Origin of the sequence: Sphingobium sp. CECT 9361 (assembly GCF_918741285.1) — a bacterium.
Taxonomy (GTDB): Bacteria; Pseudomonadota; Alphaproteobacteria; order Sphingomonadales; family Sphingomonadaceae; genus Sphingobium.
This window is the reverse complement of record NZ_CAKKNC010000001.1, coordinates 862,130-1,084,179: the sequence shown is the minus strand read 5'-3', so window position 1 is coordinate 1,084,179 and position 222,050 is coordinate 862,130. Positions and strand designations below refer to the sequence as shown.

Below are 222,050 nucleotides of genomic sequence, written 5' to 3'. Positions count from 1 at the left end.
ACGACCATCCCGCTTTCGAAGCGCTTCACCGCGCGCACTGCCGACGCCTGCTGCTCCACCGTCAGGTTGCGATGGAGAACGCCGATGCCGCCAAGTTGCGCCATGACAATCGCCATATCGGCTTCGGTGACGGTATCCATAGCGGACGACAGCACCGGAATGTTCAGCTTGATGCTCTTGGTGATGTGCGTGCTGGTATCGACCTGGCTCGGCATGACGTCCGATTCCCCTGGCTGCAGGAGAACGTCGTCGAATGTCAGACCAAGGCGAATGTCCATGGGTTAAGCCACTTTCTGTGCGGGCGCTCGGCAGACAGGGCCGTACGCAGGGGGATCATGTGGCGGTCCATGTAACCATTATGGCTCGTGTGGGCTAGTGCACCGCGACATTTTGTTGGAGCAGGCGCAATCGTCGCTCTGTTGCGCCGCAGCAACACCTGACAAACTCCGCAACATAGTGTCACGAATCAGACATAAAGGAAGGTTAGCGCCGCGCCATCAGGGGAGTCAGTCAACGACGAGCAAGATTGCCGTCGTTACCAGCCAACCATCTTCCATAGGGGAATATCTCGTGTCGCACTCCAAATATGGCCGGTCGGCCTTGCTGCTTACCGCAGCGTTCAGCGCACTTTCCATGGGCACAGTCGCGCGCGCGCAGGATGCCACGGCGCCCGCTGCCGACGAGTCGCAGCTTGGCGACATCGTCGTCACTGCGGAGCGTCGCTCCGAAAATCTGCAGAAGGTGCCGTTGTCTGTCGGCGTGGTCGCCGGCGACAAGCTGCGCGACTTCCAGAGCGGCGGTGACGATATCCTCGCCTTGTCTGGCCGCGTACCTGGCCTGTATGCCGAAACGACCACGGGGCGCATTTTCCCACGCTTTTACATTCGCGGCCTTGGCAATATAGACTTTTACCTGGGGGCGTCGCAGCCCGTTTCGATCATTCAGGACGACGTCGTGCTGGAGCATGTCGTGCTCAAATCGAACCCCGTGTTCGACATGAGCCAGGTCGAAGTGCTGCGCGGTCCGCAAGGATCGCTCTTCGGTCGCAATACGACCGCAGGCATCATCAAGTTCGACAGCATCAAGCCGAACCTGACGACATATGAAGGCCGCGCGTCGGCCAGCTATGGTAGCTACAATACGGTAACCTTCGACGGTGGCGTTGGCGGCCCGCTTATCCAGGACAAGCTCGCTTTCCGCGTTTCCGCACTGTACCAGCATCGCGACGACTGGGTCGACAACGTCTATGCCGGGCCGAGCGCCGATGGCACCGTGTCACCGAAAAAGGACGCTATGGGCGGCTATAACGAACGCGATGTCCGCGTTCAGCTGCTCGCCACGCCGAACGAACAGACATCGATCCTCCTGTCCGGCCATGCGCGCAGCTATGACGGCACGTCCACTATCTTCCACCGTGCTGCTATCAAAAAGGGTTCGAATGATGTGTCGAACGAACCGCGCACCGTCATTGCGCTGGACGAGGGACGTAACAACCCGCAGGCCTACGACACTTATGGCAGCTCGCTGAAGGCTACCTATGATTTTGGCCCAGTCACGCTGACGTCTATCACAGCCTACGAAACCACATCGGGATACAGTCGCGGCGACACCGATGGTGGCGCAGCTGCCAATTTCCCGGTCAACGGCGTGGCCAACGGCTTTGGCCAGAGCCAGGGCCAGATCCGCGATCTGGACCAGTGGACACAGGAAGTGCGCTTGTCCAGCAACGGAGATTCAGGCCTGAAATATCAGTTCGGCGGCATGTATTTCGATTCGCGTGACACGACCGATTTTTATCAACGCGCCTATTTTCTGACGACAGCAGCAGGAAACCCCAACAACTGGGTGCGACTGCACAACATCAATACGTCCTGGGCGTTGTTCGGCCAGTTGAGCTACGAAATCCTCCCCAACTTGACGCTGACCGGCGGTGGCCGCATCACTCGCGATACCAAGAGCACACGTTTGCTTAAGACAGCAGACTCAGCGGCTGGTGTCAGCAGCTACCGGGGTCGCCGCTATGTCCGGCTGTCCGACAGCAAGCCAAGCTGGGATGCAAGCGCGCTATATGAAGTCAGCCCCGACTTTAGCCTGTATGCCCGTGTCGCGAAGGGTTTCCGCGGTCCCACCATTCAGGGTCGTTCGGCAGTATTCAATTCCGACTTCACAACGGCCGATTCTGAAACGATCCTGTCTTGGGAAGCCGGTTTCAAGAGCCAGATCAGCAATACCCTGCGCTTCAATGCCAGCGCCTTCACCTATACGGTCAAGGACATCCAGTTGAACGGCAACGACAGCAACGGCAACGGTGTGCTCTTCAACGCAGACAAGGCGAAAGCCTATGGTATGGAAGCAGAACTGGACTGGGCTCCCATCGAGAACCTCTCGATTTCCGCTGGGCTCAGCCTGTTGCATAGCGAAATCAAAGACAAGCGCGTGTACGCGCAGGTCTGTGCATTAAATGGTGTGGTGGTCTGCACGGTCGGCAACCCCACGATTACTGTTCCCGTATTCGGCCAGCCTGCCGTTTTCGCGCAGATCGACGGGGAACCTCTTCCGAACGCGCCAGAATACAATCTTAATCTTACGGCACGGTATGACATCCCCCTGGGTAACGGCGGCAAGGTTTTTGCGGCTACCGATTGGAACATGCAGGGTAAGACCAGCTTTGTTCTATACGATACCAAGGAATTTACGTCGAAGAACAGCTTCGAAGGCGGCTTGAAGATCGGCTATGCCGCTCCTGACAACGCTTATGAATTCGCGGTATTTGCCCGGAACATAACCAATGAAAAGAACCTGAAGGGCGTCATTGAAAACTACATGGCCGCCGTTTTCAACGATCCCCGTGTCATCGGCGTATCGCTCAGCGGCAAGTTCTGATCATCGCTGCGACAGGTCGCGTCCGTCCTTCCCAAAGGGTGCGACCTGTCCTTCAGACTGCTTTTGCACGTCCTGCAATGTCGCCACCCAAATGGATGACCTTTACCGCCGTGCCGGGGGAAGAATCGGAAACACTGATCGTCGCGCCCAGTTGCTTGGCCAAAGCCTGCACGATGGTCGTGCCTAGCCCTGCCTTCGGCGAGTCAGTCTCGCGCGACATCCCAACTCCGTCGTCCGTTACGGACAGCGTCCATCCTGCGCCTTTGGGACTATAATCGACCGATATCTGCCCCTTCCTGTCGTCGGGAAACGCATGTTTCAGCGCGTTAATCACCAATTCGGTCACGATCAGGCCCAGACTCACGGACATATTGCTACTACTCGTGACATCGTCGCAACGGACCTTGAGCGTGATGCGTTCAGGATCATGGATCATCGAAGCGCCTATACTCCTGCACAGGTCAGTCAGGTAGGGACGCAAAGAAACGTTCGCCGAAGGCGCTATGGCAAGATGGCGTTGCAATGCCGCAATCGACATCACACGATTGTGCGCATCGGAAAGGTGCATCCGGCTCTCTTCGGAATTGACCCGACGAGCGCTTTGCATGAGTACGCTGGCGATAATCTGAAGGCTGTTGGCGACCCGATGCTGAATTTCCTGCAGCAGCACGCCCTTTTCGGCGATCAGGGCATCTTTGGCACGCTCGGCATTTTCAGCATCGGTCACATCGATGATCGTTACTATCAGTCGCACATCCCCGCCGCCCCGATAATCCAACTTGCGCGCCTGGATGACCAGCGACCGGACGTCCTGACCGTTCCGCTTAAGGTCCATATGGTAACCGTCGATATTGGCTGAACCCGATGCTGTGGCGTGCAGCAAAGCCCCCAATTGCGGAACCGCCCACTCTCCCGCTCCAATCTGACTCAGTCGTCGGCCGACCGCCTGGTCATGATCGATGGCGAAATCGTCGCAAAACGAAGCGCTGACAGCCAGTATGCGCAGTTCGACATCCAGCAACAGCAAAGGAGCGCTGGACGAGGCAACAATTGCAAAACTGAGGCTCTGGGCATCCTCCGAAGACGCGCGAATTTTATCGGGCATGCAAAGCTCCCTGTGCCGGAGGCTCGCAATGCGAAAGCCCTTCATCGGTCGGAGCACTGCAGTTTAGATAGTGGAAAGCGCAGTATCAGTGCCTGCAGCCTTCATAGCACGTCCCGACTCAATCAAAGACTTGTTTGTGCGCCCGATCGAACGCAGGCACTAAGGTAAACATCATTTTAAGGAACGCTTGCTAGGAGACTGCATGCGTTCGTTATTCTGGCTCATCCTCGTCACCGCAGTCGTGATGGCTCCGAATCTTATTTTCGGCCAAGGCTACACGCATTCAGGGACGTACAACTATATTTGGACCAGCCAGTTCTCGGAAGCAATTCGTGCCGGCACTCTGTACCCTCGCTGGCTGCCACACAGCTTCGAGGGGTTGGGAAGTCCCACCTTTTACTTCTATCCGCCCCTTGCCTATTGGCTGAGCGGCGGGATCGGGGCCATCGGCTTTACGACATTGCAGGCCATTACCGCCGCAGAGTTCATCGTCCTATTGGCATCTGGCGTGACGATGCACCTTTGGCTCAAAGGTCGCAGCGCTTACCCGCTACTAGGAGCGATATGCTACATCGTCGCGCCCTACCATCTGCTCGATTTGGGCGTCCGGGGCGCCTTGGCCGAGCTTACGGCGTTTTTGTGGTTCCCACTGATCGCATTGGCGATAGAGCGGTTACCGACGCGCAATGGCATCTTCCTTCTGACCGGAAGCTTTGCGGGATTGCTCCTCACCCATTTGCCGATGGCCGTGCTGACGGGCATCTTCATGATAGCGCCGCTGGTTTTTTGGCGCGCGAAAGAAGACAAATCCCTTTGGATTCCTGCCGCGATTTCTGGAGCGTTAGCCATAGGGTTGGTGGCATTCTACCTGCTACCCGCGTTGACGTTGCAGGGTCATATTACGACAAAGCTGTTATGGTCCCCTTATTATCAACCTGCCAACTGGATCATCTTTGACCGGCCTGACCCCACGCTTGGCAATGTCCAGCTCATTGGCTTGGGTATGTTGCTTATATCCTTGTCGACCCGCTCGATATGGACCGGAATTGCTGTTGTAACCGGGATCGCTGCGATCGGATTGCTGCCGCCCCTTTGGCTCATTCCGCCACTGGACAAGGTGCAATTTCCGTGGCGATTGCTAGGCGTTACGGAATTCGTCGCAATCACCGCTGTATTCACGGCGGGTAAACCGCTCCGTCTTCTTTTCGTCCTGCCGGGACTTGGCTGTCTGATAATACCTTATGTCCTGCTGATGAAGCAGGTGCACAAGCACTATGAAGTGCCGCAGCATTACGAGGCTCTGACACCCCGACTACCCGATGCGATCGAATATTTGCCTAATGGCTTTCCGTATCAGGGCACCATCGACAACAAGCGTGCCCCTGACCTGACAGCGTACAAATCGCTTTCGAGAGCGTCGGTTATCGAAGTACCAAAAGCCGGCGCGGTTACGCTGGGCCGTGCAGCTTTTCCGATCTGGCGCGTAGAGCGCGACGGGAAGGTCGTGCCGTCGACAGGTCCGCTCATTCGCTTTCAGGCAACGCCCGGAACCTATCGCATCGTCCGCGTCAGGATCTGGCAGGAGATCGCTGGCGCCATCGTGAGCCTGATCACATTACTGGCTGCATTGCTCTTTTGGTACGCGCGCAGGCCCAGGAATACCGCTTAAGCCCTCAAGGCCTCGGCGCGAGCGATAAGTGCGCGCGCGGCATCGACGTGCATCGCTTCGATCATTGCGCCTTCAAAGCGCTCGGCACCCCCGGTCGCAGCATCGATGAGGCGATGCGCATCGGCAATCGCGACCGCGTCCGGGCCATAAATGCCGTTGGCGATTTCCACCTGGCCGGGATGGATCAGCGTCTTGCCGTCAAACCCGAAATTGCGACCTTCGCGGCATTCCGCCGCCAGACCATCAGGATCGTCCAGCCGGTTATAGACGCCATCGAACACGGCTTTGCCCGACGCGCGCGCGGCCAGAACCACCGTCTGCAAAGCCAGCGATAATCCCTGCCGGTCCGTGCCGCTCGGGATACCCAAGTCCTTACGCAGATCATTGACCCCAATGAACAAGGCCGCAGTACCGGATTGCGCCGCTATGTCCCGCGCCGCCAGCAAGCCCAGCGCGCTTTCGATCATCGCGATGACCGGCTTTTCGCACACGCTTCGCACGTCATGCACCTGCGAGGCCTTTTCGACTTTCGGCACCACGACATAGTCCGCCGCGCTGGCTTTCACGGCCATCATATCTACCCCATGCCACGGTGTTCCCACCATGTTGATGCGAATTCCCATTAGTTTTTCAGGGTATCCCATCTGCGTGGCCGCCACTGCAGCATCCCGCGCGGCATCCTTTTGCGCATCCGGAACAGCGTCCTCCAGGTCGAGGATCACCATATCGCACATCAACCCACGCGCCTTTTCCACTGCGCGCGCATTGGACGCAGGCAGGAACAGCAAGGATCGCGCGAAAGACAGTTGCATCGAATTTTCCCTCAAATGACTTTTCCCATTAACCCTTTGCCTGCATAGTCACCACTATCGGTATTGCCGGGAGGGATCCATTCCATGCTTACGACATTCGCACTTGCGGCGGCATTGCTCGTCTTCATCTATCTCGCGGCCAGTATCAAGATCGTTCGGCAGGGGTATCAATACACCATCGAACGCTTTGGACGATTTACCGAAGTGGCACGGCCTGGCCTGAACTTCTATCCTGCCTTCTTTTACAATGTCGGTCGCAAGATCAACATGATGGAACAGGTGGTCGATATTCCCGGCCAGGAAATCATCACCAAGGACAACGCCATGGTGTCGGTGGACGGCGTGGTGTTTTTTCAGGTGTTGGACGCAGCCAAGGCTGCATATGAAGTGTCCGAACTCTATGTCGCGATCATGCAATTGGCGACGACCAACCTGCGCACCGTCATGGGTTCGATGGATCTCGATGAAACATTATCGAAGCGTGACGAAATAAATGCCCGGCTGCTTTCGGTTGTCGATCATGCGACGGGAAGCTGGGGCGTGAAGATCACGCGCGTCGAATTGAAGGACATTCGTCCGCCTGCCGATATCGTCAACGCGATGGGCCGGCAGATGAAAGCCGAGCGTGAGAAGCGTGCCAACATTCTGGACGCAGAAGGGATGCGGGCTTCCGAAATCTTGCGCGCGGAGGGCGAGAAGCAAGGCCAGATCTTGCAAGCGGAAGGGCGGCGAGAAGCGGCGTTTCGCGATGCTGAGGCGCGCGAACGCGAAGCCGAGGCGGAAGCCAAAGCGACACAGATGGTCTCCGACGCAATTTCGGCGGGCAATCCGCAGGCCCTCAATTACTTCATCGCCCAGAAATATGTCGAGGCTATCAGCGGTTTCGCGACATCGCCAAATGCCAAAACGATCCTGTTCCCGGTCGAAGCGACGCAGCTTATCGGCACTTTGGGCGGGATCGGTGAACTGGCGCGCGAGACATTCGGCAGCACCGCCCCCACCGTCACCGATCCCACACCGACACCCCGCCGCCGCGGACCACTTGAACAGAGCGGATCATGATCGATCTGACAGCGCTTGATTCCTATTGGATCTGGCTGATCCTTGCAGCCGTGTTCGGCATCGGGGAAATCATCATTCCCGGTGTGTTCCTGCTGTGGATTGCGATCGCCGCCGCGCTGACCGGCGGGATCGCGATGCTGACAGGTATCAGCTTGCCGGTGCAGATCATTCTGTTCGCGATCCTTTCGATCATCGCCACTTATGGCGGTCGGCGCTGGTATGCGAACAATCCCGTCGCGTCGCAGGACCCCCTTCTCAACGATCGCGCCGCACGCTTGATCGGTGAAACAGTTACCGTCGTTGAAGCAATCCGGGGCGGGCATGGCCGCGTGAAGGTAGGCGACGGCGTCTGGTCCTGCCGCGGCGCGGACACCGCAGAAGGCACGCTGATGCGCGTCGCCGGTGTGTCCGGCAACGAGCTGATCGTCGAAGCGCTTTAAGAGCTAGCCGAACAACCCTTTGGCAAGGCCGCTCAGTTCGTTCAGAGGATTTCCGTCGCCATCGCGATCCAGAAAGCTGGTCAGCTTGCCCATGATCGCTTCCGGACCGCCTGCGGCCGCGAGCATCTCTTCCAGCTTGGCAACGGGCAGCCCATATTCGTTGGCCGTCTGCGTCAACGCCGATGCGTAGTCGGCACCGCCGCCGATCTTCGCACCCAGCATGTCGCTAATGCCCTTCACCTGTTCGGGCGGCAGTCCAATCTTGGCGGCAATGGGCTCAAGATTACCCAGAATTGCGTCGAACATGGCGTGCCTCCCTCGTTGAATGAGCCGGGACGTACATAACATTCATCGCCGCCGGGCTGAAACGAAAACGGACGACACAATCCTCCGATGCGCCGTCCGTTTTTCGATAGTCTGGATCAGGCGGCGGTCAGGGCAGCTTCCCGTACCGATGCATCGACATGATCTTCGAACTGGGCAAAATTATCGACGAATTGCTTCACCAGCTTGGCTGCGGTTTCGTCAAATTCTTCGCCATTGGCCCAGGTCTGACGCGGATCGAGTATCTTGGCATCCACACCGGCCACAGCGACCGGCACTTCGAAGCCGAAATTCGGATCGGTGCGGAACGCGACGCTGTTAAGGCTGCCGTCAAGCGCTGCATTCAGCAGCGCGCGAGTGACGCGGATCGGCATCCGGTTCCCGACGCCATATTTGCCGCCCGTCCAGCCCGTGTTGACCAACCAGCAAGTCACGCCGCCCTTGGCAATGCGTTCTTTCAGCAGATTGCCGTAGATCGAAGGATGGCGCGGCATGAAGGGCGCGCCAAAGCAGGTCGAGAACGTCGCCGTCGGCTCGGTCACGCCAATTTCGGTGCCTGCCACGCGAGCGGTGTAGCCCGAAAGGAAGTGGTACATTGCCTGCTCAGGCGTCAACCGCGAAATCGGCGGAAGAACGCCATAGGCATCGGCTGTCAGGAAAATGATCGTCTTGGGCACAGGCCCCAGATTTTCCTTGGACGCATTGGGAATGAAGTCGATCGGATAGGAACCACGGCTGTTTTCAGCGAGCGTGTTGTCGTTGAAGTCCAGTTCGCGCGTTTCCTTGTCGATCACGACATTTTCCAGAACCGTACCGAAACGCTTGGTCGTCGCAAAAATTTCCGGCTCCGCTTCAGGCGACAGGTTGATCATCTTGGCATAGCAGCCGCCTTCGAAATTGAAGACCGCCGTGTCGGACCAGCCATGCTCGTCGTCACCGATCAGCGTGCGGCTGGCGTCCGCCGACAAGGTGGTCTTGCCCGTGCCGGACAGGCCGAAGAATACGGCCGTGTCGCCATTCGGACCGATGTTTGCCGAACAGTGCATAGGCATCACGCCCTGCACAGGGAGCAGGTAATTCAGGATGCCGAACACCGACTTCTTCATTTCGCCGGCATAGGCGGTGCCGCCGATAAGGATCAGCTTTTCGGTAAAGTTGACCGCTACCACTGTTTCGCTGCGGCAACCGTGGCGCGCGGGATCGGCGCGGAAGCTCGGCAAGTCGATGATGGTGTATTCCGGCGTGAAATCAGCCAGTTCGTCCGATGTGGGACGGACCAGCAACGTGCGGATGAACAGATTGTGCCAGGCAAGCTCGTTAATGACGCGCACATTCACGCGATATTCCGGCTGCGATCCCCCAAAGAGGTCCGCGACGTACAGCGTTTCCTTCTCACCCAGCGCAGCGATGAAATCTGCCTTGAGCGCAGCGAAATGTTCGGGAGTCATGGAAACATTGGTGCTGCCCCACCACACCGTGTTTTCGGTTTCTGCATCGCGGACAATGAACTTGTCCTTGGCGGAACGACCGGTGTGCTTGCCGGTCTCGACGACCAGCGGGCCATCCTTCGCCAGAATGCCTTCGCCATTGGCCAACGCATCTTCGACCAGAGGAGCGGTGCCAAGGTTCCAGTGTTGGGTTGCACGAGTATGGATGCCCTGGGTTTCCAGAGTAACAGAGGATATCGCCTGCACGCGCTTGCTCCTAAAACAATGTAGTGGCAGCCTGAAAGGCCGTTAAGGCAGGACGCGCGGCTCCATGCATGGCGGCGCTTACCCTGCTTACGCGAATCCGCATAAGCCTTTGACCCTTACCCGTCAAATCGGGCCAATTGTGATTGATGTAAGTTGATACATGGCGATACCCGCGCCACGACGGGGAACATGCAGACATCCTTGCTCCTCGCGACGCCATCGTCTAGTCCCTGCGCGTGAACCAGCAACCGGACCGCATGCAATGAGCGCAACAATCGCGTTGGTTGACGACGACCGCAATATTTTGACGTCCGTATCCATAGCGTTGCAGGCGGAAGGGTTCATCACGCGCCTGTATTCCGATTCTGAGGCCGCGCTGAAGGCGCTGACAGACAGCCCGGCGGATCTGGCGGTATTCGATATCAAGATGCCCAAGCTGGATGGGATCGAGCTGCTTCGTCGCCTGCGTGAGAAGAGCGCAATGCCGGTCATCTTCCTGACCAGCAAGAATGACGAGCTGGACGAAGCACTGGGACTGGCCATGGGAGCGGACGATTACATCTCCAAACCCTTCTCCCAGCGTTTATTGATCGCCCGCATCCGCGCAATCCTGCGCCGCGCGGAGTTTGCTCGCCCTTCTACGGAGAGCAGCGAACCTGCCGCCGAACCTATCGTGCGCGGTCGGTTGGAAATGGACCCGGCACGCCATCGCGTAAAGTGGAAGGGGAATGACGTCACCCTGACCGTCACTGAATTCCTGATTCTCGAAACGCTCGCGGCCCGCCCCGGCGTCGTCAAAAATCGCAATCAGTTGATGGATGCCGCCTATCAGGATGATGTCTATGTCGACGATCGCACCATAGACAGCCATATCAAACGCCTGCGCCGGAAATTCCGGGAAGCGGATTCCGATTTCAACGCTATCGATACATTATATGGCGCCGGATACAGATTCTCAGAAGAATGAGCATAGCGACATGGCGCTCCGCTGGTCGGGGCAACTGTCGCTGACGCGCCGCATTCTGGCGGTCAATATCTTTGCGCTCGCGCTTTTGGCAGGCGGCTTTTTCTATCTCGACAGCTACCGTTCCCGTGTCGTGGACGAGCGTTTGCAGCGGTCGCTAAGCGAACTGCAACTGCTTGGGACCGCGCTGGAAAGCACGCCGGACGCACAACATGACGGTCTGATCAATGCCTTTGCCAGCAAAAACGACGGTCGCATCCGTCAATATAGCGCTGACGGCAGGCTGGAAACGGACAGCTTCAAACTGGCGCCACCACGCTATGTATTACGGGACCCGGCAAGTGAAGATTGGCAGCGTCATGTGGCACGGTTCCTCGATAAAGTCGTGGATCGCATAGTCTTTGCGCCGCGCACGCCCTATTTCACCGAACCTGCGATCGACCGTGCAGACGCATGGCCTGAACTTGTAGCGGCGCGCAGTTCTGGTCAGGGGCAGGCGATGAACCGCTACGCGCCCGATCGCACGCCAATGGTGTCTGCGGCAGTGGTCATGCGAAATGGCGAAGCATTGTTGGCTACCGAAAACGCCCGCGACATCACGCGCGTCGTACGCGCAGAACGCCTGCGCCTCGGCTTTGTTTTAGCAACGGCCTTGCTTGGATCGACGTTACTTTCGCTCTTTCTTGCCCGCACTATAGTTCTCCCCTTGCGCAGGCTGGCGCGGGCTGCCGTGCGCGTACGCCTTGGCCGTGCGCGCGAAGTGACGGTACCGCGTCTGCCCGACAGGCGCGATGAAATAGGCCTCCTCGCTCGCGCGCTGTCGGACATGAGCCACGCGTTGCGCAAACGGATCGATGCCACGGACGCCTTTGCTGCCGATGTCAGCCATGAGCTGAAAAACCCCATCGCTTCACTGCGCTCTGCCCTCGACGGATTGAGTACGATCGATAGACCAGACTTGCGGGCGCAGTTGCTGGCCATTGCAAAGGATGACGTCCGACGGCTCGACCGATTGGTCACCGATATAGCCGAGGCGTCCCGTGTGGATGCACAACTGTCGCGCACCCGTTTTGAACCTGTGGATCTGGGCAAGATGATCGAAGAGCTCATCCTCGCCCGCGAAACGCGCGGGATAGAACGCGATGTGCGCATTGCGTTTGCACGCCCCCGCGTCGATGTTGCTGTTGTCATGGGCGAAGAACAGCGGCTGGCCCGTGTGCTGGAAAACCTGCTGGATAACGCGATTTCCTTTTCGCCCGATGGCGGCCTTGTCCAGATCGTCGCGACCGTCGCCAATGACGAAGTGCTGGTGAGCGTCGAAGACGAAGGTCCGGGTGTACCGCTCAGCGAGCGCGAAACAGTGTTCCGCCGCTTTCACAGCGTCCGGCCCGAAGGCGAGCAGTTCGGCAAGCATAGCGGCCTGGGTCTGGCCATTGCGCGCAGCATCGTGGACGGCCATCAGGGCCGCATCAGCATCGGCGATCGCGACGATGCGCAGCAGGGCGCGAGCTTCATCGTGCATCTGCCGATGGCGCAAGCCGCCGACCCCGGCATGGCATCGGAATGAGCGACGGCCCAAGCCAAACGCTGCACGCCACTACAGTTGCCATAAACGGTCGTGCGATCCTGCTGACGGGGCCAAGCGGCAGCGGAAAATCGGACCTTGCCCTACGGCTGATAAGTGGCGGCGCCGTTCTGGTGAGCGATGACTACACTGTCGTCACCCGCGATGAGACGACTCTCATCGCCACGCCTCCGGCCTCGATTGCCGGCAAAATGGAGGTGCGCGGTATCGGCATCGTGGATTTCGACTATTGTCGAAGCGCTCCGGTGGCGCTTATTCTGGATTTAACTGCTCCGGTGGAACGTCTACCCCAGGCATGTGAAAGCAAAGAGATAGCCGGGATATCCATCCCCATGTGCGCTATCGCCCCCTTCGAGGCCAGCGCGCCAGCTAAAGTCGCGCTTGCACTCAAGGCCTTTGGGCTGGCAACAGGGGCAAATGGTGGCGCGGCAAAATCCTAAGAACATATTGCTGGTGTCCGGTCTGTCCGGCGCGGGGAAGACCACGACTCTCAAGACGCTGGAGGATATGGGCTGGGAAGTGGTGGACAATCTGCCGCTGCTCCTCCTGGACAGTTTGCTCCAAACCCCCCTCCCCGAGGGGCATGTCGCCGAAGATCGTCCGCTGGCCATCGGGATAGACGCCCGCACGCGCGGCTTCGATGCCAATGGCATCGTGCAACGCATCAAGGCTCTTCGAGGGAAGCACGATCACGACATAGAGACCCTGTTCCTCGATTGCAGCGGTGCCGAACTGGAACGCCGCTTTTCCGAAACGCGCAGGCGGCACCCTCTGGCGCAAGACCGGGTCGCCGCCGATGGCATCGCACGCGAACGCGAATTGCTCGAACCGCTACGCCGTTGGTCGACCAACGTCCTCGATACGACGACCCTCAACAGTAACAGCCTGCAACAGGAAATCCGCAATCGCTACAGCCGGGAGCGGCTCTCCGATCCGGTGCTCACCATCCTTTCCTTCGGCTTCTCCCGCGGACTCCCCCGCAATGCCGACCTGGTTTTCGACATGCGGTTTCTGCGCAACCCACATTGGGATAACAACCTGCGCGCGAAGACCGGCCAGAATGCGGATGTTGCCGCCTATATTGCCCAAGACCCCGCCTATGAGACTGCGGTTTCCCAGATAGAGGCACTGCTCAAGACCTTGCTTCCGCGCTATAGCGAAGAAGGCAAGGCTTATGTTACCGTGGCGTTTGGCTGTACCGGGGGGAGACATCGTTCGGTTCATGTGGCGGAACGTGTCGCCTCAGCCTTGCGTCAGGCGGGATTTTCCCCCACGGTCTCGCACCGCAACATGGAATCGGCACCCCAGGACGCCCTGGAGAAGCGCCGACCGGGGGCGTCGGACCAAACATAATGACGCAAATGGGCTGCAATATTCTATGATCGGACTGGTTCTGGTAACGCATGGTCGGCTGGCGGCGGAATTCGTCGTAGCGATGGAGCATGTGGTCGGCCCACAGCAGGCGATCGAAACGATCTGCATCGGCCCGGATGACGACATGGAATTGCGCCGTGCCGACATCGCTTCGGCCGTCGAGCGCGTCAACGACGGCAACGGCGTCATTCTCCTGACAGACCTGTTCGGCGGCACCCCCTCCAACCTCGCTATTTCGCTGCTGAAGGCTGGTGAAATAGAAGTGATCGCCGGGGTCAACCTCCCCATGCTGATCCGGTTGGAGAGCGCACGCAAGGCTATGGACGTGCGCATGGCCGTGGCGGCAGCGCGCGAAGCGGGCCAGAAATACATCAGCGTAGCGTCCGAGTTGCTGGGCAGTGCATCATGAGCGGGTTCAGCCGCGAAGTCCTGATCACCAACCGCCGGGGATTGCATGCGCGCGCGAGCGCCAAGTTCGTCACTATCGCTAGCGCCCTGCCCGCGCAGATCACCGTCGCCAAAGACGGTTCCGAAGTCACCGGCACGTCGATCATGGGCCTCATGATGCTGGGCGCGGCAATGGGCGACAGCATCGTGATCAGCGCCGCAGGGGATGAAGCCGAAGAGTCGCTGGGCAAACTCGTCAGCCTCGTCGAGGACAAGTTCGGCGAAGAGTGACCTTGCGTGGCGCGTGAAATCACCGGTTTTTCAAACCCGCTGGTAAAGCGGGTACGCAGCCTGCGGGAAAAGAAGTTCCGCAAGGCGGAAGGTCTGTTCCTGGCAGAAGGCCTTCGTATCCTGACAGAAGCGCGCGATGCGGGCGTCCTGCCCGAAATGCTGTTCCATGCAGGATCGGACCATCCGCTCGCACAGGATCTAATTGCGGCGATGGAGGCGGCCGGTGGCGATGTGATCGAAACATCGCCCGACATTCTCGCGAAAATCAGCGGGAAGGACAATCCGCAGGCAGTCGTTGGCGTATATCGCGATCGATTGACGCCGCTGGATGCAATCGACCGCACCACCGCCGATATCTGGATTGTCGCGCAATCGCTCCGCGATCCCGGCAATCTTGGCACGATCTTGCGCACAGGCGATGCCGTGGGCGCAGGTGGACTGATATTGGTCGACGATTGCGTCGATCCCTTTTCCGTCGAAGCGGTGCGCGCCAGCATGGGCGCGCTCTTCACCCAGCTTATCGTGACGGCGCGATGGGAAGAGTTCGTCCCTTGGCTGCGGCAAGGTCCGGGACAACTGGTCGGCACCAGCCTCAATACGACGCATGACTATCAGGGTCCGACTTACCAAGCGCCCGTCTTCCTGCTGGTCGGCAATGAAGCGCAGGGTTTGCCCGAAAGCTACGAAGCGCAATGCGACCTGCTGGTAAAAATGCCGATGCTGGGCAAGGCCGACAGCCTGAATGTCGCCGTCGCCACAGCCGTCATGGCCTATGAAGTGCTGAACCAGAAGCGGGGCCGGGCATGAGCGGCATAGCTGCGATGCTGCGTCACAAGCGCGTGCTTGGGGCGAGCCTGATCGGCACGGCAGTCGAATTTTACGATTTCTATATCTACGCTACGGCCGCCAGTTTGGTCTTCGGCCCCTTGTTCTTTCCCGCGACTTCTCCATCGGCACAGCTTCTGGCCGCCTATGCGAGCTTCGCGCTGGCGTTCATCGCCCGCCCTCTGGGGGCAGCGGTATTCGGGCATTATGGCGACCGGATCGGGCGCAAGTCGACGCTGGTCTATTCCCTGATGTTGATGGGCGGATCGACGTTGCTCATCGCCTTTCTGCCGACCTATCAGTCCATCGGCTGGGTCGCGCCTTTGCTGCTTTGCATCTTGCGTTTCGGTCAGGGTTTCGGTCTTGGCGGCGAATGGGGCGGCGCGGCATTGCTGGCGGTGGAGAATGCCCCGCCGGGATGGCGCGCCCGGTTCGGGATGTTCCCGCAACTGGGTGCGCCTGTCGGCTTTATCGCCGCCAATGGCCTGTTCCTGCTTCTCGGCGCGTTTCTAACCGAAGATCAGTTTCTGGCCTGGGGTTGGCGCTTGCCGTTCCTCGCCAGCGCCATTCTGGTCATATTGGGCCTCTGGGTTCGACTGAAACTGACTGAAACGCCTGAGTTTGCAGATGCGATGGCGGAAGCACCGCCCCCTGCCCTGCCCCTCGCGACGCTTCTGCGCGATCACCTGCGCGCCGCCATTGCCGGTACATTCGCTGTTGTCGCTTGCTTCGCCATTTTCTACATCGCGACGGCCTTTGCGTTGGGTTTTGGCACCGCGACGCTCAAGATCGGGCGAGAGACGTTCCTCGGCCTGCAACTCGGCGCGATCCTGTTCATGGCGCTCGGCATCATCCTTGCCGGATGGTGGGCGGACAAGACCAGCCCGCGCCGGGTTCTCATCATCGGATGCCTCGGCACGATCCCGATGGGCATACTCTTCGGCGCAGCGATGGGCAGCGGATCGCTGCTCGCTATCTTCTCTATCCTCGCGCTTGCGCTCTTCCTCATGGGTTTCGTCTATGGCCCGCTCGGCGCGTTCCTGCCGGCACTGTTTCCCATACAATTGCGCTACACCGGCGCCTCGTTCGGATTCAATCTGGGCGGCATCATCGGCGGCGCACTGGCCCCCATCGTCGCGCAATATCTCGTTGCGACACAGGGTATCGCGTTCGTCGGCCTATATATGTCGGCAGCGGCAGCCATCAGCCTGATGGCCCTCTGGCGTCCCGGCGGAACAACTGCGCCCGCCGCCTGACTCTCTTGCCCGCCGTCCACTACGCGATACAGTGCGCTCCTCATGACAAGGGGATTACCGTGAAGGCATATTATTTGGGCGTCGCCGCTCTGGCCATGTCGCTGCCCGTACAGGCGCAAATGCCGTTAAGCATGACCGAGGCGCGCAATCCCACGGTCCCCCCGGTCTTGCCTCTGCGCGATCAAGCCGCGTTGCGCGATGCCTGGCTGGCGGAGCGACTGGACAGCGTCGTTCCCAAATTGATGCGCGAACACGGCATCGACATGTGGGTGCTCGTCGCGCGGGAATATATGGAGGACACCGTCGTCGCGACGATGCTGGACGCTGAATCCATGCATGCCCGTCGGCGCACGATCCTGGTGTTCTACGATCCCGGCAACGGCAAACCTATCGAGCGGCTGACGGTCAGTCGCTATGGCCTCGGCACGCTTTTCGCCGCAGCATGGACGCCGGAGACGCAGCCCGACCAATGGAAGCGCCTTGCGCAGTTGATCGCCGAGCGAAACCCCAAGAAAATCGGCCTCAACATCTCCCCGCGCACGGCATTCGGCGATGGCCTGACGCATGGGCAGTATCAGGATCTGGTTGCGGCCCTGACGCCCGATCAACGCGCGCGGATCGTGTCCGCCGAACCGCTGGCGGTCGGCTGGCTCGAAACACGCATCCCCGCCGAGATGAAGATGTATCCGCAAATCGTCCGCACAGCACATGCCATCATCGCCGAAGGGCTATCCAATGCGGTCATCACCCCCGGCAAGACGACCGCCGACGATGTTGTATGGTGGTATCGCGAACGGATTGCAGGACTGAAACTCGACACATGGTTCCAGCCATCCGTGCATATCTTCCGCAAGGGCGAAGCGAACGACATTTCAGGAGACGTCGTGATCCAGCCCGGCGACATGCTGTGGACCGATTTCGGCATCACCTATCTGGGGCTGAACACCGACACGCAGCATCTGGCCTATGTGCTGAAAGCCGATGAGCGCGATGCGCCCGCTGGTCTGCGCGCGGGAATGGCGGCGGGCAATGCAGTGATGAACGCACTGACGTCCAGCTTCAAAACCGGCCTGACGGGTAATGAGATGCTGGCCGCAGCGCGTAGCAAGGCGAGCGCCGCCGGACTTAACCCGACGATCTATTCGCATCCTATCGGCTATCATGGCCATGCGGCTGGCAGCGCCATCGGCTTCTGGGACAATCAGCAACCGGGCCCTTCCGGCAATCATCCATTACGCGCCGATACCGCCTGGTCGATTGAATTGTCAGCAACCGTAAAAGTGCCCGAATGGGACGATCAAAGCGTGGTGTTCCGCCGGGAAGAGGACGCTTTCTTCGACGGCAAGACAGTACAGTATCTCGACGGACGGCAGACGGAATTTCACCTGATCGCCAACAAGCCGTGAAGATTACGCTTTGGTGGTCGTCGCGCCGCTGACGTCCATCATTTTCCCATCGGTGATGATGACGCGGTCGCCCAGCTTCGCTTGCTGGAACAACAGCTTCGCGAACGCGGTCGGCACACCGATGCAGCCATGCGTCGCATTACCCCATTGCACGTCGCTGCCGTGGATCGCGACGCCGTCATTGGTGAGCCGGAGCATATAGGGCATCGGCGCATCGTACAGGTTGGACACATGATCGGCGTCCTTCTCTGAGATCGGGAAGGTGCCAACAGGCGATTCCTTGTCCGTCGCACCATAGACGATCACCGCCGCGCCAATTTCATACCCGCCACGGAATACCGACATCGTCTGCGCTTTGAGGTCCACGGTAATGACCAGCGGACCAGCAGGCACACCTTTATCGTCCCACTTGTAATCGCCATGCCGGAACGGCCCATCAATGGTCAGTACGCGCTTTACGACAAAAGGACTTTCCACAGGTGCCGCGACGGGCTTGACCGTAGATTGCGCCACTACGGCAGGCTTGACCGTGATAAGCGGCGCCACGGCTTGCGGCTTATCCGTGGGGCGGCTGGGCTTGCTCGTCACCTGAATGGCGGTTGCCACCAAAGCGATACCCAATCCTGCCCGGATGACATCACGAGCCTTGATCGCTTTGATTTTGCTAATGATATTCATGCAAGGGGTACTCCAGACCTTGTCCTTAGCCGATCTGGAAAAGAAGGCGAGAGGCCGATTTCCGCTGTGCCGCTTCGGGACGACGACACAGCCATTCGTTAATTCGCAAATGGATGGGAAAATATGCTTATCGGCTTGACCCAAAGAAGAATGTACCAAAGGGAGGCGCTGTCTTAACGCGAAGAGAGACGCCTCGTCTCAGGATTGAGATCGGAGCGCTGAAGGAACCACAATGCGTCGCGCCTGCCTGATCATATCATCTGCTCTGTTTTGCACACCGACCATGGCGCAGGAGGCAGTGCAATCAATCGTGGTGACGGGGCAAGGCTTGCCTTCCCCGCCCGGGACGCCCGCCTATGGATCGGTCGTGATAACGCGGGAGCGGTTGACTTCGGTGGCTTCGGGACGGCTGGAAACCGTGTTGGGCGACGTCGCTGGCTTTCAGCAGTTTCGCCGGTCGGACAGTCGGTCGGCCAATCCATCGGCACAGGGCACAACCCTGCGCGCGCTGGGCGGCAACGCATCCAGCCGTGCCTTGGTCTTGCTCGACGGCGTACCGATGGCCGATCCGTTTTTCGGCTATATTCCGTTCAGCGCGATTGTCCCGGATCGGCTGGGTGCCATCCGCGTGACGCGAGGGGGCGGAGCCGGGGCTTTCGGGGCAGGCGCCGTGGCCGGAACCATCGAAATGGAAAGCGCCCCACGCAGCGATTTACCCCTGTTCAGCGGCAACGCCCTGTATGGCAGCCGCGATTCCACCGAACTGTCAGGCACCGTCACGCCGAACCTGGGTGCAGGCTATGTCTCGGTGTCCGGACGATGGGACCGCGGCGACGGTTTTTACACCACGCCGCGCACACAACGCACCATCGCCGATGTCCCTGCGCGCTATGACGGCTGGTCCTCCAGCATCCGCGCCGTCGCACCGATCAGCGACACGCTGGAAATTCAGGCCCGCGCGTTGATATTCAACGATGACCGGACTCTCCGTTTCAACGGCGCAGACAGCCATAGCGAAGGACAGGACGCCAGCCTTCGCATCGTGTCACGCGGCGCATGGCAGATCGATGCGCTGGCCTATGTCCAGGCCCGCAATTTCAGCAACGTGGTCATCAGTTCCAGCAGCTTCCGCAAAACGCTGGATCAGCGCAACACGCCCTCCACCGGCATCGGCGGCAAGATAGAATTGCGCCCGCCTGTCGGCCCCGATCACGTCCTGCGCATCGGCGCGGATACCCGCTATGCCAGCGGCAATATGTTCGAAGATGCGTACAACGCCAACACAGGCGTCGTAACCGCTCGCCGCCACGCATTCGGCCGCCAAAGCACGTCAGGCATATTTGTTGAGGACGACTGGACGATAGGGCAGCTCATCCTCACCGGAGGAGCCCGCGCCGACCGGTGGACCATTACGGACGGTCAGTTCGAAACCCGTAACGCGGCGGGCACCCTTACCGGCGACACGCTCTATCCCGACCGGGACGGCTGGAAATTCAGCGGGCGGGCCGGCGCGCTGTTCCGGCCCAATGAAGCCATCGCCTTGCGCGCTGCCGGATATACCGGGTTCCGCCTTCCAACGCTGAACGAACTGTATCGGCCCTTCGCGGTGTTCCCCGTGACGACGCAGGCCAATGCCGCACTTGGCCTTGAAAAACTGAAAGGCGCGGAGATCGGTGCGGACCTGACACCGCTCCCGGGTGTCGCGCTGGGCATCACCGGCTTCTACAACCGCTTGGGCAATGCCGTCGCCAATGTCACGATCGGCACCAATCAGCGTCAGCGGCAAAATGTCGATGCCATCGTAGCGAAGGGCGTTGAGTTGACCGCGAGCGCACGGAGCGGCGACATGTCGCTGATCGCATCCTACGCCTACAGCCATGCGACGGTGAAAGCGCCCTTAAAGCCATTCGACGGCCTCGTACCCGCACAAAGCCCACGCCATGCGACCAGCGCTACATTGGCATGGGCACCCGCCAATGGACCGTCGCTATCCACCACGCTGCGCTATGTGTCACGCCAATATGAAGACGATCTCCAGACAGATGCTCTGCCCGGTGCCATCACGCTGGATGCCTTCGCGCGATTGCCGATTGGTCGACATCTCGCCATTGTCGGGCGGGCCGAGAATATTTTCGACAAGGCTGTCGTAACCCGCAACGCTGGCGGATCGATGGACCTTGGTACGCCCCGGACACTATGGATCGGTTTCCGGGTCGAAGGTTGAATGGAATAAGACGAAGAGGATGACGACTATGCCGCAAGACCTTTTCCCGGTGTCAGCCGAATGGGCCACCAAAGCCCTTCGCAATGCAGAAAGCCGTGCGGCGGAACATGCCCGCTCGCTGGCGGAACCCGAGTCCTATTGGCTCGAACAAGCGCAGCGCCTCGATTGGATCACGCCGCCAACAGTCGCAGATGAGAGCAGCTTTGACGAAAACGCGTTCGGCGTACGCTGGTTCGGCGACGGCGTCCTTAATGTGTCGGCCAACTGTATCGACCGCCATCTGGCGGAACGCGCGGACGCCGTCGCGATCATCTGGGAATCGGACGATCCGAAGGAAGAGCCTCGCCGCTACACCTACGCGCAATTGCATGAAGAAGTGTGCCGCTTCGCCAATGTGCTGAAAGCCGCCGGTGCCAAAAAAAGCAGCCGGGTCACGGTCTATATGCCCATGATCCCGGAAGCGGCCTTTGCCCTTCTTGCCTGCGCGCGCATCGGCGCAATCCATAGCGTCGTCTTCGGCGGCTTCTCGCCAGAGGCGCTCGCGGGCCGGATTACCGATTGCGATTCCACCCTCGTCATCACCGCCGACGAGGGGCGACGCGGCGGCAAGATCGTCGCGCTGAAGGACAATGTCGACAAAGCGCTGGCGCTCAGCCATTGCGTAGATCACGTTGTTGTCGTGAAAGCCACTGGCGGCGAGATCGCGATGCAGGACGGTCGGGACATCTGGTATCATGAGGCCGCTGCCAGCGCGTCAGTCGATTGCGCGCCGGAACCGATGAATGCGGAAGATCCGCTTTTCCTCCTCTACACATCGGGCTCGACGGGGAAGCCTAAGGGCGTTCTGCACACCACAGGGGGCTACCTGCTGTGGGCAAGCCTGACGCATGAGTTGTGCTTCGATTATCGTCCGGGCGAAATCTACTGGTGCGCCGCGGACATCGGTTGGGTCACCGGACATAGCTACATTGTCTATGGCCCGCTCGCCAATGGCGGAACGACGCTGATGTATGAGGGGCTGCCCAACTGGCCCACACCCAGCCGTATCTGGGAAGTGGTGGACCGCCATAAGGTGCAGACGATTTTTACAGCGCCCACCGTGCTGCGCGCGCTGATGAAGGAAGGCGACGGCTATGTCACGTCGACCAGCCGCGCGTCCCTGCGCATATTGGGCACCGTAGGTGAGCCGATCAATCCGGAGGCATGGCGCTGGTATCACAGCGTCGTGGGCGAAGGCCGCTGCCCGATCGTGGACACATGGTGGCAGACCGAAACGGGCGCAGCGATGATCGCTCCCATGCCGGGCGCCACCGATTTGAAACCGGGATCGGCCACTCTGCCTATGCCGGGCGTAGAACCGCAGATCGTGGATGCAGAAGGCACTGTTCTGGAGGGCGCAGCCGAAGGCAATCTCCTCATCGCCCGATCCTGGCCCGGCCAGATGCGGACCGTGTGGGGCGATCATGAGCGTTTCTTCCAGACTTACTTCACCATGTATCCCGGCAAATATACCACTGGCGACGGCGCACGCCGCGACGAGGATGGCTATTACTGGATCACCGGACGTGTCGACGATGTCATCAACGTATCGGGCCATCGCATGGGTACCGCCGAAGTCGAAAGCGCGCTCGTCCTGCATGCCAAGGTTGCAGAAGCCGCCGTTGTCGGCATGCCGCACGATATCAAGGGGCAAGGCATATACGCTTATGTCACGCTAAACGCAGGCGAAGAGCCTTCCGACGATCTCCGCAAGGATCTCGTCAAATGGGTCCGCACTGAAATCGGCCCCATCGCCACACCCGACGCCATTCAGTTCGCACCCGGTCTTCCAAAGACCCGCTCGGGCAAGATCATGCGCCGTATCCTGCGCAAAATTGCGGAGGGGGAGGTTTCCTCTCAGGCGCTGGGCGACACGTCCACGCTGGCCGATCCATCGGTCGTGGACAATCTGGTCGCGAACCGCGTAAGCTGACGATATGGCAAGTATCCCCCTTCATCCGCAATCACGCTACGACAGCGTGGCCCGCCTTCTCCATTGGGTCATCGCCACTCTCGTGATCCTGAACATCATCGGCGGGCTCGCGCACGATGCGCTGGAAGGGATCGTCAATGTCATGCCCCTGCACAAATCGACCGGCATTACGGTGTTTTTCCTGACGGTTCTTCGGATCGTCTGGCGACTGGTGAATCCGCCGCCACCGCTACCCTCCAACATGGCCAGTTGGGAAAAGGCTGCATCGCACGCTACGCATGCCTCCTTTTATCTGCTCATGGTGCTGGTGCCGCTGACGGGCTGGATCATGGTATCGGCCGGAACGCGGCCGCTCGACTGGTTCGGCTTATTCCCGATATCGAAATTCGGGGTGACCAAGGGCGACGCCATTGTCGACATTTCGGGCGAAGGGCATGAAATCCTCGCCATCCTGTTCGGCGTCCTGGCGCTCATTCACATCGCAGCGGCGCTGCGCCATCATTTTCTGCTGAAGGACACCATCCTTCGCCGTATGGCGGGCTGATCGCAGCCCACCATCAGGCGAAGGTTTCCGGGTCTGCCTCAGTGCCCTTCATGCTCTGCACCGGCAGGCGCAGCAGAGCCCGTCTTTTGGACAATGGCGTCGACGATGATCCGGTCGCCATTGGAAAACAGGAACGTCAGCGGAACCTTCCCCTGCTGAACCGCTTCGGGATTGACGCCCCACAGCATCAAATGCTTGCCGCCCGGTGCGAACGCGACCTGCGTCTTGGCGGGGACCGGCACGGCAGTGACCGGCGTCATCGTCATCTTGCCACCCATGTTCATCGTTTCATGCATTTCCACGCGCAGCGCGCGGTCGGTCATCACGCCCCGCAGCTCGACCGGCGTCTCCCCGCCGTGGACGACAAAATAGCCTGCCGAGGGCATGTCCTTGTTGGGGCTGACCCGAATCCACGCCTGATCCACGAACAAGGGTGCGGGATCGGCGCAGGCCGCCAGCAGCATCGGCGCCGTCAGCAAACCGATAGTAGCAAGCATCCGTGAAAATGACGGCATCATGGCTGTATCCTTTCTGTCCCGTTTCCGGTCGAACATAATATTGCATCGTCCCTAATCGCCGTAGCTTCTTGTGCCAAGCAAAAGCCCCCCTATATCGACATTCGAGACGGTACTTGTGCTGGCATGATGTGCAGGGCAAGGCCGCTAACCGCTGAACGTCTTGGGGTTAAAGAGGACATACATGGCTAAAGTTATCGGAATCGATCTGGGCACCACCAATAGCTGCGTTGCAGTTATGGACGGCGGCAAGCCGAAGGTAATCGAAAATTCGGAAGGCGCGCGCACGACGCCGTCGATCGTTGCATTTACAAAGGATGGCGAGCGCCTGATCGGTCAGCCGGCCAAGCGCCAGGCCGTCACCAATCCGGAAAACACCATTTTCGCAGTCAAGCGTCTGATCGGTCGTCGGTTCGACGATCCGCTGACCAAGAAGGATATGGAACTGGTCCCCTATGCGATTGCCAGCGGTGGCAATGGCGATGCGTGGGTCAAGGCCGGTGGCGAAGAATATTCGCCGTCGCAGATTTCCGCCTTCACGCTGCAGAAGATGAAGGAAACCGCCGAGAGCTATCTTGGCGAAACCGTGACGCAGGCAGTCATCACCGTTCCGGCCTATTTCAACGACGCCCAGCGTCAGGCCACCAAGGACGCGGGCCGGATCGCCGGTCTTGAAGTGCTGCGCATCATCAACGAACCGACCGCAGCCGCTCTGGCTTACGGCCTCGACAAGCAGGACGGCAAGACCATCGCCGTTTATGACCTTGGCGGCGGCACCTTCGACATTTCCGTGCTGGAAATCGGCGATGGCGTGTTCGAAGTGAAGTCGACCAACGGCGACACCTTCCTGGGTGGCGAAGATTTCGACGCAAAGATCGTCGAATATCTGGCCGACGAGTTCAAGAAGCAGGAAGGCATCGACCTGCGCGGCGACAAGCTGGCGCTGCAGCGTCTGCGTGAAGCAGCCGAAAAGGCGAAGATCGAACTGTCTTCGGCGGCAAGCACCGAAGTCAACCTGCCCTTCATCACTGCCGACCAGAACGGTCCGAAGCATCTGGTGAAGACGATCACGCGTTCGGATCTGGAAAAGCTGGTTGCCGATTTGATCAAGCGCACGCTGGAGCCTTGCAAGAAGGCACTGGCCGACGCAGGCGTTACCGCCAGCGACATCAGCGAAGTCGTTCTCGTCGGCGGCATGACCCGTATGCCGCGCGTCCGCGAAATCGTGAAGGAATTCTTCGGCAAGGAACCGCACACCGGTGTGAACCCTGACGAAGTCGTCGCGATGGGCGCTGCCATTCAGGCAGGCGTTCTGCAGGGCGACGTCAAGGACGTGCTGCTGCTCGACGTTACCCCGCTCTCGCTGGGTATCGAGACCCTCGGCGGCGTGTTCACGCGCATGATCGATCGCAACACCACTATCCCTGCCAAGAAGTCTCAGGTCTATTCGACTGCCGACGACAATCAGCAGGCCGTGACGATCCGCGTGTTCCAGGGCGAACGTGAAATGGCGGCGGATAACAAGCTGCTGGGTCAGTTCGACCTCGTCGGCATTCCGCCGGCACCGCGTGGCGTACCGCAGATCGAGGTTATCTTCGACATCGACGCCAACGGTCTCGTCAACGTGTCCGCCAAGGACAAGGGTACCGGCAAGGAGCAGCAGATCAAGATCCAGGCTTCGGGCGGTCTGTCCGACTCCGACATCGATCAGATGGTCCGCGATGCCGAGCAGTTTGCCGAAGAAGACAAGAAGCGTCGTGAATCCGCCGAAGCGAAGAATAACGCGGAAAGCCTGATCCACACGACCGAGCGTCAGCTTGAAGAGCATGGCGACAAGGTCGATGCGTCGCTCAAGTCGGAAATCGAAACTGCCGTTGCTGCGACCAAGTCAGCTGTCGAAAGCGGCGACATCGAAGCGATGAAGGCAAAGGCACAGGAACTGGCGACGATTGCCATGAAGCTGGGTCAAGCGATCTACGAGAAGGAGCAGGCCGCCGGTGCCTCGCCGGGTGCCGAAACGGCAGCCAAGGCAGATGACGGCGTGGTCGATGCCGAATTCTCCGAAGTAGACGAAGACAGCAAAGCGTAAGGAAAAACTCCCCCCTCTCCCCTTCAGGGGAGAGGGTCGGGGAGAGGGGGATGGAAGTCGGTGGCTAAAGCGTGAGCATGGCAAACATGGGCGTGCGCAGCCTTCCCTTCCAACTCTCTCCCTTGAAGGGGTGAGGGCACTATGAGCACCGAAGTTGATTTTTACGAGCTGTTGGAAGTCGATCGCACGGCTGACGGCGCGACTCTAAAGAGCGCCTATCGCAAGCTGGCGATGAAATATCACCCCGACAAGAACGGGGGATGCGCGGATAGCGAAGCCAAGTTCAAGGCGGTCAGCGAAGCCTATGCTGTGCTGAACGATCCGCAGAAGCGTGCAGCCTATGATCGCTTCGGCCATGCTGCTTTCCAGAATGGCGGACCGGGTGGCGGGAGCGGCTTTGGCGGCGGCGCAGGCGGATTCTCCGACTTAGGCGATATCTTCGAAACGATTTTCGGCCAGTCGGGTTTCGGGGGCGGCGGACGTCAGGCCAGCCGCCGCGGCGCAGACTTGCGCTACGATCTCGAAATCGGTCTGGAAGATGCCTATCATGGCAAGCAAACAGCGATCGACGTGGAAGTTTCCGCGCCGTGCGATAGGTGTGACGGATCGGGTGCAAAGCCTGGCACTGGCGTTAAAAGCTGTGGCACCTGCAACGGTCATGGGAAGGTCCGCGCTCAGCAAGGCTTTTTCGTGGTCGAACGCACCTGCCCATCCTGTCACGGCGCAGGCAAGGTCATCGAAAGCCCCTGCGGCACATGTCGCGGCGAAGGCCGAGTGGACAAGAAGAAGACGCTTTCGGTCAACATTCCCGCGGGCGTCGACGAAGGTACACGTATCCGCCTGACCGGCGAAGGCGAAGCCGGACCGCGCGGCGCACCCTCAGGCGATCTCTACATTTTCCTGCACGTGGAGCGGCACAGCATCTTTGAGCGCGAAGGCACGACCTTGTTCTGCCGCGCGCCTGTCAGCTTCACGACTGCATCCTTGGGCGGAACAATCGAAGTCCCCGGCCTCGACCGCGAGCGCCATGAAATCCGCATCCCGGCGGGAATACAGTCCGGCAAGCAACTGCGTCAGCGCGGCGCAGGCATGCCGGTTCTCAACGGTCGTGGTCATGGCGACATGGTCGTACAGATCGACGTAGAGACTCCTACACGCCTTACGCCCAAGCAGAAAGAACTGCTCGAAGCCTTCCGTGAAACGGAAACCGGCGAGGAATGTCCGCAATCGACTGGATTTTTCAGCAAGCTGAAGGATATGCTGGGATAATCACCCGGTGAACGCGGGGGCGGCCACGTGCCGCCCCCGCGACCAGTATTATTCCGGCGACGGCGGGGTTTCGATCTGGTCTGCATATTCGTGAAGCGCCGACATCACCTCGGCGTCCTTGCGATAGCGTTTGCGCAAGTCCGCGAGCTTGACGTCGCTGCCGGTGCATAGCGTACGAATGTTGTCCTCCAGAAAGACGCGACGCTCCTCGTCATAGGGCTCCTCGCCCCGAAAATGGTCGCATCCGTCGCGGGCGACCATGAAATCCGTGACTTCATCGGGGAAGGGCATGGCGTCTTGCGTGCTGTTGGCGATCGTCTCGTCTTGCGGCAAATCCGGCACCGGAGTCGTTGCAATCTTCGCAACCACCGCCGGAGCTTCGGGCGCCTCCTCCGTGCGAGCGGACTCGACTGCCGGCTTAGGAGCTTCCGCCAATGCAGGTGTCTCGTTCTGCACCGTATCTTCGGCGGGCGAACGGGAGCAGGCGGATGTCAGCAGCATCAGCACCGCTATCGCCCTTCCCGACCCTGGCTTCACCCAATTTCCCTCCGCAGGCTCGCGATCAAATCCGACACCAGACTCAGCCGCTTTTCTTCCTCATCCAATATCGCATGGAACGCTGCTTTTCTGTAGCGGGTGACGGTGTCGGCAGGAAGCGTGATACCTACAGGCAGTGTCGAAAGCACGATGTCTATCAGCCGCTCGGCTCCATGCAGCCGCCCCCACAGGTAATCGTTCTCGCGATAGGCCCGACTGAAAAAGGCGCCAAAGTTGTTGAATTCCATCCCCCGCAACGTCGCCGCCGCATTGGCAGGGCGGATCGCCGAGCAATCCTCCGGCGAAATACGGTCGACTTTTACCGGATCATATTCGTCCAGCCCTTCCCCCTGCAGCAGCGGGAGCGTCGCGATATCGTAAAAGGGGAAACCCAGATAAGCGAGCAGTAGCAGGCGGCGCTCCGCCTTGGGCAGTTCGGACAGCGCATCGGACAGCAGCAACTCTGCCGCCTCGTCGCACGCGCGCAAATCGCGTGCCGCCGCCAAAGCGGTCAGCACGCTCCCCGGATCGGCGCGCACGCGTCCAGCAGCATCGGCAAGCGCATCGCCATAATATTCGGCGGATTCGCGTTCCAGATACACAGCCAACCCGCCATAGATCGCATCATGCATGGCAGTCAGCGCATCTGCGCTTGCCTCGCTTTCCACTTCCAGCGTTTCCGCCAACCGCCGCGCCATAAAGCGCAGGCGACGCACCCGAAAACTCAGGTCATGATCGCGAAAGAACTGCACCGTCTCCGGGCTCGCACTGTCGCGTCGATCGCCGCCTAGCTGGTCGATCCCCGCCGCACGTACATGTCCCCAGATGGCCTGCCGTGTCGCGTCCCGCTGCCCGGCATTATCGTCCGCTCCCAACTGGAACAACAGGTCGGCAATGTCATCGACGATGCCCGACAGTTTCAAATGGCCGTAAGCGGGATAGGCAAAGCCCGCTGCGCCCGCCGCCCGCATCTGAGCTTTCGCCCGCCAGCCTGCCAGTCGCGCCGGTGTCGGGCGGTTGAGAAACAATGTCCCGCCGAAACTGCTTTCCACGTCATGCTCGATCTGCGGACGCAGCGCGTCGATGATCTGCCGCATCCGCAGGATGCGCCGCGACCGCCTCTCGATGGCATCCAGATTGTCGCGGATGGGCTGTTCGCGCGGAATATCGCTGAGCGCGCCGAAGATTGTACGGAAAAAGCCGGGCAGCGGCGCCACTTCCCCCTCGGCCAATTCGTGCGCCTCCCCGCTACGCGTCAGCTTTATGCTGCGGCTATGCGGCTTGGGATCGATGTAGACAAAGCGCCTGTCGACTTCCCGACGCGAGGGGCGATTGCGCAGCGCGCCGATAGCCTGCGCAAACGGGGCATTGGCAAGGATAGACCCATCGATGAGCACTGCGTCTTCGGCTTTGCCCAGCGCGCTGTGGCGGGGCAACACCCGTTTAAGAAACGCTTCCCTCCCCGGCCAGTGCCGCTGCCGCTCTTGCAGTACGCCGTCCAGTTCGCGCACCGTGAAAGGCGGAAAGGCCCCCGGAAAGCTGGCCGTGGCGCGCGCCGCAAAGGCCAATTCGATGGGATCGGCAAAATTTCGTTCATCGCGCGACCGGCCGCGCGCGCAAAAGCCCAAAGACAACCTATGCTCGGTCTCGATCACATGCGGCGGGCTATGCAGTTCCAGACTCTCGGGATAGCCTTCGAAATCGGTGACCGTCACGAACAGATCGAGCGGATGCCCCGGCGGCAATAGCGGCGTACCGGCAGGCTCCCTCGCCATCGCATCGAAGGCGTCGAGCAGCATGTTGCTGAACCCCGCCCCGCCAAAGGGCGGCTCGAACCAGCGGGACCGGATAAAGCGCGATAGCTTCATCCGCACTTCTTCCCGTGTCTCGGGCGCGACCGTTCGCTCCACAGCGTCACCCGGCCGCCGCGCCGCCATCCACACCAGCGGAGAGGCCCAGAATTTCGTGACCTTCGCCGCCGGACGCGCATCGGGGTCGAGCAGCCGGTCTATATCGGCATATTCCATCCACAACGCCGTCAGCGGATCGAGCGACTGGCCTGTCTCTATGGCTTGCGCCAGGAATATGCCGTTGATCCCGCCCGCACTCGCCCCCGCAATGATGTCCGGCAGGATACGCAGTCTGGTGCCAGTCTCCGCTTCGATGTCCGCAATCAGATCGCGATAGACGGTGCGCGAGCTACCATGCGGATCATCCTTTGCAATGCCGTCATGAAAATCCCGGCTGGCCCGTGCCAGATGCCAGATTTCCTTGGTGATCCCGTGCATGTAAATGGCGAGACTGATCCCGCCATAACATACCAGCGCCAGCCGAAGCTCCTTCTCCCTCATATGCGACGCATCGCAAATGCAGGGAGGAATGTCACGATTTTAAGCCAGCGCGAATTCAGCCCAGATCGGCAAGTGATCCGACGCCTTGCGCGACGCTGCGCTTTCATGGACGCCGCAAGCACTCAATGTCAGCCGGTCACAATACATAATCCTGTCCAGCCGCGCGACAGGCCGCCGTGCATGAAAGCTGCGTCCGCACGGCGCAAAGCGGTAGTGCCGCGCGAAATCGGCCAGGCATCCCCGGTCGGCGCTCCATTCGTTGAGATCGCCCATCAAGACCGTCGGCATCGCATCGCGCGCGTCGGCGGCATGGATGACCGCGGCGGCCTGCCGACGGCGCCACAATCCCGACAGGTCGAGGTGCATCCCGAACAGCCGTACCGGGCTAACCGGCGTCGTCACTTCAGCCATGATCGCACCGCGCGGTTCCAGGCAGGGGAGATGGACGATATCATGCGCAGGAACATCCATGTCCTTGCGCACCAATATGGCATTGCCATGCCAGCCCATACTTTCCACCCGTACATCCAGCGGCACGGCGCGGTAAGGACTGTGGCTCTCCAGCAAGCGCGCCGGAATGGCGGCAAGGCGCGGGCCGAAACGCCGGTCTGCCTCCTGCAACGCCACGACATCGGCATCCAGTTCGGCCAGCACGTCCAGGATACGCTCCGGACTGCGACGGCGATCCGTCCCTATGGCTTTACGGATATTGTAGGTGGCGACACGAAAGGTGGTTTGTCCCATCATCGCCCAATGCCTCAATGTCCGCTATGTTTCCACCCATCAGCGCAAACAGGACTAGTGTTCCGCATATGTTCTGATATGAAGGACGGGATTTAGCGGGATTTGGGAATGGCCAAGGCAAAACGTAAATTCGTGTGTCAGCAATGCGGATCCATCGCCCCGCGCTGGCAGGGGCAGTGCGACGACTGCGGCGAATGGAACAGCCTGTACGAAGAAGCGGGCGACACCGTCTTTGCGGCCAAGCACGACCTTCAGACCGGCGGACGCGCATTGCAGATGATCGGCCTCGACAGCGCCATTGCCCTGCCGCCTCGCGCCAGCACTGGCATCGCGGAATTCGACCGCGCTTTGGGCGGCGGCCTCGTATCGGGATCGGCGACATTGATCGGTGGCGATCCCGGCATCGGCAAGTCGACGCTGCTGTTGCAGGCAGCAGCACGGATGGCCATGCGCGGTCTGTCGGTCGCCTATATCAGCGGTGAGGAAGCGGCCGATCAGGTGCGTCTCCGCGCGCAACGGCTCGGCCTCGGCAGTGCGCCTGTGCAACTGGCCAGTGCGACGTCCGTGCGCGACATCCTGACCACCTTGGGCGAAAGCCAGCCCCCTGCCCTGCTCGTCATCGATTCGATCCAGACGATGCACAGCGACCTGATCGAAGGCGCACCGGGCACTGTCAGTCAGGTCCGCGCCTCTGCGCAGGAATTGATCCGCTTCGCCAAACAGCGGGGCACCGCCGTCGTTCTGGTCGGCCATGTGACGAAGGACGGCAGCATCGCCGGTCCCCGCGTGCTGGAACATATGGTCGATACGGTGCTGAGTTTCGAAGGCGAGCGCAGCCATCAATATCGCATCCTGCGCGCGATCAAGAACCGCTTTGGCGGCACCGATGAAATCGGGGTGTTTTCTATGGCGGAGGAAGGGCTAGCCGAAGTCAGCAATCCTTCCGCCCTGTTCCTCACCCATCGCGACGAATCGGTAACGGGCGCGACGGTCTTTCCGGCTCTGGAAGGCACCCGCCCTGTCCTCATAGAAATACAGGCGCTCACCGTCCGCCTCGCCAGCGGCGCAACGCCGCGCCGCGCGGTCGTGGGATGGGACAGCGGACGCCTCGCCATGATCCTCGCGGTGCTGGAGGCGCGCTGCGGGCTCAGCTTCTCGACCTGCGAGGTCTATCTCAATATCGCGGGCGGATACCGCATATCCGATCCTGCCGCCGATCTGGCTGTGGCCGGTGCCTTGATCTCCGCCCTTGCAGAAAAGCCGATACCTGCCGATGCCGTTCTCTTCGGCGAAGTCGCGCTTTCCGGGGAAATTCGCCCCGTCGCGCACGCACCCATGCGCTTGCGCGAAGCCGCCAAACTGGGCTTCGAGCGTGCGCTGGTCCCCGCTTCGGTGGCAGATGGCGCAAAGGGCATCACGCTCAGCGGCTACCGCACCTTGGCACAATTCGTCGATCATATGCTTGGAAGAGGATGATATAGGGGATGACAGAGTTGCCTCTTCCCTCCCCGCCTCTAACCTTCTAAGTCCACGGCCATGACCGCGCTCGACATTTTCGTTCTGCTTATCGTCGGTGGCGGCGCAGTGATGGGGCTGTTCCGCGGCTTCGTGATGGAAACGCTGTCGCTGATCGCATGGGTGCTGGCGGTGTTCGCCATCCGCCTGTTCCATGCGCCGGTGTCGGCGATCCTCACCGAATATGTCGGAACGGAAAGCGGCGCGGCTGCGCTTGCCTTTGTGCTCGTATTTGGCGCGACCTTCGCCATCGGCAAATTCATCGCCAGCGCTTTGGGCGCACGCACACGCAAATCGATCCTCGGCCCTGTCGACCGGGTTTTGGGTGGCGGCTTCGGCGCAATCAAAGGCTTGATCGGCGTAACATTACTGTTCCTTGCTTTCACATTGGTGCACGACACCATCTATGGCGGCGGGTCGCAGCGTCCCGATTGGCTCAAATCCTCGCGCACTTTCCCGCTCCTCGATGCCAGCGGGCGCGCGATCAGCGAATTTCTGGAAGAGCGCCGCACGGGTAAAGCCGACGCGCAATAATCACGCGACGCCTTCTATCCGACATCAATGTCGCCTACATGGGCGGAGATGAGTGCTCCCTTATACAATACCGACATATTGCGGCTTGCCACCAGCATTCCGCACCACGAGCGTCTTGCCGATCCCGACGCCAGCGTTGAGCGCCGCTCCGCCACATGCGGCAGCCGCGTGACCGTGGACGTGCGGATGGACGAGGCCGGAAACATCGCAGACCTTGGTCTGGAAGTGCGCGCCTGCGCGCTTGGGCAGGCCTCCGCCTCCCTGATGGCCGCCAATGCCGTGGGCCAAAATGTCGATGCGCTATTGCAGGCCCGCGATAAGCTGGCCGCTTATCTTGCCGGAACGGACGACGACCTCGCCTTCTGGCCGGGCCTGTCCGTCCTTGCCCCGGCGCGAGACTATCCCGCCCGCCACGCCTCGATCCGCCTCAGCTTCGACGCCGTCGCACAGGCTGCGGCGGACGCCGTAAAGGCCGACGTCTGATGGCTGTTGCAGAGGCCGTCAGCGCCACGGATATACTCCTGTCCGAAGGCGTAATCCTGCTCGGTGCAGGCGTTGCTTTTGTCATCCTCTTCCGTCGCTTCGGTCTCGGTGCTGTCCTGGGTTACCTCGTCGCGGGTGCTATCGTCGGTCCGCAGGGACTGGCTCTGGTCGGCGGCGGGCAATCGAAACTCGCCATCGCCGAAATCGGCATCGTCCTGCTGCTGTTTCTGGTCGGTCTCGAACTCAATCCCGCCCGTCTTTGGCGGCTAAAACGCGACATCTTCGGGCTGGGCCTGTTGCAGGTCATCGCGTGCGGCCTCGCGCTTACCGGCGTCATCTTCCTGTTCACTGGCTTTAGCTGGGGCGCAGCGCTGGCCCTCGGCCTGCCTCTCGGCCTGTCGTCGACCGCGCAGGTTCTGCCAGGCCTGAAAAGCAGCGGCCGGATCAACTCGCCCTTCGGTGAAAAGGCATTCTCGATCCTGCTGTTTCAGGATCTCTCGATCGTCCCGCTCATCACCATCATCGCGGCGCTCTCCCGCAATCCCGCCGACGCCGCTGGGCCTCCGGGGTGGCAGATGGCGCTTTATACCGTGGGCGCCATAATCGGACTGGTGCTGGCCGGTCGCTTCATCCTTAGCCCGCTGCTCCGCCTTGTCGGCAATCTGGGCGAGCGTGAACTGTTTGTGGCCGTCGGCTTATTTACCGTACTGGCCAGCGCTGCGCTGATGCACAGCCTGCATCTTTCGACCGCGCTGGGCGCATTCGTCGCAGGCGTGATGCTAGCGGATTCGCCCTATCGCCATGAAATCGAAGCCGATGTGGAGCCGTTCCGCACGATCCTGCTCGGCCTGTTCTTTCTCGCGGTCGGCATGGTGCTGGACATCCATGCCGTTCTGGCCAATCCGATTTTCGTCATCAGCCTCGCCATCGTGCTGGTTGCCGTAAAGGCGGCCATCATTACCGGTCTCGCCCGCGCCTTCGGGATAGACTGGCGACAGGGTCTCGCTTTGGGCCTGTTGCTCAGTCAGGGCGGCGAATTTGGCTTTGTCCTGTTCGCTCAGGCACAAAATGCTCTCCTGATCGCGCCCGAAGCAGCGAGCCTGTTCAGCGCCATTGTCACGCTGTCCATGGCAACCACACCTTTCCTGATGCTGTTTGCAAGCAGGCTGGAATTCGCCACGCCTAAGGACGGTTCCGATATGGACGGTCCCGAACTTGCCGAACAAGGCACGGCGCTTGTCATCGGCTACGGGCGCTTCGGTCAGACGGTTGCGCAAATGCTCATGGCCAGCGGCTGCGCGGTCACGATGATCGACAAGAAACCCGCGCAGATCGAAGTGTCGGGCCGCTTCGACGTGAAGGTCTACTACGGCGACGGCACGCGCATCGACCTGTTGCGCCGCGCCGGAGCAGAAGATGCACGGATCATTGCGTTCTGCCACGACGATCCGAATTTCGACCGAAAGCTGCTCGAACCTATCATGGAGGCCTTTCCGCAAGCGGCGATATTCGTGCGTGCGTTCGACCGGCGACAGTTGATGGAATTGAGCGAACTCGACATCACCGGCACGGTTCGCGAAGTCTATGAATCGGCTGTGTGCATGGGTTGGCAGGCGATGCAAGCGCTCGGCATGTCGGACGAAGCCATTGCCAACGTCGAACGGCAATATCGCGATACCGACCGGGAACGCCTCGACCGGCAGATTGCGGCGGGCGGCGACATTTATGCGGGCCGGGGCATGATGTACAACGCGCAGCATCGCGCAGACCCGCTTCTCATCGTAAACACCGTGGAGGAAGGCGCATGATCGCTATGCTCGCTGCATTGTCTGCTGCTCTTGCCGTAGGGGCTGGCGCCTTCGGTGCGCACGGTGCATCCTCTCCCCAAGCCGCCGAGTGGCTGCGTACCGGCGGCATGTATCAGCTCGTTCATGCCGTCGCAGCCCTTGCGATCATGAGTATCGCGCGCGGTCCCGCGACGCTGTTGCTGGCGGGCGGCGCAATCTTCGGGGGCACGCTTTACATCATGGCTTTGGGTGGCCCGCGCTGGCTGGGCGCCGTGACGCCGATTGGCGGCAGCTTGCTGATCGCCGGATGGCTATGGCTCGCGTGGATCTACTTTCGCAGCTGACTTGGCGGCGCCCCGGCATTTGTCGGAACAATAGAGAACATTCTCCCAATCCCGCGCCCATTTCTTTCGCCAGACGAAGGGACGATTGCAGATCGGGCATATTTTAGACGGCAAGTTCGCTTTCGCGACGCCATTGGGCATCAACCGCGTTCTTCGTCCAGAAAGGCCGCGACGTCGGCCAGATCGACATCCTTCGCCAGAAATGTCTGCCCGATGCCCCGCGCCAAGAGGAACGGCAGCTTCCCGCCCGCCATCTTCTTGTCATGCAGCATATGCGCCACCAGTTCCGCGCCGGATGCCTTAACATGGGCGCTCGCCAGATCATGCGGCAATCCGACAGTCTGCAGATGCGCAGTCACCCGAGCGGCATCCGCCGGATCGCACAGTCCCTGCCGCGCCGAAAAGCGGAAGGCCAGCGCCATGCCCGCCGCCACGCCTTCGCCATGCAACAGCGTGTCGGAAAAGCCTGTATCGGCTTCCAGCGCATGACCGAACGTATGGCCAAGGTTCAGCAGAGCGCGCCGTCCGGTCGTTTCCCGCTCGTCATCCGCTACGATGGCAGCCTTCGCGCGCACGCTCTTTTCGATGGCATAGAGCTGCGCGGCCCGATCCCCGGCAATCAGCGCAGGGCCATTTGCCTCGCACCAGTCGAAGAACGCGGCATCGTCGATCAGCCCATATTTCACGACTTCGGCATAACCCGCCGCCACTTCGCGAGAGGGCAAGGTGTCGAGCGTCGAAGGGTCGATCAGCACAAAGGCCGGCTGATGAAACGCGCCGACCAGATTCTTGCCCGCTGCGCTGTTGATGGCCGTTTTCCCACCGACCGAGCTATCGACTTGCGCCAGCAAGGTCGTCGGCACCTGGACGAAATTGCATCCGCGCTTCAGGATGGAGGCCGCAAAGCCAACCAGATCGCCGATCACGCCGCCGCCCAGTGCGACAATGTGGTCGCTGCGCTCGACTTCCAACGCGAGCAATCGATCAAGCAGCGTTTCCAGATAGCGCCAGCTTTTCGTGCCTTCGCCAGACGGCAGGACGATAGGCTCAATCGCCACACCCCCTGCGGCAAGCGACTCTTCCAGACGGGTCAATTGCGCGGCGGCAACGTCATCGTCCGTAACCACGACCAGACGCCCGCCCCGCGCAAAGCGGGCCAGATGGGTAGCAGCCTGATCGAGCGCACCTTCGGCAATCAGGATATCATAGCTGCGGCTACCCAAGGTCACCGGAACGGTCGTCATAATGCCAGAGCTTTCACGATATTTTCGACGGCAGTTTCATGCGGCGCGACTACGCTTCGCACATGGATCGGGGCCAGCGCATAGACCGGGTTACGGATGGCAGCCAGCTCGGTCAGCACGGCGCGCGGATCGCGCCCCTTCAGCAAGGGCCGCCCCTCCCGCCGCGACACCCGATCCACCAGAACGTCGATATCCGCATCCAGCCACACGGCTTTCGCGGCCGACAGGATCAGCGCGCGTGTCTCGTCCTGCATGAATGCACCGCCGCCCGTTGCAATGACCTTGGGCGCGCCATCGATCAGCCGCGCAATAACCCGACGCTCGCCATCGCGAAAATGCGCTTCGCCATAGCGTTCGAACATCTCCGGAATGGTCATGCCCGCCGCTTCTTCGATTGCCTCGTCCGCATCGACGAAGGGCAGGCCCAGTCGGGCGGCCAACCGCCGCCCCACGGTGGATTTCCCGACACCCATCATGCCGACAAGAACGATCGGCCCCTGCTTTTGGAGGGCACTGCTGGCCGGAGCCGCCGCCGGAGACGGATCGTCAGGGGATTTGCTGTTTCGCTGCATCGCGAGCGGGGCTATACAGCCACCCGCTCATAAGGGCAAAAGCCGATTTCGTGGCGAAACGATGCGCGACCAGCGCCATTTTGCTGGCCAAGGCCCCGTCATTCGCCCTAAGAAAGTGCCATGAAGATTAAACGCCAGACCAACAGTTTCGAAAGCCGCCCCCGCAGGCGCAGCGCCTTGCCCATCATTCCCATCGTCCTGCTTATCCTGCTGATCGGCCTGTTCTGGCTGATGTGGGCGCGCGGCGGTGAACAGCCGCAGGTTCCGGTGGAAAAGGCGATTCCCGCCGAAAAGCTGGGCAAGTAGGACAAGGCATTGCAGCGCCGTAGCATCCTGTTGATGGCGGGCCTGCTCGCGGGCGGCGCCGCGTTGGCGCTGACCGTGCCGGTGATCGACGCGGGCTTTGCCCAGCGTGCGCCCGAATCGTTGCTGCCTCCCGGTTTCGGTGATCCGCCGGCGGCGGAACCGCCTCGTTCCAATGAGCCGCGCGCACCCGCGCCCGCAACGGGTCAGCCCCCCGCGACCATCCAGCCCTTGCCGCTCGATTCTGGCGTACCAGCCGACGTGCAGGACAATGCGGCCGAAGAAATCGCGCTGTCGGAAGAAGAACTTGCGGCGCAGGCGGCGAAATACGACCTTCCCGACACCGCGCGACGCTCTCTCGACCGGGTGGGACCGCTGACCCCGGAAACGCGCGGCCTGCCTGCCAATGCTTTCGGACGGCAATCCGGCCAGTATCTTGCGATATTGATGAAGCAGAGCCATGCGCCCTTTGCGTCGCGCTGGGCCTCCATCCTCATTCGACGAGCGTTGCTGTCGGCCATCGACACTCCGCGTGACATCGATGGCGCGGATCTGGTCGCAGAACGCGCGTGGCTGTTGCTGCGTATGGGCGAAGCTGACTCCGCGCGCCTGCTGGTCCAGAGCGTGGACCCCGACAAGTTTACGCCCCGCCTGTACGCCGTCGCCATGCAAACCTATCTGGCGACTGCCGATCCGGCGGGTTTATGTCCGCTGTCCGCGGGCGCGCTGCGTACCAGCGATGAACCGGGCTGGCAGCTTTCCAAAGCGATTTGCGCGTCTTTTTCGGGCGATCAGGGCAGTGCCAGCGGCGCGCTCAATCAGGCGGAACGGCGTGGCACTGCGCGCGGCGTCGATTATCGCCTCGCCGAGAAGGTGGTCGGGGCCGGTTTCAATGCCCGCCGTTCGGTCAAGATCGAATGGGAAGGCGTCGACAGCCTCACCGCATGGCGGTTCGGCATGGCCACCGCGACCAACGTCCCGATTCCCGATACTTTATGGGCCACCGCCGGGTCGCATGTCCGGGCTTGGGAAGCACGCGCACCTACGCTATCGCCCTTCCGGCGCTGGACGGGTGCCAATGTCGCGGCGCGTCTGGGTGTATTTTCCAATGCGGCTCTCGTCGGCTTTTATACGGAGGCCGCCGCCGATCCTGATGCGACCGACGCCATAAAGGACCGCGTCGAGGCGCTGCGCAATGCCTATACCGGCGGCACCGTCGACACCCGGATCGGGGCCATGCGCAAGCTGTGGCAGACCGAAGACGATGGCGTGGACTATGTCGGCCTGATCGCAGTGGCCCGCGCCGCTGCTGCCCTGCCCGTCACGTCCGCCGCCAGCGAGGACATTGCGCATCTGATCGCGGCCATGCTGAGCGCAGGCTATGACCGCAGCGCGGCGCGCTGGGCAAGTGCGCTGGGGCAACTCGATGGGGACGGAGGAGAGGATAGCTGGGCACTGTTGGCACTTGGCGCACCAACGCCGGTCGTCGAAATTTCGAGTAATCGCGTGTCGGCTTATTTAGATTCCGCAGGACCGCAAAAGGGCCGGATGCTGCTCGCAGGACTAGCCGGTCTCAACCGTCTTTCCGCTGGCGATGCAACGACGCTGGCCAACGATAACGGCATGTCCCTCGCCCCCAACAGCCGCTGGGCACGCGCCATCGGTGCGGCTGCGCAACGGGGTGAAACCGGCACAGTCGCTTTGCTGGCCGGGGTCGGGATGCAAGTTGCCGACTGGCACCGCCTGCCTCCCGCGCACCTCTATCACATCGTCGCGGCGCTGCATCGCGTAGGACTTGACCCCGAAGCGCGCATGATAGCCGCCGAGGCAATTGCGCGGTTGTAGCCGCTCTCTCTCCTTCAGCGGAGGAGCAATCATATCCTGTGACCATGCAAGAAGCCGTTCTCCCGCGAAAGCGGGAGCCCAGGGCGACAAAGCGCTGCGTGTTGGGCCCTGGACCCCTGCTTTCGCAGGGGAACAGTGGGGGACAGGCCCGATGGATATAAGAGTCAGGAAGAGAGGGAGATGTTAGCATGACGACAGACGCCCCGCTGATCGACCGTTTCCTCGAAATGATGGCCGCAGAGCGCGGCGCGGCGCGCAATACCTTGCTTGCCTATCGCACCGACTTGCTTGCCGCATCGGAGGCAATCGGCGGCCTTGAGAAAGCGGATAACGCCGCGCTCGAAACGCTCGCTGGCCTGTGGTCCCAGCTTTCCGGCTCAACCGTCGCGCGCAAGGCATCGGCCCTTCGCGGCTTCTACGCCTTCCTGCAGGAAGAAGGATTCCGCGCGGACAACCCCGCCGCATCCCTTCCCCGCCCCGCCCTGCAACGCCCGCTGCCCAAAATCCTGAGCGCTGCCGACATCGACCGCATCTTCGCCGTCATTGAGGAGCGTCTCGCGGTGGAGCACCCCTCGCTGCAGGACATGCGCCTGTCCGCGATGATCGAGCTGCTCTATGGCTCCGGCCTGCGCGCGACCGAACTGGTGTCGCTGCCCCGCCGCGCGCTGGCGAGTGACCGTCCGTTCCTTATCCTACGCGGCAAGGGCGGGAAGGAACGCATGGTGCCGATATCGGATCGTGCACGCGCTGCCGTCGCGACATGGTCGGCCTTCGTCCCGAACGATGCGCTCTGGCTCTTCCCCTCGGGCAAAAGCCATTTGAGCCGCATTCGTCTCTATCAAATGGTGAAAGCGCTCGCCGCCGCAGCCGGCATATCGCCCGATCGCGTCAGCCCGCACGTCCTGCGCCATGCTTTCGCCACGCACCTGCTGGAAGGCGGCGCAGACCTGCGCGCGCTTCAAACGATGCTGGGCCACGCCGACATCGGTACGACGCAGATCTACACCCATGTCGAGAGTTCGCGGCTGGTCGCGCTGGTCAACAGCCGTCATCCGCTCGTTGACCTCAAGCCGCGCTCGTCCTAACGGCTGCTGCATGGTCAGTTTTCTGGATTTCGAAAAGCCGATTGCTGCGCTCGAAGCGCGCATTGCCGAACTACGCGAAACCGCGCGCGATGGCGACTTGTCCATCGACGGCGAAATCGACAAGCTGCAGCAGCGCGCGCAGAAAATGCTGGCGGACACCTATGCCCGTCTGACGCCGTGGCAGAAGACGCAGGTCGCCCGCCATCCCGACCGCCCGCACTTCAAACATTATGTGGCAGGCATTTTCGACGAGTTCATCCCCCTTGCGGGCGACCGTGCCTTTGGCGACGATCAGGCGATCCTTGGTGGTTTTGCGAAGCTGGATGGCCGCAAGGTCATGGTCATCGGCCATGAAAAGGGCGACGACACCACCAGCCGCCTCAAACATAATTTCGGCATGGGCAAACCTGAAGGCTATCGCAAAGCGATCCGCCTGATGCAGCTTGCCGACCGTTTCGGCCTTCCCGTGGTGACGCTGGTGGATACCTCCGGCGCGTTCCCCGGCGTTCAGGCCGAAGAGCGTGGGCAGGCCGAAGCCATTGCCCGCTCCACCGAACAATGCCTTGCGCTGGGCGTGCCGATGGTTGCCGCGGTCGTGGGTGAAGGCGGATCGGGCGGCGCCGTTGCGCTCGCCGCCGCCAACCGCGTGCTGATGTTCGAACATGCAGTCTACGCCGTGATCTCACCCGAAGGCTGCGCGTCGATCCTGTGGCGTACTGCGGAAAAGGCCAGCGAAGCGGCCACCGCTATGCAAGTCACCGCCCAGCACCTCAAGGCTTTGGGCGTAATAGACGCCATCGTCCCTGAGCCAGTGGGCGGCGCACATCGCGCCCCGGCTGAAGCCATTGCTTCGCTGCGCGCCGCGCTTGGCACGCAACTCGATCAGCTCGGCACCATGAACGCCACGGCGCTGCGTATCGATCGTGCGGACAAGTTCCTCGCGATGGGAACCTGACGCCGTCAAAGGGTTTTCCTCCCCCACATCCTGCCCTAACGTGGCGGCAATAGGGAGACACACATGCGTAGGGTTTATTGGGCAACAGGTTGCGGCGTTCTGCTGGCAGGCACCGTTCTCGCGTTACCGGCTGCGACCGGGAAGCAGCGGCAGATATCCACCGCAACGTCGATCAGCGCGCAGGACAGAGCCGAAGGTGCGAAGGCCCATCCGCAATTGCTCCAGGAATTTGGCGGTGCCTATGCCGGCCCCCAATCGGCTTATGTGACGACTGTCGGGCGCAAGATCGCAGTGCAATCGGGCCTGTCCAATGCGCAAAGCGATTTCACCGTTACCTTGCTCAACTCCCCGGTGAACAACGCCTTCGCGATTCCCGGCGGCTATGTCTATGTCACGCGGCAGTTGCTGGCCTTGATGAACGACGAAGCCGAGTTGGCCGGGGTTCTGGGCCATGAAGTCGGCCACGTTGCCGCATTGCACGGGCAGCGCCGCCAGAAAGCCGCGAGCCGCAATGCGATTGGCGGCACATTGCTGCAAGTTCTTGCAGGCGCGGTCTTGGGCGATTCGGGCTTAGGCAGCATCCTCCAGAAGGGGATCGGCACCGCCAGTCAGGCGCTGACGTTGAAGTTCTCCCGCTCACAGGAATATGAGGCTGACGACCTGGGCATCCGGTATCTCGCCAATGCAGGCTATGACCCTAAGGCGCTCTCCTCGACGCTCGCGTCGCTCGCGGCTCAAAACGCCATAGATCAGCGGGTTACGGGCAACAGCCGGACCGTTCCCGAATGGGCCAGCACCCACCCCGACCCCGAAGCCCGCGTTTCACGCGCTTTGCAACGGGCAAAGGCAACCGGCGCCACCAGCACCTTGCGCAATCGCGACAGCTTCCTCGCTGCCATCGACGGCACCTTGTACGGTGACGATCCCAAGCAAGGCGTGATCGAAGGCAATCGCTTCCGCCACCCGGACCTGCGCCTCGCTTTCGCGATTCCCACGGGATACACGATGGAGAATGGCGCCGCTGCCGTCAGCATTACGGGGGCGAACGGCCAAGCGCAGTTCACCGGCGCAAGCTATAACGGCAACATGACCGACTACATCAGCGCGGCCTTTTCCAGCATCGCAAAGAATGCGTCGATTTCCCCCGATGCCGTCCGCACCACAACGATCAACGGCATTCCGGCAAGCTATGCCAGCGCGCGCGCCAACGCGCAGTCCGGGCCTGTCGACGTCACGGTGTTCGCGTATCAATTCGGTCCGAAAACGGCCTATCACTTCCTGATGATCGCCCCCGCTGGACGGGGCATCGGTCCTTTCGAACCCATGATCCAGTCCGTCCAGCGCCTGAGCGCGCAGGATGCCGCCGCGATCAAGGCACGTCGCGTCAATGTGATAACGGTAAAGCCCGGCGACACCGTTGCGTCGCTATCGGCAAAGATGGCCTATCCCGATTATCGCGAAGACCGCTTCCGGGTCATAAATGCCCTGCCCGGCGCGGCAACCGTGCGTCCCGGACAAAAGGTGAAAATCGTAAGCTACTGATCACGTGAACGATAAAAAAAAGGCGGCGGGAATATCCCGCCGCCCTTCTTTTGAACATAATGCCAACAGCATTACGTCAGGTTTTTTGCAACCTTGTCGAAGGTGTTCGTCAGGTTACCACCAAGGCTCTTCATTGCGGTGATGGCAGCAACTGCGATCAGAGCAGCGATCAGGCCATATTCGATAGCCGTCGCGCCCTTGTTGTTGCGGATCATTTTACGGATATGCATCATGTCGTCTTCCCTTCTTAGAAATAGCGGCAGAGGGGTCAAATCTCTACCTTCGCAAAATCGAGCAAACTTAGTTCATGCTGTTCGATACTTTAGTGAATATATTATTCAGTTGGCCGCCTAAGGTTCTCATCGCACCAAGAACGGCCACGGCAATCAAGCAACCATCAGACCGTATGCAATGGGAGTTTCACTATGTTGTTTTTGATCATCTTGCGAATAAACAACATTTGTAACCCCCAAATATATAGTCTCGAAAGCGACCTTACTTGCCGGTAATCTTCAGCAAGTGATATTCGATCTAGACCGGAGAGGTTTCCAAAACATTAAACGGGCGGTATTAATTGTCAGATATCTATAGTTAATTTTCGGTTACTTTAGCAGAAATATTATTCCACATCGCATTGGACTTGGTTGCGACTTCATGAAGAGCTGCGAGCATCGCCAGAACGATCATGGCGCAGATCAATCCATATTCGACCGCAGTGGCACCGCGCTGAGAGCGAATCAGCACGCTATGCGTGAAATATCGAATAATATTGCGCACGAAGCACCCCGCCCTTTCTGCTATCAGGCGCAACTGTAAGGCATTGTGCGTTAATGGATTGTTATAATGGCAAGTGAATTACCCGCGAGCACCCCTCTTTTGCATGTTGTCGCGGCAGCGCTGGTAGACGCCGACGGTCGTGTCCTGCTGCAGCAACGGCCGCTAAACGGATCGTTGGCCGGTCTGTGGGAATTTCCCGGCGGCAAAATCGAACCCGGCGAAACACCCGAAGCCGCGCTGATCCGCGAACTGGAAGAGGAACTGGGTATTGCGACGCACGCCAGTTGCCTGGCCCCGGCAGCATTTGCCAGCGAGCCTCTGGACGACAAGCATCTCGTGATGCTGCTCTATATCTGCCGCAAATGGAAAGGCACGCCAGAGGCACATCATGCCACCGGCCTGAAGTGGCTGCGACCCGCACAGATGTACGGCGTGCCCATGCCCAAAGCGGACCTTCCGCTCATCGGCTTGTTGGACGCACTGATCTAGGCGGGCACTCCGCTTTGGCTGGAATGTACCGTCATCGCGGGGGTCAAATGCCGACGTAGCGGCAGCGAAAAGAGGTGCCACCTGCTGAGTAACAACGCGGATTTCTTAGAGAAGCCATGGTGAAAATGCGTTTACCACGAAGTGCAACGCTCCTTTGATTCTGAGGCTCTATTCTTCCGCCTCATCGCAACGAGGGGTAATGTAGATGAAACGCTTTGTACTGGCAGCTTTGGCCGCAGCCGTGACCGTATCGCCAGCACAGGCGGACACCTACTATTGGCCAGCTCCAGCCAGCCCCATCAACGCCGAGGGCGTACGATATGTCCTGCCAACCGGTACGCCGCTAATGATGCGGACGCTTACGCAGATCTCCTCCAAGGAAAACAAGCCGGGCGATCGCGTGTATCTGGAGGTGGCGGAAAATGTGTCCTATCGTGGACAGGTGGTTATCCCCGCCGGGTCACCGGTCGTTGCCGAAGTCGCCGGGATGCAGCGCAATGGCCATTTGGGTAAAAAGGGCAAGATCGAAATACGTCTGATCGAAGTACAGACGCCCAGCGGCCCAGTCCGCATCATGGGCCGTGCCGCCGATGAAGGCAAAAGCGGCACCGCAGCATCGATTGCTACGATGTTTTTCGTCTCTGCACTGGGGGGCTTTCTTATCCACGGCACGAGCGCACTTATCCCCAACGGCACAGCTGTCCAGGGGCAGTTGGCCAACGATCTGAAGTTCACCTGGTATCGAAATGCATCGGAACAGACGGCGCGCGCCGATGTCACGGATGCAGGCGTATCCAACTTCAATTTCTGACGGTCAAACGGACTGCCCTGTCCGACCATGACCGCAAGCTTGCCGGTCCATCCAATCAGGTCAGATGGACCCGCCCCATATCGCCCTGTCCTACATATAACCACATAGGTTATTTATAGTGCTTCAAGACAGGAGCATGGGCATGGATATAGATATATTGATCGACGAAGTGATTGCGCGCGAAGGGGGCTATAGCAACCATCCGGCGGATCGCGGCGGGCCGACTCGATGGGGGATTACGCAGGCGGTGGCGCGGGCGCATGGGTTTGCGGGCAGCATGTGCGATTTTCCGCGGGCGGACGCTGTCGCAATCTATCGCGCGCGCTATTGGGACGGGCCGAAATTCGCGTTCGTCGCGGAACTGGCACCGCGCATTGCTGCAGAATTGTTCGATACCGGTGTGAATATGGGACCAGCGGTCGCCACCGGCTTTCTGCAACGCGCACTCAATGCGCTTAATCGCAACGGACGGGACTTCGCCGATCTGGCGGTGGATCGGCGGATCGGCCCGCGCACGCTTGCGACGCTCGGTGAATTTATAGAATCGCGTGGCCGGAACGGCGAGACCGTGTTGCTGAAGGCAATGGAGGCGTTGCAGGGCGCGCGTTACATCGACCTGGCCGAAAGCCGTCCCGCCAACGAAGCCTTTCTCTACGGCTGGCTTGCAAACCGCATCGGTTAAGGGGGAGCACTATCATGGGACTATTAAACGGCATCATCGGCCCGGTCGCCCAATTGATCGACAAGGTCATTCCCGACCCGGAAGCCCGCGACCGCGCGAAGCTCGAACTGCTCAAGCTGGAAACCAGCCGCGAAATCGACAGCATACAGGCACAATTGTCCGCGATCCTGGCCGAAGCGCAATCGACCGACCCCTGGACCAGCCGCGCACGCCCGGCGTTTCTGTACGTCATGTATGCGCTATTATTGTGGGCGATCCCTATGGGGATGATTGCAGGGATACGCCCGGAGCTGGCCGAAGCCATTGCGCGGGGAATCACCGCCTATCTCAACGGCCTGCCCGAACCGCTCTATGCGCTCTTCGGCACCGGCTATCTGGGATACACGGCCGCACGGACTTGGGGGAAAGTGAAGGGCGTCGATCGGTAGCCCGTTACATACCGGGGGAGAAGGGCTTTACGCCTACTCCCCCACTCTCGCGGCCAGTTTCGCGACCTCAGGCTCCGGCAAAGCCCTCAAGCCTTCCTCTGTCGTCGGCTCCCGCGCCAGCACATCCAGCGGATCGAGCATTTCGATTTCCTTGCCACCCGTCTCGATATCCAGATCGCGGAAGCGCCGCCCGGACGACAGCACCCGCGTTTCGAAGCTGCCGATGAAACCGTTGTAATTCGCGACCGCACTGTTCAGCCCGCTGCCCAACCGCTTGAGATGCGTCGCCGCCACCGCGAGCCGCTCGTACAATTCCTTGCCCAGCGCGCCCACCTGCTTGGCCTGATCCTGCATTTTGGCCTGTCGCCAATGCCCCGCCAGTGTCCGCGCGAGTGGCAGGAACGTCGCCGGACCGCAGATAATCACCCGATTCTTCGCCGCGCGTTCCCACAGGTCCATGTCGGCTTCCAGCGCGGCGGTGACGAAATTGTCGCCCGGCACATACATGATGACGAAATCAGGCGCCTTGTCGAACTGCTCCCAATAGGCCTTGCGCCCCAGCGCATCGGCATGGGTGCGCAACGCGCGGGCATGGTCGGCGAAATAGCGCTCACGCGGCACATTCTCGGTCTGCTCGACCGCATTGAGATAGGCTTCCAGTGAACATTTGACGTCAACCACCAACTGCTGATCGCCTGGCAGGCGGATGATGAAATCGGGGCGCAACCGCCCGTCGTCGGTGTTGACCGACACTTCCTCGGTAAAATCGACAAAGGCCGACAGCCCCGCCGTTTCGATGAGGTTCTTGAACTGCTGCTCGCCCCACCGCCCGCGCGTCTTGGGCGCGCCGCGCAGGGCGTTGACCAACTTGGCGGTTTCGTCACGCACTTGCCCCTGCCCCAGCTTCACTTGCTCGACAGCTTCGCGCAATTCGTGATAGCTGCCGACGCGGTCCTTCTCGACGCGCTGCAACCCTTCCTCATAGCGCTTGAGCGTGGTTTCGACTGGCTGCAGCAACCCCTTGAGTTGCGCTTCGCTCTTCTCATTGGCCTGCGCAAAACGCTGATCGGCGCGGTCGAGGAAGGTCTTTTGCGCCTGCTCCAATATCTTGCCGCCGATCTCACTGAACTGCGCGGAAAGCTGTTCCTTGGCCTCGGTCAGCGCCTTGATCTGCGCCTCGAACGCTTCGGTGCGCGCCAGTTGTTCGGACCGGAACGCCGCCAGATCGCGCAACGCCGATTCGCGCTCCGCCTGCACCGCATCCAGCCGCGCAGACACCGCCGCCGCCTGATCCGCCCGCTCCCGCGCCACTGCCAGGTCGCGTTCGGCACTATCGCGCTGCGCAACGGCAGCGTCGAGGCGCGCCGACAACGCCGCCATTCCCTGCCCGCGCGCAACCCATCCGGCAACGAGGCCAGCGAGCAAAGCGGCAATGATGAGAGCGACGGCGAGAAGGTCCATGGGCACTTTCCGTAAGAGAACGAAAAGGGAACTTACTGGACGTTACGCAGAGTGGCAAGTGGGTCGTCGCCCAACACCGCAATCGTCACCCCAGCGAAGGCTGGGGTGTCATGCGGCAGCGCGCCATCGCCTGAGATCCCAGCCTGCGCTGGGACGACGAGGACTAAGCCGCCTTGGCTTCCTTGCGCTGCTTGGCCAGCTTCTTCAGCACCATCTCGCGCTTCAGCCGCGACAGATGATCGATGAACAGCACCCCTTCAAGGTGATCCATCTCATGCTGCAAACAGGTCGCCAGCAAGCCTTCCAGTTGCTCTTCACGGATGCGGCCATCGCGGTCCATCCAGCTTGCACGGATGCTCGCAGGGCGCTCCACATCGGCATATTGGTCGGGGACCGACAGGCACCCTTCCTGATAGATCGAAATATCGTCCGACCCTTCGAGTATCTGCGGATTGATGAACACCATCGGCCGCTTGACGGGTTCGCCGCCTTCTTCCTCCGGCTCCTGCAAGTCCATCACCAGAACGCGCTTGGGCACGCCCACCTGAATGGCGGCAAGGCCAATGCCCGGCGCGTCGTACATCGTTTCGAACATGTCATCCATCAGCCGTTGCAGATCGGCGTCGATCAACTCGACGGGCGTGGAAATAGTGCGCAATCGCGGATCGGGCGTTTCGATGATGGGAAGAATGGCCATGACGTTAAAATATGGCGACAACGCAATAAGATCAAGTCACCCTACGGGTCGGCGCGCCCTTAATGCCTGCGCCAGCGTTCCTTCGTCCAGATAGTCCAGCTCCCCCCCGACCGGCAGGCCATGCGCAAGCTGCGTAAGCCGTATGGGAAAACGCTCCAGCCGTTCGATGATGTAATGCGCGGTCGTCTGCCCCTCCAGCGTGGCATTCATCGCCAGCACAACTTCGTCGATGCCGCCCGCCGCCACCCGGCCGACCAGCGCATCTATCGACAGATCCTCCGGCCGCACCCCTTCCAGCGCGGACAATCGCCCGCCCAGCACATGAAAACGCCCCGGAAACAGACGCGACTTGTCGAGCGCCCACAGGTCCGACACATCCTCCACCACGCACAATGCGCGGTCGTCGCGGCGCGGATCGGTGCAGATGCCGCAGGGATCGACCGTATCGACATTGCCGCACAGCGCGCAGGTGGACAGGTTCTGCTCCACTGCCTCCAGCGCACGGCGCAGCGGCCCCAGCGCCAGTTCGCGTTTCTTGAGAAGATGCAACACCGCGCGCCGCGCCGATCGCGGCCCCAGACCGGGAAGGCGGGAGAGCGCCTGCGTCAACGCTTCGATTTCGGGAGAGGCCATATCGCGCAACATAGGGGCTTGCGCTCCCGCCCGACAAGGGCTTGAGAGAAGACCATGCGTATAGTCTACATGGGAACGCCCGATTTTGCGGTGCCGGGGCTGGAAAAGCTGGTTGCTGCGGGGCACGATATCGTTGCGGTATACAGCCAGCCGCCCCGTCCGGCGGGTCGCGGCAAGGCGCTGCGTCCCTCCCCCGTTCAGGCGCGGGCGGAGGCTTTGGGGTTGCCGGTGCATGTGCCGGTAAGCCTGAAGGATGCCGATGCGCAGGCGGGGTTTGTGTCGCATGATGCCGATGTTGCGGTGGTTGCCGCTTATGGCCTGATCCTGCCGCGCGCCGTGCTGGATGCGCCCAAGCGCGGTTGCCTCAACATCCACGCCTCGCTCCTGCCGCGCTGGCGCGGGGCTGCGCCGATCCAGCGGGCGATCCTTGCAGGCGATCACGTTACCGGTGTGACGATCATGGATATGGAAGCGGGCCTCGACACCGGGCCGATGCGGGCGAAACATGTAACGCCCGTGGAATATAAGACCGCCGGGGAGTTGACGACCGAACTGGCCGAGGCAGGCGCGGTGCTGATGGCGCAGGTGCTGGAAGACCTCGACGCTTTCCCACCCGTGCCGCAACCGGACGAAGGCGTCACTTACGCAGCAAAGATCGACAAGGCCGAAGCGAAGATCGATTTCACCGCCGATGCGCACGCCGTCGAGCGCCAGATTCGCGCGTTCAATCCGGCCCCCGGCGCATTCTTCAGCTATGGCGGCGAACGCTTCCGCATCCATGCCGCGCATGTCGAAACGCGGAGCGGCGCAGCGGGCGAATTGCTCGACGACAGCCTGCTCATCGGCTGCGGCAAAGGCAGCATCCGCCCCACGCTGATCCAGCGCGCGGGGAAGTCAGCTATGCTACCGGGCGAATTGCTGCGCGGGTTCGATATGGCGGCGGGGACGCGGGTGGATGATTGAGCGGGCCTACCTCCTTCTTACGTCACCCCCGCTCCTTCTTACGTCACCCCAGCGTAGGCTGGGGTCTCAGGCGACAGGATGCTACCTGGAGGCCTACGACCCCAGCCTACGCTGGGGTGACGGTTCACTCGCATGACTCGCTTCGCCTTCACCATAGAATTTGATGGCCGCCCCTTCATGGGCTGGCAGCGGCAACCGCATGGCCCCACTGTCCAGCAGGCCGTGGAGGACGCCATCGCCGCCATCACCGGCGAAACGGTCGGCGTCCACGCGGCGGGGCGCACCGATACCGGCGTCCACGGCATCGCCATGCGCGCCCATGCCGACATCGCCAAGCCCTTCACCCCCTTCCGCCTGAGCGAAGCGCTCAACGCGAAAATGCGGCAGCAACCCGTGGCGATCACCGACTGCGAGATCGTAGCGGATGACTGGCACGCGCGTTTTTCCTGCCTCGGTCGTTCCTATGTCTATCGCATCGCCAATCGCCGCGCGCCGCTGACCTGGGAAAAAGGCCTCGCATGGCGGATCACCCAGGCACTGGACAGCGACGCCATGCACGAAGCCGCACAGGCGCTCATCGGCCTGCATGATTTCACCACCTTCCGATCGGTGCATTGCCAGTCGGCCAGCCCCGTCAAGACGCTCGACCGGCTGGACGTGATCCGCACCGGCGACCGCATAAACATTCACGCGGCGGCACGCTCTTTCCTGCACCATCAGGTCCGCTCAATGGTGGGCTGCCTCGCGCTGGTCGGCACCGGCAAATGGACGGTCGAAGACATGCGCGCCGCGCTGGAGGCAAAGGACCGCGCCGCGCTGGGCCTCAACGCCCCGCCCGATGGGCTGTATTTCGTGGGGGCGGTGTACCCCTGATCTAAAATTCATCATCCCTGCAATGCGAAGGGAAACCCAAACCAGCCGCTCCCCCATTTGCACCGCTCCCCACTTTGGTCTATTGGCCCCCACTACAGCCCCGGCGACCGCTGATCCTTAACGATTCGCGTTTGCCGGGGCGCATTGTTTTACAAGCAGGGATATGCCGATGGCCCGTCGCCGCCAGATTTACGAAGGCAAAGCCAAGATCCTCTATGAGGGTCCAGAACCCGGCACGCTGATCCAGTATTTCAAGGATGATGCGACTGCCTTCAACGCGCAGAAAAAGGGTACGATTTCCGGCAAGGGCGTACTCAACAACCGCATTTCGGAGCATATCTTCACGCTCCTCGCGCAGATCGGCGTGCCCACGCACTTCATTCGTCGCCTCAACATGCGTGAGCAGTTGATTCGTCAGGTCGAAATCATCCCGATCGAAGTGATCGTGCGCAATGTCGCCGCCGGATCGCTCAGCAAGAAACTGGGCATTGAGGAAGGCACGCAGCTTCCCCGCACGCTCATCGAATATTGCTACAAGGACGATGCGCTGGGCGATCCGATGATTTCGGACGAGCACATTGCCTGCTTCGGCTGGGCCAGCCAGGAAGAAATGCACGACATCGCCGATATGGCGATCCGGGTGAACGATTTCATGTGCGGCCTGTTCGCTGGCATCGGCATCCGCCTGATCGACTTCAAGCTGGAATTCGGTCGCATCTGGGACGGTGAATTCAGCCGCGTCATTCTGGCCGACGAAATCAGCCCTGACGGCTGCCGCCTGTGGGACGCCGTCACCAACGAAAAGCTCGACAAGGACCGCTTCCGTCGCGACCTTGGCGGCGAAGTCGAGGCCTATCAGGAAGTCGCCCGTCGCCTTGGCCTGCTGCCCGAAGGCGCCGAAAACGCGATCCTCGACATGGAAACGCACCGGAAAAAGCGCGGGATATAAGTTCGCTCGACACTGTCGTGTTCCTGCGCAGGCAGGAACCCAGTAATAGTGCAACGTTTGCGCGTGATGAGATTACTGGGTTCCTGCATCCGCAGGAACACTTTACCCTATTGTTTCGGAACCCGCTTCATATCGGCGCGCATTTGGTCTAGGGGGTCCGCAACTTACCCCATTCAGGAGTCCCGCCCCATGAAAGCCCGCATTTTCGTGACCCTCAAGGGCGGTGTGCTCGATCCGCAGGGCAAGGCGATCCATCATGCGCTGAGCGGTCTGGGCTTCGAAGGCGTGAACGACGTCCGCGCGGGCAAGCTGCTCGAACTCGATCTCGCCGATGGCACGAGCGATGCGGACATCGACGCCATGTGCCAGAAGCTGCTGGCCAATACCGTCATCGAAAATTACCGCATCGAAAAGGTCGCTTAAGATGAAGAGCGCCGTCATCGTCTTTCCCGGCAGCAATTGCGACCGCGATCTGGCCGTGGCCTTCGAACAGATCACCGGCACTGCGCCCGCGATGGTCTGGCATGGCGACAGCGCATTGCCCGAAGGGATCGACCTGATCGGCGTACCCGGCGGCTTTTCCTATGGCGACTATCTGCGCTCCGGCGCGATGGCGGCCCGTTCGCCGGTGATGCAGGCGGTGGCGCAAGCTGCGGCGCGCGGCACCTTCGTTTTCGGGGTGTGCAACGGCTTTCAGGTTCTGACCGAAACCGGCCTGCTCCCCGGCGCGCTGATGCGCAATGCTGGCATCCATTTCGTGTGCCGCGACGTGAAGCTGACGGTGGACAACACCCAGTCCGCCTTCACCGCCAAATATGAAGCGGGCGAGACGATCACCATCCCCGTCGCTCACCATGACGGCAACTATTTCGCCGACGACGCGACGCTCGACCGGCTGGAAGGCGAAGGCCGCGTGGCGTTCCGCTATGCCGAAAACGTCAACGGATCGGCGCGCAACATCGCGGGCATCCTGAACGACGCGGGCAATGTGCTGGGCATGATGCCGCATCCCGAACGCATGATCGAACCCGCGCATGGCGGCACCGACGGCCGCCGCCTGTTCGAAGGCCTCGTCGAAGGACTGCTTACCCGCGCTTAGCTGGGTGGCGGGTTCACCCCTGCCTGTGGCTGGGGCGATGGCGTAACATCCGTGTCGGCTGGCAAATCCGTGGGTAGCGGCGCAGTCCCACCAGCCGGCGGCACGTCGCTGACCTCATCTTCAGGCACCCATTTGCCATTGCCTATACCATGCAAGGCGTCGATTTCCGCCTGACGGCTCTTCAGATAATATTCGCGCGACATGGCATAGGGATCGTCGGCTGACTTGATCTTGCGGATTTGCCCATCGAACTCGACGCGGCTGTTGAGCAGCCCCAGCACCGTTGCCGGAATGACATAGGCCGGTTGGCTGAACGGCTTGCCGACTGCAAAGGGCAGGAACATCCCGTCGATCGTATAGCCGATAAGGTCGCGCACCGTCGTCGGCCCCATCAGCGGTACGTACAGGAACGGTCCCGGCTTGATCCCATAATAGCCCATCGTGTTCGCAAAGCCGTTCGGGCGATAGGGCAGATGGAAGGGCTTCTTCTTCGCCGCATCGACCAACCCCGCGATGCCGACGGTGGTGTTGATCGCGAAACGGCCAGCGGTTTCGGCGGCCTTGCCGGGCTTTAGCTGCAACATGTAATTGATGAACACGACCGGCTCGAACAGATTGCGCAGGAAATTGCGCATCCCCTTCCGGATCGGGCTCGGCACCGAGTCCTGATACGCCATCGCCACCGGACCGACGACGGCGTCGTCCACCTTCTGCGTCACGCCAAACGCTTCCGCGTTCACCTGTTCCAGCGGATCGCCCGGCGCGGCCTGCGCCTTGCCGCTCACGATAATTGCATTGGCATCGTCCGCACTCTCCGGCGCGGTCGTCGGCAAAGTCGGCGGCAAGGTAGGCACGGTCGGCGGAACGGATGTCCTGATATCCCGGTCCTGCACAGCCGTTGCGACTGGTACGCTGGGAACATCGCCTTGTCCCGCTGGCGTACCCACCATCATCATTGCTGCGGTAATTGCCGGTAAACCCATCTATTCGCCCTTTAAGAAATCCGCCCCAAAACCAGATTCTGATAGGGACAGTGCGCCAGCGACATTGGACGCGGCGGTCGATTTGGCAATAGCTGAAGCAAATTTACATTTGTGTTACAGCGTTTTCGTGGGCGTCCGTGTCGGTCAGCCCCAGCTTCCGACCTTCTCGAACCGCTTAATCCGGGCGTAGAGCATTATCATCGTCGGCAGGAACATCGTGTTCAGAATATCATGCTGCGAAGCGGGCCAGTTGTTTTCCACACTGCCCTGCACCTGATTGAGATCGATGAACTCGTTGCAGCATTCGATCACGAAAAGGCCCAGCCACGGTGCCCAGTGATCCATGCGCTTGCGAGTCACTAGAGCGATCGACAGCAGTATCAGGACGCCGACATGGATATGCATCGCGTCAGGGCTGAGGCCCACCGCAATTTCGATGTCATGTTTCCAGTTGCCCCAAACCGTGGACACTTCTTCCAATGTCATCCGCAATCAGATCCGCGTCTTGAAGGGCGTGAAATCGGTCTGGCTGTCATAGATATCCAGCCCTTCGGCGCGTTTCAGGCCATTGACGACCTTGTATGTCACCGGCGTCAGCAGCACTTCCCAGGCGACCTTCAACGCCCAGTTCGACACCATCACCGCCAGCACCTGCTCCGTGGACCAGACGCCCAGAAAGGCGATAGGATAGAATATCAGGCTGTCCACAGCCTGCCCGAACACCGTCGATCCGATGGTCCGGGTCCACAGCAACCGCCCCTGCGTCAGCAGCTTCATGCGCGACAGGACGAATGCGTTGACGAACTCCCCGCCCCAGAACCCGGCGATGGACGCGCCGACGATCCGCAATGTCTGCACCCCCAAAGTGCCGAACACGCCTTCATACGCGGCCTGCCCTTCCCAGCCCGGCGCAGGCGGCATGGCGACCACCACCACCGTCATCACCGCCAGAAAGATCAGCGCCCAGAACCCCGCCCAGATGCAACGACGCGCCCGCGCATAGCCATAGACTTCGGTCAGCACGTCGCCGATCACATAGCTGATCGGAAAGAACAGGATGCCCGCGCCGAAAATGAAAGGCTGCCCGAACAGCGTTACCGACGCCAGCTTCGCCGCGCCGATCACATTGGACAGCACCAGCACGACGACGAACGCGGCCATGACGAAATCGAAATGGCGCAACGGACGCGCGCCGAGGGTGGAAGCGTCAATTTTCTCGATTGTTGCGGCTGGCGAACTATCCATACACTGTCCTGCATATCCAGCTTGCGCTGCATTGCAATGCGCCGCGTGCTGCATTGCACTATTTTGCAGCGCCGGATTTGCATCGCCCTCGCCCCGCCGCTATTGGAAGCCCAGCGCGCCCGTAGCTCAGTTGGATAGAGCACCCGCCTTCTAAGCGGGTGGTCGCTGGTTCGAATCCAGCCGGGCGCACCAATTTTTTGGCCTCAGGCCCCGGCGCGGGCATTCGCCCACCTGGCTGTCCTCGCATAAGCTCGGGCGGCCGTTCGGCCTTGCGACGCCTGACGGGCTCGATTGCCCAAGCCATAGGGAATGCGGAGCGATCGAACCTCTTTGCGCTACAGCTCGAACCATACTAACCTGCCTGCAATCCCGCTCCGCCTCGGCATCATAACGCGAGCATCATCGCATCATGCGAAATTGCCGGGAAACGGCTCCCCTTCCTCTTTGATATTTTCTTCGTCCTGCTCGGCATCATGAAGCGGCGCGTCGTCCTTTTCCTTTGGGTCGGTTTCCGTCTTCTTGGGATCGTCATGGGTGGTCATACAGGTCTCCTCCATGCTCGAACGCATGAGGCGCAAAGGAGTATCCGTAGCTATCTGGCGCGGCGCGGTATGACGCGCCCCGTCACCCTGCGCGCGAAACCAGCCCCAGCCGTTCGCGCATTGCCCAGCGCGCCGTGATCAGCACCGCCACCACGCCCAGCCCGCTGGCCAGCCCCCACCAGATGCCGACACCGCCCATCCGCAGTTGGAACGCCAGCAGCACGCCGACACCGATGCCGATCACCCAGTAACCGACTGCCGCGATCATCATCGGCACGCGCGTATCCTGCAGCCCGCGCAACACACCCGCGCCCACCGCCTGCGCGCAATCGACGATCTGGAACAACGCCGCCACCGCAAGGAACGACACCGCCAGCGTCACCACCTGACGATTGGCCGGATCGGCGACATCGATGAAGATCGCGATCAATGGCAACGGCACAGCAATCAGCACCGCACCCGCCACCAGCGCAAACGCCGTGCCGATGCCGATTGCCAGCCAGCCCGCGCGCCCGATGGCCGCCGCATCGCGCCGCCCGAAGGCCACGCCCACACGCACCGTCGCGGCCTGCCCGATGCCCAGCGGCACCATGAAAGAAAGCGCTGCGATCTGGATCGCGATGGCGTGCGCCGCCAGCGATGCCCGGTCGATCAGGCCCATCAGGAACACGGCGGCGTTGAACACGGTCACTTCCAGCCCCAGCGTAATCGCAATCGGCAACCCGATCCGCCACACCGTCGCAAAGCGCGGCCAGTCCGCCACCCAGAAGCGCCCGAACAGGCGATAGCGCCGAAAGCGCCGATCCAGCATGACCACCGCGACCATCCCCAGCAGCATGAACAGCGAAGACGCGCTCCCCGCCAGCCCCGCACCGAACATCCCAAGCGCAGGCAGCCCAAGATGCCCGAAGATCAGCGCCCAGCCGATGCCCAGATTGAACGGGATCGCCAGTATCACCACGATCACGCCCCACATGGGCCGCTCCAGCGCGGAAATGTAATTGCGCAACGTCAGAAAGCCGAGATAGGGCAGCAATGCCCATTGCAGCCCGCGCATCAATTCGCCTGCGCCCTGCGCCAGTGCGCGGTCCTGCCCCATCGCGATCAGCAACGCTTCGCACTGCCACAGCAGCAGCCAGGCCGGGATGCACAGCAGAATTGCGGCCCACAATGTCTGCCGCACCGTCCGCCGTATGTCCCGCACCGAATGCAACCGCGCGCCGCGCTCCGCCGCGATCATCGGCGAAGCAGCGGTGACCAGCCCCATGCCGAACACCAGCAAGGCAGTGTAGAGATTGATGCCCAATGCCCCGCTGGCCACGGCATCCGGCCCCAGACGACCGAGCAGCAACAGGTCCGTCGCTGCGATCCCCGACCAGGCGACATTCACCACGATCATGGGCAGCGCCAGTACGATCAGGGCGCGCGCCTCGATTCGCCACGGTCCGGCGGCGGGGGTAGCGGGGGCGGAGGAGGTGCGCGACATGGTCCGCGCGTTAGGCTGTAAGAGCGTATAATGGCAAGCGGGCTTGTCGGGAAATACCGCCCCTCAGCGTGCCACCTCTTCCGCCACGGGCAGCAGGATGGTGATCGTTGTCCCCTTGCCCACGATGCTGGCGATATCCAGTCGCCCGCGATGCCGCTCCACGATATGCTTCACGATGGCAAGGCCAAGGCCGGTGCCGCCCATCGCCCGGCTGCGTCCCGAATCCACGCGATAGAATCGCTCCGTCAAGCGCGGCAGATGATCCGGGCCGATCCCTTCGCCTTCGTCCGCCACCGACAGCCGCACCATGCCGCTTGCCCCCGGCGTCAGCGTCACGACGATCGGTGTGCCGGGTCGCGCATATTTCGCCGAATTGCCCACCAGATTGTGGAGCACCTGCGATAGTTGCGCGCGGTCGCCTTGCACCGCGGCCGTATCGCCATCGATATGCGCCACCACTTCCTGCCCCCGCGCGCCGTGGCTGTCGCGGAACACCGCGACCACTTCGGCCACCAGTTCGCGCAGGTCGATGCTGTCGTCGGGCGTGCGATATTTCTCCGCTTCGATCCGTGAGAGCGACATGAGGTCATCGACCAGCCGCTGCATGCGCCGCGCCTCGCCGTCCATGATTTTCAGGAACCGTCCCCGCGTTTCCGTCTCCGCGCCCGCCGTCGGATCGGTCAGCGTTTCGATAAAGCCCAGGATCGCGGCCAGCGGCGTGCGCAGTTCGTGGCTGGCATTGGCGACGAAATCCACGCGCATCCGCTCGGCGGCATAGCTGCCCGTCCGGTCCATCAGATGCACGATCCGCCGGTTCTCGCCGACCCCTTCGTGCCCGTCGGGTGAGCTTAACGGCGCGATCCGCATTTCCCAGCGTTGCTCGCGCGTACCCAGCCCTACCAGATTGATCGACACCGGCTCCGACATCAGGCCGGGACTGGCCAGCCGCTCCGCCGCTGCCGGATGCCGAATGGCGATCCTCGCATCCTCCCCCACGATATGCGCGCCCAGCAGGCGCAGCGCAGGCCGGTTCGCGCGCACCACCTTGCCGCGCGCCGCCACCAGCACCGGCTCGGAAATCCCCTCCAGCAAAGCATTGAAATCGGGGTTGTCGAGAATGTCCGCGCCTTCGCCCGGTGCGGGATCTTCCATGGTCACGGCGGTGGGCGGGGGCGCGCGGTCGGTCAGGATGAACAGCGCCAATCCCCCTGCGGCTGCCGATATCGCCGCTGTCTCCCACTGTCCGGCGAGCAGCCACGTTGCGATGGCCCCCGCGACGATCACGGCAGAGGCGACGAGGATCTGGATCATGCTGGTGCGATTCATGGTTACTGGCCTAGATTATTCGCGCGATTGCTGCGATGAATAATCGCAATGCGCAACGAAGAAGCAACGCCCGAAGCCACGCCGCCGTCCGATCCTGTGACCGGCGCACCGCTTCCCGTGCCTTCGCGGCGGCAATTGCTGATCGGCGGCGCCGTCGCGGCCTCCGCCATCGTGTCGATCCGCCCTGCGCTGGCGCAGACGGCCGCCTCGGTCCTGAACTGCCAGATTCCCGTTCCCGATCCGGGCCGCGCGGGCAATCACGTCGCGGCCAACGGCACGCTCGTTCCCGCCGGAACCAAGGGCGCCTTCCCCGGCCCCCGCCGCCCGTTCTCCGGCGAAGAAGTAAAGGCCGCGATGCGTGGCCGCACCTTGCCCGGCACCAGCTACGAACAGAGCCAGGCTTATCTCAACTACATCCGCCGTCTGCAATCGGGCACCAGCGGCTTCACTTGCTACGCCTCGCTGCAGATGCCGCGCTAGAATTTCCGGATACTAATGAAATCCGTTCACCCTGAGCGTGTCGAAGGGTTCACTTCTAAGGAAGTAAAAGGTTCCGACAGGCTCAGCCCGAACGGAACTTATCTCTCCCTAAAAAACGAATATGCTGGTTCGCCGCGCTTTTTTAACCCGCGCACGCTACGCTCCCCGGCGCGATGACAGTCCCCACCCGCTACCGCGCCGCCCCGGCCACCGACCTGATCGTCCGCGCGCTCGACGACATCACCCTCATCTACCATCGTCCCTCCAGCCAGACCCACATGGTCGCCAGCCCCGTGCCGGAAATATTGGACGCGCTCCGCACCACTCCTCTTACTGCTCCCCTCCCTGAAAGGGAGGGGCCGGGGGTGGGTAGCGAGCGCAGCGAGCCTCCCGCCCATGCCACCCAAACCCCCGCCCAAATCCTCACCACCCTATCCACCCATTTCGACCTGGGCGACCCCGCCACTGCGCGCCCGGTCATCGCCGCGCATCTCGAAGAAATGGTCGCCCTCGGCCTCATCCACCGCGCATGAGGCACAGCATCGCCCTCACTATCGGCCCCGCCAGCTTCCGCATCGGCTCGGCATGGCCCGCCCCCATCGCGCAGCTCGCGCATCTCTATCGCGCCTATCCCACGCCACCCGAAGGCATTGCCGACTTCACCGTCCGCCTCGAACCATCGAAGCCGTGGCGCCGACATATCCGCCCGTCGATCCACATCACCGGCGATCACGGCCTTGCCGACGCCGCCCCGATGGCGCTCGCCCACGGATTGCTCGCCGCCGAGATGGGGATGAACCTGCAAATGGCGCTCGGCTGGCGGCGGCACCTGCTGCTCCACGCCTCCTGCGTAGAGAAAGACGGTCGCGCCCTCGTGATGACCGGCGAGTCCGGCTCCGGCAAATCCACCCTCGCGGCGCAACTGGGCGAGCGCGGCTGGCGGCTGATGGGCGACGAATTCGCGCTGCTCGATCTGCACAGCGGCCAGATTTTCGCCTTCCCCCGCCTCATATCCCTGAAAAACGCAGCGATTTCCGTCATGGAAGCCGAAGCCGCGCCCGACCGCTTCGGCCCGCTCCTCCGCGCCACGGCCAAGGGCGACATCCGCCACCTCTCCCCCCGCGCAGATGCCGTCGCGCGCATGGCGGAAGGCGCGATGCCCGCGCTGCTCCTCTTCCCCCGCTACGGCTTCGCGCCCGAAATCCGCACCGTCGGCCAAGGCGAAGTCTTCATGCGCCTCACCCAGGCCTCGACCAACTACACCGCGCTCGGCGAACCCGGCTTCACCGCCCTCACCCGCTTCGTCCAGACCGTCCCCGCCCACGCCATAGACTTCCCCAGCGGAGAGGACGCCATCGCCCTGGTCGAGCAACTCTGGGCAGAGGCGCGATGACGCGCACCCCATCCCCCACCGTCATCCCGGCGAAAGCCGGGATCCCACTTTCTTCTTCGCAACCGTCCGCCGGGGCAGCGCGCCCATGACCGCCACGCTCCTCGTCCAGACCCTCCGCGACCCCGCCTCCGCCGCGCGCCTCTCCGCGCCGGACTGGAACGCCCTCATCGCCGCCGCCCGCGCAGAGCGCCTGATCGGCACCCTCGCCTACCGCCTGGAACACGCCGAAGTTCCCGCCCCCGTCCGCCCGATCCTTGCCGACGCCCGCACGGAGGCCGTCCGCGAAGCCCGCCAAGCCCTCTGGGAAGCCGACCGCGCCCGCGCCGCCCTCGCGCCCTTGAATATCCCGGTCGTCCTCCTCAAAGGCACCGCCTATGCCGCCGCGCATCTTTCCCCCGCGCAGGGCCGCTTCATCGGCGATCTCGACATTCTCGTCCCCCGCGCCGCGCTCGACGCCGTGGAGGCCGCACTCATCGCCGCAGGCTGGGAATGGGTAAAGCCCGATCCCTATGACGACGCCTATTACCGCCAGTGGATGCACGAACTCCCCCCGCTCATCCACCGCGACCGCGACCGGATGATCGACGTCCACCACAGTATCCTGCCGCTCACCGCCCGCCCAAAGCCAGACGCTGCCGCCCTCCTGACCGACAGCATCCCGATTTCCGAAGGCTCACTAAAAGGCCTGCGCATCCTCTCCCCCACCGACCGCATCTGCCACGCCGCCGCACACATGCTGGCCGATGGCGACCTGTCGGGCGGCTTGCGCAACCTGTGGGACATTCACTGCCTGCTGACGGATCTCGCCCCCAGCGAAGACCTCCCCACCAGAACCGCCCACCACGGCCTAACCGCGCCAGTAGCGCAAGCCCAACGCCTAGCCCGCCACCTCTACGCCCCACACGAAAAGCCAGCCCCCCTACCCCTCCAAGACCGCCTGATCGCCAAACGCCTCCTAGCCACCAACGCCTGGGGCCAGGAAACCCAAAAACCCCTCCGCATGGGATACTACCTCCGCTCCCACGCCTTAAGGATGCCGCCCATGATGCTGGCACGGCATCTGGTGACGAAGTGGCGGAAGGGGCATCGGGGGTGAAAGGAAATGCCAATGAGTGACGCAAAAGATCGTAACAAGCATATCCGCGAATACCTTCGCTATTACTTAAGTCTCACCAACTCACCGGGCTACGCCGTAATGATCTGTGGGCCTTGGGGCATTGGCAAGACCTTCCTGATTCGGCAAATTCTTGCTGATCACTTCACCAACGAAAAGGACTATATTTACGTCAGCCTTTATGGCGTGGCTCAACCGGAGGAGATCGATGCCGCGATACTGGCGGCAATGTACCCGATCCTCGGTACAAAGGTCGCGAAGATAACCGGACGGCTGCTCAATACTGCATCCAAATACTTTAACGTAGAGGGCGCCATCACCCTCAAGGACGTGATCGACCAAACGACAGCGGCGACCTATGTGTTCGACGATATCGAACGCTCGTCAATGACAGCCGATGCAATCTTTGGCTATATTAACCAATTCGTCGAACATGCTGGCTTCCGAGTTATCCTCGTGGCCAACGAAACCGAATTAGATAAAACGGACGGCTATCGAACAAAGCGCGAAAAGCTGGTAGGCCAGACATTGGAGGCCAAGTCAGCGGTGGAGGGCGCGCTTGAAGCGTTTCTTGAGAACATTGCATCGACTGAGGCTCGTAACTACCTAAAGTCAGTCAAAAGCCACATCGTTGACCTGTATGAGCAAGGTGAGGTCAACAATTTGCGTGTCCTTAAACAGACCCTCTGGGATTTCGAGCGCCTCTATACAGCGATCGAACTACACCACCGGCAACATTTGCGGGCGATGCTGCACATCCTTCGAGTACTCTTCGCACTTTCTTTCGATATCAAGCTAGGTCGGATCAAAGCTGAGGATATCCGAGGCCGGGTAAACTACTGGATCGCAGCGGCGATGGATAGGGGTACTGAATCCGCAATTAAGAGTTCATTCGACCGCTACAGCGGCATTGACCTGAGCGACACCACGTTGTCCGATGAACTCCTTATCGAACTGCTGGTACGCGGAGTAGTAGATGAGGTTTTGATCAAGCGAGACTTGGATGCAAGCTCTTGGTTTTTCGAACCGAACGACGAGCCATCATGGCGAACAATATGGCATCGGTTCGAACGGGAAGAAGATGCAATTGCAAAAGCAATTTTGGCGCTCGAGTCCGAAGTAGCTGAATTCCATTACCGCGAGCCTGGTGAAATTTTGCATGTGTTTGGTATCATGTTGACGATGAGTGATGCACAACTGCTCCCTATGGATCGGGATAGCATTGTTAAGAATGCCAAGGCTTACATCTCAACGCTGAGAGAACGTGGAGATTTGCCCCCGATAGAGCCTAACTCATTTCTTGAGTATATCCGAAATGGGGCATGGGGCGGCCTTGGTTTTTCAGAGGCAGGCACCCCCCACTTCAGAGAAATCTATGGATTCCTAAGCGAACAGCGTGCGCAAGCGCGCATTGAACGACTTCCTGCACTTGCAGAACGACTGATGAGAGAACTCAACGAGGACGCTGATTTGTTCTGTCGGCGTCTTGTAGGGGTCGGTGGCGAACACTCCGATCTCATCGATGGCCCGGTTCTCAAAGAAATCGATCCAAACGCATTCTTGGACGCCATTCTTCACCAACCCGCGCCGGTCCAGTCTCAGGCTTTCCAGTGCCTACTTTCGCGGCATGGGCATGGAGCATTTGGTCGCGGCCTTGAAGACGAGCGCCCTTGGGTAAAAACTCTTCATGAAGCGATGCTCTGCCTCGCGAATAGGTCAGAACCGATCCGCAGAAACAAATTGATGATATTCGCTGGGTGGGTCGGGCAGAACGTACAGGATGCCGTAGAAGGCGATGATGTAAGCACTGCGCCAGCCGATTAGGAAAGAAGTAATTAAACTGGCACCCACCCCCCCCTCAAAACCGCCGATGCTCATCCCCATCGATCAAATCGCACGTCCCGCGAAAGCCATAGGGGTCCAGCCCCCGGATCGTGATCTGCCCGCTGCGCCGGTTGATCGTGATCGTCGGCTTGTTCATGCCATTCAGGCGATATTTCGCGCGGATCAGGTCCGGTCCCGCTTCCACGTCGTACAAGTCCCACCACCCATCGCTACCGCGTGAATGCAGCGGCGGGATGAGCTTCTTGGGCAGGCTGATCCGCCCGCCCCCGTCCCACACTTGAACCATCACCGAAGCATCGAACTGCTGCGACGTCATCTCCGTGCGATTGCCATAGTCATAGCGGTCGCGCTTGCTGTTCCACGACCATCCATAAGTCGTCGCCACGCCGGGCCGCTGGCCATCGCCAAAGCACACCAGCCCCAGATCGACGGCATTGCCGCTCACCTGAACAGACCCGCGCTCCCCGGCATAGCTGGGCGATTCACGCCGCGCGTCGGGTCGTTGAAACCCCCTGTCGCGATACTCCGGTGCGTTCACGCGCTGGTTGCAATCCGGCGCGGGGCTGGTGGTGATGGAGTCATATCGCCCATCCATCGTCGCGACAGTCACGCACTGGCGCGCTCTCGCATTCCACCAATAGCTATATTTGCGGTCGTCGCCCGTCCGCGTCTTTACGAACATATAGCCCCGCGCCTGCATGGCGGTCTCCGCCCCGGCGGCGCGCGCGCCCACCAGATCGCGAATGTCGCCCGGTGCCTGCGCCTGAACTGCGCTTGAAGATGCCGCCATCGCGGCCAAGGTGAATGCAACGGCTTTCATGCTGTCCTCCCTGTATTATGGACGACTCATAGCATGAATTATGACATTAACACAGAGTGTTAAGCTGCGGGCCGCATGGCTATTGCTTCACACAATAAGCCAGCACAGCACCACGAACATCACCATCGCCAGAAACGTCGCCAGCACCGCCTGCCCAAATCCCGCCAGCCGCGATACCTTCAGTTTCTGCGAAAACCACAAAGTCTGCACGCCCACATACCACGCGATCGCCCCGACGATCAGCGCCGTGCCCCCCGTCCGCCAATGGCCATGCGGCACTGCGGTCATCAGCGTGCCGATGCCGATCATCAGGGTGAAGGGCGCGGCGGTAAAGCACTGGCCGTAAAAGGGCCGCCGCAAGCTGCTATGGGTCAGCCGCGCGCCCTGCCGCCGCAGCAATCGCACCGCCATCATCAGCGCGAACAGGCTGAACAGCACCATGCGCAACGCCAGCAACGCCAGATCGGAATCCACCAGCGCCGCCAGCCCATGCCGGTCCGCCAGCAACGGGTTCTGGCCCTGCATCGCAATCTCTATTCCGTGCGAAATCAGCAGCGTCAGGAACAGGAACAGCGGCGGCCGGATCGCGTCGTCATACTGATCCTGGGGCCGGTCCGACACTTCCCGGTCGGCATAGGCCATGATCCGCAACGGCTGCACCAAGGCCCGCCACAATGTCAGCGGATAGAATACCAGCCACCCCATCACGGTGTAGAGCGCCTCGTCGAGGGACTCGATGATCTTCATGAAATCCATGACGACACCGTCCACATATCCCACTGAATTGTCGAGCTATTCTGCGCAGGAAAACCTGCCCCTGCCGCCGCTATCGGCCTTCCCCCTTCACCCCCTCCAGCGCCGCGCCGACCACGCGCGCCGAATGCGCAAAGGATGCCCGTTCCCCTTCGTCCAGATCCGGCTCCAACACATGTTCCACGCCCTCCGCGCCCAGCACGCAAGGCAGGCTCAGGCACAAGTCGCCAATCCCGAACTGCCCCGTCAGCACGGTCGAGACCGGCAGAATGACATGCTCGTTCCGAACGATCGCCTCACAAATCCGCACGATCGCCGTCGCAATGCCGAACGACGTGTATCCCTTGCCCTCCACGATGCGATACGCCGCCTGCCGCACGGCATCGGTCAGCGACGCCGCGTCGATATCCGCCCCCTCCGGCGCCATTCGGGTGAGCGCCATGCCGCCCGCCCGTGCGATGGAGAGCGCCGCGAACGACGTATCGCCATGCTCCCCCAACATCATCGCATCGACGGACGCTGGCGCGATATTCAGTCGCCGCGCCAGCATCGTGCGCAGGCGATTGCTATCCAGCAACGTCCCCGTCCCGATCACCTGCGCATCGGGCAACCCGCTTTCATCCCGCGCCACCCACGTCATCAGGTCGACCGGATTGGCCGCGACCACTATGATGCCGTCGAACCCCGCCGCCATCAGCTCGCGCGCGCAGCCGCGCACGATCTCCGCGCTTTTCCCCGCGACGGCCAGACGGCTTTCATCGCCATGCGTGGCCGCGCCGGCGGTCAGTATGGCGATCCGCGCGGACGCGGCATCCGCATAGTCGCCTGCCCGCACAGTCGCAGGCCGCGTCAGCCCGCCCGCATCGGCAATATCCGCCGCTTCGGCAGCGGCCAGCGCGGTGTCGCGGTCGATCAGGACGATCTCCCGGAACAACGCCCGCAGCATCAGCGCATAGGCGGTCGTCGCACCCACATGCCCCGCCCCGATTATCGCGACGCGCCCTTGATCCTGTGCCATGGTCATTCCCGTTCTGAGGTTGCGGCAAAGCGCCGTTCGTTGACTAGCCTAACCCTGCACCGGAACGAAAGTTGCTGGCGAAGTCCGTCGCGCTATTTCAGAACCGTCATCGCATCCACCAGCCGCACGTCGTGCATCTGGTCGAGATACGCTTCATAATAGCCCTTGTGCGACGCCCCCACGATGGCCAGCATCCGCGTCCCCGGCTTCCGGCCCAGCACATCGCGGATATTCGCCACCATGCGCAGGTTGCGCGTCTCCCAATAGGCCAGATAACGCCGACCGAAGGCCTGTGGCGAAGGCTCCACGAACGCCGCGCCGAAGTCCGACCGGTACACCAACTGCGCCGCGCCGGGCGCATTATAGGCGCGCAATATCGCCAGCAATCCGTCAGGCGCTGAAAGGCCAGCGTGCAACTGCGCATCCTGAGCTGTCCGCTGCGCTGACGCAGGATTGTCCCACGCGCGCATCATGGCGGCGCCTGCCGCCTCCTGTTCCGCCCCATCGTCACTGTCTGCCGTATGATCGTCGACGCTCCACACCCGTTCCAGCCCCAGCTTCGCCGCCAGAGGTGCCGCGATCAGTGTCGTTTCGTTCCGTCGGCTTTTCAGCTTTTCCAACGCTGCAACCAGGGCGTCGTTCAGGCCGTCGCCCGCATGCCGTTCGCCTTCCGGCAACCGCAGCCATTGCACCAAGGCCGATGCCCGCTCGCCCGCCGCCAGAAAGATCGCAGCCAGATGCCGTCGCTCGGCTGCCGCAGGTGTGGCGGGCCATGCCGCCAGCAATCGCTCCGCTTCGGCATTGGCGGCTGGCACGTCCAGCCCCGTCGCCAGACCGGCCGCCGTGGGATCCGCGCAATAATCCTTTACCGTCGCGGCATATCGCATCGGATAGCGGCGCAGGCTGTCGCATTGCAAGCCGGACAGGTCTTCGGTCGCAATGGCTGTCGGTCGCCATGCAGCCAGCCGCGCCACGACCGGCACAGCCATCTCCGGCTTGAACGATTCCGGTAGCCCGGACAGATGCGCCGTACCCAGCACCAACACGTCGTTGGGCGCACCGGGCGGCGGTCCCTTGAGCGTCTCGGGGTGGAATGAAGGGCGAAATGCGTCGTCCTTGGCCGCAGGCGCCCCGCTTCCCAACGCCATCGAAAGAACGGGAAGGGCGAGCAGATAAAGGCCACGTAGCAGGTGAGTCATCGACGGTCCTATCGCAAGATTCGTCGCGATCCTACCAACCGTGTATTATACATGCAATACAGTTGTCGGACACCGCATCCCCGGCATATATCCCGAGGAACCACACCCATAAGAAAAGGGGCCGGTCTTGCGACCGGCCCCCTCTTTTGCATCAGCCCCGAAGGGTTGATGGCAATTCTTACATGCCCGAACCGGGACCGTAGGTGATTTCCACGCGACGGTTCTGCAGTTCGCGAACGCCATCGGCGGTTTCGACGCGGGGACGGCTTTCACCGAACGCTTCGGTCGAGATAACGCCGTCAGGAATACCCTTCGAAGTGAGGTATGCCTTGACGCTGTCGTTGCGACGCTGCGACAGACCGACGTTGTACGAAGCAGAACCCGACTTGTCGGCGTGACCGGCAAGCATGACCTGAGCCGAACCGCAGTTGCTGTAGGCCGAGATCGCGTTGTCGAGGATGGTTGCGGCATCGGGAGTGATGTTCGACTTATCCCATTCAAAGAACACGATGTACGGTCCAGGCGTGCATTCCACTGCCGGAGGCGGCGGAGGCGGCGGGGGCGGAGGAGGCGGCGGCGGGGGCGGCGGAGGAGGCGGCGGCGGTGCTGCCGGCTCACCGAAGTTGTAGCTCAGGCCAACCAGAACGCTGTGCGTACGCAGACGGGCATCGACGTCCGAACCAGCGGCATTGAAGCGCGGATCAGGACGATTGCTCGTTACGAGGCCCATGTCGGGGTGGTTGTAGAAGCGATACTTCAGCGACGCGTCCAGCTTGTCGGTCAGCGGGAAGCGAACGCCGGCAATTGCCTGCCATGCGAAGCCCGTGTCCGAATCGTCGGTCGTCAGCGTGTAGAGGTAGGTGCGAGCAACGCCGACACCACCGCCAACGAAGCCCTGGATGCCGTCATCGGCACCGAAGTCGAGCATGCCGTTGACCATGAAGCTCAGCGAACGGACGTTGCCGCGCGTGCTCTGAACGCCATTGGTGTAGCTGTTTACGTCGGTGTAAGCGCGCTTGAACGCGACTTCCGATTCAAGGCGGAAACCGCCGAAATCGTAACCGATTACGCCATCGACGTCGTAGCCGGTGTTGTAGTTGACGGTTGAAACTGGCGTCACGATGGTGAGGGTGGTATCCTCAACGATCATGGCACCGGCATCGGCACCGATGTACCATGCATTGTCACGAGCCATGGCGGGGGTCGCCAAGGCTGTGGTAGCGAGCGCTGCTGCGAGGGCAAGCTTCCGCATATAATTCCCCTTTCAAAATGGTCACGAAGGACTGCGGTAATGCTCTAGCTTGCCGAAAGTTTCATGGCAAGTGCGCAAATGCCGGAACTGTTGCCCAAAAGCCTCAGTTTTGCGGATAATGAACGGCGGCATTATGACCGCATTTCCAGCGTTTACTGGCGACAACCGCCCAAGCATTTTTTTTGTTGGCTTTGCGGAACGGTGCTGGAAAGTCGCGCTTTCGATCAGCTTTCAGCTATCATACCGTGCAACCGCAGCATGACCAGTATCGCATCTATCGCGGCCCGGCTTTCTGCGTCCACGAGTCCGCCGCCAGATGGTGACATTATCGCCCCACCCTGCGCGCCAACCACCCGGATGCCGCCCTGATACAGCCCGTCGGCGCGCACCTCCGCGTCGATCCATGCGCTTCCGCTCCAGCGCATTGCATGTCCCCTGTCGACGACCCACACCGCCATGCCGATAACCGGCGTAACGAAGCGCCAGCCGCCTGCCGTCCATCCCGCGATTGCGCCGCCTTGCCCGGCCCACGCGCCGCTCGCCCCCGCCGCCACGATCCAGCACTGCCCTGCCACCGGCGCGGAGGGCGGCACGGACACATCCGCACTGACCGCAGCCCCATGGCTCAGCATATCCAGCCGCACCAGCGCTTCGTTATGCGTCACTTCCTTCTGCGCCTGTCCCGCCTGCAACAGCGGCAAGGCAAAACGATCCGTCAGCTCATCGGCCATCCGTTAAACTCCCAATCAGATTAAACAGGTCAACGTCAGAGCGCCACCACAGCCACCCGTCCCAACCCGTAAGTCCCCACTTGCCGCACAGCGACCGACAGCGACCCCACCGCCCCGTCCGCCGCGATCATCGCCGCATCATAGGTCCACTCCGGCACCCGCACCTCCGCCGAGCGCACCACATCCGCGCCATCCAGCAGCTCGACCCGATAGCGCTCCGCTTCCTCGCCCAGCGGCACTTCCACGCCATCGCTCCACGCCGAGCCCGCACGGCTGCGCCGGACCCAGCGCACCGTCACGCCGCCCGCCCCGTCGCTCTCGACCGAAAGATGCACCGGCGACAAAGGCACCAGAGCCTCCCCCGATACCGTCACCTCCGCCTCGGCAGGCACCGCATCGCCAATCCCGATCCCGATCACCCGGCACAGCATCCCCGGCTGCGCCGCACTGGAGGGCACCGTCGCCAGCCGCTCCGCCTCCAGCATTAGGAAATTCTCGCCCGCGATATGCCCCGCCATCGCCCACTCGGTCCCGCACCGCCCACGCAGCAAGTGCCGCAACCGGAACAGCCCCGGCCCGATCACGCTCACCGCACCGAACTGGATCAGCTCCCGCCCCACCAGACACAGGTTCGCCCCGCGCAACAACGCCGCATCGTCTGCGCCCGCCAAAGACGCCCCCGGCGACACCAACTGCACATCCACAAATCCCGCCAGATCGAACAGCGCGGCCGATCCCGCACCCGGCGCCGTCACGACAGTCCCCATCGTCGCAGCAGGCGCCGTCCGCCCCATCGGCACCGCCGTCCCGCTCCCCGGCTCGACGGTGAACAGCGCTGCCCGCTTCCATCCGGCAGAGGCTCCCGCCGCCGCCACGACCACGCTCGGCGCCACCGCAGCGCCATCGCCCCGCCCCGGCAGGTCCGCGATCATCAGGCGCGTAGCCCCATGCGGCGCGTCCGGCTCGCGCACCACGCTGCCCGAAGACGCCGCACCCGCCACCCCCGGCCCACGCCGCCACCCGCGCAGCGTCAACGTCACGCCCATCGCTTCCCATTCCAGCGCGACCACGCGCCAAAGCCCCGCAACCCCTTCCACGGTCACGACGCTTCCCGGCCGCACCGCCAAAGCCTCCCAACCGCACAGCAGCTCCAGCCGCGACCGCCCGGACCAGGCCTCCGCCAGCCGTGCCGCCGCCAGCGCCTTCGCTTCGCCCGCAGCAACCGCCGCCGGCATCTCGACCGACTGCAACGTCCGCCCGACACCGGGCCGCACCGCCGTCTGCACGCCCGCCTGATAATCCCGCGCCGGATCATAATGCCGCACCGCCAGCCGCAACGGCACATCGCCTGCCGGATCGCGCCCCGCCTTCACCGGCACCTGCGCCGCCCCATTGATCCGCGCCGCCAGCATCCCCCGCGCCACGACACCATCCTCTTCGGGCACATCCAGCAGGGCATCACGCAACACCAATCCCTGCGCCTCGACCAGAGGCTGCAACGCCGCCGCCACATCGTCCCCGCTCGCCGCATAGCCGCCGACCGATCCCCCGGCCCCGCCCACAACACCCGCCGTCAGGGCAGAAGCCATTGCCCCCGTCGTCACCGGCGCATCGTCCGCAAATATCTCGAAAGTCAGCGACGGTATCCGGTTGCCATAGTCCGCCAGCGCCAAATCCTCGAACACCGCATAGGCCATCCCGCGATGCGCCGGTGTCACGCCAATCCCCTCCGCCGCCGCGATCAGCGGATCGACCGCCTGATCCGCATCACCCTTATGCAGCCGGAACGCCCCCAGTTCGGTCTTGAAATCCCCCGCAACTCCGCGCAGCAAATTCCCGTCCGCCCAGATACGCCCAATCGACCGCACCCCGCGCGCCGACAATGCCACCGCAAAGCTGGCGGAATAGCTGTACGTCGTAACGCTCGGCTGCCCCTTGCCCCCGCCGCTACGGTCGCTGCTTTCTTTAAGATCGGTCGCCCAGATCACCGTCCCGGCCACCCGCATAACCCCGAAAATCTTCGGTATCTGCGTGCCATAAGTCGATGTCTGCACCTGCAAATCCTGCAGCCGCGGCCCGCGCCGTCCCCTGGGCTTGAACAGCACCGCCTGATCCAAAGCCCGCCCCGCGAGCGCCCCGATCGCACCCCCGATCGGCCCGCCCAGCACCGTCCCCACCGCCCCAAGCACCAACGTCGCCATGCCAAATCCTAACCTGAAAGCCCGCGCCCCGTGTTCCTGCGAAGGCAGGAACCCAGTGTCGCCTGGTAATCACCCAGCTCCCTGGACTCCTGCCTCCGCAAGAGAACAAAATCGCGCAGAGCCGCAGAGACGCGGAGCAGTCGCCCCAAGGCACCCCCCCTCCGCGTCTCCGCGCCTCCGCGCGCACAAACCTACCGCCCCCACCGCCAAACACTGACCACAGGCCAGAGCGCCTCCCCCGGCATCTCCACCACCCGCCGCAAGCCAGCATGGGCATGGACGAACCCGCGCGGCACGCGCAGCATCACGTGAAACTGCGCCACCCCCGCGCGCACCAGCACCACATCGCCGGCTTTCAGTATCCGCACCCGCCGCAACCCGGCGCTACGCAACCACCCGGAAAACCGCACCGGATCGCCCCCGCGCAAGCCATAGCCCCCCGGCACAGCCCCCCGATGCCCCGCCGCCGCCAGCGCACAGGCAACCAGCCCCACACAATCCAAACCCGCGTCAGCATCCCGCCCCTGCAACCGAAACGGCACCCCCACCAACGCCCGCGCCCCGGCAACAATCCTCTCCGCTCTTTTCATGCACCCACCCCCAAACCCGTTCCCCGGCGAACGCCGGGGTCCAGAGTCGCCGGGTCTAAACCCAGCCCCCTGGACTCCTGCTTTCGCAAGAGAACAAAATCGCGCGGAGCCCCAGAGACGCGGAGCAGTCGCACCAAGGCACCACCCCCTCCGCGCCTCCGCGTCTCCGCGCGACCCAAAAAATCACCCCCCCGGATAGCGCGTCAGCAAATCATTCCCCGGCAGATACGGCTCCCCCCGAAAATTCACCGCATTCCCGAACCGCGCCGAACAGGTCGCCATCCGCCGATCGCACCCCTGCGTCAGCACCGCCAAAGCCCCCTCGACCACCGCAGACGCAGGCGCATCCGCCAAAGTCACCCCCGCCGCATCGTTCGCCACGACAGCCTGCGCCAACCCGGCATTCGCGCCCGTCAACCATCGCAAAGACCCAAAGGCATAAGCCCCCGCCTCAATCCCCCCGACGACAGCCACATCCTCGCCATCCACTGCGCCGACCCGCACCACCCGCCGATAGCGCGTCAGATCCACCCGGCAGTCCACGTCCCCCAACACCGCGCGACAATCGGGCGACGTCTCCGGCGCGACCGGCCCCGCCAGCACTGCGCCCGCACCGACAAGCTCCGCAGTAAACGCCTCCCCCTCGCGCTCCACCGTGCCAATCTCGCCCGCCGCGAGGCCCAGCCACAGCGCCCCCGGATCGGTCCATTCCGTCAGGAACAGCGCCACCGCCGCCCCGTCCCATCGCCCCGCCTCCAGATCACGCGCGGTGATCGCATCGCTCGACAGCGCGCCCTGCACATCCATGCTGTCGACATCCAGCGAAGACCCCTGCCGCACCGCCGATGGCACCAGCCCCGGCGCCGCGCGATACACCACGCCGCCAATGCGCAAATCGCGATCATGGCTCGTCAGCCCGATGGTCACCCCATCGCCCCGCTCCAGCCGCCAGCAAAATGCCAATGCCGCCAGCTCCTGCCCCAGCGTCTCAGCCACACTCACGCCCGCAACTCCACCAACGGCACCGAAGGCACATCCCCCGCAGCAAAGGTCGCACGGCTCACGTCCAGCCGATCCTCGGCAAAACGCACCGGCACATCGAACCGAAACCCCGCCGTCAGAGCCGCACCCACCGCAGGCGCAACATCGAAAGCAATCACCCCCAGCCCCACATGCGCCCAGCCGGACAGCGCCTCGACCCCATCCACCGCCACCCGGATCGTCCCCGCCACCGGCCGCGTGACGATCCGCTGCTGCGCGTCCGCACCCTCCCCATAATATTTGCAGAGTTGAAAGCTGCTCGTCGCCCCGTCCCCGGTGCCCAGAAACTGATCCAGCGCCCCGCCATCCCCCGACGCAAAATCGAACGGATCGGCAAAGCGGAACCCCCGTGCTGCCCCCCGCCGCGCCCGGAAAAACGCAATCAGTTCCATCACATCCGATTCAGACCTGACACCGGGTCCCACATCGAACGACAATCGCGCATCCGCCCAGTCGCTGCTCCGCCGCTCATGCCCGGACAGGCTCTCCACCGTCTGCGTCGAAAAGGCCGGGGACACGCTTGCCTCCCGCCCGATGCTCAGCGGAAACACCACATCGTCAAAGGCTTGCATCGCATCCTCCCCATCGATCCTGAAAAGCGTGAACCCATCCCGCGCCACCTGCGGCAATGCCCAGACAAACGTCGCCGCGCTCCCCCGCGCCACCGAAGCCCCCGCCGCGTCCGCAATCCGCGCCCACTGCACCGCCGCATCCTCGGCCCGCAGAACAAACCCCGCAAAATACTGCTGCTCCGCCACCGGATAACCCAGCCGCGCCGCAGCCTCCGCCACACCCCGCGCCGTCAAGGCGGAACGCCCCTCCGTCACCCAGTCATAATCCTCAAGCTGCAGCACATCGAACGCCGGACTTGCCCAGCCCAGCGGCATATTCGCCCGCTTCGCTTCGGGAGCCTCCGGGTCGAGTATCGTCGGCAAATAGGCCAGCAAATGCGTCACCGCCCCCGGTGCCACCTCCCGCACCGCCGCACACAACGCCGCCGTAGACGCCGCCAGCACCGCCCCCGCCGCATCCAGCAAATCCCTCTGCGCCGCACTCAATGCCCCCCGCACATCGGGAATAGACACCGGCGCCCCACCAAAAGCCGCCCGCGCCGCGTCATCATACAAACAGATCCGCCCATCTTCGGGCATCACCCACCACCAAGGCTCCCCCACCTGAAACCGCACCGGCAATCCCGCCGCCACCGCAATGCCGACAAACGCCCGCGCCACATCCTGCAAAAACCCCATCGCCGCCGCATTGGCAGGCGACAGCAAAGTCGAAGGCGGCACCCACGCCGTCAGCGCCGGATCACCATTCTCCGCTCGCTGCTTCCAGCCCGCCGGACAATGCGCATCGAGCAATTCATAAGACAGCGACCAGATCACCCCGAAATCCAGCGCCAACGCCCGCGCCGCAAAATCCCGATGCCACGCCCCACACGCCGCGTTCAGCGCCCCGGTCGCCAGCCACTCCCCGCCGACCCGCTCCAGCGCGAAATAATGGCTCATCCCCACATAATGGTTGATCGCCCCGCGATACCCCAAGCCCAGCACCTGCCGCAGCACCCGCTCCGGCGTCTGGTTGAAGCAATCGTCATATCCCGTCGCGATGCACAGCCCATGCTCTGGCACCATCACATCGCCCACCGCCAGCACAGACCCCGCCCCGTCGTAGGCAATATCGCTTATCTCGACCCACCCCTCCACAGGCACGGCAAAGGCCGTATCCCCCGCATCGTAACCCGGCGGCACGACCGAGATGAACATCCGGTCCACATCCCCCGCCCACACCGGATCGGCTTCCCCCGGCAGCGTAAAGCCGCCATCCAGCGCCGCAAAATCCAGCGTAATTTCCGCATCTTCCGGCACACCGCTGGCATAGTTCCACAACCGCACATACCAGCTCCGCGGAGACCCGGACGCATCCCGCCCCTCGATCGTCAGCGTAGGCCCATGCGTCTCATCCAGCCGCCGCACCCCGGAACTCCGCCACCGAAACCGCAACACGCACTCCCGAAAATCCCGGTCGGTCGCATAGCTGAGCAACGGATGATCCCACCGATCCTCCGCGTCCCAGATCACCCCCGCCAGATCCCCCGACCCATGAAAAACGGTATCCACCCGCAAAGCGTCGGGCGCGGTGGTGGTAACACTCGCCACAGCCGGCCGCGCAAAATTCACCGTCCAAAAAGGCGCCGCAAACCGCTTAACCACGCCAACGTCCTGCCCCGCCCGAGCATCCGCCAACCAATACTGCATGATGTTCCCTTTTCTAAACTCCCCTCCCTGGAAGGGAGGGGCTGGGGGTGGGTAGGCGCGTAAAGCGCGCCTCGCTAAGCTGGCGCAAATGCGCCGCATCCCCGAACATATGACTCGCAATGCCCGAGCCTTACGCAACGGCCAGACCGACGCAGAGCGCATGGTCTGGCACCGCATTGCTCGCTACCGGCCGCGCTTCACACGGCAATTAGTGGTCGGACCGTATATCGTCGATCTTGCATGCCGCACGGCGCGACTGGCCATCGAATTCGATGGTTCGCAGCACGGCGATGCTGCCGCCTATGACGCATCCCGCACCGAATTTTTGGAACAGGAAGGCTGGACCGTGTTGCGATTCTGGAACAGCGAAGTCTTTGAAAATCTGGACGGCGTAGTGGAGGCGATTTTGAAAAAGACCGCCGAGTGCCTCGGCGGAACCCACCCCTCGACAAGAGTCACGTGCCTCTTGTCGACCCTCCCTTTAAGGGAGGGGAGAAGAAAGGAATAAACCCTACTCCAAAGCCCCCTGCACCGCCCGAGCCACCTGCCGCGCACTCCGCGCCAGGGCCTTGGGAGCATCCCCGCCCCCGCCCGCGACATTCACGACAACCCGCACCTCCCGCACACCACCAGAGCCGCCAGCTACCACCTGCCCACTCGACGTCGGGACAAACACCTCCGGCCCTCGCTCCCCCACGATATAGCCACGCCCCGGCGCCACCGGCCCGCCTGTAGCCCGCCCCGGCAGCCCCAGCGCCGACCCCAGCAAAGAAGCCCCGATCCCCAGCAACCCGCCCGATCCGCCCCCGCCGCCAATCGCCCCGATCCCCGCCTGCAAAGCACTCCGCGCAATCTGGTCCAGCACCGACGAAGCCACCCGCTGCAAATCCTCGAACCCGAATTTCCCCGTCTTCACCGCGCGCAGCAGCCCGCTTTCGATGGCCCGCCCCGCCCGGTCCCCCGCACTCGCCAGCGGCCCCTCAAGCCCGCTGCGCATAGCATCCACATCCCGCGCAAAGCCCTGCACATCGGCCCGCACGCTCACGACCAACCGTTCGATCTCTTCATCCATCCGGATACATCTCCCTCAACCGCGCCAGCGTCCCCGCATCCGGCGGCGCACCCGCCTCGCCATCCCCCGTCGCCGCGCCAAATATCGCCGCCAGTTCCTCCGGCGTCGCCCGCCAGAACACCTCCGGCGTCCACCCCAAAGCCCACGCCGTCACGCCTGACATGCGCACAGCCATGTCTGTGAATGTCATCTAAAACTCCTCCCCATTCGGTGGAGGATACGGAGACTTAGCCGCAGGCTTAGTCGCAGTTGGAGAGGGGTTTCGCCCTATCGCTTGCACATAGCCTCTCCCACTGAAGAACAAAATACACGCGGAGCCGCAGAGACACGGAGCCGTCGCCCCAAGGCACCACCCCCTCCGCGCCTCCGCGTCTCCGCGCGCCCAAAACTATCCCGCCCCCACCAGAACCTGCCGCAACACCACGCGCAACACCGGCATCGCCGCATGCAATCCACCCGCCACGACAGCCTCGCCCAACACCTCCCGCGTCAGCCCTTCAGGCCGCGCCTCCAGACAATGCCAGAACAACCCCGCCATCTCCGACAGGCGCAATTCCCCCGCCGCCGCCCGCTCCACCAGCGCGAACAGCGGCCCCAGTTCCGCCTCCGCCGCCACCAGCGCCGCAAACGAAGGCCGCAATGTCAGCACCGCCCCCGCCACAACCAAAGCCGCCTCGCCCCGCGCCGCGTTGGGCGCCGCGTTAGCCACCGTCATCACACCCTACCCCCCGTTCGTGTCGAGCGAAGTCGAGACACCCCGCGCCACCCACCGCCCCCACTCACAAACTCACCACCGGCCCGCTGCTCTCCAGGCTCAGCGTATAATTCCGCTCCCCGTTATAATCCCCGGCATAGTCCAGCCGCGTAATCAGGAACCGCCCGCGCATCCGCTCGCCACTTTCAAAACTCAGCTCGAAATCGTCGATCGTCCCCGACAAGGCATGGTTGCGTATCCGCACCTCAGCCGCCGATCCCGTGAACAGCCCCGCCGCCGACACGCTCACCGCGCGCACGCCCGCACCCGACAGCAGCTCGCGCCACCCGCCGCTATCCTTGCTGGTGATGTTCACCGCTTCGCCGCTCACCGACATCTGCGTCGTGCGCAAACCCGCCACCGTCGCATAGCCAATCGGCGACCCGCCATCCCCCACCTTCAGCAAGAAAGCACTTCCCTTTTCCACCGCCATATCGCACTCTCCGTTCACAAAATGTCACGTTCAGACATCGACCGAACACACAGGAGGGAACCCCATGCTCGCTATTTCCACCGCTCTGATGCTGATGCTCGCCGGCACGCCGGATGAAGACATGGGCATGGCGCGCAAAGCCTACGCCAAATGCCTGTCGGACTTCACGGCAGACGCCCGCTCGCGCCAGGTGTCCGCCGCCGATTACAAGGCCGGCCTGCAACCCAAATGCGCCGACCAGGAAGCCGCCCTGCGCACCGCCATCCTCGCCGCCGACAAAGCCGACGGCCTAAAACCCGCCGCCGCCCAGGCTGACGCCGACGATCAGGTGAAGGAATATCTCGAAAAGTTCACCGCCGACTACGAAGGGTAAGAGGGGAGCGCACAAAGCCCACCCCAAAACCCCCGTCATCCCCGCGAAAGCGGGGATCCATCTCCCAACATCGCCGCACGCGCTGCTGCCAACCCCTCCCCCGTTCGGTTCGAGCAGCTTCGAGCGAAGCCGAGAAGCGCCCGTCGAGAACCCAGTGGCACCGCATTAAGGAACGATAACTTGCGAAACATGCGCGTTCTTCAGCGAACCGTTATCGCTTTGTTTTTGTTTTCCGCCGGGCAATCCACTCTCACGGCGTCGGAACCCATCTCAGAAGATGTACGCTGTCCAATTGGTGGAGAAATCTTCGAATATGTACATGTTGGTAACTCCAACATTGACAGGCGTCCCGATGGAAAAACCTATGGCTTCCCCAATGCCCCATTAAATCTGCCGGAATGTCCGGAAAACGGACTCGTTCTCTTCGACGATTTCACCCCATCCGAAATCGCGAAACTGGAACCTTTGATACAATCGGCAGCTTACAAGTCGCTGAGAAAATCCGATACGCAATATTACCGCGCCTACTGGTTGGCAGCGCAGCTCGGACGCGACAAAATCCTGATCGACAACCTGCTAGCACAGGCCATCTGGGAAGCCGACGACAACCCGTCGCAACGTCTCCGATATCTCCGGCTCTATGCCGACACGGCGCAGAAACCTCAAAACGATGCCTCCGAAAATGCCCTGTGGTCCACCCTACGACTGGCCAATGCGCACCGTGAGTTAGGCGACTTTGCCACTGCTAAGGCTGTGCTTGCTGCCATCATCTTGCCCCCAGAACCCAATGCGGAGCCAAAAGACGAGTGGGTCCATGAACAATGGAAGCAATCGATCACCTACGTTCAAAAGTTCGCCACGGTAATCGAGCGTGGAGACACATCGTCCGAACCGCTCGATATGCTGCCCCAAAGGATCGCAGCCGAAAAATGCTGGGACATGAGAAATGGCTACTCAGATTTCGCCAAGGCATTTTGCGGACAACCGAACATAGTGAAAGAAATGGAATGGTTCTCTCCAGAGGCTCAAGCCGAGAGGGTGGCCGCCGCAGACGCAGCGATGGATGCAGCGGAAAACGCAGTGAACGGCGCCCGCGCGTCCATCGCCGCTGACAACGCTATGGCTGCGGCAGCAAATGCAACTGCCGCCACCGATACAACCATACCCCAATAACCGGCCAAACCTCACCCCAAAACCCGCACCCGATACTCCACCACAGCGCGCCACCCTTCATCCCGCGCGCGCAGCACCCGCGACCGCAGCAACGCCACCGCACCCATCTCGCACCCCGGCACGGTCACCCGCCGCACCGCCGCATCCACCAGCGCCAGCAGTGCCGCCAGCCCGTCCGCACTCTCGCGCTTGTCCTGCACGATCATCGCCACGCGCACTTCGCGCCCCGCGCGGTCCTTCGTGCCCCAGTCGCTACCGATACACTCGCCCAGCACGACATAAGGCGCGCTCGCCTTCACCGGCGGGCCGTCCCACACGCCGTTCAGCATCGCCGCCAGCGCCGCATCTCCGCGCAAAGCCTCCAGCACCGCCCCGCGCACCGCCATCTCATCGCCCATCCGCCCCTCCCCAAAAACATGCGCGCGGAGACGCGGAGCCGCAGAGAAGGCACAACTCCTCCGCGCCTCCGCCTCTCCGCGCGCACCAAAAGCTCACCCCATCACCCGATACCGCAACCCCACATCCTCGACCCAGCGCGCCACCAAAGCCCGCCCCTCGATCACCACCGCATCGCCTTCCTCACGCACCGTCACCCCCGGCACCTCGCGCGCCTCCGCCAGCACAAGCGCCCGCCGCCGATCCGCCGCCGCCTCACCCAAGGCGACACCCCGCGCCAACAGCCCCCTCACGACAACCGCATCCGACGCCAGGGCCGCCACAACGCCACCACGGCCGCAGGCGGCACCACCGCTTCGCCATCGCGCTGCACATGCATTTCGGCGGCCATCCGCACGATCCCCTGCCGCACCCCCTGCGGCACAGCGTCCGCATCGGCCGCCAGTCCCGCGCGATACCGCACCCGCACGCGCCCCGCCGCGCCGGGCGTCATCACCTTCACCCAGCCGTCGCCATTGCGATCGATATCCACCGCGTAACTCTCCACCGGCAGCGCAAATTCCGCGCCCTCCGCCGGCACACCCATCACGCTTTCGATCGCCACCACCGGCCGTGCAGACAGCCGCTGCCACGCGCCCGTCACCGGCATCACCTCCTCGGCCTCGCGCTGCATCAGGCCCTGCCCGACGAACCGCTCGCACAGGTCCGTCGCCACCCGGATCAACCGCGTCAGCAGCGCATCTTCCGCCGCCAACTCGATCCGCAAATATCCCTTGAGGTCCGCCAGCGACACCGCCAGCGCCCCCTCCTCGACAAACGCCATCGAAGCCCCCCTTCACGAAAAAGCCGCCCAATGCGCACAGCACCGGACGGCCCATTCCCCCTCTTCCGTCACCCCATGCGGGCCGACCACCCACCCCCTCCCGTTCGTCCCGAGCGAAGTCGAGGGACCAGCGCGCGGTGTCTCGACTTCGCTCGACACGAACGGAGGTTGTGAGACAGCCTCAGCTCACAGCAAACTTCATCACCTTGATCGCCTCGCTATTCGCCACCGCGCCGCCGATCCGCTTCACGGCATAGAAATGCACGAACGGCTTGTTGCTATACGGATCGCGCAGGATGCTCGTCTCGTTCCGCTCCGCCACCACATAGCCGGACGCGAAATTACCGAACGCAATCGCCAGCGCATCGGCGGCGATGTCGGGCATGTCCTCCGCCTCGACCACCGGATAGCCCAGCAGCGTCGCGGGCGCGGCCCCCGCCAGCCCCGGCTGCCACAGGAACTGCCCGTCGCTCGTCTTCAGCTTGCGGATCCCGGCAAGCGTCTTGCTGTTCATCACGAACGAAGCCCCCTGCCGATAGGGCGCCTTCACCGCCTGCACCAGATCAATCAGGCGATCAGCGGCGCCCGACGAAGCAAACGCCCCCGCCGCCCCGCTCGCCACATATTGCAACGTACCAAACGCGCGCACCCCGTCCGCCTCCGCCGTCACCGGATAGGTCAGGAACCCCTTGGGCCGGTTGGTGCCATTGCCGTTCACGAACGCCGCGCCCTCCGCCGCGGCAAATTCGCTCGCGATTTCCCGCGCCAGCCAGCTTTCGACATCGAATGCCGCATCGTCCAGCATAGCCTGGCTCGCGGCGGGATTGGCGAACAGCTCGCCCGATGGCGGCGCGATTTCGGCAAAGCTCGGCGTCGCCGTCTCGCCCCGCGCCCCCGTTTCGGATGCCCAGCCGGACGCCACGCCCCCCGTCGTCACCAGCTTGCGATATCCCGCCGTGCCGGTCTTCACCACATTGGCGATGGCGCGGATCGGCGACATGGCTTTCAGCACCCGCTCGATCTCCGCATCGATCTCACGCGGCACCGCATAGCCGCCGACCGCCCCCGAAGCCCCCGAAAAGCTCTTCAGCTCCACCCCCGCTTCCTGCCCCCGGCGCAGATAGCGATCGACAAACGCCGCCCGCTGCGGATCCAGATCGACCCCCTTCACCCCATCCAGCGCCGGCCGCTGCGCCTCAACGGCCCGCGCGGCCATCACCCCCTTAAGCCCCGCAATATCCGCTTCCAGAGCGGCAATCTTCTCCCCCTGCAGCACGGCCTCAAAAGCCCCCTCCAGCGCATCGCCCTTAACTTCCAACATATGCTTCTCCCATTTTGAACAGGCACAAAAAAACCCTCGCCCCTTGAGGGAGAGGGATACGAAGACTTGGCAGCCTGCTGCCTAGTCGAAGTTGGGTGAGGGGTGCTCCGCCCTAGCGGTCAGTCACCCCATTTCCTCCCCAGTGGGGGACGATACGAAGACTTGGCGCACTAGCGCCTAGTCGAAGTTGGTGAGGGGTTCAGCCCCTCGAACCGAAGACGCAAACCACATCATAGGGAGGATGCCCATTCTTGCTAGCCAAGCCATGATATGTCTCAAATGATCTCATTGCTTCAGATATAATATGGTTCGTTTGGTCTTCGTCTTCGCCGGGCAAGCACGCATTCCATATCAGATGCCATTTGATGATATTATTGGCATTGGCGCTTAGTGACGAACGGCGTCTATTTCTGGATTGTTCTACAATCCAGTCGCCATAAAAGCGAATACTGCCAATGGGATTGGTCATCTCGAAATGAATGAACTCTGCACCGCCCCGAACGACCTTGAGTTCAAGCCCCCGGTCAGCATCCCAAGTCCGCTCGCCGTCGCTAACAAAAGCCATGCCTGCTCCCCAACGATATCTGCACGGCTATAGGTACTTTGGCTTTCCGTCCAGTCACCCCTCCACCGCAACCACCCGCGCCAAGGGCTGCATAGGCACCGCCACCAAACTCACTTTCACCCCTCCACCGCCACCAGTTCGCGCGGACGGTTACCCGATGCTGTCACAGCGCCGAAACCCTACCGAACCCGCTGGAATGGCTGGGTATTTAATCCCCAGCCGCTTTCCAAGGCCCCGTTTCAAGACTCTTGAACGTAAATTGCCCGGTGGAACAACTTGCCGATGCTCGCAAGGCCCCGTCGACCTTGAACGGCAACGTCCGCTCAACGCCTGCAAATGTCACCTTGGCGGTGCCCTTGCCATCGGTAACAATCTCGAACGGCACGTCCGTATTCATTGGCATTTTACCGAACGGCTCATTCTTGCCATTTTTTTCCTCTGGCCAGAACATCAGAAAAACGTCGCCGTCCGTAACCTCTGTCGATGGTCTTGATGTCACCATCCGAATTCCGACGCTCTGTTTGCCATCCACGCTTCCAATCCGCGCGTTGGCGACTGGCGCATAGGTTTTTCCCGGAAGCAGAACTTTGGCACTGATCGTCCCCCGGAACATATAGGTCGGCCCGGATTGTTCAATCTTTATGTCTGAATAGTGGCCGACAGGGGTATCGCAGTCGTACTCGATGGCACCGGCGTGGGCATGATCCGTCGTTGCGACGCCAACCAGAACCGCAACAATTGAAAGATGAAAACGTCCGATCATAATCTACTCCCCAGCCGCAGCGGTCACTAGCATACTCCGCGATTCGAGCAATCTCACCCCTCCACCGCCACCACCCGCGCCAGTGGCTGCATAGGCACAGCCACCAAACTCACCTCCACCAGATCTAGCGCCACCAGTTCGCGCGGCCTTTCCCCCCGCGCCACCTTCACACGATACCCAAAGGACAGCCCGTCCAGCGCCCCGGCGCGCAGCATTGCCGCGGCCTCGCGCCCTGCCGCCGTCCGCTGCGACACGCGCGCGATCACGCGCAGCCCGCGCGCATCCTCGGCCAGCGTCTCGACTAGACCCACGGGTCGGTCCACCCGATGCTGCCACAACAAAGGCACCTGCTTGCCCGCCAGCGCCCCGAACGCCCCCGCCCGCACCACATCCCCGCCCCGATCCACCGCATCAAACACCGCCGCATACCCCGCAAACCGAAGTTCCCCGCGCGACAAACTCCCCTCCCTTCCAGGGAGGGGTTGGGGGTGGGTGGCGAGCGCAGCGAGCCCTTCAGCAACCACACTCACGACTTCACCAGCCCAAACAACCCCAACTTCACCGCCATCCCAATCAGCACCAGCGCCAGCACCCCGCGCACCGTCCACCCGATCACCGCCTTCCACGCCGATGTCTTCGCGTCGCGCCACGCGCGCAGCAATTCGCGCAATTCGGCGACATCCTTCTCTGCCCCGCGATCCGCCAGCCCGAGCCGCTCCAGCGCCCGCCCCGCGCCCAGATCGCTCGCTTCCTCCACCAGCGCCCGGATCATCACCAGGTCGCCGCCATCTCCCTCAGCTTGGCTCACCAGCCGCGCCAGCATGTCCGTGTCTTCCATGAAATCTCTCCCATCCGTCCTGCTCCCGCATCCGCAGGAAAAATCATGTCGCGCGGAGCCGCAGAGACGCTGAGACGCCGAACCCGGACGCACCCTCTCCGCGCCTCCGCGTCTCCGCGCGCACCAGAAATCCGGCGCGCGTGGACCACCCATTTCCTCTCACCCGAAACACCCTCACCCCCGTTCGCCCTGAGCTTGTCGAAGGGCCCTTCCTTTTAAGAAAGGGTAGGCTTCGACAAGCTCAGCCCGAACGGGGGATGGGTAGCGCCGGAAGCGCAACATCCTCCCCGCCAATCCCCAGCATCCCCCGCTTCTCCTCCGCCGTCAGGAAATCCGCCGCCGCCACCCGCTCCCACAGCGCCACGCGCTCGTCTGCCAGAGCCAGTACCCGGTCCTGATCCACCGCCAGCCCGATCCCCGGCCACCACCCGTTCAGCCCCTGCGCCACTGCGCCCAGGATCATGTCCGCCAAGGGCAGCACCGTCTGCCGCCACAGCGCCTTGTTCGCCTCGCGATAATTGGCATAGGCCGCGTCCCCCGGCAGGCCGATCAGCATCGGCGGCACCCCGAAGGCCAGCGCAATCTCCCGCGCCGCCGCACTTTTCAGCCCCACGAAATCCATATCCGCCGGGGTCAAACTCATCGCCTGCCACTTGAGGCCACCTTCCAGCAGCATCGGCCGCCCCGCATTGCTCGCCCCGGCAAAGGCGCTTTCCAGCTCCCCCTTCAACCGCTCGAACTGATCGGGCGAAAGCGCCGCGCCTTCCTCCCCCGGATCATAGACCAAGGCGCCCGAAGGCCGCGCCGCATTGTCCAGCAGCGCCTTGTTCCACACCGTCGCCGCATTGTGGATCGCCACCGCCCCCGCAGCAGCCCCCACGCAGCCCAGCCCATAATGATCGTCCAGCGGATGCGCGGATTTGATATGGATCACCGCCGTCCGCCCAACCGCATCTTCGGACGCCAGCCGCGTCACATGCGCGCCGACGCGATAGAGATACGCCATCGGCCACCCCCGCGCATCCGCCTCCACGCTCACCCGCTCGGGCCGCAGCGCGAACAGCTCGGCGGGCGCGCCCTCCGCATCGCACGCAATCTGCACATAGCCATTGCCGTGCAGCAACACATGCATCGCCAAAGTCTCAATGAGCCGCTGCCCGCCCGACCGCTTCTCCACCAGCGCCAGCGCCACCGCCCGCTGCTCCGGCGTACCCCCGGACGCAGAAACCGCCGCCCCGCCCGCACTATCCGTCACCAACCGAAACGCCCGCTGCGCCACCGGGTTGCCCATCACCCCACTGCGCACCTGCGCCTCATAAGACGCAGGCCACTCCCCCAACGGCGTGACATTCCCCCCACCCAAAGGCCGCGAAAAGAAAGGCCGCGCAGTCGCCTGCGCAGCCTTGAAGCCGAACCATTTCATAAATCGCTCCTACGCTTTTCTCGTGAAAAACACCCCTCCCCAACCCGTCGGCTTTCCGCTATATTTGCGACGCAACTTCCCGTGGGGGGGACTTATGGCAACGCTTGCACATACTGCATCTGGCGCATCGGTGCGCGCCGAACGCTTCTGGACGATCTCCGCCGGCATCATGATGGCCGTGCTCGTCCTGGGCTTTTCCGTACAACTGGCGATGGGCCGTTCGACTTTCGCCGTACCGCTCTTTGTGCACATTCACGCGCTGGTCTTCTTCGGCTGGGCGGCGCTGTACCTGCTGCAGAACCTGCTGGTCGGCATGGGCAACACGGCGCTGCACAAGCGCCTTGGCTGGCTGTCGGTCGTCTGGATACCCACCATGGTCGTCATGGGCCTGATCGTGACGGTGGCGATCGTGCGACGCGGCCAGACGCCGTTCTTCTTTCAGCCGCTCTATTTCCTCATCATGGACCCGATGACGCTGTTCACCTTTGCCGGTCTCGCCATCGCTGCCATCCGCCTGCGCCGCAAAACCCAATGGCACCGCCGCCTGATGTTCTGCGGCATGTCCATCCTGCTCGGGCCGGGGATCGGTCGACTGATACCGCTGCCCCTGATGATCCCTTATGCAGGCTGGGCCGTGTTTGCGTTCGTCATGCTGTTCCCGATTGCGGGCATCGTCCGCGATCTGCGCCGCGACGGCCGCGTCCATCCGGCCTGGCTCTGGGGTCTGGGCAGCATCGTCGTCATGCAGATCGCGATCGACCTGATGGCGTTCAGCGCGCCCGGCCAGTGGCTCTATACTGCCGTTACGCAGGGCAGCCCCGGCGCCGCCGTCGCGCCGCTCGCTTTCCCGCCTTTCCCGCCCGTCGCCTAAAAGGAAAAGGTGAGCGCGCCGTTCACCGGCAACTGGGTCCATTCCTCCGTCAGCGTATCGATCCGCGCGCGGATGGCGGCAATATCGTCAGGCGACACCGGGATCGTGCCATGGCCGCGCGCTGCGCACGCATGGCGGAACGTCGCCAGCACGTCGTCCGCGCTCACGCGCCCGCCCCACATTTCCGCCTGAAACGTCTCGACCAGCCGCTCGATCGCTTCCTCGCTATCGCCTGACAGGACCACGCGCGGCCCCGCCGTCTGCCCTTCCGCGACCAGCGTCAGGAAGCCGCGATGCGCCAATATGCTTTCCACGGCATAATGCACCATGTCGTGCGGAATGATGCCTTGCTTGGGGCAAGCGACTGTCTCCACGCTGCCATCGCGCGCGATGTGCAGGTCGTCATACTTGCCGCTACGTTTTGTGAAGGTCAGGCGCATGGGGAAAGTATATGGCAATCTTTCCAGACGCAAAAGGCAACGACCTGCAGAAATATCTGGCCAAAATCAACGAATAGCGGCAATGATGCGATGCAGCATCCGCCGCCACAATCCATCGATAGTTCCGGGATTTCATGTTTCACGCATCTTACGACCGTGGCACCAATTGCCTGAATATCGTTGTCAAAGGCTTCTTCCAGCCCGAAGACGTTGCCGCTCTGGCAAAAACCGTCGGCAATGCTGCGCAGACGGCCAAATCCGCGCGCGACGACTTCAACGTGCTGGTCGAATCCCTCGAATTTCCCGTTCAGGCGAACGATGTCGCGGACTTGCTGACCGGCATCATGCGCACCGGCATGGCGCTTACCACGGGTCGCGCTGCGGTCGTGGTCGGCAGTCAGCTTAACAAGGCACAGGCCGAACGCACATTGGTGCACGACCGCGTGCGCGTGTTCATGACTATGGACTCCGCCCGCGCGTGGCTAGCGCAGGCGGCCTAAGCCCCTATCGGTTGCGCGCCAACACCCGGTCGCAGGTCGAATTCGTCCCTTCGCTCTTGCCGATCACCCGACCCGCCACAGCACCCGCCGCACCGGCCAGCAGGCTCTCGCCCAGATTGCCGCCAGCCAGCGCGCCTACACCGGCACCACCGGCGGCACCGATCACCGTGCCCTTGTCGCGGCCCTTTTTCCCCTGGATCAGGCAATAGCGCACATCGTCGCGATCCCGCGGTGCCGCCCGCGCGATCCGCGCCCGGTCCTTGCTGTTCAGCGATTGCGCCATCACCGGCCCCGCGATCAGCGAAGCGCCTACGGCTGCTGCGATCATCATGGTCGTCTTCATGTCCATACTCCGATGTAAAATAGGTTCTCAAACAGAACGACTACCCCCGCCGCCGGTTCCCGGAAAGGCGCTTCGTCCTTTTCCCAACGCCGGTTATCCCTATGTCCGTCATCCTGAACTCGTTTCAGGATCCATCGCGCCCCACAAACTGCACCAAGTGCCCCATACACCCCATAGGACCACAAATGGATGCTGAAACCATCTCAGCATGACGACGGTGTGAAAGTCCCTCACACCCCCCTTACCCGCACCACGCCCCCACGCCCCTTGCCCAGCATCAGCGCCGTCAGCGCCCACACGCACGCATCGGCCCGGTCCGGCGAGCGCCCCGGCCCTGCATAGCCGCCCCCGATCAGCATCCCGCACAATTGATCCTCCAGCGCCGGGAAAGCCCCGCGATGCGCCACCCTGCCCGCTTCATACAAAGCCGCCACCGGCTCCGCCCGCGCAGATTTCCCGCGCGACGCATGGACCAGCCGCACCGGCAGGCTATCGTCCACCGCGCGCAGCACGCTTTCGATCATCGCGCCGCCATTATTCGCTTCGGCGATCACCCGGTCGGCACCATGCGCAAAGGCCGCGCCTGCCACTGCCCGCGCCCAGCCTTCCGGCCCGCGCCCCTCGACGCTCGCGTCCGCCACCACATAAGCGCGCCCATCCATGCCGACGCCCGCCACCACGATCCCGCACGCATCGCCATCCCCGGAGCCAGCCGGCGGATCGACACCCACCACCACGCGGGACAGCGCAGCGCCTTCCCCCGCCGCCACCGCCGGCACATGCCGCACCCGGCACCGCTCGATCAGGTCGCGCGTCCACAAGGCGCCTTCCACATCCTCCATCATCGCGCCGTCCAGCTCCTGCCGCCCCAGCCGCGTGCCGCCGAACTGCGCCGTCACGGCCTCGATAAAGCCGGGGGCCAGATGCCCGCGATTGTCCTCCGTCCGCCCGGTCGTACACACCACGCCGCCCGCGTCCCCGCGCGCCAGCAACCCGCGCAGCAACGCCACCGGGCGCGGCGTCGTCGTCGCCAGCACCCGCGGCCAGTCGCCCAGCCGCAACGCCAGCTCCAGATTGTCCCACGCCGCCTGTCCCATCGGCCATTTGGCGATTTCGTCGGCCCAGGCATGGCTGAACTGCGGCCCGCGCAGCGCCTCCGGGTCGGACGCACCGATCGTAAACGCCTGCGCCCCCGAAGCCCATTCCAGCCGCCGCAGCGCCGGATACCATAGCGGCCGCATTCCCCGCAGCCGCGCCACCGCCAGCAAGCCGCTCTCGCCTTCCACCATCACGCTGCGCGCTTCGGCAGGGCTGGCCCCGACCAGAGCGATCCGCGCGCCGCCATCGCGCATCGCGATGCCCTGCACCCATTCCGCCCCCGCCCGCGTCTTGCCAAAGCCGCGCCCCGCCATCATCAACCACACGCGCCAGTCGCCCTCGGGCGGCTTCTGCCCGGTGTGGCCCATTGCCTCCCAGCTATTTTCCAAAGCCGCAGCCGTGGCGTCGTCCATGCGCCGGAACAGATCGTCCCGCGCGGCCGATGGCAATTGCGCCAACTCCGTCAACACACTCACCATTCCTAATCGCCTCCCCCCACCACCGTTCGGGCTGAGCTTGTCGAAGCCTCTTTCTTCTTAGGAAGAATGGCCCTTCGACAAGCTCAGGGTGAACGGTGCTAATGGTTACGCACCACCTTCACCCGCCGCATCCAGCTTCGCCCGCACCCGCTCCACTTCCGCCCGGACCCGATCCACCGCCGTCTGCGCATCGGGCCGCGCAGCCACCTCCGCAGCCTTGCGCGCAGCCTCCGCCCGTTCCTCCTCGACTGCCTCCTGCACCCGCACCTGCATCGCCGTCATCCGATGCGCCGCGATCGCGCGCAAAGCCTGCGCCGGGGCATAGGTGCGGATCGTCTTGCGCTGCGTCACCGGCGCGTCGGCGCCATTGCCGGTGCGCGTCACTTCCTCCCGCTCCGTCCCGAACTTCGCCTGACGCAGCAATTCCAGCTCCAGGTCCATGACCGCGCGGTTGATCGCCTGCATCCATTCCCGGCAGAAGGACGGATCGCGCGCCCGCAGGTCATAGGCGCCGCTGACATGCATCCCCACGCGCTGCGCGGATTCCTTGACGTCGCACGTCTCCTCCAGCGCGCGGCAGAACGCAAAGCGCTTTTCCGCCGTCCACCCATCGCTCCGCGTCTTGCGCGGCTTGGCCGCCGGAGCGTCATGCGCCTTCTGTGCCGCATCGCCCCGCTTTTCCCCCGAACTCCCCACCATAGCGCTCCTCCTCCCGCCCACGCACGACACAAAAAAGGCCAGCCCTTCCGGACCAGCCTCTGCATCGCGCCGCCGCAGCGACTCAGTTTTCCCAATATCTACTCATGTGCCAGATGAGCGTTACGCTGTCAAGGTGTTTGTGCCTATTTGGTTATATTCGGACGATTATGAATGTTACAAACGCTTTGCATTAAATGGCGTTGTTCGCTTATGACGAATGTATGGGGTGGCTTGAAATTACACTCATCGCGATCGCAGCGGTTTTCATGGCTGTGAACCAAGCGGTGGAGGATGCTACAGATCTAAAAGAAAGCTTCCCGTCGCTGCGCTTTCCGGGTTGGGCTAACTATGCCCCTTTAGCGCTGATCGTGGCTGCCGGATGCATCCATTTAGCGAAACTTGTGATTCCTAATAACGGCTTGCCCGCCTCTTCTTCGCCGCAATCCTCTCCCCAACCCGCCTCGCCAGAGAAAATTGCACCCTCGTCAGTTTCGATTACCGGATTATCTGCCGAGCGTGTGATGGGATTCCACGAAGGACGGACCAATGCCGAGGCGCAGCGTTTGATTGCGCCATTTGTGGGGGCAGTTGCTGAAGTCACAGGTAGCGTTAAAGATGTATATGAAGCCTATGGTGGTTTCGTTAGTGTGAGTTTGGGGGTGATAATTCCTACCCAAGCACCAATCTGCTATTTGAGCCTAAGTTCTCAGCCGCCATCTTGCGTCTGCAACTAGGTGACTCTGTGACAGCCAAATGCATTTTTAAGGGTGACGCCTCGGCGGTCTCTATTGACTTTAAGGACTGCCAGCTGATCCGACCGGTTTATGCTTCACCGCCGCCTTCGAGCAACCGGTTGTAGATCGCCGACCGGCTTACTTCGCTCGCCTTCGCCACCTCACTCGCGCCGCGCGCGCGCACGATCGTACCCAGCGCTGCTGCGATCACGGAAGGGTCACCGCTTTGCAGCGCATCGTCGAAATACAGCGCCGCCTCTTCGTCCGTACGGATATAGGCTGCGGGATCGAACGGGGTCGTCGCATCTTTAGGCATGTGGATTAAAATACACAGACTTGAACGCGTAGCCACCCCCAAAATCCAACAAATCCAACACACCCCCCTTTCCACGTATCGACTTATTTCCCCCACGCCCACCGCCCGCCATTAACCCATATCAACCCTTTCCCGTTGAACTTCCCGCGCCTTTGCGGGTTTGGTCGGCATGGTTACAGCGTATTTCGACAACGACCATCCGCTCGCGGATCGGTTCAGAACCCATATCCGCTCTGCGTCTTTCCCCTGTGTCGGGGCCAAGTCCGCCCTTGCCAGCGGGCAGATGGACTTCGTCATTGCCCGCGACATCGCGTCGGCATGGGATGACCTGCGCGTCCTCCCGGCCCTTGGCGAGACGGTCAGCCGCTACCGCAGCGACCGGGCCTTGTTCCGCACCCTCGTCGTCCTGTTCGAAGGGCCGGACGATCTGGACGAGCCGACCTTCGAAGGCTTGCTGTGGGAGCGAATCCAGTCGCTGTCCGACAAGGATAGCTGGCTGGGCTATGCCCCCGATCCCACGATCAGCACCGATCCGGACGATCCCCATTTCTCGCTCAGCTTTGCCGGTGAAGCCTTTTTCGTCGTCGGTATCCATCCCGGTGCCAGCCGACCGGCGCGGCGCTTCCCCATCCCCGGCCTCATCTTCAACTTGCACGATCAGTTCACCGTTCTGCGCGAACAGGGCCGCTATGAGAAGATCCGCAGTGCCATCCTGTCCCGCGACGAAGCGCTCGCAGGGGACATCAACCCCATGCTTGCCCGCCATGGCGAAGCCAGCGAAGCCCGCCAATATAGCGGTCGGGCGGTCTCGAACGACTGGGCCTGCCCCTTCCAGCGAAAGGAAACATCGACCTTTGCCTGACAGCCTCAACTCGGACACCCTGACCATCCCGCCGCGCACCGGCACGGCCTTCGTCGTAAAGGCCGGGCAGACGCTCACCGTCATCGACCCCACCGGCGGCCAGGTCGCCGATCTGCTGGCCTATAGTCAGGAGGATATTGGCGAAGTGCTGTCGTCAGGCCGCACGCTGGATTATGCCAGCCGCCTTTACCTCACCACCGGCGATCCGCTCTATTCCAACCGCAGCCGGGTGATGCTGGATATCGTTGCGGACACGGTGGGGCGACACGACTTCCTGCTCACGCCCTGCTCGAAGGATACCTTCCGCATCATCTATGGCGACACCGATCCGCATCGCGGCTGCTTCGGCAATCTGGCGGAGGCGCTCGCCCCTTATGGCATCGTGCCGGACGCGATCCCGACCGCGTTTAACTGTTTCATGAACGTGCCCGTCGACGGCGCAACCGGCACCTTCACTGTAGAACCGCCGCTGAGCAAGGCGGGAGACCGGATATCGTTCCTCGCAAAGATGGACCTGATCGTCGGCCTCACCGCCTGCTCCGCGCTCCAATCGAACGGAGGCAGCTTCAAACCGATTAGCTATTGCATTGAAGGATAATAGCCGCTTGGGTGCGGTCTGTACGCACTGACCGCACCCTCGGTCGAAACCGCAACTTCACAGGCCGCCCTCAGTTCAGCGGCTTGTCCCATCGGGTCACCATTTCGGGCGATGCCAGGAAACTGGATGGCCGCGGCGACACTGGCGGCGGGTCGCACACCCCTTCCTCCAGGTAACGCATGGCCAGCATCAGGCCGCTACGGCTGAAGGGTTTGGGAATGACGCCATAGGCACCGCAGAAGTCCACGGGGATCTTCCCCGGATTGGCGGTGACGAAAACCACCGCCGTACTCGCCCATTTCTCATGGATATAGGTGCATACGTCCAGCCCGTTGGAGTCCTCGGCCAACTGGATATCGACGAAAGCGACATGGGGCGCTTTGGCCAGCGTCATCGCCCGCACCTCGCGCAGCGACGCCGCTTCACCGACGACGCGATGACCGGCATCCACGATCATGGCTTCGATATCCATCGCAAGAAGGGCTTCATCCTCCACGATCAGGACATTTAACGGGGCGACGCACTGCGACATCGATGAAAATCCTAGGTTACGTAGCGTTTGTGGGGAAAATGACGGAAACATGCGTACCGCTGGCGTCGCTATGCCACTGCGTGTCCGCCTTGATCTGCCGCGAAAGACGCCGGACGAGCGACTGCCCGATGGACGTATTGTTCGACACGTTGACATCGAAGCCCGGCCCATCGTCCCGCAATGAAATTGTGATCAGGCCATCGGCTTCCTTGACGGCCAGCGACAACGTCCCCGGGCGGCCATCGGCAAAGGCGTGCTTCACGCAGTTGGTGATAAGCTCGTTCAAAATCAGGCCCGTCGCCGATGCCTTGCTGGACGGGATAATCACCGATTCGACGTCGCTCTCCAGCACGATATTGCTGCGCCCCGACGTCCCCAGAACGTCCGCCGCCAGGTTGGAAGCGAACTGACCGATATCGAACTTCGAAATATCTTCCGACTGATACAATCGCCGATGGACAATCGCCAATGCGTCGATCCGCTCCAGCATGTTCTCCAACGTGCGCTGCAACTGCGGATCGCCCAGCGAGCGGGACTGCAACCGCAACAGCGATCCGATCATCGTCAGGTTGTTCTTCACCCGGTGATCGACTTCGTGCAGCAATATGGTCTTTTCTTCCAGCGCCGACTGCAGGTCCGCCGTCCGTGCCCTGACCTGTTCTTCCACGGCTGCCTTCTGCTCGGCGATCTGCTTCTGCGCGTCGATCCGGTCCGACACGTCGAGTTGCGAGGCAAAGAAGAACTGAAGGCTCCCGTCCTCGCCGCGCACCGGGCTAATGTAGAGCGCGTTCCAGAAGGTCGACCCGTCCTTCTTGTAATTCAACAGGTCGATGCTGATCGCTTCTTCGGCATGCAGGGCGTCGCGTATCTTCTCCAGCGCCTCGGGGGCGGTATCCGGCCCTTGCAGGAAACGGCAATTCCGACCCACAATCTCTTCGACATCATATCCACACAGCTTCTGGAACGCTTCGTTCACGAACACGATGGGGTTGTCGTCCTGCCGCGGGTCGGTGATGACCATCGGCATGCGTGTGCCCCGGATGGCCGCCGCGAAGGGATCGCCGCGGCCCTGTTCATGCATGACCCGTTCCGTAAGATGCCAATCGTCTCGTTGCTTCATTCCATGCTCCGCTCAGCGAGGGAGCAGGAGCGCTCCGGCTTGAACTTGTTGGACACAAAGCGCGTCAGTTACCTGTCTGGTTCCTCCCAAAATGACAAAGCCATAAGACGACAGGATAAAATCTACCGTCCTTACGCCGCGGCGGCCTCATCCATACCCGCCGCCGCCTCGGCACTTTCCGGTGCCAGACGGATCAGATAATCGAATGCCGACAGGCCCGCTTTCGATCCTTCGCCCATGGCGATGATGATCTGCTTGAACGGCGTCGTCGTCGCATCGCCCGCCGCGAAAATGCCCGGTATGGACGTCGCGCCGCGATGGTCGACTTCGATTTCGCCCCGCGACGACAGCGCCACGGTATCGCCAAGGAACTCGGTGTTCGGCACCAGCCCGATCTGCACGAATATGCCCTGCAGGTCGACGACATGCGCGGCATCGCTGTTGCGATCCTTATAGGTCAGTCCGATGACCTTGTTGCCGTCGCCCAGCACTTCGGTCGTCAGCGCCGATGTGATGACCTTGACATTGGGCAGGCTGAACAGCTTGCGCTGCAGCACTGCGTCCGCCCGCAACTGGCTGTCGAACTCGATCAGCGTGACATGGCCGACGATACCCGCCAGGTCGATGGCCGCTTCGACGCCGCTATTGCCGCCGCCGATGACTGCCACGTCCTTGCCCTTGAACAGCGGCCCGTCGCAATGCGGGCAATAGGCCACGCCCTTGTTGCGATATTCGTCTTCGCCCGGCACGTTCATGTGCCTCCAGCGCGCGCCTGTGGACAGGATCACCGACCGCGCCTTCAACGACGCGCCGCTCGCCAGCACGACTTCATGAAACCCGCCTTCGCTCTTCGCAGGGATCAGCTTTTCGACCCGCTGCAGGTTCATGATGTCGACATCATATTCCTTCACATGCTGCTCAAGCTGCGCGACCAGTTTCGGGCCTTCGGTGTGGGATACCGAAATGAAGTTCTCGATCCCCATCGTGTCCAGCACCTGCCCGCCAAAGCGTTCCGCGACGATACCCGTCCGAATGCCTTTGCGTGCGGTATAGATGGCCGACGCAGCGCCAGCGGGGCCGCCACCGACGATCAGCACTTCAAATGCTTCCTTCGCCTTCAGCTTCTCGGCAGCCCGCGCAACAGCGCCGCTGTCCAGCTTCGCAACGATCTGCTCCAGCTCCATACGGCCCTGACCGAAGGGCTCACCGTTCAGGAAGATGGTCGGCACGGCCATGACCTTGCGGGCATCCACTTCCGACTGGAACAGCGCGCCGTCGATCGCCGTGTGGCTGATCCGCGGGTTGAGCACGGCCATCAGGTTCAGCGCCTGCACCACATCCGGGCAGTTCTGGCACGACAGCGAGAAGTAGGTTTCGAAGGCATAATCCCCTTCGAGGTTCTTGACCTGTTCGATCACATCCTGCGCAGCCTTCGACGGGTGACCGCCGACCTGCAGCAGAGCGAGAACAAGGGAGGTGAATTCATGCCCCATGGGCAGACCCGCGAACCGGACACCGATGTCCGTACCCGCACGGCGGATCATGAAGCTGGGGGTGCGCTTGTCGTCATCCTTGCGGATCAACGTGGCCTTGTCGGTCAGGCTGACGATATCCTCCAGCAATCCGAGCATCTCGCGCGATTTGGCGCCATCGTCCAGCGACGCCACCAGCTCGATCGGCTGCGTGATGTTCACGAGATAGCTTTTCAACTGGGCTTTAACATTGGCGTCCAACATGGCGTAGGCTCCGATATATTAGAGGCGCGGCGGTGCAATCCGGAGAAGCACGGAATGTGCCTCTCCGGAGAGCGTTGCGACCCTTAGGGTATTAGTGTGACTTTAGATCTTGCCGACGAGGTCGAAGGACGGCGCCAATGTGGTTTCGCCTTCTTCCCACTTTGCGGGGCAAACTTCGCCGGGATGGCTCTGCCAATATTGCGCAGCCTTGATCTTGCGCAGCAGTTCGGCCGCGTTGCGACCCACGCCTTCAGGCGTGATTTCGACGAGTTGGATCTTGCCTTCCGGATCGACCACGAAGGTCGCACGGTCCGCCAGGCCAACGCCTTCGCGCAGCACGCCGAAGTTGTTGCTGATGTCGTGGTTCTGGTCGCCCAGCATGTAATAGTTGATCTTGCCGATGGCGGGCGACGTGTCGTGCCAGGCCTTGTGGCTGAAATGCGTGTCGGTCGATACCGAGTACACTTCAACGCCCATGCCCTGCAGCGTGGGGTAGATGTCGGCCAGATCTTCCAATTCGGTCGGGCAAACGAAAGTGAAGTCAGCGGGGTAGAAGAAGAATACGGCCCACTTGCCCTTCACATCGCCATCGGTGACGTCGACGAACGCCCCTTCTTTATACGCCGTAGCCGTAAAAGGCTTCAGTTCGCTGCCAATGATCGCCATGATATCTCCAGTTCCTTAGAGGTCTTCGATTGAGGATGCAGACATAGTGCGCCGCGATCGATTTAGGAAATTGGATTTCTTGCTTCGAATGATCGAGAAAAACGATCAGTTCCTACCAACGTGAGACTCGATACACCCCCGCGCCAGCGCATATGCTTCCTCGACCGTGAAAGTGGCAGGGTCGAGACATAATTCAAGCCACAAGCCGTCCACCAGTGCGGCAATTCCGATTGCTGCCAGCCGGATGCCCGCCGCATCCTTTTCGGGTCTCACCGCGGCAAGATGTTCGGATAGATCGTTGCGGTACTGGGTATACATTTCGGCATGCGCCTGCGCCATGTCGGATCGACCGTGCACCAGGCTCCAGAAGGCAACCCATGTCACGAGCAATTTGGGATCGAGCACCGGCGGCGCGAAACTTGCGAGCACGAAGGCCTCTAGCCTTGCGCGTGGATCGGAGCCGGCAGCCTCCACCGCCCGGTCGGTCGCAAGGCTGACACGTTTGCCAAGGTCGCGATAGGTTGCAAGGATAAGAGAATCTATACCGTCGAAATAATGGGTAAGAAGACCCGAAGATACGCCAGCCAGCTTGGAGATGGCTCGTACGGATGTTCCGGTTACGCCGCGCTCTGCCAGACATTGGGCAGTCGCATCGATTAGACTTTGCCGTCGCACATCGGCCGATTCGCGCACGAAACTCGCTCTTCTCAAGATCACCCTCTACCCTGTGCGATCCCCCCTAGGGATGCCTTTCATCGACATTAGCTATTGCAACGCCGTAGGCAAGCCTTTGTCATAAACGCGGACGCCGCGCCGAATACCGTACAAAATCCAACGTAAATTCAACATGGTGTGTCGTTGTATAAGGTTCATGCAACCTTGCCCATAAGGCAGTGGTTCAAGGCTCGAAGTTAAAACAGGAAGGAGCACTTCATATGCGTACATTCATGCTTTCATTGGCAGCGGCGTCGATCGCGATCCCCGCCTCCATGGCGCTTCCCACCGACCAGGCAGAAGCGCGGCGCGATCACCGCTACAAGGAATGGCGCGGTCGCGACGGACGCACCTATTGCCGCAAGAGCAATGGCACGACCGGACTGATCGTCGGCGGCGTTGGCGGTGCTTTGGCCGGTCGCGCGATCGACACTCGCGGCGACCGCACCACCGGCACGGTTCTGGGCGCAGCGGCTGGTGCATTGCTGGGCAAGGAAATCGACAGCAAGCGCCGCTGCCGCTAAAATTCCTCGGCATCAGCTTCAACGAGAAAGGGCGGCCCCGCAAGGAGCCGCCCTTTTCGATAGTTGCGGAAAGAGGATGTCTACCGCAGCTTACTTCTTTTCGGCGACCGCGCCGCGTGCCTCGGCCACGTTGAACGCGACCTTGGTACCGCCCGACGTGCCGCTCACTTTGTCGCCAGCCACCTTGAGCTGGAACGCCGTTGCACCCGGATAGCGTGTGCCAGAGATGAGCTTGCCGTCCTTGATGGACTTCACCTGATAGACATAGGTGTAGCCTTCATGAACGAAACGCTCCTTGGCGGCGTCTTCGGCAAGGGCAGGCGCAGCCATGGAAAGGACCAGCGCGGAAAGAACAATTTTGGACAGCATTCGCATCGAATTTCTCCTTTGGAATGCCCGACAAACACCTCTTACGCTCTGTTTTGTTATGTTGGGCGCGTTATTGCTGCATCGCAATATGCTCGCAATCGCAAAGGGCGCAGAAGCAATTGCGCTTCATGCAATCGCTGTATGCGCCCTATTCGCCTGCCATCTTCAAGATATGTCTGAATTCTTGCGCAGAAACCGGGGATACTGAGAGGCGTGACTGGCGGATCATCGCCATGCCCGCCAGTGCAGGGTCCGCCTTGATCGCTTTGAGAGTAACGCCCTGCGGCAATTTGCGCACCGGTGCGACATGCACGGCGATCCACTTGCCGGTGTCGTCGGTACTGTCGGGCGCGGCTTCCTCGACGATTTCCATGATGCCGACCGCTTCCAGCCCGATATTGCTGTGATAGAACAGCGCCTGGTCACCTTTACGCATCGCCTTCATATGCGCCTGCGCCTGATGATTGCGCACACCATCCCACTCCGCCTTTTTCTTGGCGACGAGATCGTCCCAGGAAAACACATCGGGTTCGGATTTCATCAGCCAATACTGCATCGGGTTTCCGCTTCTGGGTTGAACGAGGGTTCGCTCCCCTTGCGACAGCAAGGCCGCTGGAATCAAGCCGGGATCGGATGACAGCCGCACTCTCTTTGGCTAAACCGAGGGGATATAAGGAGTCCTATCGTGTTGCAGTCCGTACTTGATGCCATTCCCGTTCTTTCGCTGAAAGACGGCGCCTCCGCCGATTTCGCGAGGGACTTCGGCGCTTCTTTTCAGCGCTTCGGCTTTGCGATGGTGCGCGATCACGGGATGGACGCGGCGCTGGTGGCGGACGCATGGGCCAATGCAAAGGCGTTCTTCGCATTGCCCGAAGCGACCAAGCGCGCATATCTCGTGCCCGGTGGCGGCGGGCAGCGAGGCTATACGGCCTATGGCACCGAGATCGCCAAAGGTGCGAGCGAGAACGATCTGAAAGAGTTCTGGCACGTGGGCCGCGATCTTCCCGAAGGCAGCCCACTGGCGGGCACGATGCCGCCCAATATCTGGCCGAGCGAAATAGACGGCTTTCGTAGCACCTATACCCGTTTGTTTGCCGAGTTCGATCGCGTCGGATTGCAGTTGCTGTCGGCCATTGCACTCTATCTGGGTCTGGAAAAGGACTGGTTTGCCGATCCCGTGCGCGACGGCAATTCGATCATCCGCCTGCTTCATTATCCACCCGTGTCGCCCGACGCCCCCGGCGTGCGCGCAGGGGCGCATGAGGATATCAACCTCATCACCATGCTGCTGGGCGCAGAGGAAGGCGGGCTGCAATTACTGGACCGCGATGGCAACTGGCTGCCAGTGACGCCCCCTGAGGGCGCGCTCGTCATCAATGTGGGTGACATGCTGCAACGGCTGACCAATCATGTGCTGCCGTCGACCAGCCATCGGGTCGTCAATCCACCGCCCGAACGTCGCTGCGTTTCGCGTTACTCCATGCCCTTCTTCCTGCATCTGCGGCCCGACTTCATGATCGAAGCCTTGCCGCAATGCGTGACGACGGAAAATCCGGTACGCGAAGCCCCGATTTCAGCGCATGACTATCTACACGAGCGGCTGGTCGAAATCGGGCTGGTAAAAGCAGGGTAGAAACGATGCGTGTCATTGTACTGGTGAAGGCGACCGAAGACAGCGAAGCCGGTCTTTCCCCTGAACCGTGGACTACGCAGATGATGGAAGCGATGGGTCGGTTCAACGCGGAACTGGTTGCTGCGGGCATCATGGAAGAAGGCGGCGGCGATGGTCTTTTGCCGTCATCGTACGCCAAGCGCATTGCGTTCGACGGGCCGGATCGCGCCGTGATCGACGGACCATTTGCCAACCCCGGCGAACTGGTTACCGGTTTCTGGCTGTGGACCGTCAAGGACATGGACGAAGCCGTCGCCTGGGCCAAGCGTTGCCCCAATCCTATGCCGGGTCCAAGTGAGATCGAAATTAGACCGCTATATTGAGCCGAGAGTAGACCGCCTATTTGCGCCAGCGGCCCATGGTGATGCCAATCGACTCGCCGCGTTCGCTCAGCGCCAGCTTGACGATCTTCACCTGCACATGCCTGACCATGTCGTCCTGCAGGAACACCGTCTCGATGATATGTTCGGCAATCGCTTCGATCAGGGTGAAATGTTGTCCCTGCGGCAGCGCGGTCGTCGCCGCATGTTTGAGGTCCATGTAATTCTTGGACGCAGTCAGCGGCGTATCCGGCGCATAATGGTCGGCCATTTTCAACAGCGCGCGCACCGAAATGCGCAGGGGCTGCGGCAAATGCGTCTCTTCCGAATAAATGCCGGTCAGCACATCGAAGTCGAGGTCATCCACCTCCAGCGTCAGATAGTCGTTCGTGGGAAAGTCCATATGTCCTGCGCTGTGCAATTCGTGCTTTTCATTTGACGGTCAGTCGGTAAGACGCCCGCGCTCGTGGGCGCTCATGCCCCTTTGCGAAACGAACGGCAAGACGTGACCCATATTCTCCCTCTCGACAGCCAAAGCGACAGCGCGATCGACGCGCTTCTGGATGCGGCGTTCGGCATGGATCGACGGGGACGCACGGCCTATACGATCCGCGCGGGGATGCACTGGGTGCCGGAACTGAGCTACGCCGTTCTTGACGATGACGGCGTGCTGGCAGGCACATTGCAAAGCTGGCCGGTGGCGTTGCATGGTCCGGATGGCGCCACATCTCCGCTGGTCATGGTTGGCCCGGTCGCGGTTCGGCCGGATCATCAAAGCAGTGGCCTGGGCCGCGCAATGATGGATGCTGTCGTGCGGGATGCACGCGCGCAGGCCACCCCGCCGCTGATGATGATCGGCGATCCGGAATATTATGGCCGCTTCTGGGGGTTTTCCGCCGCTGGAACCGGCGGATGGGACGCCCCCGGCCCATTCGAGGCGCGGCGACTGTTGGCGCTGATCGTCGATGGCGGCGCGCTCCCGGACGTCGGCATGCTAGGACCGCGCGTTTCCCGAAGAGTGGCGTAGCAGGGCGTTTCTTCTTTGCATCGGACGCGGGCGTCCCTATCTCCACCTTATGCCTATGCCGCCCCTGCCCGATCTGGCCTCCCTGTCGCTTGCCGAGATCGTGCGGCTGATGGAGGAAAAGAAACTGCCCCCGGTGGCGCAGTGGAACCCGACGCATTGCGGCGACAGCGAAATGCGGATCGCGCGCGACGGGACATGGTTTCATCAAGGCTCCCCCATCGGTCGCGAAGCCATGGTGCGCCTGTTTTCCACGATCCTGCGTCGCGAGTCGGATGGCAGCTATGTGCTGGTCACGCCGGTCGAGAAGCTCTCGATCGAGGTGGAGGACGCACCCTTCACGGCGGTCGAGGTGAAGAGCGATGGTGTAGGGCAAAACCGCTCGCTGGCGTTTCGGCTGAACACCGGGGAAATCGTGGTCGCCGATGCCGATCATGCGATAGAAATCCGCAGGACCGATGAAGGCCCGCGTCCCTATCTGCATGTGCGCGGCGGGATGGATGCGCTGATCGCTCGCGCGGTATATTATGAGCTGGTCAATCTGGCGCTGGAAGACGAGGCAGAGGATGCGCAGCCCGGCGTCTGGAGTGGCGGCACGTTCTTCTCCGTGGGCCTGCCCGAATGACGCTGGCCAGAAGGCTGCGGGCGGCACTGGAGGAAGGACACAGGCGCACCGATACACCCGACTGGATCCAGACCGTCGATCCCCGTATCGAAGGAAGCGTTGTGCTCGCGCCTGCCGCCGTGCTGGTGGCGATCACGGACAGGGCGAACCCGGGACTGATTCTGACCCAGCGATCTTCGCGCCTGCGCAAACATGCCGGGCAAGTCGCCTTTCCGGGCGGCAAGGTCGACGACAGCGATGCCGACGAAATCGCGGCAGCCCTGCGCGAAGCGGAGGAAGAAATAGGTCTGGCCCCGCATCATGCGCAGATCATCGGCACCAGTGATCGGTACAGCACTTTCACGGGGTTCGATATCATACCGGTGCTCGCGGTAATTCCCCCTGACCTTCCCTTACAGGCGCAGCTCGATGAAGTGGACGACTGGTTCGAAGTCCCGCTTGCCTTCGCCCTTGACCCCGCCAACCGCACGCGCAAGGAACTCGAATGGGATGGCGCGGCACGACATTATTACGAGATCGACTGGCAGAAGCGGCGCATCTGGGGGATCACCGCGGCGATCCTTGCCAATCTTTCGTGGAGGCTGGGCTATGATCGCAGCCCTGCCTGATGCTGAGTGGCGGCACCGTGCGAGGCTGAGCGATTTGCTGGATGCACTCGATGCGTCACAGGGTAGTGCGCGCTTCGTGGGCGGCGCGGTGCGCGATACGCTGTTGGGGCATGTCGTTGCCGACGTGGACATTGCGACGGTGCATAGCCCGCAGGACGTGGTCCGGCGACTGACCGACGCGGCGATCAAGGCCGTACCGACGGGCATCGATCATGGCACGATTACCGCCGTGCTGGACGGTTGGCCGGTGGAAATCACGACCTTGCGCCGTGACGTAGCGACCGATGGGCGTCGCGCGACAATTGCCTATACCGACGACTGGCGCGAGGATGCGGCACGGCGCGACTTCACGATCAACGCCTTGCTGGCCGATCCGGTGACGGGCGAGATTACCGATTATTTCGGCGGTCTGGCGGATCTGGAAGCCGGAACGGTGCGCTTCATCGGCGACCCCGAAGCGCGGATTGCGGAAGATCATCTGCGTATATTGCGGTTCTTTCGTTTTTACGCGCGCTTCGGCAAAGGCGCGCCCGATGCGGCGGCCTATGCTGCCTGTATAGCGCAGTCCAACAGCCTGATGGCTTTGTCCCGCGAACGCATCGCCGATGAGTTGCTAAAGTTGCTGGCCCTGCCCGATCCCGTGCCTGCCCTGCGCCTGATGGCGGAAGGCAAAATTCTCCTGCCGGTGCTGCCGGAGATAGATGGTGCGGGAGTTGGCCGTCTCGAAACTCTGACCCAGAGGGAGAGCGCTGCGCGTGTCGGCTTTTCTCCGCTACGACGCCTTTGCGCCTTGCTGCCTAGCGATCCGACCGTAGGGGATTCTGTGGCGGCGCGGCTCAAGCTTTCGAACAAGGCGCGCAAGCGGATCGTCAGCGCTCTTTCCCCCCATGCTGCAAAAGCCCAAGCGAAGCAGCTTGCCTATTGGCTGGGGACGGAAAGTGCGATCGACCAATTATTGCTGGACGACACAGTCACGCCGGATAGCATCGCATCGTTGCGGGAATGGACCCCGCCTGCTCTACCGATCACCGGTGGCGCGCTGATCGCACGGGGATTGCCCGCCGGGCCGGATGTTGCCCGGGCGCTCAAGGATGTCGAACTGGCCTGGGTAGAAAGCGGCTTTGCGGACGGAGAACCGATGGACGCGATTATCGATCAGACGCTTTCGAAGTTCCAGCGTGCGCGCCAATAATCGAAGGCGTCGGCTTCGGGCAGTGCCCGGGAGAAATGATAGCCCTGCCCCTGCCAGCAACCCAGCTTTTGCAGCGCCAGTGCAAGCTCCTGCGTCTCGATACCTTCGGCCGTGACGTGGAGGTTGAGCGATTCTGCCAGCGAAAGAATGGTGCGCACGATCGCGTTCTTGTCGCGGTCGGTAATCATGCCCGACACGAAACTCCGGTCGATCTTCAACAGATCGATGGGCAGGCTCTGCAAGCTGGCGAGGTTGGAATAGCCTGTTCCGAAATCGTCCATCGCAATGGACGCGTCCAGACTTTTAAGCGCGGCCAGCACCTGCCGCGCCTTGTCCGGATCGGCAATGATGGCGCTTTCGGTTAATTCGATCGTGAGGCGATGCCCAGCTATCCCGGCATAGCGCAAGGATTCCTCGACCACCGACGGCACGTCATCCCGACCCATCTGGATGGGGGAAAGGTTGACGCTGATTCCCAGCGGCAACACCTGGCCTTGTTGGCGGTCCCACTTCGCCAGCGTCTGGGTGGCTTCGTACAAGGCCCATCGTCCCAGCGGAACGATCAGACCGGATTCTTCGGCCACCGGGATAAACTCGGCGGGAGACACCTCCCCCAATTCCTCGTCGTCCCAGCGCGCAAGGGCTTCGAATCCCGTGACTTCGCCCGACTGGAGATGCACGAGCGGTTGGTAAGCGAGGTGAAGCTTCCCATTGGCCAACGCTTCGCGCAGACGACTTTCCAGGGTGAATCGCCGATGTGCTTCCTTCAGAACACCTGGACGATAGATTTCGAGCTTTCCACTTCGCTTGGCAATCTTGACCGCGGCCTGCGACTGACGAACGACGTCATCAGCATCGTCCGAAACGCCGGACGATAGCGCGCAACCGATGGCGCAATCGACGCTGATCTGCAAATTGGTCAGCCGTACTGGCGACGCCAGCGCGTCGTTGATCCGCTGAACGATGTATAAAGCATCCGACAGCCCATTGTTGAGACGCGCGAATACGGCGAATTCATTGCCCCCGATACGGGCCAATACGTCGCCTTGGCGCAGACTGGACTTAAGGCGTTTGGCGACGGTGATGATGAGTTCATCCCCCGCCAGCGGCCCCAGCGATTCGTTGACGCGGCTGAAACGGATAAGATCGATCGCCAGAACGGCAAAGCTGCCGCCGTCCGTCAGCGGGCTGAGCTTCAGCCGGTCGTCGATCTCTTCGCCAAAGCCGGTACGATTGGGTAATGTGGTAAGGCTGTCGGAAAGCAATTCCCGACGCAGGTTCTTTTCCATCACCCGTTCGTTGGTGCGATCGATAGCCGTGAACAAGAGGCGAGTCGGCCCCTGATCGTCGCGCTCCAGTCGACCTATCGTACAGGCAAGGAATTCAGCGCCCAATCGGCCTTCCCTGCATATTTCGAAACTATCGGAAACACGGCCGGACGCGTAGAATTTTTCCACCCGTGCCGTCCAATCCAGCCCACTGTCCGCCTGGGTGCAGACGAAGCCATCATGACCTTCGGGAAAGGTGTCGGCGAATACGCCATTGGTCAGTTCTACCGCGAGCGCATCACCTTTTACTGCAAGTATGGCGGCAGCCTGCGGCAGAGCATGTAGCCATCCTGCCTCGCTTTTTGGCGCGCATACACGTTCGCTATGACCGGTCGACGCACAAATGCGTTCCAGCTCTTCAGCAATCGTAAAGCGCGCAGTTTCAGCGTCCATATGTCCCGAATACGGACATTAAGTAAATTATTTGAAAACCGAAACGAAAAACTGCGTTTGTGTAGCCACTTAGCCGAAGCGATTGTCGCGCGGGAATCCAGTGGGCGGCATTCTGCCCGCTGCGCCGCGGGTGACGCGCCATGGCGTCATGTCGCTCTCCGTCCGGGTACGCCCGGTATCGCCGCCCATCGCCCAACTGAGACCGTTGGCAAGCGTGAAACTGATCGCGTCCGACAAACCACCGTCGCGATAGCGCTGCATCTGGACGCCTTGGCCCCGCGCCATCTCCGGCAGTTCGGTAAGGGGAAAGACGAGAAGCTTTCGATTGTCGCCGATAACGGCAACACTGTCCGCGCCCGCTTCGATCTGCCGAACGATGGACAGGCGTGCGCCGGGGCGGACATTGACGACTTGCCGACCCTTTCGGGTTTCGGCGATGATGTCGTCGGTGACAGCCAGAAAGCCGCGCCCGTCGGTTGCTGCGAGCAACAGCTTGCCGCCCATTTTGTTGGCCATCATCGCAACGATCTCCGTCGCATTGTCGAGGTCGATCATCAGGCGCACGGGTTCGCCAAAACCTCGCCCGCCGGGGAGTTTGTCGGCGCCCAATGTGTAGAATCGACCATTGGCGCAGGCGATCAACAGCTTGTCGGTCGTCTGCATATGGACCGGCGCGCCCCAAGGACCGTCGCCTTCCTTATATTTGACGCCTGCGATGGTGGCATCGTCGACATGGCCCTTCATCGCGCGAATCCAGCCGCGTTGAGACAGGATGACGGTGATCGGCTCCCGGTCGATCATTGCTTCGAGCGGAATTTCACGCGCAGGACCAGCTTCGGCGATCAGTGTGCGGCGCTTGCCCAGCAGCGTTTCGGGGCCATAGCGCTTGCGCAGCGCGGTCAGGTCACGCTTTAGCTGCGTTCGTTGACGGGCGGGGCTTTCGACCAGCTTCTCTAGCTCCTCGCGCTCCTTGACGAGTTCGGCATGTTCGCGGCGGAGTTCCATTTCCTCCAGCTTACGCAAGGAGCGCAGGCGCATGTTGAGAATGGCTTCGGCCTGCCGGTCGTTGAGGCCGAATTCGGCCATCATGACTTCTTTGGGTTCATCCTCGGTGCGGATGATCGCGATCACCCGGTCGAGGTTGAGATAGGCGATGATGTAGCCATCGAGCAGTTCGAGGCGAGCGGCGATCTTTTCCAGCCGGTGCTGGGCACGGCGGACCAGCACCTCGATCTGGTGCTTGAGCCATTCGACGAGGACTTCGCGCAGACCCATGACGCGCGGCGTATGGCTGGCGTCCAGCACATTGAGGTTGAGACTGAACCGATTTTCGAGGTCGGTCAGGCGATACAGGCTGTCCATCAGCACGTCGGGGTCGACCGTGCGGCTGCGCGGTTCGATGACGATGCGGATTTCCGCGTCGGACTCGTCGCGAATGTCAGCGAGAATCGGCAGCTTCTTGTCGTTGATAAGCGCCGCGATCTGCTCGATCAGCTTCGACTTGGGAACCTGATAGGGGATTTCGGAGATGATAAGCTGCCAGGTGCCATTGGCCAGCTTTTCCGGCTTTACCACCCACTTGCCGTCCACCATTTCTCCGGCGAAGCGCGCGCGGGTTCGGAAGGAACCGCGGCCGGTGGCGTAGGATTCCGAAATGCTGGCGGGGCTTTCCACGACGATGCCGCCGGTGGGGAAATCGGGGCCAGTGACGATCTGCATCAGGGCCGCATGGTCGGCATCCGGCTGGTCGATCAGGAGCAACGCCGCGTCGATCAGTTCATGGACGTTATGCGGCGGGATGCTGGTCGCCATGCCGACCGCGATGCCCGACGCGCCATTGGCGAGGAGATTGGGGAACAGGCCGGGGAATACCTCCGGCTCTTCGTCTTCGCCATTATAGGTGGGGCGGTAATCGACGGTTCCTTCGTCCAGCCCCGCCATCAGGTCCGACGCCGCCTGCGTCAGCCGCGCTTCGGTGTAGCGCATGGCGGCCGCGTTATCGCCATCGATATTGCCGAAATTGCCCTGTCCATCGACGAGCGGCGTGCGCAGCGAGAAGTCCTGCGCGAGACGGACCATCGCGTCATAAACCGACGTGTCGCCATGCGGGTGATATTTGCCGATGACGTCGCCGACGACGCGGGCGCATTTCTTGTAGCTGGTCGTGTTGCGCACCGGATCGGGATTGCTGGGTTCCAGCTTGAGCAGCCGCATCGCCCAAAGCAGGCGGCGATGCACGGGCTTCAGACCATCGCGCAGGTCCGGAAGCGAACGCGCGGTGATCGTGGACAGGGCATAGACAAGATAACGTTCGGACAGCGCGGCGTCGAAAGGATGGTCCTTGATGCTGTCGAACGGGTCGCGGAAATCACTCATCGCGGGGTGAATAGCAGGGCGTGCGCGTTGAGGCGAGAGGGGAGTGAGGCCCCAGGCCCACTATCCTGCCCGTCATTCCGGCACAGGCCAGGGAACAACCAAATAAGTCGACACGCAAAAAGGGCCGCCCGGTCTGTACCGGGCGGCCCTTTTGTCTCGCGAGAGAAGAGGCTTACGCTTCTTCCTGCGTTTCTTCGACGTCGTCCGTGGGTTCCGAAGCGATTTCGCCCGGTTCCGCGTTCGGATCGTATGCTTCGGTGAAGCCGGCTTCGTCCTTTTCGAACATGCTGGCCATCACGTCGACGCCGTCCTTCTGAAGCTCGGCTTCTTCCGGCGAACGGGCTACGTTCACCTGAATGTTCACGGCGACTTCGGGGTGCAGCGAAACCTTGACGTCGAACAGGCCCAGGGTCTTGATCGGGCGTTCCAGCACGATCATTGCCTTGGTCACATTCGTCACGCCATCGGCCTGCAGCGCTTCGATGATGTCGCGAACCGACACCGAACCGTACAGCGCACCGGCGTTGGACGACTGACGAATCAGCACGACCTGCTTACCGTCGACGTCGCTCGACGATGCCTTGGCGGCTTCGCGACGGGCATCGTTGTCGGCTTCGATCTTCGCGCGGTTAGCTTCGAAGACCTTCTTGTTGGCATTGTTGGAGCGCAGCGCCTTCTTGTTGGGAAGAAGGAAGTTGCGGGCGTAGCCGTCCTTCACGGTGACGATGTCACCGATCGCGCCGAGCTTCTCGATCCGTTCGAGCAGAATGATTTCCATGAGATCTATTCCCTCACTTCACGATGTAGGGCAGCAGGCCGAGATGGCGTGCGCGCTTGATGGCCGTTGCCAGCTCGCGCTGCTTCTTGGCGGAGACTGCCGTGATACGGCTCGGAACGATCTTGCCACGTTCGGACACGAAGCCCTGAAGCAGACGAACGTCCTTATAGTCGATCTTTGGTGCGTCCTTCGCAGCGAAGGGGCAGCTCTTGCGGCGGCGGAAAAATGGGCGTGCCATGGTCTAGTTCTCCTTATTCGCCAGCTTCGTCGCGGTCGCGACGGGGACGGTCACCACGATCTTCGCGGGGACCACGATCGCCACGCTCACCGCGTTCACCACGGCCACCGCCGCGTGCATCGCGTTCCTGCTTGCGCATCATCACCGAAGGACCAGCTTCCAGCTCATCGACCTTGATGGTCATGTAGCGGATGATGTCTTCGTTGATCTGCGTCTGGCGCTCCAGCTCTGCCACGACGCCTGCGGGGGCATCGATGTTGAGCATGACGTAGTGCGCCTTGCGGTTCTTCGCGATCTTGTAAGCGAGGCTGCGAAGGCCCCAGGTTTCGGTCTTGATGACCTTGCCCTTGTTGTCTTCGACAATCTTGGTGGCGATTTCCGCCAGCGTGTCTACCTGCGCCTGTGCCAGATCCTGGCGCGCAAGAAACACATGCTCATAAAGAGCCATGAGTCTTCCTTTATCTTGGCCGATCGCTGACGCCGCCCCATGCGAACGCCCCTCCGGCTATCGTCTATGCATTCTTCCCAAATACAGATGGAGTCGCCTCGCCGCGTTTGGGAAGCGGGCGCTATGGTCGAAAGCCCGGAAAATAGCAAGCGGCGATGACGGCCACAAAAGACAAGAGGCGCACCTTGCGATGCGCCTCCTGCCCTTGTCGAACTATCGGTCAGCGACAGCGCTGGATCGTCGTCCATTCCCCGGCGTAATCATCGTAATAACGATCGGTGGAGCAACTGCGGTATCCGCGATAGCCGCCGCGATAGGGACGGTAGTTGTCGCGATAGTAACCGCGGTCATAATAGCCGTCGCGATAATAGCCTCTGCGATTGTAGCCACGGTAACCCCGGTCGTAATAGCGATCGCGCGCACTGGAAGCGATGGCCGCGCCCAGTGCGAGACCGACTATGCCGCCTGCAACTGCCGCACCGGCACCGTTGTTATGGTGGCGATAGCCGCGATATCCGTAACGCTGCGCCTCCGCCGGTGCCGCGCTGATCGCCAGAGTGGCGCACGTGGCAATGGCAAGAGCGCCCTTTTTCCATTTGTTCATGATCATGGTCCTTCAGCTTTCAAGCCATTGACCGGACGCACCGGGATCAAGGGCGATGAGAGACTTAACCATCCGGTCGTTGAATGGATGCTGAAGGTGGCTGTAAACAGACGTTAATATGCCCCCTCTCCCTTTAGGAAGAGGGGGCAGGAGATTTACCGGATCGCGTTGCCGATCACGGCGCCGATGATGCCACTGGTAAGGGCGATCATCACTGCGTCATTGCCCGACCGAACCCACTGATAACCGCGCGGCGGCGTGTTCAGGCGGTAATTGCGATAGTCGTTGATCACGCGATAATTGGTTGCCTGACGACGGTCGAAACGCTGACCCTTGGCCCAACGATGGTTCTTGTAACCCCGATTGTCGAACTTGCGCACGACCTGCTTCTGCTTGACGACGGTGCGGCCGTTCGCCTTGTGCTTTACGGTCGTCTTGACGACCTGCTGGCGGTTCGGCTGAGCCTGTGCCTGAGTTGCAAGGATAGGGCTTGCGACCATCGTGGTAGCGGCCAGAGCCATTAGAAACTTCTTCATGATCCGTATCCTTTTCATGTCCGGCGCCAATCGCGGCGTCTGACTATGAAATAGGAAGCGGGTGTATCGCGGATGTGTCAGGCGATGGGCTTAAGTGTCTGAAAATGTATCAGACACTTAAGCCGTCATTCGTGTCGCAATGCGTCGATAGGATTGAGGGAAGCAGCGCGGCGGGCCGGAAAATAGCCGAAGACAACACCGATGGCCGCCGAGAACAGGAAGGCGAGCACATTGATCTTCAGGTCGAAAATGAAAGGCACCTGCATCAACGGCGCAATGGCAAGGGATGCGACCAGCGCAAGGCCAAGACCGATCAGGCCGCCGAGGCACGATAGCACGATGGCCTCGACCAAGAATTGCAGCAGAACTTCCTGCGCTACAGCGCCGATGGCGAGGCGGATGCCGATTTCGCGGGTGCGCTCGGTCACCGAGACCAGCATGATGTTCATGATGCCGATCCCACCGACCAGCAGCGATATCGCGGCCACTGCACCGACGATCTGCGTCAATATGGTCGTGGTGCCAGTCAGCGTATCGGAAATCTGCTTGGTGTCGAAGACGTTGAAATTGTCCGCCGAGCCGGGCTTTACCTTGCGCCGCTCGCGCATGAGCTGTTCGAGGCTGTCCTGAACGGTGCCGCTGTCATACGCATCGTCGACCGCGACCATGATGAGGCCGATATCCCGATTGCCGGTGAAGCGGCGTTGCACGAATTTTATCGGCATCACGACGACATCGTCCTGATCGTTGCCGAACCCGCCCTGCCCGCGCGTCGCCAATAAGCCGATGACCTGACAGCTTACGCCCTTGATACGGAAGCGCTTGCCGATGGGGTCAGCTTGCCGGAACAGGTTGTTACGCAGCGTCGATCCGATGATGCAGACGGGCTTTCCGGCTTCTTCCTCCTCCGGCATGAACAGCCGTCCGCTGTCGAGTTTCCACTGCTGCGCTTCGAAATAGGCGGCGGTGGTGCCGTTGACGGTCGTGTTCCAGTTGGACCCCTCGTAGATGGCGATGCCGCTGGTCGATGCTTGCGGTGCGACGGCGCGGACGCCGGTAAGCTGATTGGCGATGGCGGTCACGTCATCCGGTTCGAAGTCCGGTGGCTTGGGACCGCCGCCGCCGCGCCCAAAGCCCTGCCCCGGTCGCAATTGCAGGATATTGGCGCCAAGGCTGCTGATCTGTTCCCGCACGGCTGCAGTCGCGCCATTGCCCAGCGTCGTCATGGTGACGACCGCGGCCACGCCGATGATGATACCCAGTGTCGTGAGGAAGGAGCGCAGCTTGTGCCGCGCGATGGCGCGGAAGGCGAGCGTGACAGTAGTGCCGATGATCACGCTGCCTGCCCCTTTTCGATGCGTTCGACCAGACCGTCCTTGAAATGGACGATGGTGCGGGCGAAGGCAGCCATGTCGGGTTCGTGGGTCACCATCAGGACGGTGATGCCGCTGTTGCGGTTGAGATCGGTCAGCAGTTCCATGATCTCCACCGACCGTTCCGAATCGAGATTGCCGGTCGGTTCGTCGGCTAGCAGAACATCGGGCGACGTGACGATGGCGCGGGCGATGGCGACGCGCTGCTGCTGTCCGCCGGACAGTTCGGCAGGCGTGTGATCCCACCAGGGTTTCAGGCCGACCTTGTCGAGCGCGGCCATGCCGAGGTCATAGCGTGTCTTTTTATCCTCACCGCGATACAGCAAGGGCAGCTCTACATTTTCGAGCGCGGTGGTGCGCGAGAGCAGATTGAACCCCTGAAACACGAAACCCAGATAGCGGCGACGCAGCAAGGCGCGCTGATCCCGGTCGAGCGTTTCGACATGATGATTGCGGAACAGGAATGTCCCGGCGGTCGGTACATCGAGGCAGCCCAAGATGTTCATCGTGGTCGATTTGCCCGAACCCGATGGACCCATCACCGCGACGAAATCGCCGCGTTCGATGTCGAGGTCTATGCCCTTGAGCGCCTGAAACAAGGTCGCGCCGCTGCCATAATCCTTGGTAACGCCCCGCAAGCGGATGATCGGATCATTCGCCATTGGCGTCTCGTTGTGCGCGGCGCGCTTCGCGGCGGGCGCGCATTTCTTCGCGCTGTTCGGGCGTGAGGCTGTCCATAAAGGCGCGGCGTTGTTCGGGGGTCATGTCGCGCAGGCGTGGGCGGTCGGCTGTCATAGTTGTCGGCGCAGATGTGGCGTCTTTACGCGGCGCGGGCGTCGCGGCGGCAGGTGCGCTGCTGTTGCCGGCGGGCATGGCTGGCGCGGCGGGCGGCGGCGTTGCGGGTCCACCCTCGCGCTTACGTCCGCCTTGGCCACGGTCTGCAGCATCGCGTTCGGGCGGTTGTTCCTGTCCGGCGGCAAGCTGTCCGGTGATGACGCGGGCGCCTTCCTTCAGGTTGCCGCTCTGGATGACAGTGCGGGTGCCATCGCTTTCGCCGACGATGACGTTCACGGCTTGCGGCTTGCCATCTTCGCCGACGACGTAGACGGTCTGGCTGCTGCCTGCACCGAAGTTCACTTGCTGCGTGGCGCGATTGCCGCGACGGGGGCGCGCGACCAACTGGCTGGTGATCCCGCCCCCACTCTTGCCGCCCGCGTCCGGTTTGAAGCGCAAGGCGGCGTTGGGGACGAGCAGCACGTCCTTAAGCTGCTTTGCGACGATGTCGGCGGTTGCGGTCATGCCGGGGCGCAATGTTTCGTCGCTGTTGTTGACGGAAAGCACCGCCGTATACGCCACGACGGTATTGGTGGTCGCTGCCGCCGTAGTGGACGACGATGAGGACGTGGTGCTGGCATTGGACCCCACGTTCACGCGATTAACGCGAGCAGGGAACGTGCGGCCGGGAAACGCATCGACGGTGAAGGAGGCGTCCTGACCATTGGCCACCTGCCCCACATCGGCTTCGTCCACGGCCACTTCGACTTCCATCTGCTGCAGGTCTTCGGCGATGGTGAACAGCACCGGCGCGTTGAAGGATGCCGCAACGGTCTGCCCCGGCTCGATGGAGCGCGACAGGACCACGCCGGTTACGGGCGATATGATCTGCGCAATGTCGAGATTGGTCTGGGCGCTGGACAATTGCGCCTGTGCCACTGCAATCTGCGCCTGCGCAGAGCGTACCTGCGCCTGTGCCTGCGCATAGGTGGCGCGTGCGGAGTCGAGTTCGGTCTTGGCAGGGACGCGACCGCCCGAAAGCTGGAACACGTTCAATTGCCGATCCAGTGTCGCTTTTGCTAGCGCGGCGGCGGCGCTCGCCTGCGCGACGCTTGCCTCGGCGGAGGCAACCTGCGAGCGGTTCTGAATGACCGCATCCTTAAGTCGACGCGTGTCGAGCTCAGCAAGGCGCTGTCCCTTGGTGACGCGATCGTTCACGTCGACGTAAACCTGCGTAATCTTGCCCGACTGTTCGGAACCCACATCCACCTGATTAATGGGTTTGAGATTGCCGGTCGCTGATACGGTAACGGTCAGGTCGCCCCGGCGCACTTCGCGGGTCGAGTAATTGGGCTGATCCTCACCAGCAAAGCAGCGCGACAGGAGCAGGAGGAGCAGCAATAAGCCGACACCTGAAACACCCCATTTGATCCACTTCTTCCACGGCTTTTCCGGCTTAACGCCCAGAAAATCATCCAGATTATCCTGCGGTGCGGGTGTCAAATCTTGCGTCATTCGGGGAGTCCGTTCGGGGCGTTCGGGGTATGGGTGTCAGGGGTCGGGCCGTTCGTGGTTTGCCAGCCGCCGCCCAGCGCGCTGTAAAGCTGTGCCACGGCCTGCACCTGATCGGCGCGCGCAGTGGCCAGTCCGTCGCGGGCGGACAGGAGCGATTGTTCTGCAGTAAGGAGCGTCTGGAAGTCGGTGAGGCCTGCCTGATACTGGCTGCGCGCGAGGATGGCGCTGTTGTTGGCCGCATCATAGGCGATCAGCAGTTGCGTCACGCGCTGACGCGCATTGCGGTCAGCGACCAGCGCGTTCTCCACATCCTCCAGTGCGACGAGCACAGTCGATTTATAGGCGGAGAAGGCCCCGCGCGCTGCCGCTTCCTGCGCGCGCACGCGGGAGGCCGTTGCGCCGCCGTCGAAGATGAGTTGCGCCAGATTGCCGAACAGGCTGCCGGTGATGATGTCGCCCAGACTGCCCAGCGACAGCGCACTCGTGCCGACATTGCCGCTGATGCTGAGTTGCGGATAGAGCGCCGATTCCGCGACGCCGATCCGCGCCGTTGCGGCGGCAAGCGCGCGTTCCGCCTGTCGCACATCGGGCCGCTGGCGGAGCGTGTCGGCGGGGATGCCGGTCGCAATATCGGTGGGTGCGGTTGGGACCGGCGCAGGCGTTTCGAGGGCGCGGGTCGCTGCGCCCGGTGCCTGCCCCGTCAGCACGGCGATGCGGTTGAGCGCATTGGCGAGGCCGGTTTCGATTTGCGGAATGGCCGCCGTTTGCTGTGCGAGTTGAGCGCGGGCCTGTTCCTGATCGAGCGACGATACCAACCCCGCCTCGACCCGCCAGCGGGCGATATCGAAATTGTCCTGCGCGGTGGCAAGTTGCTCCCGCGCGATCTTCAGCCGTTCCTGTGCCAGACGGGCGCTGATATAGGTGCGGACGGTTTCGGCGATGATGGAAGTGCGGACGCTGGCGAGGCTATAACCCGACGCTTCCAAGTCCGCGCGCGACGCTTCGACGGTGCGACCGATGCGCCCAAACAGGTCGATTTCCCAGCTTGCGCGCAGGCTGCCGGAATATTGGTTGGAACTGCCGCCGCCGGAGGAGTTGCCGACGACATTGCCGTTGGAATCGAGGATGGCACCGGACGTGCCCTGCCGGAAGTTGCGGCCACCGCTGCCCGATGCACTGAGCGATGGCACATAGCTTGCGCCTGCCTGCCGCAGCGCTTCGTTGGCCTGATCCAGTCGCGCGACGCCCTGAGCGATGTCGAGGTTGTTGGAAATTGCCTGCTGGATCAGCCCATCCAACACCGGATCGTCGAAGCTGCGCCACCAGTCCGCCAGCGCGGCGTCACTGAGCGCAGCACCCTGCCGCGTGGTGTAGGCATCGGGGACGCCCAGCGACGCGGTGACAGGTGCGCGATACTCCGGTCCAACGGCACATGCCGACAGCGACAGCGTCGTTCCGATCAGCAGGACAACAGGATAGCGCACGGATTTCCTTTGATTGGGCCGGTGATGGGCCGGGAAAATGGCGACGCACCCACCCAGTGCTTGCGCCGGGCTGAATGCGTATCTAGTTCCTGCCCAATTCGCGACGGAGGCTCAACGGCTTTTGTGTCGTAAAGTGTAACAGGTGCGAAACGGTCGCTGGATTTGGCCGGTTCGCAAGGTGGAGGATGTATGCGGGCGTTTCTGTTTCCCGGTCAGGGTAGTCAATCGGTCGGCATGGGCAAAGCCCTGTCGGATGCCAGTCCGGCAGCGCGCGAGCTGTTTCAGGAAGTCGACGATGCGCTGTCGCAGAAGCTGTTTCGCATCATGGTGGAGGGGCCGGAAAGCGACCTGACGCTAACCGAAAACGCGCAGCCTGCGATCATGGCCAATGCTCTGGCGACATTGCGGGTGATGGAAAAGGAAGGCGGGCTGCGGCTGGCCGAGAAAGCCGATTTCGTCGCAGGGCATAGTCTGGGCGAATATAGCGCCTTGTGTGCGGCGGGTGCGTTCGATGTGGCGACGACGGCGCGGCTGTTGAAGCTGCGCGGGCAAGCGATGCAGGCAGCGGTGCCGGTGGGCGAAGGCGCGATGGCGGCATTGCTGGGCGCGGATATCGAGAAGGCGCAGGCGCTGGCCGATGCCGCAGCAGAGGGTGAAGTCTGCACGGTCGCGAACGACAACGATCCGTCGCAGGTGGTGATTTCCGGGCATCGCGGTGCGATCGAGCGGGCGATTGCGCTGGTGAAGGAGCATGGGATCAAGCGCGGTGTGCTGCTGCCCGTTTCCGCGCCTTTCCATTGCCCGCTGATGCAGCCAGCCGCCGATGCGATGGCGGTAGCGCTGGCCGAGGCGGCGCTGCGTGCGCCGGTGGTGCCAGTCTATGCCAATGTGCTGGCCGCGCCGATTGCGGCGCCGGACGACATTCGGGCGCGGCTGGTGGAGCAAGTCACGGGCCGGGTCCGCTGGCGCGAATCCGTGAGCGCGATGTGGGAGGCCGGGGTCGCGGACTTCGTGGAACTGGGCGGCAAGGTACTCGGCCCGATGGTGAAACGCATCGCCCCGGACGCGACCGTGACGAGCATCGTGACGATGGACGATATCGAGGCGGCGCTGGCGAAGTTGTAGGATTTTTCGCGCGGAGACGCTGAGACGCGGAGACGCGGAGGGTTTGTGACCGATATCGATCGTATTAGCGGAGATGTTCTGGATACGGCCTTGCGCATTCACCGTGAACTTGGCCCGGGTCTGCTGGAAAGTGTTTATGAAATAGTGCTTGCGGGAAAACTCGTTTCCATGGGCTATTCGGTGGCGCGCCAGCGGCCCATCGATATAGAATTTGAAGGGATGCGATTTGACGCAGCCTTCCGCATAGACCTTTTGGTGGAAGAACGGTTGCTCGTGGAAATAAAATCTGTGGAACGCATCAATGCCGCGCATTCAAAACAGCTTTTGACCTATTTGCGCCTGACCGGGCAGCCGGTCGGGCTTCTCATCAACTTTGGCGGTGCCACGCTGAAAGAAGGCGTCCGCCGCCTCGTAAATGACTATCACCCCTCTGCGTCTCCGCGTCTCCGCGTGAACCAAATCTAATGGAGCTTTCTATGTTCGACCTCACAGGAATGACCGCCCTTGTTACGGGGGCATCGGGCGGGATTGGGTCCGCTATTGCCAGTGCGTTGGTGGCGCAGGGCGCGCGGGTGGCGTTTTCGGGGTCCAATGCGGAAAAGCTGACGGCGTTTGCCAGCCAGTTTTCGGGCGATCATGTTACCCTGCCCTGCAACCTGTCCGATGGTGCCGCCGTCGATGCGCTGGTGCCTCAGGCTGTCGAGGCGCTGGGCGGGAAGCTCGATATACTCGTTAACAATGCAGGCGTGACGCGCGACAATCTGGCGATGCGGATGAAGGATGAAGAGTGGGATCAGGTGATCCGTATCAATCTGGAAGCGGCGTTTCGTCTGTGCCGTGCCGCAGCCAAGCCGATGATGAAAGCGCGCTTTGGCCGGATCATTTCGATTACATCCGTTGTGGGCGTAACGGGCAATCCGGGTCAGGCCAATTATGCCGCATCGAAGGCAGGGCTGATCGGTATGTCAAAGGCATTGGGGCAGGAACTGGCAACACGCGGCATAACCGTTAATTGCGTTGCGCCGGGATTCATCCGGTCGGCGATGACCGACGCGCTGAACGACGCGCAAAAGGAAGCGATTACAGGCAAGATCCCGGCGGGCAAGCTGGGCGAAGGCGACGATATCGGCGCCGCTGTGGCCTATCTGGCGAGCCGCGAAGCAGGCTATGTGACCGGCCAGACGCTGCATGTGAACGGTGGAATGGCCATGATCTGATGCGCCGGACCGATCCAAAGCACAGGTGGCGGCGCATTTGTTGCCTCTTGCCTAGCGCTTCCCTTGCCACTAGGGCGGGCTGAACAGATATTCATGTCCCAATCGCACTACCCAGAAAGAAGGACCACCCATGAGTGAGACCGCAGATCGCGTTAAGAAAATCGTCGTCGAGCATCTGGGCGTCGAAGCCGAGAAGGTTACGGAAGACGCAAGCTTCATCGACGATCTGGGCGCAGACAGCCTCGACATCGTTGAGCTGGTGATGGCGTTCGAAGAAGAATTCGGTGTCGAAATCCCTGACGATGCGGCTGAAAAGATCGGCACCGTCAAGGATGCGATCGATTACATCGACAGCAAGCAGTAAAGACGGACTTCGCTCGCAGCGGGCATAAACACCCCGCCGTGAGACGAGCCGACACAAGGTTGAGCGGCTCTCCGTCCCCGGTATCCGGTGGAAGGGGGGCCGTTTCCTTTTATTTTCTTATTTACGCCGGTCGGTCTTTGCCCGACGGGTGACAAGTCTGATTTTGACGGAGCGGGATTATGCGTCGTGTTGTCGTAACGGGTCTGGGAATGGTCACGCCGCTGGGTGCAGACGTTGAGACGGCGTGGAAGAACATCATCGCGTCGAAATCCGGCGCGGCGACGATCACCCGCTTCGATGCCACCGATTATGCGTGCCGCATCGCCTGCGAAGTGAAGCCGGCCGATCATGAATATGGGTTCGACCCCAATCTGCGCGTCGATCACAAGGTTCAGCGGCAAGTCGATCCGTTCATCATCTATGGCATCGATGCCGCCGGACAGGCGCTGGAAGATGCGGGCCTGACGGATGCTTCCGAAGAGGAGCGTTACCGCATGGGCGTGTCGATCGGATCAGGCATCGGCGGCCTGCCCGGTATCGCCAGCGAATCGATTGTGCTGCACGAAAAGGGGCCACGCCGCGTGTCGCCGCATTTCGTGCATGGACGGCTTATCAACCTGATCTCCGGTCAGGTGTCGATCAAATATGGTCTGATGGGTCCGAATCATGCTGTCGTGACGGCCTGCTCGACGGGCGCGCATTCGATTGGCGACGCTGCACGGATGATCGCGATGGACGATGCCGACGTGATGCTGGCGGGCGGCGCGGAAGGCGCGATCTGCCCCATCGGCATTGCCGGTTTCGCGCAGGCGCGCGCGCTGTCGACCAATTTCAACGACACCCCCGAAAAGGGATCGCGCCCCTATGACAAGGATCGCGACGGTTTCGTGATGGGCGAAGGCGCAGGCGTCGTCTGTCTGGAAGAATATGAACATGCCAAGGCGCGCGGTGCGAAAATCTATGCCGAAGTGATCGGCTATGGGCTTTCGGGCGATGCCTATCATGTGACGGCACCGCATCCCGAAGGTTCGGGCGCGTTCCGATCGATGGAAATGGCGATGCGCAAGTCGGGTCTGGCGCTGTCCGACATCGATTATATCAACGCACATGGCACCTCCACGCCGATGGGCGACGAGCTGGAACTGGGCGCGGTACGCCGCCTGTTCGGCAGCGACATCGGCGCGCTGTCCATGTCGTCGACCAAGTCGGCCATCGGCCATTTGCTGGGCGGCGCGGGCGCAGTCGAAGCGATTTTCTGCATTCTTGCGATGCGCGACCAGATCGTGCCGCCGACGCTGAACCTCGACAATCCGTCGGATGGCTGCGCGGGCGTCGATCTCGTGCCGCATGTCGCCAAGGAGCGGAAGGTGAAGGCCGTGCTGAACAACAGCTTCGGCTTTGGCGGGACCAATGCCAGCCTCGTCATGAAGGCGCTGTAAGGGCCGTTCGATGCGCCGTGTTGGATGCCTGATCCTGCTGGTCTGCGTGGCGGCACTGGCGTTCGTGGCGTTTCAGTTCGTGCATGGCTGGACGCAGGACGGGCCATCTAAGAGTGCCAAGACGGTCGTGATCGCCGATGGCGCGACGCTGACCAGCGCGGCGGTGCAGTTGAAGCGCGAAGGGCTGATCCTGTCCGCCGACGCGTTCCTGACACGGGCCAAGGTGTTCGGGTCGGGCAAGGCAATCAAGGCGGGCGAATATGCGATTCCCAAGGGCGCGAGCAATTCGGAAATACTGACGATCCTGCAGGGCGGCAAAGCCGTCACGCGGCTGATCACCATTCCCGAAGGTATGCCGTCGATCCTGGTGTATGAGCGGTTGAAGGCCGTGGATGACCTGACGGGTGAACTCGACGTGCCCGCCGAGGGCAGCGTGTTGCCGGACAGCTATGCCTATGAAAAGGGTGAGCCGCGCGCCGCCGTGCTCAAGCGGATGCAGGCGGCGATGACCAAGGCGCTGGCGACGATGTGGGCGGAGCGTAGTGAGGACGCGGTCGTCACATCGCCGCGCGAGGCGATCATTCTGGCGAGCATCGTGGAGAAGGAAACTTCCGTCGCGACGGAGCGGCCCACTGTGGCGGGCGTCTATGGCAACCGGCTGCGCAAGGCGATGATGTTGCAGGCGGACCCGACGATCATCTACCCGATTACCAAGGGGAAGCCGCTGGGCCGCCGTATCCGCAAATCGGAAATCGCAGCGGTGAACGATTATAATACATATGCGATGACGGGCCTGCCCAAGGGGCCGATTGCCAATCCGGGGCGGCTGTCGATTGTCGCGGTGTTGAACCCTGCGCCGACCAAGGCCCTGTATTTCGTGGCCGATGGCAAGGGTGGGCATATCTTCGCCGATACGCTGGAACAGCATAACGAGAATGTGCGTCGCTGGTTCGAGATCCGGCGCCAGCGTGGCGAGCTATAGGGCGCGACACTGCGCGCCCATCGCCTGTGTCAGCAGGGGGACTTGGCCCCCTACCCCCTTACTTCGTGGCGTAGTCGCCGGTGACAGCGCCGAAGACTTCGCGTGCGTGCACCTTGGCAGCGGTCGCGGTCTTGAAGGTTTCGGGCTGCAGCGTGGAGGTGACCAGCGGATAACCCTGCGAATTGTAGCGGGTTTCGCGAACGGTCAGGCGGAAAAGGCCATCTTCATCCTTATTGACCAAAAACGGGCGGACAGCACTGGACGACATGGGTTCTTCTCCATCACATGCCCGGCAAAGGGCGTAAAAAGGCAGGCAAAGCAGCACGCGCAGCCTGTTTCATCGACATCCGAATAATCCGGGCGCTTCGATGACCGGCCGCGGCGTTCGTGCAAAGTGCAACCAGTGACGAGCAATCGTCCCGCACGCGACATTTGCTGCATAGCGGCATAGTCACAAAATAGCAACGCCAAGGGGGCACCTGTGGAGTCTGCGCGTTGCCGGAGGAAGAAGACACGCCACACAACAGCTTGTTAACTATATTCCCATAGACCCGGTTTTCAGAGTGAAATCAGGTAGATGGCATGTCGTCCTGACGGTTCACCGCTTCGCAACCGGAACGAATTTTATGTCACCTCGATCGCTATCGCTGCCTCTCCTCACTGTGCTGCTGGCGTCCTGCGGCGGGGGCGGCGGGACAAGCGCCACGCCTGCCTCTGCCACACCGCCCGTCACGATTCCCACGTCGCCCTCCCCCGGAAGCGGGAGCGCGATGCCAACGCCGACGCCTGCGCCCACGGCGGCGAAGGTGGCGTTCGGCTATACGCTGGCACCGGCCGCGCGACCGTCGAAGGGCAACGCCCTGCCGCTGGGCAAATGCGTGAACATGGGCGGGATGCTGGAGCGCGAGATCGAAGGCGATATTTTCGGACGCCCGATCCGCGATGACGATTTCCGCACCATCCGTGCCGCCGGGTTCGATACCGTGCGCCTGCCGGTCAAATATTCCGCGCACACGGCGGCGACCCCACCCTATGCCATTGAGGCCGCACTGATGGCGCGCGTGCGGCACGTGGTCGACCTGGCCGTAGCCGCGGACCTCAACATCATCATCGATCTGCATCACTATATAGACGTGCAGCAGTCCCCCGTTGCCGAGCGGGAGCGTTTCCTAGCGATCTGGCGGCAGATTGCCGAAGCGCATCGCAGCGATGGGCCGAAGGTGTGGTTCGAGTTGCTAAATGAGCCGAGCCATGAATTCTGGAGCAAGGTCAGCACCTGGGACATATTCACGCCCGCGATCCAAGAGATCCGGAAGACAAACCCGACACGACCGATCGTCGTGGCCGGCAATTATGGCAGCAAGGTCGAATCGCTGGCGACATTCGATATTCCCTTGGACGATCCCAACCTGATCCCCACCTTCCACTTTTACGAGCCGAAGGAATTCACGCATCAGGGCGCGAAATGGACGACGCTGGACTATCCCATGGGTCGCGCGTTGCAGGACAGCGATCGGGCGGCGATCGATACAGCAGTCACGCGCGTCAAAGAGTATATGAACCGCACCGGGCGCGTGCCGTTTCTTGGCGAATATGGCGCCTATGATATTGACGGCATCGCCGTTGCCGACCGCATACAATATTACGGGCTGGTGAGTTCCGCCTTTGCCTCCATCGGCGTGCAGAGTTGTGCTTGGTCCTTCACCAACGGCTTTTCGCTATATAATAAGACGGGGTGGATACCGGGGATGCTGGATGCGGTGCAGACCACTACGACGGTGACGCCCAACTAGGCGGTTGGCCCCTCCGCCCAATTTGGCGCTAAACATATGGCCGCGATGAACAGGCAATTCGATGCCAAAGAGTCCCCGCCTTCTGCTTGCGCCTCCGCTCCAGCCGCTCTAGCCTCCTGTAAAACCTACAGGAGTCTCCCCCATGACCACTGCTCTGCAAGACATTCCGCTCAAGACGATCCGCGATGGCGATGCCAGCCTGGCCGACTATGCCGGGAAGGTGGTGCTGGTCGTCAACGTCGCGTCCAAATGTGGGCTGACGCCGCAATATGAAGGGCTGGAGAAGCTCTATTCGGACTATAAGGATCAGGGGCTGGTCGTGGCCGGCTTTCCGGCGAATGATTTTGCGGGACAAGAGCCGGGGACGAACGAGGACATCGCGACGTTCTGCACCACCAATTTCGCAGTGGATTTCCCGATGTTCGCCAAGCTGGTGGCGACCGGGCCGGACAAGCATCCGCTTTATGCGGCGCTGACCGAGGCCGCGCCCAAGGCGTCGGGCGATGGCGATGCGTTTCGTGAAAAGCTGCGCGGATATGGCATGACGCCGAATCCGGAGCCGGAAGTGCTGTGGAATTTCGAGAAGTTCCTGATCGCAAAGGACGGCACGGTTGCTGGGCGGTTTGCGCCGACGACCGCTCCGGACGATACGGAACTGGTCGCTGCCATCGAAGCGGAACTGGCGAAGTAGATTTCGGGGCGCAATCCGCTTTCGCCACCACATTCATAAAACAGGGAACATCATGCGCGCACATTTGCTGGCGTGGACCGCCATATTGCCGCTGGCCATTGCCACTTTATCTCCCGCTCGCGCACAGACGCCTGCGCCACTGACCGCCGATCAGGCGGCGTTTCGCGATCTGTTCAAGGAACTGGTGGAAACCAACACGACGGTGTCTTCGGGCAGTTGCACGGCGGCGGCGGAGAAGATGGCGGTGCGGTTGAAGGCGGCGGGGTATAAGGACGATCAGCTTACGCTGTTTTCCGTGCCGGAGTTCCCCAAGGATGGCGGGCTGGTCGCGGTGCTGCCGGGGACGAGCAGGACGTTGAAGCCCATGCTCCTCCTTGGTCATTTGGATGTGGTGGAAGCCAAGCGGGAAGACTGGACCCGCGATCCGTTCACGATGGTCGAGGAAAACGGATATTATTACGCGCGTGGCGCATCCGACATGAAGGGGATGGTCGCCGCGTGGGTCGACATCATGGCGCGGCTGAAGAAAGACGGCCCTGCCCCCAAGCGCACGATCAAGCTGGCGCTGACCTGTGGTGAGGAAACGGGCGGGCGTTTTAATGGCGCGAAGTGGCTGGCCGAAACCAAGCCAGACCTGATCGCCGCGGAGTTCGCTTTGAACGAAGGCGGCGGCGGACGGACCGATGGCAAGGGCAAGGTCGTCGTCCAGTCGATGCAGATCGGCGAGAAATCGAACCGCAATTTCAGGATCGAAGCGACCAATCCGGGCGGGCATAGTTCCATCCCCGTGCGGGAGAATGCGATCTACGATCTGGGCGATGCGTTGGCCAAGGTGCGGGATTACGGGTTTCCGGTGACGCTGAACGACACGACGCGGGCTTTCTTTGCGCAGGCTGGCGCATCGCGTGGCGACGATATGGGTCGGGCGATGGTGGCATTGTCGAAGAACCCGAATGATGCCAGCGCATTGGCGATGGTGACGTCCGATCGCGGGTATAACAGCACGTTGCGCACCACTTGCGTCGCGACGACCATCGCGGGGGGCCATGCGGAAAATGCGTTGCCGCAGCGGGCCTCGGCCAACGTGAATTGCCGCATCTTCCCCGGCGAAACCGCCGAGACGACGCAGGCAGCGTTGGTGAAGGCGATCAACAACCCCGCGATTACGGTGACACTGGTTGGACGCATCCGGCCAATTGCGGTGCCGCCGCCGCTCGATCCGCGCATCATGGGTCCGGCGGAAAAGCTGGTCGCGAAATATTTCCCCGGCGTGCCGCTGGTGCCGAGCATGTCGACGGGCGCAACCGACGCGACGTATCTGGGGGTGATCGGCATTCCGACTTATGGTGTGCCGGGTGGCTGGGGCGATCCGGATGGCAATGGCGCACATGGATTGAACGAACGCCGCGAAATTACGTCGCTGATGGTCGGGCGCGATTTTCTCTATGATCTCGTCACGGCTTACGCCAGCAAATGAGGCTGCATTCCATGAACCTTCGTTCCACCGTCGCCTTGATGGCGATGAGCCTTGCCCTGCCCGCCCATGCGGCGTTGTCGCCTGCCGAAACGGCGATGAGCCGCACGGTGGATGCTGAATATGAGCGGTCGATTGCGCTGCTCGAAAAGCTGGTGAACCAGAACAGCGGGTCGCTGAACCTTGCTGGCGTCGAGGCGGTCGGCAAGATGGTGACACCAGAGTTGAAAGCGCTGGGCTTTGCGGTCGAGTGGAAGCCGATGCTGGCGGCGAAGCGCGCGGGGCATATCGTTGCCACACACAAGGGGAAGCCGGGGACGACGAAGATGCTGCTGATCGGGCATCTCGACACCGTGTTTGAGCCGGATTCGCCATTCCAGACATTCGCGCGGGCGGGCGACAAGGCCAAGGGTCCGGGCGTAGCCGATGACAAGGGCGGGATGGTCGTGATGCTGTCTGCGCTGCGGGCGATGCAAGCGGCGGGGACGCTGAAAAACGCGAACATCGAAATCGTTCTGACGGGCGACGAGGAAGATAGCGGCGAGCCGCTGGACGTGGCGCGCGCGGACCTGATCGCGGCGGGCAAGCGAGCCGATGTGGCACTGGATTTCGAAGGGCTGTCAGTCGTGGACGGCGTGGACATGGGGTCGATTGCGCGGCGATCCTCCAATAGCTGGACGCTGACGGCGACCGGGAAATCGGGGCATAGCTCCGGCATCTTCTCAGCATCGGCGGGCGAAGGCGCGATATATGAGCTGACGCGGATCATTGCGACGTTTCGCAAGGAACTGCCCGAGCCGAATCTGACGTTCAACGTCGGCATCATCGGCGGCGGGCAGAGTGCGGAACTCGACAAGGACGGTGTGCGGATCGCGGCGACGGGGAAGACCAACATCATCCCGTCCATCGCCATCGCGCGGGGTGACTTCCGCACACTGAGTCAGGATCAAACGGACCGCGTGATCGCGAAGATGAAGGCCATCGTCGAGGCGCATGCGCCGGGGACGAGCGCGACGATCCTGATCGACCAAGGCTATCCGCCGATGGCCCCGACGCAAGGCAATCGCGGGCTGCTGACCAAGCTGAATGGCATCAACGCGGATCTGAAATTGCCGCAGATGCCTGCGCTCGATCCGTTGAAGCGGGGCGCAGGGGATATTTCCTTCGTCGCGGCGGATACCGATGGGCTGGTCGGTTTCGGTGTAACCAGCGAAGGCGATCATACGCCCGAAGAAACCGCCGATCTGGACAGCATCAAACGGCAGGCCAAGCGGGCGGCGATATTAATGACGCGGCTCAGCATGGAGCCGGGGCGCAAGAAGTAAAGCCGCCGCGCCATCGATCTTGCGTTTATTGCATCCGTGGAACGGATGAAGGGCTGCCCCGTTGGGGGTCGATGGCAAACCCACGATTATACCCGCTGCTGGCGCGTCCGAATATCGGGCTGGCTGGCCCCGTCGATTATAATATGTACGGATTTTTCCGGCAGGCGCTGATTTCCGCGCCGAAGACCGGGCCGCTGGTGATTTCGCTCACCACGATGGGCGGCGATCCGGAAGTGGCGCGCGCGATGGGCGACGATGTGCGCATCATGCAGGAGCATGAGGGGCGCGAGTTGCTGTTCCTGGGGCAAGCGGCCGTCTATTCGGCGGGGGCAACCTTCATGAGCTATTTTGCGCGGGACAAACGCTTTCTGACGCGCGGGACGCGAGTGATGATCCATGAGCGGCAGATTACCAAGACCATCAATCTGTCTGGTCCGCTGCGGATGTGCGTCGCGACGTTGAAGGCTACGCTCAACGAGATCGAGCATAGCATCAACATCGAGGAAGAAGGCTTCCGCGCGCTGATCGAAGGCAGCAATATCGGCTTCGACGAAGTGCATCACAAGGCGCCGGAGAACTGGTATATCGACGCCGAGGATGCCCGCGACATGGGGCTGGTGCTGGACGTTATCTAACTAGTCCGGCAGCCTCAAACCCCTTTGAACGTATCGCATTGCGCCGGGTCGCCGGTGCTTAGCCCTTTGCGCAGCCATTCCATGCGCTGGGCCGCGGTGCCGTGGGTGAAGCTTTCGGGCACGGGGCGGCGACCGGCGGCCTTTTGCAAGGTGTCGTCGCCAATGGCTTGGGCAGCGCGCATCCCCTCTTCCAGATCGCCTGCTTCCATCAGGTTGGTGTCGCGGGCGGCCCAGACGCCAGCATAGCAATCGGCCTGCAACTCCATCGCGACTTGCAAGGCATTGCCTTCGGCTTCCGAAGCGCTTTTTTGTGCCGTGCGGACTTTGTTGGCGATGCCGGTGATCGTCTGGATATGATGGCCCACTTCATGCGCGATGATGTAGCCGATGGGGAAATCCCCCGGCGCGTTGAAGCGGGTTTCCATTTCGTTGAAGAAATCGGTGTCGAGGTAGATCTTCTGGTCGGCGGGGCAATAGAACGGTCCCATGGCCGATTGCGCCGCGCCGCACCCCGACTGGCCGTTCTGGCTGTAGAAGACCAGCGTCGGCGGCGGATATTGCTGGCCTTCTGCCTTGAAGATGTCGGTCCAGCGACGTTCGGTGGAACCGAGCACCTTGAGCGAAGTGCGCTGTACCGGGGTCAGTTCCTGAAAGCCGGGCTTTTCGGTCTGGACCTGCGGCGCGCCGCCCCCGCCGCCGCCCAGCAGGCTGAGCGGATTGACGCCCATGATGAGCGCGCCGACGATGAGAATACCGATGCCGAATATGCCGAAGCGGCTGCCCAGCAACATCCCGATGAGACCCAGCCCGCCGCCGCCGAAACCACCGCCCCCGCCGCGACCGCTTTGAATCTCAAAGTTGCTGCTTTCATTCTCGTCGTCGAGCCGCATCGGGCACCCCTCTTCTTCGCCTTGGCATAACCGTAGGGCAAACTATTGGCCAAGGAAACGGTTCAACGGGTGTGCGGGCTGGCCAAGATGAAATCTTTGTAATCAAGGAACGATAGCAAGGGTGCGACGCTATGATGTATTGCAGCGCAATATGACACAGAGCCCCACGAATCGACCCCGCCGATCGGCGCCCCCCATGCCCTTGCCGGACCATGTCGCCTTGCTGTTGCAGGGCGGCGGTGCGCTGGGTTCCTTTCAGGCGGGGGTGTATGAAAAGCTGCAGGACTTGGCGATCGAAGTCGATTGGGTCGCGGGCATTTCGATAGGCGCAGTCAACGCTGCGATCATCGCCGGGAACCCGCCCGAACGCCGCATGGAAATGCTCAACCGCTTTTGGGAGAAGGTGAGCGGCGGGATGCCGAACCTGTGGATTCCCGAAAACGACCATATTCGGGAGGCCGCGCATCTGGCCGCGGCAGGCGCCGTGGCGATGTTCGGCGTCCCCGGTTTCTTCCGCCCGCACATGATCCCCAATGCGCTGATGCCAAAGGGTACGGCGGGCGCGATCAGCTATTACGACACGACGCCGCTGATCGCCACGTTGGACACATTAATCGACTGGGATTTGTTGAACGACGGTCCGGTCCGGATTTCCGTGGGCGCCGTGGATGTGGAAAGCGGCAATTTCGCCTATTTCGACAATCGCGGACCCGATGGCATCAGCCGATCCAATATGCGGATCGACGCGCGGCACATCATGGCGTCCGGCGCGCTGCCGCCCGGACTGCCGCCGGTCGAGATCGACGGACGGCATTATTGGGATGGCGGGCTCGTTTCCAATACCCCGCTCAGCCATGTTCTGGACCATCAGCACGGCGACATGCTGGTGTTTCAGGTCGACCTGTTCCCAGCAGAGGGGCCGATGCCCAAGCAGATGACCGACGTATGGTCGCGGCAGAAGGACATCCAATATTCCAGCCGCAACCGGCAAGTGACCGACCAGTATCTGCGGCTACGGCGGGAACATAAGGCCATTCGGGCGGTGCTGAACCATCTGCCCGCCGAGATGTGCGACGATCCAGAAGTGCAGCAGGTCCGTGCCCTGCTGGACGATGGTGCGGTGAATATCGTCCACCTGATCTATCGCAGCCGTGCGTGGGAAGGCGGGGCGCGGGACTTCGAATTTTCACGCCCGACGATGCTCGACCATTGGGCGCAAGGCCGCGAAGCGGTCGAAGGCGTGATGCACAAAGGCGATCTGATCGCCCGCAACATATTGGATGGCACCAGCGCCGCGTTCGATCTGGACCAACCCAATCATCTGAAGGAGAAACAAGCATGACCCTGCAAGGTAAAACCGCGCTGATCACGGGTTCGACGTCCGGTATCGGCCTGGCCTACGCCAAGACATTGGCGGGCCAAGGCGCGAATATCGTCATCAATGGATTTGGCGACAAGGATGCCATCGAGAAGGAACGTGTGGCGCTGGAGCAGGCGAGCGGTGCGAAGGCGCTGTATAGCGGCCATGATCTGACCAAAGTCGATCAGATCGAAGCGATGATGGCGGAAGCGGCGAAGGCATTCGGCGGCGTGGATATCCTGATCAACAATGCCGGGATGCAGCATGTCGCGCCGGTCGAGACGTTTCCGGTCGACAAGTGGGATCTCATCATCGCGCTGAACCTGACCGCCGCGTTCCACACGACGCGCCTCGCCGTGCCCTATATGAAGGAGAAGAAGTGGGGGCGGATCATTCAGACGGCCTCAGCACACTCCAAGGCGGCATCGCCCTTCAAGTCAGCCTATGTCACCGCGAAGCATGGCCTTGCCGGTTTCACCAAGACGGTGGCGCTGGAAGTGGCGACGTTCGGCGTGACGGCCAACTGCATCAGCCCCGGCTATGTATGGACGCCGCTGGTCGAGAACCAGATTCCCGACACGATGAAAGCCCGCAACATGACGCGCGATCAGGTTATCAACGACGTGTTGCTGGCAGGTCAGCCGACCAAGGAGTTCGTCACACCGGAGCAGGTCGCCGCGATTGCGCTGTTCCTGTGCGGCGATGCGGCCAGCCAGATTACCGGCGCGAACCTGTCGGTCGATGGTGGATGGACGGCACAATAAGTCGACACGTAAAAACTGTCCGCGCGATCATAAGTGCATGAAATCACGGGGGTAGCTCTGCATATGAGCGCCCCCGTCGACGTAAAGAACCTGCCCCGTCACTGCGGTCGCACCCGCCAGATAGGTCACGGCGTCGGCGATCTGTGAAGGTTGCGGGAGACAGTCGAGCGGCATCGCTCCGGACAGGCGCTCCATCTGGTCATCGGAATAATCGGCGGTTGCGATGGTGAGGCCGGGGGCGACGGCATTGACGCGTACGCGCGGGGCGAGTTCGCGCGCAGTAAGCTGCGTCAGACCGGCCAGCGCCATCTTCGACAAGGTGTAGGCAAGCTGATCGCCATGGGGATGGTCGATCCGCTGATCCAGAATGTTGACGATGCTGCGATCCGTCGATCCGGCAGGGACCATTGCGAAAGCCTTGGTCAGCAGGACCGGCGCGGCGCAATTGACCGCATAATGGCGCATCAGATCGTCCGACGTGACGTTTTCGAGGCGGTCCTGACCGAAAATTGCCGCGCCGTTTACGAGAAGATCAGGTGGACGACCGAAAGTTGCGGCGACGCGGGCGATCAGTTCCTCGGCGGCTTCGGGATCGGCGAAGTCTGCGACGAAACCGTCCCACTCGGTGGCTTGCGCTTCCAATGTCAGCGCGAGCGAGGATTCCAGCCGCACGTCATGGCTGCCGTGAATGGCGAGAGCGTAACCGGCGCGGGCGAGCGCGGCGCTGATTTCCGCGCCCAGCCGGCGGTGGCCGCCCGTTACCAGCGCCAGCCTCTTGCCCGAAATGGGCAATGGCCCCGCCCGTTCGCGCACCGTCGAATCGTCGGCGGGCCGGGAGAGCGACCGGAAGCCCGTCGCCGAAACCGCGCTGGAGTCTTCGGGCGTCTCGCTCATATGCCCATCAGTTTGAGCACTTCCTTGCGGCTCTTTTCATCGTCGCGGAACACGCCCATCATCCGGCTGGTGGTCATCGAGACGCCGTGGGTGCGCACGCCGCGCCCGGACATGCAACCGTGGCTGCCTTCGATCACGACCGCGACGCCCAGGGGCTTGAGATTTTCCCAGATGCAGTCGGCGATCTGCGCGGTCATCCGTTCCTGCACCTGCAAGCGGCGGGCGAAGGCATTGAGGACACGGGCGAGCTTTGAAATGCCAACAACCCACTGGTCCGGCAGATAGGCGATGTGCGCCTTCCCCACGATGGGCGCCATGTGATGTTCGCAGTGCGACTGAAACGGGATATCCTTCAGCAGCACGATTTCATCATAGCCGCCGACTTCGTGGAAAATGCGGCTGAGGTGATAGGCCGGGTCTTCCTGATAGCCTTCGCAATATTCCTTCCACGCGCGCGCGACGCGCTTGGGCGTGTCAAGCAAGCCTTCGCGGGTCGGGTCGTCGCCGGACCAGCGCAGCAAGGTGCGGATCGCCTCCTGAACGTCTTCGGGCACATCCATCTTTTTCGGACGCAAAAGACCCTGGCCGATTTCCCCTTGTTCTGCGTCCACGCCGATCCCCTCAATTGAACTTTCTCCAAGGATATGGCGATAGCGCATGCGAATTGCCAGCCCGTAGATGTCGATCCGCGCGGCTGGACAGGCCGCAGAACCAATGGCAGTGTCGATCCTATGGACGATATCAGTAACTTGATTGCCAAGGCACAGGATTGGGCCCCGGCCCGCATGGCGATTGCCACGGTCGTCCAGACATGGGGATCCGCCCCGCGACCGCGGGGATCGCACATGCTGGTGCATGAGGATGGCCGGTTCGAAGGATCGGTATCGGGCGGCTGCGTGGAGAACGCCATATTGGCGAGCGCGGAAAGCGTTATCATCTCTGGGATATCGAAATTGCATCGCTTTGGCGTCAGCGATGGCGATGCCTGGGAAGCAGGATTGCCCTGTGGCGGCGAAATTGCGGTGATGGTGCAGCCGTTGACGGAAGACGGATTCGCCCCTGCCCTGCTGACCCAGATTGCCCAAGCGCGCGCGCGCGGTGAAACATTGGCCGTGTCCAGCGATACGGACAGCGGCAAGAGCGTGGCGGGGGAACATGCGGGGCAGTTCATCAACCGCTATCGCCCGCCCCGCCGTTTGATCATCACCGGCGCGGTGCAGATTGCACAGGGGCTGGCGGGACTGGCGCGCGAGCTTGGCATCGCGACCACCATCGTCGATCCGCGCGGACGCTTTTTGACGCGGGAGCGCTTTCCCGATGCCGTGCTGGACGACCGCTGGCCCGACGAAGCAGTTGCTGCCTTGCGCCCCGATCCGGCAACGGCGGTGGTGACGTTGAGCCATGATCCCAAGATCGACGATCCTGCGCTGATCGCGGCATTGCGCGGATCGACCGGCTACATCGCTGCGCTGGGGTCGCGCAAGAGCCATGCGGCGCGGCTCGAACGGCTGACCGCTGAGGGTTATGCGGCGCACGATCTGGACCGAATCGACGGACCGGCGGGAATCGACATCGGCGCGCTCGGCCCCGGCGAAATTGCACTTTCCATCGCAGCCGGTATGATACAGGCGTTCAATCGGGTCGAAGCCCATATAATGGAAGCCGCCTGAACCCATGCGCCCTGAACAAGTTGCCGCCGTATTGCTGGCCGCCGGAAACTCGACACGCTTTGGCGAAGAAGACAAGTTGATGGCCGATCATAACGGGAAGCCGTTGATCGTCCATGCGATGGAATGTGTCGCATCGATTCCGTTCAAATATCATATCGCAGTGGTGCGTCGGCATGAGCTGGCCCCGATCATCCACCGCAAGCTGGATCGGCGCGGATTTACGCTGATCGTCAATGAGAATCCCGATGACGGGCTGTCGAGTAGTATCCGGCTGGCGGCGGATTATGTGTCCGAACTGCGCTGTAACGGGATGCTGATGTGCCTGGCGGATATGCCGCAAGTGCCGCAGAGCCATTTGATGCGCCTGGTAAGGACCGCCGAGGATATTCGGTCGGTCGTGGGCAGCACCGATGGCTTCACGCCGGGGCCGCCCGCCTTTTTCGGACGGCGGCATTTTGCCGAGTTGCAGGCGCTGAAAGGCGATCTGGGCGCGCGGGCGCTGATCAGCCAGAACTTGCTGATCGAGACGGGCAGCGCGCTGTTGTACGATGTCGACACGCCGGAGGATATTCGCCCGCGTCCGGAAGTGAGCGCAGTGCCGGACGTGCCGACAGCCTCCTAGGGCGCTTTGCCCGTTGCGTCGAAGCGGAAGGTGACGGCCACGCTGGCGTCAAGTCCACCGCTGCTGTCGCCATTGCCGACATCGAAGGTCTTGCGGGCAATCGTGGCGGTGCCGCTGACGGTGCGTTTGAGACCTGTGCCCTTCAATGTGAAGCGGATGGTTTGCGGGGCGGTTGCGCCCTTGAGGGACAGCGTGCCGCGCGCGGTATAGCTGTTGGGTCCGGTCGCCGTCGCGCCCTTCGCCGTGAAGGTCGCGCGGGGATGCGCGGCGACACCGAAAAATTCGTCGCCGGGGAGCATCTGGCTTTGGGTCGGATCGCCGGTGCTGGCGCTGCTCATGTCGATGTCGACACGGATGTCCGCCGTTTCGGGACGGTCGGGGTCCATGGTGATCTTCGCGGTCCAGCGGGAGAAGCCGCCGCTGATGTTTTCGCCGCTGTTCCCTACGGAAAAGCCGATGCTGCCGCCCGGTTTTACGGTCCAGACCGGGGGCGGTCCGGCTTCCTCGACGGGGGGCGTGCTGTTTTCGACTGCGGCGGCGGCGTTGTCGGCTGGCGGGACGACGGCGTTGGCGATGGTGGTATTTTCGGGTGCGGCTTCTTCCTCAACGGGGGCTGGCGCTTTTTCCGCAGGTGTTCCGAACATCGCCTGCCGCGCAAGCAATCCCCCGGTAACGAACGCGCCGGGTACGAGCAGGATCAGGAGCGTCATGAGAGCGGGGGAGCGCCCCGGCACCATCCGCCATACAAGGCCATCGCGCAGGAGAAGGTGATGGCGGATCGCGCCCGCCACGTGCAGTGCGAACAGCGCTACGCCGATCCATGCGAGCAATCCGTGGCCGTTTTCGGCGATTTCATGCGCGGCCCGTGGCAAAGGCAGATGCGGCAAGGGGATGGTGCCGAACAAGAGCGTCGGCACCTTGATCTTCGCGGTCGATACCAGCGCCCAGCCGGTGAGCGGCGCGAGGAGCATGAACGCATAGAGGCCGAGATGCACGAGGTTGGCCAGCGCGCCTTCCCAGCCGCCTTCAGTCGGCGCGGGGCGCGGTTTGGTGAGCCGGGTCGTAACGCGCAGGATCGTGAGGGCGAGGATCAGCATCCCGACCGATTTGTGCAGTTGGTACAGCGCAAAGCCCTTCGGCCCGAGGCTTTCCAGCGACCAGCCCACGGCAAGCTGAAAGGCCAGAGCGGCGGCAATCGCCCAGTGCAGGACCATGGCGGTGCGGCTGTATTTCTGCATGGACGATGCCTCCGGATGTCTGCGGCGATTCTATGGCCAAGAGCGCGTTTGCGCTATCCCCGCTGTTGGAAACGGTTCGTTCGCCCGATTGCCATAAAAATTTTGTACGGGGTCGATACGCCGATAACCCTACGGCACCCTTTGTTCTGCCCGTTGGCGGGTGAGAGGGTGCTTTACGTGAACGTAAACTTCACTTGCACTTTTGTGCAGGAAGGTCACATTACACGGGTCGAGAGCGCCAATGGCGCGAGTCCAGAGAGAGGACGCATTATGGAAGCCTATATTTACGACGCTGTCCGCACCCCGCGTGGGCGCGGCAAGGCGGACGGATCGCTGCACGAAATCACCCCGATGCAGCTTGCCACACAAACCTTGCAAGCGCTGCGCGACCGCACACAGATCGATACAGCCGATGTCGACGATGTCATCCTGGGCTGTGTGACCCCGGTAGGCGAGCAAGGCGCGGACATTGCGCGCGTGGCGGTGCTGAACGCCGACTATGCGCAGACGACGGCAGGCGTGCAGGTCAATCGGTTCTGCGCCTCCGGCCTTGAAGCGGTGAACATCGCAGCGGCCAAGGTGCATGCGGGCGAAGCGGACTTCGCCATCGGTGGCGGCGTGGAGCATATGAGCCGCGTACCGATGGGATCGGACGGCGGCGCCATGGCGTTCGACCCCGCCGTGGCGTGGCACACCTATTTCGCGCCGCAGGGCATCGGGGCGGACCTGATCGCCACCAAGTTCGGCTTTTCGCGTACCGATTGCGACGCTTATGCCGTTGAGAGCCAGAAGCGCGCGGCGCAAGCGTGGAAAGAAGGGCGCTTTGCCAAGACCATCGTGCCGGTGAAGGACGTGATCGGTCAGGTCGTGCTGGACCATGACGAACATATGCGCCCCGAAGCCGACATGCAGTCGCTGGGCGCCCTGAAGCCGAGCTTCACCGCGATGGGCGAGGAAATGCCAGGCTTCGATGCCGTGGCATTGCTGAAATATCCCGAGCTGGAACGGATCAACCATGTGCACCATGCCGGTAACAGTTCCGGCATCTGCGACGGTGCTGCTGCGGTGCTGGTGGGCAGCAAGGCGATGGGCGAGAAATACGGGCTGAAGCCGCGCGCAAGGATCAGGGCGATGGCCTCGATCGGGTCCGAACCGACGATCATGCTGACCGGGCCGGAATTCATCGCGGGCAAGCTGCTGAAGAAAAGCGGCATGTCGAAGAATGACATCGACCTTTGGGAGCTGAACGAAGCGTTCGCCAGCGTCGTGTTGCGCTATATGCAGGCGCTGGACCTCGACCATAGCACCGTCAACGTGAACGGCGGCGCGATTGCGTTCGGCCATCCGCTGGGTGCGACCGGAGCCATGGTGCTGGGCATCGCGCTCGACGAACTGGAACGCTCCGGCAAGGGCACTGCGCTCGTCAACCTGTGCATCGGCGCAGGTATGGGCACCGGCACCATTATCGAGCGCATTTGAGCCACGGCGTCATTCCCGCACGGGCGGGACCCCCTCTCCCACCCACGCGACACGATCTGCGTTCGGGAGAAGGATCCCCGCCTTCGCGGGGATGACGACGGGACAATATCAAAGACTCATTCCTCCAGGAGAGTGACATGACAACGATCCAATTCGATACCGATGCAGACGGCATCGCCACCCTGACCATCGACGTTCCCGGCCAGTCGATGAACGTCATCGGCCCGGACTTCATCGCCGATCTGTCGGCGGCCATCGACCGCATCAAAAGCGAGGACGCCATCAAGGGCGCGGTCATCTGTTCGGGCAAGGCCAGCGGCTTCATGGGCGGCATGGACCTTAAGAACATGCAATCGATGCTTCCTGAGGGCAGCGAAGGCAACATGACCGCGCTGTTCGAAAAGACATTCGTGCTGAACGATCTGTTCCGGCGGCTGGAAACCTGCGGCAAGCCGATTGCCTGCGCCATCGAAGGCACATGTGTCGGCGGCGGTTTCGAGCTGGCGCTGGCGTGCCATCGCCGGATCGTGGCGGACGACAGCAAGGTGCAGCTTGGCCTGCCCGAAATCCTCGTCGGATTGTTCCCCGGCGGCGGCGGCAGCCAGCGTTTCCCGCGCATCACCGGCGTACAGACGGCGCTGATGTATATCCTGCAAGGCAAATTGTTCCGCCCGCAGGAAGCACTGGGCCTTAAGGTAGTGGACGAACTCGTCCCCTCTGGTAATACGGTGGCGGCCGCCAAAACTTGGTTGAAGGCCAATCCGGCCGCCAGTGTTCAGCCATGGGATCAGAAAGGTTACCGTTTTCCCGGGGGCGCTGGCGGCTTTAATCCCGCTTTCGTGCAGACTTTCATCGGCGCAACTGCGATGACGATGAAGCAGACGCAGCGCAACCTGAACGGTCCGCTGGCGCTGCTGTCCGCCGTATATGAAGGCGTGACGCTGCCGATGGACCGCGCGATTCGCGTGGAAAGCAAATATTTCGCGAAGGTCATAGCCGATCCGCAGGCGCGCAACATGGTCCGCACGCTGTTCGTCAGCAAGCAGGCCGCCGAGCGCGGGGCGCGTCGTCCCAAGGATCTGCCCAAGGCACCGACCAAGAAGCTGGCGATGCTGGGCGCAGGCATGATGGGTGCAGGCGTGGCGACGGTTTCCGCGCAGGCGGGGATCGACGTGGTGCTGCTCGACCGCGATCAGGCCTATGCAGAGAAGGGCAAGGAGCATGCGCGCGGCGTCCTGTCCAAGCGGCTGGGCAAGGGCATGACGCCGGAGAAGCTGGAAGCCACCCTCGCCCGCATTACGCCGACGACCGATTTCGCGATGCTGGAAGGCTGCGACTTCGTAATCGAAGCGGTGTTCGAGGATACCGCGATCAAGGCCGAAGTGACCAAGAAGGTCGAGGCAGTGCTGGGCGCGGACACCATCTTTGGCTCCAACACGTCGACATTGCCGATCACGGGCCTGGCCCATGCGTGGAGCAAGCCGGAGAATTTCATCGGCGTGCATTTCTTCTCGCCGGTCGAGAAGATGCCGCTGGTCGAAATCATCGTCGGCGAGAAGACCGGGCCGGAAGCGATTGCCAAGGCGCTGGATTATGTGGCGCAGATCAAGAAGACGCCCATCGTCGTCAACGATTCGCGGGGCTTCTACACATCGCGTTGCTTCGGCACCTATGTGCAGGAAGGCGCGGAATTGCTGGCCGAGGGCGTTAGCGCGCCGCTGATCGAGAATGTGGGCAAGCAGCTTGGCATGCCAGTGGGTCCGCTCGCCGTGTCGGACGAAGTGTCGATCGAGCTGGGTTACAAGGTCATGACGGCAGCGAAGAAGGAACTGGGCGATGCCTATGTCCATAGCGCCGCCGACGACGTGATGACGAAGATGGTCGAAATGGACCGCATGGGCCGCAAGAACGCCAAGGGTTATTATGACTATCCCGAAGGCGGCAAGAAAGCCTTGTGGCCGGGTCTGGCAGAGACCTTCCCGCTCGCCGCTGAGCAGCCCTCGCCCGAAGCGGTGCGCGAGCGGTTGCTGTATCGGCAGTTGATCGAGTGCGCGCGCTGCTTTGCCGAAGGTGTGCTGGAAACGCCGGAAGATGGCGACATCGGCGCGATCTTCGGATGGGGCTTTGCGCCGTGGACCGGCGGGCCGTTCAGCCACATGGACACGGTGGGCCTGAGCAAGGTCGTCGAAACGCTGGATGCCTTGACAGCTAAGCACGGGCCGCGCTTTGCGCCGACTGCGCAAATGCGCGAGATGGCAGCCAGCGGGGCGACATTCTACCCGAAAGCCGAAGCGAAGAAGGCAGCTTAATCGCGCGCTAACCCTTGCCATGCCATGTCCGCGTGCCTATCGCCCCGGACATGGCATGGAGTGACGAGATGACGGACAAGCCCACAATATTGGTGACCGGCGGCGCAGGCTATATCGGCAGCCATGCCGTGCTGGCGCTGCGCGATGCGGGATGGCCCGTAGCGGTCATCGACAATCTGGTGACGGGTTTCCGCTGGGCCGTGCCGGAAGATGTGCACTTCACCCAGGGCGATATCGAAGATCAGCCGCTGGTCGAAGCGTTGCTGCGTGAGCAGAATATCGGCGCGATCATGCATTTTGCCGGGTCGGTCGTGGTGCCGGAATCGGTGTTCGATCCGCTGAAATATTATCACAACAACACCGTCAAAAGCCGCGCGCTCATCGAAAGCGCCGTGCGGTGCGGTGTGCCGCATTTCATCTTCTCCTCCACCGCCGCGACATATGGCACGCCGGAAGAAAGCCCCGTGCGGGAGGACACGCCGCAGCGGCCGATCAATCCCTATGGCATGTCGAAGCTGATGACCGAGGCGATGCTAACCGATGTCGCTGCCGCGCATCCGATGAATTATTGCGCGCTACGATACTTCAACGTGGCAGGCGCCGATCCGCGCGCGCGGACGGGCCAGTCGACGGCAGGCGCGACGCATCTGATCAAGGTCGCGGTCGAGGCAGCACTGGGCAAGCGCGACCATGTAAGCATCTTCGGCACGGATTTCGACACGCCCGATGGCACGGGCGTGCGCGATTATATCCACGTCAGCGATCTGGCGGCGGCGCATGTGCTGGCGCTGGAAGCGTTGCGCTCCGACCCCAAGACGAGCCATCGGCTGAACTGCGGCTATGGCAAGGGCTTTTCGGTGATGGAAGTGCTCGATGCCGTGGACCGTGCGACCAACCTCAAGATCGACCGTAGGATGGAGGGCCGCCGCGCGGGCGATCCCGCTGCGCTGATTTCCGACAACAGCGCCATTCTCGCGCGCTTCCCGTGGAAGCCGCAGCATGCCGATCTGGATCAGATCGTGACGCATGCCTTGGCGTGGGAGCGCAAGCTGAGCGAGCGCGAGAGCGCCGGTTAGAATTTCGTCATTGCGATGGTTGCGACTGATGGGAACAGTCCTGTTGTTCCCCGGCGAAAGCCGGGGAACAACAGGCTGTAGGTTCCTGCCACTGCAATTTGCTATTAGAGCGAAGCCATCACCCCAAGTTTCGACTATTTATCGCCCTGCGGCGGGACACGAACCGGGTCCGGTGCGCCTTCCCAGCCGCCGCCCAGCGCCTTGAACAGTGCCACCTGCGCCTCGGCCCTTGCGGCTTGCGCATCGGCGAGTGCAGCGCGGGCGTCGGCGCGGCTACGTTGGGCATCCAGCAACTGCAGGAAGCTGTCCGCGCCGGAGCCGAAGCGTTTCTCGGCGATGAAGGCGGCACTGTCGCTGGCCTTCATCGCGCGGGACAGCGATGCTTCGCGGTCGATGGCGCCTTTCAGCCGGGCGAGGGCCTGCTCGGTTTCCTGTAGTGCGGTCAGAACCGCCTTGTCGAACGAGCCGAGCGACCCTTCGGCAGTCGCCTTGCTTTGACGAACGCGGGCGCGGGCCGCGCCGCTGAACGGGAAATTCCAGCTTATCAGCGGCCCGATGGAATAGCCGAACGAGTCCGATGTGCCGATATCGCTGGGTTTCAGACCTGTGCTCGACAGGCCACCCAATATGGAGATCGAAGGATAGAGCGAGGCTGTCGCCACACCTATGCGCGCAGTATCGGCGGCCAGTTGCCGCTCGGCCTGACGGACATCCGGGCGGCGGGCGAGCATCGCCTGACCGTCGCCAATCGCGATGGGCTTACGCACCTGAGGGGGCGTGATGCAGGCCGCAGCGTCAGTGTCGAATGACGATGGCGGATCGCCGGTCAGCACCGCCAGCGCATAGAGCGAGGCGCGCCGTTCCGCTTCGAAACTGGCCGCTTGCGCGCGGGCCTGTTCGACCAGAACCACTGACTGATCGACGTCGCGCTGGGTATTGCGACCGCCGGACAGCAGTCGCTGCGTCAGCGTGAGCGTCTTTTCCTGCAGCGCCACGGTTTCACGCGCGACTTGCGCCTGTGCGCCGGTGGAGCAGGCATTGGCGTAGGTGAGTGCGGTTTCCGCCGCGATGGACACGCGCGCTGCATCCAGCCCGGCAGCAGCCACTTCGATCTCGCCGCGCGAAGCCTCGATGGAGCGCCGGACGCCGCCGAAGAGATCCAGTTCGTAATTGGCGTCGAAGCCGAGCTTGAAACTGTCCTGCGTGAAGCCGGTCAGCCCCTGCCCGAAGTTCACGACGCTGCGTGACCGCGTATATTGGCCGGATGTCGTCGTGGTCGGCAAAGCAGCGGCGCGTGCTTCGGACAGCGCACCGCGCGCCCGGCGCAAGTTCGCCGCAGCGATGCGGACGTCGGTATTATGTTCCAGCGCGCGGATGACGAGGCGGTCCAGCACCGGATCGTCGAACAGATGCCACCACTGGCTTTCGACCGGAGCGGACGTGACGGCAGTGTTGGTCGCTGTCTCGATCAGGCTCGTCTGCGCGGGCGGCAACGGCGCGGGCGTTTTATAGTTGGGACCCACGGCGCAAGCGGACAGCGCCAGCAGCGCGAGAGTGGAGGTCAACGTCTTCATGCGCCTGCCTCCCCCGGCTCGACATGCGGCGCAACGGGCTTTTTGCGACGGGCGGCGAACCATGCCGATGTCTTTTCCCCCAGCATCCGGCTGATGACATAGAAAGCGGGCGTGAACATCAGGCCGAATATGGTGACGCCGAGCATCCCGAAGAACACGGCGATGCCCAGTGCCTGCCGCATTTCGGCACCCGGCCCGCTGGCCAGGACCAGAGGCAGCACGCCCAGAATGAACGCGATGGACGTCATCAGGATCGGACGGAGACGCTGATGCGCCGCCTGTTCTGCGGCAGCGCGCGGGTCCAGCCCTTCATCTTCGCCTTGCCGCGCAAATTCGACGATGAGGATGGCGTTCTTGGCCGCGAGGCCGATCAGCACCACCAGCCCGATCTGCGTCAGGATGTTGTTATCCCCGCCCATCAGGTTCACGCCAAGAATGGCCGCAAGCAGACACATCGGCACGATCAGAATGACGGCGAGTGGCAGCACGAGGCTTTCATATTGGGCCGCGAGCAGCAGGAATACGAACACCACCGCCAGACCGAAGGCAATGATGCCGGTGTTGCCTGCCTGCTTCTGTTCGAAGGCGATTTCGGTCCATTCGTAGGAGAAGCCGGGAGGCAGTATCTTTGCCGCGAGTTGTTCCATGCTGGCGAGCGACTGGCCGCTGGAATAGCCGCGCACAGTGTCCCCCTGAAGTTCCGCAGCCGGATACAGGTTGTAACGGACGACACGATAAGGCCCGCTGTCGTTCCGCAAGGTCATGACAGCGTCCAGAGGCACCATCGCACCGCTGGCCGAGCGCGTTTTCAACCGACCCACATCGTCGGCATCGTCGCGATACGGCGCATCGGCGGAGGCCGTGACGCGGAACGTCCGCCCCAGATAGTTGAAGTCGTTGACGTAGGACGAGCCGAGATACGTGCCGAGCGTCGCGAAGATATTCTCGACCGGAACACCCATCTGCTCCGCCCGTTGCCGGTCGATGTCGGCAAAGAGGCGTGGCGTACGCGTGTTGAAGGTCGTGAAGACCGATGTCAGACCGGGCGTCTGGTTCGCCGCCATCATCATGCCGAAGGCGGCACCTTCAAGCGCCTTGTACCCGGCTCCACCGCGATCCTCGATCATCATCTTGAAACCGCCGCCGGTGCCAAGCCCGCGAATCGGGGGCGGAGCGATGAAGAACACGCTGCCCGAAGTGATATTGGAAACGGAGCCCATCAGCTCCTTGGTAATCTCATCGGCCGATTTGCGGTCGGCATGCGGCTTCAGGCGCACGAACATGGTGCCGCCGCTGGGCGAATTGGTGAAGGTCGCGCCATCGAAGCCGGAAAAGGCAATGCTGCCCGACACGCCTTCGTTTCTGCTTGTGATCCCAACCAGTTGTCTAACCGTTTCATCGGTACGCTGAAGGGCAGTGCCGGGGGGCATCTGCACCACACCGATCAGATAGCCCTGGTCCTGCGCCGGAACGAAACCGGAGGGTGTTTGCATGAAGCGCCAGCCGGCCAGTGCCAGCAGCAGAGCATAGGCCACGCCGACAATCACGAGCATGCGCAAGGCTTTGGCCGTGATGCGACCGTAGCGCGCACTCAATTTTTCGAAACCACGGTTGAAGCCGTTGGCGAAACGGCTTGGGTAGCCGCGCCAGCCCGTCGGGGTATCGTGATTCGTCTTGGGCTTGAGGATCAGCGCACCCAGGGCAGGCGAAAGGGTGAGCGACACGAACGCCGAAATGGCGGTCGCGCCAACGATGGTGAGCGCGAATTGCTTATAGAATGCGCCCGAAATGCCCGGAATGAACGCCGTGGGAATGAAGACGCCGCACAGAACGAGCGCAATGGCGATCAACGCGCCGGACACTTCGTCCATCGTCTTGTGCGCAGCCTGAACAGGCGACAAGCCTTCTTCATGCATCAGGCGTTCGATATTCTCGACCACGACAATGGCATCGTCGACGACGATGCCGATGGCCAGCACCAGCCCGAACAGCGAGAGGTTGTTGAGCGAGAAACCGAACAGCGCCATCATTGCGAAGCTGCCGATCAGCGACACGGGAATGGCGATGATCGGAATGATTGCCGCCCGCCAGCTTTGCAGGAAGAGCAGCACGACGATGCTGACCAGCACGATGGCCTCGATCAGAGTGTGCTGGACCGCTTCGATCGATGCCGTGATATATTCGGTAGGGTTATAGGGGATCGAATAGGACAAACCGGGCGGGAACGTCTTGGCCAGCGATTCCATTTCCGCTTTTACGGCATCGGCCGTCTGCAGCGCGTTGGAGCCGGGAAGCTGCGTTATCGGAAAGGCGATGCCCGATTTGCCGTCGAGATAGCCCTCGGTCCCATAATCGAGAGCGCCCAGTTCGATGCGGGCGACATCGGCAAGACGTGTGAGGCGCCCTTGTTCGTCGCGTTTGACGATGATCTGCCCGAATTCGTCGGGCGATGTCAGACGCCCCTGCGCCTGAATGTTAAGCTGAAACGCCGTGCCGCTCTGGTTGAACGGGGGCTCTCCGACGGAACCCGCAGCGACCTGCGTATTCTGGGCACGAATGGCATTGGTGATTTCGTCGACGGTCAGGTTACGGACCGACGCGCGTTCCGGATCGATCCATATGCGCATGTTGTAATCGCGCGCGCCAAAAGCGAGCACGCCGCCCACACCGGGAATACGCGCGATACGGTCCTTAACCTGCAACGTCGCGTAGTTGGATATATACTGGCTCGACAAGCTGCCATCCGGCGACGAGAGCACCATGACCAACAGCAAATCGGGTGAGTTCTTGCGCACGGTCACGCCGATCTGACGCACCTGTTCCGGCAAGCGCGGTTCCGCCGATGACACGCGATTCTGCACCAGCACCTGCGCCTGATCGACATCGGTGCCCTGTTTGAAGGTAACGGTCACTGCCACCTGACCGGAGGCAGTGGACGAGGAGGACATATAAATCATGTCCTCGACCCCGTTGATCGATTCCTCCAGCGGCGCGGCAACGGTCTCTGCCAGAGTTTCGGCAGAAGCGCCCGGGAACGTCGCGTTTACAACAACGGTGGGCGGCGCGATTTCAGGATATTGCCCGACCGGCAAGGTGGGATAGGCGATGACCCCCATGATGATGATGAGGATCGACATGACCGCCGCGAAGATCGGGCGGTCTATGAAAAAATGGGGCAAACGCATTAGCGCGCCGCCCCGGAAGCCGGAGCCTTTTTATCCTGGGACGCCTGGGAAGGCTGTGCGGCGTTGGGCGCAGGCGGGGCAGCAGGACGCGAATCCTGCGCGTCGGCGCGCGGGGCGATGGTGCCTTTGCGCGTCTTTACCGGCATCCCCGGCTGAAGGCGTGCGAGGCCGTCGATGACGATCTGCTCATTCGGCTTCAATCCGCTGCGGACGACCCGGAGCCCTTCGACCATCGGTCCGGTTTCGACCGGGCGCGGTACAGTCTTGCCATCCTTGCCGACCAGATAGACGAGCTTGCGCGTCTGATCGGTCAGGATCGCTTCGTCGGGCACCAGCATGGCGCGATAGGTGCCCGAGCCGAGCAGCCGCGCCCGACCGAACATGCCGGGGACGAGGAAGCCGTTCGGATTCTGGATTTCCGCATGGGCGCGAATCGTGCCCGAATTGGTGTCGATGGCGTTGTCGACGAAGATCATGCGGCCGCGCCATTTGTACCCGCTCTCATCGGCAAGCTGGACCTCGACCGGATTGGCGGCATAGCGCGACGAGGCCCGTTCGCCCTTCGCGGCCTGACGGATATATTTGAGATAGAGGCTTTCGGCCCCTTCGAAACTGAACCAGATCGGATTCACGGTGACCACCGTGGTCAGCAGCGTTTGTCCCGATGTGACATAGTCGCCGATCGCAACCCGCTTGTCCGACACGCGACCGGTTATCGGCGATCGCACCGAGGTAAATTCAACATCCAGAGCGCGCGCCTGCACCGCGGCACGGGCAGCGGTCACATCCGCATCGGCGGAGCGAAGCGTCGCCAGCTTCGTTTCATATTCTTCCTGGCTTACAGCCTGAAACTTGCGGAGCTCTTCGGCGCGTTTCAGTTCGGTGCGCGCGTTGGCCTGCGCCGCTTGCGCCCGCACGACTTGCGCACGTGCCTGCTCAAGCTGGGCGCGATAGGGGCGCGGATCGATCTGGAACAGCAGGTGCCCCTTGCTGACCTCAACGCCTGCACGGAACCCGATCTGGGTGATCTGGCCGGATACACGGGGCAGCACCTGCACATCTTCGACCGCTTCGAATCGGCCGACATAATCGTCCCAATCGGTTACGTCCCGTGCCAGCGGCGTGGCCAAGGTGACAGTCGGCGGTGGCGGAGCCTGTGGCGGTTTGGCGCCGCAAGCGGCGAGCACCGCGATCAGGGGAAGGGCGACGGAAGCGGAGAGGAAATAGCGCATGGGTGCTATTTGCTGCAACGCAAGATGAATTTCAAGTCGCAACTGAAATTGGTTCGCAAGAAAAGTTGCGCGATATTGTTGATGTGCATCAGTTGCCCCGGAAAACTGGTTCGACCGATAGTCCATGTAGCCAGACCCAACGCCCCGTTCGGTCAGCCCACGCCGGTCACCCTGCTATATTGCCGGTATATTTCAATTTGCCGTCAGTTTTCAATGGCCATCGAACGCCATGATGGCGTGGGTCGCGACGCCACCGGCGTTCAAAGCTGCGATCCCGCCGAGTTCCGGCAAGTCGATGGCGAACAGCGCCAGTGCGACGAGGGCATTCTGGTCGCGCAGCAATTGTGTCGCCGCGAGCGCCGTGCCGCCTGTGGCAATCAGATCGTCGACGAGCAGGACACGCGCATTGGCGGGTATCTGTCCTTCGTGCAGTTCCAGCCGGTCGGTGCCATATTCGAGGGCATAGTCGATGCCGACCGTGCGTCCGGGAAGCTTGCCCGGCTTTCGCACGGCCACGAACCCCGTACCCAGCGCCGCAGCCACGGTAGCGCCCAGAATGAAGCCACGGGCCTCGATGCCGACGACATAGTCGATGGCATGGGGACGGGCGACGTCGCTCATCACGTCCACGAGGGCACGGAACCCCTTCGGATCGGCGAGCAAGGTCGTAATATCGCGAAACTGGATGCCGGGCTTTGGAAAGTCGGGGACAGTGCGCACCATGGCCTTGAGATCGTGCAACATCATGGGGTCTTCACCTTAGCCCTTCGCCAAAAAAAGAGGCACGGCGCCTGAACGGTGCCGTGCCTCTCCATGCTATCCTCGGCCAGACGGCAGTGCCGTCGCGGCCATTCCTCAATGCTTCTTGTCTGCCCAGATATTCCGGTAGGACATATAGGCCAGACCCGTTGCGATCAGCAGGAAGAACACCACGGCCAGACCGGCACTGCGGCGATTTTCCAGCTTGGGCTCGGCCGTCCAGGTCAGGAATGCAGCAACGTCCTGCGACATCTGATCGACCGTGGCCTTTGTGCCGTCGCCATAAGTCACCTGACCGTCGGCCACCAACGGGGGTGCCATCGCCAGGTTGAGGTTGGCGAAATACGGGTTGTAATGCAGGCCTTCGGGCGTCTTGGAGTCCGGGAACTTCTTGAGCAGGGCAGCCGGCTGTGCCTGGAACCCGGTCAGCAGCGAATAGACATAGGCGCTGCCTTCATGGCGGGCCTTCGTCATCAGCGACAAATCTGGCGGGATGGCGTTGTTGTTCGCTGCGGCAGCCGCGACGTTGTTCGCAAACGGCTTGGGGAAGTGATCGGCAGGAACCGGATCGCGCGACGACATTTCACCGGTGGCGGGATCGACGTCAGGCGTCTTGATCGCCCACTGCTTGGCAATCGCCTTCACTTCCGCTTCGTTGTAGCCGATCTGCTGCAGGTCGCGGAATGCGACGAACTTCAGACTGTGGCAGGCCGAGCAGACTTCCTTGAAGACCTGAAAGCCGCGCTGAAGCTGCTGACGGTCATAATGGCCGAGCGCGCCGTTGAAGGAGAATTCCACTTCCTTGGGATGGAGGTGAAATTCCTTTTCCGCAGTCGCGGCTGGCGGATCGCCAAGATAGGCGACTGCACCGGACCCGAAGGAATACAGCAACATCAGCGTGAAAAACGCACCGATCGCAATGAGAGCTGGGCGAAGCATGTTCTGATATTCCCCTTATTCGGCCGGGACTGCGGAGGGTGCGAGACCCTGCGAACCGGTAACGCTTTCACCATGCTTTGCGAGCACCGCTTCGGTGATCGAATTGGGCAACGGCAGCGGCTTTTCAAAATAGGCGATGGCCGGAAGAATGATGAGGAAGTGCGCGAAGTAGTAAGCTGCGGCGAACTGGCTCAGCATCACATAGGGCTCTTCCGCCGGGGCACCGCCGCAATATCCCAGAATGAGAACGCAGGGGATCAAGCCGAACCAGAAGAACTTCTTGAACATCGGGCGATAGTTGCCCGACCGCACTGGCGAGTTATCCAGCCAGGGCAGGAAGAACAACAGCAGGATCGATGCGAACATCGCCAACACACCCAGCAGCTTTGCCGGCACGAAGAAGAAGTCGAAGGTGAAGGCGCGTAGGATGGCGTAGAACGGCCAGAAATACCATTCCGGCACAATGTGCGCAGGCGTCGAAAGCGGGTTCGCTTCGATATAGTTGTCCGGATGGCCCAGGAAGTTCGGCGCGAAGAACAGCAACGCGGTGAACAGGATCATGAACACGCCCAGTCCGAAGCCGTCCTTCGCCGTGTAATAAGGGTGGAACGGGACAGTGTCCTGCGGTCCCTTCACATCGACGCCAGTCGGGTTGTTCGAACCGGGGATATGCAGCGCCCAGATATGCAGGATGATGACGCCTGCAATGACGAAGGGCAGCAGATAGTGGAGCGAGAAGAAGCGGTTGAGCGCAGCGTTACCGGGGGCGAAACCACCCAGCAGCCAGGTCTGGATCGGTTCGCCGACGAGCGGAATGGCGCCGAACAGGCCGGTAATGACCTTCGCACCCCAATAGCTCATCTGACCCCAGGGCAGGACGTAGCCCATGAACGCGGTGGCCATCATCAACAGGAAGATGACGAGACCCAGCAACCAGACCATTTCGCGGGGCGCCTTGTAGGATCCGTAGAAAAGGCCGCGGAAGATGTGGAGATAGACCACGATGAAGAAGAAGCTCGCGCCATTGGCGTGTGCGTAGCGGATCATCCAGCCTGCATTGACGTCGCGCATGATGTGCTCGGTCGTGCCGAAGGCGACCAGCTCGTTAGCGGCATAATGCATGCCCAGAACGATACCGGTTACGATCTGAATCATCAGGGCGACGCCCGAAAGCACGCCGAAGTTCCAGAAATAGTTGAGGTTGCGCGGCACCGGATAGCCGGCACCGACAGCACTGTAGACCAGGCGAGGAAGCGGCAAGCGCTCATCGATCCACTTCATCAGTGGCGCCTTGGGGGTGTAATGCTCTGCCCAGGGGAAACTCATGGTTCTTTTCCTCAGCCTACGAGAATTGCGGTGTCGGACGTATAGCTATACTCCGGAACCATCAGGTTTTTGGGTGCGGGGCCCTTGCGAATGCGGGCAGCCGTGTCGTAGCTCGAACCGTGGCAGGGGCAGAAATAGCCGCCATACTCACCCTTGTTCTCACCTTCACCGGCGCCCAGCGGCACACAACCCAGATGGGTGCAGACCCCCATGGTGACGAGCCACTGCTTTTTGCCATCGACGGTGCGTTCTTCCAGCGTCTGCGGATCGCGCAGCGTCGATGCGTCGACGGCATCGGCCTTCGCGATTTCTTCCGGCGTCAGGTGACGGACGAACAGCGGCTGCGCGCGGAACGTCGTCTTGATCGCCATGCCCGGCTGAATACCGGACAGATCGACTTCAGTCGAAGCCTGCGCCAGCACGTCCGCGCTGGGGTTCATCTGATTCACCAGCGGCAATACGACAGCGACCGCACCTACGCCCGCGAAACTGACCGCCGCGATGTTGATGAAGTCGCGGCGGCGCACACCTTCACCCGCCTGCGGCACCGCCGTTTCGATGTGCTCAACCGTCGCCATGCACTAACATCCTTGCAAATTATGGCCCCTGCCCACGCCTTGCTTGATCACACAGAGCAATCAAGAGAATCGAAGGGACACGCACACGCATAATCCCGCCCATTCCCGGCGCGGTTCGCGGGCCTGATAGCGTCCAAACATCGCATTTGCCAACAGGCAATTTCATGATGGCTGTTACATTCCGCAGGACTGCGATAACGAGCCTGCATGCGTATTGCCCTTTACCAGCCGGAGATCGCCGGAAATGTCGGCGCGATCCTTCGGCTTTCCGCCTGTTTCGGCGTCCCTGTCGACATCGTCATGCCCTGCGGATTCGCCTTTTCCGACGCGAAACTGAAGCGGGCGGCGATGGATTACGGACGATCCGCCGATGTGACGAAACATGCCAGCTTCGATGATTTTGCCGAAGCCTGCCGCGCGAACGGACGGCGGATCATGCTGATGTCCAGCCATGCCGCGACCCGTTTGCCGCAAGTCAGCTTCGCCCCCGACGACGTGCTGTTGATGGGATCGGAAAGCGCCGGCGTGCCGGACATAGTGCGCGATAGCGTCGACGCGCGCATCCGGATTCCCATGGCACCGGGATTTCGGTCCTTGAATATTGCGGTGTCGGCAGGCATCGCATTGAGTGAAGCGTTAAGGCAGACGGGGCAGTATCCGGAATGAGTGAAACGACAGCATTGGTGTTGGACGCACAGCAGCAGGCCGCGCGTACCTGGTTCGAATCCCTGCGCAACCGGATTTGCGCCGAGTTCGAGAGCATCGAGCGGGAAGCGGGCAGCGACGCCGCCTTCGAATATACCGCATGGGACCGGGAAGCCGACGGCCTTGCCCCCGGCGAAGGTGGCGGCGGCGTGCGCGGCGTGATGAAAGGCAAGGTGTTCGAGAAGGTCGGCGTCAACGTTTCGACCGTCGGTGGATCATTCGCGCCCGAGTTCGCCAAGTCGATTCACGGCGCAGGCGACAATCCGCAGTTTTTCGCGACGGGCATCAGCCTGGTCGCGCATATGACCAACCCGCATGTGCCCGCTGTCCATATGAATACGCGCTTTCTGGTAACGACGAAGCGATGGTTCGGGGGTGGCGCGGATCTTAATCCGCCGTTGCCCTATGCCGAGGATACCGAGCAGTTTCATGCCGTCTTCAAGGATGCCTGCGACGCCCACGATCCGGCGCTTTATCCCGAGTTCAAGAAATGGGCCGATGACTATTTCTATATCCCGCATCGCGGCGTGCATCGCGGGGTCGGCGGCATTTTCTACGATCATCGCGATGGCGACTTCGATGCGAATTTCGCGCTGACGCAGTCTGTGGGCGATGCGTTCTTAAATGCTTATCCGCCGATCGTGCGCAAGCGGATGGACATGCCCTTCACCGCAGCGGATGAGCATCAGATGCTGGAATGGCGCGGGCGCTATGCGGAGTTCAATCTGGTGCATGATCGCGGGACGCTCTTTGGCCTCAAGACCGGCGGCAATATCGACGCGATCCTGATGAGCCTGCCGCCGCGCGCCACCTGGAGCTGATCGCATGGCGTTGACGGATGTGGATCCGCGTCAGGTGGCAGCGGTGGTCACGCATCTGGAGATGCGGACGAAGCCGAAACCTGCCCCCCTGCCCCCGTCCACGCTGCGCCTCGTGCGATGGAAAGCGCCTTCGGTCGAGAAATATCGCGGCCTGTTTCGACGGGTTGGGGAGCCTTGGCTGTGGTTCTCCCGCCTCGTGCAGCCTGACGCGGTAGTGGAAGCGGTGATTCACGATCCGGCGGTCGAAATCTATGCAGTGTGCGATCCGCAGGGAATCGAGATCGGGATATTAGAGCTGGATTTCCGGGCGCTGCCCGATTGCGAATTGTCCTTTTTCGGACTGGTGCCGGAGCTGGCCGGACAAGGCCATGGCCGCTGGCTGATGGGTCAGGCGAAGATACTGGCGTGGCGCAAGGGCGTCGAGCGATTCTGGGTGCACACCTGCACGCTCGACCATCCTTCGGCGCTGGGCTTCTACATCAAATCAGGATTCGTGCCCTTTGGGCGTGCGGTCGAGACATTCGACGATCCGCGCGCCTTTGGCGTGCTGCCGCGCGACGCCGCGCCGCATGTGCCACTGCTGGCTTAGGCAGCGGCTTCCAACTGGCGATAGATGCGCGCCGTCATCACGAGAAAATAGACCTGAATGATGGCGGAAAGCGCAGCGGTGGCGAGGCCTGCCGCCAGCACGGCGATCTCCGCCCCGCCGATCAAAGCGCCTAATACGCCGAAGATCGATTGCACCGCCGCCTGCGTGACGACACCCAATATGATGACAATCGCAAGGAAGGCGAACAGGCGGCCGAACTGCCCCTGTGTCAGTCGCCAGCTTTGCCGGATCGCGTCGACCGCGCCGATCGGGCGGTCTATGGCGACGGCGTTCAACAGCAACAGGCGCGCCGCCACGAACATCATGGTGCCGAACAGCGCTGCCATAACAAGTGCCGTGACCGAGCGAGACCCGCCCAGGACACTGAATAGCGCGACAACCAGCGTGAGAGCGATGATCGCAATCATCGTTCCCGCCGCAACCAGAAGGCCCGCCGTCATCAACACGGGTATGCGTTGCAACCCCAGCCGCATAGCCTCGCCGACGCTTATCCCCGGCCGCAGCGCGAGAGCATAAAGCGTCAGCGCGCCGATCAGGCCGATGACCATCGTAACCAGAAAACCGATCCAGAAACTGGCAGGAAGCTGCGGCACGGCCGCCGCCCCTCCGGCGCTCTGCGCCTTCATGACTTCGGCCAGCAATTCAGGCGGAACGATCTGCTGAAAGATCACGACCGGCAGCGCCATGAAAAGAAAGGCGACCGGAAAAAGCAAACTGCCTTCGCGTTTGACGAAGGCCGTGGTTTCTTCCCATGCCTTGCCGATAGAGAGAGGCTTCATCGTTCCGCTAAATCCCTGTGATGGTGTCGCAACCCTTGATCGCGGCGCGATGGCAAGTCAAGGAAGTGGCTATGGATCATGCTTCCGACATCGAATGGCGACGCAGCGACGCCCCCGTCGCGTATCCCGACGCCCTGCAGGACATGGAGGCGCGCGCCGCCGCCGTGGCATCGGGGGAGGCAGGCGAGCGCATATGGCTGCTCGAACATCCGCCGCTGTATACTGCGGGGACGAGCGCCAACATCGCCGAACTGCTCGACCCGCGTTTCCCGGTGTACGATGCGGGACGCGGCGGGCGCTATACCTATCACGGGCCGGGGCAGCGGGTAGGGTATCTGACCATCGACCTGAGCAAACGCGGCAAGGATATCCGCAATTTCGTCCATAGTCTGGAAGGCTGGGTGATCGACACGCTGGGCGACTTCGGCGTGGCGGCACGGCGGGCCGAGGGACGCATCGGCATCTGGACCGATGATCGCAATGGGCAGGAAGCCAAGATCGGCGCCATCGGCGTGCGTGTGCGCAAATGGGTCACGATCCATGGATTTTCGGTGAACATCGCACCCGACCTGTCGCATTTCGGAGGCATCGTGCCCTGCGGTATCGCGGAGTTTCCGGTCACCAGCCTTGCCGCATTGGGCAAGCCGGTCGCCATGGCAGACTTCGACACGGCATTGCAGGCGCGGTTTGCCGAGTTTCTGGGGCGGCTGGGACGGTGCGGCTCGCGTAACTGACCTTAACGTAAGGGGCTGGCTTGACGAAGGCTGTCCGCCCGCTAAGGTCTGCGCCAAGAGACAGGTCGCAGGAGCCAGGAATGCCGTCATTGCCGTTCGTCCGTTGTGTGATTTTCGTATCGGCTTTTGCACTTCCCCTCACTGCTTGCGGTTCCAACAAGAGCGAAACGACCAGCACCATCGCGATGAACAATCTGGATGTGGTGGACGGCACCACCACCGACGCGATGACCGATCTGGACGGGGTAAAGTCCGAAGGCACGGCAATGGTCCCCGGCAGTGCGGGCAACACGGCCACCACGACCAGCAGCGCGCCCAAGGCCGCCGCCAATGCGAGCGACCCGGCGGAGCAGGCCGACACCGAAGTCATCGCGGATCAATAAGGCTTTTTCGCTCGGTTCATCGCGTAACTGCAAAGTCTGACTGACAGGCGGATTCGGTTGCGCTAGGAAACCGCAAAGTCGTGAAATCAAAGGAATAGCGAAGAGTGATGCGCCCCTCCGTCCGTCCTGCCCTGTTGGCCGTAACTTTGGCGGCGGCACTGGCCGCGCAGCCTGCACAGGCGCAGTTTTTCTGGTCGCCGCCCGATCTTTCCAGCCCGCCGGTGACAGGCGCGGAACCCAGCCTGGGCATCAATATGCCCGGTGCCACGCCGGAAGAACTGAACGCCGGCCTGGTATGGAACCTGCGCGCGGCATTGAACGTCGCAGCCTTGCAGTGCGATTTCGAACCGACGCTGCTGACGGTATCCAATTACAATGCGATGATCGCGCATCACAGCAAGGAATTGCAGCAGTCGTTCGACATGCTGGGCAAATATTTTCAGCGGACCGTGGGCAAGGGCAAGCCGGGTCAATCGGCGCTCGACCAATATGGTACGCGCATCTATTCGGGCTATTCGACGGTGCAGGCGCAGCGCAATTTCTGTCAGACGTCGGGATCGATCGGGCGCGATGCGATTTTCACCGACCGCGGCAAGCTTTTCGAAGTGGCGCGCAAGCGGATGGGAGAGCTGAAAAAGTCCCTGACGCTGACGGGCGACCGCTATTTCGGGTCGCCCGGCTATGACTACGCGGCCGCCATCCCGCCGCTGGAAGATGCGTGCTGGAAAAAGGGCAAGCTGATGAACAGTTGCAAGGTGCGCTGGGAAACCGAAGCCAACAAGAAGCGGACCGGACGGTAACGAAGGCCATCCCCGGCGCTTGCCGGGGATATTAATTCAGCGCAATCCCAATGCCTTATGCGTCTGGAGCGAGAGCCGCCATTGCGGCCGCTCCATGACGAAGGCGATGGCGGCCTCGACATTGCGCACGGCGTCCGGGTCGTCGAGCGGCTGGATCAGCCAGTGGTCGAAGGTCCAGCCTTCCATGGTTTCATAATCGCTGCCAGCCTGCGGCCAGATCAGCTTCAATTCATTGCCGGACGTTTGCACGACCTCGCTGCCCGCCTTCGGGCTGACGCAGACCCAGTCGATGCCGGGATGCACGGGCAAGGTGCCGTTGGTTTCAATCGCGATTTCAAATCCGGCCACGTGCAACGCATCGACGAGGCTGTCGTCCACCTGCAACATGGGTTCACCCCCGGTCAGGACGATGTAGCGGCCCGCTTCACCCGGCCCCCAGAAGCCGCTGACCGCTGCGACGATGGCGTCGGCATCGGCAAACTTGCCGCCCCCTGCCCCATCGGTGCCGACGAAGTCCGTATCGCAAAAGCGGCAGATAGCGGACGCGCGATCCACTTCGCGGCCCGACCATAAATTGCACCCGGCAAAGCGCAGGAAGACGGCGCGTCGCCCCGCCTGCATCCCTTCCCCCTGCAACGTAAGGAACATTTCCTTTACGGCGTAGCTCATCGACTTAAGGCTTTACCGCGTAGCGGGTGGGGTCCGGCAAACCGGCTTCCTCGAAGCCCTTGGACCGCAGGCGGCAACTGTCGCACAGGCCGCAGTGCAGTCCTTCCGGCGTGGGATCGTAGCAGGACCAGCTCATGCCAGCGTCGATACCCAGGCGATGCGCTTCGCGCACGATATCGGCCTTTGTCATGTGCTGGAGCGGGGCGTTGATGGTCACCGGGCGTCCTTCGACCCCCGCCTTCGTCGCCAGCGCAGCCATCGCCTGAAACGCTGCGATAAATTCCGGGCGGCAATCGGGGTAACCCGAATAGTCCAGCGCATTGACGCCGATGTAGATGTCGTTCGACCCGGTGACTTCGGCAAAGCCCAGGGTCAGCGACAGGAAAATAGTGTTGCGCGCCGGAACATAGGTGACCGGGATATCGTCCCCCACCCCACCCTTCGGCACGGCAATATCGGCCGTCAGCGCCGATCCGCCGAACGCCGACAGATCGAGCGGCAGCGTGATATGCGACATGACATTCAGCGCCTTGGCAACGCGCGTGGCCGCCTGCAACTCCACGCGATGCCGCTGATTATAATCGATGGTCAGCGCGAACAGGCGATGACCGGCCTCTCGCGCCAGCGCTCCTGCGACCATCGAATCGAGACCGCCCGACAGCAGGACGACGGCAAAACTATTGGAAGACATAGACATTGCCGTCCGCTACTCCGCCCTGACGCAGGGCGCAAGGTCCGGACAGGTGGAGTATACTATCGGCAGGCGCCGACGCGGCGACCCTCGATCATGCGCGCGAACGGCGCGCCATCGGCAATGCCCTGCGACTGAAGCTGAAACAGGCGCGGGGTTTCTATACGAATGTCGGTGCGTTCGTTCCCCGCTGCCCCGCAATCGTTGGTGACGCTGACGCGACCCTTTTCATCGGTCACGACAAAGCGGGTGCAGCTATCGCGATTGTGCCGGATCTTGAGAAGCTGGCGGGTGTCGCCCAGACATATCCGCTGGATATCCTCCCCGGTTTCCCGGTCTTTCAGCATCCATTCGCCATGTTCGAGCATCGCCAGGGCTTTTGGCGCGGGTTCTGCAGCGGGCAGCCGAGCCGCTCCGCCAAGATTCAGACAGACTATGGCACACGCGAAAGACCGCGCCAAAATGGCAGAACGCATGGTTACTCCAAACCCCCACGGCGATGGCCGCTCGATAGCGGGACATGCCACTTGCAACCCCTTGCGCTATCGTAATGACACAGGAATGTGGCAACTTCAAAGCGGCAAACGGACAGCCGTGCCGCAATGTCATGCGGTCAATTGTCGAAGCTGACCAGCGCGATGGGAAAGACGCGGGAACAGAAAGCGCAATCGACTTTGATCTGTCCGGCCTCATCCGCCATGTCCGCGCGCTCGTCCGCCGGAAAGCGGGAGATGACGTCGCGAATGTGATCGATATTGCAGCGGCACCCCTTGGCGATCATTGCCGGATCGGTGACGCGCACTTCGTCTTCCTCATGGAAGAGGCGCCAGATGATGTCCGACAGCGGCAGCGTATCGTCGGTCAGTTCATCGTCCTTCAGCGTGGCGGCCAGCGCCTGGACATGTTCCCATTCGGGATGGTCGTGACGCACATGCAGCCGTTCGCGCCCCACTTCGCCTTCGGGCATGTGCTGGAGCAGGACGCCCGCCGCCATGCAGCGCCCGTCGGCATCGTGCCGCGTCGCGATCTGAACGAAGCTGGGAATCTGTTCGGACTGGCTGAAGTAATGCTCCGCCGCTTTGCCCAGCGACGTGCCTTCCAGCGGCACGATGCCCTGATAGCGGCTGACTCCGCCATTTTCAGCAGGCGCGGACTGATCGAAGGTGATCGCCAGATAGCCTTTGCCGAACAGGCCGAACAAGGTCGGATCGGTGCCGAGTTCCGCCAGACGATCCGCATCGAACTGCACATAGCCGCGCACCGCGCCGCCCTGATAATCGGCGACGAGCAGCTTGACGACGCCGTTCTCGGTCTGCGCCTGCATGGTGAGTTGCCCGTCGACATGCTTGAGCGTGGACCCAAGCAGCGCGGCCATCACCAGCGCTTGCGCCAGCAAGCGTTCGATCGGCGGGGGATAGGCGTGCGCGGCCAGCACGTCGTTCAGCACCGGGCCGAGCCGCACGAGGCGACCGCGGACGTGGCGGGCGGGGATGTTGAAGCCGATGGCCTGGTCGAGATCGATGGAGGTAGTCAACGGACGTCTCTCTCCCCTCCCTGAAAGGGAGGGGTTGGGGGTGGGTCCGCCGCGACAGCGGCGGCGACAGCTAAAGGCGCTCGCTACGCTCGCGACCCACCCCTAGCCCCTCCCTTTCAGGGAGGGGAACACAGGATATAGTACCGCTCTACAGCTTTCCAAGCGCCCAGAGCAGGACCGACTTCTGCGCGTGGAGCCGGTTTTCCGCTTCGGGCCAGATCAACGATTGCGGGCCGTCGATGATGTCCGCCGTCACTTCTTCGCCGCGATGCGCGGGGAGGCAGTGCAGGAATTTCGCGTTCGGCTTGGCAAGCGCCATCAGGGCGGCATCGACCTGATAGGGCATCATGGCCGCGAGTTTGTTATGCGCGTGCTCCTGCCCCATCGATATCCAGGTGTCGGTGACGACGATGTCCGCGCCCTTGGCCACCTCTGCGGCATCGCGCGATACGGTGATCTGTGCGCCCCGCGCCTGCGCCTCTTCAGCGAAGCGGGGATCGGGCTCATAGCCCTGCGGCACGCCAATGCGGACGTTGAACTTCATCAGGCCCGCCGCTTCGATGATCGAATGCAGCACATTATTGCCGTCGCCCAGCCAGGCCCACTCACTGCCGGGCAGCGCCACACCATGTTCGATCACGGTCAGCAGGTCCGCCATGATCTGGCACGGGTGCGACATGTCCGTCAGGCCATTGATGACGGGGATGGTGGCATAATGCGCCATTTCCTCGATCTTGGCATGGTCGTCGGTGCGGATCATGATCGCGTCGCAGAAGCCTGACAGGATGCGGGCCGTATCGGCAACCGTTTCGCCGCGACCCAATTGCATGGAGCCGGATTCCATCACGATGCTGGTGCCGCCCAACTGACGAATGGCCATGTCGAAGGATACGCGGGTGCGAGTCGAGTTCTTCTCGAAAATCATCGCCAGCGTGTGACCGGCCAGCGGCGCGTCGGCATCCGCCTTGCCCTTGGGCCAGCCGGCGCGCGCAGCCTTGCGGTCGATGGCGTCGGCGATCATCGCGGCGATGGCGTCTCCGCCAGCATCGGAAAGGTTCAGGAAATGTCTGGTCATCGGAAGGGTACTCCGTTCCTTGGTCGCGTTAAACGCTGCTCAAAACATCCATGTCACCCCCGCCAAAAGCGAGGGTCCATCTCCTGAACCTTATCCTTGGCGCCAGGTTGGACGATGGATTCCCGCCTGCGTGGGAATGACGGAGATGAGCAAGATTACGCCGCTGCTGGCACTGCGAAACTCCGGGCGCCTGCGGACAGGCGTTCGACGCATTCGCTGATGTGGCTTTCCTCGATCACGAGCGGCGGCAGGATGCGGACGACATTCTGACCGGCGGCTACCGTCAGCAACCCGTGATTGTCGCGCAGATGCGCCACGAAACCGCGTGCCTCGAAACCGTCCTTCAGCTTGAGGCCGAGCATCAGGCCCATGCCGCGCACTTCCTCGAACATCTCGTCATGGTTCGGAATCATCTGTTCCAGCGCGGAGCGCAGGCGGCTGCCCATCGCCTTTACATGTTCGAGAAATGCCGGTTCCATCACGACGTCGAGGACGGCGCTGCCTGCGGCCATCGCCAGCGGGTTGCCGCCATAAGTCGATCCATGCGTGCCGATGACCATGCCCTTGGCTGCTTCTTCGGTCGCCAGACAGGCGCCCATCGGGAAGCCGCCGCCAATGCCCTTCGCCACGGCCATGATGTCGGGCGTCAGGCCATATTGCTCATGCGCGAAGAAGGTGCCGGTGCGACCGTAGCCGCATTGCACTTCGTCGAGGATCAGCAGCAAGCCATGTTCGTCGCACAGCGCGCGCAAGCCTTTCAGAAACTCCTGCGTCGCAGCCGTCACGCCGCCTTCGCCCTGAATCGGTTCCAGCAGGAAACCGGCGGTGTTGTCGTCGATCTGCGCCTTTGCAGCGTCCAGATCGTTGAACGGCACCACAGTGAAACCGGGCAGAAGAGGCTCAAACCCGTCGCGCATCTTCGGCTGGCTCGTGGCGCTGATCGTGCCCAGCGTGCGTCCGTGGAACGCATTGTCGAAGCTGATGATCTTGTGCTTGTGCGGATTGCCGTTGCTGTAGTGATAGCGACGCGCCGTCTTGATCGCGCATTCGACCGCTTCGGCACCCGAATTGGTGAAGAACATCGTGTCTGCGAACGTCGTATCGACAAGCCGCTTGGCGAAAGCCTCACCCTGCGGACTGCCGTAGAGATTCGATACGTGCATCAGCGTCGCAGCCTGATCGGCAATGGCCTTGGTCAGCACCGGGTGCCCGTGACCCAGCAAGTTCACCGCAATGCCGCTGGCGAAGTCCAGATAACGCTCCCCGCGTTCGCCGATGAGGTAGCAGCCTTCCCCTCGGACCGGCCGTACATCGCACCGGGGGTAAACGGGCATGAGCGGCGTAATCGACATGAGCGTACCTTTCAGTCAACGATGCGGGGAAGTGGAAGGGCGGCAAAGGTGCCTGAAACCAAAAAGGCGGCCCCCGCCGGGCCGCCCATTTGCGAGAAACGTCTATACAGCCACCCAAGGCGGAGCGTCAACACCGCGAAATATCACGGCGTGACACTTTACAAGCTGTCATCAATAGGAAATAGTTGCACCTCAGTATCAATATTTGAGATTGCGCCCGCGGGGCGATCCACTTTCAGAAGCAGCTTTAATTGTACGGGGAACGACAAGTGGCGATCACACTCAACGTCAACGGTACGTCGCGTCAGGTCGATGTGGATCCAGAAACGCCTCTGCTGTGGGTCTTGCGGGACGATCTGCGCCTGACAGGCACCAAGTACGGATGCGGCGTGGCCCAATGCGGCGCGTGTACGGTGCATCTCGATGGCGCCCCTACCCGCTCCTGCTCCATCCCCGTGTCGGCGGCAACAGGCGCAATCACGACGATCGAAGGGGCAGACGGACCGGAAGCGAAGGCGGTGCAAAATGCCTGGGTCGCGCTGGACGTACCGCAATGCGGCTATTGCCAGTCGGGCCAGATCATGAGCGCGGTCAGCCTGTTGAAAGACAACAAGACGCCGACCGACGATGACATCGATGCCGCGATGAACGGCAATCTGTGCCGCTGTGCCACCTATATGCGTATCCGCGCAGCGATCCATCAAGCGGCCAAGAGCCTCAGCACGAAGGAGATGGCAGCATGAACGCCATCCTGCCGACAACCCGCTTTTCCCGCCGCGATGCTCTGGTAACCGGCGGCGCCCTCGTCATCGGCATGACGTTGCCGGTCGGCGGCGCGCTGCGCGCACAGGGTGCGCCGCAGATGCCCCCGGTCAGCCCCAATGCCTTCATCCGCATTGCGCCGGACAGCACCGTTACCGTGCTGATCAAGCATATCGAATTCGGCCAGGGGCCCAATACGGGTCTTGCAACGCTTGTCGCCGAGGAACTGGACGCCGACTGGGCACAGATGCGCGCGATCAGCGCACCGGGCGACGACAAGCTGTACGCCAATCTGTCCATGGGCACGCAATTGACGGGCGGTTCGTCGGCCATGGCCAACAGCTATACCCAGATGCGGACCGCAGGCGCGATGGCGCGCAACATGCTGGTTGCCGCGGCCGCGCGCAAATGGGGCGTACCTGCGGCGGAGGTGACAGTCACCAAAGGCGTTATCGCGCATGCCGCTTCGGGCAAATCGGGCCGTTTCGGGGACTTTGCCGCCGACGCAGCAACCCTGACGCCGCCGACGACCGTGCGGCTGAAAGAAGCCAAGGCATTCACGCTGATCGGCCGCGACGGTGTGGGCGGACATTTGCGCCGGGTGGATACAGTTGCCAAGACCAACGGCACCGCGCAGTTCGGCATCGACGTCTACGAGCCGGACATGCTGACGGTACTGGTTACCCGGACACCCCGCTTTGGCGGGAAGCTGAAGAGTTTCGATGCCGCCGCTGCCCTGAAAGTAAAGGGCGTCGTGGCCGTCAAGCAAGTGCCGACAGGCGTTGCCGTCTATGGCAAGGGCATGTGGGCGGCGATGCAGGGGCGCAATGCCCTTACCGTCGAGTGGGATGACAGCGCCGCAGAGACACGCAGCACCGCCGAAATGACTGCGCAATATCTGGAAAAGGCAAAATCGCCCGGCACTCTGGCCGGTAAAAAGGGTGACGTGGACGCCGCCTTTGCAGGCGCCAAGCTGATCGAAGCGACCTACGCCTTTCCTTATCTGGCGCACGCCCCAATGGAACCGCTGACGGGCTTTATTGCGTGGGACGGCAAGAAAGCCGAGACCCGTTTCGGGTCGCAGGGTCCGGGCATGGACAAAGCGGCACTGGCGCCTGCTCTGGGTATTTCGCCGGACGCGATAGCCATCGATGTCATGCTGGCCGGGGGCAGCTTCGGTCGCCGAGGGCAGGCGGACTCGCATTTTGCCGCCGAATTGGGCGCAGTGGCCAAGGCATTCGGCCCCGGCAAGTTCAAGCTGATATGGACGCGGGAAGACGACATTCAGGGCGGCTATTACCGTCCGCTTACGGTCCATGCGATGCGCGGCGCGGTCAAGGACGGCAAGGTCGTCGGCTGGTCGAATACGATCTGCGGCCAGTCCTTTGCATTCGGATCGCCGCTGGCTGACATGATGGTGCAGAACGGCGTCGATGCCGCGATGGTCGAAGGCGCATCCAACTTGCCTTACGCTTTGCCGGCGGCGCGCTGCGACGTGCATGTCGACCCGTCGCCGGTGTCGACATTGTGGTGGCGGTCGGTCGGCCACACGCACACGGGCTATGCAGTGGAATGTTTCATCGATCAGTTGCTGGTCGCCGCCGGGCAGGACCCGATCGAAGGGCGCATCGCGTTGCTGGGCGACAAGCCCCGCATGGTGGGCGTGCTGAAGGCCGTGGCCAAGCTTGCCAACTGGTCCTTCACAAAGCCCTTAAAGGGGCGTGCGCGCGGGGTGGCCGTAGTCGAAAGTTTCAGCAGCTATGTCGCGCAAATCGCCGAAGTCTCTCTGAACGAAGACGGTTCTCCGCGCGTTCACAAGGTGTGGTGTGCGGTCGATTGCGGCGTGGCGGTCAATCCCGACGTGATCCGCGCACAGATGGAAGGCGGCATCGGCTTTGGTCTGGGCCATGCGCTGTATGCGGAAATCCCGCTGAAAAAGGGCGCGCCGACCGTTACCAATTTCGATGGCTACCGATCGCTCAGGATCACCGAGATGCCGCAGGTCGAGGTCATGATCGTCTCGTCGACCGAAGCGCCTACCGGCGTGGGTGAACCGGGCGTTCCGCCTATCGCCCCTGCCGTCGCCAATGCACTGGCAGCCTTGGGCAAAGCGCGTCCGGCGACATTGCCGATGGTGGCGACTGCCTGACGAAAGACTGGCTGGCGAAAGACTGGCTGGCGACAGGCTGGACGGAAGCATGTTCTGACGTTTATCGGGGGGCATGAGCCATTCCGACACGCCGCATTTCGCCTCCATCAGTCATCGGCAATTTGCCGACGGCATTGCGCTGCTTGCGGCTCAGTTGGCCGCCGATGACTGGAAACCCGACTATCTGATCGGGGTCGGACGCGGCGGCCTGGTGCCGGGCGCATATCTCAGCCACGCGAGCGGCCATGCGCTTTTATCGGTGGATCTGAGTGCGCAGGAGTTTGGATTTTCAGGGGCGCTGCTTGAACGTCTGGCGGAAAAGACGCGCGCGGGCGAACGCTTGCTGATCGTCGACGATATCAACGATTCAGGATCGACCATTACCTTTCTGCGCGACGCCATCGGCAAAGCGGGCGGTATCGGCGATCACGTTCGCGTCGCGGTGTTCCTGCACAATATGCGCTCCACCGCGGTGTCGGATTATGCAGCCGAAACCATCGACCGGGCGACAGACAAGCGATGGTTCATTTTCCCCTGGGAAGCGATGGCACCGCAGGCGACGATAGCCGCGGACGCCCATGCCGTGCCGGAACGCCTTGCCTGATCAGCCGATCTGGTTCCAGGCATCGGCGATTTCTAAGATCATGGCGCGCGCTTTTTCCAGCGGTGCAATCGTGCGGGCGCGGACGCCTTCGAGAAGCAAGCGGCGCGATTCACGATAGATTTGCGCAAGCGATACGGCCACGTCCCCGCCGCGTTCGAAATCGAGGCTCGATTCCAGCGCATGCAGGATCGACATGGCGCGGGCCTGCTTATCGGCGGCCTTGGCGCTTTCTTCCTGCTGTTCGGCGAGAACGGCAGCGTCCAGTGCGAAGACGAGTTCGTCGAACAGGATCTTGACCAGGCTGTGCGGCGTCGCCCCTTCGATGCGGCTGCCGGCGTGGATCGCGGCATAGGCTTTGCTGGCGCTGGTTGCCCGTGCCGTTGCGCCGATGCCTGCATATCCCTGACTGTAGAACATGATTGGTCCGTTCCCTTTTGAAGTGATCGTAAAATTTCAGATTGTTGGCGATCAGCTATTGCTGTTCGTCCACACCTTGACCTGCTGCTCGATATAGCTCTGCGTGGCTTTCAGGGCCGCGAGCTTGGTGTCCATCGCGGCGAACGCTGCGGAAGTCCGCGCTTCATAAGCGTCCATGTCCTTGTCGAGCTTTTCGAGCTGGGCGGCGTAGGATTTTTTCAGCGCATCATATTTCGACGTCGCGCTTTTCAGCGCGCCCGTGTCGGACAGGAGCGTGTCGCTCACTTTCTTGACCGCGCCGGCAATGCCTGGATTTTCATCGGTCGCAACGGCAGGGTTGAGCATTTGAGTCACAGCCGTCGGGTCAGCCGCGATGGCGGCGTCGAGACGCGCCATATCGAGTTTCAGCGTGCCGTCGCGGTTGGTCGCGACGCCCAGATCGCCCAAGGTGCGATAGGGGCCGGATGTGGTAAGCGTCGTGGACGTAAGACGCGACAATTGACGCTGCATCTCGCGAATACCCGTGTCGCCGTTCAGCGCACCCGATTGCGATGGGTCGGTGGCCGTCGCCGTGGCGGTGTTGAGGGCCGAGCGCAACGAATTATACGCCGTCACGAACTCGGTCACCAGATCGCGCATGGTGTTCGCCGGTTCGGTGCTGGCCAAGGTTACCTTCGTACCGGGCGCCGCCTTGTTCAGATCGATGCGAACATAGGGGATCGCGGTGTCGATGGTATTCGTGTTGTTGCGCATCTCGATACCGTCGATGTAGATGATGCTGTCGAGCGCAGCGGTCTTTTGCACCATTGCGCCGGGTGCGCCGCTCGTGGCGAAACGCTGAAGGTTGGCGTCCGCCGTGCCGGCCGTGATCGAGAAGCCATTGGTTTCGCCCGTGGGGCCTTTCATCACGAGGCGCGCGCCGCGATTATCGGTGACGACCGAAGCGGAGACACCCGATCCGGTGGCATTCACGGCAGCGGCGAGGCCTTCCAGCGTGTTGTTCCCTGCGGTGATATCGATCGTGTAATTCGTGCCACCCTTGGTGAGCGTGAGTGTGCCGAGACCCACTTCCGAGGTCTTGCTCGCCAGCATTGCCGATTCCATGGTCTGCGCCGAAGCCAGCCGCTGGACTTCGATCTGGGCAGGCAGGCCGGTCGGCACTCCGCCGGGCAACAGGCTGACGCCCGCAATGGTCGGATCGTTGGATGCTGGCTGCCCGGAAAAGCCCGTTCCACCCAGCAGGTCGGTCAGGGCTTTCGAGAAAGTGGTGAGCGAGCTGGTCGCCGAAGCGAGACCGGAAATACGCGCGTTATTGAGGGAAATGCGATTGTTGATCGCCTTTGCCTTCGGATCGCGCGCAGCCGCCGTCAGGTCAGCAACGATCTGAGCGGAATCGATACCCGATCCTATACCCAGTGAATTGGCGATGCTGCTACTGATGGAAGACATGAAATGCGGTCCTTTCAATGGAAAAGAACGGCACGGCGCAGAAGATGTTTAGGGAATTGTTTTGACGGACGGGGAGCCGCCCGGCAGATTGTCAGGCGACCTGCGACAATATCTGGTCGACTGTTCCCGGCATGATATGCGCCTGAGCCGCACGGGCCAGCAGTGCATCATCCAGCATCCGTTGCGCGACGCGCGCGGCTTGCTCGATCATGTTCTGGCTGGCCGGAAACATGGGGACGATGACGATAGGCGTCGGGATCAGAGGATCGGTGCCGTCGGTGCTGCCGACAGTCATCTCGTTACTTTCGCCAGCGAGGCGAACCGACGCCAGCATGTCGACAACCTTCGCGTGGATACGGGCGTATTCCGCTGCACTGGCCAGTTGCGCTTCGCTGTCTGCATCGATGTCGGCGCCCTCACCATGGTCTACGGGCGATATCGGCAGCGCAGGCGCGCGCGCATCGACCTCCGGGCCGCTATTGTCGCCGGGGCGAACGGCGACAACCGGCGCGACGGGACGCGGGGCGACCCGGTCCACCGGCGATATCTCGTTACGCTGCACATAGTCGTTCATGACGCATATCCTAAAGCGTCCCCGTGAACATAATACGGACGAACACGGATAAACTTTAATTTACCCTGTGGCGCGGTCTTTAAGGCGCTATTCGACCTTCTTGCCGTCTGCATTGAAGCGCAGACCGTCCGGCACCGTGATGAACGGCCGATCCATTTCGCTCGCCATCCGGTTTTCCATGCGGAACACGAATGCGAGGACGGTCGCCACTGCCATGTAGAGCGCCTCGTCGACGATCTGTCCGGTGCGCGAAGTGAAATATATGGCGCGTGCCAGCTCAGGATATTGCAGCACCGGCACGTTGTTCATGTCGGCCAGTTCGCGGATTGCCGCTGCGATCGCGTTGCTGCCCCGCGCCACCACAACCGGCGCGCCATCCTTGCCCGGATGATAGCGCAATGCGACGGCAAAATGGGTGGGGTTGGTGATGATGACATTCGCCTCGGCAACGGCCTGACGCGCCGATCCGCTCATCATCTCGAACTGTCTGCGGCGGATCATGCCCTTGAGTTCAGGCGAGCCTTCGCTTTCCTTATGCTCGTCCTTCACTTCCTGCTTGGTCATGGCGAGGCGCTTGCCGCGTTGCAGGATTTGCGCGGGCACGTCGATCCCCGCGACGACGAACAGCGCCCCGGCCATGGCGAGGCAGGCCAGGATGAAAATGCTGCCCAGTTCCATCAGTGCAGGTTCGAGCCGCGCACTGCCCATGCCGACGATGGCTTCAAGATGATCCCATATCAGCCAGAAGCCGATGCCGCCCATCAGGACGACTTTCGCCAGCGATTTCACAAGCTCGATCAGACCCTGCGGGCCGAACATGCGCTTGAGGCCGCTGGCCGGGTTGAGCTTCGAGGCCTTGGGCGCAAAGGCGCTCGCACGGAACCCTAGCGAACCTAATATGGCGGGCGCCGCAATGGCCGCCACCAGCGTTGCCAGCAATATCGTGCCGACGGGCAAGGCAATGCTCTGCAGCAGTTCGGAGCCGCGCTCTGCAGGTGAGAAATCGACGACGTCGCCGCGGTCGAAGCGGAGCGCGCGGCGCATCATGTCGCCCAGCGCGGAAAACAGCATCGGGCCAGTGACGGCCATGCAACCGACACCGGCCATCACCACCATCGCGGTGCCCAGTTCCTTTGACTGGAGAATATCGCCATTTTTGGCAGCATCGGCCAGTTTCTTGGCCGTTGGCTTCTCCGTCTTTTCGCCGCCGCCGCCGGGTTTGTCCGCCATCGCCTATTGCCCCGTCGCAATCGCTTCGGCCTGTTCCAGACCGGCGCGCAAGGAGGCCATGATCCCCTGCGCCATGATCGGCGCGGCCATCGCCATCAGGACGAGGCCCGCGAGCAAGGTGACCGGCAAGCCGACCGAGAACAGGTTGAGCGCAGGGGCGGACCGCGCAAGCATCGCCATGACCAGTTGCACGAGGATGAGCGCGAAGCCGACCGGCAGCGCTACCGTCAGCCCCGCGCCCAGCAAGGTGCCGCCGAACATGACAAGATTATAGGCCGTCTGCCCCGACAGCATCGGCCCGCCGGGCGGCAGCGCCTTATAGCTTTCCACGACATAGCTGATGAGCATCAGATGCCCGTCCATCGCCAGCAGCGTGAAGGTAGCGACGATGGAGAGATACTGGCCGACAGCCTGCGTCGATTGCCCCGATTGCGGATCGACCATGGCGGCGAAGCCCAGACCCATGGTGTTGCCGATGGTCTCGCCTGCGACGAACGCAGCGGCGTAACCGATCTGCAGCGCAAATCCCATGGCAAGGCCAGCCAGCACTTCGCCGATCACCATCGAGAAGCCTGCGAAACTGGCGATGCCGCCATCGGGCAAGGTGATCGTCACGGTATTGAGCGCGGCGATGCCGAGCGCGAGGCTGAGGATCAGGCGGAGTTGCACCGGCACAGCATTCGCGCCGAATATCGGGGCCGCCAGAAACGCAGCGCCGGGACGGATCATGGCAATGAGCCAGACCCACAATTGCGCTTCGACACCGACAAAGCCCGGCGCGATCATTTGAGGATGTCCGGTATGCGCTCGAATATCTCACGGGTGAAGTCCGCGATCAGCAGCAGGATCGAGCCGCCGACCAGTGCCAGCGTGGCCGCAACGATAATGAGCTTGGGCACGAAGCTGACGGTCTGCTCATTGATCGAGGTCGCCGCCTGAATCATGCCGATGATGACGCCGCCGATCAGCGCAGGCAGCAATATGGGACCAGCGGCCAGCGCCGTGATCCACAAGGCCTGCTGCGCGAGGCCCATGAAGAAATCGGCGTTATCCATTGGACGTTACCGCCCGTTCGTCCCGAGCGCAGTCGAGGGACATGCGCCTTGGTCCCTCGACTTCGCTCGGGACGAACGGAATTGGGTGGGAGGGACCAAGCGTCACGTCGCGAATGACCCGGCCAGCGACCCCATCGTCAGCGCCCAGCCATCGACAAGCACGAACAGCAACAGCTTGAACGGCATGGAGATGATCGTGGGCGACAGCATCATCATACCGAGCGCCATCAGGGTGGACGCCACCACAAGATCGATGATGAGGAACGGCAGGAAGATCATGAAGCCGATCTGAAATGCGGTCTTTAGTTCGCTGGTCACGAAGGCCGGGAGCAGGATCGTGAAGGGCACATCGGCAATGGTGCGATAGGGGGGCGCTTCGGCAAGGCCCGCAAACAGCTTGAGATCGCTTTCGCGGGTCTGCTTGGCCATGAAGCCGTGGAGCACCTTGCCGCCGCGCCCGACGGCTTCCTCGATGGAAATCTGACCCTTGCCATAAGGGTCGAAGGCCTGACCGTTGATCTGGTCGATGGCGGGCCGCATCACGAACAGGGACAGGAACAGCGCGAGACCGACAAGCACCTGATTGGGCGGCGTCTGTTGCAGGCCGAGCGCCTGACGCAGCAGCGACAGGACGATGATGATGCGCGTGAAACTTGTCATCATCAGCACCAGCGACGGCAGCACCGTCAGCAGGCTCATGAGGATCAGGATCTGCAGCGAAAGCGAAAGCGGGCGGCCTTCGCCCGATACTTCGTTCAGCGCGCGCGTGAGGCCACCGGATGCAGCGGCGGGGCCAGCGGGTGCCGCCGGGGCGGCCTGGGCGAAAGCGGGGTCGATGAGGAGGAACGCGAGCAGGAGGACGATCAGCGTTGCGAGAACAAAATTGGTCATTCCCGCCTTCGCGGGGATGACAAGATTGGTTGTTGCTTTGAAGGCAGGCTTAGCGAACACGCCCGATGCCCCCGGCAACACCCGACAGGCTTGCCGGAACAGCCTTCCCCTCGGCCAGTTTCTCAATGCGGCCGCGGGTGATGGCGATCAGCAGGCGTTGCCCATCAAATTCGACGATGGCGAGCTTGCCGAAAGTGCCCATGGGCAGCGCTTCGACGATCTTGAGCGCGCGGTCGCCCTGCCCGCCGATCATGCCGGGCTGATATTTCTTCCACAGCCACAACGCACCAAAAGCCATGCCGCCGACAAGCGGCACCATGATCAGTAACCTGACGATATATTCAAACATGCAGTCCCGCGCCCCCGATCAACAGACCGACCAGCGGTCAGCCGCGTCGTTCGACGCCGGCCATCCGCGTTTCGGTGTTGGCGACTTCGACGATACGGATGCCATAACGCCCGTTTACCGTCACCACTTCGCCTTTGGCGATCAGCGCACCATTAACCATAATGTCAAGCAATTCATCGGCCTGACGATCAAGTTCAACGATGCTGCCTTCGGCCAGGTCCATGACTTCGGCCAGTTTCAGCGAGGTCGAGCCGACTTCGACCGAAAGGCGGACGGGAATATCGGCCAGCAACCGGAACTGCCGGTTGTCGGTGTAGCGATCGAGCTGGCCCAACTGGACGTTTTCGATTCTGGGCGCTTCGGTCATGTCACTCATCTGTTGGTCCTCAATTCAATTTTTCGATCATGAACGCAGCGCGTCCGTCCTGCTCGCCGATCGAGCCTTGGGCGACGATACGGTCGCCCACGATCAGCGGCAGGCTGCGGTTGATATGTACGGGGATGACGTCGCCGGGCTGAAGCTGGATCAGTTCGGTAAGCGTGAGGCTAGGGCGCGCCAGCACGGTGCGGGTGGGCAAGCGGATATGGGCCATCTGGCGCTGCATCTGCGTCTGCCAGGCGACATCGACCGTTATCTGCTCGTCATGCACCTTCGATCCCGTCAGAGCTTCCACGGCGCGCAAAGCGGCCAGCGGGAAGACGATGTCGATGGGCCATTGTTCGTTACGAATAAGGGATATGGTGAAGCGCTGCACAACCATCTGATCGCTGGCAGGCGTAGCGGACGCGAAGCCCACGCCAATCTCCCGCGCGGTCATCGTGACATCGAGCGGCAGTACGTCCGCCCAGCAGGCCGCAAGCTGTTCCACGATGGATTGCGAGAGGCGCGCGATCAGGCGATCTTCGGTAGGGGTGAATTCCGGGCGGGATGGCATGGTGCGGTTGCCGACACCGCCATAGAAGCAATCGACCAGCGTCGAGATCATGCCGGCGTCGAGGCGCAGCAGCATGTTGCCCTTCAGCGGCAGCACGCGATAGACGCTGATGCTCGCGGAACTGGCCACGCCCTGCGACCACTCGCCAAAGTCGATGACCGAGACGGGCTGCGGCTCTATTTCCGGGCGCGATCCGACGAGCGGTTCCATGACGGCGCGCAGGCGACGCCCCAGCTTTTCACCCAGCCGGTCGAGGCCGGACAGCATCACCGGCGCCTGCGTATCGCCCTTGCCGAATGCGAAAGATTTAACGTCGTCCATTACACATCAGTCCCCGGCCGATACCAAGGGACTGACCCGGCATCGGACAGTGCTACTGAATAACGAAATTGGTAAAATAAACGTTATCAATGCCGCCATAGCCAGTCTTCTGTTTTAGTACATCGTTGATAATGCTCTTTAATTTCTTCTGCAGTGCAGACTTGCCTTGCGGCGTCATCAACGACATCTGCTCCTGCTCGGCCAGTTCCATTAACACTGCCGAACGGATCGCCATCTCATGCGTAGTCATCGCCTGCGTCACCCGTGCGTCGTAATAGGTGCTGACCGCCAGCGCGATCTGGGCAAAGGCATCGCTGTCCGCCATGTTCGATGTGAAAGGCTGCTGGACCTGAAAATAGGTCGCCTGATATCGGGACGCATCGGCAGGCGTGGGCAGATCGATGCCCTTGTCCGCAGCAGCGCCATGCCCCTTGCCCGGTGCAGATTCATGGGCCGAACTGGCGACGCTGGCGCCGCCTTCTCCATGGCCCCCTTCGGGTGCGCCATGCGCCTTGGCGATTTCTTCGGGGTCTTCACCCTTGAGCACCAGTACGGGCTTGTTCGGATCGATCTTCGGCCCGGTTTCCTCCTTGGAGAAGAAACCCGCAGCGTACAGACCACCAGCGGCACCGGCACCGCCCAACAAAGCAATCACGCCCAGCAGCAGGATCATCTTCATCCCCTTGCCTTTGGCCTTTTTCGGCTTGGCGTCGTCACTCATTGGTCAGTCCCCTTTGTCTTGGCACGCAGTTGGTCGGTCAGTCGGCCTCTGAACGACCCGTGCAACGGGTGCGATCAGGCGTAGCGCGCGCGATGGGCGGCGTCGGGTGTACCCCGGCTGCCCATGTCGCGTGGCTCCGCCTGACTAGATACGGTCTGCTCCGGGAAAACTTTACGGTTACCCGCGTGGTTTCCATTTTGTCCCGACTGGCCTTGGCCCTGCGCCAGAGCTGCGCCGTTGCCGGTGTTGCCCGATTGCCCCTGTGAGGCTGTCTGGCTCTGGCTATGGCCGCCATTGCCTTGCCCGGTGGCCGTGTCGGCGCGGGTTGGCTCCTGCACGTTGGCTACACGCTCGACGGTCACTTCACCGATCCTGACGGCGGCGAGTTGCGCATCGGCTTTCAATGTTGCGCGGTCCTGCATCAGCATCGATTCCGCCGCTTTGGTCTCCACCGTCAACGTCACGTTTGCGCCCTGCTCACCGGGGCGAATATCGACGCGCATCGGCCCAAGATGTTCGGGGGACAGGCGGAAGCTGCCATGGCCTTCGCTTTTGCTGAGCGTCGCGATCTCGCGCGCCAGTCCATCGATCCACTGACCGTCGGACCCCATGTCGATGACTTGCTGACCGAGAGACGCGGCAAGATCGACGGTGGGTGTGCCGCTTGCCGGCTGAACGACAGCGGTCGACGGAGATGGGGCGCCGACCGGGGCGGCAGGTGCATCCGTATCGGGCGCCGGTACAGCGCGGCCTTCCACCGGCGCGACGCTATCGACGGGCGCGCGCCTGGCGACGACCGGCGCATCCGGTTGCGTGAGCCGTGGCATCGCGTTTGCGATTTGCGATCCTTCGGGCGTTGCGGCTTTCTTCGCGGCCTTTGGCTCGGTCTGGCCCATCGCCTCGCTCAAGACCATCTGCGCGAGACCGGGTGGCAGCGCGGCCTGCCTGGCATCCGGCGCTGTGGTCTGCTTTGCGGGGGGCGGCGATATTTCGGACGGCTGGAGCTGAACGACATTCGTTGTGCCCCGCGCTTTTACGGGGGTTTCCGGTGCGGTTTTCGCGGCGGCGGTGGGCTGAATGTTGAGTGCTACAGGTATCGTGGCAACGACAGCTTGCGTGTCGATAGGGCTATGGGCGATGACATCAGTGGATGTTGGGCGCGATGTAGCGTGTTCCGAAGGTTCGTCCGATAGCGAATCGGCATCGGACACGGGAATGGTCGATGCTTCAGCGAGCTTCGGCTCCTCACGTCCCTTTGCAGTGGCAGGCTTCCCAAGGATTGCAATTTTCGGGCCTAGGGCCGGCTTTGCCTCTGCGTTCTGGGGTAGCGTTTTCGGTACAACCGTCTCCTCAACCACAGGCTGCGACAGGTCGGTCAGCGGCAGATCCGCGAGCGAAAGCGCCGGGGTTGCGGCCGCATCGGCGACCGGCGCGGTCACGGCCGGCAGTTCGATTGTTTTGCCGGCCGAAGGCGTAGCCATCTGCATCAGCAATGCCGAGAATGGCGGGGTTGCACCCTCGCCTGCGCCTGCCTTGCCGCCAAGCTTCGCATTCGTGGCCGATGGCGTCAGCAATTGCGATACGCCGTTACCCATGTTGCCCATGATAAGGTTCATCCCTCTGCCCTTTGTACCTTGCGATAGCGGGGTAGCGCCGCGAGTTTTGCTTCCATCCGCTCTTCCATGATGGCGCGTGTCTGATCCCTCAGCCGCGCGGCAATTTCCTTTTCGCGCGTCGCTTCGATGCGCTTGCCCTGCTTTTCCTCGACCTTGCGATTGGCGTCGTAGAGCGCACCATCCAGTTGCCGACTGGCACGTTCCAGCCGGTCGGCCAGTTCGCGGTAGGCTGCGAAGGATGCGCCGCTCGACAGGCTGTCCGTTTCGAACAACTGTCCACGCACACGTTTGAGGCGGTCAGCGTTGCTGGCGATCGAATTGGCTTCGTCCTGCGCCCGCACGGTTTCGGCCACGGCCAGCGCATGCTGGACATGGCGCGCACGGAGTACGCGATGGCGACGGGCGAGCAGTCCTTTCACGCGCCGAACTCAGCCACCAGCGCAGCCGCGCTGCTATCGAGGTCGATGCGGCTCTTTACATCCTGCCGCAGGAAATCGAGCACTTCCTGCCGCCGTGCGACGGCTTCGTCGATGACCGGATCGTTGCCGGGGCGATAGGCACCCATCAGGATGAGGTCGCGATTTTCTTCATAAGCGGCCCACAGCCGACGATAGGCCGAAGCCGCCGCCAGATGTTCGTCATCGACCACGTCGGCCATCACGCGCGAGAGCGACTTGCCGATGTCGATGGCAGGGAAGATCGCCTGTTCGGACAAATGCCGGGACAGGATGAAATGGCCGTCCACGATGGCACGGGCGGCGTCTACGATGGGATCATCGGTGTCGTCGCCATCGGCCAGCACGGTATAGAGCGCCGTGATCGAACCGCCGGTGCGGATGTCCACCCCTGCCCGCTCCACGAGCTTGGGAATCAGCGACAGGGCCGAAGGGGGATAGCCTTTCATCGCGGGCGGTTCGCCCAGCGCGAGGCCGATTTCGCGTTGCGCATGGGCGCAACGGGTAAGACTGTCGATGAGCAGCAGCACTTTTTTGCCGCGTGCCCGGAAATATTCGGCGATGGCCGTTGCCCGTGCCGCAGCGCGCAGGCGCAGCACCGGGGGATGATCGGCGGGTACGGCGACGACGACGCTCTTGCGCATCATGCCCCCGGAAAGTTTGGTTTCGAGAAAGTCGGCGACTTCGCGACCGCGTTCGCCGATCAGGCCCGCGACGACGATATCGGCTTCCGCGCCTGCGATCATCTGCCCCATCAGCACCGATTTACCAACGCCCGAGCCTGCGATGATGGCGATGCGCTGACCGCGCCCGGCAGTGAGCAAGGCGTTGACGGCGCGCACGCCCAGATCGAAGGGTTCGGTAACGCGCCCCCGGTCGAGCACATTGCCGCGCACGCCGTTAAGCGGCCAGATGCCGCCTGCGATGATCGGACCTTTGCGGTCGAGCGGCTGGCCCATTGCGTCGATGACGCGACCGATCAGGCCTTCCCCGACCTGCACCATGTTTGCGGCGCTGTCCGGTTCTACCCGTGCGCCATTTTCGACTGGTGCGTCGGTGTCGAGCGGCACCAGCAAGGTGCGGTTGCCGCGAAAGCCGACGACTTCCGCGCGTGCGGTCGTGCCATCGCTGGCTGTCACGCGCGCACCGGCACCGATGGGGCGACGGAAGCCAGTGACTTCCAGCATCCCGGCATCGTGGCTGACCAGACGCCCGACATGGCGCGGCGCATTATTCTGCACCTGCAGATGGTCGAACAGCGTTTCCGCCTGACGGATGGCCGCCTGAATCACAGCTTGCCTTCCATATCGTCCAGCATCGCCTTCAGGCGCGAGAGGCGCACGTCCGGGCCATCCTCGATCCAGCCGTCAGCCGTATCCAGACGTACCGAACCGCGCCGCAATCCAGCGTCGGCCACCACCGGCACGCCGATGTGGGAGCTTTCGATCAGGGGCAGGTCTTCGGGATGGACATGCAGCGCATGTTTGCCGTCACTATCCTCGATAAATGCCGCAACGGTTTCGCAGCGTTGCAGCAACAGCGCGCTGTCGATTTCGACTTCGCCGACAATCTGCCCGACCAGCCGGAGGACGGCGGCGGACAATATAGTGGAGAGTGTGCCGCTGGATGCAGGCGCAAGCTGTTCAAGGGCATCGGCCAGCCGCTGACAGGCGTCCTGATCGACGTCGATCGATTCCTGCGTGACGCGGCAACCTTCCTCGAAACCCATGGTGAAGGCTTCGATCCGGGCCTGTTCCATCGGATCTTCCTGCACCTGCGGTTCGGGTGCGGGACGGCGGGAATAATTGCTGTTCGGGCGAGCGTCCTGACGGTCGCCATAGAACGCCTTGAACCCGGAGCGCGGCTGAGAAATGATGCCGCCGATATTGCCGATGCCGACGGCCACTGCGTCGGCACCGTGGCCGTCGCGCCAGAAATTAGACAAAGTCGTTCCCCTTGCCGCTTAGCATGATGGTGCCTGCTTCGGCCATCTTGCGTGCGGTCGCGATGATGAGCTTTTGCGCTTCGATAACATCGGCAAGGCGCATCGGTCCGCGTTCGGCCAGTTCGTCCGCGATGGACGATGCCGCGCGCGCCGACATACAGCCGAAAATGCGGCCCTTGAGCATGTCGTTCGCGCCCTTCAGCGCCACGACCAGCACATCGTTGTCGATGGTCCGCATGAGCGCACCCAGATTCTTTTCATCCATGTCGATCAGGTTGTCGAAGACGAACATCTCCTCCTCGATGGACTGGGCGATGATCTTGTCGCGCTTGGCCAGTGCCTTGATGATGCGGACTTCGTTTTCCTTGCGGACGTTGTTCATGATCGCTGCGGCTTCCAGAGTGCCGCCGCGCTGCGAGCTGTTGCCCGGCTTGCTGGACGGCGAACCGCGCATCAGCAATTGCTCCAGATCGTCCAGCGCATCGGTGCTGACCGGGCCGAGCGTTGCCACACGATAGATGACCTCTTCCTGAAATTCGGCGGGCAGCAATTGCAGCACCTCGGCAGCGACCGGATGATCGAGATGCGCAAGCACGATGGCCATGATCTGCGGATGTTCCGCTTCGATCAGGGCCGCAATTTCCTTTGCTTCCAGCCATTTGAGGACGGCAAGTTTGTTCGATCGCGTCGGCGGGGTGATGCGCGCGAGCATGTTGTCGGCACGGTCCTGACCCAAAGCCTTGGTCATCGCGCCGCGAATATGCTGGCTCGCGCCATAGCCGATGGTCGTGCGCTTCTTCGCCTTGTTGACGAAATGGTCGAGCGCTTCGTTGACTTCGTCGATCTCGACATCCGCCACATCATACATGGCATAGCCAAGCTGACGCACTTCATCGGGTTCGAGGCGCGAGAGGATTTCGGCGGCTTCATCCTCGTCGAACAGCATCAGCAGTACGGCGGCGGCGGCGCTCCCCTGCAATTTGGGAGCGGTCAGGGCGTCAGGCATTTTCCTTCTTCCCTTCCTTCAGCAAGTCGCGGACGACCAGTGCAGCACGATCAGGATCCTGCTTGACGAAATTCTTGATGAGGCTCGCGCGCTGGGCATAGTCCGGCGTGGAGGAAATCATATCGAGGGTGATCGGACGGGCCGGATCGTTCTGCGCCGTGCGGGTGATTTCGGTCGCAATTTCCTGACCGAGTTTCTGACCCTGCACCTTGTTGACGGCGGCGAACTCTTCCCTGGCAGCGGCGCGACGCTTCATCAGCGGGCGACCGATGCCGAAGATCAGGACCAATGTGACTGCCAGAGCCGACAAGTTGCGCGTCAGCATGGAGACCCAGCTTGCGTCATACCAGGGGGTTTCCTCGACCGTTTCCTTGATGAAGCCGCGTGAGGACAGCGCCACGGTATCGCCGCGTGTCTGATCGAAACCGACTGCGCCCTTTACCAGTGCTTCGAGTGCGGCGATTTCTTCCTTCGAGCGGGGCTTGCCCTTGGCATCGGTGTCGAGGGCCACAGCGACCGACACGCGCTTGACGGTGCCCACGGCGTCGCGGGTGACGGACACTTCGCGACCAAGCTCGAAGCTGCGGTTGAAGGTCTCGGCAGTCTTCATGGCGGGTTCGGCAGGCGTTCCGGGCGTCGTGGCTGTCGTTCCGGCGGCGGCGGCAGGCGCTACCGGCGGTGTCGGCGTGGCGACGGGCGGCGGCGGTGCCTGATCGGAAAGCGCGCCGGGGATGCCGGTCGCTTCGCCATTGGCGCTCTTGTCCGCCTGCCAACTTCCCTGTTCGGCGCGCAGGCGGGCTTCGTCCTGCGGATAGGTTTCGCGGGTGGCCTGGCGTTCGGCGAAGTTGACTTCGGCATGGACCTCGGCAGAGAATTTGTCTGCGCCAAGGATCGGCGTCAGCAAGGCAACGACGGCCTGACGATAGCGTTCCTCGATCTTCGCCTGCACGTCGATCTGCTTGTCGGAGCTGCCGTCCCCGCCATTGTCGGACAACAGGCGGCCATTCTGATCGACGACCGAAATCGCGTCCGGCGACAGTTGCGGCACCGACGACGCGACGAGATGGACGATTGCCTGCACCTGCTGATCGCCCAGCTTGCGGCCATTGGAGAGGCGCAGCATAACCGATGCGGCAGGCTTCACCCGGTCGCGCAGGAAGATGCTGGGCGGTTCGACGGCCAGATGGACGCGCGCGCTTTCGACAGAGTCGATGGCTTCGATGGTGCGCGCGAGATCCATTTCGCGGGCGGAGCGCAGCTTTTCGCCTTCGACCGCGCGGCTGGCGCCCATCGGCAGGCTGTCGATCATGCTGTTGCCGTCGGGCGCGCTTTTGGGCAGGCCTTCGGAGGCGAGCATCATCTTGGCTTTGAAATAATCGTCTTCGCTGACGGTGAGCGCGCCACTGCTGTCGAAATCATAGGAGATGGCGTTCTTGTCCAGCACTTCGCTGATCGCGGCCTTATCGCTGTCGGGCAGGCCGCGGAACAAGTCGCGCTGCGGCGGTTCGCGCAAGGCGAGCCATGCGGCCCCCGCCAACGCGACGACAAGCAGCAAGCCCAGCATCGGCAGGCTTTTCTGCACCGCCGCCTGACCCATGAAGCCGGAAAAGCGGGCGCGCGCTGAGTCCAGGGCACCTGCCCCGCCCATGCCGCCGGAAATCGCCGGGAGACCGGCAGGCGCGCCAGAAGCGCGATCGAGTGTGAGGTTTGCGTCGCTCATGGTTTATACCGGCATGCTCATGATGTCCTTGTAAGCGGACAGAAGTTTGTTCCGGACCTGAAGCGTGGCTTCAAACCCGATCGAAGCTTGCTGCTTGGCCAGCATGACCGCAGCGATATCGGTGGTTTCGCCACGCTCGAAGGCTTCGGCGGCTTGCCCCGCCTTGTTCTGAAGGCCATCGACCTGCTCCAGCGCGGATTTGAGGGCCGAGGTGAAGTCGCCCGGTTTGGCGCCGCCGACGCCACCGGCACCCGCCGCGCCACCGTTGACCGGTGCGGCAACGTCACGCAGCGCCGCGTTTTTCTGAAGGATGGCGTTGCGGATCGCCATCACGCCGTCAGTGGATATGCCCGACATCGGTCAGCCTCCCCTTACGCTGCCGCCAGCTCACGCATTTCGGCGAGCCGATAGCGGAGCGTGCGTTCAGAGATACCCAGCTTGCGCGCCGCCAGAGCGCGATGCCCGTCGGTTTCGCGCAGGGCGAGGCGAATGGCGTCCATCTTCGACATGCGCGCCACTTCCTGAAGGCGGACGGGCGGCGTGCTTTCGGTGCGGACCGGCGCTGCGCCGGTGATGTGGAGATCGTCGGCTTCGATCCGGTCGCCTTCGCGCAGCACCATCGCGCGTTGCAGGACGTTGCCCAGTTCGCGCGCGTTGCCCGGCCAGTTATGCGCGACCAGCTTGTCGATGGCAGCGGGCGTCGGCCAGGGGAAAGCATCGGTCGCGCCAAGCTGACCCATCTGCTTGTGCTGACGCAGCAGCAGCGCGGCGGCGATGGCGGCAATGTCGTTGCGGCGCTGTGCCAGCGGGCACAGTTCCAGCGGCATGACATTTAGGCGCCAGTAAAGATCGTTGCGAAACCGGCCCAGTTCACATTCGGCGGCCAGATCGCGGTTGCAGGCTGCGATGACGCGGACGTTGACGGGAACGGGATGCGTCGCGCCGACCGGAAGGATTTCGCCTTCCTGCAGAGCGCGAAGCAGCTTGGCCTGCAGCGCGAGCGGCAGTTCGGCGATTTCGTCGAGGAACAGCGTGCCACCATCGGCCGCGAGGAACAGACCGTCGGATGCGGCGGCTGCGCCGGTGAAGCTGCCCTTGCGATGACCGAAGAGCATGGCTTCCATCATCGTTTCGGGAAGCGCCGCGCAATTGACTGCGATGAAGTCTTTGTCCGAGCGATTGCTGTGGGCGTGGAGGAAGCGCGCCATGCCTTCCTTGCCGGTGCCGGTGTCGCCCTGAACCAGAACGGTCGCATCGCTGCGAGCCATCCGGGTGGCGAGGCGCATCAGCTTTGCACTGCCGACGTCGCCGACAGCGGGCATTCCAGTGGGGCGGGCCAGTTCGGCGATCAACGCCATGGCAAGGCCCATGTCTTCAAGAGCAAAGGCGACGCGCGCAGGCATGCCGGATGCGGCAGGCTGATACAGCGGCGCGCCGTCGCGCAGGTCGATCAATATGTCGCGATGGGTGGCGTGAGCAATTTCGCTGGCCAGCAGGATACGCCCCGCACCCTTTTCACGCGGGCTGGCGGCGTCGATCCGATTGACGGTGTAGAAGGCATTTTCGAGCCAGACCTGCAACCCCGGAAGGAGCGCGCAGACGTTCAGGCTCATGTCCAGTACCGACATGCGTATTTGGTCCCCACTTTACGGTCGATTGGCACCCCCGTGCCGCACCACCTCATTCGATGACCCAATTTCGCTTCGAGACATTATGATATGGTTAACGGATCGCAAGAATTGCCGGAAAGCGGCAAGAAATTTCCGGGGGCGGCAATATGGTGCAGGTGGCGATCTTAGCCGCAAGGCTGCTGACGACCCGCCGCCTGCGCATAAGCAGCCAGCCGGGGGAAATGGATTCCTGCCTTCGCGGCGATGACTGAAGTACAAAAGCACCTGATTATCTTATGAAATCCTGCGTGCGCGTGAGGCGGCGAAAAAAAATCGCCTGTCGATTTAAGGTCTGCGCGCAGCCGCCGTTATCCCCTTTCGAGGCCGCAACCGCCACGAGGGCAAGCGACCTGAGTTGAAGCGGGAAAAGGGAATTATATCATGAGTGTTATCGGAACCAACGTAGCCGCAATGCGCGCCACCAATGCTTCTGCCAAGGCCGACAAGGGCTTGCAGGTTTCGCTGGAACGCCTGTCCACCGGCAAGCGCATCAACAGCGCCAAGGACGACGCAGCCGGCCTTGCTATCTCCACCAAGATGACCGCCGAAATCCGCGGCCTGACGCAAGCCAGCCGCAACGCCAACGACGGCATTTCGCTGGTGCAGACCGCAGAAAGCGCCATGGGCCAGGTCGCCAACATCGTGCAGCGTATGCGTGAACTGGCCGTTCAGTCGGCCAACGGCACGCTGGGCACGGCAGACCGCACCGCAATCGGTTCGGAAGTTACCGAATTGACGAACCAGATCACGAACATCGTTTCGACGACCAAGTTCAACGGCGTGTCGCTCCTCGGCGCAGCAGCCGGTGCCACCACCGACGTCGACATCCAGACCGGCACGCAGGCCGCTGACAAGGTTACCGTCAAGATCGCCGGCATGGGCAACGTTGCTCTGGGTCTTCCGGCCACCGGCCCTGACCTGAGCACCGCAGCAAACGCTGCAACCGCGCTTACGGCTCTGGACTCTGCGATCACCACGATCTCCTCGTCACGTGCCCAGTTGGGTGGCAGCCAGAACCGTCTGGAAGCGACGATTTCGAACCTGACCTCGACCGTCACCAACCTGTCGGAATCACGGTCGCGCATCGAAGACGCCGACTTTGCCGAAGAAAGCACCGCACTCGCCAAGTCGCAGATCCTCTCGCAGGCTTCGACCGCGATGCTCGCTCAGGCCAATCAGAGCCAGCAGGGCGTATTGAGCCTCATCCGCTAATAGCGGGAACCCAATTGACTGGCGTGGTCTTGGTCCATCGCGCCAGTCGATAGGCCCCCGGCACTCAACGGTCCCCACCGTGCCGGGGGTCCACCTTTCGATCACGGATCATCCGAAACCCTCGTCCCCCCGGGCGAGGGTTTCCTCGTTTTGGGGAGCGTCGCGCAATAAGCCGATACGCAAAAATCATGTGATGTACGTACATTTTTGTAGGTACATTTTTCGCCCGCCCGGAACGTTGGTCGCGGCGACAGGGCGTTTCGCGGGCGTAACATCCAAGACCGCTTGATAATTTTGCGCAGCGATACGAAGTGACCCGCATGACAGAATGGAACCGACGTGAAATGGTCGCCGCAACGGGCGCGGCGCTGATGATGGCGGGCAGCACATCGGCGCGCGCGGCAGGGACATCCGGACGTTTCGACTGGCAGGTGCTGGTCAATCGGGCCAAGGCGCTGGCCCGATCCGCCTACGTCAATGTTCCGCCGCATCCCGGTGCGCAGGCCGTCGATTACGATGCCTTGCACCAGGTCCGCTTTCGCGACGAGCGCACGATCTGGAACGATCGGAACGATGCGACCGGCGTCCGGCTGTTCCCGCTGAGCAGGAATGCCAATCAGCCAGTGTTCCTGCATCTGGTGGACAAGGGGCAGGCAACGCCGCTGGCCTATGATCCGGCCTATTTCGACATGCCGTCGAACAGCCCGGTCGCGGCGCTTGGCCCCGATGCCGGTTTTGCAGGCTTTCGCATCATGACCAAGGCGCGCGATGCCGACTGGCTGGTGTTCATGGGTGCCAGCTATTTCCGGGCGTCGGGCGCGCGCAAGCAATATGGCCTGTCCGCGCGAGCGATCGCCATCGACACCAGCGCGGGCAAGGAAGAATTTCCGCGCTTTACGCATTTCTGGCTGGAGCATGACGGGCCGAATGCGCTGACAGTCTACGCGCTGCTCGACGGGCCGGGCATCACGGGCGCCTATCGCCTGCGCAACAGTATCGACGAGACCGGGGTGCATCAGGATATCGACGCGGCGCTGTTTCCCCGCCGCGCAATCGGCGAACTGGGCCTGATGCCGATGACGAGCATGTTCTGGTACGATCAGGCGCATCGCAAACAGGCGACCGACTGGCGGCCGGAAATTCACGATTCCGATACGCTGCTCGTGCGGTCGGCCAATGGAGCCGCGCAGGCCAGACCGCTGATCAATCCCGGCGCGCCGCATATCAGCAGCTTTACCGAACCGGATGCGCGCGGCTTTGGCCTGTTGCAGCGGGACAGGAATTTCGATCATTATCAGGATGATGGCGTATTTTACGACCGCCGCCCCTCGCTGTTCGCCACACCGCGCAAGCCCTTGGGCAAAGGACAGGTGCGCTTATATGCGTTTCCGACCGACAGCGAATATGAGGACAATGTCGCCGCTTACTGGGTGCCCACCTCCCCCGTCACGCCCGGTCGCAGGCTGGACATATCCTATCGCCTCGACTGGCAGGACGACGCGCCGCAGATGGCGGGGTCGCCAATGCCGCTGGTCGACCTGTTCCGGGGGACAGTGGACGAGAAAACGCTGCGCATCGTGCTCGATTTCGGCGATGGACCTGCGCAGAAGGACGGCATTGCCGTGTGGAGCGAAGCGATTCACGGGCGCGTGGTGAAAAGCGCCGTCTACCCTGTATTGGGTCAGGCGGGGCGGTGGCGCGTGGTGCTGGACGTCGCGCCAGACCCCGGTCTGGGTGCCGAGATTCGCGCGCAATTGCGGCGCGGCGACAGCCCCCTGTCCGAAATGGTCCATTATCCTGTTAACGCCTGACGGAACTTCGGCGCACATGTGCGGTTAATCCGAACATAATTACAGGCGGGGTCGCCGGAATGGCCGGACACCCGCGAAGGGCGACACAAGGGCGGAAAGCGCAATGGATAGTTTATTGCCCGGCAGTAGCCGTGCCATGATGGAAAAGGGACGTGTCCTGCGGGGCACGCGACTGGCCATGCCTTCGCCCGATGCCACCGGCGCGTCGCTTCCCCCCGAAGCGCCCATCGCCATGCCGGTGCAGGATTTCGACGTCGCGCCCCCGCGTTCACGCCCCTCTCCCCCCATTGCTCCGGGCCTGTCGCGCGTCGGCGCGCTCTTCCTGCTGTCGATCGGCGCAGCATTCATCGGCATTTCGATGATGCTGGACGGGTTGCAGCCCCATGGATTTTCCGCGTGGGAGATTGCCTATGTCATGCTGGCCGCGCCGCTGTTCACATGGATTGCCTTCGGCTTTGCCAACAGTATCATCGGATTCGTGCTGATCCTTGCCCGCGATGTGCACAACAGTCGGGGTTATCAGCGATCCACTACCCGCATACCGGAAGGACGCGCCGCCGTTCTGCTGCCAGTGTGCAACGAAGATTTCCTGACGATCATTGGGCGGCTGTCCATAATGGAACGGTCGATGGAAACGCTGCCGGGTCGCGATCAGTTCGACTTTTTCATTCTGTCGGATTCCAATGCCGAGAACGGCAAGCTGGAAGAAGATGCCTATGATTGCGTGCGCAATGCCTTTGTGCGCCCGGTCTATTATCGGCGCCGCACCGTGAACACCGGTCGCAAGCCGGGCAATGTCGCCGAATGGGTGCAGCGTTTCGGTGCCGCTTATGAATATATGATCGTGCTGGACGCCGACAGCGTGATGAGCGGCAAGACGATGAGCCAGATGGCCGCGCAGATGGATCGCGAGTCCAACGTCGCGCTGATCCAGACAATCCCGGCGGTCGTGGGTGCGCAGACACTGTTCGCGCGCTGGCAGCAGTTTTCCAGCCGATTATACGGTCCGATGTCAGCCATCGGTGCGATCTGGTGGTCGGATCGTCAGGCGACCTTCTGGGGCCATAACGCGATCATCCGCGTGTCGGCGTTTGCCGAAAGCTGCGGCTTGCCCGAACTGAAAGGGCGCGCGCCCTTTGGTGGGCATATCATGAGCCACGACATGGTCGAAGCGGCGCTGCTGCGGCGGCGCGGCTGGGCCGTGCGTATGGTGATGGCCGACGACAGCTTTGAAGAATTTCCGCCGTCGATGCCCGATCTGGCCATTCGCGACCGCCGCTGGTGTCAGGGGAATATCCAGCATGTGCCGCTGATCGCCCGGATTGCTGGCCTGCACGTCGTCAATCGCTTTCAACTGCTGGTGGGTGCATCGGCTTATGTGACGTCGCCCATGTGGCTGGCGCTGATCCTGCTGGTGATCGGCGGGGAGTTTGCGGGCGCATGGCGCGCCAATGCGCTGTTGCCATCGGGCGCCTTGCTGGCACTGACGGTCGTGCTGCTGTTCGGTCCGAAGGTGATGGCGATCATCCTGACGATGCGGGACGAGGAACGCCGTGTGGCCTTTGGCGGTACGCTGCGCCTGTGGGTGGGCGCGATCATGGAGACGGTTCTGTCGATCCTGGCCGCACCGATCCAGATGCTGACGCACAGCATCAACCTGGTCAGCATATTGTCGGGTCGCAAGAGCGCATGGAACGGGCAGAGCCGCGATTGCGACGGCATACCGCTGGCCGAAGCGTTCCGCACCTTCCGCTATCATGTCGCGTTGGGCGCGATCATAGTGGTCGGCGGGCTGGCTTCGGGCATTACGATGCTGTGGCTGATGCCCATTGTGCTGGGCCTGCTGGGCGCACCATTGCTGGCGTCTTTTTCGGCACGCAAGGATGCGGCGAGGGCGCTTGAGACACGCGGCCTGATGGCTGTGCCCAAGGCATGGTGGCAGCTTAGCAGCTATCGCCCCTTGCGGACTCGTCTGTCGGTGGGCCGGTCCAATTCGGTGTGGACTGCGCCGATCAGCGTGGCGAACGATACCTGATCGGCGGCTTAATCCCAGTCGCTGAGCATGCCGCGTAGCTTGTCGAGTGCCGCTTTCTTGATCTGGCACACGCGCGCCGCGCCAATGTCCAGCGTCAGGCCGATTTCCTCAAGGTTCATTTCCTCGACGAAATAGAGCTGCAGGACCATCGCTTCTCGCTGGGGCAGCTTACCGATGCCTTGCGCAATGGCTTTTTTCAGGCCTTCGCGTTCCAGGGCTTCGTCGGCGCGCTCTTCGACATCGGCGAACCACATCGACTGATCGGAATAGGTTTCGTCGATGCTGGTGTGCTGCACCATCTCCGCGCTGTCGGCGGCAATGCGATAGTCGGCGGGCGGCATGTCGAGATGCGCGGACATTTCCGCTTCGGTCGGCAGGCGGCCGAGCTTCTGTTCCAGTTCATTGCGCGCCTTGCCCAGTTTCTTGCGCGTCGCCATGGCGGAGCGGCACAAGGTCGCGTGGCGACGCAGATGGTCGATCATCGCGCCCCGCACGCGCATCTGCGCATAAGTCGCAAAGCCGTGGCCGCGATCCTCAAAGCTGTTGGCGGCTTCGACCAGCGACAGCATCCCGATCTGCAGCAGATCCTCGATCTCTATGGCGCTCGATACCCGACCGTGGACGTGCCAGGCGATCTTGCGGACCAGCGGCATATATTGTTTCGACAGATGCGCAGGGCTCATCGGTCCGGCATTGCGCCCGTAGGTATTACCGTCGGCAGCCGTGATCTTCTTCATGTACATCGGCGGCGTTCCCTCAAGCGACTCGTTCGCGCGGCGGGGCCATCAGCCCGGGCAACGGATCATGGCGCGGCGCAGGCCGTTGCGATTCGCCCCCCACCACGGCCACCACTTCCACAGGTTTCCCATCGGGAATCTCCAGGAAGGACAGCACCGGCGTTTCTGGCAGATGAGGCTTAAAAAGTCGTGCAAGCGCGCGGCGGGCCATCGGCGATGTGACGATGGCGAAGTTGCGGGCCTGACCCATGATCGGGCGCGCAGCCGTCGTAACCGCTTCGACGATGCGACCGGCAAGCGCGGGTTCGATGGGATGACGGGCATCGCCCGCGACGCGCATGGCCTGTGCCAGCAATGCTTCGAGGTCGCCGTCCAGCGTGATGACGGAGAGCGGCATCTTGACCGGGACCAGCCCCTGAATGATGAGCGAACCGATCCGCTGGCGCACTGCCTCGACAAGTTGTTCGTGGCTGTAATCGGGGCGCGCCGCGTCGATCATCGCTTCGCAGATGCGGCGGAAATCCTTGAGCGCGATGCCTTCCATCAGCAGCGAGCGGCAGACAGCGGAAATCTGCGCGAGGCTGAGCAATGCGGGGGTCAGGCCATCGACCAGTTGCGGCGCGCTGTCCTTCAGCGCGTCGAGCAGCTTGCGGGCTTCATCGAGGCCGAACATCTCTGCCGCGTTCATGGCGATGAGCTGATTGAGGTGCGTCGCGACGACGGTGGCCGGATCGACCACGGTGTAACCGCAGACGACGGCTTCGCTGCGCTTTTCCTGACCGATCCAGACCGCGTCGAGACCGAAGGTCGGATCCTTGCACGCACGACCGTCAACTTCGCCTTCCAGTGCGCCGCTGTCGAGCGCAAGGAGGTCTTCGGGCCAGATTTCGTCTTCGCCGACAACGACGCCGGCAATGGTGATGCGATAGGCATTGGGTTCGAGCGCGAGGTTGTCCTTCACACGGACCATCGGCACGACAAAGCCAAGCTCACGGCTCAACTGGCGACGGATGCCGGTGATGCGGGCCATGAGCGGCGCGCCCTTGCGTTCATCGACCATGCCGATGAGGCCATAGCCGATTTCGAGGCCGAGGACCGCGCCGTCCGACACATCGTCCCATTCGATATGCGCGGGGTTGGGCGCTTCCTCGACGGGGGCCGGTGCGTTCGCCTTGGTCTTGGCGGTCTTGTTGAGTTTCCACGCAAGGAAAGCGGTGAAGGCTGCGGCGGGCAGGATGATCATGTGCGGCATACCGGGCAGGATGCCGAGGAAGCCGAGGATCGCGGCGACCGGCACCCAGGCCTTGCCTGCGCCGAACTGGCTGGCGATCTGGCCCGAAAGGTCCATTTCCGATTTCACGCGGGTGACGATGGAGGCCGCAGCAATCGACAGCAGCAGCGCAGGCACCTGCGCCACCAGCGCGTCGCCGATGGCGAGGATGATGTAAGTGGAGGCCGCTTCGCTGAGCGACAGGCCGTGGCTGACCGTGCCGAGCACGATGCCGCCGACGATGTTGATGACGAGGATGAGGATGCCGGCGACGGCATCGCCCTTCACGAATTTGGAGGCACCGTCCATCGAGCCGTAGAAGTCGGCTTCGGTCGCGATTTCGGCGCGGCGCAGCTTGGCTTCTTCGGGGGTCATCAGACCGGCGTTGAGATCGGCGTCGATCGCCATCTGCTTGCCGGGCATCGCGTCGAGGGTGAAGCGCGCGGACACTTCCGACACGCGGCCTGCGCCCTTGGTAATGACGACGAGGTTGATGATCATCAAAATCGCAAAGACGAAGATGCCGACGATATAATCGCCGCCGATCAGCAGATGGCCGAACGCTTCGATAACATGGCCCGCTGCGTCCGAACCTGTGTGGCCGCTCACCAGCACGACGCGCGTCGACGCGACGTTGAGCGCGAGGCGGAGCAGCGTTGCGAAAAGGAGGACGGTCGGGAAGCTAGAAAAGTCGAGCGGCTTGGCAGCGTTCAGCGCGACCATCAGCACCGCAAGGCTGATCATGATATTGGTGATGAACCCGATGTCGAGCATCAGCGACGGGACGGGCACCATCATGAACAGAACGACCATGAGCGTCGCCATCGGGAGCACGGCCCCCTTGGCGGCGCTCATCCATACTTTTCCGTTAGCCTGACTGCGTGTCATATTCCGGTGTTACCTTCCGAAGGTCGCGAGCATGAGATAGGCGAGCCGCGCCGTTGCCGGCTGCGGCTTGTTGGTGTCGATTTCGCCCTGCGCAGCGAGGCGCTGGGTTTCGATGCGGACATAGTCTGCCGGTTGAACGGCCTTGCTGCCTTCCGGCAACGACCAGTCCGAGGGGGTCTGCACATTGGCGTACTGGACGCTGGCACCTTGCGAGTTCTGATCGAGCTTTGCCGCGAACTTGGCGCGGATATCGGCGAAGCTGCGCGGGCTGCCCTGACGGTCGAAGAACACCGAGCGGTTGGCGCGTGCTGCAGCGGGGAACAGCGAAGCGGCGGCTGCACCCGGCGTCGCCTCGTTCGCGGCGAGAAATTTCGCCGCGCCGCCGACGCCTAGAAAATGCGCGAGATACAGATCGGTGGGCTCCGCTTCGCGACCCAGACGCCGTTCCAGATACGCCTTGTTATCGGCAGCATGTTCGGCGGCCATGACGGATGCGGTTTCGGGATGCTTGCGCAGGTCGAGGATTTGCTGGCGCAATTCCGGGTCGGCCACATAATAGCGGCCGTTGGTGCCCTTGCTGATGGCGTCCGATGCCCAGCTCAGGCCATATTCGGCGCCATGATCGTTGACCACGGCGAGCCAGCTCTGGTCGATGAATTGATATAGGCCGGTGGCGGACGATGTCGTCGCCCGCGCAGTCGGGTTGAGGCTGCTTTCGATTTTCGCCTGACCCAGCAGATAGCCAAAGTCGATACCTGTGCGACGGCTGGCCATGGCGATAGCGTTGTTCACGCGACCGCCGATGCCGTTCGATCCTGCAATGTTCATGTCAGCAAAGGCAGACACTGAATAACCCCTATTACCTACGGGGCTATTTAAGCAATTAGCGTGCCAGTTTTGGTGTGGTGGGTGATGCGGATTACCGGGCGCTACCGACGCGCAATTATCGTCACCCCGGACTTGATCCGGGGTCCCGCTGCCTGTCTGGTGCGGAGGAAGAAGTGAGATCCCGGGTCAAGCCCGGGATGACGCCGGGACGTTAGCGACGATAGGTGAGCGGCGCGTGGCCTGCTCCGTGCGCGGCCAGCAGATCCATCCGCTGGCGGGCATTATCCGTAAGGACGTTGGTGCGAACGCGGGCCGCATCGATGATCGGCATCAGGCTGTTCAGCTTTTCCCGTACCGCAGGCTCGTCGCGCCATGCGCCCTGCGCGCGGACTTGCGCCGTTGCTTCGCGAACGCGGGCTGTCGCTGCATCCACCTGCGCCATATCATCGCCATCGAGCGCATTGCGCAGATCGGCAAAGGCGTCGCGCAGGGCATCGAGGGCGGATAAGGTCATGGCTTTCGTCAGTCCTGCGGAAGATCGAGATCGAGCATTTTCTGCGCGATGGCTTCGGCATCCACGGGATAGTTGCCCGAGGCGATGGCGGCCTTGATCGCGGCGATCTTGTCCGTATCGACCGGCGCACCTTGTGCAGCCATGCGCGCTGCCGGGCTGGGCGACAGGCGTGCGGTCTGTGCGCTAGAACCCGGCACGCTGCCCTTGGGCGCGCTCTTGCCGCTTTCGCGCAGCTTGGAAGTGTCAATGGCGGAGCCAAGCCCCAATCCAATGGAATTAATCATGGTCACGTCCTTCTTGCGTCCGGGCCATTGCAGACCCCGAAGACATACTCGTCGCTGTTATAAACGGCACCATCTAGTTTTCCTTAAATCCCGGAATACGCACCATGCCCATTTCCACGACCTGAGCCAGTACCGGCGGGGCTTTTTTATCTTCGCCGCGCACCCGGATCATGCCGCCAATGGGTCCATCCTCGTCCGCCACCATCAGGCGCGTGACGCTGAAAGCTGCGCCGCCCGCCACCAGTTGCACGGGATCGCCGCGCTTTACGACGATTTCCCGTGACGGCGCAGGCGCGCGTTGCGGAGCGGCCCGCTGGGTAGGAACGGTGACGTTCGCCTGCACCCCGCCATTGGCCAGAGGCACGCGAATGCGCCATCCGACTGCATCGCATTTGACTATCGCAGCCCCGAAAACCGGGCCATCTATGCTGGGCGTGCCGGGGCAAGGGATCAGTTTGAGGCGGCGATCGATCGGCGCAACGGGACCGCCGGGTTCGCCCAGATTGGCGCCCACGGTCATCGCGACAAGGCTGTCCAGCCGGTCCAGATTTTCAAACTTTTGCTGTGCAGCCGCCGGGCTGGATACAGCCAAAGCCACCGCCAAAATCGAAATACCACGCAAAACCTGTCTCCTGACATTCATTGCGTACATATAAGCAATAACTGTGCCAGCCGACGATCAGGGCGTTTTGGCAGGACCGGGAGCGAGGCGAATGACTTGCCCCTGCCCGCGATCCATGCGTTGATCAAGCCCCCGGATTATCAGGGATTTTTCGCTGATGCCGCTATCCTTGAGCGCGCGGGCGACAGCCCCCAGCCGCGCAGCAGCGAGATCCCAGCTATCGAAGCGTTCGGTGGCTTTGTCCTGCCCGGACGAGGCCAGTTCGACCGAACCGCCGCGTGTCACGAAACGTGCCGCAGACGCGCGAATCTTGCGCAGGCCCGCGTCGGTGAGAATGGCTTCCCCCGGCACGAACAGCGCGGAGGCGCGCCACTCGTCAGCCTTGACCATCGGTCGCGCCCCGAATTGCGCGCCGACGCCCGACAGCACCTGCGCACTGCGGGTGCCGCTTGCCTGCAAAAGCACGAAAAATCCCAGCAAAAGCAAAGCGAGATCGGCAAAGCTGATCGCCCAGCGGGCGCTGCGCGCGCGGTTCATGCGACTTCGCGGATTGACGCCCGACGCACCGGCGCATGTTCACGGCGGGCCACCACCAACATCCGATCGCACAGTGCCCGCTGCCACGCGAGTTCGCGCATCGAAAGATCGGCAAGGCGTCCGGCAATCGGGGCCGCGATCAGGTTGGCGATGACCAGGCCGTAGAGGGTCGTCAGGAGCGCCAGGGCCATGGAAGGACCGATGGCCGCAGGATCGTTCATCGCGCCGAACATGCCGATCAGGCCGATGATGGTTCCGGCCATACCCAGCGCAGGGGCCGTATCGGCAATCGACAGCCACATGTTGTGGACCGTGCGATGGCGTTCTTCGCGGTCGGCAAGCTGCTGCTCTGCCCAGATTTCGAACTGATCGATGCGTTCGCTGTGCGAAAGCTTGCGGACCGCCTCTCCCAGAAAGGGATGCGCGGTACGCATACGGTCTGTGCAGACGCGATCGGTGCAGGCAAGCCCGCGCAGTTGGGCCAGGTGATCGACCTGCAGCATCGCCGCGCGGGCGGCATCGCGATCCCGGTCGGGCTTAGCGGTCAGAAGCGGGTGCAAGGCGCGGAACCCGCGCGCAAATGCGGCCGGTCCGTTCTGCAGCATGGCAATCGCCAGTACGCCGGAAATCATCAGCGCCAGCGTCAGCGGGTCAAGGATATGCGTTAAAAAGCCCATCGTGCCGTCCCCTTAGTCCAACCCTGCCACACACAGGGTTAAGCAACGGCAAATGCGCGCCGCCGACCGGCAAAAAATTGCCGCCCTTGCCGCCCTGCCCCGGCAAACCCGCAGAAATGCGTGATCCGACAGCGGCAGACGGTTCCCCACCGTGAATTGGCACGGCCTTTGCAGATATGTGACGGGATAGGCCCGCCATCATGCTCCACAGGGACAAGGACGGCAGGCCGAACACGAACTTTAATGGGGACGAGCAGAAAAATGAGTGTGGAAGACAGTCTGTTTGGAGTGCATGGGAAAGCGCTTGCGCTGCGCTCGCAGCGTCTGAGCCTGCTCGCCTCCAACATCGCGAATGCATCGACGCCCAATTACAAGGCGCGCGATATCGATTTCGAAGCGGCGTTGAAAACCGCGACCGACGCAGGCCAAAGCGCAAGCAACGCCGCCAAGGGCGCGATGGGATATCGCGTACCGCTGCAGCCCAGCATGGACGGCAACACCGTCGAGCTTTCGACCGAGCAGACTCTGTTTGCCGAGAACGCCGTCAAGTACCGCACCACGCTGTCCTTTCTGGAAGGGCGCATCGGCACCATCAACCGCGCGCTTCGGGGAGAATGACGATGGCCGGTGAACCCATGAATGTCTTCGACATTGCCGGTCGGGCAATGTCCGCACAGCTCGTCCGCCTGAATGCCACCGCATCCAACATGGCGAACGCAGGCAATGTGACCGGCAGCGAGAAGACCGCCTATCGCGCGATCCGTCCGGTCTTTTCCTCGGACACGGAAAAGCCCGGCGTGTCGACCGTGCGCGTGGACAAGGTGGTGACGACCGATGCCAAGCCATCGAAGCGCCACGACCCCAATCACCCCCTCGCGGACGCCAATGGCGACGTGTGGGAAGCCGCCGTCGATAGCAGTGCCGAACTGGTCGACATGCTGGAGTCGGCGCGGATGTATCAGAACAACGTGCAGGTCCTTCAGACCGCAAAGTCCCTCATGCTGGAAACCATAAGGATGGGCAAATGACCGCAGCCGTAGTCGATAAAGCAGGCCTGACGACGCAGCAGGCCACCGCCACGAAAGCCGCCACGCAATCGCAGATGGGCCAGGCCGACTTTCTGCGCCTGCTGACGGCGCAGATGCAGACGCAGGACCCGTTCGAGCCGATGGATAACAGCCAGATGGTTGCGCAGATGGCGACCATCACCAATTCCAGCGGCATCGCGGAAATGAATGTGTCGCTGCGCGAGATCAAGGATCAACTGAGCGGCTCGCGCCTTGGCGATGCGGCAAGCTGGATCGGGAAGTCGATGCTGGTGAAGAGCAATCTCGCCGCGCCGGACGTCGCCGGACAATATGCCGGGCAGATGACCCTGAAAGCCGCGACGGAATCGCTGAGCGTCGATCTGGTCGATGGCACGGGCAAGGTCGTAAAGACACTCGACCTGGGCGCGCATGAAGCCGGCGACGTGTCCTTCTATTGGGATGGCAAGGATGCCGACGGCAAAAATATCGGCACGCAGACGCTGCAGGTCAAAGTGCGCGGCGCAACGCCGACGCAGGTAGCCACCTGGGCCAGCATCGCCGCGGTCCAGTCGCCCGCCGATGGCACGACATCGAAACTCATCACGCCGCTTGGCACCTTCAACCCGTCCGACGCCCTGAAGCTCGGCTGAACGCAATTTCTAAGGAGTAACAATCATGTCCTTCTACACTTCGCTTTCCGGCCTCAAAGCTTCGCAGGCTGACCTTTCGACGATCTCCAACAACGTCGCGAACGTCAACACGACGGCTTTCAAGAAGAGCAAGACGAGCTTTGGCGACATCTTCGCTTCCGCCCCGACGCAGAACACGCGCCAGATCGCCGGTCAGGGCGTCCGCGTGCTGGGCATCAACCAGCAGTTCGTGCAGGGCACCATCGAGACCACCGACAAGACACTCGATCTGGCCGTCACCGGCGAAGGCTTCTTCACGGTGAAGACGCTGGGCACGGGTGGCACGACCGCCTATACCCGCAACGGCGCGTTCACGATGGACAAGAGCCGCTTCGTGGTCGACACGACCGGCGCACGCCTGCAGGTCTTGCCAGTCGATCCGGCAACGGGCGCGATTACCGGCACGGCGCTCACCGACCTGCAGATTCCTTCGGTCAAGCCCAGCACGACCATCGAACTGGCCAGCGTCTCGATTTCCGAAAAGGGCGTTATTGCCGCGACCTACGCTGACGGCACCACCGAAGCGATCGGATCGATCGCGATGGCCAACTTCGCCAGCCAGGACGGCCTTCGCCAGAAGGGCGACGCCCATTGGGAAGCGTCGATCAACAGCGGCAACGCGATTTACGGGGGTGCCGGGCAAGGCATGTTCGGGTCGGTACGCTCCGGCGCGCTGGAACGATCCAATGTCGACATCACCGAAGAACTGGTCGGCCTGATCTCCGCACAGCGCAATTTTCAGGCGAATGCCAAGGCCATCGAAACGAGCACGGCGATCACCCAGACCATCGTCAACCTGCGTACCTAAGACCGCACAGCACACTGAGGATCGATCATGGATCGCCTGGTTCACACTTCGCTTACGGCAATGCGCGGCGCAATGGCGCGGCAGACAGCGATCGCCAACAATCTGGCGAACGCCAACACTGTCGGCTTTCGCGGCGAAATCGCCAATGCGTCGACGCAATATATCGACGGCCAAACCTTCAAGACCCGCGCACAGCAGGCCGAGCAGGTGGTCGCCGCCGATATGAACCAGGGCGCCGTGACCGCCACGGGCAATCCACTGGACGTCGCCATGAACGGCGATAGCTGGCTGGCAGTGCAGGCGACCGACGGCAGTGAAGCCTATACCCGCCGGGGCGACCTGAAGCTCAATGAAAGCGGCTTGCTGACCACCGGCGACGGCAATCCGGTCATTGGCGAAGGCGGGCCGATCACTTTGCCCGCCGCCGACAGCATCACCATCGCCAAGGATGGCAGCATCTGGATCGTCCCGCAGGGCGGCGAAGCCAGCCAGCCGCAACGAGTCGATGCACTCAAGCTCGCCAGTGCGCAGGGCATGAGCGTCAAAAAGGGTCTGGACGGCCTGTTCCGCGAAACCAATGGCGGCATCCTGCCGCAGGATGCGCTGGGCAGCGTCACGTCGGGATCGGTCGAAGGATCGAACGTGAATGCGACGCAGGCTCTGGTCCAGATGATCGAAGCCAGCCGCGCCTGGGAAACCCAGATCAAGATGATCACCACCGCCAAGGAAATCGACGACGGCGGCGCATCTCTCATGCGCCTTGATGCCTGATCGAACTTAGGAAGGATTGAACGATGAGCAACGCCGCCCTCCACGTCGCCCGCACTGGCCTCGACGCGCAGAACACCAAGATGCGCGTGATCGCCAATAACCTGGCGAACGTGAACACCACCGGGTTCAAGCGCGACCGCGCGGATTTCGAAACGCTGGCCTATCAGCAGATGATCGCGGCGGGGTCCGCATCGGACAGTGAGAACAAATATGCCACTGGCCTGTCGCTCGGGTCGGGTGTGGCGCTGACCGGCACCAGCAAGATCGACACGCAGGGCACGCTCAACCAGACCGGCAACGCACTGGACATCGCCATCGAAGGCGCTGGCTATTTCCAGTTGCAGAAGCCCGACGGCACCATCGCCTACAGCCGGGCAGGCAATTTCAGCCTGACAGGGGAAGGCACGGTCGTCAGTTCCGAAGGCCTGCCGCTGATCCCGCAGATCCAGATTCCCGAAGGCGCCACGAATGTCAGCATCGGCAATGACGGCACCGTATCGGCCACCATTCAGGGCGAAGCGGCCGCGACCGAAGTCGGCAAGATCGAAACCGCGCGCTTCGTCAATCCCGCAGGGTTGCAGTCAATTGGCGCCAACCTGCTGGTCGAGACGGCCGCTTCCGGCACGCCGCAGGTCGGTGTTCCGGGGCTGGAAGGCCGCGGATCGGTCCGCTCCGGCTCGCTGGAAGGATCGAACGTCAATGTCGTCGAGGAACTGGTCGACATGATCGAGACGCAGCGTGCCTATGAAGTCAATTCCAAGATGATCAAGGCGACCGACGAAATGCTGCAATATGTGAACCAGCAACTGTGAGGATGATGACCGCCATGCGTCCCGTTCTTACACCGCTGGCCATCGTCGCCGTCGCGCTGATCGCGCAGCCCGCCGACGCACGGCGCAAGGTCGAAAAGGTCGTCTATGCGCCGACCTATTCGGAGCCTGCGCCGGTGCCTGCGCAGCCCAATGGATCGATATTCCAGATCGCATCGGGCTATTCCCCGCTCACCAGCGGCGCGCGTGCCTCCACCATCGGCGATATCATCACGATCACCCTCGTCGAACGGACGCAGGCGACCAAGAGCAACAGCGCCGATACCAGCCGCAATGGCTCCATCGGTCTGACGCCGCCGACGACCGGCCCATTCTCGCTGTTCAACCCCAGCGACGTAAGCGCCGGTGGGAACAACGCATTCAAGGGCAGCGGCACGGCCGCGCAGTCCAATGCGCTGTCGGGGGAAATCACGGTCACGATTGCCAAGGTCTATCCCAATGGCACCATGCTGGTGCGTGGGGAAAAGGCGCTAACGCTCAATCGCGGCGACGAGTTCATCCAGATTTCCGGGCTGATCCGTCAGGCCGATGTCAGCCCCGACAACCGTGTGCTTTCGACGCGCGTTGCCGATGCCAAGATCATTTACACGGGCAAGGGTGAGATCGCCCGCGCCAGCCGTCAGGGCTGGTTGCAGCGGTTCTTCACCATGCTCAGCCCCTTTTGATGCGGAAAGCCATAGCCATGAGCCCGACATCCTCCTTCGCGATCAAGATCGTCAGCGTTGCCGTCTGGCTGCTGGCGGCCATCGCGTTCCTGCCGCCTGCCCATGCGGAGCGGATCAAGGATCTGGGCACGTTTCAAGGGGTCCGGCCCAACCAGCTTACCGGCTATGGCATCGTCGTGGGCCTTGCAGGCACAGGCGACGACAGCCTGAACTATTCGACCGAAGGCATGAAGGGCATCGCTGCCCGCTTCGGCCTGACCCTGCCGCAGGGCGTGAACCCCGCGTTGAAAAACGCAGCGGCTGTGCTGATCACCGCCGACCTTCCGGCATTTGCGAAGCCGGGTCAGCGTCTGGACGTGACCGTGTCCGCGATGGGCAAGGCGAAATCGCTGCGCGGCGGTACGCTGATCCTCTCGCCATTGCGCGGTGCGGATGGGCAGATTTACGCGATGGCGCAGGGTAACCTTGCCGTTGGCGGTCTGGGCGTATCGGGCGCCGATGGCAGCCAGGTGTCGGTCAACATTCCCTCCGCCGGTCGCATTCCGGGCGGCGCGACCATCGAACAGGCCGTGGCCACCGGGTTCGACACGACCCCTACCCTCACCTTCAATCTGGCCGAAGCTGACCTTACCACCGCATTGCGTGTCGCAGACGGCATCAACCGCGCCTTTGGCGACCGCCGTGCGCGCGCCATGGATGCGGTGTCGGTCACCATCGACGCCGAACAGGGTGCCGAACAGCGCATCCTGATGATGGGAATGATCGAGAATATCGAAGTAAAGCCTGCTGAGGCTCCCGCCAAGGTGATCGTCAACGCACGCACCGGCACGGTTGTCATCAACGGCGCGGTCCGGATCGCCCCTGCCGCCGTCGCGCATGGCAAACTGACCGTCAGCGTCAAGGAAACCCCGACCGTCGTGCAGCCCGCGCCTTTCTCTCAGGGACAGACCGCCACTGAGCAGAATAGCGCGATCAGCATCGAGGAAGAGAAGCGCCCGGTAATAGATTTTAAAGGTGGCGCGTCTTTGGCCGATATAATCAAAGCCGTGAATGCCATCGGCGCTTCCCCGTCCGACCTTGTCGAGATTTTGGAAGCGCTCAAGCAAGCCGGCGCGATGAAAGCAGAATTGGTGGTGCTGTAATGACGCAAGTTGCAATGACGACGACCGCGACCGGCACCAGCCAGACGGCTGCGCAACCGAGCGCGCAATTGCAGAAAACGGCCAAGGCCTTCGAAGCCATTTTCCTGCGGCAGATGATCGCCACCATGCGCTCGTCGAGCCTGGGCGAAGGGCTGACCGACAGCGACGCAACCGCGCAATTTCGCGATATGTCGGACTCGCGCACCGCCGATAACATGGCGGAGACCGGACGCTTCGGCATCGCGGACCTGCTGATAAAACAGCTTGGCGCGAAGATGGCGACCGATCCCAATGCAAAACCCGTTGCTGAAGAGCCGCCGAAATGAGCGGCGACCTTTTCGTCATCGGCGCGTCGGGCACCAAAGCCTATCGCACCATGCTGGGCGCGATATCGGAGAATATCTCCAACGCGAATACGCCCAATTACAATCGGCGATCCATTACGACGCGGGAATCCCTCGCATCGGCATCGACCATGCTGATCTATGCGCCGCAGACGAATTTCGGCGGTGTCGACGTGTTGCGCGTCAACCGCGACAACGACCCCTATCTGGATGCCACGGTCCGTCTGACCGGTACGGCGCTGGGCAGTGCGACATCGCGTCTGCGCTGGCTGAGCGACATGGAAACCGCGCTGGATGACAGCGACACCGGCGTCGGACATCTGCTGTCGGACATGTTCGGCGGCGTTGAAAAGCTGGCCGCCAATCCCGCCGACAGATCGTTACGCACGACGCTGATCTATGGGATGCAGCGCGTCGTCGATGCATTCCACCAGACGGCGGACGGCATCAAGGAAGCGCAGGCAGGCATTGCCACGGATGCCAGCAGCGACATCAACACGGTGAACAACGCGCTGGCCGAGTTGGCGCGCGTCAACATCAACTTGCTGCGTGCGCAGGACGGCACGGCCAATCACGCGCAATTGCTGGACAGTCGCGACGCTGCGCTGGCCCAGATCACGCAGCGCATGGATATCACGATATCCTTTGGCGCGAACGGCACGACCGCGCTCAGCTATGGCGGCACGACCATTTTGGACGGTGCTGTCCCCACCAACTTTGCCGTCTCGCAAAATGCCAACGGCACGCTGGCGCTGAGCGTTGCGGGTGCGGCGGTCGCATCGCCGGGGGCCGGATCGCTGGGCGGACTGTTCCAGAGCGCCGTCACTGCCAAGGACCGGCTGGCTACGATCGATACGCTGGCTCAGCAATTTGCGGCCGACATGAACAGTTGGCACAGTCAGGGTCTGACCGATGCGGGTACGGCGGGCGGTGCGTTGTTCTCGGTCGGCACCAGCGCATCCAGCCTTGCGCTGGTCATCAGCAACAGCGCGGATGTCGCGGCGAAGTCTGCGGACGGTCGGCTGAACGGCAACCTGCTCAACATTTCTTCCGTGCGCGGCACGGGAAGCGTCGAACAAGGGTGGACCGGACTGATCGCCGCCCATGCGAATATCCTGAACGCCACGACGTCGGAGCATAGCGCCGCGCAGAAGCGCGACGAACAGGCCCGCAGCGCCCGCGAAAATGTGAGCGGCGTCGATCTGGATGTCGAGGCAGCGGAATTGCTGCGTGTCCAGCAAGCCTATTCGGGGTGCGCGAAGATCATCCAGGTGGCGCGCGAAACCGTCGACGCCATTCTGTCGATAATGTGATCAAGATTTTAAAAGGGAATTATAGGCCATGGTAGCCATCACCGCACAGACGCTGGCCGACGAAATCCGCCGCCAGAAAGCGTTGTCGCAAAGCATCATGGCCGATCAGACCGCCGTGTCCAGCGGCACGCGGCTGACCAAGGCGTCGCAGGACCCGCTGGCGTGGGTGCAGGTGTCCGACCTTGCCCGTCAGCAGTCGCAGCAGGCGGCATGGTCGCACAACGTGTCCTATGCGCAATCGCGTTCGGCCAAGGCCAGTTCCAATCTTGAGGAATTGTATAACCTGTTCAATCGCGGCCAGGAATTGATGGTTACAGCCACGACCGCATCCACCAACGACAGCGGTCGGGCCGCGATCACGGCGGAGCTTAGCAATATCCGCATCGTCGCCAACGAACTGATCAACGAAACCGATTTTCAGGGCACGCCCGTGTTCGACGTCGGCACCAGCACAGCGATCCCCGTCTCGCGCGGCATCAATCTTCAGGTTGTCGGCACGCGCGAACAGGTTTCGACCGGGATCAATGTGGGCGGCACCGTCATGTCGATCGACGACATCCTGGCCAATGCCATCGCCGCTGTTTCGACCGGGACAGACGCCCAGCGCAGCGCCGCGCTCGATGGACTGCGCAAGGGTCTGGATCACGTCATCAACCAGCAGACGTCGCAGGGGGTGCGCGGTGACCGGCTGGATACGGCAAAGGATCGTCTGGTCGAAGTCAACCTGACGCTCAGCGAACGGCGTAGCGTTCTGGAAGATACGGACCTGACCGAAACGCTGGCCAGCGTTCAGTCGAAGCTGACGACGTTGCAGGCCGCGCAGGCCGTGTTCGCAAAGATCAACCAGCAGACGCTGTTCGACCTGATTCGATAATATTCCGATGTGGCGGCCAACGCTAAAAAAAGCGCCGACTGCGATAATTTAATCGCACTAATCAGAATAACCTAAACCCCACGGTAACCAAACCGTCCTTACAATCAAACGGTATCGCGGTGCGCAGCCACGCGATGGGTTTCACGTGGGGAACAGCATGTTCGCAGTCATTGGTATCGTCGTTCTGGTCGGCATGGTCTTCGGGGGGTTCGCCTTTACCGGAGGCGATCTTGGCCCGGTACTGCACGCACTTCCGCACGAAATGCTCATCATCGGCGGCGCCGCCGTCGGCTCCCTTATCATCGGCAACAGCGGCGCGGACCTCAAGGCGCTGGGCGGCGGTTTCGCCAAGGTATTCAAGGGCGCAACGTACAAGAAACAGGATTTCCTCGATTGCATCTTCCTCGTCAGCAAGCTGATGAAGATGCTGCGCGTCGAAGGGCCGGTGGCGCTGGAACCCCATATCGAAGATCCGGCATCTTCGGCTGTGTTCAGCGAATATCCCCGCCTGTTGAAGGACAAGACGCTCATCCATCTGATCAGCGATACGCTGCGGCTGGTGGTCGTATCGTCCGGCACGCTCGACCCACATGCCGTCGAGGACGTGATGGACAACACGCTCAAGACGCATCACCACGAAGCGATCAAGCCTGCCGAAAACCTGCAGGGACTTGCCGATGCGCTTCCCGCACTCGGCATCGTCGCGGCGGTTCTGGGCGTGGTCAAGACGATGGGTTCGATCGATCAGCCGCCGGCCATTCTGGGTGCGATGATCGGTTCGGCGCTCGTCGGCACGTTCCTGGGTATTTTGCTGGCTTATGGTCTGGTCGGTCCGTTCGCGACACGCTGCAAATCGGTGATCGAAGCCGATGGCGCTATCTATCATGTCGTGAAGCAGATCATCATCGCATCGCTGCACGGTCACCCGCAGCCGCTGGTCATCGAAGCCGCGCGCTCCAGCCTGACTCACGCCAACCAGCCTGCCTTCGCCGAAGTGTTCGACGGCATGCGGGGCAAATAAGCGATGGCCGCCGATAGCAAGAAGCGCGGGAACGAACCGGAACCGCGCCCGATCATCGTAAAGAAGATCATCGTGGAGGCCCATGCCGGTCACCATGGCGGCGCGTGGAAAGTCGCCTATGCCGACTTCGTGACGGCGATGATGGCGTTCTTTCTCCTTATGTGGCTGCTCGGGGCAACGACCGAAAAGCAACGCAAGGCGCTCGCCGACTATTTCACGCCGACGATGGTCACCATGAAAGCCGGGAGCGCAGGCGCGACCGGCCTGTTGGGTGGCGACAGCATCACCGGCAAGGAAAATTACCCGACGACCGGCGGCCAGGGCAATATGGCGATCACCATCCCGCGCGATGCATCCGGCACGAAGGACGAAGGCGGCAAGATGAAGCGCGCCGCCGACCGCCAGAAGTTCGAGAAGATCAAGCAGCAGATCGAACAGCGCATGGCCGCCAACAAGCTGATGGCCAAGATGCGCAAGAACATCCGCTTTACCGAGACCCACGAAGGGTTGCGGATCGACCTGATCGACGAAGCCGACTTTGCGATGTTCGCCATGGCAACCGACCGTTTACTCCCGCAAGCGCGCTCGCTGATCGGTGAAGTGTCCAAGGTGCTGCAGGACATGCCAAACGATGTCATCGTGCGCGGGCACACCGATGGTTTGCCCTATGCAACCGGGCGAACGATGAACAATTGGCTGCTGTCGTCCGCCCGCGCCGAAGCCACGCGCAAGGCTTTGGCAGACTCAGGCCTCAGCAACGAACGATTTGCCAAGATCGAAGGCGTCGCCGACCGTGAGCCGTTCATCGAAGGCAATATCTACGATCCGCGCAACCGGCGCATGTCCATCGTGCTTGGCTGGTCAAAGGGTGGCCGGTCCAATGCCAGTGAACTGGCAGGCATGGATGCCGAGACGCGCGCCGCGATCCGCGAACGCGACAATCCGCAACGCAAGGCGCGGGAGGAAGCCACTGCGCTCGACATGGGCGGCACCGGGCTTCCGACCGGGGCAGTGATCGTCAATCCCAATGCGAAAGCCGGTGGAGCGAAACCCGGCAAGCATTAAGCCATCGGCAAAACGAGGCTGGCCTCCAAACCGCCGTCCGGGCGGTTGGCGAGGCGGAGCGCGCCGCCATGTTCGGCCATGATGGCGCGCACCAAGGCAAGGCCAAGGCCCGCGCCGCCGGTTTCGCGGTTCCGCGATCCTTCCAGGCGGGTGAACGGCTCCATCATTTCGTCCATGCGCTCTTCCGCGATGCCCGGCCCTTCGTCGGCCACGCAAATGCGGATCGCGGCGGCATCCTGCACGACGGAAACATGCGCGCGATGCCCGTACACCACTGCGTTTTCGATCAGATTGCGCAGGGCCCGGCGAATGAGTTGCGGCCGGACCGGGGCCACCGCACGCGCGCTGTCCACCATATCGACAGGCGAACCCAGTTCGATGAAATCCTCCACCACGGCATCGGCGAGGGCGGACAGATCGACCTTTATGACCGGCTCCATGCTGCGCCCCGCCCGCGCGAGCGAGAGGATGTCTTCCAGCATCCGGTTCATTTCCTCGATCGTGTCGGACATGCGCGCGCGCTCGCCTTCATCTTCGACCGATTCGGTACGGACCCGCAGCGACGCCAGCGGCGTGCGCAGATCGTGACCGATGGCGCCCAGCATCCGGTCCTTTTCATCCAGCATCGCCCGCAGGCGGGATCGCATGGCGTTGAAAGCCGTGGTCAGATCGCGGACATCGCCCGGCCCGCGCTCCTCGACCGGATCGGCCGACCCGGTCGCAGCGAACTGGCGCGCGGAGGCGGTAAGGTCTTTCAGGGGACGGGCAAGGCGGCGCCCCACCCACAATAAAGGCAGCAGGACGATCACATAGAGAATGAGAGTCTGCCCCAGCAGCCAGCCATTCAATCGCGGCATGCCCTTGCTCATCCGCGATTGCGTGGTGACCCAGCGACCGGGTTGATATTCCACGGCGATAGTCAGCAGATGGACTTCGCGCGGGCGGTGCGGCTCGATGCGGTCACGCAATCGCGACCGACGGCCCGTGCGAAGCTGCGCCACGCCTTCATAGGCTTCGACAGAAAGGACCGTGAAGCCGACATCTGCAAACATGTCGGTCGCGCGATGTTCCGCATCGACTCTGCGATGCCCGGAGAAGGCTGGCTTTGCGTCGAAGAAGGTGACGCGTCCCGGACCGTCCCGCCCGCCCAGACGGCGCTCTTCCTGCCGGTCCAGACCATCGACGATGCGCGCGACGGCAGGTGCAGTGGCCGCCGTCAGCAGCATCCGGTTGCGCTCCCGCATCAGAAACGCGAAGTTGATCGCCTGCGCCACGAACAGCGCCAGCGCGACAACCAGAATGACCTGGCCGATCAGGCTTTTGGGAAGGACGCGGCGTAAAGGCTGAATCACAATTTCCGCACTTCTGCCGCCAGAGTGTAGCCGCCGCCCCACACCGTTTTGATAAGGGCGGGATTTTTCGGATCGTCCTCTATCTTCTTGCGCAGTCGGCTGATCTGATTGTCGATGGCACGGTCGAACGCATTGGCTTCGCGGCCCTGTGTGATGTCGAGCAACTGATCGCGGCTCAGCACATGATTGGGCCGCGTCACGAAGGCGAGCATCAGATTATATTCGGCGGTCGAAAGCGGGAGGGATACGCCTTCGCTGTCCACCAGTGTCCGCTCCTGCGACCGAAGGACCCAGCCGGCAAAAGCGTAGCTAGCGCCGTCAGCGGTGCTGACCCGCTGACCGCCGGTGGCCACCCGCCGGAAAATCACCTTGATCCGCGCGACGAGCTCACGGGGAGAAAAGGGTTTGAGGACATAATCGTCCGCACCCATTTCCAGACCGACGATACGGTCCGTTTCCTCCGACTTCGCGGTCAGCAATATGACCGGCGTGTCGCTGGTTTCGCGGATATGGCGGCACAGGCTGAGGCCGTCCTCGCCGGGCATCATGATATCCAGAATGACGAGATCGATGGCATTGGCCGCCAGCCGCATCCGCGCCTCGCTGGCATTCTCGACGGCAGTCACACGAAATCCGTTGCGCTGCAGATATTGCGCGAGCGGCTCCCGAATGGAGCGTTCATCGTCGACGAGCAGGAGATGCGGGCGTTCGTTCATGTGCGTGTCTTGTCATGGGAGGAAACGAGAAGAAAGAGCGAAGCCATGCAGAAGACATGCCCCGATGCCGGTTATAAAGCATCGGGGCATGTCTGGTCTTACTTAGTTCTGCGGCGCAGGCGGCGGCGGGGGAGCCATGCGACCCTTACCGCGTTCGCCGCGCCCCGGCATCGCAGCCTTCATTTCCTCAGCCGTGACAACGCCATCCTTGTTGGCGTCCGCACGGTCGAACATGGCCATCGGGCGTGCCATGAATTCGGCGCGGGTCACAGTGCCATCCTTGTCGGCATCCTTACCCCACATGCCGCCCATCTTGCCGCGGTGGTGCATCCGGCCCATGCGCTGGCCATCGGGCCCGCCCTTGCCAGCGCGCCATTCGGCCATCTTTTCCTGGCGAGCATCGTGCTGCGCCTGAAATTCGGCCTTGCTGATCTGGCCGTTGCCGTCGGTGTCCATCTTGGCAAAGCGATCGTCGAAGCGCTTCTGGCGGAGCGTGTCGCGTTCTTCCTTGGTGATCTTGCCGTCGCCGTTCAGGTCCATCTTGGCAAAGGCAGCTTCGCTTGCGGCAGTGACTTCCGCCTTGGTGAGCTTACCATCCTTGTTGGCGTCGGCCATCATCGGGCCGCGCATGCCCATTTTCGGGCCGGGGCCGTTGGACTGTGCAACGGCAACGCCGCCCGCGACGAGCATGCTGCCAAGAGCGACGGAGATCAGTAACTTTCTCATGAGGGTGTCCTTTACTTCACTAACTGTGATGCCCTTATCGGGGCCACTTGTCCCACAGATGTGTCAGCGCGCGCCCTCAATTGTCGCAATGTGTCGCAGCGCCTTTTCGCCATCATCACAGCAAAAGGGGCGGGAACCGCATGGTCCCCGCCCCTTTCGTCAGGCAAGTTTCAGAGAAAATCGCGGATCAGAACGCAGCGGTGACCGAGAAGAGGATCGTCGCATCGGCGATCGAACCCGTGCCGTCCTGGCCTTTGCTGAAGCTGGGCTGCAGATAAGCCGACTCGCCCTTCGAGATGTCGGTATCGACATAGGCCACGCCGAGCGTGACCGGGCCGAGCGCATAATCGGCACCGACCATCCAGTCCCAATATTCGCCGGTCGGCGCAACCGAAGTCGCGAACGGGCCAAGGCCGCTGTTACCGTTCGAATAGCCAATATGGCCCTTCACGGTCAGGCCGGTGTTGGGAACGCCGGCCGACGCATCGCCCCACAGATAGAGGTTGTCGTTCTTGTCGCCGGGAACATCATACACACCCGCAGCAGCGGAAGTGCCGTTCAGATACCAGTTGCCCAATGCTTCCTGCTTGGGCGCATAAGCGACACCTGCCAGCAGGTTCAGCGGGCCGGCGGTGCCGGAAAGCTTTACATAAGGTTCGATGAAGTCGGTGTTATCGAAGCCGCCCGGATACATGTACCAAGTGGCACCGATGTCCAGCGCGCCGCCCGCCAGTGGCATTTTGTAACCGGCGACCAGATCCAGCTCCATGTTGGAACCGCCGAACGTGCCCCAGCCGGAAAGATTGGAACCCCAGGTCGCTACGTACAGGCCGCTTTCGTGCGACACGGTAAATCCGCCCTGAATTGCCAGCTTTTCGTCGCTCTGTGAAACGCCCCGGAAACGATAGTCGGAAACGATACCGACACTGCCGGAAACCGTTATCGGACTCGTCGGCTCTTCCTGAGCCATGGCGGGCGAGGCCGCGAGTACACTGAAAGCCGCGCAAGCAAGAATATAGCGCATGAACATCCCCTTTTTGAAAAGACATGTTCCGACCTGCGTCCTTGTCGTCCGTACATCTCACACGGTGTTCGCGGTGTACGGATCGATCCGGATGCCCAATCTGTATCTCTCTGCTCTCGGAGAACAAAACGACAATTGTGCAAAGCAGCAATTTTGCGAAAATCAGTGCTTAACAAGCAACAGTTCATGTCTGTTTAGTTTACAGATTGTTTCTGATTATTTCTAAAAGCCATAAATGTGCTTTTTTATGGGATGATATTTCCCAATATTACCTTAGTGCCGCCCTGCATTACGCGATTGCGCAACACCCCCGTCGCCGCGAGGCAGGGAAATAGTAACGCACAGACCGCCGGAGTCCCGATTGGCAAGATGGATAGTGCCATCCTCCATCTCCACCGCGCGCACGGCTATCGCGAGCCCGAGGCCCAGCCCCTGCGTATCGCGACCGCGCGCATCGTCCAGCCGGACGAACGGTCGCAGCACATCCTCCAGCCGCTCGGGGTCGATGCCGGGTCCGTCATCTTCGACCTGTATGGTGACATGGTCCTGATCCGCGTTCACCGTCACCTGCACCATGTCGCCATATTTGGCAGCATTCTCGACCACGTTGCGCAGCGCGCGCTTGAAGCCCAGCGGGCGCAAATGATGCGTCAGATGATCGGGACCGGCATAGCTTGCATCCCGTCCCTGATCGACGATGTCGTCGACCAGCGTCGCCGCCATCACCGCCAGATCGACAGCCTGCGGATTCTCAGGGTCATCGTCGCCGCCCAGATAGGCCAGCAGCGAGGAAACCATTCCCGCCATTTCCCGCACATCGGCCCCGATAGATTCGCGCAGTTGATCGTCGCCAATGCCTTCCGCTCGCAACTGAAGACGGGCAAGCGGTGTACGCAGATCATGGCCCACCGCAGCCAGAGCCTCCACCCGGTCCGCAATCAGCGAGTGTATCCGCCCCTGCATTTCATTGAACGCGCGGATAAGGTCGCGCACTTCGCTGATGCCGGTTTCGGCGATCTGCTCCTGCTCGCCATGGCCGATGCGTGCGGCCGCGACGGCCAGCCTGCGCACGGGCTGCAATGTCGTGCGGATCATCAGACCGGCGATCAGGCTGAGGCCGATGGCCACCACGATCATCATCGCGATCCAGGCGATCCGGAACTTGCCCTCATCCACCAGTTGCGGCGCGTTGAAGGTAAGCCAGGTCCCGTCATCCAGAGCGAGGCTCCCCACGACCACCGTTCTGCGTCCCGGTTCCCGAAGATAGAGGCGCAGCATATGGTGGTCCAACACCGGCTCCCGCGCCACGATCTGATCGCGCATTTCGAAGAGATCGGCGGACATCGGTGGCGGCGGCGGCAAGGTCCGGTGCCAGGTCACAGTGAAGTTGGCGCTCGACAAGCGGCTGGCCATCGCCGGACGCTCCGAAGGGTCGCGCTGGATCATTACGCGGCTGGCGGCGGCGATATGCTCCGCCATGCGATTGGCTTCGTCTTCGCGCACGCGCAGGCTGCTGGCGCGATCGTATAATATGGTCCCGGCGCAAAATTCGATGAGGATCGTCAGCAGGACGATGATGAGAACCCGTCCGATCAACCCCAGCGAAGGATGCAGCAGGTTCCTCAAACGCGCTCGACTTCTGCGCTGAACATATAGCCGACGCCGCGCACGGTCACGATGGGCGTCTTTCCGCCTTCGCTGGACAGTTTCCGGCGCAGGCGGCTGATCAGCACATCGACGCTACGGTCCGAAGAATCGCCCAGCCGTGCGCGCGACAGTTCGATCAGCCGTTCGCGGGCAACCACCCGTTGCGGATTGTCGATAAATGCCGCGAGCAAGTCGAACTCCGCCCCTGTCAGATCGACCACCGCGCCATCGGGAGCGCTGACTTCGCGGCGGGGGAAGTTCACGGTCCAGCCGTCGAAGCGCGCTTCACGACGCCCTGCCCCTTCATGCTGGCGGTCCATCCGGCCACGACGCAGCACGGCGCGGATGCGCGCGATAAGCTCGCGCGTGTCGAATGGCTTGGCCAGATAATCGTCCGCGCCCAACTCCAGCCCGATGACACGGTCGACTTCAGTGCCCTTGGCACTCACGAAGATCAGCGGCACATCGCTTTGCTGGCGGATCTGGCGACACAGGTCGAGCCCGTGCGTGCCCGGCAGCATGATGTCGAGGATGATGACGTCCACCGGCGATTCCGCCATGATGTTCCACATTTCCGGCGCCGAGCCTGCCGGGCGGACGTTGAATCCGTTCTGCTGCAACGCGCGCATGACCAATGTGCGCAGCGCCGGATCGTCTTCCACGATGAGAACATTGGGCGCGGTCATCGCGTAGGGCGTTCGTTGAGCATCATAAGACTTGGTTTCGGCCGGAGGTATATCGCGTACAAAATTACCCATGCTCTATGCCAATCCTTCATCTGGCGAAACACTGCTACACACCACATTATTGCAAATGTGGAATGCCCTGCAGGATCATCGCGTGCGGAACGCATCATGAGTTAATGACCGAGCATGTCCGAGACATTGTGGTAATGTAACAAAACATTGCTGGAACCGTTCCGTAGAACGAAATTTCTTTTACCTCCGCTTTGCCGGGTTGCCATCAGGGCAATTGCGCCTTGGCGAAGCCTTCCCAGCATGCGTCGTAGTCAGGCTGGAGCAGGGGGCTTTCCATCGCCTGCCGTGTCGGCTGGATCGGCAAGCAACTTTCGAACATGAAGGCCATGGTATCGGCGATATAGTGCGGCGCGAGCGTCGCATCGGTCGCGGCGCGCGTCGATGCCACATCGGGGCCATGCGCGTTCATGCAATTGTGCAGCGACGCCCCGCCAGGGGCAAAACCGCCCGCTTTCGCATCATAAGCGCCGTGGATCAGCCCCATGAATTCGCTCATGATGTTGCGGTGGAACCACGGGGGACGGAAGGTGTCTTCGGCCACCATCCAGCGCGGCGGGAATATCACGAAATCGCAATTGGCCGTGCCGGTACGGTCCGTGGGCGAGGTAAGCACCGTGAAGATGCTGGGATCGGGATGATCGAAGCTGACGGTGCCAATCGTGTTGAACCGCGCCAGATCGTACAGGCACGGCGCAAGATTACCGTGCCAGGCCACGACGTCCAGCGGGCTGTGGGCAAGCGTCGCCGTCCATAAGGCTCCCGCGAATTTCTGGACCACCTCCGTCGGGCGCTCGACATCTTCGAAAGCGGCGACGGGCGTCAGGAAATCGCGGGCATTGGCAAGGCCGTTCGATCCGATCGGTCCCAGATCGGGCAGCCGGAAAGGCGCGCCGTAATTCTCGCACACATAGCCGCGCGCCTGACCGTCAGGCAGCCCCACCCGAAAGCGCATGCCGCGCGGGATCAGCACGATATGATTGGGCTCCGCATGAATGCGCCCGCACTCGGTGAATATATCGAGACCGCCCATCTGCGGCACGATCAGCAATTCGCCGTCCGCGCAGAAGAATACCCGGTCGACCATCGATCGGTTGGCGACATAGCCATGAATGCCGATGCCCGTCTGCGCCGTGGCGTCGCCATTGGCCGCATAAGTGAACAGTCCGTCGACCCAATCGACGGGGCAGTCGCCCAGAGCCAGCGGATCCCATCGAAGACGGTTTGGACTGAACGGTCCGTTGTCCGACAAAGGCGCGGAAAGAAGCGCGGGATTTCCGCGATACGGCTGAAAGGCCGGGTGCTGCGCGCTCGGGCGCAGACGGTAGAGCCAACTGCGCCGGTTCTCTGACCGTGGCGCAGTGAAGGCCGTTCCCGACATCTGCTCTGCATATAATCCGAAGGGTGGCTTTTGCGGACTGTTGCGCCCCATCGGCATGGCCCCCGGCACCGCTTCGCTTTCGAAGCTGTTGCCGAACCCTGACATCATCGCAAAATCGGTAGGCATGGACGGTATCCTCTCCCGTCCATGTGGTATCATATGTTACTATATAGTCAATGCCGGGCGGTCAGCCATGCAGACCCTTCATGACCATGGTGTAGCTGACGAACAGCAAATAGACGCCGAAGCTGATCCTGAGCGCGCGCGGATTGAGCCTGTGCGCCACCGCGACGCCATAAGGCGCGGTAATTACCGATGTCGACGTGATAGCCACCGCCGCCGGGACGTTGACAAATCCCAGCGATCCAAGCGGCAGGCCGGGCTGACCCAGGCCTATGATTGCAAAGCCGATCATGCCGGGCACTGCGATCAGCGTGCCGACGCCTGCAGCGGTCGCAATGGCGCGATGGATGGGCCTGCCGCAAAGGGTCATCACGATGATGACGATCACGCCGCCACCGATACCCAATAATGAAGAGAATGCGCCGAGGCCGCTGGCAATACCGGCGCGCACATACCCATCGGGCAGTTCACTCCAGTAGACCTTGCCCGAAAAGGCCGGGAGCAGGAAATTGAGCGCCATCAGGAACACGCCGCCGCCGAAGATCAGCGCCAATCCCTGATTGCCGATATGATTGGCCAGCAGCACCCCGCCGCCCACACCCAGCACCATCCATGGCGCCCAGCTTCGCAGCAACTCGAAATCGACGGCACCGCGCCGCGCATGGGCCTGCACCGATCGGATCGACGTGACGACGATGGTGGCAAGCGACGTGCCGATGGCCACATGCGCAAGCTGCGCAGGATCGCCCCCCAGCAACGGCAGGACGAGGAAAAGGACCGGGACGACGACGAACCCGCCCCCGATGCCGAACATGCCCGCGGCAAATCCGGCGACCAGCCCCGCGCCCAGCATCGCCACGACCGGCACCAGCCACTGCGAAAGATCGGCCAGCGCCATCAGTATCGCGCCCGTTCGGTTCGGCGTGGATGGCAACTGGCCGGTCGCCCCGCATCGTCCATGAAAATAAGCATCCTATCGATTGGTCAATCGCATGGATCGACGGTCGCATCGCTGGGGGAGACGCCCCGCCATCATCAAACGAGCAGGAGCGGCATATCCACCAGCGCGACACCGCAAGTTTGCTTGAAAACACGCGCCACAAAGCCCATTATACAGGCGCTCCTATCTTTTCAGGAGCGATGAAGAGAGGATTGGTCAAAGACCGACCTCGCCAGGAGGATGCCCATGTCTAACCCCCGTATATTCGGGCGCGCCATCGCTGCGCTCGCGATTCCCGCCAGTTTGGCGATTGCCGCGCCTGCCATGGCGGGCTCCGACATTGTCGTTTCTTATTCCGACAATGGCGCAGCAGTGACGCAGGCCAAGCCCGTCGACATATCCGACCTGCGCCTGTCTTCCGCCCAAGGCCGATACCTCGCCAAGCAGCGTATCATGGCCGCCGTCAAAACGGTGTGCAGCCAGGACAAGGCCGTCGGTGTCTCGGGGCAGAGCGACTATCAGCGCTGCGTCAATGCTGCGCAGTCCAAAGCCATGGCCGATGCTGGCCTGACCCGCACGCGCATCGCGTCACGCTGAAGAGCGCGAGTCTTACCCGTCCGATAAAAAGAAACCCGGCGACATCCCATGTTCGCCGGGTTTCTTATATGCCGTCATCGCTGTGAGGCCGGATCAGATGCCGCCCTGCGTTACCGGACGGCCCTGTTCATCCAAAGCGTCGGTCAACTGCGCGATGCAGGCATCCAGCGCATCCTGATCCGTCGACCGCACGACGAAATTGGCCCCTACCCTGCCTTCGCGGAAAAACGGATAGCTGCCGATCTGGCAGCCATCATGCGCCTTTTCCGTGGCGCGCAGCAGGTCCGCCACTTCGCTTTCGGCGACCCAGCAACCGATCTGGCGCGATAGCAGCGGCAGTCCGCCTTCCAGCGTGCCGGTCAGGCTTTCCAGCATACCGGCGGTGATGTGCGGCACCCCCGCCATGATGAAGATATTGCCATGGCGGATACCCGGCGCGCCCGACATGCGGTTTTCGATGAGTTCCGCGCCATCGGGCACGCGCGCCATGCGCAGCCGCGCGTCGGTCAGCCCGCCGCGTTCCTCATAATAGTCCTGTAGCACGGCGCGCGCGCGCGGATGCACGACCACCCCGACACCCAGCGCTACGGCAATCGCATCGACGGTGATGTCGTCATGCGTGGGGCCGATGCCCCCGGTCGTGAACAGATAATCGTTGCGGGCGCGCAGGATGTTGACTGCCTCCACAATGGCGTCCTCATCGTCCGCGACGACGCGCACTTCCTTCAGGCGGATGCCCTGCACGTTCAGCCAAGCGGCGATCTGCGCAATGTTTTTGTCCTGCGTACGCCCGGAAAGAATTTCATCGCCAATGATGGCGAGAGCGGCTGTCCAGATGCGTGTCGGGCTGTTCATGTCATCGCCCATAGCGCGATGGGCCGTTCCGGCAAAGCACCCTCTCGCAAAAGATGATGCTTCACCCTATAAAGTGACGATGACCGAATATATGACGATGACCGCCGACGCGCCCGTGTCCCGCTCCACCGCGATCAAGCTGTACGATGAGGCAGGCTTTGCCGGCATGCGCAAGGCCGGACGGCTGGCCGCCGAGATACTCGACGCGCTGGTGCCGCATGTGGTGCCGGGCGTCACGACCGGAGAGATCGACGACATCGTGCGGCGCATGACGCTGGACGGCGGCGGGGTGCCTGCGACGTTGGGCTATCGCGGCTATACGCATAGCTGCTGCACGTCGATCAACAACGTCATCTGCCACGGCATCCCCGGCGAAACGAAGCTGAAGGATGGCGACATCGTCAATATCGACGTCACCCCGATCATCGACGGGTGGCATGGCGACACCAGCCGCATGTACATAGCGGGCGATGCGCCGATCAAGGCGAAGCGGCTGGTCGAAGTCACCTATGAATGTCTGATGCTGGGCATCGAGCACGCCAAGCCCGGTAACAGGCTGGGCGATATCGGCCACGCAATTCAGCGCCATGCGGAAAAGCACCGCTTTGGCGTGGTCCGCGATTTTTGCGGCCACGGCCTGGGCCGCGTCTTTCACGACAGCCCCGAAGTCGTCCATCTGGGCCGCCCCGGCACCGGCCCGGAACTACGCCCCGGCATGTTCTTCACCATCGAGCCGATGATCAACATCGGCAAGGGCGACATAAAGATGCTGAACGACGGCTGGACCGCCGTAACCCGCGACCGCACCCTGTCCGCGCAGTTCGAACACTCCATCGGTATCACCGAAACCGGCTGCGAGATATTCACGCAAAGCCCCAAGGGCTTGAACGCGCCGCCTTATTTGGGGTGATGGGGTTCCAGTCACTGACGTCACCCCGGACTTGATCCGGGGTCCCGCTTCACGAAACACCAGATCGAAAGCAGGATCCCGGGTCAAGCCCGGGATGACTGTAAAAGGATTGCCGGAAGCGACCATAATGTGTCACTCAACACCAAATCCTCCTGTCCAAATGTGGACGGACTGCTATTCAAGTTTGTTGAACCAATTCCAGACTTTTAGAGGTAAGTAATAAACCTCCGCGACGTTCTAACACGGATAATTAGCCTGAGAGAGGCCAGGGCGTGCCGCCGAACCACCGGCGTGCCGATGGAGTCAAGTGTCCAGGGCAGAAGAATGAAGGCTTAACCTGTCCAGCCTATACAGGTAGCAAGCCTACGCAAGCAAGAGTCACGAAAAGGTGAATAGGAGCATGTTGCAAAGCACATTCGATCCGTTACGGAGACGACTGCACATCAAATATACTGGCTTCTGGTCTCCGGCGGATGCGGACGCTGCCCTGAGCGACTTTCAACAAGCATTATCGGGCGCGGGCGCGGCGGGCCGACCTTTCACGCTGCTGGACGACCTGCGCGAATGGTCTCCGCAGTCACCGAAGATTGTCGATGGCAACGCCGCATTTACTCGAATCTTTCAGCAATATCCAATTTCTCGTAATGCTATGATAATCCCTTCAGCGCTGATCCGGCGACAGGTGGCGCGTGCTCTCGATAATGATGACGCATGGCGTACATTCGACACATTCGACGAAGCCGACAACTGGCTGGCGGAGGTGGAAAAGAGCTGGCCCCTGATGTCATAAGATGGCGACGTTTGAAATAGAGCAACGGATCGGCAGGCCAGCGATACGGACATGTTTTACCCCCGACCTCCCTAATGTAGTCACCCAGCGTTCGCTGCGGTGATGCGAATATTTACGTCGGCTCTATTGTAAATCTGCGCTGGAAGCTGACCATCCGCAAATTACCCAAGACCGCCATCCCAAACACTACCGCATGTAAGAAAAACCACCCGCCCAAATTCCAACAAGCGGTCGCCCCTGCCTGTCGCATATGGGCGACCTTTAGAGAAGTTAGAGCCCCGCGCATCAGCTTCCAGCCGACCTATCCCCACCCCCACAAACCCCTGCCCAATAATTAGGCACCCTCCCCGCAATTTGCCCGAAAACCGGGCGCAATGGACAAATCATGCTGCATCGCAGAAGCTATTCTGGCGATTCGGTAATTGGCACGGTAATTGTTTGTTTACGGATGCGACATGCGCGCAGGGGGCGTGCATAACGGGTTCGTGAACACGGTGGCGGGGCATTTACGCATCGCTGCATGCATGTTGCCAAAAAGGGGCTGGGACAAAAGCTGATGAAGAAAATCGAAGCCATCATCAAACCGTTCAAGCTGGACGAGGTGAAAGAGGCACTGCACGAAGTCGGCGTGTCCGGCATTACCGTGACCGAAGCCAAGGGTTTTGGGCGGCAGAAGGGCCATACCGAGCTGTATCGCGGCGCGGAATATGTCGTCGACTTCCTGCCCAAGGTGAAGCTGGAAGTGGTCGTCGAGGACGGCCTGGCGCAGCGCGTGGTGGAAGCGATTGCTGCAGCCGCGCAGACCGGCCGCATCGGTGACGGCAAGATCTTTGTCTATGCCGTAGAATCCGCGTTGCGCATCCGCACGGGAGAGCGGGACGACGACGCAATCTGACCCAAGGCATCATCTCAATCGGGCCGCGGCCCGACGCGAAAACATTTTTACTTTTATGACTAACGCCCGCGGGGGCACCATATGGAAGGGTAAGCAACGATGGCGAATAAGCCAAAAGACATCCTGAAAATGATCGAAGAAAAGGAAATCGAATGGGTCGATGTCCGCTTCACCGATCCCAAGGGCATCTGGCACCACCTGACCATGTGCGCAGGCGTGATCGGCGAAGATGAACTGACCGACGGCCTGATGTTCGACGGTTCGTCGATCGAAGGCTGGAAGGCGATCAACGAATCCGACATGATCCTGAAGCCCGATCTGGACGCCGTGTATATCGATCCGTTCAGCGCGACGCCGATGATGATCCTGGTGTGCGACATCGTCGAGCCGTCTGACGGTTCGCTCTATGCCCGCGACCCGCGCTCGACCGCCAAGCGTGCCGAAGCCTTCCTGCAATCCACCGGCCTGGGCGACACCGTCTACATCGGCCCGGAACCCGAATTCTTCATGTTCGACGATGTGAAGTTCGATAACACCTACAACTCGTCCTACTACAAGCTGGACGATGTCGAATTACCGACCAACACCGGCACGACCTACGAAAGCGGCAACATGGGTCACCGCCCGCGTGCCAAGGGCGGCTACTTCCCTGTCGGCCCGGTCGACACCACCACCGACATCCGCGCCGAAATGGTGACGACGCTGCTCGAAATGGGCCTGCCCATGGACAAGCATCACCATGAAGTCGCGGGCAGCCAGCATGAGCTGGGCCTGACCTTCGGCAAGCTCGTCGAAACCTGCGACCGTATCCAGATCTATAAGTATGTCGTGAAGATGGTGGCTCATGCCTATGGCAAGACCGCGACCTTCATGCCGAAGCCGATCAAGGCGGACAACGGTTCGGGTATGCACACGCATATCTCGATCTGGAACAAGGGCAAGAACACCTTCGCGGGCGACGGCTATGCCGGTCTGTCCGAAACCTGCCTGTTCTTCATCGGTGGCGTCATCAAGCATGCCAAGGCACTGAACGCCTTCACCAACCCGACCACCAACAGCTACAAGCGTCTGGTGCCGGGTTACGAAGCGCCTGTGTTGCTCGCTTATTCCGCGCGCAACCGTTCGGCATCGTGCCGCATCCCTTATGGCGCAGGCACCAAGGCGAAGCGCGTCGAATTCCGCTTCCCCGATCCGCTGGCGAACTCCTACCTGTCGACCGCAGCGTTGCTGATGGCCGGCATCGACGGCATCCAGAACAAGATCCACCCGGGCGACCCGATGGACAAGAACCTGTACGACCTGCCGCCCGAAGAACTTTCGCTCGTCCCCACCGTGTGCGGATCACTGCGCGAAGCCCTCGACAGCCTGGAAGCCGATCACGACTTCCTGCTGAAAGGCGGCGTGTTCACCAAGGATCAGATCGACGCCTATGCCGAACTGAAGTGGGAAGAAGTCGCGCGTTGGGAAATGTCCCCGTCGCCGGTCGAATTCGACATGTACTACAGCGGCTAAGCCGCCCGCTGACGAATGCTACAGGGGGCTGTTTCCTTTCCAGCCCCCTGCCAATGGAGACCCGGTTGTGCGAGGCAACCGGGTCTTTTTTCATATCGAGCGATACGCGTGACATGGAGATCGACTGGGCTGTGACAAATACCCCTGGTCACCGCTACCTAAAGGTCAGATATTCCACATAGTTTCCCACAAATCTTTCGCACGGAGATGCCGGATGTGGTTAATGGCATGAATTGATCCGAAATGGAGAAATTGATGAGCGATGTCACCATCTCCGGCAGCGTCACGACGCGCCAGACTGTACGCTCCGGCGACACCCTGACCATCGATGCCAATGGCTTTCTCCATACGCCGGAAACTGCCGTTGAATGGGATTTGAGCGGCACGTCCGGTCTGGTCCGATTATATGTCGAAGGGGCTGTTCGCGCCAGCAGCGGCGTGGCGATCGACACGGCTGGGACGGCCGACACGAGCCAAAACCTCCTGATCGATACGCAGGCGGGTTCTTCCATCCGCGCGCAAGACGATGTCCTGCGTATAGGGTCGCCATTGAACGGCGGGTCGATCGCAGTCGACAATCGAGGGTTGCTAAAATCCTATGGAGGATCGGTGATCGACGCTGTCGTTTCAGGGACGCCGTCGGGTTCTGGCCTCAGCCCTTTCTACCTTCTCAACTATGCCAGCGGCACGATACAGAGCGACTCCGGCATCGCTATTCGCCTATCCAGCGCCCCGTCGATCCCGCAATTCGATGGCTATATGTATATCAATAATCTCGGCACGATCCTGAGTAACGGGAAAGGCGCCAATGCCGGGAGTGCAATTGATACCGTCGATTTAGGCGCGTCATTTCCGCAGCAACTCCGCATTATAAACGGCAACGCCGGGTCGATCATCGCGGTAGACGCCGACGCGATCCACCCCGGAGACTATACCGAAATCACGAACCTGGGCGGTCTCATTCGTGCGGGCGGCAGTCTGGGCAATGACGGTATCGACATCGGCAGCGCAATTGGGGTCAGTATTCGGAACGACGCAGGCGGCGAAATTCGCGGTGTCAGCAGCGGCATCTCCGGCAACAATGCCGCCACTATCGAAAATTCCGGCCAGATCCTTGGGCGTCTGGGCGCGGGCATAGACCTGGATACGGCACCCACCGCGATCACCACCATCGTCAATCACGCGACGGGCGTGATCCGTAGCTACGGCGAAGGTGAGAGCATACATGTTTCCGGGCTCATCGCCCTCACCAATGACGGTGTCCTGCGCAAAGCACCCTCGTCGGCGACCGTCCTGTCCATCGGCGGCGGGACGATAGAAAATGCTGGTTCGATAACGGGGTACAACAAAACCATATTGGTCAGTGACGGGCATGGCGGCGCGGGCCATGGCGCCCTAACGCTGCATAATAGCGGCACCATAACGATCGACACGTCGCTGATCTACGCGGGATCGGCGATCGATATCATCGGAAATTCCAACGACACTATCGTCAATACCGGGACGATCTTCGGCGACATTCGTTTGGGCGGCGGAAATGACAATGTCGTCAGCGGTGCGGGGCAGTTGACCGGCACCGTCCATGGCGAGGATGGCGACGATATCATCGATGTGGGCTTAACCGGCGCACGTGTATGGGGCGGCGACGGTAACGACACCCTTACCGGCAGAGGATCGCTATATGGCGATGGCGGCAACGATCATATCGTCGGCCTTGTGGGAGGCTCCGGATACGGAAAGAACATCTTCGGCGGCGACGGCAACGACATCATAGAAACCCCCGGAGATCACAGGATCGATGGCGGCAGCGGTTACGATACGGTCATTTTGCACGCAGAGAATCGGGCGTCAGGTGTGAATTTTCAGCGCGGAACGGGGAGCTATATTGGCGACGTCCGCAATGTCGAAGCGCTCCACATCATCGGAACCCAATTTGACGACATCATACTGATCGACAAGGGCGGCACGATGGACAACAAAATCTACGGCGGAGATGGCAACGACAGCCTTTCCGCCGGGGGGGGGATCAACCTGTTGAACGGTGGGGCAGGCGACGATCACTATCTGGTCGAAAGCACGACCACGAAAATAGTCGATGAGAGCGGCGATGACTTCGTTGCTACCAAGGTAGACTATAGGATCGATGTTGGAATTGAGACGGTATCGGCGACATTGCCCGACCTGACCATCACCGGTAACTGGCAGAGCAACCGCATCTGGGGCAGCGATGGGTCCGACACGCTTTACGGCATGGCCGGGTACGACTTGATCGGCGGCAATGCAGGCGACGACACCATCGATGGCGGTGCGGGCACTGATACGCTCTATGGCAATGACGGCAACGACACGCTGATCGGCGACGGCGGCCGGGATTATCTTAGTGGAGGCGCGGGTAATGACCGCTTGAACGGCGGCGTTGAGTTCGACCATCTCATCGGCGGCGAAGGCTCCGACGTTTTTGAGTTTGGTGCGGTGACGGACAGCAGCGCGAGTGAAGCCGACCTCATTCTGGATTTCAGTCAGACTCAAGGCGACGTAATCGATATCGGCCGGATCGATGCGGCTGCAACGAGTGCGACCGATGACGCATTCCTATGGTTAGGCACAGGAGCGTTCACCGGACAGGAAGGCGAACTGCGATATGAAGCGGTTGGAGGCAATGCCAGGGTGGAAGGCGATGTCGACGGGGATGGAAACGCCGATTTCGCCATTCTATTGCGCGGCATCGACATGCTGAGCGGGGGTGAGTTTTTGCTTTAGCGCGTATTGCCTTCCACAGCCTACACCCCCTCCCTCGCCGTCGCCCCTGCGCTTCCTCCCATCAGGGCGCGTATTGGCAGCCTCACATCCTCCCGGACGTCGAACATAGCCCGTTCTGTGCGGGCGCGGTGGGCGGGTAGCGCGACGAACAGAATTTGCAAACCAAACCACCATTTTATTTATTTTAACGGGCGTACAATGCTCCCGCAAAATGCAACTATTTGCTAACCGCGATTGCACTAAAGCGGACTATGCTTCGTCGGATCGCCCCTGCTTTTTCAAGCTTTTCCAAAGCAAATCGTGCTGAGCAGACTTTGCCTGTTTCGCGCGCGGACCGGCTCGTGTCCGTATATGAGGAACAATCGGCAGGCTGGTTCTGGGAAACGGACGCAGCCGGGCAGATCACCTATTTGTCCCCACAGATTTGTGCCATATTGGTCGCGCACGGTCTCGACCCCATCGGTGCAAAGTTCGTCGCCATATTTCATCCCGACGCCAGTGCGCAGGATGTGCAGCGTAGCCTGAGTTACAATCTGACGACCAAGACGGCGTTTACCGGTTTCCCCATTCGTATCGTATCCGATACGACGAATTTTCTATGGGCGATCTCGGGACGCCCTTATTTCGATGCAGCCGGAGTCTATCGGGGCTTTATGGGGTCGGCCGCCGACCTGATGGACAAGCGCAACTCGCAAACGGAAATTCGGCGCCTCGCCTACTCGGACGGCCTGACCGGACTGGCCAATCGCGCCATGCTCAATTCCTGGCTCGAACAGTCTTTGCTCAGCCGTTCGAGCGGATTCAATCCGACCGCGTTGATGTTGATGGACCTCGACAAGTTCAAATACGTCAATGATACGCTGGGGCATCAGACAGGCGATGCGCTGCTGCAACAGGTGGCCGGTCGCCTGCAGCGACTGACTTCGGACACCGCTTTGCTCGGCAGGCTTGGGGGTGACGAGTTTCAGATCATCGTTCCGCAGGATTCCTCGCGTGCCGAGGCATCGGGGCTGGCGCGGTCCATCATCGCTTCACTGTCGCAACCCTATGATATCGACGGCATGGCGATCCAGATCGGGTGCTCGATAGGAATCGCGATCGCGCCGGAGCATGGCGGTACGCCCGACGAGTTGGTCCGCAACGCCGATCTTGCCCTATATGCGGCGAAGGATGCCGGCCGGGGCGTACATCGCGTCTTCACCGACAATCTCCTGATCGCCGCGCAAAGCCGTCGACAGATGGAGGACGACCTCCGAGATGCACTCGCAAAGGGCGAGATGCACCTCGCCTACCAGCCGATCGTGTCCACCCAATCCACGAAAATTGTCGGTTACGAAGCGCTATTGCGATGGAAACACAGCAAGTTTGGATTGATCGGCCCGGATCAGTTTATTCCCGTGGCGGAAGAATGCGGTCTGATCGAAGCGTTAGGCGAGTGGGTTTTGCGCACTGCGGCCAACGATGCAGCGCATTGGCCGGACACCGTCCGCGTCGCCGTGAATGTTTCGCCCATTCAATTTTCCAACCCACAATTTCCCAAGATCGTAGCGAGCGCGCTGGCCACGTCGCGCATCCTGCCGGATCGGCTGGAGCTGGAGATAACGGAAGGCGTTTTTCTCAATACCGATGCGCATTCGAGCCAGATGTTCAAAGCCCTGAAGAACATCGGCGTGCGCCTTGCCCTCGACGATTTCGGCACGGGCTATTCATCCTTGGGCTATCTGCAAAATGCGCCGTTCGACAAGATCAAGATCGACAAGAGCTTCGTGCGCGGCGCAATGTCCTCCGATAGCAAGAACGCGCTGATCATCGCGGCAATCGTTTCACTGGCCGATGCTCTGGGGATGGAAACGACGGCGGAGGGCGTGGAGGCACAAGACGAAATCACGCTCATCCGCAAGCTGGGTTGCAGCCATATTCAAGGCTTCGTCTATGGTCGGCCCATGCCGCTGGAGTCCGTGATGACCAGCATGGGCGACCCATCGCTGGTGCAACCGATCGGTTACAGCATCAGCCGCGATCCTCGCGTGAAAGTGTTCCGGTCGGCCAAGCTTCTTCTTTCCACCCGCGAAACAGAAATTCAAATACGCAACATCTCCAGGCACGGCCTGATGATCGAAGGAGCGACACTCCATCCCGATGACATCGGCAAAGAGGTTTTTGTCGAACTTCTAGAAGGCCAGCGCTGGAGCGGGAATATTCGCTGGGCGCACAAGGGCAAGGCGGGCGTCTATTTCGAGATCAGCCTGCCCAATGTATTTCCCGAAAGCACACGGTGACGATATTGTGCGTTGGGGCCTGAGACTGGCGACCGACCCTAAACCGCCACCGCCTCCAACGCTTCGCTCGCCGCCATCCACTGGGCTTCCGCTGTTTCCATCTGCTTTTCGATCTCGCCACGCTTGCGCATCAGGTCGCCCATCGTCAGCTTGGCTTCTTCGGGCGCGGCGGTGGAGGGATCGAACATGGCGCGTTCTATGCGGGCGCGGTGAGCGGTGAGCGCGGCTAGTGCCTTTTCCGCTTTGGTGACGGCTTCGCGGAGCGCCTTGCCCTGTTCGCGGGCGGCGGCCTGTGCCTGTTTCTGGGCCTTGCGGTCGCCCTTCGACATTTTCTCGCCGCTGTCGGACACGCCGCCGCTCTTGCCGAGAATGAAGTCGGTATAGTCTTCCAGCGTGCCGCCATATTCCTTGGCCGTGCCGCTATCCACCAGCACGAGGCGGTCGGCGACCAGTTCGATCATGTGGCGGTCATGGCTGACGACCACCACAGCGCCCTGATAATCGTTGAGCGCCTGCACCAGTGCCTCACGGCTATCGACGTCCAGATGGTTCGTCGGTTCGTCGAGGATGAGCATGTTGGGCGCTTCCCGCGTGATAAGCGCGAGGGCGAGGCGGGCGCGCTCGCCACCGGACAGGCTGCCGACTTTCTGAATCGCGCGGTCGCCCGTAAAGCCGAAGCGGCCAAGCTGCGCGCGCACTGCGCCGGGGGTCGCGCCCTTCATCTGGCGCGCCATATGTTCCAGCGGGGTGTCGGTCGTGTCGAGTTCCTCCACCTGATATTGGGTGAAGTATCCGACTTTCATCTTGTTGGAGCTGGTCATTTCCCCTTCCATCGCGGGAAGTTGCGCGGCGATCAGGCGGGCGAGCGTGGTCTTGCCATTGCCGTTTCGACCGAGCAGCGCGATGCGGTCGTCCGGATCGATGCGCAGGTTGACGCGGCGCAGGATCGGCGTGTCGTCATAGCCGACCGAGGCCATGTCGAGCGTGACCAGCGGCGGGCGCAGTTCGGGGGGGCTGGGGAAAACGAAGGAGAGGCTGGGATCTTCCATCGCGGCGGCAATGGGCTGCATCCGGGCGAGCGCCTTTTGCCGCGATTGCGCCTGTTTTGCGGTGCTGGCGCGAGCGCTGTTGCGGGCGACATAGTCCTGCAGCTTGGCACGCTGGGCGTCCTGCTTTTCCTTGGCCGCCTGCAGTTGCGCGAGGCGTTCGGCGCGTTGCCGCTCGAATGCGTCATAGCCGCCGGGGTAAAGGGTGATCTTCCCCCCTTCGAGATGCAAAATATGATCCACGACATTGTTGAGCAGATCGCGTTCATGGCTGATGACGATAATCGTCGCCTGATAGGATTTCAGGAAGTTTTCCAGCCACAACGTCGCTTCGAGATCGAGATGGTTCGACGGTTCGTCGAGCAGCAGGAGGTCCGGTTGCGAGAACAGCAGCGCGGCGAGCGCGACGCGCATCTTCCAGCCGCCCGAAAAGCTGTCGAGCGGGCGGCCCTGCATTTCCTCGTCGAAACCCAGACCGACAAGGATACGGGCGGCGCGTGCGGGCGCGGTGTAGGCGTCGATGGCGTTCAGCCGCTCATAGAGTTCACCCAGGCGATCCGGGTCTTCGCAGGTTTCGCTTTCGATGAGCAGCGCGTCACGCTCCAGATCGGCGGCAAGGACGGTTTCGAACGGAGTCTGCGTTCCGCTGGGGGCGTCCTGCCGCAGATAGCCGACGCGGGTGCCGCGCGGGCTGTCGATTTCGCCTTCGTCCGGGTCGATCTGCCCAATCATCGCTTTCATCAGCGTGGACTTGCCCGCGCCGTTGCGACCGATGAGGCCGACGCGACTGCGCGGGGGCAACATCGCAGTTGCTCGATCAAGAATGACGCGCCCACCCAGGCGCACCGTGACATTGTTTACGTTCAGCATGGCTGGGCCGATAGCACATGTTGCGGCGCAGCGTGAGGGGTGGCAGCGAATTACTTGGGTCGGCTAATCCCGGTGGCGGCGGAAGCGCAGTTTGCGGACCATATACCACCCGCGGAAAAGGCCACGCTTGGTGCGACTGTCCCCGGCGAAACCTTCGAAGATGGATTCCGGGCCTTCGGGGTCGAGCACTTCATTGTCGGCGAGCCATTTTTCGACGTCGTTGAGATCGGGCACTTCATAGGGGATGAGGCTGCGCCCCTGCCCCCGCAGCTTTTCGATCGTAGCGATCATAGAACCGGATGCCGCATATTCCCTCGCGACGGTTTCCGGCGAGACGCCCAAATGCTCGGCGATAAGGTCGTCGCGGATATCGACGATGGTCTGCGCCTGTTCCGCATTGTCCGCCACATCGAGCGCAACGTCGCATTCGGTGTCCAGCCGCAGCGAGCGATTGTTGAAGTTCGAGGAACCGACACGCAGCACGCGGTCATCGATCACAGTCACCTTGGCATGGACGTAGATCGGATTCCCCTGCGCCGTCTGGGGATGGTAAATGCGCAGGCGATTGTGCGTATCGAGATGTTTGAGCGCACTCACCAACCGGGCGCGTGCGGTATCCATCGCAATGGGTTCCAGCCAACCGTCAGCGGTCAGGGGATTGACGACAACGATTTCCGGACCGTCGGGCTCCTGCAGCCGCTTGCCAATGGCAATGGCGATGCGGCGCGAGGCGAAATACTGGCTTTCGGCGTAGATGAGCGTCTTGGCTTC

At 61.9% G+C, this 222,050-nt stretch carries 234 protein-coding genes, 1 tRNA gene and 1 pseudogene (2 of these 236 running past the window's edge); 108 read left to right on the top strand and 128 right to left on the bottom strand.

The features are described 5' to 3' along the window. Positions 1 to 278, bottom strand: partial view of an IMP dehydrogenase gene (gene guaB / locus LQ220_RS05030; protein ID WP_230187160.1) — the 5' portion only. Its footprint begins 1,180 nt before the window's first position; 278 of the gene's 1,458 nt are visible here — the first part of the coding sequence; it begins with the start codon at positions 276 to 278; its stop codon lies beyond the left edge, outside the window. A gap of 292 nt (positions 279 to 570) precedes the next feature. On the opposite strand from guaB, the gene LQ220_RS05025 reads away from it, so the two are divergent. Continuing rightward, on the top strand, positions 571 to 2,883 hold the full coding sequence (locus LQ220_RS05025; RefSeq protein ID WP_230187159.1) for a TonB-dependent receptor: 2,313 nt from the start codon (positions 571 to 573) through the stop codon (positions 2,881 to 2,883). A 52-nt stretch (positions 2,884 to 2,935) separates the two neighbouring features. Here the strand turns inward: LQ220_RS05025 and LQ220_RS05020 are convergent, their stop codons facing one another. Further along, positions 2,936 to 3,988, bottom strand: a complete 1,053-nt coding sequence (locus LQ220_RS05020; protein ID WP_230187158.1) for a PAS domain-containing sensor histidine kinase — start codon at positions 3,986 to 3,988, stop codon at positions 2,936 to 2,938. Between the two features lie 202 nt (positions 3,989 to 4,190). Between LQ220_RS05020 and LQ220_RS05015 the strand changes: the two genes are divergently transcribed. Beyond that, a complete protein-coding gene (locus LQ220_RS05015; RefSeq protein ID WP_230187157.1) occupies positions 4,191 to 5,657 on the top strand; it encodes an integral membrane-like protein in 1,467 nt (488 codons plus the stop codon). Here LQ220_RS05015 and LQ220_RS05010 read toward each other — a convergent pair. After that, positions 5,654 to 6,469 carry a CoA ester lyase gene (locus tag LQ220_RS05010; RefSeq protein WP_230187156.1) on the bottom strand — a complete coding sequence of 272 codons (816 nt, stop codon included), beginning with the start codon at positions 6,467 to 6,469 and terminating at the stop codon, positions 5,654 to 5,656. The genes LQ220_RS05015 and LQ220_RS05010 overlap by 4 nt on opposite strands. 84 nt (positions 6,470 to 6,553) lie before the next feature. On the opposite strand from LQ220_RS05010, the gene LQ220_RS05005 reads away from it, so the two are divergent. Together LQ220_RS05005 and LQ220_RS05000 are read left to right on the top strand one after the other, a co-directional pair. Next, positions 6,554 to 7,531: an SPFH domain-containing protein gene (locus LQ220_RS05005; RefSeq protein ID WP_230187155.1), complete on the top strand. Its 978-nt coding sequence runs from the start codon at positions 6,554 to 6,556 to the stop codon at positions 7,529 to 7,531. Next, entirely contained in the window at positions 7,528 to 7,971 is a 444-nt protein-coding gene (locus tag LQ220_RS05000) for an NfeD family protein (RefSeq protein WP_230187154.1), read from the top strand. Before LQ220_RS05005 ends, LQ220_RS05000 begins: the two co-directional genes overlap by 4 nt. A gap of 3 nt (positions 7,972 to 7,974) precedes the next feature. Here LQ220_RS05000 and LQ220_RS04995 read toward each other — a convergent pair whose 3' ends face one another. Both LQ220_RS04995 and LQ220_RS04990 read right to left on the bottom strand, forming a co-directional pair. Next, positions 7,975 to 8,277 (bottom strand): hypothetical protein, encoded by a 303-nt coding sequence (locus LQ220_RS04995; RefSeq protein WP_230187153.1) that lies wholly within the window; start codon positions 8,275 to 8,277, stop codon positions 7,975 to 7,977. A gap of 116 nt (positions 8,278 to 8,393) precedes the next feature. Beyond that, complete coding sequence (locus tag LQ220_RS04990; RefSeq protein WP_230187152.1) at positions 8,394 to 9,989, bottom strand: phosphoenolpyruvate carboxykinase; 1,596 nt, start codon at positions 9,987 to 9,989, stop codon at positions 8,394 to 8,396. 262 nt (positions 9,990 to 10,251) lie between these two features. On the opposite strand from LQ220_RS04990, the gene LQ220_RS04985 reads away from it, so the two are divergent. Genes LQ220_RS04985 through LQ220_RS04945 form a run of 9 tightly spaced genes read left to right on the top strand, consistent with a single transcriptional unit; the run spans position 10,252 to position 18,077 of the window. Beyond that, the gene (locus tag LQ220_RS04985) at positions 10,252 to 10,956 is read left to right on the top strand and encodes a response regulator transcription factor (RefSeq protein WP_230187151.1); all 705 of its coding nucleotides are present in this window, start codon (positions 10,252 to 10,254) and stop codon (positions 10,954 to 10,956) included. Beyond that, a complete protein-coding gene (locus tag LQ220_RS04980) occupies positions 10,925 to 12,520 on the top strand; it encodes an ATP-binding protein (RefSeq protein ID WP_230187150.1) in 1,596 nt (531 codons plus the stop codon). Before LQ220_RS04985 ends, LQ220_RS04980 begins: the two co-directional genes overlap by 32 nt. Next, positions 12,517 to 12,978 carry an HPr kinase/phosphatase C-terminal domain-containing protein gene (locus tag LQ220_RS04975; RefSeq protein ID WP_230187149.1) on the top strand — a complete coding sequence of 154 codons (462 nt, stop codon included), beginning with the start codon at positions 12,517 to 12,519 and terminating at the stop codon, positions 12,976 to 12,978. Before LQ220_RS04980 ends, LQ220_RS04975 begins: the two co-directional genes overlap by 4 nt. Further along, complete coding sequence (gene rapZ / locus LQ220_RS04970; RefSeq protein WP_230187268.1) at positions 12,959 to 13,891, top strand: RNase adapter RapZ; 933 nt, start codon at positions 12,959 to 12,961, stop codon at positions 13,889 to 13,891. The genes LQ220_RS04975 and rapZ overlap by 20 nt, the downstream gene beginning before the upstream one ends. A gap of 25 nt (positions 13,892 to 13,916) precedes the next feature. Then, positions 13,917 to 14,321 (top strand): PTS sugar transporter subunit IIA, encoded by a 405-nt coding sequence (locus LQ220_RS04965; protein WP_230187148.1) that lies wholly within the window; start codon positions 13,917 to 13,919, stop codon positions 14,319 to 14,321. After that, positions 14,318 to 14,590 (top strand): HPr family phosphocarrier protein, encoded by a 273-nt coding sequence (locus LQ220_RS04960; RefSeq protein WP_230187147.1) that lies wholly within the window; start codon positions 14,318 to 14,320, stop codon positions 14,588 to 14,590. The genes LQ220_RS04965 and LQ220_RS04960 overlap by 4 nt, the downstream gene beginning before the upstream one ends. A 6-nt stretch (positions 14,591 to 14,596) precedes the next feature. After that, positions 14,597 to 15,397: an RNA methyltransferase gene (locus LQ220_RS04955; protein ID WP_230187146.1), complete on the top strand. Its 801-nt coding sequence runs from the start codon at positions 14,597 to 14,599 to the stop codon at positions 15,395 to 15,397. After that, the gene (locus tag LQ220_RS04950) at positions 15,394 to 16,671 is read left to right on the top strand and encodes an MFS transporter (RefSeq protein ID WP_230187145.1); all 1,278 of its coding nucleotides are present in this window, start codon (positions 15,394 to 15,396) and stop codon (positions 16,669 to 16,671) included. Before LQ220_RS04955 ends, LQ220_RS04950 begins: the two co-directional genes overlap by 4 nt. 59 nt (positions 16,672 to 16,730) lie before the next feature. Beyond that, complete coding sequence (locus tag LQ220_RS04945) at positions 16,731 to 18,077, top strand: M24 family metallopeptidase (protein WP_230187144.1); 1,347 nt, start codon at positions 16,731 to 16,733, stop codon at positions 18,075 to 18,077. Between the two features lie 3 nt (positions 18,078 to 18,080). Here the strand turns inward: LQ220_RS04945 and LQ220_RS04940 are convergent, their stop codons facing one another. Continuing rightward, the gene (locus tag LQ220_RS04940; RefSeq protein WP_230187143.1) at positions 18,081 to 18,755 is read right to left on the bottom strand and encodes a L,D-transpeptidase family protein; all 675 of its coding nucleotides are present in this window, start codon (positions 18,753 to 18,755) and stop codon (positions 18,081 to 18,083) included. A 283-nt stretch (positions 18,756 to 19,038) separates the two neighbouring features. Here LQ220_RS04940 and LQ220_RS04935 point away from each other — a divergent pair, with 283 nt between their 5' ends. From LQ220_RS04935 to LQ220_RS04925, 3 genes are read left to right on the top strand one after another with little or no spacing between them, the layout of a single operon-like run. Further along, a complete protein-coding gene (locus LQ220_RS04935) occupies positions 19,039 to 20,979 on the top strand; it encodes a TonB-dependent receptor (protein ID WP_230187142.1) in 1,941 nt (646 codons plus the stop codon). 28 nt (positions 20,980 to 21,007) lie between these two features. Then, positions 21,008 to 22,951 (top strand): acetate--CoA ligase, encoded by a 1,944-nt coding sequence (acs, locus tag LQ220_RS04930; RefSeq protein WP_230187141.1) that lies wholly within the window; start codon positions 21,008 to 21,010, stop codon positions 22,949 to 22,951. Positions 22,952 to 22,955: 4 nt separating this feature from the next. Beyond that, on the top strand, positions 22,956 to 23,495 hold the full coding sequence (locus tag LQ220_RS04925; protein ID WP_230187140.1) for a cytochrome b: 540 nt from the start codon (positions 22,956 to 22,958) through the stop codon (positions 23,493 to 23,495). 38 nt (positions 23,496 to 23,533) lie between these two features. Here the strand turns inward: LQ220_RS04925 and LQ220_RS04920 are convergent, their stop codons facing one another. Then, a complete protein-coding gene (locus LQ220_RS04920) occupies positions 23,534 to 24,010 on the bottom strand; it encodes a copper chaperone PCu(A)C (protein WP_230187267.1) in 477 nt (158 codons plus the stop codon). A gap of 184 nt (positions 24,011 to 24,194) precedes the next feature. Here LQ220_RS04920 and dnaK point away from each other — a divergent pair, with 184 nt between their 5' ends. Together dnaK and dnaJ are read left to right on the top strand one after the other, a co-directional pair. After that, entirely contained in the window at positions 24,195 to 26,099 is a 1,905-nt protein-coding gene (gene dnaK / locus LQ220_RS04915) for a molecular chaperone DnaK (RefSeq protein ID WP_230187139.1), read from the top strand. A gap of 141 nt (positions 26,100 to 26,240) precedes the next feature. Further along, positions 26,241 to 27,368: a molecular chaperone DnaJ gene (gene dnaJ / locus LQ220_RS04910; RefSeq protein WP_230187138.1), complete on the top strand. Its 1,128-nt coding sequence runs from the start codon at positions 26,241 to 26,243 to the stop codon at positions 27,366 to 27,368. A gap of 48 nt (positions 27,369 to 27,416) precedes the next feature. Here the strand turns inward: dnaJ and LQ220_RS04905 are convergent, their stop codons facing one another. From LQ220_RS04905 to LQ220_RS04895, 3 genes are read right to left on the bottom strand one after another with little or no spacing between them, the layout of a single operon-like run. Then, a complete protein-coding gene (locus tag LQ220_RS04905; RefSeq protein WP_230187137.1) occupies positions 27,417 to 27,905 on the bottom strand; it encodes a hypothetical protein in 489 nt (162 codons plus the stop codon). Next, entirely contained in the window at positions 27,902 to 30,256 is a 2,355-nt protein-coding gene (locus LQ220_RS04900) for a patatin-like protein (RefSeq protein WP_230187136.1), read from the bottom strand. The genes LQ220_RS04905 and LQ220_RS04900 overlap by 4 nt, the downstream gene beginning before the upstream one ends. A gap of 39 nt (positions 30,257 to 30,295) precedes the next feature. Then, on the bottom strand, positions 30,296 to 31,003 hold the full coding sequence (locus LQ220_RS04895) for an endonuclease/exonuclease/phosphatase family protein (protein ID WP_230187135.1): 708 nt from the start codon (positions 31,001 to 31,003) through the stop codon (positions 30,296 to 30,298). Positions 31,004 to 31,108: 105 nt separating this feature from the next. On the opposite strand from LQ220_RS04895, the gene radA reads away from it, so the two are divergent. The 5 genes from radA to LQ220_RS04870 are packed head-to-tail and all read left to right on the top strand — an operon-like array spanning position 31,109 to position 35,663. Next, a complete protein-coding gene (radA, locus tag LQ220_RS04890; RefSeq protein WP_230187134.1) occupies positions 31,109 to 32,476 on the top strand; it encodes a DNA repair protein RadA in 1,368 nt (455 codons plus the stop codon). A gap of 60 nt (positions 32,477 to 32,536) precedes the next feature. Then, the gene (locus LQ220_RS04885; RefSeq protein WP_230187133.1) at positions 32,537 to 33,049 is read left to right on the top strand and encodes a CvpA family protein; all 513 of its coding nucleotides are present in this window, start codon (positions 32,537 to 32,539) and stop codon (positions 33,047 to 33,049) included. A gap of 48 nt (positions 33,050 to 33,097) precedes the next feature. Beyond that, entirely contained in the window at positions 33,098 to 33,532 is a 435-nt protein-coding gene (locus tag LQ220_RS04880) for an iron-sulfur cluster assembly scaffold protein (protein ID WP_230187132.1), read from the top strand. Then, positions 33,532 to 35,340, top strand: coding sequence for a cation:proton antiporter (locus LQ220_RS04875; RefSeq protein WP_230187131.1), 1,809 nt, complete (start codon positions 33,532 to 33,534; stop codon positions 35,338 to 35,340). The genes LQ220_RS04880 and LQ220_RS04875 overlap by 1 nt, the downstream gene beginning before the upstream one ends. After that, positions 35,337 to 35,663 carry a DUF423 domain-containing protein gene (locus LQ220_RS04870; RefSeq protein ID WP_230187130.1) on the top strand — a complete coding sequence of 109 codons (327 nt, stop codon included), beginning with the start codon at positions 35,337 to 35,339 and terminating at the stop codon, positions 35,661 to 35,663. Before LQ220_RS04875 ends, LQ220_RS04870 begins: the two co-directional genes overlap by 4 nt. Here the strand turns inward: LQ220_RS04870 and LQ220_RS04865 are convergent. From LQ220_RS04865 to LQ220_RS04855, 3 genes are read right to left on the bottom strand one after another with little or no spacing between them, the layout of a single operon-like run. Continuing rightward, positions 35,631 to 35,804: a DUF2256 domain-containing protein gene (locus LQ220_RS04865; RefSeq protein ID WP_230187129.1), complete on the bottom strand. Its 174-nt coding sequence runs from the start codon at positions 35,802 to 35,804 to the stop codon at positions 35,631 to 35,633. The genes LQ220_RS04870 and LQ220_RS04865 overlap by 33 nt on opposite strands. Continuing rightward, positions 35,804 to 36,907 carry a 3-dehydroquinate synthase gene (gene aroB, locus LQ220_RS04860; RefSeq protein ID WP_230187128.1) on the bottom strand — a complete coding sequence of 368 codons (1,104 nt, stop codon included), beginning with the start codon at positions 36,905 to 36,907 and terminating at the stop codon, positions 35,804 to 35,806. Before aroB ends, LQ220_RS04865 begins: the two co-directional genes overlap by 1 nt. After that, on the bottom strand, positions 36,904 to 37,479 hold the full coding sequence (locus LQ220_RS04855; RefSeq protein ID WP_230187127.1) for a shikimate kinase: 576 nt from the start codon (positions 37,477 to 37,479) through the stop codon (positions 36,904 to 36,906). The genes aroB and LQ220_RS04855 overlap by 4 nt, the downstream gene beginning before the upstream one ends. Positions 37,480 to 37,599: 120 nt before the next feature. Between LQ220_RS04855 and LQ220_RS04850 the strand changes: the two genes are divergently transcribed. The 5 genes from LQ220_RS04850 to LQ220_RS04830 all read left to right on the top strand — a co-directional run bounded on the left by LQ220_RS04850 (position 37,600) and on the right by LQ220_RS04830 (position 43,209). Further along, complete coding sequence (locus LQ220_RS04850) at positions 37,600 to 37,785, top strand: hypothetical protein (protein ID WP_230187126.1); 186 nt, start codon at positions 37,600 to 37,602, stop codon at positions 37,783 to 37,785. Positions 37,786 to 37,818: 33 nt separating this feature from the next. Beyond that, a complete protein-coding gene (locus tag LQ220_RS04845) occupies positions 37,819 to 39,627 on the top strand; it encodes a hypothetical protein (protein WP_230187266.1) in 1,809 nt (602 codons plus the stop codon). A gap of 188 nt (positions 39,628 to 39,815) precedes the next feature. Beyond that, positions 39,816 to 40,712, top strand: a complete 897-nt coding sequence (locus LQ220_RS04840) for a tyrosine recombinase (protein ID WP_230187125.1) — start codon at positions 39,816 to 39,818, stop codon at positions 40,710 to 40,712. 10 nt (positions 40,713 to 40,722) lie between these two features. After that, positions 40,723 to 41,667, top strand: coding sequence for an acetyl-CoA carboxylase carboxyltransferase subunit alpha (locus tag LQ220_RS04835; RefSeq protein WP_230187124.1), 945 nt, complete (start codon positions 40,723 to 40,725; stop codon positions 41,665 to 41,667). Between the two features lie 63 nt (positions 41,668 to 41,730). Then, positions 41,731 to 43,209 (top strand): M48 family metalloprotease, encoded by a 1,479-nt coding sequence (locus tag LQ220_RS04830; protein WP_230187123.1) that lies wholly within the window; start codon positions 41,731 to 41,733, stop codon positions 43,207 to 43,209. Positions 43,210 to 43,280: 71 nt separating this feature from the next. On the opposite strand, the gene LQ220_RS04825 is transcribed toward LQ220_RS04830, so the two are convergent. Together LQ220_RS04825 and LQ220_RS04820 are read right to left on the bottom strand one after the other, a co-directional pair. After that, a complete protein-coding gene (locus LQ220_RS04825) occupies positions 43,281 to 43,442 on the bottom strand; it encodes a Flp family type IVb pilin (protein WP_230187122.1) in 162 nt (53 codons plus the stop codon). Between the two features lie 358 nt (positions 43,443 to 43,800). Then, positions 43,801 to 43,986 carry a Flp family type IVb pilin gene (locus LQ220_RS04820; RefSeq protein ID WP_230187121.1) on the bottom strand — a complete coding sequence of 62 codons (186 nt, stop codon included), beginning with the start codon at positions 43,984 to 43,986 and terminating at the stop codon, positions 43,801 to 43,803. A gap of 66 nt (positions 43,987 to 44,052) precedes the next feature. Between LQ220_RS04820 and LQ220_RS04815 the strand changes: the two genes are divergently transcribed. The 4 genes from LQ220_RS04815 to LQ220_RS04800 all read left to right on the top strand — a co-directional run bounded on the left by LQ220_RS04815 (position 44,053) and on the right by LQ220_RS04800 (position 46,396). Then, complete coding sequence (locus LQ220_RS04815) at positions 44,053 to 44,475, top strand: (deoxy)nucleoside triphosphate pyrophosphohydrolase (RefSeq protein WP_230187120.1); 423 nt, start codon at positions 44,053 to 44,055, stop codon at positions 44,473 to 44,475. 205 nt (positions 44,476 to 44,680) lie between these two features. Next, positions 44,681 to 45,286: a hypothetical protein gene (locus tag LQ220_RS04810; protein WP_230187119.1), complete on the top strand. Its 606-nt coding sequence runs from the start codon at positions 44,681 to 44,683 to the stop codon at positions 45,284 to 45,286. Between the two features lie 142 nt (positions 45,287 to 45,428). Next, positions 45,429 to 45,968, top strand: a complete 540-nt coding sequence (locus LQ220_RS04805) for a glycosyl hydrolase 108 family protein (RefSeq protein WP_230187118.1) — start codon at positions 45,429 to 45,431, stop codon at positions 45,966 to 45,968. A 14-nt stretch (positions 45,969 to 45,982) separates the two neighbouring features. Continuing rightward, positions 45,983 to 46,396 carry a holin family protein gene (locus tag LQ220_RS04800; RefSeq protein ID WP_230187117.1) on the top strand — a complete coding sequence of 138 codons (414 nt, stop codon included), beginning with the start codon at positions 45,983 to 45,985 and terminating at the stop codon, positions 46,394 to 46,396. A 33-nt stretch (positions 46,397 to 46,429) separates the two neighbouring features. Here the strand turns inward: LQ220_RS04800 and rmuC are convergent, their stop codons facing one another. From rmuC to recR, 3 genes are all read right to left on the bottom strand, one after another. Beyond that, positions 46,430 to 47,857: a DNA recombination protein RmuC gene (gene rmuC, locus LQ220_RS04795; protein WP_230187116.1), complete on the bottom strand. Its 1,428-nt coding sequence runs from the start codon at positions 47,855 to 47,857 to the stop codon at positions 46,430 to 46,432. A gap of 163 nt (positions 47,858 to 48,020) precedes the next feature. Next, positions 48,021 to 48,554 (bottom strand): peptide deformylase, encoded by a 534-nt coding sequence (gene def, locus LQ220_RS04790; RefSeq protein ID WP_230187115.1) that lies wholly within the window; start codon positions 48,552 to 48,554, stop codon positions 48,021 to 48,023. Between the two features lie 36 nt (positions 48,555 to 48,590). Next, positions 48,591 to 49,187: a recombination mediator RecR gene (recR, locus tag LQ220_RS04785; protein ID WP_230187265.1), complete on the bottom strand. Its 597-nt coding sequence runs from the start codon at positions 49,185 to 49,187 to the stop codon at positions 48,591 to 48,593. 54 nt (positions 49,188 to 49,241) lie between these two features. On the opposite strand from recR, the gene fmt reads away from it, so the two are divergent. The 5 genes from fmt to purQ all read left to right on the top strand — a co-directional run bounded on the left by fmt (position 49,242) and on the right by purQ (position 53,071). Next, positions 49,242 to 50,150, top strand: coding sequence for a methionyl-tRNA formyltransferase (gene fmt / locus LQ220_RS04780; protein ID WP_230187114.1), 909 nt, complete (start codon positions 49,242 to 49,244; stop codon positions 50,148 to 50,150). Positions 50,151 to 50,282: 132 nt separating this feature from the next. Then, positions 50,283 to 51,023 carry a tRNA pseudouridine(38-40) synthase TruA gene (truA, locus tag LQ220_RS04775; RefSeq protein WP_230187113.1) on the top strand — a complete coding sequence of 247 codons (741 nt, stop codon included), beginning with the start codon at positions 50,283 to 50,285 and terminating at the stop codon, positions 51,021 to 51,023. Between the two features lie 169 nt (positions 51,024 to 51,192). Beyond that, a complete protein-coding gene (purC, locus tag LQ220_RS04770; RefSeq protein ID WP_230187112.1) occupies positions 51,193 to 51,972 on the top strand; it encodes a phosphoribosylaminoimidazolesuccinocarboxamide synthase in 780 nt (259 codons plus the stop codon). Between the two features lie 189 nt (positions 51,973 to 52,161). Beyond that, entirely contained in the window at positions 52,162 to 52,395 is a 234-nt protein-coding gene (purS, locus tag LQ220_RS04765; RefSeq protein WP_230187111.1) for a phosphoribosylformylglycinamidine synthase subunit PurS, read from the top strand. 1 nt (position 52,396) lies between these two features. Continuing rightward, positions 52,397 to 53,071 carry a phosphoribosylformylglycinamidine synthase subunit PurQ gene (purQ, locus tag LQ220_RS04760; RefSeq protein ID WP_230187110.1) on the top strand — a complete coding sequence of 225 codons (675 nt, stop codon included), beginning with the start codon at positions 52,397 to 52,399 and terminating at the stop codon, positions 53,069 to 53,071. Here purQ and LQ220_RS04755 read toward each other — a convergent pair. The 3 genes from LQ220_RS04755 to LQ220_RS04745 form a co-directional block, all read right to left on the bottom strand. Beyond that, entirely contained in the window at positions 53,068 to 54,054 is a 987-nt protein-coding gene (locus LQ220_RS04755; RefSeq protein WP_230187109.1) for a VacJ family lipoprotein, read from the bottom strand. The two genes, purQ and LQ220_RS04755, sit on opposite strands and share 4 nt — an antisense overlap. 144 nt (positions 54,055 to 54,198) lie before the next feature. After that, the gene (locus LQ220_RS04750; protein ID WP_230187108.1) at positions 54,199 to 54,540 is read right to left on the bottom strand and encodes a hypothetical protein; all 342 of its coding nucleotides are present in this window, start codon (positions 54,538 to 54,540) and stop codon (positions 54,199 to 54,201) included. Positions 54,541 to 54,546: 6 nt separating this feature from the next. Continuing rightward, positions 54,547 to 55,299, bottom strand: a complete 753-nt coding sequence (locus LQ220_RS04745; RefSeq protein WP_230187107.1) for a queuosine precursor transporter — start codon at positions 55,297 to 55,299, stop codon at positions 54,547 to 54,549. A 115-nt stretch (positions 55,300 to 55,414) separates the two neighbouring features. Between LQ220_RS04745 and LQ220_RS04740 the strand changes: the two genes are divergently transcribed. Continuing rightward, positions 55,415 to 55,491: transfer RNA gene (locus LQ220_RS04740), tRNA-Arg, on the top strand. A 215-nt stretch (positions 55,492 to 55,706) separates the two neighbouring features. On the opposite strand, the gene LQ220_RS24865 is transcribed toward LQ220_RS04740, so the two are convergent. The 3 genes from LQ220_RS24865 to LQ220_RS04730 all read right to left on the bottom strand — a co-directional run bounded on the left by LQ220_RS24865 (position 55,707) and on the right by LQ220_RS04730 (position 58,653). Continuing rightward, positions 55,707 to 55,841 (bottom strand): hypothetical protein, encoded by a 135-nt coding sequence (locus tag LQ220_RS24865; protein WP_281821930.1) that lies wholly within the window; start codon positions 55,839 to 55,841, stop codon positions 55,707 to 55,709. Positions 55,842 to 55,923: 82 nt separating this feature from the next. Next, positions 55,924 to 57,327, bottom strand: coding sequence for an MATE family efflux transporter (locus LQ220_RS04735; protein WP_230187106.1), 1,404 nt, complete (start codon positions 57,325 to 57,327; stop codon positions 55,924 to 55,926). 63 nt (positions 57,328 to 57,390) lie between these two features. Further along, positions 57,391 to 58,653 (bottom strand): ATP-binding protein, encoded by a 1,263-nt coding sequence (locus LQ220_RS04730; protein WP_230187105.1) that lies wholly within the window; start codon positions 58,651 to 58,653, stop codon positions 57,391 to 57,393. 48 nt (positions 58,654 to 58,701) lie between these two features. On the opposite strand from LQ220_RS04730, the gene LQ220_RS04725 reads away from it, so the two are divergent. The 5 genes from LQ220_RS04725 (at position 58,702) to LQ220_RS04705 (ending at position 63,464) form a co-directional block, all read left to right on the top strand. Beyond that, positions 58,702 to 59,133, top strand: a complete 432-nt coding sequence (locus tag LQ220_RS04725) for a hypothetical protein (protein ID WP_230187104.1) — start codon at positions 58,702 to 58,704, stop codon at positions 59,131 to 59,133. Between the two features lie 173 nt (positions 59,134 to 59,306). Next, positions 59,307 to 59,666 carry an HPr-rel-A system PqqD family peptide chaperone gene (locus LQ220_RS04720; protein ID WP_230187103.1) on the top strand — a complete coding sequence of 120 codons (360 nt, stop codon included), beginning with the start codon at positions 59,307 to 59,309 and terminating at the stop codon, positions 59,664 to 59,666. After that, positions 59,663 to 60,526 (top strand): HprK-related kinase A, encoded by an 864-nt coding sequence (locus tag LQ220_RS04715; RefSeq protein ID WP_230187102.1) that lies wholly within the window; start codon positions 59,663 to 59,665, stop codon positions 60,524 to 60,526. The genes LQ220_RS04720 and LQ220_RS04715 overlap by 4 nt, the downstream gene beginning before the upstream one ends. 85 nt (positions 60,527 to 60,611) lie before the next feature. Continuing rightward, the gene (locus LQ220_RS04710) at positions 60,612 to 61,622 is read left to right on the top strand and encodes a nucleotidyltransferase family protein (RefSeq protein ID WP_230187101.1); all 1,011 of its coding nucleotides are present in this window, start codon (positions 60,612 to 60,614) and stop codon (positions 61,620 to 61,622) included. 12 nt (positions 61,623 to 61,634) lie between these two features. After that, positions 61,635 to 63,464, top strand: a complete 1,830-nt coding sequence (locus LQ220_RS04705; RefSeq protein ID WP_230187100.1) for a P-loop NTPase fold protein — start codon at positions 61,635 to 61,637, stop codon at positions 63,462 to 63,464. A gap of 34 nt (positions 63,465 to 63,498) precedes the next feature. On the opposite strand, the gene LQ220_RS04700 is transcribed toward LQ220_RS04705, so the two are convergent. The 10 genes from LQ220_RS04700 to LQ220_RS04655 form a co-directional block, all read right to left on the bottom strand. Beyond that, positions 63,499 to 64,305 (bottom strand): hypothetical protein, encoded by an 807-nt coding sequence (locus LQ220_RS04700; RefSeq protein WP_230187099.1) that lies wholly within the window; start codon positions 64,303 to 64,305, stop codon positions 63,499 to 63,501. An 87-nt stretch (positions 64,306 to 64,392) separates the two neighbouring features. Further along, the gene (locus LQ220_RS04695) at positions 64,393 to 65,052 is read right to left on the bottom strand and encodes a hypothetical protein (RefSeq protein WP_230187098.1); all 660 of its coding nucleotides are present in this window, start codon (positions 65,050 to 65,052) and stop codon (positions 64,393 to 64,395) included. A gap of 79 nt (positions 65,053 to 65,131) precedes the next feature. Then, on the bottom strand, positions 65,132 to 66,076 hold the full coding sequence (locus LQ220_RS04690; RefSeq protein ID WP_230187097.1) for an L-lactate dehydrogenase: 945 nt from the start codon (positions 66,074 to 66,076) through the stop codon (positions 65,132 to 65,134). A gap of 92 nt (positions 66,077 to 66,168) precedes the next feature. Next, positions 66,169 to 67,275 (bottom strand): DUF5694 domain-containing protein, encoded by a 1,107-nt coding sequence (locus LQ220_RS04685; RefSeq protein ID WP_230187096.1) that lies wholly within the window; start codon positions 67,273 to 67,275, stop codon positions 66,169 to 66,171. 178 nt (positions 67,276 to 67,453) lie between these two features. Beyond that, on the bottom strand, positions 67,454 to 68,527 hold the full coding sequence (locus tag LQ220_RS04680; RefSeq protein WP_230187095.1) for an OmpA family protein: 1,074 nt from the start codon (positions 68,525 to 68,527) through the stop codon (positions 67,454 to 67,456). Positions 68,528 to 68,751: 224 nt separating this feature from the next. Then, positions 68,752 to 69,258 carry a DUF2793 domain-containing protein gene (locus LQ220_RS04675; RefSeq protein WP_230187094.1) on the bottom strand — a complete coding sequence of 169 codons (507 nt, stop codon included), beginning with the start codon at positions 69,256 to 69,258 and terminating at the stop codon, positions 68,752 to 68,754. 35 nt (positions 69,259 to 69,293) lie between these two features. Beyond that, a complete protein-coding gene (locus tag LQ220_RS04670; protein ID WP_230187093.1) occupies positions 69,294 to 71,459 on the bottom strand; it encodes a phage tail protein in 2,166 nt (721 codons plus the stop codon). 191 nt (positions 71,460 to 71,650) lie between these two features. Then, positions 71,651 to 72,049, bottom strand: a complete 399-nt coding sequence (locus LQ220_RS04665) for a C40 family peptidase (RefSeq protein WP_230187092.1) — start codon at positions 72,047 to 72,049, stop codon at positions 71,651 to 71,653. A gap of 183 nt (positions 72,050 to 72,232) precedes the next feature. Continuing rightward, complete coding sequence (locus LQ220_RS04660; RefSeq protein WP_230187091.1) at positions 72,233 to 73,051, bottom strand: DUF2163 domain-containing protein; 819 nt, start codon at positions 73,049 to 73,051, stop codon at positions 72,233 to 72,235. Continuing rightward, positions 73,048 to 75,351, bottom strand: a complete 2,304-nt coding sequence (locus tag LQ220_RS04655) for a DUF2460 domain-containing protein (protein WP_230187090.1) — start codon at positions 75,349 to 75,351, stop codon at positions 73,048 to 73,050. The genes LQ220_RS04660 and LQ220_RS04655 overlap by 4 nt, the downstream gene beginning before the upstream one ends. Positions 75,352 to 75,439: 88 nt before the next feature. On the opposite strand from LQ220_RS04655, the gene LQ220_RS04650 reads away from it, so the two are divergent. After that, positions 75,440 to 75,859 (top strand): DUF559 domain-containing protein, encoded by a 420-nt coding sequence (locus tag LQ220_RS04650; RefSeq protein ID WP_230187089.1) that lies wholly within the window; start codon positions 75,440 to 75,442, stop codon positions 75,857 to 75,859. A 3-nt stretch (positions 75,860 to 75,862) separates the two neighbouring features. Here the strand turns inward: LQ220_RS04650 and LQ220_RS04645 are convergent, their stop codons facing one another. The 4 genes from LQ220_RS04645 to LQ220_RS04630 form a co-directional block, all read right to left on the bottom strand. Continuing rightward, positions 75,863 to 76,423, bottom strand: a complete 561-nt coding sequence (locus LQ220_RS04645; protein ID WP_230187088.1) for a tail tape measure protein — start codon at positions 76,421 to 76,423, stop codon at positions 75,863 to 75,865. Further along, the gene (locus tag LQ220_RS04640) at positions 76,416 to 76,613 is read right to left on the bottom strand and encodes a phage tail assembly chaperone (protein WP_230187087.1); all 198 of its coding nucleotides are present in this window, start codon (positions 76,611 to 76,613) and stop codon (positions 76,416 to 76,418) included. The genes LQ220_RS04645 and LQ220_RS04640 overlap by 8 nt, the downstream gene beginning before the upstream one ends. Before the next feature lie 198 nt (positions 76,614 to 76,811). Beyond that, a complete protein-coding gene (locus LQ220_RS04635; RefSeq protein WP_230187086.1) occupies positions 76,812 to 77,138 on the bottom strand; it encodes a GTA-gp10 family protein in 327 nt (108 codons plus the stop codon). 64 nt (positions 77,139 to 77,202) lie between these two features. Next, positions 77,203 to 77,610, bottom strand: a complete 408-nt coding sequence (locus LQ220_RS04630; RefSeq protein WP_230187085.1) for a phage tail protein — start codon at positions 77,608 to 77,610, stop codon at positions 77,203 to 77,205. Positions 77,611 to 77,674: 64 nt separating this feature from the next. Between LQ220_RS04630 and LQ220_RS04625 the strand changes: the two genes are divergently transcribed. Together LQ220_RS04625 and LQ220_RS04620 are read left to right on the top strand one after the other, a co-directional pair. After that, positions 77,675 to 77,983, top strand: coding sequence for a hypothetical protein (locus LQ220_RS04625; protein ID WP_230187084.1), 309 nt, complete (start codon positions 77,675 to 77,677; stop codon positions 77,981 to 77,983). A gap of 180 nt (positions 77,984 to 78,163) precedes the next feature. Then, positions 78,164 to 79,156, top strand: a complete 993-nt coding sequence (locus LQ220_RS04620) for a hypothetical protein (protein ID WP_230187083.1) — start codon at positions 78,164 to 78,166, stop codon at positions 79,154 to 79,156. Between the two features lie 11 nt (positions 79,157 to 79,167). Here LQ220_RS04620 and LQ220_RS04615 read toward each other — a convergent pair whose 3' ends face one another. The 9 genes from LQ220_RS04615 to LQ220_RS04575 all read right to left on the bottom strand — a co-directional run bounded on the left by LQ220_RS04615 (position 79,168) and on the right by LQ220_RS04575 (position 85,285). Then, the gene (locus LQ220_RS04615; protein WP_230187082.1) at positions 79,168 to 79,554 is read right to left on the bottom strand and encodes a DUF3168 domain-containing protein; all 387 of its coding nucleotides are present in this window, start codon (positions 79,552 to 79,554) and stop codon (positions 79,168 to 79,170) included. A gap of 93 nt (positions 79,555 to 79,647) precedes the next feature. Further along, complete coding sequence (locus tag LQ220_RS04610; protein ID WP_230187081.1) at positions 79,648 to 79,845, bottom strand: hypothetical protein; 198 nt, start codon at positions 79,843 to 79,845, stop codon at positions 79,648 to 79,650. Then, a complete protein-coding gene (locus LQ220_RS04605) occupies positions 79,842 to 80,375 on the bottom strand; it encodes a phage head-tail connector protein (protein ID WP_230187080.1) in 534 nt (177 codons plus the stop codon). Before LQ220_RS04605 ends, LQ220_RS04610 begins: the two co-directional genes overlap by 4 nt. A 181-nt stretch (positions 80,376 to 80,556) precedes the next feature. After that, positions 80,557 to 81,696, bottom strand: coding sequence for a phage major capsid protein (locus LQ220_RS04600; protein WP_230187079.1), 1,140 nt, complete (start codon positions 81,694 to 81,696; stop codon positions 80,557 to 80,559). Between the two features lie 199 nt (positions 81,697 to 81,895). Further along, the gene (locus LQ220_RS04595) at positions 81,896 to 82,261 is read right to left on the bottom strand and encodes a hypothetical protein (protein WP_230187078.1); all 366 of its coding nucleotides are present in this window, start codon (positions 82,259 to 82,261) and stop codon (positions 81,896 to 81,898) included. A 208-nt stretch (positions 82,262 to 82,469) separates the two neighbouring features. After that, positions 82,470 to 83,024 carry a hypothetical protein gene (locus LQ220_RS04590; RefSeq protein WP_230187077.1) on the bottom strand — a complete coding sequence of 185 codons (555 nt, stop codon included), beginning with the start codon at positions 83,022 to 83,024 and terminating at the stop codon, positions 82,470 to 82,472. A gap of 53 nt (positions 83,025 to 83,077) precedes the next feature. Further along, positions 83,078 to 83,482, bottom strand: a complete 405-nt coding sequence (locus tag LQ220_RS04585) for an HK97 family phage prohead protease (RefSeq protein WP_230187076.1) — start codon at positions 83,480 to 83,482, stop codon at positions 83,078 to 83,080. Positions 83,483 to 83,550: 68 nt separating this feature from the next. Further along, positions 83,551 to 83,862 (bottom strand): DUF6127 family protein, encoded by a 312-nt coding sequence (locus tag LQ220_RS04580; protein ID WP_230187075.1) that lies wholly within the window; start codon positions 83,860 to 83,862, stop codon positions 83,551 to 83,553. Positions 83,863 to 84,103: 241 nt separating this feature from the next. Beyond that, positions 84,104 to 85,285: a phage portal protein gene (locus LQ220_RS04575; RefSeq protein ID WP_230187074.1), complete on the bottom strand. Its 1,182-nt coding sequence runs from the start codon at positions 85,283 to 85,285 to the stop codon at positions 84,104 to 84,106. Positions 85,286 to 85,379: 94 nt separating this feature from the next. Here LQ220_RS04575 and LQ220_RS04570 point away from each other — a divergent pair, with 94 nt between their 5' ends. Beyond that, positions 85,380 to 86,156: a hypothetical protein gene (locus LQ220_RS04570; RefSeq protein WP_230187073.1), complete on the top strand. Its 777-nt coding sequence runs from the start codon at positions 85,380 to 85,382 to the stop codon at positions 86,154 to 86,156. On the opposite strand, the gene LQ220_RS04565 is transcribed toward LQ220_RS04570, so the two are convergent. Beyond that, positions 86,153 to 86,614, bottom strand: a complete 462-nt coding sequence (locus tag LQ220_RS04565) for a hypothetical protein (RefSeq protein ID WP_230187072.1) — start codon at positions 86,612 to 86,614, stop codon at positions 86,153 to 86,155. The two genes, LQ220_RS04570 and LQ220_RS04565, sit on opposite strands and share 4 nt — an antisense overlap. A 116-nt stretch (positions 86,615 to 86,730) precedes the next feature. Here LQ220_RS04565 and LQ220_RS04560 point away from each other — a divergent pair, with 116 nt between their 5' ends. Further along, complete coding sequence (locus tag LQ220_RS04560) at positions 86,731 to 87,096, top strand: hypothetical protein (protein ID WP_230187071.1); 366 nt, start codon at positions 86,731 to 86,733, stop codon at positions 87,094 to 87,096. 4 nt (positions 87,097 to 87,100) lie between these two features. On the opposite strand, the gene LQ220_RS04555 is transcribed toward LQ220_RS04560, so the two are convergent. From LQ220_RS04555 to LQ220_RS04545, 3 genes and pseudogenes are all read right to left on the bottom strand, one after another. Next, complete coding sequence (locus LQ220_RS04555; protein WP_230187070.1) at positions 87,101 to 87,439, bottom strand: hypothetical protein; 339 nt, start codon at positions 87,437 to 87,439, stop codon at positions 87,101 to 87,103. A gap of 230 nt (positions 87,440 to 87,669) precedes the next feature. Then, the gene (locus LQ220_RS04550; RefSeq protein ID WP_230187069.1) at positions 87,670 to 89,016 is read right to left on the bottom strand and encodes a terminase family protein; all 1,347 of its coding nucleotides are present in this window, start codon (positions 89,014 to 89,016) and stop codon (positions 87,670 to 87,672) included. A gap of 118 nt (positions 89,017 to 89,134) precedes the next feature. Next, a pseudogene (locus LQ220_RS04545) lies at positions 89,135 to 89,272 on the bottom strand (cold-shock protein); the annotation flags it as partial. A gap of 637 nt (positions 89,273 to 89,909) precedes the next feature. Between LQ220_RS04545 and LQ220_RS04540 the strand changes: the two are divergent. Then, the gene (locus LQ220_RS04540; protein ID WP_230187068.1) at positions 89,910 to 90,449 is read left to right on the top strand and encodes a hypothetical protein; all 540 of its coding nucleotides are present in this window, start codon (positions 89,910 to 89,912) and stop codon (positions 90,447 to 90,449) included. A gap of 88 nt (positions 90,450 to 90,537) precedes the next feature. On the opposite strand, the gene LQ220_RS04535 is transcribed toward LQ220_RS04540, so the two are convergent. Continuing rightward, positions 90,538 to 90,765: an addiction module antidote protein gene (locus LQ220_RS04535; protein WP_230187067.1), complete on the bottom strand. Its 228-nt coding sequence runs from the start codon at positions 90,763 to 90,765 to the stop codon at positions 90,538 to 90,540. 169 nt (positions 90,766 to 90,934) lie between these two features. Between LQ220_RS04535 and gntA the strand changes: the two genes are divergently transcribed. Next, on the top strand, positions 90,935 to 91,627 hold the full coding sequence (gntA, locus tag LQ220_RS04530) for a guanitoxin biosynthesis heme-dependent pre-guanitoxin N-hydroxylase GntA (RefSeq protein ID WP_230187066.1): 693 nt from the start codon (positions 90,935 to 90,937) through the stop codon (positions 91,625 to 91,627). Then, a complete protein-coding gene (locus LQ220_RS04525) occupies positions 91,620 to 92,225 on the top strand; it encodes an urea carboxylase-associated family protein (RefSeq protein ID WP_230187065.1) in 606 nt (201 codons plus the stop codon). Before gntA ends, LQ220_RS04525 begins: the two co-directional genes overlap by 8 nt. A gap of 70 nt (positions 92,226 to 92,295) precedes the next feature. On the opposite strand, the gene LQ220_RS04520 is transcribed toward LQ220_RS04525, so the two are convergent. The 5 genes from LQ220_RS04520 to betI all read right to left on the bottom strand — a co-directional run bounded on the left by LQ220_RS04520 (position 92,296) and on the right by betI (position 96,972). Then, positions 92,296 to 92,757, bottom strand: a complete 462-nt coding sequence (locus LQ220_RS04520; protein WP_230187064.1) for a response regulator — start codon at positions 92,755 to 92,757, stop codon at positions 92,296 to 92,298. 16 nt (positions 92,758 to 92,773) lie between these two features. Beyond that, a complete protein-coding gene (locus LQ220_RS04515; RefSeq protein WP_230187063.1) occupies positions 92,774 to 93,877 on the bottom strand; it encodes a histidine kinase dimerization/phosphoacceptor domain -containing protein in 1,104 nt (367 codons plus the stop codon). Positions 93,878 to 94,008: 131 nt separating this feature from the next. After that, the gene (ahpF, locus tag LQ220_RS04510; protein WP_230187062.1) at positions 94,009 to 95,613 is read right to left on the bottom strand and encodes an alkyl hydroperoxide reductase subunit F; all 1,605 of its coding nucleotides are present in this window, start codon (positions 95,611 to 95,613) and stop codon (positions 94,009 to 94,011) included. A gap of 102 nt (positions 95,614 to 95,715) precedes the next feature. Beyond that, entirely contained in the window at positions 95,716 to 96,279 is a 564-nt protein-coding gene (gene ahpC, locus LQ220_RS04505) for an alkyl hydroperoxide reductase subunit C (protein ID WP_230187061.1), read from the bottom strand. 105 nt (positions 96,280 to 96,384) lie between these two features. Continuing rightward, complete coding sequence (gene betI, locus LQ220_RS04500; protein ID WP_230187060.1) at positions 96,385 to 96,972, bottom strand: transcriptional regulator BetI; 588 nt, start codon at positions 96,970 to 96,972, stop codon at positions 96,385 to 96,387. A 242-nt stretch (positions 96,973 to 97,214) separates the two neighbouring features. Between betI and LQ220_RS04495 the strand changes: the two genes are divergently transcribed. Continuing rightward, positions 97,215 to 97,517 (top strand): glycine zipper 2TM domain-containing protein, encoded by a 303-nt coding sequence (locus LQ220_RS04495; RefSeq protein WP_230187059.1) that lies wholly within the window; start codon positions 97,215 to 97,217, stop codon positions 97,515 to 97,517. 90 nt (positions 97,518 to 97,607) lie between these two features. Here the strand turns inward: LQ220_RS04495 and LQ220_RS04490 are convergent, their stop codons facing one another. Both LQ220_RS04490 and LQ220_RS04485 read right to left on the bottom strand, forming a co-directional pair. Further along, the gene (locus LQ220_RS04490; RefSeq protein WP_230187058.1) at positions 97,608 to 97,892 is read right to left on the bottom strand and encodes a hypothetical protein; all 285 of its coding nucleotides are present in this window, start codon (positions 97,890 to 97,892) and stop codon (positions 97,608 to 97,610) included. 142 nt (positions 97,893 to 98,034) lie between these two features. Next, entirely contained in the window at positions 98,035 to 98,442 is a 408-nt protein-coding gene (locus tag LQ220_RS04485) for an EVE domain-containing protein (protein WP_230187057.1), read from the bottom strand. A 129-nt stretch (positions 98,443 to 98,571) separates the two neighbouring features. Between LQ220_RS04485 and LQ220_RS04480 the strand changes: the two genes are divergently transcribed. Both LQ220_RS04480 and LQ220_RS04475 read left to right on the top strand, forming a co-directional pair. After that, complete coding sequence (locus LQ220_RS04480; RefSeq protein ID WP_230187056.1) at positions 98,572 to 99,519, top strand: 2-oxoglutarate and iron-dependent oxygenase domain-containing protein; 948 nt, start codon at positions 98,572 to 98,574, stop codon at positions 99,517 to 99,519. A 5-nt stretch (positions 99,520 to 99,524) separates the two neighbouring features. Further along, positions 99,525 to 99,881 carry a YciI family protein gene (locus LQ220_RS04475; RefSeq protein ID WP_230187055.1) on the top strand — a complete coding sequence of 119 codons (357 nt, stop codon included), beginning with the start codon at positions 99,525 to 99,527 and terminating at the stop codon, positions 99,879 to 99,881. A 16-nt stretch (positions 99,882 to 99,897) separates the two neighbouring features. Here LQ220_RS04475 and LQ220_RS04470 read toward each other — a convergent pair whose 3' ends face one another. Continuing rightward, positions 99,898 to 100,281 (bottom strand): dihydroneopterin aldolase, encoded by a 384-nt coding sequence (locus LQ220_RS04470; RefSeq protein WP_230187054.1) that lies wholly within the window; start codon positions 100,279 to 100,281, stop codon positions 99,898 to 99,900. A gap of 102 nt (positions 100,282 to 100,383) precedes the next feature. On the opposite strand from LQ220_RS04470, the gene LQ220_RS04465 reads away from it, so the two are divergent. Genes LQ220_RS04465 through LQ220_RS04450 form a run of 4 tightly spaced genes read left to right on the top strand, consistent with a single transcriptional unit; the run spans position 100,384 to position 103,327 of the window. Further along, positions 100,384 to 100,905, top strand: a complete 522-nt coding sequence (locus LQ220_RS04465; RefSeq protein ID WP_230187053.1) for an N-acetyltransferase — start codon at positions 100,384 to 100,386, stop codon at positions 100,903 to 100,905. A gap of 49 nt (positions 100,906 to 100,954) precedes the next feature. Continuing rightward, entirely contained in the window at positions 100,955 to 101,527 is a 573-nt protein-coding gene (locus LQ220_RS04460; RefSeq protein WP_230187052.1) for a DUF1285 domain-containing protein, read from the top strand. Beyond that, positions 101,524 to 102,135, top strand: a complete 612-nt coding sequence (locus LQ220_RS04455; protein ID WP_230187051.1) for a CoA pyrophosphatase — start codon at positions 101,524 to 101,526, stop codon at positions 102,133 to 102,135. The genes LQ220_RS04460 and LQ220_RS04455 overlap by 4 nt, the downstream gene beginning before the upstream one ends. Further along, a complete protein-coding gene (locus LQ220_RS04450) occupies positions 102,116 to 103,327 on the top strand; it encodes a CCA tRNA nucleotidyltransferase (RefSeq protein ID WP_230187050.1) in 1,212 nt (403 codons plus the stop codon). The genes LQ220_RS04455 and LQ220_RS04450 overlap by 20 nt, the downstream gene beginning before the upstream one ends. Here LQ220_RS04450 and LQ220_RS04445 read toward each other — a convergent pair. From LQ220_RS04445 to LQ220_RS04395, 11 genes are all read right to left on the bottom strand, one after another. Further along, positions 103,291 to 105,048 (bottom strand): bifunctional diguanylate cyclase/phosphodiesterase, encoded by a 1,758-nt coding sequence (locus LQ220_RS04445; RefSeq protein ID WP_230187049.1) that lies wholly within the window; start codon positions 105,046 to 105,048, stop codon positions 103,291 to 103,293. The genes LQ220_RS04450 and LQ220_RS04445 overlap by 37 nt on opposite strands. A 69-nt stretch (positions 105,049 to 105,117) precedes the next feature. Beyond that, on the bottom strand, positions 105,118 to 107,424 hold the full coding sequence (gene parC, locus LQ220_RS04440; protein ID WP_230187048.1) for a DNA topoisomerase IV subunit A: 2,307 nt from the start codon (positions 107,422 to 107,424) through the stop codon (positions 105,118 to 105,120). A gap of 172 nt (positions 107,425 to 107,596) precedes the next feature. Next, the gene (gene rplI / locus LQ220_RS04435; protein ID WP_230187047.1) at positions 107,597 to 108,202 is read right to left on the bottom strand and encodes a 50S ribosomal protein L9; all 606 of its coding nucleotides are present in this window, start codon (positions 108,200 to 108,202) and stop codon (positions 107,597 to 107,599) included. A gap of 13 nt (positions 108,203 to 108,215) precedes the next feature. Continuing rightward, a complete protein-coding gene (rpsR, locus tag LQ220_RS04430) occupies positions 108,216 to 108,440 on the bottom strand; it encodes a 30S ribosomal protein S18 (RefSeq protein WP_104953020.1) in 225 nt (74 codons plus the stop codon). A 13-nt stretch (positions 108,441 to 108,453) separates the two neighbouring features. Next, entirely contained in the window at positions 108,454 to 108,888 is a 435-nt protein-coding gene (gene rpsF, locus LQ220_RS04425; RefSeq protein ID WP_230187046.1) for a 30S ribosomal protein S6, read from the bottom strand. A gap of 220 nt (positions 108,889 to 109,108) precedes the next feature. Further along, positions 109,109 to 109,492, bottom strand: coding sequence for a hypothetical protein (locus LQ220_RS04420; protein WP_230187045.1), 384 nt, complete (start codon positions 109,490 to 109,492; stop codon positions 109,109 to 109,111). Between the two features lie 155 nt (positions 109,493 to 109,647). Continuing rightward, a complete protein-coding gene (locus LQ220_RS04415; protein ID WP_230187264.1) occupies positions 109,648 to 110,031 on the bottom strand; it encodes an RcnB family protein in 384 nt (127 codons plus the stop codon). A 122-nt stretch (positions 110,032 to 110,153) separates the two neighbouring features. Continuing rightward, positions 110,154 to 111,362 (bottom strand): ABC transporter permease, encoded by a 1,209-nt coding sequence (locus LQ220_RS04410; protein WP_230187263.1) that lies wholly within the window; start codon positions 111,360 to 111,362, stop codon positions 110,154 to 110,156. Next, positions 111,362 to 112,063 carry an ABC transporter ATP-binding protein gene (locus LQ220_RS04405; RefSeq protein WP_230187044.1) on the bottom strand — a complete coding sequence of 234 codons (702 nt, stop codon included), beginning with the start codon at positions 112,061 to 112,063 and terminating at the stop codon, positions 111,362 to 111,364. The genes LQ220_RS04410 and LQ220_RS04405 overlap by 1 nt, the downstream gene beginning before the upstream one ends. After that, the gene (locus LQ220_RS04400; protein WP_230187043.1) at positions 112,053 to 113,690 is read right to left on the bottom strand and encodes an efflux RND transporter periplasmic adaptor subunit; all 1,638 of its coding nucleotides are present in this window, start codon (positions 113,688 to 113,690) and stop codon (positions 112,053 to 112,055) included. Before LQ220_RS04400 ends, LQ220_RS04405 begins: the two co-directional genes overlap by 11 nt. After that, positions 113,687 to 115,174, bottom strand: coding sequence for an efflux transporter outer membrane subunit (locus LQ220_RS04395; protein WP_230187042.1), 1,488 nt, complete (start codon positions 115,172 to 115,174; stop codon positions 113,687 to 113,689). Before LQ220_RS04395 ends, LQ220_RS04400 begins: the two co-directional genes overlap by 4 nt. Positions 115,175 to 115,363: 189 nt before the next feature. On the opposite strand from LQ220_RS04395, the gene fabD reads away from it, so the two are divergent. From fabD to mltG, 6 genes are all read left to right on the top strand, one after another. Further along, entirely contained in the window at positions 115,364 to 116,299 is a 936-nt protein-coding gene (gene fabD / locus LQ220_RS04390) for an ACP S-malonyltransferase (protein ID WP_230187041.1), read from the top strand. A 45-nt stretch (positions 116,300 to 116,344) separates the two neighbouring features. Next, positions 116,345 to 116,764, top strand: a complete 420-nt coding sequence (locus LQ220_RS04385; protein ID WP_230187040.1) for a GxxExxY protein — start codon at positions 116,345 to 116,347, stop codon at positions 116,762 to 116,764. 11 nt (positions 116,765 to 116,775) lie between these two features. Further along, positions 116,776 to 117,516 carry a 3-oxoacyl-[acyl-carrier-protein] reductase gene (gene fabG, locus LQ220_RS04380; protein ID WP_230187039.1) on the top strand — a complete coding sequence of 247 codons (741 nt, stop codon included), beginning with the start codon at positions 116,776 to 116,778 and terminating at the stop codon, positions 117,514 to 117,516. Positions 117,517 to 117,646: 130 nt separating this feature from the next. Next, positions 117,647 to 117,880: an acyl carrier protein gene (locus LQ220_RS04375; RefSeq protein WP_006950224.1), complete on the top strand. Its 234-nt coding sequence runs from the start codon at positions 117,647 to 117,649 to the stop codon at positions 117,878 to 117,880. Between the two features lie 179 nt (positions 117,881 to 118,059). Further along, a complete protein-coding gene (gene fabF, locus LQ220_RS04370; protein ID WP_230187038.1) occupies positions 118,060 to 119,319 on the top strand; it encodes a beta-ketoacyl-ACP synthase II in 1,260 nt (419 codons plus the stop codon). Between the two features lie 10 nt (positions 119,320 to 119,329). Further along, a complete protein-coding gene (gene mltG, locus LQ220_RS04365; protein WP_230187037.1) occupies positions 119,330 to 120,301 on the top strand; it encodes an endolytic transglycosylase MltG in 972 nt (323 codons plus the stop codon). 58 nt (positions 120,302 to 120,359) lie between these two features. Here the strand turns inward: mltG and LQ220_RS04360 are convergent, their stop codons facing one another. Further along, the gene (locus LQ220_RS04360; protein ID WP_230187036.1) at positions 120,360 to 120,569 is read right to left on the bottom strand and encodes a hypothetical protein; all 210 of its coding nucleotides are present in this window, start codon (positions 120,567 to 120,569) and stop codon (positions 120,360 to 120,362) included. Between the two features lie 358 nt (positions 120,570 to 120,927). On the opposite strand from LQ220_RS04360, the gene LQ220_RS04355 reads away from it, so the two are divergent. The 5 genes from LQ220_RS04355 (at position 120,928) to LQ220_RS04335 (ending at position 126,219) form a co-directional block, all read left to right on the top strand. Next, complete coding sequence (locus LQ220_RS04355; protein ID WP_230187035.1) at positions 120,928 to 122,094, top strand: glycoside hydrolase family 5 protein; 1,167 nt, start codon at positions 120,928 to 120,930, stop codon at positions 122,092 to 122,094. Positions 122,095 to 122,236: 142 nt separating this feature from the next. Beyond that, a complete protein-coding gene (locus LQ220_RS04350) occupies positions 122,237 to 122,785 on the top strand; it encodes a glutathione peroxidase (RefSeq protein WP_230187034.1) in 549 nt (182 codons plus the stop codon). A gap of 52 nt (positions 122,786 to 122,837) precedes the next feature. Beyond that, a complete protein-coding gene (locus LQ220_RS04345) occupies positions 122,838 to 124,262 on the top strand; it encodes a M20/M25/M40 family metallo-hydrolase (protein WP_230187033.1) in 1,425 nt (474 codons plus the stop codon). 11 nt (positions 124,263 to 124,273) lie between these two features. Further along, a complete protein-coding gene (locus tag LQ220_RS04340; protein WP_230187032.1) occupies positions 124,274 to 125,584 on the top strand; it encodes a M20/M25/M40 family metallo-hydrolase in 1,311 nt (436 codons plus the stop codon). A 71-nt stretch (positions 125,585 to 125,655) separates the two neighbouring features. Further along, positions 125,656 to 126,219, top strand: coding sequence for an ATP-dependent Clp protease proteolytic subunit (locus LQ220_RS04335; RefSeq protein WP_230187031.1), 564 nt, complete (start codon positions 125,656 to 125,658; stop codon positions 126,217 to 126,219). Positions 126,220 to 126,233: 14 nt separating this feature from the next. On the opposite strand, the gene LQ220_RS04330 is transcribed toward LQ220_RS04335, so the two are convergent. Next, entirely contained in the window at positions 126,234 to 127,109 is an 876-nt protein-coding gene (locus tag LQ220_RS04330) for a neutral zinc metallopeptidase (protein WP_230187030.1), read from the bottom strand. Between the two features lie 196 nt (positions 127,110 to 127,305). Between LQ220_RS04330 and LQ220_RS04325 the strand changes: the two genes are divergently transcribed. Then, the gene (locus LQ220_RS04325) at positions 127,306 to 128,451 is read left to right on the top strand and encodes a DUF3734 domain-containing protein (RefSeq protein ID WP_230187029.1); all 1,146 of its coding nucleotides are present in this window, start codon (positions 127,306 to 127,308) and stop codon (positions 128,449 to 128,451) included. After that, positions 128,448 to 129,233: a 3-hydroxybutyrate dehydrogenase gene (locus LQ220_RS04320; protein ID WP_230187028.1), complete on the top strand. Its 786-nt coding sequence runs from the start codon at positions 128,448 to 128,450 to the stop codon at positions 129,231 to 129,233. The genes LQ220_RS04325 and LQ220_RS04320 overlap by 4 nt, the downstream gene beginning before the upstream one ends. Positions 129,234 to 129,260: 27 nt before the next feature. On the opposite strand, the gene LQ220_RS04315 is transcribed toward LQ220_RS04320, so the two are convergent. Both LQ220_RS04315 and folE read right to left on the bottom strand, forming a co-directional pair. After that, on the bottom strand, positions 129,261 to 130,127 hold the full coding sequence (locus LQ220_RS04315; protein WP_230187027.1) for an SDR family oxidoreductase: 867 nt from the start codon (positions 130,125 to 130,127) through the stop codon (positions 129,261 to 129,263). After that, positions 130,124 to 130,687 carry a GTP cyclohydrolase I FolE gene (folE, locus tag LQ220_RS04310; protein ID WP_230187262.1) on the bottom strand — a complete coding sequence of 188 codons (564 nt, stop codon included), beginning with the start codon at positions 130,685 to 130,687 and terminating at the stop codon, positions 130,124 to 130,126. Before folE ends, LQ220_RS04315 begins: the two co-directional genes overlap by 4 nt. A gap of 171 nt (positions 130,688 to 130,858) precedes the next feature. Here folE and LQ220_RS04305 point away from each other — a divergent pair, with 171 nt between their 5' ends. Together LQ220_RS04305 and LQ220_RS04300 are read left to right on the top strand one after the other, a co-directional pair. Beyond that, positions 130,859 to 131,797: an XdhC family protein gene (locus LQ220_RS04305; RefSeq protein ID WP_230187026.1), complete on the top strand. Its 939-nt coding sequence runs from the start codon at positions 130,859 to 130,861 to the stop codon at positions 131,795 to 131,797. A 4-nt stretch (positions 131,798 to 131,801) separates the two neighbouring features. Beyond that, positions 131,802 to 132,419 carry a nucleotidyltransferase family protein gene (locus LQ220_RS04300; RefSeq protein ID WP_230187025.1) on the top strand — a complete coding sequence of 206 codons (618 nt, stop codon included), beginning with the start codon at positions 131,802 to 131,804 and terminating at the stop codon, positions 132,417 to 132,419. On the opposite strand, the gene LQ220_RS04295 is transcribed toward LQ220_RS04300, so the two are convergent. Continuing rightward, positions 132,416 to 133,657: a cytochrome b/b6 domain-containing protein gene (locus tag LQ220_RS04295; protein WP_230187024.1), complete on the bottom strand. Its 1,242-nt coding sequence runs from the start codon at positions 133,655 to 133,657 to the stop codon at positions 132,416 to 132,418. The two genes, LQ220_RS04300 and LQ220_RS04295, sit on opposite strands and share 4 nt — an antisense overlap. A 270-nt stretch (positions 133,658 to 133,927) precedes the next feature. On the opposite strand from LQ220_RS04295, the gene LQ220_RS04290 reads away from it, so the two are divergent. The 3 genes from LQ220_RS04290 to galE all read left to right on the top strand — a co-directional run bounded on the left by LQ220_RS04290 (position 133,928) and on the right by galE (position 138,521). Then, a complete protein-coding gene (locus tag LQ220_RS04290) occupies positions 133,928 to 135,136 on the top strand; it encodes an acetyl-CoA C-acetyltransferase (RefSeq protein ID WP_230187023.1) in 1,209 nt (402 codons plus the stop codon). A gap of 137 nt (positions 135,137 to 135,273) precedes the next feature. Continuing rightward, a complete protein-coding gene (locus LQ220_RS04285; RefSeq protein ID WP_230187022.1) occupies positions 135,274 to 137,445 on the top strand; it encodes a 3-hydroxyacyl-CoA dehydrogenase NAD-binding domain-containing protein in 2,172 nt (723 codons plus the stop codon). 68 nt (positions 137,446 to 137,513) lie between these two features. Then, positions 137,514 to 138,521 carry a UDP-glucose 4-epimerase GalE gene (galE, locus tag LQ220_RS04280; protein WP_230187021.1) on the top strand — a complete coding sequence of 336 codons (1,008 nt, stop codon included), beginning with the start codon at positions 137,514 to 137,516 and terminating at the stop codon, positions 138,519 to 138,521. 134 nt (positions 138,522 to 138,655) lie between these two features. Here the strand turns inward: galE and LQ220_RS04275 are convergent, their stop codons facing one another. The 7 genes from LQ220_RS04275 to petA all read right to left on the bottom strand — a co-directional run bounded on the left by LQ220_RS04275 (position 138,656) and on the right by petA (position 148,114). After that, entirely contained in the window at positions 138,656 to 140,095 is a 1,440-nt protein-coding gene (locus LQ220_RS04275) for a TolC family protein (RefSeq protein WP_230187020.1), read from the bottom strand. Next, the gene (locus LQ220_RS04270) at positions 140,092 to 143,280 is read right to left on the bottom strand and encodes a multidrug efflux RND transporter permease subunit (protein ID WP_230187019.1); all 3,189 of its coding nucleotides are present in this window, start codon (positions 143,278 to 143,280) and stop codon (positions 140,092 to 140,094) included. The genes LQ220_RS04275 and LQ220_RS04270 overlap by 4 nt, the downstream gene beginning before the upstream one ends. Continuing rightward, positions 143,280 to 144,512 carry an efflux RND transporter periplasmic adaptor subunit gene (locus LQ220_RS04265; protein WP_230187018.1) on the bottom strand — a complete coding sequence of 411 codons (1,233 nt, stop codon included), beginning with the start codon at positions 144,510 to 144,512 and terminating at the stop codon, positions 143,280 to 143,282. Before LQ220_RS04265 ends, LQ220_RS04270 begins: the two co-directional genes overlap by 1 nt. A 210-nt stretch (positions 144,513 to 144,722) precedes the next feature. After that, complete coding sequence (locus LQ220_RS04260) at positions 144,723 to 145,259, bottom strand: adenine phosphoribosyltransferase (RefSeq protein ID WP_230187017.1); 537 nt, start codon at positions 145,257 to 145,259, stop codon at positions 144,723 to 144,725. 108 nt (positions 145,260 to 145,367) lie between these two features. After that, positions 145,368 to 146,210 carry a cytochrome c1 gene (locus tag LQ220_RS04255; protein WP_230187016.1) on the bottom strand — a complete coding sequence of 281 codons (843 nt, stop codon included), beginning with the start codon at positions 146,208 to 146,210 and terminating at the stop codon, positions 145,368 to 145,370. Positions 146,211 to 146,225: 15 nt separating this feature from the next. Next, positions 146,226 to 147,536, bottom strand: a complete 1,311-nt coding sequence (locus tag LQ220_RS04250; protein ID WP_230187015.1) for a cytochrome b/b6 — start codon at positions 147,534 to 147,536, stop codon at positions 146,226 to 146,228. Positions 147,537 to 147,547: 11 nt separating this feature from the next. Beyond that, positions 147,548 to 148,114 (bottom strand): ubiquinol-cytochrome c reductase iron-sulfur subunit, encoded by a 567-nt coding sequence (gene petA, locus LQ220_RS04245; RefSeq protein ID WP_230187014.1) that lies wholly within the window; start codon positions 148,112 to 148,114, stop codon positions 147,548 to 147,550. 207 nt (positions 148,115 to 148,321) lie between these two features. On the opposite strand from petA, the gene LQ220_RS04240 reads away from it, so the two are divergent. Genes LQ220_RS04240 through LQ220_RS04230 form a run of 3 tightly spaced genes read left to right on the top strand, consistent with a single transcriptional unit; the run spans position 148,322 to position 150,229 of the window. Further along, positions 148,322 to 148,780, top strand: a complete 459-nt coding sequence (locus LQ220_RS04240) for a tRNA (cytidine(34)-2'-O)-methyltransferase (protein WP_230187013.1) — start codon at positions 148,322 to 148,324, stop codon at positions 148,778 to 148,780. Continuing rightward, entirely contained in the window at positions 148,777 to 149,640 is an 864-nt protein-coding gene (hemF, locus tag LQ220_RS04235) for an oxygen-dependent coproporphyrinogen oxidase (RefSeq protein WP_230187012.1), read from the top strand. The genes LQ220_RS04240 and hemF overlap by 4 nt, the downstream gene beginning before the upstream one ends. A gap of 4 nt (positions 149,641 to 149,644) precedes the next feature. Beyond that, positions 149,645 to 150,229, top strand: coding sequence for a GNAT family N-acetyltransferase (locus LQ220_RS04230; RefSeq protein ID WP_230187011.1), 585 nt, complete (start codon positions 149,645 to 149,647; stop codon positions 150,227 to 150,229). Here the strand turns inward: LQ220_RS04230 and LQ220_RS04225 are convergent. Next, complete coding sequence (locus LQ220_RS04225; RefSeq protein ID WP_230187010.1) at positions 150,226 to 151,029, bottom strand: hypothetical protein; 804 nt, start codon at positions 151,027 to 151,029, stop codon at positions 150,226 to 150,228. The two genes, LQ220_RS04230 and LQ220_RS04225, sit on opposite strands and share 4 nt — an antisense overlap. A 71-nt stretch (positions 151,030 to 151,100) precedes the next feature. On the opposite strand from LQ220_RS04225, the gene lipB reads away from it, so the two are divergent. The 3 genes from lipB (at position 151,101) to LQ220_RS04210 (ending at position 152,946) form a co-directional block, all read left to right on the top strand. Further along, positions 151,101 to 151,763, top strand: a complete 663-nt coding sequence (gene lipB, locus LQ220_RS04220; RefSeq protein ID WP_230187009.1) for a lipoyl(octanoyl) transferase LipB — start codon at positions 151,101 to 151,103, stop codon at positions 151,761 to 151,763. Between the two features lie 80 nt (positions 151,764 to 151,843). Continuing rightward, positions 151,844 to 152,146, top strand: coding sequence for a hypothetical protein (locus LQ220_RS04215; RefSeq protein ID WP_230187008.1), 303 nt, complete (start codon positions 151,844 to 151,846; stop codon positions 152,144 to 152,146). A gap of 107 nt (positions 152,147 to 152,253) precedes the next feature. Next, positions 152,254 to 152,946: a hypothetical protein gene (locus tag LQ220_RS04210; protein WP_230187261.1), complete on the top strand. Its 693-nt coding sequence runs from the start codon at positions 152,254 to 152,256 to the stop codon at positions 152,944 to 152,946. Between the two features lie 36 nt (positions 152,947 to 152,982). On the opposite strand, the gene queE is transcribed toward LQ220_RS04210, so the two are convergent. The 6 genes from queE to LQ220_RS04180 form a co-directional block, all read right to left on the bottom strand. Next, entirely contained in the window at positions 152,983 to 153,615 is a 633-nt protein-coding gene (gene queE / locus LQ220_RS04205) for a 7-carboxy-7-deazaguanine synthase (protein WP_230187007.1), read from the bottom strand. A gap of 4 nt (positions 153,616 to 153,619) precedes the next feature. Further along, positions 153,620 to 154,312 carry a 7-cyano-7-deazaguanine synthase QueC gene (queC, locus tag LQ220_RS04200; protein WP_230187006.1) on the bottom strand — a complete coding sequence of 231 codons (693 nt, stop codon included), beginning with the start codon at positions 154,310 to 154,312 and terminating at the stop codon, positions 153,620 to 153,622. A 56-nt stretch (positions 154,313 to 154,368) separates the two neighbouring features. Next, positions 154,369 to 154,782, bottom strand: a complete 414-nt coding sequence (locus LQ220_RS04195) for a hypothetical protein (protein ID WP_230187005.1) — start codon at positions 154,780 to 154,782, stop codon at positions 154,369 to 154,371. A gap of 137 nt (positions 154,783 to 154,919) precedes the next feature. Further along, a complete protein-coding gene (locus LQ220_RS04190) occupies positions 154,920 to 155,840 on the bottom strand; it encodes an Hsp33 family molecular chaperone HslO (protein WP_230187004.1) in 921 nt (306 codons plus the stop codon). A 148-nt stretch (positions 155,841 to 155,988) separates the two neighbouring features. Further along, the gene (gene argF, locus LQ220_RS04185) at positions 155,989 to 156,915 is read right to left on the bottom strand and encodes an ornithine carbamoyltransferase (protein ID WP_230187003.1); all 927 of its coding nucleotides are present in this window, start codon (positions 156,913 to 156,915) and stop codon (positions 155,989 to 155,991) included. A 155-nt stretch (positions 156,916 to 157,070) separates the two neighbouring features. Beyond that, a complete protein-coding gene (locus LQ220_RS04180; RefSeq protein WP_230187002.1) occupies positions 157,071 to 158,267 on the bottom strand; it encodes an aspartate aminotransferase family protein in 1,197 nt (398 codons plus the stop codon). Positions 158,268 to 158,536: 269 nt separating this feature from the next. Between LQ220_RS04180 and LQ220_RS04175 the strand changes: the two genes are divergently transcribed. The 3 genes from LQ220_RS04175 to LQ220_RS04165 all read left to right on the top strand — a co-directional run bounded on the left by LQ220_RS04175 (position 158,537) and on the right by LQ220_RS04165 (position 161,782). Continuing rightward, positions 158,537 to 159,010 (top strand): (2Fe-2S)-binding protein, encoded by a 474-nt coding sequence (locus tag LQ220_RS04175; protein WP_230187001.1) that lies wholly within the window; start codon positions 158,537 to 158,539, stop codon positions 159,008 to 159,010. Further along, positions 159,007 to 161,178 carry a xanthine dehydrogenase family protein molybdopterin-binding subunit gene (locus LQ220_RS04170; protein ID WP_230187000.1) on the top strand — a complete coding sequence of 724 codons (2,172 nt, stop codon included), beginning with the start codon at positions 159,007 to 159,009 and terminating at the stop codon, positions 161,176 to 161,178. Before LQ220_RS04175 ends, LQ220_RS04170 begins: the two co-directional genes overlap by 4 nt. 73 nt (positions 161,179 to 161,251) lie before the next feature. Then, positions 161,252 to 161,782, top strand: coding sequence for a phosphoribosyltransferase family protein (locus tag LQ220_RS04165; RefSeq protein ID WP_230186999.1), 531 nt, complete (start codon positions 161,252 to 161,254; stop codon positions 161,780 to 161,782). Here LQ220_RS04165 and LQ220_RS04160 read toward each other — a convergent pair whose 3' ends face one another. From LQ220_RS04160 to LQ220_RS04070, 19 genes are all read right to left on the bottom strand, one after another. Continuing rightward, the gene (locus LQ220_RS04160; RefSeq protein WP_230186998.1) at positions 161,783 to 162,199 is read right to left on the bottom strand and encodes a flagellar protein FliS; all 417 of its coding nucleotides are present in this window, start codon (positions 162,197 to 162,199) and stop codon (positions 161,783 to 161,785) included. 51 nt (positions 162,200 to 162,250) lie between these two features. After that, positions 162,251 to 163,648, bottom strand: coding sequence for a flagellar filament capping protein FliD (gene fliD / locus LQ220_RS04155; protein ID WP_230186997.1), 1,398 nt, complete (start codon positions 163,646 to 163,648; stop codon positions 162,251 to 162,253). Positions 163,649 to 163,739: 91 nt separating this feature from the next. Then, positions 163,740 to 164,222 (bottom strand): hypothetical protein, encoded by a 483-nt coding sequence (locus LQ220_RS04150; RefSeq protein ID WP_230186996.1) that lies wholly within the window; start codon positions 164,220 to 164,222, stop codon positions 163,740 to 163,742. Between the two features lie 87 nt (positions 164,223 to 164,309). Continuing rightward, on the bottom strand, positions 164,310 to 165,452 hold the full coding sequence (locus LQ220_RS04145) for a flagellar type III secretion system protein FlhB (protein ID WP_230186995.1): 1,143 nt from the start codon (positions 165,450 to 165,452) through the stop codon (positions 164,310 to 164,312). A 3-nt stretch (positions 165,453 to 165,455) separates the two neighbouring features. Beyond that, positions 165,456 to 166,238 carry a flagellar biosynthetic protein FliR gene (gene fliR / locus LQ220_RS04140; RefSeq protein WP_230186994.1) on the bottom strand — a complete coding sequence of 261 codons (783 nt, stop codon included), beginning with the start codon at positions 166,236 to 166,238 and terminating at the stop codon, positions 165,456 to 165,458. Continuing rightward, positions 166,235 to 166,507 (bottom strand): flagellar biosynthesis protein FliQ, encoded by a 273-nt coding sequence (gene fliQ, locus LQ220_RS04135; RefSeq protein WP_230186993.1) that lies wholly within the window; start codon positions 166,505 to 166,507, stop codon positions 166,235 to 166,237. The genes fliR and fliQ overlap by 4 nt, the downstream gene beginning before the upstream one ends. Positions 166,508 to 166,609: 102 nt before the next feature. Then, positions 166,610 to 167,398, bottom strand: a complete 789-nt coding sequence (gene fliP / locus LQ220_RS04130) for a flagellar type III secretion system pore protein FliP (RefSeq protein WP_230186992.1) — start codon at positions 167,396 to 167,398, stop codon at positions 166,610 to 166,612. Positions 167,399 to 167,447: 49 nt separating this feature from the next. Further along, entirely contained in the window at positions 167,448 to 167,747 is a 300-nt protein-coding gene (locus tag LQ220_RS04125; protein WP_230186991.1) for a flagellar biosynthetic protein FliO, read from the bottom strand. Between the two features lie 37 nt (positions 167,748 to 167,784). Beyond that, positions 167,785 to 168,123: a flagellar motor switch protein FliN gene (gene fliN / locus LQ220_RS04120; RefSeq protein WP_230186990.1), complete on the bottom strand. Its 339-nt coding sequence runs from the start codon at positions 168,121 to 168,123 to the stop codon at positions 167,785 to 167,787. Positions 168,124 to 168,133: 10 nt separating this feature from the next. After that, positions 168,134 to 169,003, bottom strand: coding sequence for a FliM/FliN family flagellar motor switch protein (locus tag LQ220_RS04115; protein ID WP_230186989.1), 870 nt, complete (start codon positions 169,001 to 169,003; stop codon positions 168,134 to 168,136). A 52-nt stretch (positions 169,004 to 169,055) separates the two neighbouring features. After that, positions 169,056 to 169,724, bottom strand: a complete 669-nt coding sequence (locus LQ220_RS04110; RefSeq protein WP_230186988.1) for a flagellar basal body-associated FliL family protein — start codon at positions 169,722 to 169,724, stop codon at positions 169,056 to 169,058. 74 nt (positions 169,725 to 169,798) lie between these two features. Beyond that, on the bottom strand, positions 169,799 to 171,340 hold the full coding sequence (locus LQ220_RS04105; RefSeq protein WP_230186987.1) for a flagellar hook-length control protein FliK: 1,542 nt from the start codon (positions 171,338 to 171,340) through the stop codon (positions 169,799 to 169,801). Continuing rightward, positions 171,337 to 171,759: a hypothetical protein gene (locus tag LQ220_RS04100; protein ID WP_230186986.1), complete on the bottom strand. Its 423-nt coding sequence runs from the start codon at positions 171,757 to 171,759 to the stop codon at positions 171,337 to 171,339. The genes LQ220_RS04105 and LQ220_RS04100 overlap by 4 nt, the downstream gene beginning before the upstream one ends. After that, positions 171,756 to 173,087 (bottom strand): FliI/YscN family ATPase, encoded by a 1,332-nt coding sequence (locus LQ220_RS04095; RefSeq protein ID WP_230186985.1) that lies wholly within the window; start codon positions 173,085 to 173,087, stop codon positions 171,756 to 171,758. The genes LQ220_RS04100 and LQ220_RS04095 overlap by 4 nt, the downstream gene beginning before the upstream one ends. Further along, positions 173,084 to 173,740: a FliH/SctL family protein gene (locus tag LQ220_RS04090; protein WP_230186984.1), complete on the bottom strand. Its 657-nt coding sequence runs from the start codon at positions 173,738 to 173,740 to the stop codon at positions 173,084 to 173,086. Before LQ220_RS04090 ends, LQ220_RS04095 begins: the two co-directional genes overlap by 4 nt. After that, positions 173,733 to 174,746 carry a flagellar motor switch protein FliG gene (gene fliG, locus LQ220_RS04085; RefSeq protein ID WP_230186983.1) on the bottom strand — a complete coding sequence of 338 codons (1,014 nt, stop codon included), beginning with the start codon at positions 174,744 to 174,746 and terminating at the stop codon, positions 173,733 to 173,735. The genes LQ220_RS04090 and fliG overlap by 8 nt, the downstream gene beginning before the upstream one ends. Beyond that, positions 174,739 to 176,466 (bottom strand): flagellar basal-body MS-ring/collar protein FliF, encoded by a 1,728-nt coding sequence (gene fliF / locus LQ220_RS04080; RefSeq protein WP_230186982.1) that lies wholly within the window; start codon positions 176,464 to 176,466, stop codon positions 174,739 to 174,741. The genes fliG and fliF overlap by 8 nt, the downstream gene beginning before the upstream one ends. Positions 176,467 to 176,469: 3 nt before the next feature. After that, positions 176,470 to 176,823: a flagellar hook-basal body complex protein FliE gene (fliE, locus tag LQ220_RS04075; protein ID WP_230186981.1), complete on the bottom strand. Its 354-nt coding sequence runs from the start codon at positions 176,821 to 176,823 to the stop codon at positions 176,470 to 176,472. Positions 176,824 to 176,837: 14 nt separating this feature from the next. Continuing rightward, entirely contained in the window at positions 176,838 to 178,094 is a 1,257-nt protein-coding gene (locus LQ220_RS04070; protein ID WP_230186980.1) for a sigma-54 dependent transcriptional regulator, read from the bottom strand. Positions 178,095 to 178,517: 423 nt separating this feature from the next. Here LQ220_RS04070 and LQ220_RS04065 point away from each other — a divergent pair, with 423 nt between their 5' ends. The 3 genes from LQ220_RS04065 to mdoH all read left to right on the top strand — a co-directional run bounded on the left by LQ220_RS04065 (position 178,518) and on the right by mdoH (position 183,194). Next, complete coding sequence (locus tag LQ220_RS04065; protein WP_230186979.1) at positions 178,518 to 179,348, top strand: flagellin; 831 nt, start codon at positions 178,518 to 178,520, stop codon at positions 179,346 to 179,348. A 320-nt stretch (positions 179,349 to 179,668) separates the two neighbouring features. Then, positions 179,669 to 181,159, top strand: a complete 1,491-nt coding sequence (locus LQ220_RS04060; RefSeq protein ID WP_230186978.1) for a glucan biosynthesis protein — start codon at positions 179,669 to 179,671, stop codon at positions 181,157 to 181,159. A 103-nt stretch (positions 181,160 to 181,262) separates the two neighbouring features. Further along, positions 181,263 to 183,194 (top strand): glucans biosynthesis glucosyltransferase MdoH, encoded by a 1,932-nt coding sequence (mdoH, locus tag LQ220_RS04055; RefSeq protein WP_230186977.1) that lies wholly within the window; start codon positions 181,263 to 181,265, stop codon positions 183,192 to 183,194. An 8-nt stretch (positions 183,195 to 183,202) separates the two neighbouring features. Here mdoH and LQ220_RS04050 read toward each other — a convergent pair whose 3' ends face one another. The 8 genes from LQ220_RS04050 to LQ220_RS04015 all read right to left on the bottom strand — a co-directional run bounded on the left by LQ220_RS04050 (position 183,203) and on the right by LQ220_RS04015 (position 189,551). After that, positions 183,203 to 183,937 (bottom strand): FliA/WhiG family RNA polymerase sigma factor, encoded by a 735-nt coding sequence (locus LQ220_RS04050; RefSeq protein WP_230186976.1) that lies wholly within the window; start codon positions 183,935 to 183,937, stop codon positions 183,203 to 183,205. A 13-nt stretch (positions 183,938 to 183,950) separates the two neighbouring features. Continuing rightward, positions 183,951 to 186,089 carry a flagellar biosynthesis protein FlhA gene (gene flhA / locus LQ220_RS04045; RefSeq protein ID WP_230186975.1) on the bottom strand — a complete coding sequence of 713 codons (2,139 nt, stop codon included), beginning with the start codon at positions 186,087 to 186,089 and terminating at the stop codon, positions 183,951 to 183,953. A gap of 9 nt (positions 186,090 to 186,098) precedes the next feature. Further along, positions 186,099 to 186,935, bottom strand: coding sequence for a lytic transglycosylase domain-containing protein (locus LQ220_RS04040; RefSeq protein WP_230186974.1), 837 nt, complete (start codon positions 186,933 to 186,935; stop codon positions 186,099 to 186,101). A 193-nt stretch (positions 186,936 to 187,128) separates the two neighbouring features. Beyond that, a complete protein-coding gene (locus LQ220_RS04035) occupies positions 187,129 to 187,431 on the bottom strand; it encodes a DUF1552 domain-containing protein (RefSeq protein WP_230186973.1) in 303 nt (100 codons plus the stop codon). 8 nt (positions 187,432 to 187,439) lie between these two features. After that, complete coding sequence (gene flgM / locus LQ220_RS04030; protein ID WP_230186972.1) at positions 187,440 to 187,715, bottom strand: flagellar biosynthesis anti-sigma factor FlgM; 276 nt, start codon at positions 187,713 to 187,715, stop codon at positions 187,440 to 187,442. Between the two features lie 73 nt (positions 187,716 to 187,788). After that, positions 187,789 to 188,358: a flagella basal body P-ring formation protein FlgA gene (locus tag LQ220_RS04025; RefSeq protein ID WP_230186971.1), complete on the bottom strand. Its 570-nt coding sequence runs from the start codon at positions 188,356 to 188,358 to the stop codon at positions 187,789 to 187,791. A 36-nt stretch (positions 188,359 to 188,394) separates the two neighbouring features. Further along, a complete protein-coding gene (locus LQ220_RS04020) occupies positions 188,395 to 188,874 on the bottom strand; it encodes a flagellar motor protein MotB (protein WP_230186970.1) in 480 nt (159 codons plus the stop codon). Next, positions 188,871 to 189,551 (bottom strand): MotA/TolQ/ExbB proton channel family protein, encoded by a 681-nt coding sequence (locus LQ220_RS04015; RefSeq protein WP_230186969.1) that lies wholly within the window; start codon positions 189,549 to 189,551, stop codon positions 188,871 to 188,873. The genes LQ220_RS04020 and LQ220_RS04015 overlap by 4 nt, the downstream gene beginning before the upstream one ends. Before the next feature lie 261 nt (positions 189,552 to 189,812). Here LQ220_RS04015 and flgB point away from each other — a divergent pair, with 261 nt between their 5' ends. The 13 genes from flgB (at position 189,813) to LQ220_RS03950 (ending at position 200,101) form a co-directional block, all read left to right on the top strand. After that, the gene (gene flgB, locus LQ220_RS04010; protein ID WP_230186968.1) at positions 189,813 to 190,169 is read left to right on the top strand and encodes a flagellar basal body rod protein FlgB; all 357 of its coding nucleotides are present in this window, start codon (positions 189,813 to 189,815) and stop codon (positions 190,167 to 190,169) included. A 2-nt stretch (positions 190,170 to 190,171) separates the two neighbouring features. Continuing rightward, the gene (gene flgC, locus LQ220_RS04005) at positions 190,172 to 190,579 is read left to right on the top strand and encodes a flagellar basal body rod protein FlgC (RefSeq protein WP_230186967.1); all 408 of its coding nucleotides are present in this window, start codon (positions 190,172 to 190,174) and stop codon (positions 190,577 to 190,579) included. Continuing rightward, on the top strand, positions 190,576 to 191,229 hold the full coding sequence (locus LQ220_RS04000; RefSeq protein ID WP_230186966.1) for a flagellar hook capping FlgD N-terminal domain-containing protein: 654 nt from the start codon (positions 190,576 to 190,578) through the stop codon (positions 191,227 to 191,229). The genes flgC and LQ220_RS04000 overlap by 4 nt, the downstream gene beginning before the upstream one ends. 25 nt (positions 191,230 to 191,254) lie before the next feature. After that, the gene (locus LQ220_RS03995; RefSeq protein WP_230186965.1) at positions 191,255 to 192,076 is read left to right on the top strand and encodes a flagellar hook-basal body complex protein; all 822 of its coding nucleotides are present in this window, start codon (positions 191,255 to 191,257) and stop codon (positions 192,074 to 192,076) included. Between the two features lie 27 nt (positions 192,077 to 192,103). Beyond that, positions 192,104 to 192,847, top strand: a complete 744-nt coding sequence (gene flgF, locus LQ220_RS03990; RefSeq protein WP_230186964.1) for a flagellar basal-body rod protein FlgF — start codon at positions 192,104 to 192,106, stop codon at positions 192,845 to 192,847. A gap of 23 nt (positions 192,848 to 192,870) precedes the next feature. Continuing rightward, positions 192,871 to 193,659: a flagellar basal-body rod protein FlgG gene (gene flgG, locus LQ220_RS03985; RefSeq protein WP_230186963.1), complete on the top strand. Its 789-nt coding sequence runs from the start codon at positions 192,871 to 192,873 to the stop codon at positions 193,657 to 193,659. Between the two features lie 14 nt (positions 193,660 to 193,673). Continuing rightward, complete coding sequence (locus LQ220_RS03980; RefSeq protein WP_230186962.1) at positions 193,674 to 194,342, top strand: flagellar basal body L-ring protein FlgH; 669 nt, start codon at positions 193,674 to 193,676, stop codon at positions 194,340 to 194,342. A 17-nt stretch (positions 194,343 to 194,359) separates the two neighbouring features. Further along, positions 194,360 to 195,484, top strand: a complete 1,125-nt coding sequence (locus LQ220_RS03975; protein WP_230186961.1) for a flagellar basal body P-ring protein FlgI — start codon at positions 194,360 to 194,362, stop codon at positions 195,482 to 195,484. A gap of 14 nt (positions 195,485 to 195,498) precedes the next feature. Next, positions 195,499 to 195,810, top strand: a complete 312-nt coding sequence (locus LQ220_RS03970) for a rod-binding protein (RefSeq protein ID WP_230187260.1) — start codon at positions 195,499 to 195,501, stop codon at positions 195,808 to 195,810. Beyond that, positions 195,807 to 197,141 carry a flagellar hook-associated protein FlgK gene (flgK, locus tag LQ220_RS03965; RefSeq protein ID WP_230186960.1) on the top strand — a complete coding sequence of 445 codons (1,335 nt, stop codon included), beginning with the start codon at positions 195,807 to 195,809 and terminating at the stop codon, positions 197,139 to 197,141. The genes LQ220_RS03970 and flgK overlap by 4 nt, the downstream gene beginning before the upstream one ends. Positions 197,142 to 197,169: 28 nt before the next feature. Beyond that, the gene (locus tag LQ220_RS03960; RefSeq protein WP_230186959.1) at positions 197,170 to 198,015 is read left to right on the top strand and encodes a flagellin; all 846 of its coding nucleotides are present in this window, start codon (positions 197,170 to 197,172) and stop codon (positions 198,013 to 198,015) included. 157 nt (positions 198,016 to 198,172) lie between these two features. After that, positions 198,173 to 199,036 carry a flagellar motor stator protein MotA gene (gene motA, locus LQ220_RS03955; RefSeq protein ID WP_230186958.1) on the top strand — a complete coding sequence of 288 codons (864 nt, stop codon included), beginning with the start codon at positions 198,173 to 198,175 and terminating at the stop codon, positions 199,034 to 199,036. A 3-nt stretch (positions 199,037 to 199,039) separates the two neighbouring features. Then, positions 199,040 to 200,101 carry a flagellar motor protein MotB gene (locus LQ220_RS03950; RefSeq protein WP_230186957.1) on the top strand — a complete coding sequence of 354 codons (1,062 nt, stop codon included), beginning with the start codon at positions 199,040 to 199,042 and terminating at the stop codon, positions 200,099 to 200,101. On the opposite strand, the gene LQ220_RS03945 is transcribed toward LQ220_RS03950, so the two are convergent. From LQ220_RS03945 to LQ220_RS03910, 8 genes are all read right to left on the bottom strand, one after another. After that, complete coding sequence (locus tag LQ220_RS03945; RefSeq protein WP_230186956.1) at positions 200,098 to 201,453, bottom strand: ATP-binding protein; 1,356 nt, start codon at positions 201,451 to 201,453, stop codon at positions 200,098 to 200,100. The two genes, LQ220_RS03950 and LQ220_RS03945, sit on opposite strands and share 4 nt — an antisense overlap. Then, positions 201,450 to 202,169 (bottom strand): response regulator, encoded by a 720-nt coding sequence (locus LQ220_RS03940; protein ID WP_230186955.1) that lies wholly within the window; start codon positions 202,167 to 202,169, stop codon positions 201,450 to 201,452. Before LQ220_RS03940 ends, LQ220_RS03945 begins: the two co-directional genes overlap by 4 nt. Before the next feature lie 102 nt (positions 202,170 to 202,271). Beyond that, positions 202,272 to 202,895 (bottom strand): EF-hand domain-containing protein, encoded by a 624-nt coding sequence (locus tag LQ220_RS03935; protein WP_230186954.1) that lies wholly within the window; start codon positions 202,893 to 202,895, stop codon positions 202,272 to 202,274. 187 nt (positions 202,896 to 203,082) lie between these two features. Continuing rightward, positions 203,083 to 203,925 (bottom strand): TorF family putative porin, encoded by an 843-nt coding sequence (locus LQ220_RS03930; protein WP_230186953.1) that lies wholly within the window; start codon positions 203,923 to 203,925, stop codon positions 203,083 to 203,085. A gap of 267 nt (positions 203,926 to 204,192) precedes the next feature. Continuing rightward, positions 204,193 to 205,545 (bottom strand): ATP-binding protein, encoded by a 1,353-nt coding sequence (locus LQ220_RS03925; protein ID WP_230186952.1) that lies wholly within the window; start codon positions 205,543 to 205,545, stop codon positions 204,193 to 204,195. Beyond that, positions 205,542 to 206,252 (bottom strand): response regulator transcription factor, encoded by a 711-nt coding sequence (locus LQ220_RS03920; protein ID WP_230187259.1) that lies wholly within the window; start codon positions 206,250 to 206,252, stop codon positions 205,542 to 205,544. The genes LQ220_RS03925 and LQ220_RS03920 overlap by 4 nt, the downstream gene beginning before the upstream one ends. Positions 206,253 to 206,529: 277 nt before the next feature. Next, complete coding sequence (gene hmgA / locus LQ220_RS03915; protein WP_230186951.1) at positions 206,530 to 207,828, bottom strand: homogentisate 1,2-dioxygenase; 1,299 nt, start codon at positions 207,826 to 207,828, stop codon at positions 206,530 to 206,532. Between the two features lie 61 nt (positions 207,829 to 207,889). Next, complete coding sequence (locus tag LQ220_RS03910; RefSeq protein ID WP_230187258.1) at positions 207,890 to 208,723, bottom strand: sulfite exporter TauE/SafE family protein; 834 nt, start codon at positions 208,721 to 208,723, stop codon at positions 207,890 to 207,892. Between the two features lie 288 nt (positions 208,724 to 209,011). Between LQ220_RS03910 and LQ220_RS03905 the strand changes: the two genes are divergently transcribed. Further along, complete coding sequence (locus tag LQ220_RS03905; protein ID WP_230186950.1) at positions 209,012 to 209,362, top strand: UrcA family protein; 351 nt, start codon at positions 209,012 to 209,014, stop codon at positions 209,360 to 209,362. Positions 209,363 to 209,455: 93 nt separating this feature from the next. On the opposite strand, the gene LQ220_RS03900 is transcribed toward LQ220_RS03905, so the two are convergent. Then, positions 209,456 to 210,217 (bottom strand): molybdopterin-binding protein, encoded by a 762-nt coding sequence (locus LQ220_RS03900; protein WP_230186949.1) that lies wholly within the window; start codon positions 210,215 to 210,217, stop codon positions 209,456 to 209,458. 79 nt (positions 210,218 to 210,296) lie between these two features. Here LQ220_RS03900 and map point away from each other — a divergent pair, with 79 nt between their 5' ends. The 6 genes from map (at position 210,297) to LQ220_RS03870 (ending at position 219,363) form a co-directional block, all read left to right on the top strand. Continuing rightward, positions 210,297 to 211,127: a type I methionyl aminopeptidase gene (gene map / locus LQ220_RS03895; RefSeq protein ID WP_230186948.1), complete on the top strand. Its 831-nt coding sequence runs from the start codon at positions 210,297 to 210,299 to the stop codon at positions 211,125 to 211,127. Between the two features lie 400 nt (positions 211,128 to 211,527). Then, positions 211,528 to 211,917, top strand: a complete 390-nt coding sequence (locus LQ220_RS03890; RefSeq protein WP_230186947.1) for a hypothetical protein — start codon at positions 211,528 to 211,530, stop codon at positions 211,915 to 211,917. A gap of 556 nt (positions 211,918 to 212,473) precedes the next feature. Next, the gene (locus LQ220_RS03885) at positions 212,474 to 212,812 is read left to right on the top strand and encodes a P-II family nitrogen regulator (RefSeq protein ID WP_230186946.1); all 339 of its coding nucleotides are present in this window, start codon (positions 212,474 to 212,476) and stop codon (positions 212,810 to 212,812) included. Positions 212,813 to 212,911: 99 nt separating this feature from the next. Beyond that, positions 212,912 to 214,324 (top strand): type I glutamate--ammonia ligase, encoded by a 1,413-nt coding sequence (glnA, locus tag LQ220_RS03880; RefSeq protein WP_230186945.1) that lies wholly within the window; start codon positions 212,912 to 212,914, stop codon positions 214,322 to 214,324. 255 nt (positions 214,325 to 214,579) lie between these two features. After that, complete coding sequence (locus LQ220_RS03875; RefSeq protein WP_230186944.1) at positions 214,580 to 217,084, top strand: calcium-binding protein; 2,505 nt, start codon at positions 214,580 to 214,582, stop codon at positions 217,082 to 217,084. A 341-nt stretch (positions 217,085 to 217,425) separates the two neighbouring features. After that, positions 217,426 to 219,363: an EAL domain-containing protein gene (locus LQ220_RS03870; protein WP_230186943.1), complete on the top strand. Its 1,938-nt coding sequence runs from the start codon at positions 217,426 to 217,428 to the stop codon at positions 219,361 to 219,363. A 38-nt stretch (positions 219,364 to 219,401) separates the two neighbouring features. Here LQ220_RS03870 and LQ220_RS03865 read toward each other — a convergent pair whose 3' ends face one another. Together LQ220_RS03865 and LQ220_RS03860 are read right to left on the bottom strand one after the other, a co-directional pair. Then, positions 219,402 to 221,279 (bottom strand): ABC-F family ATP-binding cassette domain-containing protein, encoded by a 1,878-nt coding sequence (locus LQ220_RS03865; protein ID WP_230186942.1) that lies wholly within the window; start codon positions 221,277 to 221,279, stop codon positions 219,402 to 219,404. Between the two features lie 63 nt (positions 221,280 to 221,342). After that, a protein-coding gene (locus tag LQ220_RS03860; protein WP_230186941.1) for a phospholipase D-like domain-containing protein crosses the window boundary here: on the bottom strand, positions 221,343 to 222,050 show its end. The gene runs 819 nt beyond the window's last position; only the last 708 of its 1,527 coding nucleotides appear in the window; its start codon lies beyond the right edge, outside the window — the gene reads right to left on this strand; the stop codon is at positions 221,343 to 221,345.

What these genes read in the sequence shown, in the direction of transcription:
- acs (WP_230187141.1), top strand. Translation starts at nt 21,008, where the DNA reads ATGCCGCAAGACCTTTTCCCGGTGTCAGCCGAATGGGCCACCAAAGCC.
- galE (WP_230187021.1), top strand. Translation starts at nt 137,514, where the DNA reads ATGACGGACAAGCCCACAATATTGGTGACCGGCGGCGCAGGCTATATC.
- LQ220_RS04870 (WP_230187130.1), top strand. Translation starts at nt 35,337, where the DNA reads ATGATCGCTATGCTCGCTGCATTGTCTGCTGCTCTTGCCGTAGGGGCT.
- LQ220_RS03890 (WP_230186947.1), top strand. Translation starts at nt 211,528, where the DNA reads ATGTTGCAAAGCACATTCGATCCGTTACGGAGACGACTGCACATCAAA.
- fabG (WP_230187039.1), top strand. Translation starts at nt 116,776, where the DNA reads ATGTTCGACCTCACAGGAATGACCGCCCTTGTTACGGGGGCATCGGGC.
- LQ220_RS04455 (WP_230187051.1), top strand. Translation starts at nt 101,524, where the DNA reads ATGACGCTGGCCAGAAGGCTGCGGGCGGCACTGGAGGAAGGACACAGG.
- LQ220_RS04160 (WP_230186998.1), bottom strand. Translation starts at nt 162,199, where the DNA reads ATGTTCTACAGTCAGGGATATGCAGGCATCGGCGCAACGGCACGGGCA.
- parC (WP_230187048.1), bottom strand. Translation starts at nt 107,424, where the DNA reads ATGAGTGATTTCCGCGACCCGTTCGACAGCATCAAGGACCATCCTTTC.
- LQ220_RS04320 (WP_230187028.1), top strand. Translation starts at nt 128,448, where the DNA reads ATGACCCTGCAAGGTAAAACCGCGCTGATCACGGGTTCGACGTCCGGT.
- LQ220_RS04210 (WP_230187261.1), top strand. Translation starts at nt 152,254, where the DNA reads ATGCGCCCCTCCGTCCGTCCTGCCCTGTTGGCCGTAACTTTGGCGGCG.
- LQ220_RS04630 (WP_230187085.1), bottom strand. Translation starts at nt 77,610, where the DNA reads ATGGCGGTGGAAAAGGGAAGTGCTTTCTTGCTGAAGGTGGGGGATGGC.
- ahpC (WP_230187061.1), bottom strand. Translation starts at nt 96,279, where the DNA reads ATGGCGATCATTGGCAGCGAACTGAAGCCTTTTACGGCTACGGCGTAT.
- LQ220_RS04800 (WP_230187117.1), top strand. Translation starts at nt 45,983, where the DNA reads ATGGGACTATTAAACGGCATCATCGGCCCGGTCGCCCAATTGATCGAC.
- LQ220_RS04730 (WP_230187105.1), bottom strand. Translation starts at nt 58,653, where the DNA reads ATGAATCGCACCAGCATGATCCAGATCCTCGTCGCCTCTGCCGTGATC.
- LQ220_RS04115 (WP_230186989.1), bottom strand. Translation starts at nt 169,003, where the DNA reads ATGGACGACGTTAAATCTTTCGCATTCGGCAAGGGCGATACGCAGGCG.
- map (WP_230186948.1), top strand. Translation starts at nt 210,297, where the DNA reads ATGACCGAATATATGACGATGACCGCCGACGCGCCCGTGTCCCGCTCC.
- LQ220_RS04060 (WP_230186978.1), top strand. Translation starts at nt 179,669, where the DNA reads ATGACAGAATGGAACCGACGTGAAATGGTCGCCGCAACGGGCGCGGCG.
- LQ220_RS04895 (WP_230187135.1), bottom strand. Translation starts at nt 31,003, where the DNA reads ATGATGGGACAAACCACCTTTCGTGTCGCCACCTACAATATCCGTAAA.
- LQ220_RS04885 (WP_230187133.1), top strand. Translation starts at nt 32,537, where the DNA reads ATGACCGCGCTCGACATTTTCGTTCTGCTTATCGTCGGTGGCGGCGCA.
- LQ220_RS04680 (WP_230187095.1), bottom strand. Translation starts at nt 68,527, where the DNA reads ATGCGGAAGCTTGCCCTCGCAGCAGCGCTCGCTACCACAGCCTTGGCG.
- LQ220_RS03950 (WP_230186957.1), top strand. Translation starts at nt 199,040, where the DNA reads ATGGCCGCCGATAGCAAGAAGCGCGGGAACGAACCGGAACCGCGCCCG.
- LQ220_RS04570 (WP_230187073.1), top strand. Translation starts at nt 85,380, where the DNA reads ATGGCAACGCTTGCACATACTGCATCTGGCGCATCGGTGCGCGCCGAA.
- flgM (WP_230186972.1), bottom strand. Translation starts at nt 187,715, where the DNA reads ATGATTAATTCCATTGGATTGGGGCTTGGCTCCGCCATTGACACTTCC.
- LQ220_RS04070 (WP_230186980.1), bottom strand. Translation starts at nt 178,094, where the DNA reads ATGTCGGTACTGGACATGAGCCTGAACGTCTGCGCGCTCCTTCCGGGG.
- aroB (WP_230187128.1), bottom strand. Translation starts at nt 36,907, where the DNA reads ATGACGACCGTTCCGGTGACCTTGGGTAGCCGCAGCTATGATATCCTG.
- ahpF (WP_230187062.1), bottom strand. Translation starts at nt 95,613, where the DNA reads ATGTTGGACGCCAATGTTAAAGCCCAGTTGAAAAGCTATCTCGTGAAC.
- LQ220_RS03930 (WP_230186953.1), bottom strand. Translation starts at nt 203,925, where the DNA reads ATGTTCATGCGCTATATTCTTGCTTGCGCGGCTTTCAGTGTACTCGCG.
- rpsF (WP_230187046.1), bottom strand. Translation starts at nt 108,888, where the DNA reads ATGGCTCTTTATGAGCATGTGTTTCTTGCGCGCCAGGATCTGGCACAG.
- LQ220_RS04965 (WP_230187148.1), top strand. Translation starts at nt 13,917, where the DNA reads ATGATCGGACTGGTTCTGGTAACGCATGGTCGGCTGGCGGCGGAATTC.
- LQ220_RS04495 (WP_230187059.1), top strand. Translation starts at nt 97,215, where the DNA reads ATGCGTACATTCATGCTTTCATTGGCAGCGGCGTCGATCGCGATCCCC.
- purQ (WP_230187110.1), top strand. Translation starts at nt 52,397, where the DNA reads ATGAAGAGCGCCGTCATCGTCTTTCCCGGCAGCAATTGCGACCGCGAT.
- LQ220_RS04725 (WP_230187104.1), top strand. Translation starts at nt 58,702, where the DNA reads ATGCGCAACGAAGAAGCAACGCCCGAAGCCACGCCGCCGTCCGATCCT.
- fliE (WP_230186981.1), bottom strand. Translation starts at nt 176,823, where the DNA reads ATGTCGGGCATATCCACTGACGGCGTGATGGCGATCCGCAACGCCATC.
- flgC (WP_230186967.1), top strand. Translation starts at nt 190,172, where the DNA reads ATGGCCGGTGAACCCATGAATGTCTTCGACATTGCCGGTCGGGCAATG.
- fliD (WP_230186997.1), bottom strand. Translation starts at nt 163,648, where the DNA reads ATGTCTTCCATCAGTAGCAGCATCGCCAATTCACTGGGTATAGGATCG.
- motA (WP_230186958.1), top strand. Translation starts at nt 198,173, where the DNA reads ATGTTCGCAGTCATTGGTATCGTCGTTCTGGTCGGCATGGTCTTCGGG.
- LQ220_RS04830 (WP_230187123.1), top strand. Translation starts at nt 41,731, where the DNA reads ATGCGTAGGGTTTATTGGGCAACAGGTTGCGGCGTTCTGCTGGCAGGC.
- LQ220_RS04405 (WP_230187044.1), bottom strand. Translation starts at nt 112,063, where the DNA reads ATGGCGAATGATCCGATCATCCGCTTGCGGGGCGTTACCAAGGATTAT.
- LQ220_RS04230 (WP_230187011.1), top strand. Translation starts at nt 149,645, where the DNA reads ATGGCGTTGACGGATGTGGATCCGCGTCAGGTGGCAGCGGTGGTCACG.
- fmt (WP_230187114.1), top strand. Translation starts at nt 49,242, where the DNA reads ATGCGTATAGTCTACATGGGAACGCCCGATTTTGCGGTGCCGGGGCTG.
- LQ220_RS04145 (WP_230186995.1), bottom strand. Translation starts at nt 165,452, where the DNA reads ATGGCGGACAAACCCGGCGGCGGCGGCGAAAAGACGGAGAAGCCAACG.
- LQ220_RS03905 (WP_230186950.1), top strand. Translation starts at nt 209,012, where the DNA reads ATGTCTAACCCCCGTATATTCGGGCGCGCCATCGCTGCGCTCGCGATT.
- LQ220_RS04700 (WP_230187099.1), bottom strand. Translation starts at nt 64,305, where the DNA reads ATGAAAGCCGTTGCATTCACCTTGGCCGCGATGGCGGCATCTTCAAGC.
- LQ220_RS04360 (WP_230187036.1), bottom strand. Translation starts at nt 120,569, where the DNA reads ATGTCGTCCAGTGCTGTCCGCCCGTTTTTGGTCAATAAGGATGAAGAT.
- lipB (WP_230187009.1), top strand. Translation starts at nt 151,101, where the DNA reads ATGGATCATGCTTCCGACATCGAATGGCGACGCAGCGACGCCCCCGTC.
- LQ220_RS04575 (WP_230187074.1), bottom strand. Translation starts at nt 85,285, where the DNA reads ATGAAATGGTTCGGCTTCAAGGCTGCGCAGGCGACTGCGCGGCCTTTC.
- LQ220_RS04445 (WP_230187049.1), bottom strand. Translation starts at nt 105,048, where the DNA reads ATGGACGCTGAAACTGCGCGCTTTACGATTGCTGAAGAGCTGGAACGC.
- LQ220_RS04240 (WP_230187013.1), top strand. Translation starts at nt 148,322, where the DNA reads ATGCGTATTGCCCTTTACCAGCCGGAGATCGCCGGAAATGTCGGCGCG.
- LQ220_RS04015 (WP_230186969.1), bottom strand. Translation starts at nt 189,551, where the DNA reads ATGGGCTTTTTAACGCATATCCTTGACCCGCTGACGCTGGCGCTGATG.
- LQ220_RS04835 (WP_230187124.1), top strand. Translation starts at nt 40,723, where the DNA reads ATGGTCAGTTTTCTGGATTTCGAAAAGCCGATTGCTGCGCTCGAAGCG.
- LQ220_RS04645 (WP_230187088.1), bottom strand. Translation starts at nt 76,423, where the DNA reads ATGGATGAAGAGATCGAACGGTTGGTCGTGAGCGTGCGGGCCGATGTG.
- LQ220_RS24865 (WP_281821930.1), bottom strand. Translation starts at nt 55,841, where the DNA reads ATGACCACCCATGACGATCCCAAGAAGACGGAAACCGACCCAAAGGAA.
- LQ220_RS03995 (WP_230186965.1), top strand. Translation starts at nt 191,255, where the DNA reads ATGTCCTTCTACACTTCGCTTTCCGGCCTCAAAGCTTCGCAGGCTGAC.
- LQ220_RS04125 (WP_230186991.1), bottom strand. Translation starts at nt 167,747, where the DNA reads ATGTTTGAATATATCGTCAGGTTACTGATCATGGTGCCGCTTGTCGGC.
- LQ220_RS03875 (WP_230186944.1), top strand. Translation starts at nt 214,580, where the DNA reads ATGAGCGATGTCACCATCTCCGGCAGCGTCACGACGCGCCAGACTGTA.
- LQ220_RS04000 (WP_230186966.1), top strand. Translation starts at nt 190,576, where the DNA reads ATGACCGCAGCCGTAGTCGATAAAGCAGGCCTGACGACGCAGCAGGCC.
- LQ220_RS04340 (WP_230187032.1), top strand. Translation starts at nt 124,274, where the DNA reads ATGAACCTTCGTTCCACCGTCGCCTTGATGGCGATGAGCCTTGCCCTG.
- LQ220_RS04855 (WP_230187127.1), bottom strand. Translation starts at nt 37,479, where the DNA reads ATGCAGCGAAACAGCAAATCCCCTGACGATCCGTCTCCGGCGGCGGCT.
- LQ220_RS04815 (WP_230187120.1), top strand. Translation starts at nt 44,053, where the DNA reads ATGGCAAGTGAATTACCCGCGAGCACCCCTCTTTTGCATGTTGTCGCG.
- LQ220_RS04520 (WP_230187064.1), bottom strand. Translation starts at nt 92,757, where the DNA reads ATGTCGCAGTGCGTCGCCCCGTTAAATGTCCTGATCGTGGAGGATGAA.
- LQ220_RS04110 (WP_230186988.1), bottom strand. Translation starts at nt 169,724, where the DNA reads ATGAGTGACGACGCCAAGCCGAAAAAGGCCAAAGGCAAGGGGATGAAG.
- flhA (WP_230186975.1), bottom strand. Translation starts at nt 186,089, where the DNA reads ATGACACGCAGTCAGGCTAACGGAAAAGTATGGATGAGCGCCGCCAAG.
- LQ220_RS05000 (WP_230187154.1), top strand. Translation starts at nt 7,528, where the DNA reads ATGATCGATCTGACAGCGCTTGATTCCTATTGGATCTGGCTGATCCTT.
- LQ220_RS03910 (WP_230187258.1), bottom strand. Translation starts at nt 208,723, where the DNA reads ATGGCGCTGGCCGATCTTTCGCAGTGGCTGGTGCCGGTCGTGGCGATG.
- LQ220_RS04290 (WP_230187023.1), top strand. Translation starts at nt 133,928, where the DNA reads ATGGAAGCCTATATTTACGACGCTGTCCGCACCCCGCGTGGGCGCGGC.
- LQ220_RS04600 (WP_230187079.1), bottom strand. Translation starts at nt 81,696, where the DNA reads ATGTTGGAAGTTAAGGGCGATGCGCTGGAGGGGGCTTTTGAGGCCGTG.
- LQ220_RS04590 (WP_230187077.1), bottom strand. Translation starts at nt 83,024, where the DNA reads ATGATCGGACGTTTTCATCTTTCAATTGTTGCGGTTCTGGTTGGCGTC.
- LQ220_RS04165 (WP_230186999.1), top strand. Translation starts at nt 161,252, where the DNA reads ATGAGCCATTCCGACACGCCGCATTTCGCCTCCATCAGTCATCGGCAA.
- glnA (WP_230186945.1), top strand. Translation starts at nt 212,912, where the DNA reads ATGGCGAATAAGCCAAAAGACATCCTGAAAATGATCGAAGAAAAGGAA.
- LQ220_RS03900 (WP_230186949.1), bottom strand. Translation starts at nt 210,217, where the DNA reads ATGAACAGCCCGACACGCATCTGGACAGCCGCTCTCGCCATCATTGGC.
- LQ220_RS04625 (WP_230187084.1), top strand. Translation starts at nt 77,675, where the DNA reads ATGCTCGCTATTTCCACCGCTCTGATGCTGATGCTCGCCGGCACGCCG.
- flgB (WP_230186968.1), top strand. Translation starts at nt 189,813, where the DNA reads ATGAGTGTGGAAGACAGTCTGTTTGGAGTGCATGGGAAAGCGCTTGCG.
- LQ220_RS04985 (WP_230187151.1), top strand. Translation starts at nt 10,252, where the DNA reads ATGAGCGCAACAATCGCGTTGGTTGACGACGACCGCAATATTTTGACG.
- LQ220_RS04450 (WP_230187050.1), top strand. Translation starts at nt 102,116, where the DNA reads ATGATCGCAGCCCTGCCTGATGCTGAGTGGCGGCACCGTGCGAGGCTG.
- LQ220_RS04270 (WP_230187019.1), bottom strand. Translation starts at nt 143,280, where the DNA reads ATGCGTTTGCCCCATTTTTTCATAGACCGCCCGATCTTCGCGGCGGTC.
- LQ220_RS04375 (WP_006950224.1), top strand. Translation starts at nt 117,647, where the DNA reads ATGAGTGAGACCGCAGATCGCGTTAAGAAAATCGTCGTCGAGCATCTG.
- def (WP_230187115.1), bottom strand. Translation starts at nt 48,554, where the DNA reads ATGGCCATTCTTCCCATCATCGAAACGCCCGATCCGCGATTGCGCACT.
- recR (WP_230187265.1), bottom strand. Translation starts at nt 49,187, where the DNA reads ATGGCCTCTCCCGAAATCGAAGCGTTGACGCAGGCGCTCTCCCGCCTT.
- LQ220_RS04865 (WP_230187129.1), bottom strand. Translation starts at nt 35,804, where the DNA reads ATGCCCAATGGCGTCGCGAAAGCGAACTTGCCGTCTAAAATATGCCCG.
- LQ220_RS03865 (WP_230186942.1), bottom strand. Translation starts at nt 221,279, where the DNA reads ATGCTGAACGTAAACAATGTCACGGTGCGCCTGGGTGGGCGCGTCATT.
- fabF (WP_230187038.1), top strand. Translation starts at nt 118,060, where the DNA reads ATGCGTCGTGTTGTCGTAACGGGTCTGGGAATGGTCACGCCGCTGGGT.
- gntA (WP_230187066.1), top strand. Translation starts at nt 90,935, where the DNA reads ATGGTTACAGCGTATTTCGACAACGACCATCCGCTCGCGGATCGGTTC.
- LQ220_RS04150 (WP_230186996.1), bottom strand. Translation starts at nt 164,222, where the DNA reads ATGAACGACTATGTGCAGCGTAACGAGATATCGCCGGTGGACCGGGTC.
- LQ220_RS04350 (WP_230187034.1), top strand. Translation starts at nt 122,237, where the DNA reads ATGACCACTGCTCTGCAAGACATTCCGCTCAAGACGATCCGCGATGGC.
- LQ220_RS04650 (WP_230187089.1), top strand. Translation starts at nt 75,440, where the DNA reads ATGCGCCGCATCCCCGAACATATGACTCGCAATGCCCGAGCCTTACGC.
- LQ220_RS04935 (WP_230187142.1), top strand. Translation starts at nt 19,039, where the DNA reads ATGGCGCAGGAGGCAGTGCAATCAATCGTGGTGACGGGGCAAGGCTTG.
- LQ220_RS04840 (WP_230187125.1), top strand. Translation starts at nt 39,816, where the DNA reads ATGACGACAGACGCCCCGCTGATCGACCGTTTCCTCGAAATGATGGCC.
- LQ220_RS04535 (WP_230187067.1), bottom strand. Translation starts at nt 90,765, where the DNA reads ATGCCTAAAGATGCGACGACCCCGTTCGATCCCGCAGCCTATATCCGT.
- LQ220_RS04305 (WP_230187026.1), top strand. Translation starts at nt 130,859, where the DNA reads ATGGACGATATCAGTAACTTGATTGCCAAGGCACAGGATTGGGCCCCG.
- LQ220_RS04490 (WP_230187058.1), bottom strand. Translation starts at nt 97,892, where the DNA reads ATGCGAATGCTGTCCAAAATTGTTCTTTCCGCGCTGGTCCTTTCCATG.
- LQ220_RS04670 (WP_230187093.1), bottom strand. Translation starts at nt 71,459, where the DNA reads ATGGCGACGTTGGTGCTTGGGGCGGTGGGGACGGTGCTGGGCGGGCCG.
- LQ220_RS04325 (WP_230187029.1), top strand. Translation starts at nt 127,306, where the DNA reads ATGCCCTTGCCGGACCATGTCGCCTTGCTGTTGCAGGGCGGCGGTGCG.
- LQ220_RS04215 (WP_230187008.1), top strand. Translation starts at nt 151,844, where the DNA reads ATGCCGTCATTGCCGTTCGTCCGTTGTGTGATTTTCGTATCGGCTTTT.
- LQ220_RS04710 (WP_230187101.1), top strand. Translation starts at nt 60,612, where the DNA reads ATGACCGCCACGCTCCTCGTCCAGACCCTCCGCGACCCCGCCTCCGCC.
- LQ220_RS04980 (WP_230187150.1), top strand. Translation starts at nt 10,925, where the DNA reads ATGGCGCCGGATACAGATTCTCAGAAGAATGAGCATAGCGACATGGCG.
- flgG (WP_230186963.1), top strand. Translation starts at nt 192,871, where the DNA reads ATGAGCAACGCCGCCCTCCACGTCGCCCGCACTGGCCTCGACGCGCAG.
- LQ220_RS04295 (WP_230187024.1), bottom strand. Translation starts at nt 133,657, where the DNA reads ATGCAGAAATACAGCCGCACCGCCATGGTCCTGCACTGGGCGATTGCC.
- LQ220_RS04300 (WP_230187025.1), top strand. Translation starts at nt 131,802, where the DNA reads ATGCGCCCTGAACAAGTTGCCGCCGTATTGCTGGCCGCCGGAAACTCG.
- LQ220_RS04420 (WP_230187045.1), bottom strand. Translation starts at nt 109,492, where the DNA reads ATGAACAAATGGAAAAAGGGCGCTCTTGCCATTGCCACGTGCGCCACT.
- LQ220_RS04105 (WP_230186987.1), bottom strand. Translation starts at nt 171,340, where the DNA reads ATGAACCTTATCATGGGCAACATGGGTAACGGCGTATCGCAATTGCTG.
- LQ220_RS05020 (WP_230187158.1), bottom strand. Translation starts at nt 3,988, where the DNA reads ATGCCCGATAAAATTCGCGCGTCTTCGGAGGATGCCCAGAGCCTCAGT.
- LQ220_RS05010 (WP_230187156.1), bottom strand. Translation starts at nt 6,469, where the DNA reads ATGCAACTGTCTTTCGCGCGATCCTTGCTGTTCCTGCCTGCGTCCAAT.
- LQ220_RS04880 (WP_230187132.1), top strand. Translation starts at nt 33,098, where the DNA reads ATGAGTGCTCCCTTATACAATACCGACATATTGCGGCTTGCCACCAGC.
- LQ220_RS04705 (WP_230187100.1), top strand. Translation starts at nt 61,635, where the DNA reads ATGAGTGACGCAAAAGATCGTAACAAGCATATCCGCGAATACCTTCGC.
- LQ220_RS04475 (WP_230187055.1), top strand. Translation starts at nt 99,525, where the DNA reads ATGCGTGTCATTGTACTGGTGAAGGCGACCGAAGACAGCGAAGCCGGT.
- LQ220_RS04195 (WP_230187005.1), bottom strand. Translation starts at nt 154,782, where the DNA reads ATGCGTTCTGCCATTTTGGCGCGGTCTTTCGCGTGTGCCATAGTCTGT.
- LQ220_RS04940 (WP_230187143.1), bottom strand. Translation starts at nt 18,755, where the DNA reads ATGAATATCATTAGCAAAATCAAAGCGATCAAGGCTCGTGATGTCATC.
- LQ220_RS04555 (WP_230187070.1), bottom strand. Translation starts at nt 87,439, where the DNA reads ATGAAGACGACCATGATGATCGCAGCAGCCGTAGGCGCTTCGCTGATC.
- LQ220_RS04675 (WP_230187094.1), bottom strand. Translation starts at nt 69,258, where the DNA reads ATGGCCGATGAGCTGACGGATCGTTTTGCCTTGCCGCTGTTGCAGGCG.
- fliG (WP_230186983.1), bottom strand. Translation starts at nt 174,746, where the DNA reads ATGCCTGACGCCCTGACCGCTCCCAAATTGCAGGGGAGCGCCGCCGCC.
- LQ220_RS04605 (WP_230187080.1), bottom strand. Translation starts at nt 80,375, where the DNA reads ATGGCGTTTGTCGAGGAGGGGGCGCTGGCGGTGTCGCTGGCGGACCTC.
- LQ220_RS04485 (WP_230187057.1), bottom strand. Translation starts at nt 98,442, where the DNA reads ATGCAGTATTGGCTGATGAAATCCGAACCCGATGTGTTTTCCTGGGAC.
- folE (WP_230187262.1), bottom strand. Translation starts at nt 130,687, where the DNA reads ATGGATGTGCCCGAAGACGTTCAGGAGGCGATCCGCACCTTGCTGCGC.
- LQ220_RS04925 (WP_230187140.1), top strand. Translation starts at nt 22,956, where the DNA reads ATGGCAAGTATCCCCCTTCATCCGCAATCACGCTACGACAGCGTGGCC.
- LQ220_RS04665 (WP_230187092.1), bottom strand. Translation starts at nt 72,049, where the DNA reads ATGAAAAGAGCGGAGAGGATTGTTGCCGGGGCGCGGGCGTTGGTGGGG.
- purS (WP_230187111.1), top strand. Translation starts at nt 52,162, where the DNA reads ATGAAAGCCCGCATTTTCGTGACCCTCAAGGGCGGTGTGCTCGATCCG.
- fliQ (WP_230186993.1), bottom strand. Translation starts at nt 166,507, where the DNA reads ATGGATAACGCCGATTTCTTCATGGGCCTCGCGCAGCAGGCCTTGTGG.
- LQ220_RS04755 (WP_230187109.1), bottom strand. Translation starts at nt 54,054, where the DNA reads ATGGGTTTACCGGCAATTACCGCAGCAATGATGATGGTGGGTACGCCA.
- LQ220_RS04995 (WP_230187153.1), bottom strand. Translation starts at nt 8,277, where the DNA reads ATGTTCGACGCAATTCTGGGTAATCTTGAGCCCATTGCCGCCAAGATT.
- LQ220_RS04170 (WP_230187000.1), top strand. Translation starts at nt 159,007, where the DNA reads ATGAACGCCATCCTGCCGACAACCCGCTTTTCCCGCCGCGATGCTCTG.
- hemF (WP_230187012.1), top strand. Translation starts at nt 148,777, where the DNA reads ATGAGTGAAACGACAGCATTGGTGTTGGACGCACAGCAGCAGGCCGCG.
- LQ220_RS03960 (WP_230186959.1), top strand. Translation starts at nt 197,170, where the DNA reads ATGGTAGCCATCACCGCACAGACGCTGGCCGACGAAATCCGCCGCCAG.
- LQ220_RS04975 (WP_230187149.1), top strand. Translation starts at nt 12,517, where the DNA reads ATGAGCGACGGCCCAAGCCAAACGCTGCACGCCACTACAGTTGCCATA.
- LQ220_RS04750 (WP_230187108.1), bottom strand. Translation starts at nt 54,540, where the DNA reads ATGACATTGGAAGAAGTGTCCACGGTTTGGGGCAACTGGAAACATGAC.
- LQ220_RS04635 (WP_230187086.1), bottom strand. Translation starts at nt 77,138, where the DNA reads ATGACGGTGGCTAACGCGGCGCCCAACGCGGCGCGGGGCGAGGCGGCT.
- LQ220_RS04460 (WP_230187052.1), top strand. Translation starts at nt 100,955, where the DNA reads ATGCCTATGCCGCCCCTGCCCGATCTGGCCTCCCTGTCGCTTGCCGAG.
- LQ220_RS04825 (WP_230187122.1), bottom strand. Translation starts at nt 43,442, where the DNA reads ATGATGCATATCCGTAAAATGATCCGCAACAACAAGGGCGCGACGGCT.
- LQ220_RS04540 (WP_230187068.1), top strand. Translation starts at nt 89,910, where the DNA reads ATGGCGTTGTTCGCTTATGACGAATGTATGGGGTGGCTTGAAATTACA.
- LQ220_RS05005 (WP_230187155.1), top strand. Translation starts at nt 6,554, where the DNA reads ATGCTTACGACATTCGCACTTGCGGCGGCATTGCTCGTCTTCATCTAT.
- rplI (WP_230187047.1), bottom strand. Translation starts at nt 108,202, where the DNA reads ATGGAAATCATTCTGCTCGAACGGATCGAGAAGCTCGGCGCGATCGGT.
- dnaJ (WP_230187138.1), top strand. Translation starts at nt 26,241, where the DNA reads ATGAGCACCGAAGTTGATTTTTACGAGCTGTTGGAAGTCGATCGCACG.
- LQ220_RS04690 (WP_230187097.1), bottom strand. Translation starts at nt 66,076, where the DNA reads ATGGCACAGGATCAAGGGCGCGTCGCGATAATCGGGGCGGGGCATGTG.
- LQ220_RS03975 (WP_230186961.1), top strand. Translation starts at nt 194,360, where the DNA reads ATGAGCCCGACATCCTCCTTCGCGATCAAGATCGTCAGCGTTGCCGTC.
- LQ220_RS04275 (WP_230187020.1), bottom strand. Translation starts at nt 140,095, where the DNA reads ATGAAGACGTTGACCTCCACTCTCGCGCTGCTGGCGCTGTCCGCTTGC.
- LQ220_RS03885 (WP_230186946.1), top strand. Translation starts at nt 212,474, where the DNA reads ATGAAGAAAATCGAAGCCATCATCAAACCGTTCAAGCTGGACGAGGTG.
- LQ220_RS04470 (WP_230187054.1), bottom strand. Translation starts at nt 100,281, where the DNA reads ATGGACTTTCCCACGAACGACTATCTGACGCTGGAGGTGGATGACCTC.
- flgF (WP_230186964.1), top strand. Translation starts at nt 192,104, where the DNA reads ATGGATCGCCTGGTTCACACTTCGCTTACGGCAATGCGCGGCGCAATG.
- hmgA (WP_230186951.1), bottom strand. Translation starts at nt 207,828, where the DNA reads ATGCCTACCGATTTTGCGATGATGTCAGGGTTCGGCAACAGCTTCGAA.
- LQ220_RS04050 (WP_230186976.1), bottom strand. Translation starts at nt 183,937, where the DNA reads ATGTACATGAAGAAGATCACGGCTGCCGACGGTAATACCTACGGGCGC.
- LQ220_RS04745 (WP_230187107.1), bottom strand. Translation starts at nt 55,299, where the DNA reads ATGGATAGTTCGCCAGCCGCAACAATCGAGAAAATTGACGCTTCCACC.
- flgK (WP_230186960.1), top strand. Translation starts at nt 195,807, where the DNA reads ATGAGCGGCGACCTTTTCGTCATCGGCGCGTCGGGCACCAAAGCCTAT.
- dnaK (WP_230187139.1), top strand. Translation starts at nt 24,195, where the DNA reads ATGGCTAAAGTTATCGGAATCGATCTGGGCACCACCAATAGCTGCGTT.
- queE (WP_230187007.1), bottom strand. Translation starts at nt 153,615, where the DNA reads ATGAGCTACGCCGTAAAGGAAATGTTCCTTACGTTGCAGGGGGAAGGG.
- LQ220_RS04260 (WP_230187017.1), bottom strand. Translation starts at nt 145,259, where the DNA reads ATGATGTTGCACGATCTCAAGGCCATGGTGCGCACTGTCCCCGACTTT.
- fliP (WP_230186992.1), bottom strand. Translation starts at nt 167,398, where the DNA reads ATGACCAATTTTGTTCTCGCAACGCTGATCGTCCTCCTGCTCGCGTTC.
- LQ220_RS04285 (WP_230187022.1), top strand. Translation starts at nt 135,274, where the DNA reads ATGACAACGATCCAATTCGATACCGATGCAGACGGCATCGCCACCCTG.
- LQ220_RS04640 (WP_230187087.1), bottom strand. Translation starts at nt 76,613, where the DNA reads ATGACATTCACAGACATGGCTGTGCGCATGTCAGGCGTGACGGCGTGG.
- LQ220_RS03940 (WP_230186955.1), bottom strand. Translation starts at nt 202,169, where the DNA reads ATGAACGAACGCCCGCATCTCCTGCTCGTCGACGATGAACGCTCCATT.
- petA (WP_230187014.1), bottom strand. Translation starts at nt 148,114, where the DNA reads ATGGCGACGGTTGAGCACATCGAAACGGCGGTGCCGCAGGCGGGTGAA.
- LQ220_RS04515 (WP_230187063.1), bottom strand. Translation starts at nt 93,877, where the DNA reads ATGAAGCAACGAGACGATTGGCATCTTACGGAACGGGTCATGCATGAA.
- LQ220_RS04960 (WP_230187147.1), top strand. Translation starts at nt 14,318, where the DNA reads ATGAGCGGGTTCAGCCGCGAAGTCCTGATCACCAACCGCCGGGGATTG.
- queC (WP_230187006.1), bottom strand. Translation starts at nt 154,312, where the DNA reads ATGTCTATGTCTTCCAATAGTTTTGCCGTCGTCCTGCTGTCGGGCGGT.
- LQ220_RS04720 (WP_230187103.1), top strand. Translation starts at nt 59,307, where the DNA reads ATGACAGTCCCCACCCGCTACCGCGCCGCCCCGGCCACCGACCTGATC.
- LQ220_RS04850 (WP_230187126.1), top strand. Translation starts at nt 37,600, where the DNA reads ATGAAGATTAAACGCCAGACCAACAGTTTCGAAAGCCGCCCCCGCAGG.
- LQ220_RS05015 (WP_230187157.1), top strand. Translation starts at nt 4,191, where the DNA reads ATGCGTTCGTTATTCTGGCTCATCCTCGTCACCGCAGTCGTGATGGCT.
- LQ220_RS04025 (WP_230186971.1), bottom strand. Translation starts at nt 188,358, where the DNA reads ATGAATGTCAGGAGACAGGTTTTGCGTGGTATTTCGATTTTGGCGGTG.
- LQ220_RS04035 (WP_230186973.1), bottom strand. Translation starts at nt 187,431, where the DNA reads ATGACCTTATCCGCCCTCGATGCCCTGCGCGACGCCTTTGCCGATCTG.
- LQ220_RS04315 (WP_230187027.1), bottom strand. Translation starts at nt 130,127, where the DNA reads ATGAGCGAGACGCCCGAAGACTCCAGCGCGGTTTCGGCGACGGGCTTC.
- radA (WP_230187134.1), top strand. Translation starts at nt 31,109, where the DNA reads ATGGCCAAGGCAAAACGTAAATTCGTGTGTCAGCAATGCGGATCCATC.
- LQ220_RS04900 (WP_230187136.1), bottom strand. Translation starts at nt 30,256, where the DNA reads ATGAGGGAGAAGGAGCTTCGGCTGGCGCTGGTATGTTATGGCGGGATC.
- LQ220_RS04735 (WP_230187106.1), bottom strand. Translation starts at nt 57,327, where the DNA reads ATGTCGCGCACCTCCTCCGCCCCCGCTACCCCCGCCGCCGGACCGTGG.
- LQ220_RS04255 (WP_230187016.1), bottom strand. Translation starts at nt 146,210, where the DNA reads ATGCTTCGCCCAGCTCTCATTGCGATCGGTGCGTTTTTCACGCTGATG.
- LQ220_RS04615 (WP_230187082.1), bottom strand. Translation starts at nt 79,554, where the DNA reads ATGGGCGATGAGATGGCGGTGCGCGGGGCGGTGCTGGAGGCTTTGCGC.
- LQ220_RS04845 (WP_230187266.1), top strand. Translation starts at nt 37,819, where the DNA reads ATGGCGGGCCTGCTCGCGGGCGGCGCCGCGTTGGCGCTGACCGTGCCG.
- LQ220_RS04550 (WP_230187069.1), bottom strand. Translation starts at nt 89,016, where the DNA reads ATGGTGAGTGTGTTGACGGAGTTGGCGCAATTGCCATCGGCCGCGCGG.
- LQ220_RS04400 (WP_230187043.1), bottom strand. Translation starts at nt 113,690, where the DNA reads ATGACGCAAGATTTGACACCCGCACCGCAGGATAATCTGGATGATTTT.
- LQ220_RS04595 (WP_230187078.1), bottom strand. Translation starts at nt 82,261, where the DNA reads ATGGCTTTTGTTAGCGACGGCGAGCGGACTTGGGATGCTGACCGGGGG.
- argF (WP_230187003.1), bottom strand. Translation starts at nt 156,915, where the DNA reads ATGACCAGACATTTCCTGAACCTTTCCGATGCTGGCGGAGACGCCATC.
- LQ220_RS04875 (WP_230187131.1), top strand. Translation starts at nt 33,532, where the DNA reads ATGGCTGTTGCAGAGGCCGTCAGCGCCACGGATATACTCCTGTCCGAA.
- fabD (WP_230187041.1), top strand. Translation starts at nt 115,364, where the DNA reads ATGCGGGCGTTTCTGTTTCCCGGTCAGGGTAGTCAATCGGTCGGCATG.
- LQ220_RS04695 (WP_230187098.1), bottom strand. Translation starts at nt 65,052, where the DNA reads ATGAAGATCATCGAGTCCCTCGACGAGGCGCTCTACACCGTGATGGGG.
- LQ220_RS03935 (WP_230186954.1), bottom strand. Translation starts at nt 202,895, where the DNA reads ATGAGAAAGTTACTGATCTCCGTCGCTCTTGGCAGCATGCTCGTCGCG.
- LQ220_RS04355 (WP_230187035.1), top strand. Translation starts at nt 120,928, where the DNA reads ATGTCACCTCGATCGCTATCGCTGCCTCTCCTCACTGTGCTGCTGGCG.
- LQ220_RS04805 (WP_230187118.1), top strand. Translation starts at nt 45,429, where the DNA reads ATGGATATAGATATATTGATCGACGAAGTGATTGCGCGCGAAGGGGGC.
- LQ220_RS03920 (WP_230187259.1), bottom strand. Translation starts at nt 206,252, where the DNA reads ATGACCGCGCCCAATGTTCTCATCGTGGAAGACGATCCGGCGCTGCGC.
- LQ220_RS04345 (WP_230187033.1), top strand. Translation starts at nt 122,838, where the DNA reads ATGCGCGCACATTTGCTGGCGTGGACCGCCATATTGCCGCTGGCCATT.
- LQ220_RS04685 (WP_230187096.1), bottom strand. Translation starts at nt 67,275, where the DNA reads ATGACTCACCTGCTACGTGGCCTTTATCTGCTCGCCCTTCCCGTTCTT.
- LQ220_RS03970 (WP_230187260.1), top strand. Translation starts at nt 195,499, where the DNA reads ATGACGACGACCGCGACCGGCACCAGCCAGACGGCTGCGCAACCGAGC.
- LQ220_RS04715 (WP_230187102.1), top strand. Translation starts at nt 59,663, where the DNA reads ATGAGGCACAGCATCGCCCTCACTATCGGCCCCGCCAGCTTCCGCATC.
- LQ220_RS04330 (WP_230187030.1), bottom strand. Translation starts at nt 127,109, where the DNA reads ATGCGGCTCGACGACGAGAATGAAAGCAGCAACTTTGAGATTCAAAGC.
- LQ220_RS04655 (WP_230187090.1), bottom strand. Translation starts at nt 75,351, where the DNA reads ATGCAGTATTGGTTGGCGGATGCTCGGGCGGGGCAGGACGTTGGCGTG.
- LQ220_RS04560 (WP_230187071.1), top strand. Translation starts at nt 86,731, where the DNA reads ATGTTTCACGCATCTTACGACCGTGGCACCAATTGCCTGAATATCGTT.
- truA (WP_230187113.1), top strand. Translation starts at nt 50,283, where the DNA reads ATGACTCGCTTCGCCTTCACCATAGAATTTGATGGCCGCCCCTTCATG.
- LQ220_RS04920 (WP_230187267.1), bottom strand. Translation starts at nt 24,010, where the DNA reads ATGCCGTCATTTTCACGGATGCTTGCTACTATCGGTTTGCTGACGGCG.
- fliR (WP_230186994.1), bottom strand. Translation starts at nt 166,238, where the DNA reads ATGATCGCGCCGGGCTTTGTCGGTGTCGAAGCGCAATTGTGGGTCTGG.
- LQ220_RS04335 (WP_230187031.1), top strand. Translation starts at nt 125,656, where the DNA reads ATGGCAAACCCACGATTATACCCGCTGCTGGCGCGTCCGAATATCGGG.
- mltG (WP_230187037.1), top strand. Translation starts at nt 119,330, where the DNA reads ATGCGCCGTGTTGGATGCCTGATCCTGCTGGTCTGCGTGGCGGCACTG.
- LQ220_RS03980 (WP_230186962.1), top strand. Translation starts at nt 193,674, where the DNA reads ATGCGTCCCGTTCTTACACCGCTGGCCATCGTCGCCGTCGCGCTGATC.
- LQ220_RS04810 (WP_230187119.1), top strand. Translation starts at nt 44,681, where the DNA reads ATGAAACGCTTTGTACTGGCAGCTTTGGCCGCAGCCGTGACCGTATCG.
- LQ220_RS04250 (WP_230187015.1), bottom strand. Translation starts at nt 147,536, where the DNA reads ATGAGTTTCCCCTGGGCAGAGCATTACACCCCCAAGGCGCCACTGATG.
- LQ220_RS04225 (WP_230187010.1), bottom strand. Translation starts at nt 151,029, where the DNA reads ATGAAGCCTCTCTCTATCGGCAAGGCATGGGAAGAAACCACGGCCTTC.
- rmuC (WP_230187116.1), bottom strand. Translation starts at nt 47,857, where the DNA reads ATGGACCTTCTCGCCGTCGCTCTCATCATTGCCGCTTTGCTCGCTGGC.
- rpsR (WP_104953020.1), bottom strand. Translation starts at nt 108,440, where the DNA reads ATGGCACGCCCATTTTTCCGCCGCCGCAAGAGCTGCCCCTTCGCTGCG.
- LQ220_RS04180 (WP_230187002.1), bottom strand. Translation starts at nt 158,267, where the DNA reads ATGTCGATTACGCCGCTCATGCCCGTTTACCCCCGGTGCGATGTACGG.
- LQ220_RS04580 (WP_230187075.1), bottom strand. Translation starts at nt 83,862, where the DNA reads ATGGAAGACACGGACATGCTGGCGCGGCTGGTGAGCCAAGCTGAGGGA.
- LQ220_RS04065 (WP_230186979.1), top strand. Translation starts at nt 178,518, where the DNA reads ATGAGTGTTATCGGAACCAACGTAGCCGCAATGCGCGCCACCAATGCT.
- fliF (WP_230186982.1), bottom strand. Translation starts at nt 176,466, where the DNA reads ATGAGCGACGCAAACCTCACACTCGATCGCGCTTCTGGCGCGCCTGCC.
- LQ220_RS04265 (WP_230187018.1), bottom strand. Translation starts at nt 144,512, where the DNA reads ATGCGCTATTTCCTCTCCGCTTCCGTCGCCCTTCCCCTGATCGCGGTG.
- LQ220_RS04950 (WP_230187145.1), top strand. Translation starts at nt 15,394, where the DNA reads ATGAGCGGCATAGCTGCGATGCTGCGTCACAAGCGCGTGCTTGGGGCG.
- LQ220_RS04020 (WP_230186970.1), bottom strand. Translation starts at nt 188,874, where the DNA reads ATGAACCGCGCGCGCAGCGCCCGCTGGGCGATCAGCTTTGCCGATCTC.
- fliN (WP_230186990.1), bottom strand. Translation starts at nt 168,123, where the DNA reads ATGAGTGACATGACCGAAGCGCCCAGAATCGAAAACGTCCAGTTGGGC.
- mdoH (WP_230186977.1), top strand. Translation starts at nt 181,263, where the DNA reads ATGGATAGTTTATTGCCCGGCAGTAGCCGTGCCATGATGGAAAAGGGA.
- purC (WP_230187112.1), top strand. Translation starts at nt 51,193, where the DNA reads ATGGCCCGTCGCCGCCAGATTTACGAAGGCAAAGCCAAGATCCTCTAT.